This window comes from Ralstonia sp. 22086, from assembly GCF_052045975.1.
Lineage (GTDB): Bacteria > Pseudomonadota > Gammaproteobacteria > Burkholderiales > Burkholderiaceae > Ralstonia > Ralstonia wenshanensis.
Window position 1 is genome coordinate 563401 of record NZ_JBQEPZ010000003.1, and the last position, 227718, is coordinate 791118.

At 63.8% G+C, this 227718-nt stretch carries 210 protein-coding genes (1 of these 210 only partly in view); 116 read left to right on the forward strand and 94 right to left on the reverse strand.

Going from position 1 to position 227718, the window contains the following annotated elements:
* The 11 genes from ccmB to ACTJK6_RS15870 all read left to right on the forward strand — a co-directional run.
* A protein-coding gene (gene ccmB, locus ACTJK6_RS15820; RefSeq protein WP_260802095.1) for a heme exporter protein CcmB crosses the window boundary here: on the forward strand, positions 1–308 show its 3' portion. 361 nt of this gene lie to the left of the window's left edge; 308 of the gene's 669 nt are visible here — the last part of the coding sequence; the start codon falls outside the window, past its left edge; it ends in the stop codon at positions 306–308.
* A 4-nt stretch (positions 309–312) separates the two neighbouring features.
* On the forward strand, positions 313–1098 hold the full coding sequence (gene ccmC, locus ACTJK6_RS15825; protein WP_260802096.1) for a heme ABC transporter permease CcmC: 786 nt from the start codon (positions 313–315) through the stop codon (positions 1096–1098).
* Positions 1095–1247 carry a hypothetical protein gene (locus ACTJK6_RS15830; RefSeq protein WP_260802097.1) on the forward strand — a complete coding sequence of 51 codons (153 nt, stop codon included), beginning with the start codon at positions 1095–1097 and terminating at the stop codon, positions 1245–1247. The genes ccmC and ACTJK6_RS15830 overlap by 4 nt, the downstream gene beginning before the upstream one ends.
* Positions 1244–1714 carry a cytochrome c maturation protein CcmE gene (gene ccmE / locus ACTJK6_RS15835; RefSeq protein ID WP_440839526.1) on the forward strand — a complete coding sequence of 157 codons (471 nt, stop codon included), beginning with the start codon at positions 1244–1246 and terminating at the stop codon, positions 1712–1714. Before ACTJK6_RS15830 ends, ccmE begins: the two co-directional genes overlap by 4 nt.
* Positions 1711–3729, forward strand: a complete 2019-nt coding sequence (locus tag ACTJK6_RS15840; protein WP_316870128.1) for a heme lyase CcmF/NrfE family subunit — start codon at positions 1711–1713, stop codon at positions 3727–3729. Before ccmE ends, ACTJK6_RS15840 begins: the two co-directional genes overlap by 4 nt.
* Entirely contained in the window at positions 3726–4268 is a 543-nt protein-coding gene (locus ACTJK6_RS15845) for a DsbE family thiol:disulfide interchange protein (protein WP_414561027.1), read from the forward strand. Before ACTJK6_RS15840 ends, ACTJK6_RS15845 begins: the two co-directional genes overlap by 4 nt.
* Positions 4261–4731, forward strand: a complete 471-nt coding sequence (locus ACTJK6_RS15850) for a cytochrome c-type biogenesis protein (protein WP_440839527.1) — start codon at positions 4261–4263, stop codon at positions 4729–4731. Before ACTJK6_RS15845 ends, ACTJK6_RS15850 begins: the two co-directional genes overlap by 8 nt.
* On the forward strand, positions 4728–5627 hold the full coding sequence (ccmI, locus tag ACTJK6_RS15855) for a c-type cytochrome biogenesis protein CcmI (protein ID WP_322017624.1): 900 nt from the start codon (positions 4728–4730) through the stop codon (positions 5625–5627). Before ACTJK6_RS15850 ends, ccmI begins: the two co-directional genes overlap by 4 nt.
* 95 nt (positions 5628–5722) lie before the next feature.
* Positions 5723–6808: a bifunctional DNA-binding transcriptional regulator/O6-methylguanine-DNA methyltransferase Ada gene (gene ada, locus ACTJK6_RS15860; protein WP_440839528.1), complete on the forward strand. Its 1086-nt coding sequence runs from the start codon at positions 5723–5725 to the stop codon at positions 6806–6808.
* A gap of 6 nt (positions 6809–6814) precedes the next feature.
* Positions 6815–7078 (forward strand): Ada metal-binding domain-containing protein, encoded by a 264-nt coding sequence (locus tag ACTJK6_RS15865; protein WP_232040905.1) that lies wholly within the window; start codon positions 6815–6817, stop codon positions 7076–7078.
* A 38-nt stretch (positions 7079–7116) separates the two neighbouring features.
* Entirely contained in the window at positions 7117–7557 is a 441-nt protein-coding gene (locus ACTJK6_RS15870) for a hypothetical protein (RefSeq protein WP_232040906.1), read from the forward strand.
* Positions 7558–7630: 73 nt separating this feature from the next.
* On the opposite strand, the gene purM is transcribed toward ACTJK6_RS15870, so the two are convergent.
* Entirely contained in the window at positions 7631–8686 is a 1056-nt protein-coding gene (purM, locus tag ACTJK6_RS15875) for a phosphoribosylformylglycinamidine cyclo-ligase (RefSeq protein WP_414561029.1), read from the reverse strand.
* A gap of 163 nt (positions 8687–8849) precedes the next feature.
* On the opposite strand from purM, the gene ACTJK6_RS15880 reads away from it, so the two are divergent.
* From ACTJK6_RS15880 to ACTJK6_RS15920, 9 genes are read left to right on the forward strand one after another with little or no spacing between them, the layout of a single operon-like run.
* A complete protein-coding gene (locus ACTJK6_RS15880; RefSeq protein WP_232040908.1) occupies positions 8850–9920 on the forward strand; it encodes an AI-2E family transporter in 1071 nt (356 codons plus the stop codon).
* 58 nt (positions 9921–9978) lie between these two features.
* A complete protein-coding gene (hda, locus tag ACTJK6_RS15885) occupies positions 9979–10680 on the forward strand; it encodes a DnaA regulatory inactivator Hda (RefSeq protein WP_004631704.1) in 702 nt (233 codons plus the stop codon).
* A gap of 52 nt (positions 10681–10732) precedes the next feature.
* Positions 10733–11407 carry an HAD family hydrolase gene (locus ACTJK6_RS15890; protein ID WP_260802104.1) on the forward strand — a complete coding sequence of 225 codons (675 nt, stop codon included), beginning with the start codon at positions 10733–10735 and terminating at the stop codon, positions 11405–11407.
* Between the two features lie 12 nt (positions 11408–11419).
* On the forward strand, positions 11420–12982 hold the full coding sequence (pcnB, locus tag ACTJK6_RS15895; protein WP_440839530.1) for a polynucleotide adenylyltransferase PcnB: 1563 nt from the start codon (positions 11420–11422) through the stop codon (positions 12980–12982).
* The gene (gene folK, locus ACTJK6_RS15900; protein ID WP_260802106.1) at positions 12979–13494 is read left to right on the forward strand and encodes a 2-amino-4-hydroxy-6-hydroxymethyldihydropteridine diphosphokinase; all 516 of its coding nucleotides are present in this window, start codon (positions 12979–12981) and stop codon (positions 13492–13494) included. Before pcnB ends, folK begins: the two co-directional genes overlap by 4 nt.
* A 34-nt stretch (positions 13495–13528) precedes the next feature.
* Complete coding sequence (locus tag ACTJK6_RS15905) at positions 13529–14173, forward strand: deoxynucleoside kinase (protein ID WP_440839531.1); 645 nt, start codon at positions 13529–13531, stop codon at positions 14171–14173.
* Between the two features lie 56 nt (positions 14174–14229).
* Positions 14230–15048, forward strand: coding sequence for a 3-methyl-2-oxobutanoate hydroxymethyltransferase (gene panB / locus ACTJK6_RS15910; RefSeq protein ID WP_232040912.1), 819 nt, complete (start codon positions 14230–14232; stop codon positions 15046–15048).
* A gap of 11 nt (positions 15049–15059) precedes the next feature.
* Positions 15060–15767 (forward strand): ABC transporter permease, encoded by a 708-nt coding sequence (locus tag ACTJK6_RS15915; RefSeq protein WP_232040913.1) that lies wholly within the window; start codon positions 15060–15062, stop codon positions 15765–15767.
* On the forward strand, positions 15764–16462 hold the full coding sequence (locus tag ACTJK6_RS15920; RefSeq protein ID WP_440839532.1) for an ABC transporter ATP-binding protein: 699 nt from the start codon (positions 15764–15766) through the stop codon (positions 16460–16462). The genes ACTJK6_RS15915 and ACTJK6_RS15920 overlap by 4 nt, the downstream gene beginning before the upstream one ends.
* On the opposite strand, the gene ACTJK6_RS15925 is transcribed toward ACTJK6_RS15920, so the two are convergent.
* The 3 genes from ACTJK6_RS15925 to dnaK all read right to left on the reverse strand — a co-directional run bounded on the left by ACTJK6_RS15925 (position 16406) and on the right by dnaK (position 21683).
* On the reverse strand, positions 16406–18295 hold the full coding sequence (locus ACTJK6_RS15925; protein WP_440839533.1) for a chorismate-binding protein: 1890 nt from the start codon (positions 18293–18295) through the stop codon (positions 16406–16408). The genes ACTJK6_RS15920 and ACTJK6_RS15925 overlap by 57 nt on opposite strands.
* A 149-nt stretch (positions 18296–18444) precedes the next feature.
* Positions 18445–19593, reverse strand: coding sequence for a molecular chaperone DnaJ (gene dnaJ / locus ACTJK6_RS15930; protein ID WP_232040916.1), 1149 nt, complete (start codon positions 19591–19593; stop codon positions 18445–18447).
* A 134-nt stretch (positions 19594–19727) separates the two neighbouring features.
* A complete protein-coding gene (gene dnaK / locus ACTJK6_RS15935; protein WP_024974838.1) occupies positions 19728–21683 on the reverse strand; it encodes a molecular chaperone DnaK in 1956 nt (651 codons plus the stop codon).
* 264 nt (positions 21684–21947) lie between these two features.
* Here dnaK and ACTJK6_RS15940 point away from each other — a divergent pair, with 264 nt between their 5' ends.
* A complete protein-coding gene (locus ACTJK6_RS15940) occupies positions 21948–23249 on the forward strand; it encodes a phospholipase A (RefSeq protein ID WP_440076222.1) in 1302 nt (433 codons plus the stop codon).
* Positions 23250–23261: 12 nt separating this feature from the next.
* On the opposite strand, the gene rnk is transcribed toward ACTJK6_RS15940, so the two are convergent.
* The 4 genes from rnk to grpE form a co-directional block, all read right to left on the reverse strand.
* Positions 23262–23669 (reverse strand): nucleoside diphosphate kinase regulator, encoded by a 408-nt coding sequence (rnk, locus tag ACTJK6_RS15945; protein WP_232040919.1) that lies wholly within the window; start codon positions 23667–23669, stop codon positions 23262–23264.
* 176 nt (positions 23670–23845) lie between these two features.
* Complete coding sequence (locus ACTJK6_RS15950) at positions 23846–23986, reverse strand: hypothetical protein (protein WP_260802112.1); 141 nt, start codon at positions 23984–23986, stop codon at positions 23846–23848.
* A 13-nt stretch (positions 23987–23999) separates the two neighbouring features.
* Positions 24000–24425 carry a thioredoxin family protein gene (locus ACTJK6_RS15955; RefSeq protein ID WP_232040921.1) on the reverse strand — a complete coding sequence of 142 codons (426 nt, stop codon included), beginning with the start codon at positions 24423–24425 and terminating at the stop codon, positions 24000–24002.
* A gap of 11 nt (positions 24426–24436) precedes the next feature.
* Entirely contained in the window at positions 24437–25084 is a 648-nt protein-coding gene (grpE, locus tag ACTJK6_RS15960; protein ID WP_232040922.1) for a nucleotide exchange factor GrpE, read from the reverse strand.
* A 262-nt stretch (positions 25085–25346) separates the two neighbouring features.
* Here grpE and ACTJK6_RS15965 point away from each other — a divergent pair, with 262 nt between their 5' ends.
* Positions 25347–25541: a hypothetical protein gene (locus ACTJK6_RS15965; protein ID WP_045202657.1), complete on the forward strand. Its 195-nt coding sequence runs from the start codon at positions 25347–25349 to the stop codon at positions 25539–25541.
* Between the two features lie 21 nt (positions 25542–25562).
* On the opposite strand, the gene ACTJK6_RS15970 is transcribed toward ACTJK6_RS15965, so the two are convergent.
* The 6 genes from ACTJK6_RS15970 to hutU are packed head-to-tail and all read right to left on the reverse strand — an operon-like array spanning position 25563 to position 32640.
* On the reverse strand, positions 25563–25961 hold the full coding sequence (locus ACTJK6_RS15970) for an RNA-binding S4 domain-containing protein (RefSeq protein ID WP_232040924.1): 399 nt from the start codon (positions 25959–25961) through the stop codon (positions 25563–25565).
* On the reverse strand, positions 25958–27073 hold the full coding sequence (gene hemH / locus ACTJK6_RS15975; RefSeq protein ID WP_440839534.1) for a ferrochelatase: 1116 nt from the start codon (positions 27071–27073) through the stop codon (positions 25958–25960). Before hemH ends, ACTJK6_RS15970 begins: the two co-directional genes overlap by 4 nt.
* Before the next feature lie 57 nt (positions 27074–27130).
* Entirely contained in the window at positions 27131–28366 is a 1236-nt protein-coding gene (hutI, locus tag ACTJK6_RS15980; protein WP_440839535.1) for an imidazolonepropionase, read from the reverse strand.
* A complete protein-coding gene (gene hutG / locus ACTJK6_RS15985; protein WP_440839536.1) occupies positions 28359–29336 on the reverse strand; it encodes a formimidoylglutamase in 978 nt (325 codons plus the stop codon). Before hutG ends, hutI begins: the two co-directional genes overlap by 8 nt.
* 2 nt (positions 29337–29338) lie before the next feature.
* On the reverse strand, positions 29339–30895 hold the full coding sequence (gene hutH / locus ACTJK6_RS15990; protein ID WP_232040928.1) for a histidine ammonia-lyase: 1557 nt from the start codon (positions 30893–30895) through the stop codon (positions 29339–29341).
* A 26-nt stretch (positions 30896–30921) separates the two neighbouring features.
* A complete protein-coding gene (gene hutU, locus ACTJK6_RS15995) occupies positions 30922–32640 on the reverse strand; it encodes a urocanate hydratase (RefSeq protein WP_440839537.1) in 1719 nt (572 codons plus the stop codon).
* Between the two features lie 154 nt (positions 32641–32794).
* On the opposite strand from hutU, the gene hutC reads away from it, so the two are divergent.
* Both hutC and ACTJK6_RS16005 read left to right on the forward strand, forming a co-directional pair.
* On the forward strand, positions 32795–33508 hold the full coding sequence (hutC, locus tag ACTJK6_RS16000; RefSeq protein ID WP_232040930.1) for a histidine utilization repressor: 714 nt from the start codon (positions 32795–32797) through the stop codon (positions 33506–33508).
* A gap of 130 nt (positions 33509–33638) precedes the next feature.
* A complete protein-coding gene (locus ACTJK6_RS16005; RefSeq protein ID WP_232040931.1) occupies positions 33639–33986 on the forward strand; it encodes a carboxymuconolactone decarboxylase family protein in 348 nt (115 codons plus the stop codon).
* 41 nt (positions 33987–34027) lie between these two features.
* Here the strand turns inward: ACTJK6_RS16005 and hrcA are convergent, their stop codons facing one another.
* On the reverse strand, positions 34028–35086 hold the full coding sequence (gene hrcA, locus ACTJK6_RS16010; protein ID WP_232040932.1) for a heat-inducible transcriptional repressor HrcA: 1059 nt from the start codon (positions 35084–35086) through the stop codon (positions 34028–34030).
* Between the two features lie 111 nt (positions 35087–35197).
* Here hrcA and ACTJK6_RS16015 point away from each other — a divergent pair, with 111 nt between their 5' ends.
* The 5 genes from ACTJK6_RS16015 (at position 35198) to ACTJK6_RS16035 (ending at position 42626) form a co-directional block, all read left to right on the forward strand.
* Entirely contained in the window at positions 35198–36136 is a 939-nt protein-coding gene (locus tag ACTJK6_RS16015; RefSeq protein ID WP_414561039.1) for an NAD kinase, read from the forward strand.
* Between the two features lie 145 nt (positions 36137–36281).
* Positions 36282–37988 (forward strand): DNA repair protein RecN, encoded by a 1707-nt coding sequence (gene recN, locus ACTJK6_RS16020; RefSeq protein WP_433865216.1) that lies wholly within the window; start codon positions 36282–36284, stop codon positions 37986–37988.
* 93 nt (positions 37989–38081) lie between these two features.
* The gene (locus ACTJK6_RS16025; RefSeq protein ID WP_440816993.1) at positions 38082–38546 is read left to right on the forward strand and encodes a hypothetical protein; all 465 of its coding nucleotides are present in this window, start codon (positions 38082–38084) and stop codon (positions 38544–38546) included.
* Between the two features lie 263 nt (positions 38547–38809).
* Complete coding sequence (locus ACTJK6_RS16030) at positions 38810–40450, forward strand: S8 family peptidase (RefSeq protein ID WP_440476641.1); 1641 nt, start codon at positions 38810–38812, stop codon at positions 40448–40450.
* Positions 40451–40661: 211 nt separating this feature from the next.
* Entirely contained in the window at positions 40662–42626 is a 1965-nt protein-coding gene (locus ACTJK6_RS16035) for a S8 family serine peptidase (protein WP_433865220.1), read from the forward strand.
* An 84-nt stretch (positions 42627–42710) separates the two neighbouring features.
* Here the strand turns inward: ACTJK6_RS16035 and rrtA are convergent, their stop codons facing one another.
* Positions 42711–43328 carry a rhombosortase gene (rrtA, locus tag ACTJK6_RS16040; protein ID WP_440839538.1) on the reverse strand — a complete coding sequence of 206 codons (618 nt, stop codon included), beginning with the start codon at positions 43326–43328 and terminating at the stop codon, positions 42711–42713.
* The gene (gene glnE / locus ACTJK6_RS16045; protein WP_440839539.1) at positions 43325–46168 is read right to left on the reverse strand and encodes a bifunctional [glutamate--ammonia ligase]-adenylyl-L-tyrosine phosphorylase/[glutamate--ammonia-ligase] adenylyltransferase; all 2844 of its coding nucleotides are present in this window, start codon (positions 46166–46168) and stop codon (positions 43325–43327) included. Before glnE ends, rrtA begins: the two co-directional genes overlap by 4 nt.
* A gap of 175 nt (positions 46169–46343) precedes the next feature.
* On the opposite strand from glnE, the gene ACTJK6_RS16050 reads away from it, so the two are divergent.
* The 5 genes from ACTJK6_RS16050 (at position 46344) to ACTJK6_RS16070 (ending at position 55538) form a co-directional block, all read left to right on the forward strand.
* Positions 46344–50627 carry a YhdP family protein gene (locus ACTJK6_RS16050; RefSeq protein WP_440839540.1) on the forward strand — a complete coding sequence of 1428 codons (4284 nt, stop codon included), beginning with the start codon at positions 46344–46346 and terminating at the stop codon, positions 50625–50627.
* 5 nt (positions 50628–50632) lie between these two features.
* Positions 50633–51502: a carbon-nitrogen hydrolase family protein gene (locus tag ACTJK6_RS16055; RefSeq protein ID WP_440839541.1), complete on the forward strand. Its 870-nt coding sequence runs from the start codon at positions 50633–50635 to the stop codon at positions 51500–51502.
* Between the two features lie 30 nt (positions 51503–51532).
* The gene (tldD, locus tag ACTJK6_RS16060) at positions 51533–52996 is read left to right on the forward strand and encodes a metalloprotease TldD (RefSeq protein WP_316870155.1); all 1464 of its coding nucleotides are present in this window, start codon (positions 51533–51535) and stop codon (positions 52994–52996) included.
* Positions 52997–53385: 389 nt separating this feature from the next.
* Positions 53386–54465 (forward strand): 3-deoxy-7-phosphoheptulonate synthase AroG, encoded by a 1080-nt coding sequence (gene aroG / locus ACTJK6_RS16065; protein WP_232040943.1) that lies wholly within the window; start codon positions 53386–53388, stop codon positions 54463–54465.
* A 170-nt stretch (positions 54466–54635) separates the two neighbouring features.
* Complete coding sequence (locus ACTJK6_RS16070) at positions 54636–55538, forward strand: mechanosensitive ion channel family protein (RefSeq protein WP_440839542.1); 903 nt, start codon at positions 54636–54638, stop codon at positions 55536–55538.
* A gap of 68 nt (positions 55539–55606) precedes the next feature.
* On the opposite strand, the gene ACTJK6_RS16075 is transcribed toward ACTJK6_RS16070, so the two are convergent.
* Positions 55607–56164 carry a cob(I)yrinic acid a,c-diamide adenosyltransferase gene (locus tag ACTJK6_RS16075; protein WP_433865230.1) on the reverse strand — a complete coding sequence of 186 codons (558 nt, stop codon included), beginning with the start codon at positions 56162–56164 and terminating at the stop codon, positions 55607–55609.
* Between the two features lie 118 nt (positions 56165–56282).
* Here ACTJK6_RS16075 and ACTJK6_RS16080 point away from each other — a divergent pair, with 118 nt between their 5' ends.
* The 11 genes from ACTJK6_RS16080 (at position 56283) to ACTJK6_RS16130 (ending at position 66998) form a co-directional block, all read left to right on the forward strand.
* Positions 56283–57701, forward strand: a complete 1419-nt coding sequence (locus ACTJK6_RS16080) for an FAD-binding oxidoreductase (protein ID WP_316870157.1) — start codon at positions 56283–56285, stop codon at positions 57699–57701.
* Positions 57702–57728: 27 nt separating this feature from the next.
* Positions 57729–58619, forward strand: a complete 891-nt coding sequence (locus ACTJK6_RS16085) for a LysR substrate-binding domain-containing protein (RefSeq protein WP_232040947.1) — start codon at positions 57729–57731, stop codon at positions 58617–58619.
* 494 nt (positions 58620–59113) lie between these two features.
* Positions 59114–60607, forward strand: coding sequence for an FAD-linked oxidase C-terminal domain-containing protein (locus ACTJK6_RS16090; protein WP_260802129.1), 1494 nt, complete (start codon positions 59114–59116; stop codon positions 60605–60607).
* 13 nt (positions 60608–60620) lie between these two features.
* Complete coding sequence (locus ACTJK6_RS16095; protein WP_440839543.1) at positions 60621–61562, forward strand: ion transporter; 942 nt, start codon at positions 60621–60623, stop codon at positions 61560–61562.
* Between the two features lie 22 nt (positions 61563–61584).
* A complete protein-coding gene (glcE, locus tag ACTJK6_RS16100; RefSeq protein ID WP_440839544.1) occupies positions 61585–62718 on the forward strand; it encodes a glycolate oxidase subunit GlcE in 1134 nt (377 codons plus the stop codon).
* A gap of 26 nt (positions 62719–62744) precedes the next feature.
* The gene (glcF, locus tag ACTJK6_RS16105) at positions 62745–63989 is read left to right on the forward strand and encodes a glycolate oxidase subunit GlcF (RefSeq protein WP_440839545.1); all 1245 of its coding nucleotides are present in this window, start codon (positions 62745–62747) and stop codon (positions 63987–63989) included.
* 52 nt (positions 63990–64041) lie between these two features.
* Complete coding sequence (locus ACTJK6_RS16110; protein ID WP_440839546.1) at positions 64042–64419, forward strand: CidA/LrgA family protein; 378 nt, start codon at positions 64042–64044, stop codon at positions 64417–64419.
* Complete coding sequence (locus ACTJK6_RS16115; RefSeq protein ID WP_092972481.1) at positions 64416–65147, forward strand: LrgB family protein; 732 nt, start codon at positions 64416–64418, stop codon at positions 65145–65147. The genes ACTJK6_RS16110 and ACTJK6_RS16115 overlap by 4 nt, the downstream gene beginning before the upstream one ends.
* Before the next feature lie 177 nt (positions 65148–65324).
* Positions 65325–65720, forward strand: coding sequence for a VOC family protein (locus ACTJK6_RS16120; RefSeq protein WP_102066760.1), 396 nt, complete (start codon positions 65325–65327; stop codon positions 65718–65720).
* A gap of 58 nt (positions 65721–65778) precedes the next feature.
* Positions 65779–66258, forward strand: a complete 480-nt coding sequence (locus ACTJK6_RS16125; RefSeq protein ID WP_232040953.1) for a cupin domain-containing protein — start codon at positions 65779–65781, stop codon at positions 66256–66258.
* Positions 66259–66299: 41 nt separating this feature from the next.
* The gene (locus ACTJK6_RS16130) at positions 66300–66998 is read left to right on the forward strand and encodes a helix-turn-helix transcriptional regulator (RefSeq protein ID WP_440839547.1); all 699 of its coding nucleotides are present in this window, start codon (positions 66300–66302) and stop codon (positions 66996–66998) included.
* 11 nt (positions 66999–67009) lie between these two features.
* Here ACTJK6_RS16130 and ACTJK6_RS16135 read toward each other — a convergent pair whose 3' ends face one another.
* The 9 genes from ACTJK6_RS16135 to ACTJK6_RS16175 form a co-directional block, all read right to left on the reverse strand.
* On the reverse strand, positions 67010–67507 hold the full coding sequence (locus tag ACTJK6_RS16135; RefSeq protein ID WP_232040955.1) for a glutathione peroxidase: 498 nt from the start codon (positions 67505–67507) through the stop codon (positions 67010–67012).
* A 91-nt stretch (positions 67508–67598) separates the two neighbouring features.
* On the reverse strand, positions 67599–70847 hold the full coding sequence (locus tag ACTJK6_RS16140; RefSeq protein WP_440839548.1) for a pilus assembly protein: 3249 nt from the start codon (positions 70845–70847) through the stop codon (positions 67599–67601).
* Positions 70848–70877: 30 nt separating this feature from the next.
* Positions 70878–71453 (reverse strand): pilus assembly PilX family protein, encoded by a 576-nt coding sequence (locus ACTJK6_RS16145; RefSeq protein WP_322017601.1) that lies wholly within the window; start codon positions 71451–71453, stop codon positions 70878–70880.
* A gap of 2 nt (positions 71454–71455) precedes the next feature.
* A complete protein-coding gene (locus tag ACTJK6_RS16150) occupies positions 71456–72493 on the reverse strand; it encodes a PilW family protein (RefSeq protein ID WP_440839549.1) in 1038 nt (345 codons plus the stop codon).
* Positions 72490–73092 (reverse strand): type IV pilus modification protein PilV, encoded by a 603-nt coding sequence (gene pilV / locus ACTJK6_RS16155; RefSeq protein WP_440839550.1) that lies wholly within the window; start codon positions 73090–73092, stop codon positions 72490–72492. Before pilV ends, ACTJK6_RS16150 begins: the two co-directional genes overlap by 4 nt.
* Positions 73089–73562, reverse strand: coding sequence for a GspH/FimT family pseudopilin (locus tag ACTJK6_RS16160; protein WP_232040960.1), 474 nt, complete (start codon positions 73560–73562; stop codon positions 73089–73091). Before ACTJK6_RS16160 ends, pilV begins: the two co-directional genes overlap by 4 nt.
* Before the next feature lie 8 nt (positions 73563–73570).
* On the reverse strand, positions 73571–74008 hold the full coding sequence (locus ACTJK6_RS16165) for a type IV pilin protein (protein ID WP_260802136.1): 438 nt from the start codon (positions 74006–74008) through the stop codon (positions 73571–73573).
* Positions 74009–74204: 196 nt separating this feature from the next.
* Positions 74205–75344 carry a PilT/PilU family type 4a pilus ATPase gene (locus ACTJK6_RS16170; RefSeq protein WP_260802137.1) on the reverse strand — a complete coding sequence of 380 codons (1140 nt, stop codon included), beginning with the start codon at positions 75342–75344 and terminating at the stop codon, positions 74205–74207.
* Between the two features lie 66 nt (positions 75345–75410).
* Positions 75411–76454, reverse strand: coding sequence for a type IV pilus twitching motility protein PilT (locus ACTJK6_RS16175; RefSeq protein WP_024974790.1), 1044 nt, complete (start codon positions 76452–76454; stop codon positions 75411–75413).
* A 122-nt stretch (positions 76455–76576) separates the two neighbouring features.
* Between ACTJK6_RS16175 and ACTJK6_RS16180 the strand changes: the two genes are divergently transcribed.
* Both ACTJK6_RS16180 and proC read left to right on the forward strand, forming a co-directional pair.
* Complete coding sequence (locus ACTJK6_RS16180; protein ID WP_440839551.1) at positions 76577–77293, forward strand: YggS family pyridoxal phosphate-dependent enzyme; 717 nt, start codon at positions 76577–76579, stop codon at positions 77291–77293.
* Positions 77294–77323: 30 nt separating this feature from the next.
* Entirely contained in the window at positions 77324–78148 is an 825-nt protein-coding gene (proC, locus tag ACTJK6_RS16185; protein WP_440839552.1) for a pyrroline-5-carboxylate reductase, read from the forward strand.
* 525 nt (positions 78149–78673) lie between these two features.
* Here proC and ubiA read toward each other — a convergent pair.
* From ubiA to ACTJK6_RS16205, 4 genes are all read right to left on the reverse strand, one after another.
* Positions 78674–79549 (reverse strand): 4-hydroxybenzoate octaprenyltransferase, encoded by an 876-nt coding sequence (gene ubiA, locus ACTJK6_RS16190; protein ID WP_232040965.1) that lies wholly within the window; start codon positions 79547–79549, stop codon positions 78674–78676.
* Between the two features lie 67 nt (positions 79550–79616).
* Entirely contained in the window at positions 79617–81794 is a 2178-nt protein-coding gene (katG, locus tag ACTJK6_RS16195) for a catalase/peroxidase HPI (protein WP_440839553.1), read from the reverse strand.
* Positions 81795–81921: 127 nt separating this feature from the next.
* The gene (locus tag ACTJK6_RS16200; protein WP_045202616.1) at positions 81922–82422 is read right to left on the reverse strand and encodes a Dps family protein; all 501 of its coding nucleotides are present in this window, start codon (positions 82420–82422) and stop codon (positions 81922–81924) included.
* A gap of 174 nt (positions 82423–82596) precedes the next feature.
* Positions 82597–82839: a hypothetical protein gene (locus tag ACTJK6_RS16205; protein ID WP_260802141.1), complete on the reverse strand. Its 243-nt coding sequence runs from the start codon at positions 82837–82839 to the stop codon at positions 82597–82599.
* A gap of 760 nt (positions 82840–83599) precedes the next feature.
* On the opposite strand from ACTJK6_RS16205, the gene ACTJK6_RS16210 reads away from it, so the two are divergent.
* From ACTJK6_RS16210 to ACTJK6_RS16245, 8 genes are all read left to right on the forward strand, one after another.
* Entirely contained in the window at positions 83600–84808 is a 1209-nt protein-coding gene (locus ACTJK6_RS16210) for an AAA family ATPase (RefSeq protein ID WP_440839554.1), read from the forward strand.
* A 347-nt stretch (positions 84809–85155) separates the two neighbouring features.
* Positions 85156–85932, forward strand: coding sequence for a metallophosphoesterase (locus tag ACTJK6_RS16215; protein ID WP_440839555.1), 777 nt, complete (start codon positions 85156–85158; stop codon positions 85930–85932).
* A gap of 291 nt (positions 85933–86223) precedes the next feature.
* Entirely contained in the window at positions 86224–86514 is a 291-nt protein-coding gene (locus ACTJK6_RS16220) for a hypothetical protein (RefSeq protein WP_440839557.1), read from the forward strand.
* An 82-nt stretch (positions 86515–86596) separates the two neighbouring features.
* Positions 86597–87592: an AAA family ATPase gene (locus ACTJK6_RS16225; protein ID WP_440839558.1), complete on the forward strand. Its 996-nt coding sequence runs from the start codon at positions 86597–86599 to the stop codon at positions 87590–87592.
* Positions 87477–90125 (forward strand): S8 family peptidase, encoded by a 2649-nt coding sequence (locus ACTJK6_RS16230; protein WP_440839559.1) that lies wholly within the window; start codon positions 87477–87479, stop codon positions 90123–90125. Before ACTJK6_RS16225 ends, ACTJK6_RS16230 begins: the two co-directional genes overlap by 116 nt.
* An 8-nt stretch (positions 90126–90133) precedes the next feature.
* On the forward strand, positions 90134–91009 hold the full coding sequence (locus tag ACTJK6_RS16235) for a hypothetical protein (protein ID WP_440839560.1): 876 nt from the start codon (positions 90134–90136) through the stop codon (positions 91007–91009).
* A gap of 257 nt (positions 91010–91266) precedes the next feature.
* Complete coding sequence (locus tag ACTJK6_RS16240) at positions 91267–91620, forward strand: hypothetical protein (protein ID WP_440839561.1); 354 nt, start codon at positions 91267–91269, stop codon at positions 91618–91620.
* A gap of 311 nt (positions 91621–91931) precedes the next feature.
* Positions 91932–93392, forward strand: coding sequence for a hypothetical protein (locus ACTJK6_RS16245; RefSeq protein WP_261797168.1), 1461 nt, complete (start codon positions 91932–91934; stop codon positions 93390–93392).
* Here the strand turns inward: ACTJK6_RS16245 and ACTJK6_RS16250 are convergent.
* Genes ACTJK6_RS16250 through ACTJK6_RS16265 form a run of 4 tightly spaced genes read right to left on the reverse strand, consistent with a single transcriptional unit; the run spans position 93351 to position 97889 of the window.
* Complete coding sequence (locus ACTJK6_RS16250) at positions 93351–94421, reverse strand: TniQ family protein (protein WP_147216090.1); 1071 nt, start codon at positions 94419–94421, stop codon at positions 93351–93353. The genes ACTJK6_RS16245 and ACTJK6_RS16250 overlap by 42 nt on opposite strands.
* Positions 94418–95314 (reverse strand): TniB family NTP-binding protein, encoded by an 897-nt coding sequence (locus ACTJK6_RS16255; RefSeq protein WP_316890021.1) that lies wholly within the window; start codon positions 95312–95314, stop codon positions 94418–94420. The genes ACTJK6_RS16250 and ACTJK6_RS16255 overlap by 4 nt, the downstream gene beginning before the upstream one ends.
* A 1-nt stretch (position 95315) precedes the next feature.
* Positions 95316–97238 carry a Mu transposase C-terminal domain-containing protein gene (locus ACTJK6_RS16260; protein WP_147216094.1) on the reverse strand — a complete coding sequence of 641 codons (1923 nt, stop codon included), beginning with the start codon at positions 97236–97238 and terminating at the stop codon, positions 95316–95318.
* A gap of 3 nt (positions 97239–97241) precedes the next feature.
* On the reverse strand, positions 97242–97889 hold the full coding sequence (locus ACTJK6_RS16265; RefSeq protein WP_147216096.1) for a TnsA endonuclease N-terminal domain-containing protein: 648 nt from the start codon (positions 97887–97889) through the stop codon (positions 97242–97244).
* A gap of 565 nt (positions 97890–98454) precedes the next feature.
* Here ACTJK6_RS16265 and ACTJK6_RS16270 point away from each other — a divergent pair.
* The 4 genes from ACTJK6_RS16270 (at position 98455) to ACTJK6_RS16285 (ending at position 101224) form a co-directional block, all read left to right on the forward strand.
* A complete protein-coding gene (locus ACTJK6_RS16270) occupies positions 98455–98715 on the forward strand; it encodes a transcriptional regulator (protein ID WP_325650045.1) in 261 nt (86 codons plus the stop codon).
* Between the two features lie 87 nt (positions 98716–98802).
* Positions 98803–99324 carry a hypothetical protein gene (locus tag ACTJK6_RS16275; RefSeq protein WP_102066930.1) on the forward strand — a complete coding sequence of 174 codons (522 nt, stop codon included), beginning with the start codon at positions 98803–98805 and terminating at the stop codon, positions 99322–99324.
* 45 nt (positions 99325–99369) lie between these two features.
* A complete protein-coding gene (locus ACTJK6_RS16280) occupies positions 99370–100422 on the forward strand; it encodes an AI-2E family transporter (RefSeq protein WP_075465439.1) in 1053 nt (350 codons plus the stop codon).
* A gap of 82 nt (positions 100423–100504) precedes the next feature.
* Entirely contained in the window at positions 100505–101224 is a 720-nt protein-coding gene (locus ACTJK6_RS16285; protein ID WP_134927004.1) for a Crp/Fnr family transcriptional regulator, read from the forward strand.
* A gap of 44 nt (positions 101225–101268) precedes the next feature.
* On the opposite strand, the gene ACTJK6_RS16290 is transcribed toward ACTJK6_RS16285, so the two are convergent.
* Positions 101269–101451, reverse strand: coding sequence for a CsbD family protein (locus ACTJK6_RS16290; RefSeq protein ID WP_440839562.1), 183 nt, complete (start codon positions 101449–101451; stop codon positions 101269–101271).
* A 369-nt stretch (positions 101452–101820) separates the two neighbouring features.
* On the opposite strand from ACTJK6_RS16290, the gene ACTJK6_RS16295 reads away from it, so the two are divergent.
* The 4 genes from ACTJK6_RS16295 to ACTJK6_RS16310 all read left to right on the forward strand — a co-directional run bounded on the left by ACTJK6_RS16295 (position 101821) and on the right by ACTJK6_RS16310 (position 104420).
* A complete protein-coding gene (locus ACTJK6_RS16295; RefSeq protein ID WP_134927003.1) occupies positions 101821–102411 on the forward strand; it encodes a BPSL1445 family SYLF domain-containing lipoprotein in 591 nt (196 codons plus the stop codon).
* Between the two features lie 549 nt (positions 102412–102960).
* Positions 102961–103119 carry a DUF3309 family protein gene (locus tag ACTJK6_RS16300; protein ID WP_124383266.1) on the forward strand — a complete coding sequence of 53 codons (159 nt, stop codon included), beginning with the start codon at positions 102961–102963 and terminating at the stop codon, positions 103117–103119.
* A gap of 73 nt (positions 103120–103192) precedes the next feature.
* A complete protein-coding gene (locus tag ACTJK6_RS16305; protein ID WP_124383265.1) occupies positions 103193–103450 on the forward strand; it encodes a hypothetical protein in 258 nt (85 codons plus the stop codon).
* Between the two features lie 88 nt (positions 103451–103538).
* Positions 103539–104420, forward strand: a complete 882-nt coding sequence (locus tag ACTJK6_RS16310; protein ID WP_102066779.1) for a slipin family protein — start codon at positions 103539–103541, stop codon at positions 104418–104420.
* Positions 104421–104489: 69 nt separating this feature from the next.
* Here ACTJK6_RS16310 and ACTJK6_RS16315 read toward each other — a convergent pair whose 3' ends face one another.
* From ACTJK6_RS16315 to ACTJK6_RS16330, 4 genes are all read right to left on the reverse strand, one after another.
* Positions 104490–104705, reverse strand: coding sequence for a glycine zipper 2TM domain-containing protein (locus ACTJK6_RS16315; RefSeq protein WP_124383264.1), 216 nt, complete (start codon positions 104703–104705; stop codon positions 104490–104492).
* A gap of 694 nt (positions 104706–105399) precedes the next feature.
* Positions 105400–106686 carry an NRAMP family divalent metal transporter gene (locus ACTJK6_RS16320; protein WP_440839563.1) on the reverse strand — a complete coding sequence of 429 codons (1287 nt, stop codon included), beginning with the start codon at positions 106684–106686 and terminating at the stop codon, positions 105400–105402.
* Positions 106687–106894: 208 nt separating this feature from the next.
* Positions 106895–107212, reverse strand: a complete 318-nt coding sequence (locus ACTJK6_RS16325) for a hypothetical protein (RefSeq protein WP_102066782.1) — start codon at positions 107210–107212, stop codon at positions 106895–106897.
* A 60-nt stretch (positions 107213–107272) separates the two neighbouring features.
* Positions 107273–107800 (reverse strand): DUF3309 family protein, encoded by a 528-nt coding sequence (locus ACTJK6_RS16330; protein WP_440839564.1) that lies wholly within the window; start codon positions 107798–107800, stop codon positions 107273–107275.
* 58 nt (positions 107801–107858) lie between these two features.
* Here ACTJK6_RS16330 and ACTJK6_RS16335 point away from each other — a divergent pair, with 58 nt between their 5' ends.
* On the forward strand, positions 107859–108119 hold the full coding sequence (locus ACTJK6_RS16335) for a hypothetical protein (RefSeq protein WP_134927000.1): 261 nt from the start codon (positions 107859–107861) through the stop codon (positions 108117–108119).
* 17 nt (positions 108120–108136) lie between these two features.
* Here the strand turns inward: ACTJK6_RS16335 and ACTJK6_RS16340 are convergent, their stop codons facing one another.
* Both ACTJK6_RS16340 and ACTJK6_RS16345 read right to left on the reverse strand, forming a co-directional pair.
* Positions 108137–108997, reverse strand: coding sequence for a transglutaminase-like domain-containing protein (locus ACTJK6_RS16340; protein WP_134926999.1), 861 nt, complete (start codon positions 108995–108997; stop codon positions 108137–108139).
* Positions 108998–109102: 105 nt separating this feature from the next.
* Complete coding sequence (locus ACTJK6_RS16345; protein ID WP_102066785.1) at positions 109103–109387, reverse strand: hypothetical protein; 285 nt, start codon at positions 109385–109387, stop codon at positions 109103–109105.
* 729 nt (positions 109388–110116) lie between these two features.
* Here ACTJK6_RS16345 and ACTJK6_RS16350 point away from each other — a divergent pair.
* A complete protein-coding gene (locus ACTJK6_RS16350; RefSeq protein ID WP_124383260.1) occupies positions 110117–110581 on the forward strand; it encodes a hypothetical protein in 465 nt (154 codons plus the stop codon).
* Between the two features lie 338 nt (positions 110582–110919).
* On the opposite strand, the gene ACTJK6_RS16355 is transcribed toward ACTJK6_RS16350, so the two are convergent.
* Together ACTJK6_RS16355 and ACTJK6_RS16360 are read right to left on the reverse strand one after the other, a co-directional pair.
* Positions 110920–111087 (reverse strand): hypothetical protein, encoded by a 168-nt coding sequence (locus ACTJK6_RS16355; protein WP_167309917.1) that lies wholly within the window; start codon positions 111085–111087, stop codon positions 110920–110922.
* Between the two features lie 225 nt (positions 111088–111312).
* On the reverse strand, positions 111313–112260 hold the full coding sequence (locus ACTJK6_RS16360; protein ID WP_440839565.1) for a LysR substrate-binding domain-containing protein: 948 nt from the start codon (positions 112258–112260) through the stop codon (positions 111313–111315).
* A 153-nt stretch (positions 112261–112413) separates the two neighbouring features.
* Between ACTJK6_RS16360 and ACTJK6_RS16365 the strand changes: the two genes are divergently transcribed.
* Positions 112414–113577, forward strand: coding sequence for a metallophosphoesterase (locus ACTJK6_RS16365; RefSeq protein WP_260802142.1), 1164 nt, complete (start codon positions 112414–112416; stop codon positions 113575–113577).
* Positions 113578–113724: 147 nt separating this feature from the next.
* On the opposite strand, the gene recG is transcribed toward ACTJK6_RS16365, so the two are convergent.
* Positions 113725–115872 carry an ATP-dependent DNA helicase RecG gene (recG, locus tag ACTJK6_RS16370; RefSeq protein WP_232040971.1) on the reverse strand — a complete coding sequence of 716 codons (2148 nt, stop codon included), beginning with the start codon at positions 115870–115872 and terminating at the stop codon, positions 113725–113727.
* 132 nt (positions 115873–116004) lie between these two features.
* Between recG and queA the strand changes: the two genes are divergently transcribed.
* The 5 genes from queA to secF all read left to right on the forward strand — a co-directional run bounded on the left by queA (position 116005) and on the right by secF (position 121709).
* Positions 116005–117066, forward strand: coding sequence for a tRNA preQ1(34) S-adenosylmethionine ribosyltransferase-isomerase QueA (gene queA / locus ACTJK6_RS16375; protein WP_260802144.1), 1062 nt, complete (start codon positions 116005–116007; stop codon positions 117064–117066).
* Positions 117067–117068: 2 nt separating this feature from the next.
* Positions 117069–118220 carry a tRNA guanosine(34) transglycosylase Tgt gene (tgt, locus tag ACTJK6_RS16380; protein WP_232040973.1) on the forward strand — a complete coding sequence of 384 codons (1152 nt, stop codon included), beginning with the start codon at positions 117069–117071 and terminating at the stop codon, positions 118218–118220.
* 106 nt (positions 118221–118326) lie between these two features.
* Positions 118327–118659, forward strand: a complete 333-nt coding sequence (gene yajC, locus ACTJK6_RS16385) for a preprotein translocase subunit YajC (protein WP_004632835.1) — start codon at positions 118327–118329, stop codon at positions 118657–118659.
* A 110-nt stretch (positions 118660–118769) separates the two neighbouring features.
* On the forward strand, positions 118770–120659 hold the full coding sequence (gene secD, locus ACTJK6_RS16390) for a protein translocase subunit SecD (RefSeq protein WP_232040974.1): 1890 nt from the start codon (positions 118770–118772) through the stop codon (positions 120657–120659).
* 78 nt (positions 120660–120737) lie between these two features.
* A complete protein-coding gene (gene secF / locus ACTJK6_RS16395) occupies positions 120738–121709 on the forward strand; it encodes a protein translocase subunit SecF (protein ID WP_440839566.1) in 972 nt (323 codons plus the stop codon).
* A gap of 98 nt (positions 121710–121807) precedes the next feature.
* On the opposite strand, the gene ACTJK6_RS16400 is transcribed toward secF, so the two are convergent.
* The 4 genes from ACTJK6_RS16400 to purB all read right to left on the reverse strand — a co-directional run bounded on the left by ACTJK6_RS16400 (position 121808) and on the right by purB (position 125355).
* Positions 121808–122404, reverse strand: a complete 597-nt coding sequence (locus ACTJK6_RS16400) for a YceI family protein (protein WP_232040976.1) — start codon at positions 122402–122404, stop codon at positions 121808–121810.
* 63 nt (positions 122405–122467) lie between these two features.
* The gene (locus ACTJK6_RS16405; protein WP_232043047.1) at positions 122468–123040 is read right to left on the reverse strand and encodes a YceI family protein; all 573 of its coding nucleotides are present in this window, start codon (positions 123038–123040) and stop codon (positions 122468–122470) included.
* 96 nt (positions 123041–123136) lie between these two features.
* Positions 123137–123718, reverse strand: coding sequence for a cytochrome b (locus ACTJK6_RS16410; RefSeq protein WP_232040977.1), 582 nt, complete (start codon positions 123716–123718; stop codon positions 123137–123139).
* Positions 123719–123981: 263 nt separating this feature from the next.
* Complete coding sequence (gene purB, locus ACTJK6_RS16415; protein WP_322017592.1) at positions 123982–125355, reverse strand: adenylosuccinate lyase; 1374 nt, start codon at positions 125353–125355, stop codon at positions 123982–123984.
* Positions 125356–125594: 239 nt separating this feature from the next.
* Between purB and ACTJK6_RS16420 the strand changes: the two genes are divergently transcribed.
* Complete coding sequence (locus tag ACTJK6_RS16420; RefSeq protein ID WP_232040979.1) at positions 125595–126203, forward strand: glutathione S-transferase; 609 nt, start codon at positions 125595–125597, stop codon at positions 126201–126203.
* 19 nt (positions 126204–126222) lie between these two features.
* Here the strand turns inward: ACTJK6_RS16420 and ACTJK6_RS16425 are convergent, their stop codons facing one another.
* From ACTJK6_RS16425 to ACTJK6_RS16435, 3 genes are all read right to left on the reverse strand, one after another.
* The gene (locus ACTJK6_RS16425; RefSeq protein WP_440839567.1) at positions 126223–127821 is read right to left on the reverse strand and encodes an FMN-binding glutamate synthase family protein; all 1599 of its coding nucleotides are present in this window, start codon (positions 127819–127821) and stop codon (positions 126223–126225) included.
* Positions 127822–127911: 90 nt separating this feature from the next.
* Positions 127912–129024 (reverse strand): tRNA 2-thiouridine(34) synthase MnmA, encoded by a 1113-nt coding sequence (mnmA, locus tag ACTJK6_RS16430; RefSeq protein WP_440839568.1) that lies wholly within the window; start codon positions 129022–129024, stop codon positions 127912–127914.
* The gene (locus tag ACTJK6_RS16435; protein WP_440839569.1) at positions 129021–129515 is read right to left on the reverse strand and encodes an NUDIX hydrolase; all 495 of its coding nucleotides are present in this window, start codon (positions 129513–129515) and stop codon (positions 129021–129023) included. The genes mnmA and ACTJK6_RS16435 overlap by 4 nt, the downstream gene beginning before the upstream one ends.
* A gap of 286 nt (positions 129516–129801) precedes the next feature.
* Here ACTJK6_RS16435 and ACTJK6_RS16440 point away from each other — a divergent pair, with 286 nt between their 5' ends.
* The 9 genes from ACTJK6_RS16440 to ACTJK6_RS16480 all read left to right on the forward strand — a co-directional run bounded on the left by ACTJK6_RS16440 (position 129802) and on the right by ACTJK6_RS16480 (position 140054).
* A complete protein-coding gene (locus ACTJK6_RS16440) occupies positions 129802–130941 on the forward strand; it encodes a Re/Si-specific NAD(P)(+) transhydrogenase subunit alpha (protein ID WP_322017587.1) in 1140 nt (379 codons plus the stop codon).
* A gap of 82 nt (positions 130942–131023) precedes the next feature.
* The gene (gene panD, locus ACTJK6_RS16445; RefSeq protein ID WP_009241493.1) at positions 131024–131386 is read left to right on the forward strand and encodes an aspartate 1-decarboxylase; all 363 of its coding nucleotides are present in this window, start codon (positions 131024–131026) and stop codon (positions 131384–131386) included.
* A gap of 71 nt (positions 131387–131457) precedes the next feature.
* Positions 131458–131787 carry an NAD(P) transhydrogenase subunit alpha gene (locus ACTJK6_RS16450; protein ID WP_024979075.1) on the forward strand — a complete coding sequence of 110 codons (330 nt, stop codon included), beginning with the start codon at positions 131458–131460 and terminating at the stop codon, positions 131785–131787.
* Positions 131784–133244 (forward strand): NAD(P)(+) transhydrogenase (Re/Si-specific) subunit beta, encoded by a 1461-nt coding sequence (locus ACTJK6_RS16455; protein WP_260802150.1) that lies wholly within the window; start codon positions 131784–131786, stop codon positions 133242–133244. The genes ACTJK6_RS16450 and ACTJK6_RS16455 overlap by 4 nt, the downstream gene beginning before the upstream one ends.
* A 150-nt stretch (positions 133245–133394) precedes the next feature.
* Positions 133395–134432 carry a response regulator gene (locus tag ACTJK6_RS16460; RefSeq protein WP_260802151.1) on the forward strand — a complete coding sequence of 346 codons (1038 nt, stop codon included), beginning with the start codon at positions 133395–133397 and terminating at the stop codon, positions 134430–134432.
* A gap of 656 nt (positions 134433–135088) precedes the next feature.
* Complete coding sequence (gene phcB / locus ACTJK6_RS16465; RefSeq protein WP_260802152.1) at positions 135089–136501, forward strand: class I SAM-dependent methyltransferase PhcB; 1413 nt, start codon at positions 135089–135091, stop codon at positions 136499–136501.
* A 20-nt stretch (positions 136502–136521) separates the two neighbouring features.
* A complete protein-coding gene (phcS, locus tag ACTJK6_RS16470; protein WP_440839571.1) occupies positions 136522–137850 on the forward strand; it encodes a two-component system sensor histidine kinase PhcS in 1329 nt (442 codons plus the stop codon).
* Positions 137851–137857: 7 nt separating this feature from the next.
* Positions 137858–138964 (forward strand): two-component system hybrid sensor histidine kinase/response regulator PhcR, encoded by a 1107-nt coding sequence (phcR, locus tag ACTJK6_RS16475; protein ID WP_260802153.1) that lies wholly within the window; start codon positions 137858–137860, stop codon positions 138962–138964.
* 82 nt (positions 138965–139046) lie between these two features.
* The gene (locus ACTJK6_RS16480; RefSeq protein ID WP_316870191.1) at positions 139047–140054 is read left to right on the forward strand and encodes a response regulator; all 1008 of its coding nucleotides are present in this window, start codon (positions 139047–139049) and stop codon (positions 140052–140054) included.
* A gap of 33 nt (positions 140055–140087) precedes the next feature.
* Here ACTJK6_RS16480 and ACTJK6_RS16485 read toward each other — a convergent pair whose 3' ends face one another.
* The 8 genes from ACTJK6_RS16485 to ACTJK6_RS16520 form a co-directional block, all read right to left on the reverse strand.
* On the reverse strand, positions 140088–141497 hold the full coding sequence (locus ACTJK6_RS16485) for a THUMP domain-containing class I SAM-dependent RNA methyltransferase (protein WP_316870192.1): 1410 nt from the start codon (positions 141495–141497) through the stop codon (positions 140088–140090).
* Positions 141498–141514: 17 nt separating this feature from the next.
* Entirely contained in the window at positions 141515–141937 is a 423-nt protein-coding gene (locus ACTJK6_RS16490; protein WP_027680553.1) for a CopD family protein, read from the reverse strand.
* An 85-nt stretch (positions 141938–142022) separates the two neighbouring features.
* Positions 142023–143303: a glutamate-5-semialdehyde dehydrogenase gene (locus ACTJK6_RS16495; RefSeq protein WP_433865272.1), complete on the reverse strand. Its 1281-nt coding sequence runs from the start codon at positions 143301–143303 to the stop codon at positions 142023–142025.
* Positions 143304–143376: 73 nt separating this feature from the next.
* Positions 143377–144453 (reverse strand): DNA polymerase III subunit delta, encoded by a 1077-nt coding sequence (holA, locus tag ACTJK6_RS16500; RefSeq protein WP_440839572.1) that lies wholly within the window; start codon positions 144451–144453, stop codon positions 143377–143379.
* Positions 144454–144478: 25 nt separating this feature from the next.
* On the reverse strand, positions 144479–145003 hold the full coding sequence (locus tag ACTJK6_RS16505) for an LPS-assembly lipoprotein LptE (protein ID WP_440839573.1): 525 nt from the start codon (positions 145001–145003) through the stop codon (positions 144479–144481).
* A gap of 30 nt (positions 145004–145033) precedes the next feature.
* Entirely contained in the window at positions 145034–147667 is a 2634-nt protein-coding gene (gene leuS / locus ACTJK6_RS16510; protein ID WP_440839574.1) for a leucine--tRNA ligase, read from the reverse strand.
* Positions 147668–147845: 178 nt separating this feature from the next.
* Positions 147846–148637, reverse strand: coding sequence for a 4-hydroxy-tetrahydrodipicolinate reductase (dapB, locus tag ACTJK6_RS16515; protein ID WP_232040994.1), 792 nt, complete (start codon positions 148635–148637; stop codon positions 147846–147848).
* 123 nt (positions 148638–148760) lie between these two features.
* Positions 148761–149417: an outer membrane protein assembly factor BamE gene (locus ACTJK6_RS16520; protein ID WP_316870198.1), complete on the reverse strand. Its 657-nt coding sequence runs from the start codon at positions 149415–149417 to the stop codon at positions 148761–148763.
* Positions 149418–149566: 149 nt separating this feature from the next.
* Here ACTJK6_RS16520 and fur point away from each other — a divergent pair, with 149 nt between their 5' ends.
* Positions 149567–149998, forward strand: coding sequence for a ferric iron uptake transcriptional regulator (gene fur / locus ACTJK6_RS16525; RefSeq protein WP_232040996.1), 432 nt, complete (start codon positions 149567–149569; stop codon positions 149996–149998).
* A 71-nt stretch (positions 149999–150069) separates the two neighbouring features.
* Here the strand turns inward: fur and ACTJK6_RS16530 are convergent, their stop codons facing one another.
* From ACTJK6_RS16530 to ACTJK6_RS16590, 13 genes are all read right to left on the reverse strand, one after another.
* Positions 150070–151113 (reverse strand): LysR family transcriptional regulator, encoded by a 1044-nt coding sequence (locus ACTJK6_RS16530; RefSeq protein WP_232040997.1) that lies wholly within the window; start codon positions 151111–151113, stop codon positions 150070–150072.
* Between the two features lie 312 nt (positions 151114–151425).
* A complete protein-coding gene (gene gap / locus ACTJK6_RS16535) occupies positions 151426–152424 on the reverse strand; it encodes a type I glyceraldehyde-3-phosphate dehydrogenase (protein ID WP_009241512.1) in 999 nt (332 codons plus the stop codon).
* 86 nt (positions 152425–152510) lie between these two features.
* Positions 152511–154526, reverse strand: a complete 2016-nt coding sequence (tkt, locus tag ACTJK6_RS16540; RefSeq protein ID WP_232040998.1) for a transketolase — start codon at positions 154524–154526, stop codon at positions 152511–152513.
* A gap of 115 nt (positions 154527–154641) precedes the next feature.
* Positions 154642–155790, reverse strand: coding sequence for a galactonate dehydratase (dgoD, locus tag ACTJK6_RS16545; protein WP_440839575.1), 1149 nt, complete (start codon positions 155788–155790; stop codon positions 154642–154644).
* Between the two features lie 20 nt (positions 155791–155810).
* Positions 155811–156437 carry a 2-dehydro-3-deoxy-6-phosphogalactonate aldolase gene (locus tag ACTJK6_RS16550; protein WP_414561078.1) on the reverse strand — a complete coding sequence of 209 codons (627 nt, stop codon included), beginning with the start codon at positions 156435–156437 and terminating at the stop codon, positions 155811–155813.
* Entirely contained in the window at positions 156434–157243 is an 810-nt protein-coding gene (locus ACTJK6_RS16555; RefSeq protein WP_440476170.1) for an SDR family oxidoreductase, read from the reverse strand. The genes ACTJK6_RS16550 and ACTJK6_RS16555 overlap by 4 nt, the downstream gene beginning before the upstream one ends.
* Positions 157240–158124, reverse strand: a complete 885-nt coding sequence (locus tag ACTJK6_RS16560; protein WP_440839576.1) for an aldose 1-epimerase — start codon at positions 158122–158124, stop codon at positions 157240–157242. Before ACTJK6_RS16560 ends, ACTJK6_RS16555 begins: the two co-directional genes overlap by 4 nt.
* Positions 158105–159019 carry an SMP-30/gluconolactonase/LRE family protein gene (locus ACTJK6_RS16565; protein ID WP_440839577.1) on the reverse strand — a complete coding sequence of 305 codons (915 nt, stop codon included), beginning with the start codon at positions 159017–159019 and terminating at the stop codon, positions 158105–158107. Before ACTJK6_RS16565 ends, ACTJK6_RS16560 begins: the two co-directional genes overlap by 20 nt.
* 10 nt (positions 159020–159029) lie before the next feature.
* Positions 159030–159977, reverse strand: coding sequence for an L-arabinose ABC transporter permease AraH (gene araH, locus ACTJK6_RS16570; protein ID WP_373407695.1), 948 nt, complete (start codon positions 159975–159977; stop codon positions 159030–159032).
* 77 nt (positions 159978–160054) lie between these two features.
* Positions 160055–161590, reverse strand: coding sequence for an L-arabinose ABC transporter ATP-binding protein AraG (gene araG, locus ACTJK6_RS16575; RefSeq protein WP_440816887.1), 1536 nt, complete (start codon positions 161588–161590; stop codon positions 160055–160057).
* A 33-nt stretch (positions 161591–161623) separates the two neighbouring features.
* On the reverse strand, positions 161624–162628 hold the full coding sequence (locus ACTJK6_RS16580; protein WP_392397748.1) for an arabinose ABC transporter substrate-binding protein: 1005 nt from the start codon (positions 162626–162628) through the stop codon (positions 161624–161626).
* A gap of 76 nt (positions 162629–162704) precedes the next feature.
* Positions 162705–163718, reverse strand: coding sequence for a 2-dehydro-3-deoxygalactonokinase (locus tag ACTJK6_RS16585; protein ID WP_232041006.1), 1014 nt, complete (start codon positions 163716–163718; stop codon positions 162705–162707).
* Positions 163719–163894: 176 nt separating this feature from the next.
* Positions 163895–164959: a porin gene (locus ACTJK6_RS16590; RefSeq protein WP_260802169.1), complete on the reverse strand. Its 1065-nt coding sequence runs from the start codon at positions 164957–164959 to the stop codon at positions 163895–163897.
* Positions 164960–165134: 175 nt separating this feature from the next.
* On the opposite strand from ACTJK6_RS16590, the gene gcvA reads away from it, so the two are divergent.
* From gcvA to ACTJK6_RS16610, 4 genes are all read left to right on the forward strand, one after another.
* Positions 165135–166061 carry a transcriptional regulator GcvA gene (gene gcvA / locus ACTJK6_RS16595; protein WP_316871796.1) on the forward strand — a complete coding sequence of 309 codons (927 nt, stop codon included), beginning with the start codon at positions 165135–165137 and terminating at the stop codon, positions 166059–166061.
* Positions 166062–166138: 77 nt separating this feature from the next.
* Positions 166139–166558 (forward strand): VOC family protein, encoded by a 420-nt coding sequence (locus ACTJK6_RS16600; RefSeq protein ID WP_232041009.1) that lies wholly within the window; start codon positions 166139–166141, stop codon positions 166556–166558.
* Positions 166559–166622: 64 nt separating this feature from the next.
* Positions 166623–167372: a 16S rRNA (uracil(1498)-N(3))-methyltransferase gene (locus ACTJK6_RS16605; RefSeq protein ID WP_440076252.1), complete on the forward strand. Its 750-nt coding sequence runs from the start codon at positions 166623–166625 to the stop codon at positions 167370–167372.
* Between the two features lie 81 nt (positions 167373–167453).
* Positions 167454–168053: a YidB family protein gene (locus tag ACTJK6_RS16610; protein ID WP_440839578.1), complete on the forward strand. Its 600-nt coding sequence runs from the start codon at positions 167454–167456 to the stop codon at positions 168051–168053.
* 55 nt (positions 168054–168108) lie between these two features.
* Here the strand turns inward: ACTJK6_RS16610 and ACTJK6_RS16615 are convergent, their stop codons facing one another.
* The gene (locus ACTJK6_RS16615; protein ID WP_232041012.1) at positions 168109–169053 is read right to left on the reverse strand and encodes a LysR family transcriptional regulator; all 945 of its coding nucleotides are present in this window, start codon (positions 169051–169053) and stop codon (positions 168109–168111) included.
* A 203-nt stretch (positions 169054–169256) separates the two neighbouring features.
* Here ACTJK6_RS16615 and ACTJK6_RS16620 point away from each other — a divergent pair, with 203 nt between their 5' ends.
* The 7 genes from ACTJK6_RS16620 to araH (ACTJK6_RS16650) are packed head-to-tail and all read left to right on the forward strand — an operon-like array spanning position 169257 to position 177919.
* Entirely contained in the window at positions 169257–170993 is a 1737-nt protein-coding gene (locus ACTJK6_RS16620) for an IlvD/Edd family dehydratase (protein WP_440839579.1), read from the forward strand.
* Between the two features lie 15 nt (positions 170994–171008).
* On the forward strand, positions 171009–172334 hold the full coding sequence (locus ACTJK6_RS16625; RefSeq protein WP_440839580.1) for an MFS transporter: 1326 nt from the start codon (positions 171009–171011) through the stop codon (positions 172332–172334).
* Positions 172335–172359: 25 nt separating this feature from the next.
* Complete coding sequence (locus tag ACTJK6_RS16630; protein ID WP_440839581.1) at positions 172360–173289, forward strand: dihydrodipicolinate synthase family protein; 930 nt, start codon at positions 172360–172362, stop codon at positions 173287–173289.
* Positions 173290–173291: 2 nt separating this feature from the next.
* On the forward strand, positions 173292–174230 hold the full coding sequence (locus ACTJK6_RS16635; protein WP_440839582.1) for a Gfo/Idh/MocA family protein: 939 nt from the start codon (positions 173292–173294) through the stop codon (positions 174228–174230).
* A gap of 53 nt (positions 174231–174283) precedes the next feature.
* On the forward strand, positions 174284–175288 hold the full coding sequence (locus ACTJK6_RS16640; protein ID WP_232041016.1) for an arabinose ABC transporter substrate-binding protein: 1005 nt from the start codon (positions 174284–174286) through the stop codon (positions 175286–175288).
* A 57-nt stretch (positions 175289–175345) separates the two neighbouring features.
* A complete protein-coding gene (gene araG, locus ACTJK6_RS16645; protein ID WP_440839583.1) occupies positions 175346–176875 on the forward strand; it encodes an L-arabinose ABC transporter ATP-binding protein AraG in 1530 nt (509 codons plus the stop codon).
* 33 nt (positions 176876–176908) lie between these two features.
* Entirely contained in the window at positions 176909–177919 is a 1011-nt protein-coding gene (araH, locus tag ACTJK6_RS16650) for an L-arabinose ABC transporter permease AraH (protein ID WP_440839584.1), read from the forward strand.
* A gap of 91 nt (positions 177920–178010) precedes the next feature.
* Here araH (ACTJK6_RS16650) and ACTJK6_RS16655 read toward each other — a convergent pair whose 3' ends face one another.
* From ACTJK6_RS16655 to ACTJK6_RS16665, 3 genes are all read right to left on the reverse strand, one after another.
* Positions 178011–178634: a barstar family protein gene (locus tag ACTJK6_RS16655; RefSeq protein ID WP_316871804.1), complete on the reverse strand. Its 624-nt coding sequence runs from the start codon at positions 178632–178634 to the stop codon at positions 178011–178013.
* Positions 178631–179062 carry a ribonuclease gene (locus tag ACTJK6_RS16660; protein ID WP_232041020.1) on the reverse strand — a complete coding sequence of 144 codons (432 nt, stop codon included), beginning with the start codon at positions 179060–179062 and terminating at the stop codon, positions 178631–178633. Before ACTJK6_RS16660 ends, ACTJK6_RS16655 begins: the two co-directional genes overlap by 4 nt.
* 473 nt (positions 179063–179535) lie before the next feature.
* Positions 179536–181881, reverse strand: a complete 2346-nt coding sequence (locus ACTJK6_RS16665) for an NADP-dependent malic enzyme (RefSeq protein WP_440839585.1) — start codon at positions 181879–181881, stop codon at positions 179536–179538.
* Between the two features lie 161 nt (positions 181882–182042).
* On the opposite strand from ACTJK6_RS16665, the gene thiL reads away from it, so the two are divergent.
* The 3 genes from thiL to ACTJK6_RS16680 are packed head-to-tail and all read left to right on the forward strand — an operon-like array spanning position 182043 to position 184236.
* On the forward strand, positions 182043–183128 hold the full coding sequence (gene thiL, locus ACTJK6_RS16670) for a thiamine-phosphate kinase (RefSeq protein WP_440839586.1): 1086 nt from the start codon (positions 182043–182045) through the stop codon (positions 183126–183128).
* Entirely contained in the window at positions 183125–183703 is a 579-nt protein-coding gene (locus tag ACTJK6_RS16675; RefSeq protein WP_232041023.1) for a phosphatidylglycerophosphatase A family protein, read from the forward strand. Before thiL ends, ACTJK6_RS16675 begins: the two co-directional genes overlap by 4 nt.
* Before the next feature lie 32 nt (positions 183704–183735).
* Positions 183736–184236 carry a CinA family protein gene (locus ACTJK6_RS16680; RefSeq protein ID WP_232041024.1) on the forward strand — a complete coding sequence of 167 codons (501 nt, stop codon included), beginning with the start codon at positions 183736–183738 and terminating at the stop codon, positions 184234–184236.
* Between the two features lies 1 nt (position 184237).
* Here the strand turns inward: ACTJK6_RS16680 and ACTJK6_RS16685 are convergent, their stop codons facing one another.
* The gene (locus tag ACTJK6_RS16685) at positions 184238–184456 is read right to left on the reverse strand and encodes a metal transporter (RefSeq protein ID WP_082076083.1); all 219 of its coding nucleotides are present in this window, start codon (positions 184454–184456) and stop codon (positions 184238–184240) included.
* A gap of 40 nt (positions 184457–184496) precedes the next feature.
* A complete protein-coding gene (gene pyrF / locus ACTJK6_RS16690) occupies positions 184497–185312 on the reverse strand; it encodes an orotidine-5'-phosphate decarboxylase (protein WP_232041025.1) in 816 nt (271 codons plus the stop codon).
* A 209-nt stretch (positions 185313–185521) separates the two neighbouring features.
* Here pyrF and corA point away from each other — a divergent pair, with 209 nt between their 5' ends.
* Positions 185522–186484 (forward strand): magnesium/cobalt transporter CorA, encoded by a 963-nt coding sequence (corA, locus tag ACTJK6_RS16695; protein ID WP_024972131.1) that lies wholly within the window; start codon positions 185522–185524, stop codon positions 186482–186484.
* Between the two features lie 12 nt (positions 186485–186496).
* On the opposite strand, the gene mtgA is transcribed toward corA, so the two are convergent.
* The 7 genes from mtgA to mpl all read right to left on the reverse strand — a co-directional run bounded on the left by mtgA (position 186497) and on the right by mpl (position 193959).
* The gene (gene mtgA, locus ACTJK6_RS16700) at positions 186497–187201 is read right to left on the reverse strand and encodes a monofunctional biosynthetic peptidoglycan transglycosylase (RefSeq protein ID WP_260802183.1); all 705 of its coding nucleotides are present in this window, start codon (positions 187199–187201) and stop codon (positions 186497–186499) included.
* A gap of 20 nt (positions 187202–187221) precedes the next feature.
* Positions 187222–188139: a shikimate dehydrogenase gene (gene aroE, locus ACTJK6_RS16705; RefSeq protein ID WP_232041027.1), complete on the reverse strand. Its 918-nt coding sequence runs from the start codon at positions 188137–188139 to the stop codon at positions 187222–187224.
* An 11-nt stretch (positions 188140–188150) separates the two neighbouring features.
* A complete protein-coding gene (locus ACTJK6_RS16710) occupies positions 188151–189065 on the reverse strand; it encodes an energy transducer TonB family protein (protein ID WP_232041028.1) in 915 nt (304 codons plus the stop codon).
* Between the two features lie 52 nt (positions 189066–189117).
* Positions 189118–191214, reverse strand: a complete 2097-nt coding sequence (locus tag ACTJK6_RS16715; protein ID WP_440839587.1) for a ribonuclease catalytic domain-containing protein — start codon at positions 191212–191214, stop codon at positions 189118–189120.
* Positions 191215–191367: 153 nt separating this feature from the next.
* Positions 191368–191946, reverse strand: coding sequence for a chorismate--pyruvate lyase family protein (locus tag ACTJK6_RS16720; protein ID WP_232041030.1), 579 nt, complete (start codon positions 191944–191946; stop codon positions 191368–191370).
* Positions 191943–192566 carry a YqiA/YcfP family alpha/beta fold hydrolase gene (locus ACTJK6_RS16725; protein WP_440839588.1) on the reverse strand — a complete coding sequence of 208 codons (624 nt, stop codon included), beginning with the start codon at positions 192564–192566 and terminating at the stop codon, positions 191943–191945. The genes ACTJK6_RS16720 and ACTJK6_RS16725 overlap by 4 nt, the downstream gene beginning before the upstream one ends.
* Positions 192567–192573: 7 nt before the next feature.
* Positions 192574–193959, reverse strand: coding sequence for a UDP-N-acetylmuramate:L-alanyl-gamma-D-glutamyl-meso-diaminopimelate ligase (gene mpl, locus ACTJK6_RS16730; protein ID WP_440819127.1), 1386 nt, complete (start codon positions 193957–193959; stop codon positions 192574–192576).
* 78 nt (positions 193960–194037) lie between these two features.
* Here mpl and ACTJK6_RS16735 point away from each other — a divergent pair, with 78 nt between their 5' ends.
* The 10 genes from ACTJK6_RS16735 to ACTJK6_RS16780 all read left to right on the forward strand — a co-directional run bounded on the left by ACTJK6_RS16735 (position 194038) and on the right by ACTJK6_RS16780 (position 202562).
* Complete coding sequence (locus tag ACTJK6_RS16735; protein ID WP_440839589.1) at positions 194038–194712, forward strand: UDP-N-acetylmuramate--alanine ligase; 675 nt, start codon at positions 194038–194040, stop codon at positions 194710–194712.
* 64 nt (positions 194713–194776) lie between these two features.
* Positions 194777–195301, forward strand: coding sequence for a TlpA family protein disulfide reductase (locus tag ACTJK6_RS16740; RefSeq protein WP_232041034.1), 525 nt, complete (start codon positions 194777–194779; stop codon positions 195299–195301).
* A 183-nt stretch (positions 195302–195484) separates the two neighbouring features.
* Positions 195485–195952, forward strand: a complete 468-nt coding sequence (gene aroQ, locus ACTJK6_RS16745) for a type II 3-dehydroquinate dehydratase (RefSeq protein ID WP_024979128.1) — start codon at positions 195485–195487, stop codon at positions 195950–195952.
* A gap of 141 nt (positions 195953–196093) precedes the next feature.
* The gene (gene accB / locus ACTJK6_RS16750) at positions 196094–196561 is read left to right on the forward strand and encodes an acetyl-CoA carboxylase biotin carboxyl carrier protein (protein ID WP_232041036.1); all 468 of its coding nucleotides are present in this window, start codon (positions 196094–196096) and stop codon (positions 196559–196561) included.
* Positions 196562–196693: 132 nt separating this feature from the next.
* Positions 196694–198061 (forward strand): acetyl-CoA carboxylase biotin carboxylase subunit, encoded by a 1368-nt coding sequence (accC, locus tag ACTJK6_RS16755; protein WP_232041037.1) that lies wholly within the window; start codon positions 196694–196696, stop codon positions 198059–198061.
* Positions 198058–198957, forward strand: coding sequence for a 50S ribosomal protein L11 methyltransferase (prmA, locus tag ACTJK6_RS16760; RefSeq protein WP_232041038.1), 900 nt, complete (start codon positions 198058–198060; stop codon positions 198955–198957). The genes accC and prmA overlap by 4 nt, the downstream gene beginning before the upstream one ends.
* 107 nt (positions 198958–199064) lie before the next feature.
* Positions 199065–200504, forward strand: a complete 1440-nt coding sequence (locus ACTJK6_RS16765) for a DUF3426 domain-containing protein (protein ID WP_440839590.1) — start codon at positions 199065–199067, stop codon at positions 200502–200504.
* Between the two features lie 52 nt (positions 200505–200556).
* Positions 200557–201057, forward strand: coding sequence for a thiol peroxidase (tpx, locus tag ACTJK6_RS16770; RefSeq protein WP_440839591.1), 501 nt, complete (start codon positions 200557–200559; stop codon positions 201055–201057).
* Positions 201058–201149: 92 nt separating this feature from the next.
* Complete coding sequence (locus tag ACTJK6_RS16775) at positions 201150–202085, forward strand: carbohydrate kinase family protein (protein WP_232041041.1); 936 nt, start codon at positions 201150–201152, stop codon at positions 202083–202085.
* Positions 202086–202094: 9 nt separating this feature from the next.
* Positions 202095–202562, forward strand: a complete 468-nt coding sequence (locus ACTJK6_RS16780; protein ID WP_045204804.1) for a membrane protein — start codon at positions 202095–202097, stop codon at positions 202560–202562.
* A gap of 252 nt (positions 202563–202814) precedes the next feature.
* Here the strand turns inward: ACTJK6_RS16780 and ACTJK6_RS16785 are convergent, their stop codons facing one another.
* Positions 202815–203390, reverse strand: a complete 576-nt coding sequence (locus ACTJK6_RS16785; protein ID WP_004632965.1) for a histone H1-like DNA-binding protein — start codon at positions 203388–203390, stop codon at positions 202815–202817.
* 1738 nt (positions 203391–205128) lie between these two features.
* On the opposite strand from ACTJK6_RS16785, the gene ACTJK6_RS16790 reads away from it, so the two are divergent.
* The 6 genes from ACTJK6_RS16790 to ACTJK6_RS16815 all read left to right on the forward strand — a co-directional run bounded on the left by ACTJK6_RS16790 (position 205129) and on the right by ACTJK6_RS16815 (position 211926).
* The gene (locus tag ACTJK6_RS16790) at positions 205129–205908 is read left to right on the forward strand and encodes a collagen-like triple helix repeat-containing protein (RefSeq protein WP_440839592.1); all 780 of its coding nucleotides are present in this window, start codon (positions 205129–205131) and stop codon (positions 205906–205908) included.
* A 132-nt stretch (positions 205909–206040) separates the two neighbouring features.
* Entirely contained in the window at positions 206041–207156 is a 1116-nt protein-coding gene (locus tag ACTJK6_RS16795; protein WP_440839593.1) for a collagen-like triple helix repeat-containing protein, read from the forward strand.
* Between the two features lie 66 nt (positions 207157–207222).
* Positions 207223–207678, forward strand: coding sequence for a DUF2147 domain-containing protein (locus tag ACTJK6_RS16800; RefSeq protein ID WP_232041045.1), 456 nt, complete (start codon positions 207223–207225; stop codon positions 207676–207678).
* A gap of 217 nt (positions 207679–207895) precedes the next feature.
* On the forward strand, positions 207896–209443 hold the full coding sequence (locus ACTJK6_RS16805; protein WP_232041046.1) for a methyl-accepting chemotaxis protein: 1548 nt from the start codon (positions 207896–207898) through the stop codon (positions 209441–209443).
* A gap of 118 nt (positions 209444–209561) precedes the next feature.
* Complete coding sequence (locus tag ACTJK6_RS16810; RefSeq protein WP_316871823.1) at positions 209562–210905, forward strand: peroxidase; 1344 nt, start codon at positions 209562–209564, stop codon at positions 210903–210905.
* A gap of 124 nt (positions 210906–211029) precedes the next feature.
* Positions 211030–211926 (forward strand): EamA family transporter, encoded by an 897-nt coding sequence (locus ACTJK6_RS16815; RefSeq protein ID WP_440839594.1) that lies wholly within the window; start codon positions 211030–211032, stop codon positions 211924–211926.
* Here ACTJK6_RS16815 and ACTJK6_RS16820 read toward each other — a convergent pair.
* The 3 genes from ACTJK6_RS16820 to ACTJK6_RS16830 form a co-directional block, all read right to left on the reverse strand.
* The gene (locus ACTJK6_RS16820; RefSeq protein ID WP_440839595.1) at positions 211923–213005 is read right to left on the reverse strand and encodes a M14 family metallopeptidase; all 1083 of its coding nucleotides are present in this window, start codon (positions 213003–213005) and stop codon (positions 211923–211925) included. The genes ACTJK6_RS16815 and ACTJK6_RS16820 overlap by 4 nt on opposite strands.
* 154 nt (positions 213006–213159) lie before the next feature.
* Positions 213160–214368 carry a ribonucleotide-diphosphate reductase subunit beta gene (locus ACTJK6_RS16825; RefSeq protein WP_440839597.1) on the reverse strand — a complete coding sequence of 403 codons (1209 nt, stop codon included), beginning with the start codon at positions 214366–214368 and terminating at the stop codon, positions 213160–213162.
* 116 nt (positions 214369–214484) lie between these two features.
* Positions 214485–217457: a ribonucleoside-diphosphate reductase subunit alpha gene (locus ACTJK6_RS16830; RefSeq protein ID WP_260802212.1), complete on the reverse strand. Its 2973-nt coding sequence runs from the start codon at positions 217455–217457 to the stop codon at positions 214485–214487.
* Between the two features lie 650 nt (positions 217458–218107).
* Between ACTJK6_RS16830 and ACTJK6_RS16835 the strand changes: the two genes are divergently transcribed.
* From ACTJK6_RS16835 to ACTJK6_RS16845, 3 genes are read left to right on the forward strand one after another with little or no spacing between them, the layout of a single operon-like run.
* The gene (locus tag ACTJK6_RS16835; protein WP_440839598.1) at positions 218108–220138 is read left to right on the forward strand and encodes an alkaline phosphatase family protein; all 2031 of its coding nucleotides are present in this window, start codon (positions 218108–218110) and stop codon (positions 220136–220138) included.
* Positions 220139–220168: 30 nt separating this feature from the next.
* Entirely contained in the window at positions 220169–220363 is a 195-nt protein-coding gene (locus tag ACTJK6_RS16840; protein WP_252690587.1) for a hypothetical protein, read from the forward strand.
* Between the two features lie 36 nt (positions 220364–220399).
* Positions 220400–222559, forward strand: coding sequence for a phosphocholine-specific phospholipase C (locus tag ACTJK6_RS16845; RefSeq protein WP_440839599.1), 2160 nt, complete (start codon positions 220400–220402; stop codon positions 222557–222559).
* Positions 222560–223125: 566 nt separating this feature from the next.
* Here ACTJK6_RS16845 and ampD read toward each other — a convergent pair.
* The 4 genes from ampD to ACTJK6_RS16865 are packed head-to-tail and all read right to left on the reverse strand — an operon-like array spanning position 223126 to position 227688.
* Entirely contained in the window at positions 223126–223722 is a 597-nt protein-coding gene (gene ampD, locus ACTJK6_RS16850; protein WP_440839600.1) for a 1,6-anhydro-N-acetylmuramyl-L-alanine amidase AmpD, read from the reverse strand.
* Positions 223715–225337, reverse strand: coding sequence for a sigma-54-dependent transcriptional regulator (locus tag ACTJK6_RS16855; RefSeq protein ID WP_232041055.1), 1623 nt, complete (start codon positions 225335–225337; stop codon positions 223715–223717). Before ACTJK6_RS16855 ends, ampD begins: the two co-directional genes overlap by 8 nt.
* 39 nt (positions 225338–225376) lie before the next feature.
* The gene (locus ACTJK6_RS16860) at positions 225377–227425 is read right to left on the reverse strand and encodes an ATP-binding protein (protein ID WP_232041056.1); all 2049 of its coding nucleotides are present in this window, start codon (positions 227423–227425) and stop codon (positions 225377–225379) included.
* Positions 227422–227688, reverse strand: coding sequence for a hypothetical protein (locus ACTJK6_RS16865; RefSeq protein ID WP_316871830.1), 267 nt, complete (start codon positions 227686–227688; stop codon positions 227422–227424). Before ACTJK6_RS16865 ends, ACTJK6_RS16860 begins: the two co-directional genes overlap by 4 nt.
* Positions 227689–227718: the final 30 nt, after the last annotated feature.

Consider the following 227718-nt stretch of genomic DNA (forward strand, 5'->3'; position numbering starts at 1 on the left):
ACAGCCTGCCGCTGCATGCAACGCTGTTGCTGACGGCCACACTGCTGATCGGTACGCCGGCCATTGCGCTGATCGGCGCCGTCGGTGCAGCACTCACGCTGGGCGTGCGCAACGGCGCAGCGCTGTTGTGCATCCTCGTACTGCCGCTCTGTGTGCCCGTGCTTGTGTTTGGCGCAGGCGCCGGATCCGCTGCAGACGCGGGGCTCGATGTCATGCCGCATCTGTCACTGCTGGGCGCTTGCCTGGCGCTGTCGCTGTTTGTCTGTCCGCTGGCTGCCGCCGCCGGACTGCGCATTGCCGTGGAATGACCCGATGACGAACCGCTCCGGACTCCACACCACGCCCATCGCCGTGCGCCAATCTGCGTCGCGGCGCTGGAACTGGCTCGCGTATGCGTCGCCCGTGCGGTTTGATCCGCTCGCGCGCAAGCTTGCACCATGGTTTGGTGCAGCGGCACTCGTGTTCCTCATTGCCGGCCTCTACGTCGGCTTTGCTGTGGCGCCTACCGATGCGCAGCAAGGCGAGGTCTATCGCATCATCTTCCTGCACGTGCCGGCCGCGTGGATGTCGATGTTCATCTACCTGGTGATGGCAGGTTACTGCGCGCTGGGGCTGGTGCTGCGCACCCGGCTTTCGTCGATGATGGCCTCGGCCCTGGCACCCACCGGCGCGCTGTTCACCGCCCTTGCGTTGTGGACAGGCGCGCTGTGGGGCAAGCCGACGTGGGGCACGTGGTGGGTGTGGGATGCGCGATTGACCTCGGAGTTGCTGCTGCTGTTTCTGTACCTCGGCTTCATCGCGCTGGAGAGCGCCATTGAAGACCCCCGCCGCGCCGAACGCGCCTGCGCCGTGCTGGCCGTGGTGGGCGTGGTCAACATCCCCGTGATCTATTTCTCCGTGCAGTGGTGGAACACCCTGCACCAGGGCGCGTCCATCAGCCTGACGGCGGCCCCGTCGATGGCGATGACGATGCTGCTCGGCATGCTGCTGATGACGCTCGCGTGCTGGATGTACAGCATCTGCGTGGCGCTGATTCGCGTGCGTTGCATCATGCGCGAGCGCACCGACGATGATCACAACCTGAGCACGCCGGCATGAGCCAGTTCTCCGTCAATCACGTCGACTATATTGCGGGCGCGTTTGCCGTAGCCGCCATCTGCATCGCGGCCGAGCTGCTGCTGCTCGCCCGCCGCTGGCGCGCAGCCAACCGCGCCGCCCACTCCCATCCACACGGCGGCGACCAATGACACGCAGACAACGCCGTCTCGGCATCCTGCTCGCCGCACTGGTGTGCGCGGGTGCGGCTACCGCACTCACGCTGAATGCGTTCCGCTCCAATCTGGTGTTTTTCTTCAGCCCCAGCCAGATCGCTGCCAAGGAAGCGCCTGTGGCCCAGGTCTTCCGTCTGGGCGGGCTCGTTGAACGCGGCTCCATCCAACGCGAACGTGACGGCATGACCATCCGCTTTATCGTCACCGACACCGCGCGCGGTGTGCCGGTCGTCTACCACGGTTTGCTGCCGGACCTGTTCCGCGAGGGAAAGGGCGTCGTCGCGCGCGGGCGGCTGGGCGAAGACGGCATCTTCGTCGCCAACGAGGTGTTCGCCAAGCACGACGAAAACTACATGCCGCCCGAAGCCGCGGATGCCTTGCGCCGCGCTGCGCAAGTCAACGAACAAATGGCGAAGGAATCTGCCCGGAGCGCGTCACGATGATTGCCGAGCTGGGCCACTTCGCGTTGATCCTGGCGTTGCTGACTGCGGTCATGCAATCGGTGCTGCCGCTGGTGGGCGCGGCGCGCGACAACGAGCGCTGGATGGCCGTGGCGCGTCCCGCTGCGCGCATGCAGTGCGCGCTGGTGCTGCTGGCGTATGGCGCGCTGACATGGGCCTTCGTCAGCAACGACTTCAGCGTGCTCTATGTCGCTGCCAACTCGAACAGCGCGCTGCCGCTGCCCTATCGCGTGGCCGCCGTGTGGGGCGGGCACGAGGGATCGATGTTGCTGTGGACGACGATGCTGGCGCTGTGGTCGCTGGCCGTGTCGTTGTTCAGCCGACAGCTGCCGTTGCCCGTGGTGGCGCGCGTACTGGGCGTGATGGGGGCCATCAGCACAGGGCTGCTGCTTTTCCTGCTGTTGGTGTCCAACCCGTTCTTGCGCCTGCTACCGCCGGCCATGGAAGGGCGCGATCTCAATCCGCTGTTGCAAGACCCAGGCATGGTGTCGCATCCCCCCATGCTCTACATGGGTTACGTGGGTTTTGCGGTGGCGTTTTCGTTTGCAATGGCCGCGCTCCTGTCGGGTCGGCTCGATGCCACCTGGGCGCGCTGGTCTCGGCCGTGGACAACCGCGGCGTGGGCGTGCCTGACGACCGGCATCATGCTAGGCAGCGCATGGGCGTACTACGAACTCGGTTGGGGCGGCTGGTGGTTCTGGGACCCGGTCGAAAACGCGTCGTTCATGCCGTGGCTGGCCGGCACGGCGCTGATCCACTCGTTGGCGGTGACGGAAAAGCGTGGCGTGTTCCGCGCATGGACGGCGCTGCTGGCCATCTTTACGTTCTCGCTCAGTCTGCTCGGCACGTTCCTCGTGCGCTCAGGCGTGCTGACGTCGGTGCACGCGTTTGCGGTCGACCCGAAGCGCGGTCTCTTCATCCTGGCCTTGCTGGGCATCGTGACGGGCGGTGCGCTGGGTCTGTTTGCGTGGCGGGCAAAGCGCTTGTCCGGCAACGCGTCGGAAGGCGCCACGTTTTCGCTGTTCGCGCGTGAATCGTTCCTGCTGGCCAACAACGTGCTCCTGGCCGTGGCGGCTGCCACGGTGTTGCTCGGCACGCTGTATCCGCTGGTGCTGGATGTGCTGCGGCTGGGCAAGATTTCGGTCGGGCCGGCGTATTTCGAGCAGGTCTTTGTGCCGCTGATGTCGCCTGCGGTGCTGCTGATGGGCGCGGCGCCGCTGGCGCGCTGGCGTCATGGTGCGCTGCCGTCGATGGCCGTGCGGCTGCGCTGGGCGGCGGCGGCGAGCGTTGTCATCGGACTCGGACTTGCGGTGTTCTATCGGACGTCCGCACTGGCGGGCCTGGGGCTGACGCTGGCCGCGTGGTGTCTTGCGAGCGCGCTGGCCAGTCTGGCCGAAAAGCTCCGGCAGCCCGGCAATCGACTGACGACCCTGCGGCAGTTGCCGCCGAGCTACTTCGGCATGCTCGTGGCGCACGCAGGGGTCGGCGTGTTCATCGCGGGCGTCACGCTGGTGCTCAGCCAGGAGACCCTACGCGAGTTGCCGGTGCGCGTGGGCGGCGCGGTGGAGGTGGGCGGCTACACGTTCCACCTCACCAGCGTTGCGCCGGGCCAAGGCGCCAATTACGACGTCTTGCGTGGCCACGTCGACGTCAGCCGCGACGGCAAACCCGTGGCCACCCTGCTACCCGAGCGGCGCTTGTACCGCAGTCAGGAAACCCCCACGACCGAAGTCGCCATCGACACCGGCCTCACACGCGACCTCTATGTCGCGCTGGGCGAATCGCTCGGACAAGACAACTGGGCCATGCGCATCTACATCAAGCCCTTCGTCAGTTGGATCTGGGGCGGCTGTGCGCTGATGGTGCTGGGCGGCCTGCTGGCCGTGTGCGACCGCCGCTACCGGCTCCGTCGCTGGTCCACGTCGTCGCGCATCGCGCCCGACACCGCACTGGCCAATCCGTCATTGGCGATGCCTGCAACCGAGGAGCCGCGGTGAAGCTGCGCTACGTGCTGCCGCTGGCAGCGTTCTTTGTTCTGGTGATCGCGCTGGCTGCGGGGCTGTCGCGTGATCCGCGTGAACTGCCCTCGCCGCTGGTCGGCAAGCCCGCACCGGCATTCCGGCTGACGGCGCTGGAGCCGACCGCCAATCCGATCACGCCGAAAGACCTCCAAGGCAAGGTGTGGATGCTCAACGTCTGGGCGTCGTGGTGCACCGCCTGCCGCGCAGAGCACGCCGTGCTGAACGCGTTTGCCAAGCAGTCACCCGTGCCGATCTACGGGCTGAACTACAAGGACGACGCGGATGCCGCACGGGCGTGGCTCAAACAAATGGGCGATCCATATGTCGCGTCGCTCGTCGACGCTGACGGCAAAGTCGGCATCGACTACGGCGTCTACGGCGTGCCGGAAACCTTCGTCATCGATCGCGCCGGCGTGATCCGCTATCGACAGGTGGGCCCCGTAACGACCGAGTCGATGGAACGCAAGATCGTGCCGCTTCTGCAGCAACTGGAGCAGGAAGGTGGCCATGCATAAGCGCCTGGCTGCCCTCGTTCTGGCTGGCGTCGCAGCGTTCACGTTGCAGATGCCCGCCCGTGCCGCTGCGGCAGACGTCGATCTCGACACCCGCGTCCACGCGCTGTCGGAGCAACTGCGCTGCCTTGTTTGCCAGAACCAGACCCTCGCCGATTCCAACGCCGACCTAGCCGTCGACCTGCGCCGCCAGATTCGAGAACAACTTCGTGCCGGCGCCACCGAGGCCGCGGTAAAGGACTACCTCGTGCAGCGCTATGGCGATTTCGCCCTGTACCGGCCACCCGTCAAACCGCTGACCTATCTGCTGTGGTTCGGCCCGGCGCTGTTGCTGATGGCGGTGGTATTCGGCATCGTGTCATCCCGCAAACAGCAGAAGGCGCCCCCTGCCGAGATCGACGCCGACGCACAAGCGCGCCTCGCCGCCCTGCTTGCCGCGTCGCCACCGGAAGACCCCCGCCCATGACCGTGATGACCTTGTTCTGGCTGCTGGCGGCCGCCCTCACGGCCGTCACCATGGCGGTTCTCCTGACGCCGTTATTGCGACGCGCGCGCAACGGTGCAGGCGATACGCTCATCCAAAGCCCCACGGCGCGCACCCAGATGGTCCGCTGGTACCAAGACCAACTGCGCGAGCTGGATGCCGACCTGCGCAACGGCGCTATCGATGCCGCCAGCCACGCGCGCGCACGCGCAGAGCTTGGCCGGCGGTTGCTGGACGATACGGCCGACACCCCCAGCACTTCGCAGGCGCGCCCCGACCGCCGCCCCGTTCTGCTCGCCGCACTGCTGCTGGCTGCGTTGCCCACCTCCGCCGTGCTGCTCTACCAGCATCTGGGCAAACCCGCGTCGCTGTGGATGCCGGGCGACATGATGACCGCCGCCCGCAGCGATCACACCGGCGGAGACGCGCAGATCGAATCGATGGTCAACAGCCTGGCGCAACGGCTGCGCGATACGCCTGACGACGCGCCCGGCTGGGCGCTGCTGGCGCGGTCCTACAGCACGATGGAACGGCCTGCGGACGCCGTCGCCGCTTACGCCAAGGCCGTCGCCCTTGCCCCCGATGTCGCCAGCCTGCGCGCCGATTACGCCGACGCACTCGCCACCGCCCAGGGCGGCGCCCTTGCTGGTGCGCCCACGGAGCAGGTGCGCCTGGCCCTGAAGACCGACCCCGACGAGCCCAAAGCGCTTGCCCTGGCCGCTTCCGCCGCCGTCGAACGTGGTGACGTGGACGATGCAATTGCCCAATGGGAGCACCTGCACCGGCTGCTGCCGCCCGAATCTGCCGGCGCCAAGCGGATCGCCGCCAACTTGGCCGCCGCGCGCGCCGATCAACAGAAAGCACCCGGCGGCAAGTGACGCGCGCGGCGCTTCGAATTTGACCGCAAGACCCGGAGTGCCCGGCCAGGGGCCCGTACCTACAGTACAGTCATCGCAGTCCACTGGATGACGCCATGCAAACCTCCGCCCGCACCGCACCGGACACCACCCTTGTTGAACACGACCCGCGCTGGGCTCGCGTGCTGGCGCGCGACGCCTCTGCCGACGGGCAATTCGTCTATGCGGTGAAGACCACCGGCGTGTATTGCCAGCCGAGCAGCCCGTCGCGCCTGCCGCGCCCCGAGAACGTCGAGTTCTTCGACTCACCCGCCGACGCAGAAGCCGCTGGTTACCGCCCAAGCCGCCGCGCCGGCCCCGATCAGACCACCGTACGCACCCAGCAAACCGCGCTCGTCGCGCAGGCCTGCCGCCGCATCGAGGCAGCCGACACACCGCCCACGCTCGATGCGCTCGCGCAAGACGCCGGCCTGAGCCCCTATCACTTCCATCGCCTGTTCAAGAGCGTCACGGGCCTCACGCCCAAGGGCTATGCCGATGCGCATCGCGCCCGCAAGCTGCGCGCGCAACTGGGACGCGGCAGCACCGTCACCGAGGCCATTTACGACGCCGGATTCAACGCCAGCAGCCGCTTCTACGAGGCGTCGGACAATGTGCTTGGCATGACAGCCAGCCGCTACCGCGCAGGCGGCGCACAGACCACGATCCGCTTCGCGGTGGGGGAATGCTCGCTTGGTTCGATCCTGGTGGCGCAGAGCGATCGCGGCATCTGCGCGATCCTGATGGGCGACGACCCCGACGCCCTCGTGCGCGATCTGCAGGACACGTTCCCGAAGGCAGAACTCATCGGCGGCGATGCCGGTTTTGAAGAACTGGTGGCGAAGGTCGTGGGTTTTGTCGAGGCGCCGTCCATTGGCCTGGACTTACCGCTGGACGTACGCGGCACCGCGTTTCAGGAGCGCGTGTGGCAGGCGCTGCGCGAAGTGCCGCCCGGCAGCACCACCAGCTACACCGAGATTGCCGCGCGCATTGGCGCACCCAAGGCGGTGCGCGCAGTGGCGCAGGCCTGTGCGGCCAATCACATCGCGGTGGCCATCCCATGCCACCGCGTGATCCGCCGGGACGGCAACACGTCGGGATATCGCTGGGGGGTGGAGCGCAAGCTGGCGCTGCTGGAACGCGAGTCGCAATCCGCCGCATGAAACCGCGTGAGAACGTGGACGCTCATCGGCGCGCGCGGCCAGGCTTATGAGAGCGCCGTGCCCGGCACGCTGGGCGGGCATCGGCGTGCTCGCATCTATGGTCGGCTCGACTGTGCGGCTGCACGCCGGGCCATCGCGCGCGGCGGTTATGTGCGGCACCGCGTGTTCTTCCTGAATGAAGCCGACGCGCGTGCTGCCGGCTACCGGCCGTGCGCGGTGTGCATGCCGCAGGCGTATGCGGCATGGAAGCGATCGGTCAGTTCCGGGTAAAGTCGTGGGCTGAACATCGCCGACACGCTCCGCACATCATGACCAAACCCCTGCTGCTTGCCGCGCTCACAGCCCTCGCGCTGGCGGGCTGCGGCCGCTCCGACGACGCGCACAAGCCTGCCGCACCCGCTCCAGCTTCCACACCTGCGGCCTCTGCCCCTAGTGCAGCCAACTCGGCCAACGCGCCGGCCGCCAGCGCGCCCGCCGTCAGCGAAGCCGAACAGGCCAAGGCCGTCGATCTCGCCCGCGCCGCCATCGAAAAGTACAAGCTGACCACCCTGCCGCAGGAGTGCCTGTCGTTCGTGGTGGACCGGGCCGACGACACGCACAACAGCGTTGAAGTGCTGGAAAACCACACCCCGGCCTGCGGCGGCGACCCGAACACGGCACCGCGCGTCGTCACGCTGCTCATCGACAAGGACACCGGTGCGCTGCAGAAGGACGACCCAGCCAGCGGTGAATACGTCCCACTGAAATAAGCGCCCGCAAGACGACGGGCATAAAAAAACCGCCGAACGCATCGGCGGTTTTTTTGTGGGTGCGAACTTCGCGTCAGACCACGAGCGTCTGCGCTTCGCCGGCCTGGCGGGCGCGGATTTCGCCGATCTGGTAGACCGTCTCGCCCGCGTCGTTCAGGTGCGCGATGGCGGCCGGTGCATCGGCTGCCGACACGATCACCACCATGCCGATGCCACAGTTGAACACGCGGTGCATTTCGTCATCGGCCACGTTGCCGGCCTTCTGCAGCCACTGGAACAGCGGCGGCAGCGTCCAGGCGTCCTTGTGCAGCACGGCGGTCAGGTTGTCTTGCAGCACGCGCGGCACGTTTTCGGTCAAACCGCCACCGGTGATGTGCGCCATGCCCTTGACGGTCAGCTTCTCCATCAGCGCCAGCAGCGGCTTCACATAGATGCGCGTCGGCGCCATGATGGCGTCCTGCAGGCGCTGGCCGTGGAAATCGGCGTTCAGGTCCGGGCGCGACACCTCGATGATCTTGCGCACCAGCGAGTAGCCGTTCGAATGCGCACCTGACGAGGCCAGGCCCAGCACCACGTCGCCCTCGGCAATGGTCGTGCCGTCGATGATCTTGCGCTTTTCGACCGCGCCGACGGCAAAGCCGGCCAGGTCGTATTCGCCGTCCGGGTACATGCTCGGCATTTCAGCGGTTTCGCCGCCGATCAGCGCGCAGCCGGCCAGCTCGCAACCCTGGGCGATGCCCTTGACCACCGTGGCAGCGGTGTCGACGTCGAGCTTGCCGCAGGCGAAGTAATCCAGGAAGAACAGCGGCTCGGCGCCCTGCACCAGGATGTCGTTCACGCTCATGGCGACCAGATCCTGGCCAACCGTGTCGTGGCGGTTCAGCGCAAAGGCCAGCTTGAGCTTGGTGCCCACGCCGTCCGTGCCGGACACCAGCACCGGCTCCTGATACTTCTTGGACAGCTCGAACAGCGCGCCGAAGCCGCCGATGCCGCCCAGCACGCCTTCGCGCATGGTGCGCTTGGCAAACGGCTTGATGCGATCGACAAGGGCGTCACCCGCCTCGATGTCGACGCCCGCGTCGCGGTAAGACAGGCCGGTCGATGCGGATGGGGTTTCGGAAGCGCTCATACAGTCGTCTGAATTGAAAAAACCGGGAAAGAAAGCGAGACGGCGGCGGGAAGTCACAAAAATCGGACCCGCCGGTCCAGTAAAATCGCGATTTTACCGGATGCGGCCGTCCCGATGGCCGCTTTTCCGACTCCTCCACCCCGCCATCGGAACCGTCGCCCCCATGAACGCCCCCGTGCTGTCGCAGGAAACCAAGCGCACGCTCGCCTGGATCGCCGTGGCGCTTGTCTTCCTGGCCGTGCTCAAGGCGCTGGCGCCGACGCTCACGCCCTTCGTCTTCGCGTTCATCCTGTCGTACATCCTGCACCCGGGCGTGGAATGGCTGCAGCGCCATCGCGTACCACGCGTGCTGGGCGTGTTTCTGATGATCGTGGTGCTGTCGGTGGTGGGCGTGGCGCTGATGCTGCTGATCCTGGCGGTGTTGCAGCGGGAGATTCCGGCCATCCGCGATCAATTGCCCGGGATGCTTGCCAAGCTCAACGCATTTCTGTCGCCCAAGCTGGACGAATTGGGCCTGCATGTCAGCTTCGATTTTCCGGGCCTGCGCGCCCTGCTTACGGAACAGCTCGCCGCAAGCCCGGACGACGTGGTGGCCCGGGTGCTGACCTATCTGCGCGTGTCGGGTTCGGCGGCCCTCCAGGTGCTGGGCATCTTCTTCCTGGTGCCGATCGTGATGTTCTACCTGTTGATGGACTGGAACATGCTCATGCGCCGCGTCGAAAGCGCCGTCCCGCGCCGCTGGCTGCCAAAAACGCGCGAATTGGCCGCCGAAACAGATGGCCTGCTCTCCCAATACCTGCGCGGGCAGATCATCGTGATGCTGGTGCTGGCGGTGTACTACTCGGCGGGGCTGGCGCTGGCCGGCTTTGACGTGGCGCTGCCGGTGGGCATCTTTACAGGGCTGGCCGTGTTCATTCCGTATATCGGCTTTGGCGTGGGGCTCACGCTGGCCATCCTTGCCGCGCTGTTGCAGTTCGGCAACCTCTACGGCTTGCTGGCGGTAGCCGTGGTGTATGGCATCGGCCAGTTCCTGGAAAGCTTCTACCTGACGCCTCGCCTGGTGGGCGAACGCATTGGCCTGCACCCGCTGGCGGTCATCCTCGCCTTGCTGGCTTTTGGCCAATTGTTCGGTTTTTTCGGTATCCTCCTCGCCCTACCGATGAGTGCTGTGCTGCTGGTCGGTTTGCGGCAGATCCGGCAGCTTTACCTGGGCAGCCGGCTCTACCAGGACTGAAAGCCACTGAAGGCGACTGAAGGCAACTGAAAAGTACGGCGACTCCACTCCACGTTTCATGGCCACACCCGAACAGCTCCCGCTCGAACTCGGTGCGACACCCGCCCCGACCTTCGACAACTTCGTCGCCACCGGCAACGAAGAGGCGGTGCTGCGCCTGCGCGCCCTGATTCCGCAAGTGGTGGACGGCACCGCCACCGACCGCCTGGTCTACCTCTGGGGCGAAGAAGGCAGCGGCCGCAGCCACCTGCTGCAGGCCATCTGCGCCCAGACCGAGGCTGGCGGCTACGAAGTCCGCACGCTGGAACCCGACGCCCCGCCCGAAGCCTTCGAATTCGACCCGACCATCACCGTCTGGACCATCGACGACGCCGAGCGGCTGGACGAATGGGCGCAGATCGCCGTGTTCAACCTCGTCAATGAAGTGCGCGCGCATCCGCATGCCGCCATCGCCATCTCCGGGGCCGCCGCGCCGATGGCGATGCCGCTACGTGAAGACCTGCGCACCCGGCTGGGCTGGGGCCTGGTCTACTGGCTGCGCCCGCTCTCCGACGCCGACAAGGTGGAAGCGCTGCGCCAGGCTGCCCGCGAACGCGGCATGCAGCTCTCGGCCGACGTGCCGCAGTGGCTCGTGACGCACTCCTATCGCGACATGCCGAGCCTGATGGCCCTGCTGGACGCCCTCGACACCTATTCGCTCGCCCGCAAGCGCGCCGTCACCCTGCCGCTCGTGCGCGACATGCTCGCGCTGATGAAGTGAATCCCGGGGCTCGCGCGGCCGGTGATGTAACGTTCGGGTAAAATCGCGCCCCATGAATCTGGCCCTCTTCGACCTCGATCACACCCTCATCCCCACCGACAGCGACCACGAGTGGGGACGCTTCCTCATCCGCCGCGGCGTGGTGGACGAAGCTGAGTACCAGCGCAAGAACGATCAGTTCTATGCCGACTACAAAGCCGGCACGCTGGATATCCATGCGTTTCTGCGTTTCGCCCTGGCACCGCTTGCCGCCCACCCGCGAGACACGCTCGCCCAGTGGCACGCCGAGTTCATGCATGACGTGATCCGTCCAAAGATCACACCGCAGGCGCAAGCGCTGGTCTACAAGCACCTGGACGCTGGTGACCTGTGCTGCGTGGTGACCGCCACCAACAGCTTCGTCACCCGCCCGATTGCCGAGGCCTTCGGCATCGACCACCTCATCGCCACCGAACCGGCCACCACCGACGGCAGCCCGGACAGCGCCTTCACCGGCGACGTGGCCGGCACACCGAGCTTTCGCGAGGGCAAGGTCGCGCGCGTGCACGAATGGCTGGCCAACATGGGCCGCGGCTGGAGCGATTTCGAGCGCAGCACGTTCTACAGCGATTCGGCCAACGACGTGCCGCTGCTGGAGGAAGTGACCGACCCCGTCGCGACCAACCCGGACGACACGCTGCGCAATCTGGCAGCCGCGCGCAACTGGCGCATCATGGATCTCTTCTAAGCAAGGCGCGGCGTGATCAAGAAACTCATCAATCGCCTGCTGGGCAAGACCTCCGCAGCGTCCCACGCTCCGGCTGAACCGGAAGTGCCCGCCACCAGGAAAGTCCGTACACCCAAGGCACCCAAAACGGCCAAGGCGCGCACCAAGTCCGGCGGCGGCGTGCCGCGTCAGGCGCGCGTGTGGAGTGTGGACGAGCACGGTATCGATCCGAAGCTGCTCTCGCGCAACGCAGTCAAGGTCACGTCCACGCTGCAGGAAGCCGGCTATAGCGCCTTCATCGTGGGCGGCGCCGTGCGCGACTTGCTGCTGGGCATCAAGCCGAAGGATTTTGATGTGGCGACCAACGCCACGCCCGAGCAGGTACAGGCGCTGTTCCGCCGCTCGCGCATCATCGGACGTCGTTTCCAGATCGTGCACGTCACGTTCTACGGCGGACGCGATCAGGAAATCATCGAAGTCTCGACCTTCCGCGCGCTCGTCGACGCGGTCGATGCCGAGCAGGTCCCCGCCGGCAAGCGCGTCAAGCGCACCGAGCTGGACCACCACACACATGCCGTCGACGCCAGCGGCCGCGTCCTGCGCGACAACGTCTGGGGCACGCAGGCCGAAGACGCCACCCGCCGCGACTTCACCGTCAACGCGATGTACTACGACCCCGCCGACGAAACCGTGCATGACTACCATCACGGCATGGAAGACATGCGCGCCCGCACGCTGCGCATGATCGGCGATCCGCATACCCGCTACCGCGAAGACCCGGTGCGCATGCTGCGCGTGGTGCGCTTCGCGGCCAAGACCGGCTTCGACATCGACGCCGACACGCGCGCGCCGATCGCGGAGCTGGGCCCGTTGATCCACAACGTGCCGGCCGCCCGCCTGTTCGACGAGATGTTGAAGCTGCTGATGTCGGGCCACGCCTGGGCATCGCTGCAGGAACTGCGCAAGGCGGGTCTGCACCGCGGCCTGCTGCCGCTGCTGGACGTCGCGCTGGAGCAACCGATGGGCCAGCGCTTCGTGCAACTCGCGCTCGACAATACCGACGATCGCGTCAAGGCCGGCAAACCGGTCTCGCCCGGCTTCCTGTTTGCCTCGCTGCTGTGGCATCACGTGGTCGAACACTGGAACCGCCGCCGCGCTGCCGGCGAGCCGCTGATCCCCGCGCTGCACACCGCCATGGACGAAGTGCTCGACCGTCAGACCGAGCAACTCGCCATCCAGCGCCGCTTCACCTCCGATATGAAGGAAATCTGGAGCATGCAGCCGCGCTTTGAGAAGCGGTCGGGCCGCATGCCGTATCGGCTGCTGGAGTCGCCGCGCTTCCGCGCCGGCTACGACTTCCTCGCGCTGCGGTGCGCCTCGGGCGAATTGCCACAGGAACTCGCCGACTGGTGGACCGACTTCCAGAACGGTGACGGCGAAGCCCGCGAAGCCCTCATGGCCCAAGCCAAGCACGCTCCGAGCCCCTCGGCAAATGCCGGTCCGGCCAGCCCGGGCAAGCGGCGCCGCCGCCGACGTGGTCCGGCAAAATCGGATACAGTCGTTGACGTCAATCCGGGAAGTTCGGAGGAAACGTGAAGACAGTGGCGTACATCGGCATCGGCGCCAACCTGGGCGACGCACGCCAGGCAGTGAAAGACGCCGTGGTTTGCCTCGCACAGCAGGTCGGCATCACCGTCACCGGCAAATCGAGCCTGTATCGCAGCGCGCCCGTGGAGTCCAGCGGCGATGACTACATCAACGCCGTGGTGCGCATCGATACGCATTTCACCGCCGACCAGCTGCTCCGCATCTGTCACCACATTGAAGACCAGTTCGGCCGCGAGCGCCCGTTTCACAACGCGCCGCGCACGCTGGACCTGGACTTGCTGCTCTACGGCGACCACGTCCTCACTTCACCCGAGCTGACGGTGCCGCACCCGCGCGTGGGCCAACGCGCCTTTACCCTGCTGCCCTTGCACGAACTGGCGCCCGACCTCGTGATTCCGGGCATTGGCGCCGTGGCTGCACTACTGCCCGGCGTGGCCGAACAGCGCATCGAAAAGACCACGATGTGCCAATGCATGCGCGCCAAGCAGCCGGCCGCCTGATCTACTCACCCGCACCACCCACAACCACCCGCCGATGGCACTGGATCACCTGCGCCGTATCGTTGTCGAAGGGCCCATTGGCGTGGGCAAGACCGCGCTGGCCCAGCGCCTGGCCGACCATCTGCGTGCGTCGACGTTGTTCGAAACGCCCGCCGAAAACGCCTTCATCGCCCGCTTCTACGAAGACCCCGCGCGCTATGCGCTGCCGGTGCAGCTGCGCTTCCTGCTGCAACGTGCCGAGCGCCTCAAGGCATGGCATAAGGCGACGCTTGCCGGTGAGCGCATCGTCGCCGACAGTTTCCTGCCGCGCGACCGCCTGTTCGCCGAACTCACGCTGCCGGCCGATGAACTTGCGCTGTACGACGCGATGGCCAATGCGCTGGCCCTGCCGCAACAGCGCATCGACCTCGTGATCTGCCTGCAGGCACGCGCGGAAGACCTGCTGCCACGCGTCGCCCGTCGCGCCGTTCCTTACGAAACGGGCATCGATGCCGAGTACCTCGGACGCATCTGCGCCGCATACGGTGAGCTGTTTCTGTATTACGATGCCGCACCGACGATGATCGTCGACACCGCTGCCTTCGACCCCGCAGGCAACGACGACGATTTCCGCACCTTGCTCGCCCGCATCGACGCGATGCGCGGGCCCAAGGAATTCATCAAGCTGGCAACGCGCTAGTCGACGCACCGCATGGTCTGCGTGGGCGCTCGCGATGCCCCAATGAGTCTCAGCCCATGAGCTATCTCCAGGAATCGAACCGCAAGGCCGTCACGGTGACTTCGTTGCAGGCCATGCGTGCTGCCGGCGAGCGTATCGCCATGTTGACGGCCTACGACTCCAGCTTCGCCGCCCTGATGGATCGCAACGGCACCGACGTGCTGCTCGTCGGCGATTCGCTCGGCAACGTGATGCAGGGCCAGAAGACCACGCTGCCGGTCACGCTCGATCACATCGTCTATCACACCGAATGCGTGTCGCGCGGGACGACCAAGGCGCTGCTCGTGTCGGACCTGCCGTTCGGCACGTATGGCACGCCCGAACAGGCTTTCCACAGCGCCGTGCGCGTGATGCAGGCCGGCGCGCAGATGGTCAAGCTCGAAGGCGGCGTGTGGCTCGCGCCGACCATCAAATTCCTCGTTGAACGCAGCATTCCGGTGTGCGCGCACATCGGCCTGACGCCGCAATCGGTGCATGCGTTCGGCGGCTTCAAAGTGCAGGGTCGCGGCGATGAAGCGGCTGCGCAACTGAAGGCCGATGCGTTGGCCGTGCAGGACGCCGGCGCACAGCTCGTCGTCATGGAAGCCATCCCGGCCGAGCTGGCCGGCGAAGTCACGCGCCTGCTGGCCATTCCCACCATCGGCATCGGCGCCGGGCTGGAGTGCTCCGGCCAAGTGCTGGTGATGCACGACATGCTGGGCGTGTTCCCCGGCCATCGCCCCAAGTTCGTACGTAACTTCATGGACGGACAAACCACCATCGACGGCGCCGTTGCCGCCTACGTGGCAGCCGTCAAGGACGGCACGTTCCCCGGCCCGGAACACACCTTCGCCTGAGCGGCACCCGCATGGAAATCTGGTCGGCCACCGTCGACGCCTTCACCCTGCTTGCCAGCGGCGATGCGGCGTTGTGGCTGATCGTCTGGGTGTCGTTGAAGGTGGCGATTGCGGGCCTCCTGCTGGCGGCGCCGCCGGGTCTGCTCATCGCCTACCTCATCGCCATGCACCGTTTTATGGGGCGCCGTGCGCTGGTGGTGCTGGCGCAGGCGTCGCTGTCGTTTCCGACCGTGCTGATCGGGCTGTTGCTGTATCTGCTGCTTTCGCGGCAGGGGCCGCTGGGCGGCTTCGGGCTGCTGTTCACGCAGGGTGGGATGATCCTCGGGCAAGCGGTTCTTGGCCTGCCGGTGATCGTGGCGTTTGCGCTGGCGACGCTTGAGCGCGCGGATCCGCGTCTCGCGGAAACCGCACGTGTGCTGGGCGCCGGGCGCGTCCGTTTGCTATTGACGGTGTTTCGTGAATTGCGCTTCGGCCTGATGGCTGCGGTGGTGGCCGGCTTCGGGCGCGTCATCGCCGAAGTGGGCTCGGCGCTGATGGTCGGCGGCAACATCGAAGGCGTCACACGCACCATGACGACGGCGATTGCACTGGAAACCAGCAAGGGCGAATTCGCAGAGGGCATCGCGCTAGGCATCGTGCTGATCGTGCTGGCTTTGCTCGTCAACCTGGTGCTGGCGTGGCTGCAAGGGGCTGGCAACTATCGCAGGGAGCCGGCATGAGCGCGCCGTCGCAGCCCACGATGGTGTTTGAAGGCTTGCGCTGCCAGCACGGTGCGCGCATTCTGTTCGAGATTCCGCGCCTGGCGCTGTCGGCCGGACACGCGATTGTCATCACGGGCGCAAACGGTGTCGGCAAGACAACGCTGCTGCGCATGCTGGCCGGGCTTGCACCCGCCAATGGAGCGACCGTCGATATGGGCCAGGGGCGGCAGGCGCTGTCGCCTTACCCGGCCGAACTGCGCAAGCGGCTGACCTACGTGCACCAGCATCCCTATCTGTTCCGCACCTCGGTACGCGCGAATCTTGCCTATGGGCTCACCACGGGCCCACATCGCGTGGCGCGTGCCGAGCTGGCTGAGCGTGTCGAGGATGCGCTCCGCTGGGCGGGTCTGCAGCACGTGGTCGACGTGCCGCCCGAACGCCTGTCCGGCGGCGAAACGCAGCGCCTTGCATTGGCGCGGGCGCGCGCGCTGCACACCGATGTGCTGCTGCTCGACGAGCCGACTTCGAACCTGGACGGCGCTGCGCGCGAGCAAGTCATTGCCCTTGTAGGGGAACTGGCAGCAGAAGGCCGCACGCTGCTGATGGTCTGCCACGACCGCGAACTGATCAACCTGCCCGGCGTGGCCCGCTGGAAACTAGAGCACGTCGAGGGCCAGGGGCGGCTCGAAATGCGCGGGCACCACGCCGCGTAGGGCGTTGCATACGGCGATGGCCTCGGCGCGGGCAACATCGGCGCGCGTGAGCGAACGTTCCTGCAGCGGCCCATCGAGCCACGGTGAAGCGTCTTTCAACAGCACGGCACGCATCACTCCCGGCAAGACGCCCGCAGACAACGGTGGCGTCCACCACGCACCATCGAGCTTGACCAGCAACGTGCTGCGCCCGCCTTCGGCCAACGTGCCATCGGCGTTGAAGAACACGGTATCGAATGCACCTTCGCGCTCGGCCGCCTGCCACGCAGCGTCATAGCCTGCGCGCAACGTGGTCTTGTGCGTCGGCAGACTGTGGGTGACCTCGCGCGGTTGCGCGGCAACGAGCAGGCGTACCGGCGCGTCCCAGCTCGCATGCAGCGGCGACAAGGGCGCGGCCGATACGTTGGCCGCACCGTTCGGCGTCAGCAACAGGCGCATGCGATAAGCGCCCTCACCTTCCAGCGATGTGCACATGCGCGCCACGTCATCCGCCAGCGCAGTTCGATCGAAGGGGAAGCCGAAGGCGGCCGCAGAACGCGCCAGCCGCGCCAGATGCCAATCCAGGAGCGCCACACCATCGCGCGTCGCGCGCATCGTCTCGAACAACGACAGCCCTGGATCGAGCGCCGTCACGAAACGCGCCTTCAGTTGGCACTCCGCGTATTCCTCATCGGCGATGCTGTCGTGCACGATGCCGGAGCCGATGCCAAGTTCGCCGCTGCGCAGGCCATCAGCGCCAGGCGGACCGAGCACCAACGTGCGGATCGCCACAGAGAAGCAAGCGTCGCCCATCGCCCGATCATCGACAGGCGCATCGATCCAGCCGATGGCGCCGGTGTACAGGCCACGCGGCTCTGGCTCCAGCGTCTCGATGATCTCCATCGTCCGCCGCTTGGGCGCCCCCGTAATGGAGCCGCACGGGAACAGCGCACGCAGGCAATCGGCGAGGCCGGTGGCGGGCGGAATCTCGGCCTCCACGGTCGACGTCATCTGGAGCACGCTGCCGAACGGCGTCACCTCGAACAACGCCGGCACGTGCACCGAACCGGCACGCGCGAGACGGCCAAGATCGTTGCGCAACAGATCGACGATCATCAGGTTCTCGGCGCGGTTCTTCTCGTCGGCGGCCAGTGCAGTGGCACGGGCTTCGTCGATTTCGACATTGCCAGTGGCAGGCGCGGTGCCTTTCATCGGCCGCGCAACAAGCTGGCCCGCGTGATGAGAGAAGAACAGCTCCGGCGAACACGACAGAATCGCCCCCCCCTCCGGTAGCGCGATGAATGCGCCGTAAGGCACGGGCTGCCGCGCGCGCAGGCGCCGATACAACGCCGCCGGCGCGCCAAACGCAGTCATGCGCAGGCGGTATGTGTAATTGACTTCGTAGGTGTCGCCCGCCGCAATCCAGTCGTGGATGCGCGCGATGGCGTCGGTGTAGGTGGCGTGGTCGGCGCTGGCGGCACAGTCGAACAGGCCCGCTGCGCCCGTTGCGTCGGGCCACGCGTCGAACAACGTATCGACTTCTGCCGGCGACAGCACGTCCATTGCGCGAAACAGCAGCACGCGCAGGCGGCCATCGTGACCAGGCAATGAGGAAGAGATTTCGGTGGAAGCCGGCAGGCCGACCAGCGGCCCACCAAACTCATACGGCGCAACGATCAGGGCATGCAAACCCTGGCGCCAGGCGGCACGAAGATCATCGTCCAGCCCATCCAGCACGCCGGCCGGCCGGAAGAACTCGCCGGCATAACCGGTGTACCAGCGCGAGCACGGCGCGCCGCCAGAGGTGGCATCGTCCAACAGCGCGAACGGCGCGCCGACCTCCGGCAACTGCATGACGATGTTCCTGATTGAAAGGTGGTGTTTAAGAAGCCTCGAAAAGCGTAGCGAGCGACCCGAGGTTGGCGCGAGAAGCGCAGCCGTACATGGGTACGGCGAGCATCACAGTGCCAAGATCGGGCCGCGCAGTAGCTTTGCGAGGTTTCTTACGAGGAGAAGAAGTTCTTCACCTTGTCTAGCCACGACTGCTCTTGCGGGCTGTGCCGCGAGCCGCCTTCGTGCACGGACTTGTCGAACTGCTTGAGCAGATCCTTCTGGTGCTCCGTCAGCTTGACGGGTGTCTCGATGTTGATATGGACATAGAGATCACCCGCATAGCCCGAGCGCACGCCCTTGATGCCCTTGCCGCGCAGGCGGAACGTCTTTCCAGCCTGCGTGCCTTCGGGCACCGTGAACGAAGCGCGACCACCCAGCGTCGGCACTTCGATGTCGCCGCCAATGGCTGCCGTCGCAAATGAAATCGGCATCTGGCAGTGCAGATCATCGCCGTCGCGCTCGAATACCGGGTGCTGCTTGATGTGGATTTCCACATACAGATCGCCCGGGGGGCCGCCGTTGATGCCCGGCTCGCCGTTGCCCGACGAACGGATGCGCATGCCTTCGTCGATGCCGGCCGGAATCTTCACTTCCAGCGTCTTCTGGCTCTTCAGCTTGCCCTGGCCGTGGCACTTGGTACACGGCTTGGGGATGTACTTGCCGCTGCCGTGGCACTTCGGACACGTCTGCTGCATCGTGAAGAAACCCTGCGACACACGCACCTGACCGGCACCGTGACAGGTCGGGCACGTCTCCACGCTTGAGCCGGGCTCGGCGCCCTTGCCGTGGCAGTGGTCGCACTCGTCCCAGTGCGGCACGCGGATCTGCGTGTCGTAGCCGTGCGCGGCCTGCTCCAGCGTGATCTCCATGCTGTAGCGCAGGTCTGCGCCGCGATACATCTGTGGGCCGCCACCGCGGCGCCCGCCCTGGCCCTGGGCCTGACCGAAGATGTCGCCAAAGATGTCGCCAAAGGCCTCGGCAAAGCCGCCGCCAAAACCTGCTCCGCCCGCGCCAAAGCCGCCCGCCATATTCGGGTCGACACCCGCGTGGCCGTATTGGTCGTAGGCAGCCTTCTTCTCAGCGTCGGAGAGCATCTCGTAGGCCTCTTTGGCCTCCTTGAACTTGTCTTCCGCTTCCTTGCTGTCCGGATTGCGGTCCGGGTGGTACTTCATCGCGAGCTTGCGATACGCCTTCTTGATCTCGTCGTCGCTCGCGTTCTTACCCACCCCGAGCACTTCGTAGTAATCACGTTTTGCCATGGTGGCTTCAGTCGTCGCCTGTTTTTACTGCGTGTCGAATAGCAAAAAAGCCGAGCGTGACATCAGGTGCGTCCCGCACAACCCGATGATCACTGCCCGGCGTACTCTCACGTCCGCCTGGCGGACGATCTGGCTTACTTCTTGTCGTTCACTTCCTTGAACTCGGCGTCGACGACGTTATCGTCGTGCGGTGCGCCTTGTCCGGCTTGCGCGCCTGCCTGGGCACCGGCAGCGGCTTGTTCCGCACCGCCGGCCTCGCCCTTGGCTTGCATGTCGGCATAGACCTTCTCGCCGAGCTTCTGCGAGGCGGTTGCCAGCGCTTCGGTCTTGGCGTCGATCGCGGCCTTGTCGGTGCCCTTCAGGGTCTCTTCAAGTTCCTTGATCGCGGCTTCGATCTTGTCCTTCTCGCCAGCTTCCAGCTTGTCGCCGTACTCGCCCAGTGCCTTCTTGGTCGAGTGCACCAGCGCTTCGCCCTGGTTACGGGAGTCGACCAGTTCGCGCAGCTTCTTATCTTCCTCGGCGTTGGCCTCGGCGTCCTTCACCATGCGCTCGATCTCGGCTTCCGACAGGCCGGAGCTTGCCTTGATCGTGATCTTGTTTTCCTTGCCGGTCGCCTTGTCCTTGGCGCCCACGTGCAGGATGCCGTTGGCGTCGATGTCGAACGACACTTCAATCTGCGGCGTGCCGCGCGGTGCCGGCGGAATGCCTTCCAGGTTGAATTCGCCCAGCATCTTGTTGCCGGAGGCCATCTCGCGCTCGCCCTGGTAGACCTTGATCGTCACGGCCGGCTGGTTGTCGTCAGCGGTCGAGAAGGTCTGCGAGAACTTGGTCGGGATGGTCGTGTTCTTGCCGATCATCTTGGTCATCACGCCACCCAGCGTTTCGATGCCCAGCGACAGCGGCGTCACATCCAGCAGCAGCACGTCGGTACGATCACCGCCCAGCACCTGACCCTGGATGGCGGCGCCCACGGCAACGGCCTCGTCCGGGTTCACGTCCTTGCGGGCTTCCTTGCCGAAGAACTCCTTCACCTTCTCCTGCACCTTCGGCATACGCGTCATGCCGCCAACCAGGATCACGTCGTGGATGTCCGACACCTTCACGCCGGCATCCTTGATGGCGGTGCGGCACGGATCGATCGTACGGGCGATCAGGTCTTCGACCAGCGCTTCGAGCTTGGCGCGCGTGATCTTCAGGTTCAAGTGCTTCGGGCCCGAGGCATCGGCCGTGATGTACGGCAGGTTGATTTCGGTCTGTTGCGTGCTCGACAGCTCGATCTTGGCCTTTTCAGCGGCTTCCTTCAGGCGTTGCAGCGCGAGCACGTCCTTCGACAGATCAACGCCCTGCTCCTTCTTGAACTCGCCGATGATGTAATCGATGATGCGCTGGTCGAAGTCTTCGCCGCCCAGGAACGTATCGCCGTTGGTCGACAGCACTTCGAACTGCTTCTCGCCGTCCACGTCGGCAATCTCGATGATCGAGATGTCGAACGTACCGCCGCCCAGGTCATACACGGCGATCTTGCGATCGCCCTTCTCGTTCTTGTCCAGGCCGAATGCCAGCGCAGCCGCGGTCGGCTCATTGATGATGCGCTTGACGTCCAGACCGGCGATGCGGCCGGCATCCTTGGTGGCTTGGCGCTGCGAATCGTTGAAGTAGGCCGGCACCGTGATCACGGCTTCGGTCACTTCCTCGCCCAGGTAGTCCTCGGCGGTCTTCTTCATCTTGCGCAGGGTTTCGGCCGAGATTTGCGGCGGTGCCAGCTTCTGGCCGCGCACTTCCACCCAGGCGTCGCCGTTGTCGGCCTTGGTGATGGTGTACGGCATCAGGCCGATGTCCTTCTGGACTTCCTTCTCTTCAAACTTGCGGCCGATCAGGCGCTTGACGGCGTACAGCGTGTTCTTCGGGTTGGTCACCGCCTGGCGCTTGGCCGGGGCACCGACCAGGATCTCGCCGTCTTCCATGTAGGCGATGATCGACGGGGTGGTGCGAGCGCCTTCGGCGTTCTCGATCACCTTGGGGGTGTTGCCCTCCATGATGGAGACGCAGCTGTTGGTGGTACCAAGGTCGATACCGATGATTTTGCCCATGTTCTTGCTCCTCGAATCTGGTGTCAGGACTGCACTGAATACAAACTTGGATCGGATGTGGGAGTGCCGCCCGGCTTTTCAAGGCCGAATTTTGAAAAGTTGAGCATTTTGGCCGGTTTTTCTTGGGAAAGCACCCGAAAACGTGCGCTCCCTGGCAAAAACGCGCGTTTTGAACGCCCAGAGCCGCAAACCGGGCAAAAAAGGTGTGGGTGTTACCCTTGGGCGCATTGCCACTCGCCGGACGCCAACCCGGCTTTTGTGTCCATGCCTTTGCACCCGCTCCGTTCCATTCTTGGCGCTGCCCTGCTTGCCGCATGCGCCGTGCCCCCCGCCGATGCCGCCGTTGCCCTCCTCCAGCCTTCCCGCCGCGTCAACGCCAACCAGCCCTTCACACTGACCCTCGTCATTTCGGGCGATGCCGCCCAGCGCAGCTATGCCGTGCCGGCCAAGTTACGCGTAACGGCCAGCGCTGACCTGCAGGGGCCCGTGGAAGTGATTCTCGATCGACACAATGCTGGCGCCGAAACCCTGCACCTGCGTCCGGGCCAAGTCCGCACCGTCGCCTACACCGGCACGCTGCCCGAGGTGCTGCGCGGCACGGTTCGGATCGATGTGCCGGATCTCGATGCGGCACCCGTTCTGGTGACGCTCGTGCGCGGCACAGACGCCCCGCAGATTGCCGCCGATGGCGCCCCCACTGGCGCAGCCCGCAACGCCGCCGCCGAAGCGACCCGCCCCGGGGGTGCGCTGGGCACCAACCCGAGCGCCCCCGCTGCCAGTGCAGCTGCTACTGCGACCCCGCCCACTCCCGTCGCAGTTGCTGGCAGTGGCGAGGCATCCCGCCCGCCCGAAGACACCGCACGCCTGACTTTCCACGAACCCATGTTCGCCGCAGTGGGCGCGCATGGGGGCCTGAACGCCAAGTTCCAGTTGAGCTTCAAGTTTCGGATTTTTCAGCCAGAGAACCCGGCATCGGCAGCGCTGCTGGATAACGTGTACTTCGGTTATACGCAGTTCTCGCTGTGGGATGTGGGCAAGGAATCGGCGCCGTTCCGCGATACGAACTACCGGCCCAGCGTGTTCTATTACCGGCCCGATACGGGCATCCATGGCGGCGCCCTCACGCGGCTATCGTTCGCGGGCGGCATCGAGCACGAGTCGAACGGCCGCGACGGCGACGCCTCGCGCGCCATCAACACCGTGTTTGTACGCCCGACGTTTCACTTTGGTGACCTGAACGATTACCACTGGAAGTTCGAGCCGAAGCTGTACGCGTACCTCACGCGCACCGGCAACACCGATATCGCGCACTACCGGGGTTTTGGGGATTTCCGCGTGTCCTATGGCGCCCCCAACGGCTGGGAATTGGCCGCCACGCTGCGCAAAGGCACCCGCAAGGCCTACGGCAGCGTCGACGCGCAATTGACGTATCCGATGAGCCGGATCTTTACCGGCACGGCTGGCTACCTGTTCATCCAGTATTTCACCGGCTACGGCGAGAGCCTGCTCGACTACAACCACAAGCTGGGCTCGCAGTTGCGCGTCGGGTACAGCCTCTCGCGATAGGACGCCGCCGGCTTAGAGCGTGTGCTGGCCGCTGGCCTCGGGCTGGAACGCAACGCGATCGATGCGCAAGGAGCGCTGTGCGCCATTGGGCGCCGAGTATTTGACCGACTTGCCCGCACGCGCACCCAGCAGCGCCGCGCCCATCGGCGAGAGCACCGACAGTTTGGCCGACGTCACGTTGGCGTCTTCCGGGTAGACGAGCGTCCACTCTTGTTCGGCGCCGGCGTCATCCACCACGCACACAACGGAGTTCATGGTCACCACATCGGCGGGAATCTTGTTGCCGGGCACCACGTTGGCACGAGCAATGAGGTCGTCGACCAGATCGGCCAGCGGCGAGTTGTTGCCCGCGCGAGTGGCGGCATTTTCCAGACGGGTGAGGTCCAGCTCAGTCAGGTAGATGGTGGCTGCTTTGGACATGACGATCTCCTACAGGTCTATGTTCAACACGAGGCAAAGCCGCTGCCGATGGCCTTCCGGGCCAATGCAACGCAGCGGCAAGAACACCAGCGGGCGCATAGGCCGGCCGGCGGTGATACGAAGCCGAAACTTCTGGGGGAGTAGGGAGAGCCCGGCGGCAACGTGCCGCAAGGGCACTAGAACAACCGCCGGGCGGCGGCAATGGCCGCGTTCATCGCCTGGGCGGCGCGCGGCGAAGTGCGCGCCACGCGCTTGGGGCGCACAGCACGGAAAGACGAAGAGATAAGAAAGGTGGCAGCCACCGGCATCGACGTCATGATGGTCGCTGCCTCAGATGAGCGGCTTGCCGGCCAGCTTGTTGCGCGCATTGGCAACGGCGGCGGCAAATTGCGCGTGGCCATGCCAGCCGGTCGCCCGGCCGAGCTTCTTGCCACGATGGAAAAACATGAACACCGGAATACCGTGCAGGCCAAAGCGCTGGCCCAGCTGAGGGTGCGCATAGACGTTCGCGTGCAGCCAGTTCAGCCCAAGCTCACGCACGGCGGCCGGTTGCGCGAGCATGGCCTTCTTGGCCATCTCGCAGTTGAAGCAATCGACGCCCCAGAAGAACACGCACACGAGCGCATCGCCCGCCGCCGCAATGGCCGCGTCGAAGGTCTCGGTGTTCACCTCGCGCATGCCAAACGCCGCGAATGCGGTCTTGTCGACCGGGATCGCGCCGTTGGCGTATTGCGAAGTGGTTGCGTTCTGGATCACGGGGCGTGGGCTTACTTGGGCGCCGCCACCGTCACAAGGGCCGGGCGCAGCACGCGGTCGGCCAGCGTGTAGCCACGCTGCAGAACAGCGACCACGGTATTGGCTTCCTGATCGGCCGGCACCATCGAGATGGCTTGATGGCGATGCGGATCAAATTTTTCGCCCACCGGGTTCAGCTCGGTGACGCGGCCCTTTTCGAATGCGGCGTACAGCTGCTTGAGCGTCAGCTCAACACCCTCGCGCAGCTTGGTGGCGTCGCCCGAGGTGTCCGCCAAGGCGGCCTGCAGGCTGTCCATCACGGGCAGCAGGTACTCGGCGAAGCCTTCGATGGCGAACTTGTGAGCCTTCGCCACGTCTTCCTGACCACGGCGGCGGATGTTTTCGCCTTCGGCCGTTGCGCGCGCCCAGTTTTCATAATTCTGGCGCGCCTTTTCTTCAGCAGCTTCCAGTTGGCGGCGCAGTTCTGCGACGTCCATGTCGGCCACGGCTTCTGCCACGGCGGCTTCGTCACCAGCGACGGCCTGGGCGTCGGCGCTCGCGCGCTGAGCCTGGCTCGAATAAGCGTGGGCCGCCTGGCCCGTCGCCGACTGGTTCGGCTGGGTGGCTTGGGTGTCCGCTGGCATGTCCGAGTTCGAGGAGGTGTCCGAAGTGTGTTTCATAGCGCTGGATAAAGAGGATCGACGCACGGGATGTACCCGAAGACGATCCGCTGGATTTTTACAAACGATTTGTCCCCGTTATGGGGCAATTGGCGCGCTTTTCAAGGGCGCCGGATGCGCAGCAACTGTGCGCCGTGCATCACGAAATATGGGGTTACAACTTTCATCAGACTGCAACGGCATGGCAATTGCGACGCCTTTATTGGCCGCCTATGATGCAAGAAAAAACTGGGGGGCGCGAGCTTCTTTGAGGGTTCGTACCATGCATAACAAGCTGCCCGTTCTGACCGTGCTCCTGCTGTTGACCCTGACCGCAGCCACAACGTTCATTTGCCTGTCTGGGGCCGTCACACCGCGTTATACGGAGTACGGTAGCGGCAAGGCATTCTTCAAGCACTACATCATCAAGCCGGCACAGATGCAGCAGATGCCGCGCGGTTTGAGCGTATTAAGTTAGCACACACTCGCACGGTGTACCTCACTCTCCGCCGAGTTTGTCGATACGCCGTCGATCTCGCTTGGTCGGTCGGCCAGCAATTTGTGTGGCGGGTTCCCGATACAGCCGGCGTTTGTCGGCATTCTCTTCGCGTTTTAAGCGACTGGTGTCCGTCTCGGCGTAGAGCGTTTGCGCAACGGAGGCTGGACCGCGCACTTCCGCCAGCGCCAATACCTCGACTTCCCACTGCTGTTCATGGGCGTGGACCCGCACGTGGTCACCGATCTTGACATCCTTGGCGGGACGAACCGGCTGATCGTTGATCTGCACGCGACCGCGCTCCACCGCATCGGTCGCCTGCGACCGTGTCTTAAAGAAACGCGCCGCCCATAGCCATTTGTCGATGCGCACGCGATCGGCCGCGTCGGTGCTCACTTTCATGCGGCGGCCCCCTTGCTCTGCGCACGGGTGCGGCTGGCATCCAGCACATGCGGGTGCGTAAGCGTGAGCGGCCAGCCCTGCAGATGCGCCAGCGCAATGTCGGCAATGCCGGCAATCCACGCTTCGCTGTCGTTCAGGCACGGGATGTAATGGAAATCCTTGCCGCCGGCGACACGGAACGTGGACTGCCCTTCCATGGCGATCTCTTCCAGCGTCTCCAGGCAATCGGCCGGGAAGCCAGGGCAGAACACGTCGACGCGGTTGGTGCCAACGCGGCCGAGCTCTTCCAGCGTGGGCGCGGTGTAAGGCTGCAGCCATTCGGCGCGGCCAAAGCGCGACTGGAAGGTGACCAGGTACTGACCCGGCTGCAGGCCGAGCGCTTCGCCCAACAAGCGGCCGGTCTTCAGGCATTCGCAGTGGTAAGGGTCACCCAACTCCAGCGTTCGTCGCGGCACGCCATGGAACGACAGCACCAGTTTGTCGCCATGCGCAAAGTCAGGCGCGCCATGCTGCACCCAATACGCGCCCACCTGCTGGTGCAGCGCATTGATGTAAGCGGGGTCATCGTGGAAATGCTTGACCAGCCGCAACTCGGGCTGATTGCGCATTTCACCCAGCACGCGGAAGACCTCATCGAAGGCCGTCGCAGTGGTGGTGCCGGAATACTGCGGATACATCGGCAACACGAGGATGCGCTCGACACCCTGCTTGCGCAGCGCCTGCATGACCGATGGGATCGACGGATTGCCATAGCGCATCGCGCAGGCGACCACCACATCGTGACCCTGCGCGTTGAGCAACTGCTGCAGCGCATGCGCCTGCCGCTCGCTATAGACAAGCAGCGGCGAGCCCGTCATGTTGGCCTCGCGCAGCCAGATACTTTCGTACTTGTGCGCTGACGCCCGCGAACGCAGCGGCACGATCAGCCCATTGAGGATGAACCACCACACGGCGCGCGGAATCTCCACCACGCGGGGGTCAGACAGGAACTGACGCAGGTAGCGGCCGACCTCGCGCGGCGACGTGCCGTCGGGTGTGCCGAGGTTGACGAGCAGGATCGCGGTGCGATCGGGCTGACCGTGCTGGAACAGGGGTTCGGGCAAGAAAGGCATGGGCGCGGGTTCGCGATAGACCCGGCCGATTATACGAGCCGAGTCATCGAGTGTGCCTTACGCCACCACCACGCCGTCCTTGACCACACCGGCACACGGGTTGAGCCCCATCGCATAGGCTAGATCGGCAGGCCGATCGATGCGCCAGAGCGCGAAATCTGCCGCGCAGCCCGGGGCAAGGACCCCACACGTGCCTGACAGACCCAGCGCAGCGGCGGCGTGACGCGTGGCGCCGGTCAGCGCTTCCAGCGGCGTCAGGCGGAACAGCGTGCACGCCATGTTCATCGCCAGCAGCAGCGACGACAACGGCGACGTGCCGGGGTTGCAGTCGGTCGACACGGCCATCGGCACACCGGCGGCACGCAGGGCGGCCATCGGCGGCAGGCGCGTTTCGCGCAGGCAGTAGAACGCGCCGGGCAGCAGCACGGCCACCGTGCCGGCCTGCGCCATGGCTGCGATGCCGGCATCGGTCAGGCATTCGAGGTGATCCGCTGAAAGGCCGCCGTAGCGAGCCACCAGCGCCGCGCCGCCCTGGTCGGAGAGCTGTTCGGCATGCAGCTTGACCGGCAGGCCGTGGCGCTGCGCCGCGTCGAACATGCGCGCCGTCTGTGCGGGCGTAAAGCCGATGGTTTCGCAGAAGGCGTCAACAGCATCGACCAGACCTTCCGCTGCGAGGGCGGGCAGCACATCGATGCAGAGGTGGTCGATGTAATCATCCGCACGGCCGGCAAATTCCGGCGGCACCGCGTGCGCGCCGAGGAACGTCGTGCGCACGCGCACCGGCAATGACTGGCCGAAGCGGCGGGCAACACGCAGCATGCGGCGCTCCGTTTCCAGGTTCAGGCCGTAGCCGGACTTGATTTCAACGGTGGTGACACCTTCGGCGCGCAGTGCATTGAGGCGAGGCAGGCTGGCTTCGGCCAACGCGTCTTCGCTGGCCGCCCGCGTGGCACGGACGGTGGACAGGATGCCACCGCCGGCGCGGGCGATCTCTTCGTACGGCACGCCGTTCAGGCGCGCTTCAAATTCATTGCTGCGGTTGCCGGCGTAGACGAGGTGCGTGTGACAATCGATCAGGCCGGGCGTGAGCCACGCGCCGCTGCCATCGTGCTCGCGTGTGACGCGGGCGTTGACGGGCAGATCGGCGCGGTAGCCGAGCCACGCAATGCGGCCATCCTTGACGGCGATGGCGCCGTCGCGGATCTCGCCGTAGCCGTCAGCATCGGCGGTGAGCGTGGCGAGGTGGACGTTGGTCCAGAGCGCGTCCCAGTGCAGGTTGGCCGGATCAGTCATGTGCGGCTCCCTGCAGGCCGATGCCGTCTGCCACGCGCGCCACCAGACGGGCAGCGACACGTGCGGTGTGATTGTCAATATCGAGCGACGGGTTCAGTTCCGCCACATCCGCCAGCCGCAGCTTGCCCGAGCTGACCACGCGATCGACGATGGGCTCGATCACGTCCATCCCGACGCCGCGTGCCGACGGTGCGCTCACGCCGGGGGCAACAGCGGCCGGCAGCACATCGAGGCACATCGTCAGATAGACGTGGTCGACCTGGCTCAGGAACACCTCGACCACCTTCAGCACGTGGGCGAGCTGCATGACGTCCATCTCGTCGTCGTGCATCCAGCGCACGCCGAGCTGGCGCGCACGCGCGAACAGCGCTTCGGTGTTGGCGTAGGTGCTCACGCCCAGGCAGGCGTAGTGGAACGGCCAGCCGCGCCGGGCACAGTCTTCGGCGATCTGGCGGAACGGCGTGCCCGAGCTGCCGCGCTCACCCGCACGCAAATCGAAATGCGCATCCAGATTGAGAATGCCGATACGCTGGGGCTGGTGGGATTTCGCCGCCAGATGCCGCGCCAAGCCGCCAAACGAGGCCCACGCGATCTCATGCCCGCCGCCGAGCGCGATCGGAAACGCGCCGCGATCGAGCAGATCGTGGAGCACACCGGCCAATTCGCTCTGCGCGTCTTCCAGCGCATCGCCCTGGCAAGTCACGTCGCCCGCGTCGACGACCACACGGCCGGCACGCGCGGGCAAGTTCGCCAGCATCTTGCGGATGGCGGCGGGGCCCGCCTGTGCGCCGGTTCGCCCGTGGTTGCGTGCGACACCCGCATCGCAGGCAAAACCCGCCAGGGCGACGGTGTTGGCCAGCGGCGTCGATGCGTCGATGCGGCGCACGGTCTGGTGCCAACGCAAACCCAGCGGGCCTTCCTCCGCATCGACGCGGCCTTGCCAGACGTTCGGTTCGGCTTGGGCGAGCATGGTCAGACGAGTGCGAGTTCGCCGACGTGCGCGCGGCACGAATCGCCCAGATCGCCGTCGAGCACGAGGCGGCGGGCGCCTTCGATGTCGGGGGCGAACAGGCGATCTTCACCGTAGTACGCCACACGCGCGCGGATGCAGCCATGCGCCTTCTGCAGCGTGTCGGACGTCGCCAGCGGCTTGTGGAAGTCGATGCCCTGCGCTGCCGCCAGCGCTTCGATGCCGACGATGGTGGCGGTGTTCTCGGCCATGTCCTGCAAACGGCGGCCGGCGAAGGTCGCCATGCTGACGTGGTCTTCCTGGTTGGCGGAAGTCGGCAGGCTGTCCACGCTGGCCGGGTGGGCAAACGTCTTGTTTTCCGAGGCCAGTGCCGCGGCCGTGACGTGCGCAATCATGAAGCCCGAGTTCAGGCCCGGCTGCTCCACCAGGAACGGCGGCAGACCCGACAGCGTGGAGTCGATCAGCAGCGCGATGCGGCGCTCGGACAACGCACCGATCTCGGCAATCGCCAGCGCAAGCATGTCGGCGGCAAACGCCACCGGCTCGGCGTGGAAGTTGCCGCCGGAGATCACTTCACCGGCATCGGCGTAGACCAGCGGGTTGTCGGTCACTGCGTTGGCTTCGGTGAGCAGCGTGGCGCCGGCCTGCCGGATCAGGTCGAAACACGCGCCCATGACTTGCGGCTGGCAGCGCAGGCTGTACGGGTCTTGCACGCGCTTGTCGCCCACGAGGTGCGACTGGCGGATGGCGCTGCCGGCCAGCAGGTTGCGGTACACCGCGGCAGTGGCGATCTGCCCCGCCTGACCACGCACGGTGTGCACGCGCGGGTCGAACGGCGCATCGCTGCCCTTGGCGGCATCCACCGACAATGCCCCCGACACGGTGGCGGCTTGAAGCAGACGCTCGGCCAGGAACAGGCCGTTGAGCGCCAGCGCGGTCGACACCTGCGTGCCGTTGATGAGCGCCAGGCCTTCCTTGGCGGCCAGTGCGATCGGCTCGATGCCGGCGGCGGCCAACGCGGCACGCGCCGGCGTGCGCACGCCGTTCACACGTACGTCGCCCTCACCCAGCAGGGCAAGCGTCATGTGCGCCAGCGGTGCCAGATCGCCCGACGCGCCCACCGACCCCTTGGACGGAATGCACGGTACGATGCCGGCGTTCAGCAGTGCCAGCAGCGTGTCGATCACGACACGGCGCACGCCCGAATAGCCGCGCGCCAGGCTGGCAGCCTTCATCAGCAGCACCAGTCGCGCCACGTTGTCGCTCAGGTCTTCACCCGTGCCGACGGCGTGCGAGAGGATCAGGTTGCGTTGCAGGCGCTCCAGCTCGTGCGTGGCGATCTGCGTTTTGGCCAGCAGGCCGAATCCGGTGTTGATGCCATAGGCCGGTGCGCCCTTGGCGACGATGGCCTGTACCGTGGCGGCCGACGCTTCGATGGCGGCCGCGCAGTCGCCAGACAGCGCGATGGGCGTCGGGGCCAGCCACACGCGGCGCAGGTCGGCAAAGGACATCTCGCCGGGTTGCAATGTCAGGATGGGGGGCGTGGTCATGGTGTTCATAGCAATACGAGCAGGATGTCTCTAACTTAGCCGATCATCGGCAGGTTCAAACCGTTGCGCTTGGCGCAGGCAATGGCGGTTTCGTAGCCGGCATCGGCATGGCGCATGACGCCGGAGCCGGAATCGTTGACGAGCACACGGCCCAGGCGCTTGGCCGCAGCGTCGGTGCCGTCGGCGACGATCACCACGCCCGAGTGCTGCGAATAGCCCATGCCGACACCGCCGCCGTGGTGCAGCGACACCCACGTCGCACCGCCGGCGGTGTTGAGCAGCGCGTTGAGCAGCGGCCAGTCCGACACGGCGTCGGTGCCATCGCGCATGGCTTCGGTTTCGCGGTTGGGGCTGGCCACCGAGCCCGTGTCCAGGTGATCGCGGCCGATCACGATGGGCGCCTTCAACTCGCCGTTCTTGACCATCTCATTGAAGGCCAGGCCGGCCAGGTGTCGCTCGCCCAGGCCCAGCCAGCAGATGCGGGCGGGCAGGCCCTGGAAGGCGATGCGGTCCCGCGCCATGTCGAGCCAGCGATGCACGTGCGTGTTGTGCGGGAAGAGCTCCTTGATCTTGGCGTCGGTCTTGTAGATGTCTTCCGGATCGCCCGACAGCGCCACCCAGCGGAACGGGCCCTTGCCCTCGCAGAACAGCGGACGGATGTAGGCCGGCACGAAGCCCGGGAAGTCGAAGGCGTTTTTCACACCCTGGTCGAACGCGACCTGTCGGATGTTGTTGCCGTAGTCGACGGTCGGAATGCCCATGGCCTGGAAATCGAGCATGGCCTGCACGTGCACGGCGCAGGACTTGGCGGCCTCGTCGGCCAGGCGGGCGTGCTGCGACGGATCGCGTTGCGCAGCACGCCATTGCTCGACCGTCCAGCCAACCGGCAGATAGCCGTTGACCAGATCATGCGCCGAGGTCTGGTCGGTCACCAGATCCGGCTTCAGACCGCCGGCGCGGGCACGCTTGACCAGCTCCGGCAGGATTTCCGCCGCATTGCCGAGCAGGCCGATCGAAACGGCCTCGCCGCGTTCGCAATGGTGGCGAATCAGGTTGAATGCGTCGTCGATGTCCTTGGCCTGCTTGTCGAGGTAACGCGTACGCAGGCGGAAATCGATGCTCGATTGCTGGCATTCGATGTTCAGCGACACGGCACCGGCCAGTGTTGCGGCCAGCGGCTGCGCGCCGCCCATGCCGCCCAGGCCCGCAGTCAGGATCCACCTGCCGGCCAACTTACCGTCGTAGTGTTGGCGGCCGGCCTCGGCAAACGTCTCGTAGGTGCCCTGGACGATGCCCTGGCTGCCGATGTAGATCCAGCTGCCGGCCGTCATCTGGCCGTACATGAACAGGCCCTTGCGATCCAGTTCGTTGAAGTGTTCCCAGTTCGCCCACTTGGGCACGAGGTTGGAGTTGGCGATCAAGACGCGCGGGGCATCCGGGTGGGTCTTGAACACGCCCACCGGCTTGCCCGATTGCACGAGCAGCGATTCGTCGTCGTTCAGCTCGCGCAGCGTCTCCAGGATCTTGTCGAAGCAGGCCCAGTCGCGCGCGGCGCGGCCGATGCCGCCGTACACGACGAGGTGCTTGGGGTTCTCGGCCACGTCCGGGTCGAGGTTGTTCTGCAGCATCCGGTAAGCCGCTTCGGTCAGCCAGCTCTTGCAGTGCAGCTCGGTGCCGCGAGGGGCGCGGATTTCACGCGAGGCGTCGTAGCGCGGGTCGTTGGTCAGGTGGGCAGCGTTGGTCGGGGCGTTCATATGAGGTCTCCTGCGAACTCCTTTGTCATGGAGCGCATCTTATGTTGTATATACAACTTAGGCAAGAAAACTTTACAAGCTAAGAGCAAACCCTGATGATGACCGCCATCCGCACATCACATCGGCCGCCCAAACCGCACCGCAAGCCACGTCCATGTCACACGACCCGTCCGCCAGCACGCCCGCCTTCCAGCGCATCAAGGAAGACATCCTCATGCGCATCCGCAGCGGCGAGTGGCAAGAAGGGGAAATGATTCCGGGGGAGACCACGCTCGCGCAGACGTTTGGCGTGTCGCGCATGACGGTCAATCGCGCGCTGCGCGAGCTGACCGCCGAGCAGATCCTCACGCGTGTGCAGGGGTTGGGGACGTTCGTCGCGCAGCAGAAATACCAGGCGACGCTGGTGGCGATCCGCAACATCGCCGAGGAAATTGCCGCACGCGGTCACCGGCACCGTGCCGAGCTGCACAAGCTGGAGCGCGCCCGCGCCAACGAAGCGATGGCCGCGTCCTTCGGCGTACCGGTGGGGCGCGCCCTGTTCCATTCGCTGATCGTGCACTTCGAGAATGACCTGCCGATCCAGGTGGAAGACCGCTGGGTGAATGCCGCGCTGGCCCCTGACTATATGCAACAGGATTTCACGCAGACCACGCCAAACGCCTACCTCATGCGTGCCGCCCCGTTGCAGGGCGTGGATTACGGCATCGAGGCGCGCCTGCCGCCGCGCGAGATCGCCGAAATGCTGCACATGGATGTGCGCGAACCGTGTCTGATGCTACGGCGCAAGACGCTATCCCAGGGCCAGGTCGCCTCCGTGGCAACCATGTGGCACCCGGGCGGGCGGTATCAGTTCACGGGCAGTTTCTAAGCGCGTCGTTGCGCTACATCATGACCTTGCCCCGGGGCGCGGACGAGAATGCTCGAAAAGATGCGCGGCGGCTGATGCCAGTCCGCCCAGTTCGCTACCTCACTCCACACCGGCCCAGGAGAGCACTGTCATGAGCGGCATGCCCGAATTCAAAAGCGTGGTCAAAGATGTGTCTGCGCACATGCGCAGCTTGCGCGAATCGCAGCCGGAGTTGATGACGGCATTCAGCCAACTGGCGGCAGCCGGCACAAAAGACGGCGCACTGAGCAAGAAGACGCGGGAACTGGTGGCGCTGGGAATAGCCATTTCCAGCCGCTGCGACGACTGCATCGGCTTCCATGTCCAGGCGCTGGTCAAACTCGGCACAACCCGTGCCGAACTGGAAGAGGTGTTGGGAACAGCCGTCTACATGGGAGGCGGCCCTTCGATGATGTACGCCACGCATGCGCTGGCGGCGTTCGAGCAGTTTTCAGCCTGAGACATTGGCGGGCAACCCGGCCCGCCACAGGCGGCGTTGTTTCAATACTGGCTGAGGGTGCTGGATAGCAGCTTGGCTGTGATATCCACGATCGGGATCACGCGCTCATACGCCATGCGCATCGGCCCGATCACGCCCAGCGTGCCGACAATCTTGCCGTCCACCTCGTACGGCGCGGTGATGACGGCCATGTCTTCGTGCGGCACAAGGCTGCTTTCGCCGCCGATGAAGATCTGCACGCCCTCGGCACGGCTCGATACGTCCAGCAGTTGCAGCAGGCCGGTCTTCTGTTCGAACACGGCAAAGAGCCGGCGCAGCTTGTCCATGGATGAAGACAAATCTTCCACATCCAGCAGCTTGCGTTCGCCCGAAATGACGACCGGTTCCTCTTCCGACGCGGCACTGCTGCCCGCTTCCACGGCAGCCTGCATCAGCGCGGTCATGTCGGCCTGCAGTGCAGACAGCTCGCCGCGCAGGCTTTCGCGCACCGCATCGAACGTCTGGCCGCCGTAGTGTGCATTGATGTAGTTGGCCGCTTCCACCAGTTGCGACGGGCTGTACGGCGTATCGGTATGGATGATGCGGTTCTGCACGTCGCCTTCGGGCGTGACGACGATCAGCAGGATGCGGGATTCCGACAGCCTCAGGAATTCGATCTGCCGGAACGCATGCGTGCGGCGCGGCGTCATCACGATGCCGGCAAACTGCGAGAGGTTGGACAAGGTCTGCGCCGCCGCCGCAATCACCCGCTGCGACGATTCCGACCCATGCGACGCCAGCTGCGTGCGCACCTGCTCGGCAATCGCACCCACCATCTGCTGCGCCATGCGGTCTTGCGTGCTCAGCACATCCAGCGGGCTGGCCGTCAGCATCGTATCGACGAAGAGGCGATAGCCGCGCGGCGTCGGCACGCGCCCGGCGGAGGTGTGGGGGCTCGCGATGAAGCCCATCTCCTCGAGGTCGGACATCACATTGCGGATGGTGGCCGGCGACAGATCGAGCCCCGAATACTTCGACAAGGTGCGCGAGCCCACGGGCTGGCCCTCGGCGATATACCGTTCGATCAAGGTCTTGAGGAGGATAGTGGCGCGCTTGTCCATGATTCTTCAATTTTACGCAAAATCGGCGCCCGTCTACGGGTGATGTCGGCGTTTCTCCACGAAACACGCGCTGACGTGGCGACGGTCATATCGATATGGTGTAATGCGCGCATGTCGATTCCCTCGTCCGCCGTGGCCCCGCAAGCTCCCGCCGCCTCGTCCGTTTCGCCTTTCAAGACCGTTGCGCTGGTCGGCCGGTATTCGGCTGCCAACATTGCCGGCCCTCTCATGGAACTGGCGTCGTGCATTGCCGCGCGCGGGCATGACATTGTCTTCGAGCGCGAAACGGCGCTCAACATCGGCGTTCAGGACTACCCTGCCCTGCCGCCCGAAGAGATGGCGCGCCACGCCGACGTGGCCGTCGTCCTCGGCGGCGACGGCACGCTGCTCGGCATCGGGCGCCACCTGGCCGGCGCCAGCGTCCCCGTGATCGGCGTCAACCACGGGCGGCTCGGCTTCATGACCGACATTCCGTTCGACGACGTACACACCGTGCTGCCCGACATGTTGTCGGGCCGCTACGAGGCCGAAACCCGCACGCTGCTGCAGGCACAGGTCGTGCGCGACGACGAGGTCATCTTCTCCGCCCTCGCCTTCAACGACGTGGTGGTCAACCGCTCGGGCACCTCGGGCATGGTGGAGCTTGCCGTGTCGGTCGACGGCTTCTTCATGTACAACCAGCGTTCGGACGGCTTGATCGTCTCCACGCCCACGGGCTCGACGGCGTATGCGCTGTCTGCCGGCGGGCCGATCCTGCATCCCGCGCTCTCGGGTCTGGTGCTGGTGCCCATCGCACCGCACTCGCTGTCGAACCGGCCGATCGTCATTCCGCACGACGCCGAGGTGGTCATCCAGGTCACCAGCGGGCGCGATGCCAGCGTCAACTTCGACATGCAGTCGCTCACGTCACTGCTGCCCGGTGACCGCATCGTGGTGCGCCGCTCGGAGCGCACGGTGCGGCTGCTGCACCCGATCGGCTACAACTACTACGCCACGCTGCGCAAGAAGCTGCACTGGCACGAGTATCCGACCGAAGACAACCGGCTCTAAGAACCTGCCCATGATCCTACTGCGCGGCCCGATCTTGAACCTGCAATGCTCGCCGTACGCATGTACGGCTGCGCTTCTCGCTTCAACCTCGAGCCGCTCGCTACGAATCATGGGCAGGTACTAAAACTCCTCGCTCACCGCTTCCATGCTGCGCAGCCTCACCATCCGCGATTTCGTCATCGTTCACGCGCTGGATCTCGATCTGGCCGACGGTTTTACCGTATTTACGGGCGAGACCGGCGCGGGCAAATCCATCCTGATCGATGCACTTGCACTCACGCTGGGTGAGCGCGCCGATGCGGCTGTCGTGCGCGAAGGCGCGCCGCGTGCCGACATCACCGCCGAGTTCGACGTGCATCCGCATGTGGCCGCATGGCTGGAGGCACATGAACTGCACGACGACGAGGGCGTGATCCTGCTGCGTCGCACGGTCGATGCCGCCGGCCGCAGCAAGGCCTTCATCAACGGTGCGGCCGTCACGCTGGCGCAGCTGCGCGAGGTGGGCGAACAACTGGTCGACATCCACGGTCAGCACGCGCATCAACTGCTGCTGAAGGCGGATGCGCAGCGCAGCCTCCTCGACGCCCATGCGGGCCTGGAAGGCGCCGTGCGCGTGGTCGGAGAACGTTACCGGGAGTGGCATGCCGTGGTGCGGGCACGCGAAGCCGCCGAGCAGCAGTCGCGCGAAGTCCAGCTCGAACGCGAGCGCATCGAATGGCAGGTCAACGAATTGCAGAAGCTTGGCCCGCAACCTGGCGAGTGGGAAGAGGTCCAGGCCGAGCACCACCGCCTGTCGCACGCAGCCAGCCTGATCGAAGGCACGCGCGCGGCGCTGGATGGGTTGTCCGAGTCCGAAGGTGCGGTGCTCACGCAACTGGGCGCGACGCTCCATACGCTGCGTGAACTGGCCGAGATCGACCCCGCGCTTACCGACGTGCTGGCTGCGCTTGAGCCGGCCGAGGTGCAGATCCAGGAGGCCGTGCACACGCTCGCCCGCTATGCCGATCGCGCCGAGCTGGATCCGGACCGCCTGGCCGAAGTTGACGCACGCATGCAGGCACTGCACACCATGGCACGCAAATACCGCGTCGCCCCCGAAACGCTGCCCGCAGAACTGGCTGAACGGCAGGCGCAACTCGCCGCGCTGCAAGCGGCATCCGACCTGGATGCGCTGCAGGCCCAGGAAGCGCAAACCCAAGCCGCCTATATGACGGTCGCGCAATCGCTGTCGCGCGACCGCGCCAAGGCCGCGCGCGAGTTGGCCGACGCGGTGACCGGGGCCATGCAAGGCCTGTCGATGGCCGGCGGCCGCTTCGACATCGCGCTGCACGCGCTGGAACATGGCGGGGCAGCGGGGCTGGAGCAGGTCGAATTCCTCGTCGCGGGGCATGCGGGCGTGTCACCCCGGCCGTTGGCGAAGGTCGCCTCGGGCGGCGAGCTGGCGCGGATCAGCCTGGCCATCTCGGTGATTGCCAGCGAGGCAAGCCCGACGCCCACGCTGATCTTCGACGAAGTGGATTCCGGCATCGGCGGTGCGGTGGCAGAAGTCGTGGGACGACGCCTGCGCGAACTCGGCATGCGCCGCCAGGTGCTGTGCGTCACGCACCTGCCCCAAGTGGCCGCGCTGGCCAATCACCACATTCAGGTCGCCAAGCAGACGGTGGCCGGCAGCACGCGGTCCGACCTCGTGGTGCTGGACGCCACAGGCCGCGTGGACGAGATCGCCCGCATGCTGGGCGGCGCGTCGCTCACCGACACCACGCGTCGCCATGCAGACGAGATGCTCGCCGCGGGCCGTGCGCAATCGGCACCTGAATCCGCGGCGCGAAAATCCCGCCGCGTGGCACAGTGATCGCCTATACCGGAACCATTGCTGCCAGGGTTGGCACGAAGGTTCCGGCTGAACACGCTACAAACATCCTCTACCGAATCCAAGGAGAACTTCATGGCCCGCATGGCCCGCACGATCCAACCGGCTGCCCGCCCTCGATCCCTGCTGTCGACCGCCAAGCCTGCGCTGGCCGCGGCTCTCGGCCTGTGCCTGCTGGCCGCGTGCAAGTCCGTGCCGGCCATTGATCCGGGCAAACCGCCTGCCATGGACCCCGCCTCGGCCAACACCCAGCCTCCTGCTTCCGTGTCGGCTGCACATAGTCTGGGCGACATCATCATCGGCCTGAGCACGCCGACCACCTCGTCCGCCACCGTGCAAGGCGTGCTGGATGCTGCCGGTGCACGCGCAACGCCGCGCCTGGCCTTTGCGGTGGTGCGTCCGATGTCGGGTGGATTCTGGGTGGTGCGCGCCAGCTCGGGCGATGCAGCGGCCACGCTGGATGGCGCAGTGACAGCTTTGCGCAGCACGCCCGGCATCGCTTCGGCCGACCCGGATCGCATCATGAAGATTCAACGCTGAACCACCGCGACACCACTCCACACTGTGAATGATCGGGCGCCGCCTGGCGTCCGGTTCCGGCTCCACACTCCCTCGCCAGGCCCGCATTCTGCTTCAGCAGCAACGCACCAGCCGGCCTTTTTCCCCTCGCAAACGTGATCGGCCATCGCCGCCACACCAAGCGGACAAGTCGCGTGCTACCTTTGGTTTTGTGTAACGGTATGTCAACGATCACATCCTGACGACGTTTCTCATTACAACGAGACCCCACGGAGCACCCGCTGATGACCCCCTCCCTCTTCCGGTTGAAGTCTTGGCTCCGCGCGGGCGCCGGCCTGGCCTGTCTTGCCTGGGTGATGGGCAGCCAGGTCGCCACGGCTGCCGCGCCGCTGCCGCAATACACCGGTGACCTGATCATCAAATGGCGCGACGACACGAGTGGCACGCGCAAGACGCTCTCCGCCAGCGAGGCGAACAACCGCTTGCTGTCGGTAGCGCAAGCAGCGGGCAGCACGCTGCAGGTCAAGCGCACGCTGGGCACCAATGCGCAGCTCATGCACACCGGCCTGACCGATGCGGCCAGCATCCAGGCCACCGTCGACAAGATCGCGCAGGACGCCCGCGTGGCCTATGTCGTGCCTGATCGCATCCTGCGGCCCAACACCATTCCGAACGATCCGCTGTTCGCCACGCAGAACAACCTGGCCGCACCGGCGCTGGTACCGGGCGGCATCAACGCAGCCGCGGCGTGGAGCATCACGCAGGGCTCCACGGGCATCGTGGTGGCGGTGGTCGATACCGGCTACACCGATCATCCCGACCTGTCAGCCAAGATCCTGCCGGGCTACAACTTCATCTCGGACCCGGCCCGCGCGGGTAACACCTTCGGCCGGGGAACGGACGCGCATGACCTGGGCGATGGCGTAACGAGCACGGATGTCGCAAACATTTCGGGCTGCACCAGCAGCGATATCGCCAATAGCAGCTGGCACGGTACCGAGGTCAGCAGCGTGCTCGCCGCCCAGACAAACAACACCCTCGATATCGCAGGGGTCGGCTGGAATACGCCGATCGTGCCGGTACGCGTGTCGGGCAAATGCGGCGCGCTGCTGTCCGACACGGTGGACGGCATGCTGTGGGCGGGCGGCATCAACGTGTCCGGCGTGCCGACCAACGCCAACCCGGCACGGGTGGTGAACGTGAGCCTGGGCAGCACCACGCAGTGCTCTGCGGCAGAACAGGACGCGGTGAACCAGTTGGCCGCACGCGGCGCCATCGTGGTGGCGGCCGCCGGCAATGAAGCCGCGCAGACCGTTGATGCGCCGGCCAATTGCACAGGCGCCATCGCCGTCACCGCGCACGTCGACAGCGGCGAGAACGCCAGCTACGCAAACGTGGGGCCCCAGGTGGCGTTGTCCGCGCCGGGCGGTGGCTGCGGCAACTCGAAGGTCGTTACGAGTACAACTCCGGCCACTTGTGCGGAACCCGTTTCCGTCATCCAGGCCGACTCGAACGACGGTACGCAGAGCGTCGGCAACCCCACGGTCAAGTCGGTGGCAGGTACGAGCTTTTCGACACCGGAAACAGCCGGCACCATCGCGCTCATGCTGAGCGTGCAGCCACAGTTGTCGAACGCGCAGGTATTGGCGGGCCTGAAGCAGACCGCACGCCCGCACCCGAGCGGCACGTTTTGCGCCGTGAACACCGGCATCTGCGGCGCGGGGCTGCTGGATACCGCAGGTGCTGTCAGTTATGCCCAGAACACGGCGCCAGCCGGCGCGGGCAGTGGCACGACGGGGTCGGGCGGATCGACCGGGAGTTCCAGCAGCGGTGGTGGAGGCGGTGGGACCATCCCGCTGGCCGGTGCAGCGCTGCTGTTGGTGGCCGGCATGTACGGCGGTCGCCGTCGCCCGAAGGCGCATTAAGCGCACGCACCTCCCACAAGGCGCCTCGCTTTTCGCGTGCAACGCTGCGCGGTACGCGGCTCTTGCTGGTTACGCCGATTGACCGTACCGCACACGCGATTTGAGCCAGATATAAAAATTACTAAACAACGCAGTAAGCCTGTTTAAGCGAGGAAACGCGCAATTCTTGTGATAATTGCGCCTCCGTTTCCCAAAATAACAGGTTAATTACATGAAATTGATTGCCCAGGGGGGCATTGTCCGCGCACTCGTCGCGCTTGGACTGGTCTCGTATCACGCTGTCCCGGCTTTGGCCGTAGGTCAACCAGCAAACGTTGGCGCCCAAATGCAATGGGTGTCGCAGTTGATCGTCAAGGAAAAGAGCGGTGGAAGCAGCACATCCCAGCTGCAGTCCTCCGAGACGGCAATGCACGTAAGCGTTGCGACGGTGCAACGCTGGTCGGCCGCTGCACAGTTGCCGATGACATACAAGCGCGCAATGTCGGGCGGCGCTCATGTGGTCACGTTGCCGCAAACCATGTCGGTAGCAGACGCACAGGCCGTGGCCCAGCGCATGGAAGCCAGCGGCCAATTTGAGTATGTGTCTCCAGACCGGATCTGGCACGCGGCTTCCACGCCGTCCGATCCGCTGTTCCAATACCAATGGAACCTGCTACCCACGACCGGCACCGCCAACAACGTTGTAACGGTCAGTAACATTGCGCCCGCCAATGGCGCGACAACGGTGGGCGGCGCCAACGTGACCACCGCCTGGGACACGACCAAAGGGTCGAGCAACGTCAGCGTTGCTGTGCTGGATACTGGCATTCTCGCCGGCCACCCCGACTTGTCTGGGGCGCACATCAACCAGGGTTACGACTTCATCACCAACCCCGTTGTGAGTAACAAAGGTGGCGCCGGCCGCAGCAGCGACCCGACCGATCCGGGCGACTGGGTCACCAGCTCGGATATCACCACCTATCCGACTATCTGCGGCGGCCTGACGCCTTCCAACAGTTCCTGGCACGGCACCTTTGTGACCGGCCAACTCGTCGCGCAACACAACAGCATAGGCGTCGCCGGCATCGCCCCGGGCGTCAGCCTGTTGATGGCACGCGTGCTGGGCAAATGCGGCGGTTCAAGCTCTGACATCATTGATGCACTGACGTGGGCCACGGGCGGCACCGTCACCGGCGTCACCACCGTTAATACGGCGCCTGCCAAGGTCGTCAACATGAGCCTGGGCGGCGTCGGCAGTTGCGATACCCCTACGCAAAACGCCATCTCGGCCGCGCGTGCCCGCGGGGCTGCCATCGTGGTGGCAACCGGCAATGAGGGCAACACGACGACCATTGGTACTCCCGCCAACTGCACGGGGACCATTGCCGTCACGGCGCATACCTTCGAGGGCGACAGGGCCAGTTACGCGAACGTCGGCACCGGCACGACGCTGAGTGCGCCTGGCGGTGGCAACGGTTCGATGGTCAGCGGTCTGGGGGCACTGGTTGCATCGGTGACGAACATGGGCACTACCACAGCCACCACAGACGGTTACACCGCTGAAGGCGGCACTTCGATGGCGACTCCGCACGTCGCAGGCGTCGCGGCGCTGATGCTGTCGGTCAACAGCTCGCTGACGCCTGATCAGATTGCCACCGTCCTCCAGCAGTCGGCTCGGCCATTCCCGGCGGGCACATACTGCGCAACGCATACGGGCGTCTGCGGCGCCGGCATGCTGGATGCGGGTGCCGCCGTTGCGCTGGCGAAGGGCAATCCGACTGTGCACGCATCGACGTCGGCAAGCACAGTGGTCGCAAACAACGCGGTCACGCTCACAGCAACCGGCAATGCCGGCCTCGTCAATACCATCGCGAGCGTGCAATGGGCGCAGACTTCCGGGCCGTCCGTCAGCCTCACCACTGCCGGCCCCGATAGCAACGGCAATTACACCGCCACATTCACGCCATCGGCCGAGGGCACCTACGCCTTCAAGGTCATGCTGACGAGCAACACCGGCGCGACCGCCACCGATACCGCCAACGTGACAGTCACAGCAGCCGCAGCGAGCACCGGCACCACCACCCCGCCTGCGACGACCACGTCCAGCGGTGGCGGCGGTGGCGGCGCTATCGGCCTGGGCGGCGCAGCATTGCTGCTGGCCGCCGGCTTGGCCGGCCGTCGGCGTCGTGTGAAGTAAGCCTATTGGTACTTTCGGCCCGCGCCTTCATTGGGCGCGGGCATTCTTCGCACTCCAGCTTTGTCCCGTCGGACTTTCCGCTGCTCACCTAGGCAGGCGATTGTCGCGAAGGCCCCACTCCCCCAACACCCAAATCAGCAACCCGCTCGCCGCGCCAAACGCATGCGCGATGCGCACCACGCCAAACCCCCAGTGCGGGTCAAAGGCGATGGGCGACAGCCAGGATTGCTCCAGCCACACCTTCACCAGCACGCCCGCGCACAGCGCCACGCCAATCCAGCGTGAGAAACGATCCTCTGCCGCGTCCGTGGATGGCCTCAGCAGCCGTAGCCCGCCCCATGCCGCCAGGCCATGCAGCGCGCCGGAGAGCCCACCGTACCACTGCACCGTGGGCTGATTGAGCAGTGCAACCTGCACGAGCACCCCGCACGCCACCAGCACTCCAACGATGACTTGCGGCCGCAACACACGCGCCAGCAACAGGATGAGCCCGGCCGCCGCCATCGCATCCGCCAACCAATGCCACTGGTCCAGATGCACCCACATGGCGGTCACGATGCGCCACCACTGCCCTGTTCGCACGGCGTCGCGTTGATACAGCCCGACCGCATACAACCACGGCACGAACGAGAACGCCGCCGACAGCGCAGCCACACCGGCGCACGCGGCCCACGTGTGCAGCGTTTGCCGATGCACCCTCATTGCGCAGGCCCGAATACTTGCTTCCACAACGCACGTACGTGAGCGGCCTCGCGCGCGCAGGTGTCGATCGGTACGCGGGCAGTGGGTTGCCCGTCGAGCCGTAATTTGTGCTGGCGCGCGCGAAAGTCCCGATAGGCATCGGCCACTTGCGCGGCCGCTGTCGCATCGATCAACCCGAGTTCGCCAGCCATGCGCAGTAGCGCGATGTTGCCCTTGTTGAGGGTCAGCTCGGCATGCGCTGCGCTATGCAAAAGCACCAGGAACTGCACGGTGAATTCGATATCGACCATGCCCCCGCGATCATGCTTGAGATCAAACAGCCCCGTCGGGTTCGCATGGCCTTCGGCCACGCGTTCGCGCATCGCTACGATTTCGTCGCGCAGCGGGCCGGGTTCGCGCGCCTGGCGCAATACGGCGGTGCGCAGCGCCTCGAAGCGCTCGCCGATTTCCGCATCGCCCGCACAGAAGCGTGCACGCGTGAGCGCCTGGTGCTCCCACACCCACGCTGCGTTGTCGCCCTCGCGCATCTGATAGCGGCGGAACGCTTCGAAGTGCGTGACCATCAGGCCCGCCGCACCGTTCGGGCGCAAACGCGTATCGACGTCGAACAGCGTGCCGGCGGCGGTATGGCTGGTCAGCCAGGTAATGAGCTTGCGTGCGAATGACGCGTACACGTCCGGCGCGCGCTCGTCATCGTCGTCATACAGGAAGATGATGTCGAGGTCCGACGCATAGCCCAGTTCCTTGCCGCCGAGCCGGCCGTAGGCGACCACGGCAAAGCGCGGCACCTCGCGGTGGCGTGTCGAGACCTGCTGCCAGACGGTTTCAAGCGTGAGGTCCAGCACGGCATCGGCCAGATCGGAAAGCCGGTCGCTGATGTGTTCGACACTCAGCATGCCCTGCAGGTCCTGCAACAGCACGCGGAAGGTCTCCGCATGGTGCTCCTGACGCAGGATATCCATCTGCATCTCGACATGGTCGGACGCTGCCTGCAGGCGCTCGCGCACGCGCGCCCGGAAGGCGGGCCAATCGGGCTCGGCCGACAACGCCTCTACGTCGAGCAGCTCATCGAGCAGTTGCGGATGACGCGTGAGGTAGTCCGCCGCCCAGCGCGACGCATGCAGCGTGTGGGCCACGCGCTCCATGGCCTGCGGATATTCGCTCAGCAGCGAGAGGTACGAGGATCGCCGGCTGATCGCGTCAAAGAAATCGAGAAAGCGCGCGATGGTGACATCGGCATCTGTCTGCCGCGATGCCTGGTCAAGGGCTCGGTTGATCAGCAAATCGAAACGCTGACGGCTGACTTCAGACAACGCGCGATAACGCGGCGAATTGCGCGTCGCACGCAGTCGCTCCAGCACGCTGTCGGGGTTCGCATAGCCGAGTTCGGCGAGCTGTGCACGGGCGGTTTCCGTGTGCTCGTCGTCGAGCAGATCCGCATGCCAGACGGCGGCGCACGGCGGCTGGCTGTCCTGCTTGTCGGAGAAGGTTTGATCGAAATGTTGTGCGACTTCGTCCTGGTACGCCTCGAGCCTGGTGACCAGCGCCACATAATCGTCAAAGCCCATCATGCGTGCCACGCGCAGCTGATCTTCCGGCGAGCCCGGCAGGTTGTGCGTCTGTGCGTCTTCGATGTACTGCAGGCGGTGTTCAAGCTGGCGCAGGAAGCGATAGGCCTCGGTCAGGCGCGCCACGGCTTCGACATCGATCAGGCCGCGCTCCGACGCCGCCCGAAGTACTTCCAGCGTGGGCCGCACGCGCAGCCCGAAATCCTGCCCGCCGCGAATGAGCTGAAACACCTGCGCGACGAATTCGATCTCGCGAATGCCGCCGCGCCCGAGCTTGATGTTGGGCGAGCGCGCCTGCAGGTGGCCCGCGTTATCGCGCTGCTGGTTGGCGCCATTGCTGCGCTTGGCGGCCTCGTTGCGGATCTGCGCATGCAGCGCGCGAATGGCGGAGATCACGCCGTAATCGAGATAACGCCGGAAGACGAACGGGCCCGTCACGCGCTCCAACTGTTGAATGACCCGGGCCGCATGCGGACTGGTCGGGTCGGTGATCACGCGGCCCTTGATCCAGGCGTAGCGCTCCCACTCGCGGCCCTGCACGACGAAGTATTCCTCCAGCATGCCCAGGCTGCACGCGAGCGGTCCCGCATCGCCGTTCGGGCGCAGGCGCATATCGACGCGGAAGACGTAGCCGTCCTCCGTCACGTCGGCCAGCGCATTGATCAGCCGCCGGCCAAGCTTCGTGAAATATTCATGATTGGAGAGCGGGCGCGGGCCGCCCTGCGTGTCGCCGTCATCGTCGTAGAGAAAGATCAGGTCGATGTCGGACGAGACGTTCAGCTCGCGCCCGCCCAGCTTGCCCATGCCGACCACCACCAGTTCCTGCACCTCGCCGGAGGATTGCCCGATCGGCTGGCCGTGCAGCGCGCGCAGTTCCTGGCCGATCAAGGAAATGGCCGTGCGCACGGCAAACTCGGCCAGGTCGGTCATCGTTCCGGTGACCTCATCGAGCGTCGCGGCGCCGGACAAATCGCGCTCAACCAGTGTGCCGAAAACTTCATTGCGCAGCAGGCGCAAGGCGCGCTTGAGCGCAGTCTCGACCTCCACGGCATTGGTGTCGAACAGCTCGGTAAAGCGCGCCGACAGCCAAGCCACGTCAATCGGCTGCCCTGCGCCGGCCTGCACGCGCTCGGCCCAGCCTTCGCGCGCTTGCGCCTGGCGCTGGAGATAGCGCGAATACGCAAGTGCAAAGGGCAGCGCGGCGGCGGGAGCCTCCGGCGCGCGGGCCGGAGCTTGCAGAAATGGCTGGGCGGACAAGGCGGAATCAGTCATGCGGACGCATCGAGCATTGGCGGAAGCATCCATTCTCGCTGAAATGCGCGCCGATACACGCAGGGCAATCCGTGATCACCAACGTTCACGGGCACTGGGCGTGCTTGCCGCTGGGCAGGCGCCACACCGAACCCCAAATGTGGCGCCACCTCCTGAATATCGGATAATCCGCATCATGCCCCGCCCGTCCCAGCCCCCAGAATTGCCGAAGTCCGATGGTGGACACGCCAGCACCCTGTCCACACGCGGGGTGAGCCGACCCACGGCTTGGGCATGGCTGGTACGACGCGTCGGCCGGATCGGCACGGGCATCGGGGCTGTCTTACGCGCCCCGATCTGGCGCAAGCTGTGGCGCGTGCTCTGGAAGACGGCGGTGGCGCTGGCCGTCCTGGCCGTCGTGGGCATGCTGGCGGTGCGCTTCATCCTGTGGCCGCGCGCAAGCCTGGCGCGCGAATGGATGGAACGCGAGGCGTCCAGCGCACTGCACGCCACAGTCGGCATCGGCTCGCTCGAGACCTACTGGGAGGGCTGGCACCCGGCCTTCCGCGCCCAGCGCATTGACGCGCACGACACTGCCGGCCGCCGCACCTTGGCAGTCCAGGACGTGCAGGCACGGCTGTCCTGGCGCTCGTTGCTGCGCATGCAGATCACCTTTGCCGCCCTGCACGCCAGCAACGCCGACGTGCTGGTACGGCGCAATGCTGAGGGTGCCTTGCTCGTCGCGGGCATGCCGCTCGGCCCGGACACCGGCGGCGACAGCGATTTCCTCGACCAGCTCCTCTCCCAAGGAGACATCGATTTCCAGCAAGGCGCCGTCCGCTGGCTCGACGAGCAGCAGAGGCTGCCCGAAGTGGCACTGGGCAATGTGCGCGTGCAGCTACGCAGCGGCCCGACGCGCCACCGGCTGGAGGCCAGCGGCACCTCGCCCACGCTGTTCAACGGCCCCATCAAACTTCACGCCGATTTCCGTCACGACCTGCTGGCCCGCCCCGGCGATTGGCGCCACTGGCACGGCCAGGCTTCCTGGCAGGTCGATACGCTGCAGTTGGCTTCCGTGCAGCACTATGTTCCCGTGCTGGCCGCCGCAAAAAGCGGCACGCTCACGTCCGACGGCTCGGTGGAGTTTGCCGACGGCGTATTCACGCGCAGCCAGGCACGGCTGACGGGGCAGCAGCTCGATCTGCAGGTCCGCAAGGATCTGGACCCGCTGCAGTTGCGCAGCCTCCAGGCGCTGGCCACGCATCAGCGTAACGCGCGCGGTGAGCACACCTTGCGCGTCGACACGCTGCTCTGGCAACCCCTGAACCCGCCCGCCCAACCGCCGCCGGCGCCCGAACTGGCAGGCCCCGGCATTCAGGCGCCCACCAACCCGGCCGGCACGCCGCGGGGCTTGCGCAACGTCACCGTAGGGTGGGCGCTCGACTCGCGCGATGCCCTGCGCAGCCTGCAAGTCAAAGCCACGACACTGGATTTGGCCGACCTGCGCAACATCGCCACCGCCCTACCGCTGCCCGCCGGCGTGCTCGAACCGCTGCGTACCAAACAACCGTCCGGCCGCATCGACGATCTGGACATCAACTGGCAACGCGATGTCTCCCGCTGGCGACCAAATTCGCCGGCGCCCGTGCACTTCACCGGCCGCGCCACGATGCGCCAAGTGTCGTTCGGCCCCGGCGCGCTGCCCGCGGTGCCGCCCGGCCAGCATCCCGAGCCAGCTGTGCCCGGCGTTGAAAACATCTCTGGCAACGCCGTCTTCTCCAACGACAAGGGCACGCTGCGCATCGAGTCCAACGACACCGCGCTGCTGCTGCCCGGCACGTTTGCCGACGCCCGCGTGCCGCTGGACCGGCTGCAAGGCACGTTCAACTGGACGTATCGCAAGCAGGAACTGGTCGTCACGAGCGACAACCTCGCGTTCTCCAACGACGACCTGTCGGCGCGCATCACGGGCAGCTATCGTCACGCGCCAGACACCAGCCATCTCGGCACCATCGACCTGAAGGGCACGCTCGACCGCGCCAGCGTTCCACGTGTGCCGCGCTACCTGCCGCTGTCGATTGGCCAGCATCTGCGCGACTACCTGGGCGGTGCGTTGCAGGCCGGCACGGCCAATAACGTCGATTTCGCACTGGCGGGCGATCTGCACGACTTTCCGTTCCGTCCGCCGCACAAGGGCGTGTTTCGCGTAGAAGTGCCGATCCAGGACGTGACGTACCAGTCCGCGCCGCCCGAAGCCGCGCACAACCCGCCGGGCCGCGTGCCCACGCACCCGGGCGACTGGCCAGCGTTCACCAACATCAACGGCACGGTGATCTTCGATCGGGCATCCCTGGCGTTCAAGGTGGCGCGCGCCAAGGTGATGGGCGTGAATCTGCAGGACGTGAATGGCAGCCTGCCCGACATGGGCGACCACAGCCCGCTGCTCACCATTGACGGCCGCGGCGATGGCGTCACGCAGAACTTCCTGCAATACGTCGAGGCAAGCCCCATCGGCCAGTGGATCGGGCATTTCACGAAGGACGCACGTGCCCAGGGCAACGCCACGCTGGCGCTCAAGCTGGAGCTGCCGCTGCACGAGATGCATTCGACGCGCGCCCAGGGCAACGTCACGTTCGTGCGCAATGACGTCACGCTCGTGCCGCAAGCGCCGCCGCTCACCGATGTGAACGGCGCGCTCACCTTTACGCAGAAGGGCATCGGTTTCGATAACCTGCGCGCGCGCTTTGCCGGCGGCGAAATCCGCCCCACGGGCGGTACCGCACCCGACGGCACGATCCGCATCCAGGTGGCGGGCACTGCGTCGGCACAAGGGCTGCGTGAGACGACGCCAGAGAACAGCCCGGTGGCCGCCGTCGCCCGCTCGCTGGAGGGCAGCGCGCCGTACAGCGCGACCATCAGCGTCAAGCAGCATCGGCCGCTCATCCAGGTGCAATCAGATCTCACACCGATGACGGTGCGTCTGCCAGCACCGCTGAACAAGGCTGCCGGGCAGCCGCTGCCGGTGCGTTTCGAGATGCAGCCGCTGGCGTCCAACAACGCCATCGACGAAATCGTTTTGCAGGTCGGCAATATCGTCAGCGCGCGCTACGAACAACGCAACACGGGCAACGGCGTGGAGGTGCTGCGAGGCGGCATCGGCGTGCGGCAACCGGTACCGCAGCCGCAGGAAGGCGTGCAGGCCAACCTGGCGCTCGATCAGTTGGACATCGACGCCTGGCGCCAGGTATTTGCCGCGCCCGCCGCAGACAAGAGCGCCAGCCAGATTGCCGCCGAACACGTGGCCAACGCCGCCGCCAACGCCCCCGACAGCCATAGCGCATATCTGCCCAGCCACCTGAGCGCCCGCGCGCAAACGCTGCGCATTCTGGGCCGCGACTTCAACGCCGTACGTATTGACGCCACGCGCGACGGCCCCAACTGGCAATCGACCATTGATTCGCGCGAAATTGCGGGCAGCGCGCGCTGGCACGCCGAGAGCGCCGCCGTGCCCTTCGGCGAGCTGACGATGCGCCTGTCGCGCATGAGCATCCCGGATGCGAAGGAAGAGACTGCGCTCACCGAATCGCTGGCCAGCAGCTCGCAGGAAATACCATCGGTCGATCTCGTTGCCGACAAATTCGACCTGCGTGGCAAGGCGCTCGGCAAGCTGGAGATCAAGGCGCGCAACCAGATTACCGACGGTGCACCTGTCTGGACGCTCGAGACGCTGAAGATCGAGCAGCCCGCTGCCACGCTGACGGCACACGGTACGTGGCGCATCCCGCGACGCCTGCGCGGCGGCGGCGATGACCCCGAGCGCCGGACGCTCCTTGACTTCAACCTTGACCTGCGCGATACCGGCGACCTGCTGCAGAAGATGGGCTTCGCCAAGGTGATCGACGGCGCCAAGGGCAAGCTCGAAGGCCGCGTGGTCTGGCGTGGCTCGCCCATGTCGATCGACTACCCCACGCTCAATGGCCGCATGGCGCTGAACCTGGAGCGCGGCCAGTTCCTGCCGGTCGATCCGGGCCTGGCCAAGCTGGCCGGCGTGCTGAGCCTGCAGGGGCTGCTGCATTTCGCCACCGACCTGCGCAGCGCCACCGGGCGCGGCACGCCGTTCGAAAGCGTGGCAGCCACCGGCACCATCGCCAGCGGCGTTGCCCACACCGAAGATTTCGCCGTCAAGGGCCCGCAGTTCCAGGTAGCCATGCAAGGCTCGGCCAACATCCTCGATGAAACGCAGGACCTGCGCGTAAAGGTCACGCCCAAGGTGGATGCCACGTCGGCCTCGCTGGCAGCGGCATTCATCAATCCGGCCATCGGGCTGGGGACGCTCGCCGCGCAGCTGGTTCTGGGCGATCAGCTATCGAAGGCATTCGTCACGCAATACCACGTAACCGGTAGCTGGGCCGATCCGAAGATCGAGAAAGTCGCGTCCAACAGCAATTCGGGCAGCCAATCGCAAACCTCGGCAAAATAGGCGCCATGACTTCGACCACCGTTGCTCCGGCCCCCGTCGCATCCGGCATGGATGCGCCTTTCGATGCACCTTTTCGCGTCGCCGCCATCCAGACCGTGACGGCCATCGACGTGGACGCCAATCTGGCGCGCGCAGACGCGCTGCTTGCCGAAGCGGCCGCCCAGGGCGCGCAACTCGCGCTGCTGCCCGAATACTTCTGCATGATGGGCCGCAAGGACAGCGACAAGGTCGCCATCCGCGAGAGCGACGAAGACGGCCCGATCCAGGCCTTCCTCGCCGATGCCGCGCGCCGCCACAAGCTGTGGCTCGTCGGCGGCACGTTGCCGATGTGGTGCGAAGACGAACAGCGCGTGCGGAATACGTCGCTCGCATTCAACCCGGCCGGATTGCGTGTCGCGCGCTACGACAAGATCCACCTGTTCAACTTCGTGCGCGGCGAAGAGCGCTACGACGAGGCCCGCACCATCGAGCCCGGCGGCACGCCGGTCGCCTTCGATGCGCCGTGCGGCCGCGTGGGCATGTCGGTGTGCTACGACCTGCGCTTTCCGGAGCTGTACCGGGCGTTGGCGTCGCAAGGCAACCTGAACTTGATTCTGATGCCCGCGGCCTTCACCTACGTCACGGGCGCCGCGCACTGGGAAATCCTGCTGCGTGCCCGCGCCATCGAAAACCAGTGTTATGTGCTCGCCGCCGCGCAGGGCGGGCGCCATGAAAACGGCCGCCGCACGTGGGGCCATTCCATGCTGGTCGACCCGTGGGGCGAGATCGTTGCCTCCGTGCCCGAGGGCGAAGGCGTGGCCATCGGCGACATGGACCCCGCCCGTATCGCACAGGTGCGCCGGGATTTGCCGGCGCTCAAGCACCGCGTGATGTAAGCCAATCGAATTTTTTTGCGAGAACCGATCATGAACGCAGGCGACATCGCCATCCAGAATCTGTCCATCGCGCGCCGCGTGCTGCTCGATCCGTACGGCCTCGACGAAGCGCACCTGCAGCGCGCGCTGGCCGACATCTTCACGCACCGCGTGAACTACGCCGACCTCTATTTCCAGTACACCCGCAATGAGGCGTGGAGCCTGGAAGAAGGCATCGTCAAATCCGGCAGCTTCAGCATCGACCAAGGTGTGGGCGTGCGCGCCGTGTCGGGCGACCGCACCGCGTTTGCCTATTCCGACGACATCAGCCTGCCCGCGCTGATGCAGGCCGCCGGCGCCACGCGCACGATCGGCAAGGCAGGCGCTGGCCGCGTGAAGGTTGCCAGCAGCCTGGCCACCACCCCGGGCAGCCACTCGCTCTATGCGCCGAACGACCCGCTCGATTCGATGACCGCCTCCGAAAAGGTTGCCCTGCTCGAGCGGATCGAAAAGCTCGCCCGCGCCAAAGACCCGCGCGTGGTGCAGGTGATGGCCGGCCTGGCCGGTGAATACGACGTGATGCTCGTTGCGCGCAGCGACGGCGTGATCGCCGCGGATGTACGCCCGCTCGTGCGCATCTCCGTCACGGTCATTGCCGAGCAGAACGGTCGCCGCGAAATGGGCAGCTCCGGCGGCGGCGGCCGCTATTCGTATGGCTACTTCACCGACGAACTGCTGCGCGAATACGTCGACGAGGCGGTCTCCTCAGCGCTCGTCAACCTGGAAGCCAAGCCAGCACCGGCCGGCACGATGACGGTGGTGCTCGGCCCGGGCTGGCCCGGCGTGCTGCTGCACGAGGCCATCGGCCACGGCCTGGAAGGCGACTTCAACCGCAAGGGTTCGTCGGCGTTCTCCGGCCGCATGGGCGAGCGTGTGGCCGCCAAGGGCGTCACCGTGGTGGATGACGGCACGCTGGCAAACCGCCGGGGCTCGCTGAACCTCGACGACGAGGGCAACCCCACGCAGTGCAACACGCTCATCGAAGACGGCATCCTGACCGGCTACATGCAGGACACGCTCAACGCGCGCCTGATGAAGATGCCCGTGACCGGCAACGCCCGCCGCGAGAGCTACGCCGCCCTGCCGATGCCGCGCATGACCAACACCTACATGCTCGGCGGCGACAAGGACCCGCAAGAGATCATCGCCAGCGTCAAGAAGGGGCTGTATGCGGTCAACTTCGGCGGCGGCCAGGTCGACATCACCAACGGCAAGTTCGTGTTCTCGGCCAGCGAGGCCTACCTGATCGAAGACGGCAAGATCACCGCCCCGGTCAAGGGCGCGACGCTGGTCGGCAGCGGCCCGGAATCGCTCAAGCACGTGACCATGATCGGCAACGACATGCGCCTCGATTCGGGTATCGGCGTGTGCGGCAAGGAAGGCCAGAGCGTGCCGGTGGGTGTGGGCCAACCGACGCTGCGCATGGAGAACATGACGGTGGGCGGCACAGCCTGATTGCCCTGAAACCGTCGTTTTGACGCCGCAGGCCCGGAAATTCCGCGCTTGCGGCCCTCAAAAAAAGGGTTTATAAAGACGGTTCGATTGGTGCGGCGCAGTAGTTTCAAGTCACCTGTGCGCCACAATTTTTCCTGCATTGCCTGCTTTTCCTCTCATGTCTTTCGCCAAGTTTTTTTACTTTTACTTTTGGCATCTCGCACCGCTGGCGGAAGGAGAGGGGCGCTTGCAGCAAAAATAAAAGCACCCAGCAGATACCGAAAACCGCCAGCGACCCTGGCGGTTTTTTTTCGCCCAGTCACCTGCCCCACCCCGGCACCGACGCGAAACATGATCCGAACACAGTAGACGTTTCCAATAGAACTCAAGACACATCCCCGGAGCTTTCCATGCCGAAGAACACCGATGATTTGCGCATTCGCGAACTGAAAGAGCTGACGCCGCCGTCGCATCTGATCCGCGAATTCCCGTGCAGCGACACCGTGTCCGACCTGATCTACCAAAGCCGGAACGCGATGCACCGCATCCTGCATGGCATGGACGACCGCCTGATCGTCATCATCGGCCCCTGCTCCATCCACGACACCAAGGCAGCGATGGACTACGCGCGCCGCCTGGTCGAGCAGCGCGAGCGCTTCAAGAACGAGCTGGAAATCGTGATGCGTGTGTACTTCGAAAAGCCGCGCACGACGGTCGGCTGGAAAGGTCTGATCAACGACCCGTACATGGACGGCAGCTTCAAGATCAACGACGGCCTGCGCACCGCGCGCGAGCTGCTGATGAACATCAACGAGCTGGGCCTGCCCGCCGGCACCGAATACCTCGACGTGATCAGCCCGCAGTACATCGCTGATCTCGTGAGCTGGGGCGCGATCGGCGCACGTACTACCGAAAGCCAGGTGCACCGCGAACTGGCTTCCGGCCTGTCGTGCCCGGTGGGTTTCAAGAACGGCACCGACGGCAACGTGAAGATCGCCGTGGACGCCATCAAGGCCGCATCGCAGCCGCACCACTTCCTGTCGGTCACCAAGGGCGGCCACTCGGCCATCGTGTCGACGGCCGGCAACGAGGATTGCCACATCATCCTGCGCGGCGGCAAGGCGCCCAACTATGACGCGGCCAGCGTGCAGGAAGCCTGCGACGCCATCTCCAAGTCGGGCCTGGCTGCACGCCTGATGATCGACGCTTCGCACGCCAACAGCAGCAAGAAGCACGAGAACCAGATCCCGGTGTGCGAAGACATCGGCCGCCAGATGGCTGCTGGCGACAACCGCATCGTCGGGGTGATGGTGGAATCGCACATCAATGCTGGTCGCCAAGACCACGTTCAAGGCACGCCGGTGTCCGACCTGGCCTACGGCCAGAGCGTGACCGACGCCTGCATCGGCTGGGACGATTCGGTGAAGGTGCTGGAAACGCTGGCCGACGCGGTGCGCAAGCGCCGTCTGGTACCGGGCAGCGGCAACTAAGACACCATCAGCATGATTTGGGAAGGACGCCTGCGGGCGTCCTTTTTCTTTGCGCGCGCTTCAAAGCGCACATCTATAACAAATGTGAGCAGAACGTATCAAAGTCACACAAGTGCGTTGTCTTTGACATATCGTAGGAGGATTCCCCTGCCCATCCCCCGGAGGCATCCATGGCAGACACCCTGGCGGACACCGCCGTCAACACCGCAAACAAGTACCAGGCGATCGTGGCGCAGTACGCCACCGACGTCGGCATGAAGATCCTCGCTGCCATCGTCTTCTGGGTGGTCGGCCGCTGGCTGATCAATCTGGCGGTGCGCATGGTCGAAGGCTCGTTGAGCCGACAGAAGGTCGATCCGACCGTGCTGCGCTATGTGGGCTCGATCATCACCGTCACGCTGAACGTGCTGCTGGTGATCGGCATCCTCGGCTATTTCGGCATCCAGACGACGACGTTCGCCGCGCTGATTGCCGCAGCCGGTGTGGCCATCGGCATGGCGTGGTCTGGCCTGCTGTCGAACTTTGCGGCGGGCGCGTTCCTGATCGTGCTGCGGCCGTTCAAGGTGGGCGACTTCGTGACGGCCGGCGGCGTGACGGGCACGATCAAGGAGATCGGCCTGTTTGCCACGACCATCAACACGCCGGACAACGTGGTCACGATGGTCGGCAACGGCAAGATCTTTGCCGACACGATCCAGAACTACACCTCCAACCCCTACCGCCGCGTCGAGTTGAAGGCGCAACTGGCCGGGAGCGCAGACCACCGCGCCGCCATCGCGCTGCTCAAGGAGAAGATTGCCACCATTCCGAACGTGCTGACCGATCCGGCGGTCGATGTGGAGATCCTGGAATTCAACCTGGTCGGGCCGGTGCTGGCCGTGCGCCCGTACACGCACAACGACAACTACTGGCAGGTCTATTTCGACACCAACCGGACGATCAAGGAAGCGCTGGCCGAAGGCGGCTTCCCGGCGCCGACGCCGTCGCAAGCGCTGACCATCACCACGCCGGGGCAATTGGCGGGCTTGGCTGCCGTGGCACAAAGTACGTCCACGCCGACCAGCGTGAACTGATCCACGCGCGGCAAAGCAAACGGCCCGGTACACAACCGGGCCGTTTTGTTTTGATGCGCCGACTGCGATCAGGTCGGCTTGTGCTCGTCGCGGTTCCAGAGCACGTCGGAGCCGCCATCTGCGCGGTTCAACACGCGTGCCAGCACAAACAGCAGGTCCGACAAACGATTGACGTATTGGCGTGGCGCCTCGCCAATGGTCTCCGCCCGGCCCAGGGCGACGATGCTGCGCTCGGCACGGCGCGCAACGGTGCGGCAGACATGCGCCTGTGCCGCAGCGCGGCTGCCGCCTGGCAGGATGAATTCGGCCAGCCGCGGCAGATCGGCGTTGTAATCGGCCAGCCATTGGTCGAGCCGCAACACGTGCGCGGTGGTCACCATCGTGTAGCCGGGAATGCACAGTTCGCCACCCAGATCGAACAGGTCGTGCTGGATGGCCGTGAGCGCCGCGCGCACGCCGTCGGGCAACGTTTCCGTCAGCAGCACGCCGATATGCGAGTTCAACTCGTCGACGTCGCCGATGGCGGCGATGCGCAGGCTGTCCTTGGCCGTGCGGCTGCCGTCGCCCAGGCCGGTGGTGCCGTCGTCGCCGGTGCGGGTGGCGATTTTGGATAGGCGATTGCCCACGGTGCGTCTCCCTGTATTGCGTCAATGTTGGTGGCGCCATTATCGCAAGAGCGGCATGACCCCGGCGTTAGAATGACAGCCCGAGCCGGCTTCAGACCGCTGCCCCACGCGAGACGCCATGAACCATCCAGCCCCGCCCTCCCAGATCATCCGCAAGCCGATTCCGCCTGCGATGCTCGACGCGCTGCGCGCCCGCTTTGGCGATCGCATCTCCACCGCTGAAGCCGTGCGCGCACATCACGGCCGCGATGAATCCGCCTACGACCCGATGCTGCCCGACGCCGTCGTCTTCGCGCAGACCACCGAGGAAGTCGCCGCCGTCGCCAAGCTCTGCTTTGAACACGAGATTCCGCTGATCCCATATGGCGCCGGTTCGTCGCTCGAAGGCCATCTGCTGGCCGTGGCCGGCGGCGTGAGCCTCGATCTCTCGCAGATGAACCACGTGCTGTCGGTGCATCCGGAAGACCTGACGGTGACGGTCGAGCCGGGCGTCACGCGCAAGCAGCTCAATACCGAAATCCGCGATACCGGTTTGTTCTTCCCGATCGACCCGGGCGCGGATGCGTCCATCGGCGGCATGTGTGCCACGCGCGCGTCCGGCACCAACGCCGTGCGTTACGGCACGATGCGCGAGAACGTGCTGAACCTGACGGTGGTCACCGCTGACGGCCGCATCATCAAGACAGCCAACCGTGCACGCAAATCGTCGGCGGGCTACGACCTGACGCGCCTCTTCATCGGCAGCGAGGGGACGCTTGGCATCATCACCGAGATCACGCTGAAGCTGTATCCGCAGCCCGAAGCCGTGTCCGCGGCCGTGTGCGCCTTCCCGAGCATGGGCGATGCGGTGTCCGCCGTGATCGACACCATCCAGATGGGCGTGCCGATTGCGCGCGTCGAGTTTGTCGATGCGCTCGCCATCCGTGCGATCAACCAATACGACAAGCTGACGCTGCCTGAAATGCCGACGCTGTTCTTCGAGTTTCACGGCTCCGAGCACGGCGTACAGGAACAGGCCGAGACCGTCCAGCAGATCGCCGCCGAACACAAAGGCCAGGGCTTCGAGTGGGCAACGCGCCCCGAAGATCGCAGCCGCCTGTGGAACGCCCGCCACAACGCCTACTTTGCATTCCTGCAGCTCAAGCCGGGCTGCCGCGCCGTCACCACCGACGTGTGCGTGCCGATCTCGCGCCTGGCCGACTGCGTGGTGGAGACCGAGAAGGACCTGCTCGCCAGCGCGCTGCAACTGCCCGCCCCCATCGTCGGCCACGTGGGCGACGGCAACTTCCACGTCGCGCTGCTGATCGACCCGAACAAGCCGGAAGAACTGGAAGAAGCCGAACGCATCAACCAGCGCATCGTGGCGCGTGCGATTGCCATGGACGGCACCTGCACGGGCGAGCATGGCGTGGGCCTGCACAAGATGGACTTCCTCATCGCCGAGCACGGCAACGATGCGATCGACCTGATGCGCAGCGTCAAGCAGGCGCTGGACCCGAAGCACATCCTGAACCCCGGCAAGATCTTCCACCTGTAACCGACTCACCTACCAGCGACTGCCCGCATGTCCTCCGTCTTCAAGCGCGTTCCTCCGCTACATCTGCTGATTGCCTTTGAGGCGGGGGCGCGCCATGCGAGCTTCGCGCGCGCGGCCGAGGAGCTGTCCGTCACGCCCAGCGCGGTATCGCACCGCATCAAGAACCTCGAAGAACTGTGGGGCGAAGACCTCTTCGTGCGCACCGGCACAGCGCTGCGGCTCACCGCCGCCGGCACGCGCTACCTGCGCAGCGTCCAGGTAGCGCTCGACACGCTGCACGAACTCGCGCGGCCCGAATTCAGCAAGCAGCGTGCGCGGCTACGCGTGGCAATCCCGCCCACGTTCGGGCGCCAGCACCTCGTGCCGCGCCTGCCCGAGTTCAACGGGCTGTACCCGCACATTGATCTGGAACTGCATCTCTCCATCCCGTTCCTCGACGTGAAAGCCGAGGACACCGATGTCGAGATCCGCTACGGCACCGGCCGCTATCCGGACCTGAAGACCACGCTGCTGCTCAACGAACCGGTGTTCCCGGCGTGCGGGCGCGGCTACTTCGAGCAGATCAGCGGCAACACCATCACCGAAGCGTCGCAGTTGCTGAACCTCACGCTGCTGCGCAGCCCCCTGGAGCCATGGCGCCCGTGGTTTGAGGCAGCGGGGCTGGACGCGCCGGAGCCCGCCACCGGCTCGCTGTTCAACGACATCGGCCTGATGCTCGAAGCGGTGGCTTCCAACCAGGGCGTGGCGCTGGTGCGGCAGGCGATGGCGCGCAACTGGCTGGGCTCGGGGCAGATCGTCCGGCTGCTGGACATCGAATCGGCCTCGCCGCATGCTTATTACATCGTCCAGCGCGAACAAGCGCCGATGAAGCCCGAGGCACGGCAATTTGTGGATTGGTTGCTTGGGCTGGATTGGTAAGCCGCTCAACTGTGCGCAGCCGAGCCTCGTCACCGGAGCTCAAACCACCGCATTCGAAACTTTTAGTATCGACGTTGAGGCCCTGAAGCCTCAACGTTGATGAAAAAAGCAGCAACGTCGGAGCAAAAAGGGTCATGGGTCGAGCCTCCGAGCCTCGAAGTCGACGTTCTGAACCTCATCGTTGCTGCTTTTTTTCATCAACGCTGACCCTATTTGCCTCATGCGTGAGGTACCGGAACTCCGGATTCGAAACTTTTAGTGTGAAGCGCGGTGATCGGAGCCCCGCCGTCGACCGTCGAAGGCTCGATCGTGAGGATCGGACCTCCAAGATCGAGCCGTGCAACCTTGCCGCACCGCGATGAACCGCATTGGGCGCCTCGGCGAGCCAAATTCATCGCAGCAAAAGTCCTTAACACGCCGCATGGCGCGGCGGCCGGGCTATAGTGCCCTCCACCCCGGCCACCGCTGCCGGGCACAACGATGAGAGACACCCCATGAACGCGTCGCTGCCCGCCACCGCCCGCGATCAATCCGCCCTGCAGGCCGAGTTGACCGCCGCGCTGTCCCAGATCGTGTCCGACGACGCGCTGCTCTGGGAGCGCGAAGACACCACCCCGTATGAATGCGATGGCCTTGCCGCTTACCGGCAGGTGCCGCTCGCCGTGGTGCTGCCGGATACCGAGGCGCAAGTCGTCGAGATCCTGCGCGTGTGCCACCGCATGGGCGTGCCCGTCGTGCCGCGCGGCGCGGGGACGAGCCTGTCGGGCGGCGCGATGCCGACGCCGGGTGGGCTGGTCCTGTCGCTGGCCAAGTTCAAGCGCATCATCAAAGTCGACCCCTACACGCGCACGGCGGTGGTCCAGCCGGGCGTACGCAACCTCGCCATATCCGAAGCAGCCAACCCGCACGGGCTGTACTACGCGCCCGATCCGTCCTCGCAGATCGCCTGCACCATCGGCGGCAACGTCAATGAAAATTCGGGCGGCGTGCATTGCCTGAAGTACGGCCTGACCGTGCACAACGTGCTGCGCGTGCGCGCCGTGATGATGGACGGCGAGGTGGTCGAATTCGGCAGCGAAGCACCCGACGCACCCGGCCTCGACCTGCTGGCGACTGTGATCGGCTCCGAAGGCATGCTGGCCGTGGTGACGGAAGTGACCGTGCGCCTGATCCCCAAGCCGCAGCTCGCGCAGGTGATCATGGCGAGCTTCGACAACGTGGAAACCGGCGGCAACGCCGTGGCCGACGTGATTGCCGCGGGCATCATCCCGGCCGGGCTGGAGATGATGGACAAGCCCGCCACCGCAGCCGTTGAGGAATTCGTCTGCGCCGGCTACGACCTGGACGCGGCGGCCATCCTCCTGTGCGAGTCCGACGGCACGCCCGAAGAAGTGGCCGAAGAAATCGCGCGCATGAGCGAAGTGCTGCGTGCCTCCGGTGCCACGCGCATCCAGGTGTCGCAAAGCGAAGCCGAGCGCCTGAAGTTCTGGAGCGGCCGCAAGAATGCATTCCCGGCAGCGGGCCGCATCTCGCCGGACTACTACTGCATGGACGGCACCATCCCGCGCAAGCACATCGGCACGCTGCTGCGGCGCATCCAGGCGATGGAGCAGAAGTACGCCCTGCGCTGCATCAACGTGTTCCATGCGGGCGACGGCAACATGCACCCGCTCATCCTCTTCAACGGCGAAGACCAGGACGAATGGCACCGCGCCGAGCTGTTCGGCTCCGACATCCTCGAGACCTGCGTGGAACTGGGCGGCACGGTCACGGGCGAACACGGCGTGGGCGTGGAAAAGCTCAGCTCGATGTGCGTGCAGTTTTCGGCGGAAGAGCGCGACGCCTTCTTGCGCGTAAAGGCGGCTTTTGACCCGGCGCGCCTGCTGAACCCCGACAAGGCCATCCCCACGCTCGCGCGCTGCGCCGAATACGGCAAGCTGCACGTGCGCAACGGCCTGCTGCCGCACCCGGACCTGCCCCGCTTCTAAGCACGCGACGGCCATGAGGAATCCGCCCCGCAACAGCCGCAACCGATGGCACGCCCATAACGCGCGCCTTGGCGAGTATCTCGGCAAACCCGAGAGGGGCTGGCGCGCGCGCTGGTACACCGTCATCTTCGAAGCCGATACTCGCGCCGGCAGGCTGTTCGACCTGACCCTGCTGGGGGCCATCCTCGCCAGCGTGCTGGTGGTGATGCTCGACAGCTTGCCGAGCGTCAGCGGCCGCGCGGGCACGCTGTTCACGGTGCTCGAGTGGCTTTTCACGCTGTTGTTCACGGCGGAATACGCCATGCGCATCCTCGTGGTGCGCAGACCCTGGCGTTACGTGCTCAGCTTCTACGGCGTCATCGATTTCATCTCGATCCTGCCGACGTGGCTGGCGATCTTTGTGCCCGAGCTGGCCTACCTGCTCGATGTGCGGCTGCTGCGCCTGCTGCGGATCTTCCGGATCCTGAAGATCACGGTCTACTTTGAAGAGGCGCAGATCCTGCTGCGTGCGCTGCTGAATGCGCGGCACAAGATCTTCGTGTTCCTGGGCACCGTCTTCATCATCACCATCATCCTGGGCACGGTGATGTATGTGGTGGAGGGGCCGCAGCATGGCTTCACCAGCATTCCGGTCAGCATGTACTGGGCGGTCGTCACGCTCACCACCACGGGCTTCGGCGACCTTGTGCCGAAGACCCCGCTGGGGCAGTTCATCACGTCGATGACCATCCTGCTCGGCTACAGCATCATCGCGTTCCCCACCGGCATCATCGGCGCCGAACTGGTGAACACCATGCGCGAAGAGTCCGGCTCCGGCTCCGCCTCCGCCGCCCCACCGCAGACCCGCGCGTGCAGCGGCTGCACGCTGGAACGTCACGATACAGACGCCGCATTCTGCAAGCGCTGCGGCACACGGCTCCCACTGCTTCCAACGGAGACAGCTGGCAGCCAGTGAGCTGCCCGCCAGAAAGTTCGACATGCCAATCACCCCAGACACTGCCCTTTCGCCTGCGCTTTCGCGCTTTCGTGACGCCATCGCCCAGGCCGCCGACAGCCGCACGCCACTCACCCTGCGTGGTGGCGGCACCAAGGATTTCTACGGCCGCGCACCGGCACCTCACGGCACCGTGCTCGACACACGCGAATGGTCCGGCATCGTCGACTACGACTGCGCCGAGCTCGTCATCACCGCGCGCAGCGGTACGCCGCTTGTCGAGATCGAAGCCGCGCTGGCCGAGCACCGGCAGATGCTGGCCTTCGAGCCGCCGCACTTTGCAGCTGACGGGAAACAGGCAACGGTGGGCGGTGCGTTTGCATCGGGCCTGTCGGGGCCGCGTCGGCAGTCGGTGGGCGCACTGCGCGACTTCGTGCTCGGCGCCGTCGTCATGGATGGCCGCGGCGACATGCTGAACTTCGGCGGCCAAGTGATGAAGAACGTGGCCGGCTACGACGTCTCGCGCCTGATGGCCGGTGCACTCGGCACGCTGGGGCTGATCGTCCAGGTGTCGCTCAAGGTGCTGCCGATGCCGTTCTGCGATGCAACGCTGCGCTTTGCCATGGCGCAAGGCGAGGCCATCGACACGCTCAACCGCTGGGGCGGCCAGCCGCTGCCGATCGCAGCGTCTGCGTGGATCGACGGTGCGCTGTGGGTACGCTTGAGCGGTGCCGATGCGGCCGTGCGCGCAGCCATCACCAAGCTTGGCGGCGAGCGCGTTGATGACACAGAAGGGGCCGCGTTCTGGCGCGACCTGCGCGAACAATCGCATGCGTTCTTCGCCCGCGCCGTGCAAGGCAGCCTGCCGCTGTGGCGCATCGCCCTGCCCCCGGCCACACCGCCTCTGGCACTCGGCCATGCGTCCGCAGACGAGCAACTCGTCGAATGGGGTGGCGGCCAGCGCTGGTGGATCGACACCGCCAACACCTCCGCCGACGTCATCCGCGATGCAGCACGCAAGGCCGGCGGCCACGCCACGCTGTTCCGCAACGGCGACCGCGCCAGCGACATCTTCACGCCCGCCGCCGCGCCGTTGATGGCCGTGCACAAACGCCTGAAAGACAGCTTCGATCCGCACGGCATCTTCAACCCGGGCCGTCTGTATTCAGCGTTCTGACTGCCGACTTCTAACGCAAGCCCATCATGCAAATCACGCTCGCGGCGTTCCTGCGCAACACTCCCCAGGGCGAAGAAGCCCAAAGCATCGTACAGAAGTGCGTGCACTGCGGTTTCTGCACGGCCACCTGCCCGACCTACCAACTGCTCGGCGACGAGCTGGACGGCCCGCGCGGGCGCATCTACCTGATGAAGCAGGTGCTCGAGGGCCAGCCCGCCGGGGAGGCCACGCGCCTGCACCTGGACCGCTGCCTGACCTGCCGCAACTGCGAATCGACCTGTCCGTCCGGCGTGACCTACGGGCGCCTGGTGGAGATCGGCCGCAAGATCGTCGATGACCAGCTCGATGCGAAAGGAGCATCACGCCCGCTCGGCGAACGCGCCGTGCGCTGGGCACTGCGCGAAGGGTTGACGCGGCCGGCGCTGTTCGGCTCCGCACTCAAGCTCGGGCAGGCCGTGCGGCCGATGTTGCCGCAGGTGCTGCGCAACAAGGTGCCAGCCAAGCAGCCTCACGCCGGCATGCGGCCAAGCACCGCACACGCACGCAAGATGCTGCTGCTCGAAGGCTGCGTGCAACCCGCCATGTCGCCCAACATCAATGCCGCCACGGCACGCGTCTTCGACAAGCTGGGCGTGCAGCTCATCAGCGCAGACCGCGCGGGCTGCTGCGGGGCGATTCGGTATCACATGAACGACCACGCAGGCGGCCTCGGCAACATGCGCGCCAACATCGACGCGTGGTGGCCACATATCGAAGCGGGCGCCGAGGCCATCGTCATGACGGCCTCCGGCTGCGGTGCGATGGTCAAGGAATACGGCCACCTGCTGCGCGATGACCCCGCCTATGCCGAGCGCGCGGCGCGCGTGTCCGCCATGACGCGCGACCTGTGCGAGGTGCTGCCCGCGTTTTCGCAACAGCTTCTGCAGAAGGCCAAGCCTGAAGCACAGCGGCCGCGCGTGGCGTGGCACCCGCCCTGCACGCTGCAGCACGGCCAGCAGATCCGCGGCGCGGTGGAAACGCTGCTCGGCTCGCTGGGCGTGGACGTCAAGCTCTGCGCCGACAGCCACCTGTGCTGCGGCTCGGCGGGCACGTATTCGGTGCTGCAACCTGAACTCGCCTACCGCCTGCGCGATGACAAGCTCGCCAAGCTGCAAGCGACGCAGCCCGAGCGCATCGTCAGCGCCAACATCGGCTGCGTGACGCATCTGCAGAGCGGCACCGATACGCCGGTCGAACACTGGATCGAACTGGTCGACCGCATGCTGGCCTGAAACGAACGCAGCCGGGTTCTATACTTGGCGCTTCGTTTCGCCCGGAGGCCCCATGCTGCAAACCTTCGCGATCCTGTTGACGTTCCAGTCGGTAGGAGAGCTGCTCACGTATTCGCTGCACCTGCCGGTGCCCGGCCCGGTGATCGGCATGGTGCTGCTGGTCATCTATCTGCTGATAGACAAGGGCCGCGTGCTCGAAGTCATGCAGGGCACCGTCAGCGACCTGCTGCGGCACCTGACCATCCTGTTCGTGCCGGCCGGCGTGGGCGTCATGACGCAACTGAACCGCATCGGGCAGGAATGGCTGCCGATCGTGGTGGCGACCGTCGTGTCGACGTGGCTGTCGATTGCCGCCGGTGCACTCGTCACCCGCGCCCTGATGCGCCGCTTGGGTGACAGCGGCGAAGGCAACGAGGAGCTGGCCCCATGAACGCAATGGCTCCCAACCTGCATCAACTCTGGGTCTACCTGGCCGCCAGCCCGCTGCTGGGCCTGACCGCCACGCTCATCGCCTACCTGATCGGCGTGCGCCTGCACGAGCGCAGCCGCTTCAACCCGATGGTCAATCCGCTGCTGATTGCGGTGGTCATCCTGGGCACACTCCTGACGCTCACGGGCACGCCGTACAAGACGTACTTCGACGGCGCGCAGTTCGTGCACTTCCTGCTGGGGCCGGCCACGGTTGCGCTGGCCGTACCGCTGTTCCAGCAATGGGCGAAACTGCGCCGCCACGCGCTGCCGCTGATGGGCGGGCTGCTCGCAGGGTCGGTGGTGGCGGTGGTGTCGGCAGTGGGCATTGCGTGGCTGTTGGGCGCATCGCCCGAAACGCTGCGCTCGATGGCGCCGAAATCCGTGACGATCCCGATCGCCATGGGCATTTCGGAGAAGATCGGCGGCGCGCCGACCATCACGGCGGTGCTGGTGCTCATTACCGGCATTGTCGGCGCCACCACCACGACGCGGCTGCTGAACCTGCTGCGCGTGCGCGAGTACAGCGTGCGTGGCTTTGCCACCGGCATTGCGGCGCATGGCATCGGTACGGCGCGCGCGTTTCAGGTCAATCCGGAAGCCGGCGCGTTCTCGGCGTTGGGCATGGGCCTGAACGGCGTGCTGACAGCCGTGCTGGTGCCGCTGCTGGCCGGTTGGATTCCGCACTGAGTCGCCTCCCCCTCCCCTCGGCTTTCACTGCCTGGGCAATCTGCAACACGCTACCCAATCCTCCTGAATGCTCCTGACAGAACGCTGTCAGGAGCCCCCCGCCACAATCGCTCCACCTTAACGAGACAGGTTCCCCGCTCCCTTCAAGCGGCCTGCCTCACCAACCGGAGCGACAACATGGCAAGCGTGATCAACTGGTTTGAAATCCCCGCCAACGATTTCCCGCGCGCGGTGAAGTTTTACGAGAACGTCTTCGACACGCAGCTCAAGCAGGAAGACATGGGCGACATGACCATGGGCGTGTTTCCGGCGGGTGAGACGACCATCCACGGTGCGCTGGTCAAGGGCGAAGGCTTTGCGCCGTCCGACAAGGGCAGCGTGGTCTACCTGAACGCACCCAACCTGGATGCCGTGCTCGAGCGCGTGAACGGCAGCGGCGGCCAATGCGTGTTCGGCCCGATGACGCTGCCCGACCACATGGGCCGCATCGCCCACATCGTCGACACCGAAGGCAACCGCGTCGGCCTGCACGAGCCGGACGCCAAGACGCAGGCGTATCTGCTACAGCAGTAACGCCCCCCGAGGCCGGTGCGCGGGCGCCGGCCTTCACTACGAGACAGAGAAGAACACCATGCCGAGCCAATCCCCGTATCTCATGCGTGCCGCGGATATCACCGCGCGCACGCAGTCGTTTTCTCACCCCTGGAACAGCCTATCGGAAATCCACGGCACCATGATGGGCCGACTGCTCGGGCTCAAGCGCACCGGCGTAAATTTCGCGCGCGTGCCGCCGGGCAAGGAATCATTCGTCTATCACTCGCACCAGCGCGAAGAGGAATGGATCTACATCCTTTCCGGTGAGGCGCAGGCCGAGATCGACGACAACATCTTCACCGTGCGCCCCGGAGATTTCATGGCCTTCCCCACGGGCGTGGCGCACCACCTGCGCAACTGCGGCAAGGAAGATCTCGTCTATCTGTGCGGCGGCGAACATCTCAACATCGAGATTGCCGATTTCCCGCGACTGGGCAAGCGCATGCTGCGCCGTGGCGAGCAGGTCGACGTGGTCGACATCCACCCGCAACGCGAACTGACGCCCTTCGGCGCGTAGGGGATATGGCCCGCATTGCACCCGGGCCGAAGGCCACTACAATGCCGCGCATGACACGCCGCGCCGACCGCCTGTTCCAGATTGCCCAGATCCTGCGAGGCCGCCGTTTAACCACGGCGGCCATGCTGGCCGAGCGCCTCGGCGTGTCGGAGCGCACGGTGTACCGCGACATCCGTGACCTGTCGGTCTCGGGCGTGCCGATCGAAGGGGAAGCCGGTATCGGCTACCGCATGCGCGCGGGCTTCGACCTCGCCCCGCTCATGTTCACCGCCGATGAAGTCGAAGCGCTGGTGGCCGGTGCGCGCATGATCAAGGCATGGAGCGGCGGCACCATGGCCGACTCGGTCGAAGCGGCACTGGAAAAACTGATGGGCGCCCTGCCTGCGGAGCGCCGCTCCGAAGCCGAGACCACACGCATCTTCGCGCCCGGCTACGGCATGCGCGACGAGGTCAAGCAGGTCTTTGACACGCTGCATGCGGCGCTTGGCCGCCATGCGGTTGCGCGGCTCGCCTACCGCGACGCGCAAGGCCAGTTAACTGAACGCTGCATCCAGCCGCTCGGCCTGTTCTTCTGGGGACAAGTCTGGCTGGTGGCCGCCTGGTGCGAGCACCGTCAGGACTACCGCACATTCCGCCTCGACCGCTGCGTCAAGGTCGACATTCTGGAGCGCCACTTTGCCGAATCCGCCGAGCGCTCGCTGGCGGATTTCATGCGCAAGGTACGGGGCTCGTCAGACTAGCGAAGGCAACCTCAGGCGGGATCCGGCTCCGCCAACAGCCGCTCGATATCGTCGGCAATCTCTTCCGGCTTGGTCATGGGCGCATAGCGCTTGTAGACCGTGCCGTCGCGGCGCAGCAGGAACTTGGTGAAGTTCCATTTGATGGCGCCGATGCCAAGCACACCGGGCTTTTCCGAGGTCAGCCACTTGTAGAGCGGATGCGCGCCCGAGCCATTCACGTCGATCTTGCCGAACATCGGGAAGGAGACACCGTAGTTCTTCTCGCAGAAGGCGCCGATTTCGTCTTCGCCGCCCGGCTCCTGCTTGCCGAACTGGTTGCACGGAAAGCCGAGCACCTCAAGGCCTTTCTCATGCAGCCGCTTGTACACCGCCTCCAGCCCCGCGTATTGCGGCGTGAATCCGCACTTGCTTGCCGTGTTCACGATCAGCAGGACCTTGCCTTTGTACTGCGACAGCGGCACGCGCTGGCCGGTCAACGAATCGGCCTCGAATGCGTAGACGTCACTCATGGCTACTCTCCGGATGGTTGCGGGAACGGGGTGCTCCGGCATCTGTCCGGAATTGTAACGGCCCGCGCTGGGCGGGCCGTTGAGGCAGAAGTTAGGGCTTCTTGTCGGTTTCAGAGAACCAGAACGTGCGCTTGCGTTTGCCGAGGCCCTTGGGGACGACCTTCACCGGGGAAAGTGCTGATCCGCCACCGCCTGAACCCGTTTGGTTGCCGCAGCCGAAACATACAGGCACAGAAGAGGTCGTGCCGTTGCCATTATTGATCAGGACAACGCCATAGACGGACGAGGGTGGAAAGCCACCACCGTCGAGAACGACAGAGCGGTTCGGATTTTGCCCTGTACCCGTCAGGAAGCCGACCGAATACGTGCGCGCGACACCCAGGTTGGGATAGCACTGGCCCGCCGTGGGGATAGCAGGCGTGTTGGTCCCGAACGTGGTGTATCCGGCAACGGTCAGTGGTGCGTTCACCACCTTCTCTCCGGGGTTGGGCAGCGTGATGAAGAAACCTGACCCCGATCCGTCGTACGCCAGCGTTGACGCATCGAACAGGTTGGCTTCGGTGATCGGAGTCCAGCTCGCGGGCATGCTGCCGAGATTCGGATCCTTCACCATGTAGAACCGGTTGACCACGTTGTAGGCCGTACCCGGCGTCGTGTTGGAAGAATAAAGCGGGTGCTCGCGATCGCCCGTGCCAGCCATGATGGCGTTGTAGGCGGAGGTGGGCACCACGTCGGGAGCATAGAAGAACTTGCGCGCGTTATTGGTGTTGGCGGCGCCGCCCAGGGTTGCGAGTTTGGTGATCGTCCAGTTGGAAGGCGTATTGCCAGCCGAGGTCTGGAAATCGACGCGCCAGATGTTGCCGCCGACATCTCCGGCGTAGGCCATTTGGATATAGCCGCTGCCCGTACGGTCGACCACCGTGACGTCAGACGGAATGGATCGCGTCAGTCCGGTGTTCTTCACGCACACACCCGCCATGCCGGAACAGTTCGGAAGCGCGCTCCATACCGGTGCACCCGTGTAGGCATCCAGCACCACGATCCCGCGGCCCATCGTATCGGTACCAGGAGCCGGATCACTGTCTTCGGAGGCTGCGTCATAGCCGGCGCCCATGATCAGCAGTGGCCCGGAGTATCCCGCTACCGTCATCAGGCGCGGCTTTGACCAAGTCTGGCCGAGCTCCGGAATATCGCTATTGCTGCGCGACCACAAATATTGCGGACTCATCGGATTGGTCACGTCCAACGCATAGATCAGGTTCCCGCCGCGACGTGCGGTCAGGTAGATGATCGTGCGCGGGCTTCCCGGATTCCGCTGGTCCTGCATGACGGTCGTGCTGCCGTCAAAGAAATCGTCGCGCGGCGTCGGCGTCGGCGAGATGCCGCTCGGCGTCGTGGACAGCTTCACTTCCGGCGAGTTGGCATAGAGACGGCTCAGCTTGCCGATGAACTCAGGCGCAATGAAGCCCCACAGTTCACCGCCGGGACGGACACCATTGATGCCCATGCTCTGATTCGCATTGACGGCATGGAACACGCCATCATTGGCGCCATAGAACGCCACGATGCCGATGCTGCCTCCATAGTTCACGACGACGGGGCGTGAATGCAGGACGTCGCCATGAACCGAGCTTCGCACCGTCACGGATCCGCCCGGCCCGGTCTCGGCTTCCTGCCCGGCGCCGGTGCTGGCCCCGCCGTCAAGCGCATACACGTCGCGCCCGCGCACCCAGTTGATCAGATAGTTCTGCTGCGCCGAGGTGATCGTCGGTGCCCCGCTGGAACCGGAATTGATCGCGTTCAACCCGTTGGTACCCGCGAGCCAATTGTTGGACGTATCGAATGACGGCATAGCGGTGCCGGCTGGACATGTTCCCACGCCGTTGCACGTATAGAGCGTCCGTCCCGATTGGCTGGTCACGTTCTGGGCGCGCAACATCTCGCCGGCACCGCCCTTTTCAACGATCTGGCCGTCAGGCGAATCCAGGTTCCAGCCCACGCCGGATGGGCTGTTCTTCCAGAAGCCGTTGCTTGGCCAGCCGGATACCCCCGATGTCCCATAGCTGGTCGCCCCGAACGTTAATGGCGGATCCTGCGTCCAGAAGCTCACCGCTGTGGGTGCAATGAAGCCCGTGCCCGCACTGCTGATGGCTGGGTTTCCGAGAGAATCCTGCAGGACGATATTGCCGCTCGTGTCGTACCCGACCTGGTACTGCTTGAGGTTACCCATCCAGCGCGGTGCAGCCGTGGCATCTGGCCGGAACATACCGATGTAGACCTGGCTCAGGAACTGACCTTGGGTGTTGACCGCAGCTGGCAGACTGACCGATGCGAAGACACTGTTGACGGCCTGGATTTCATTGAGGATCGACAGCAGGGCCTGCTGCAATCCTTGCACGTCGCCAAGCTGAATGGTGTAGGCCTTGCCGCCACCGTTGGTGGCCATGCTGTTGTCGAACGCGACGTAGTCGGGGTTCTTGCCGTCCGTGACCGTGATGGCGTATGTGACGACGTTCTGCGGATTGGCCGAATTGGCCGTCCCCTGCAGATCGGTCTGATACATGAAGCGCGCCCACTCGTCGCCCCAGTTGCTCTGGTACTTGTTGTACGTCGGGATGACGATCTGCTGAAGCTGCGACGAAGTCGGGGTCGGCGCGGCAGCCGCCAGCGCGTTGTACATCTGCGAATCGCTTTCAGCCGGGTGGCCGCTGTTGGTCGCATTTCCGATGTAGATGATGAAATTGCGCTGGCACGGATCCGTGAGGGGCGACGTGTACTGGTTGCCCGACAACGCAATCATCTTGTTGAGCGAGGAATGGTATCCGTAATAAAAGGACCAGGCCTCCTGCATCGCGCCCGACGTCTGAACGTTGTTGCCGTTCAGATCGCTGGGAAACTGATTCTGCATGTACGACAGGAAACTGTTCACCCCGTTGCCGTCCATTGGCTGCAGGGTTTGGGCGGACGGCGAGCTTGCAGACGGGAACCGGAAGATGCCGCCAGGGCTCTTGGGGTCGAACATCATCAACCCGAGGTTCAGGTTACCCAGCAGCGGCGAAGTACTGTTGATCGACTGGATCGCCCCATACAGCGCGCATTGCTCGGCGCCAGAACTCTTCTTCGGATTGGCGACCGTCAGACCTTGCGCAGAACAAGTAAAAGTGGCGTTGGCGTCTGAGTTCGCGCCATCGTCAAAGACGATCAGTACGTTGGGCTTGCCAGCGTTCTGCTGCAACCCCGTATAGAGGTCAATATCCTCGGCGCCTGCTGGCTGGGATCCCAGCGCGAGCATGAAGGTGGCCGCAGCGGTCAGGGCGATACGTTTGGAAAATGTGCGCATGTCAGTCTTCCTGGCTTGGCGCGTGCGGGCTTAGGGGCACAACGTGCCGGTCAGGACCCGTACAGCGACACCCTGATGTAAGGTGGTGTTCGTATTTGTTGCGTTCGCATCGTTGACCGTGGCGGAGACGTCCCATTGCGTCGCGCTGCAGTTCGACATCCCGCCAGGGGTGCCCGCCTTGGTCAGCAGCCCCGTATCCGAATTGGTATTCACGCCGCCAAAGCAGGATGAATCGTTGGCGAAATTTGGGTTGGCCGGGTCCAACGTCAACTGGGTGTTGGAGATCTGCTTGGTGGCCAGGCATGTGGGCGCCGCCACCTGCGCTGTATAGTCCGGCTTGCCATCTCCGTTGACATCCACGGGCACATTGACGGCCGCAGCCGCAGGGTTGCCGGTGAAGTCGGAACTGATGACCTGCTCAATACCCTGCTGCGCAGCGTTGCGCGCTTCCAGGCCGTATTGCTGGTTGGCGGCGATCTTGGTGTTGATCACACCCGAATTCATGATCATCACGACGATGCCCATGAAGATCGCCAGGAAGATCAGCGTGACAACAAGCGTCACGCCCGACTGACGTGCCGATTGGCGAACCGAAAAGCGCCGCATGGCTACTCCCGTGGGCCGGCTACATTGGCGACGCGTGCGAGTTCCGCATAGACGTGTCGCTTATAGCCATCGTTGAAAGGGGCGGTGAGCGTGCCGCGGCCCATGTCGTAGGACCGCGTGTCGGTCCAGCCCGGCGACACGCCTAGCGTGCGCGCGAGCACGTTGATGCGTACGGCGGTCACGTTGCTCCAGTTCGTCGCAGCGGATGCGGTCCAGTTGTAGCCACTCACGGTGGTGCAGGCGGCGCTGTTGTCGATGCCCGGATTGGCGACATAGCAATCGGGCGAACCGTTGCCGTCCATGTCTACGCCGTAGGCGAAATGCACGTCGTCGATGCCCTGGGCGATTGAGTTGGGCGGCTGCAGCGCCCCATTGGAGAACTCGACCATCTTGAGCGTGGGAATGCTGTCGCCGCCCGGGCCGCAGCGGTCGCACGTAGCAAGGTAGAACGCTCGCACACTGACTTGGCGCAGCGGGGCAGCATTTGCGCAGGTTTTGTCTTTCAACACGAAGTCCGCGCTGTTGCTGCTGAAGACAAAGGGAGCGGTGTCCGTACTGCAGAACGAGTCCTGCAGATAGGCCTGCCCTGCCGCTACGGCACTCGCAGAGGTGACGACGCTCGACACGCGCCGCACCACCAGGATTTCCGAGTTGGGCGACAGGTTGAGCAGGCATGGCGCCGCGTTCGCACCGGGTACGTAGCCGTAGATGGCAACCGGTACCGTCGCGGGGCTGTTGGTAAAGCCCAGTGCATTGGTGGCGCTTGCGCACACATCGGGCGTCGCAAGCGCTGAGGTTCCCAGCAGATTCAGATCACCAAGGAAACCTCCGAGCCCGACTTCCTGGCTGATGATGTCGAGCGCATAGCGGCCGTTCTCGATCTGCGTGGCGCTGTTGCCCAATTGCACACGCGATTGCGAGGTCGACGCATACAGGCTTGCCAACGCGGTCAGCAACAGCAGCCCCAGCGTCATGCCGACCATCAGTTCGATCAGCGACATCCCGCGCTGCAGACGCCGCGAAGTCCGATTGGACGTCATGACAGCACCCCCATGCGCACCTGCACGCTAATGGCGCGCCGATAGGCGTCGTTACCGTAATTGTTGCTGCCGCTGCCACATGGCAACGCCGGCGCCACGGTCTGCACCAAGCCTTGCCATGCGACGGTTACGCGATAGATCTGGTTGACCGTGTCGATGGCTTCGATGCAGCCGCGCGCGCCGATCATGGCGCCCAGGGCAACGGTGCCGCTCGCGGCAGTCTCCGTATTGCCGAGCAGCGCATTGTTCCAAGCCGCGAGATCGGTTGTGACGGAGGCTTGCTGGGCGGCCGTGCCGGTCGTGCAGCTGGGCGCCGAGACACCGCCCGTGCCAACCGTGGTGATTACACCGGGCGCGGCGTAGCACGAGGCCACCTGGCGGTTGGCATTGAGCCGCGCAGCCATGTCCTGCAACAGCGTCAGGGCCTGCACGCGCTGGTAAGACTCCATCTCGGACTGGTTCGAGCGGACCATCATTCCGGCCGCGCCCAACAGCGCCACCAGCAGGATCACGACCGAAATCAGGATCTCGATCAGGGTCGACCCGCGCTGCCCGCGCTTGCCGAACCGGCGATGTGACAAATGTGCGATGGCGCTCATGAGCACGTCCCTGAAACCACGGCGACGCGGCCGGTGCCGCCCACCTGTACGCAGCTTGACGAGACCGATTGCGACGCGCTCGTCGGCGTGACCTGGAACGTGACGCCGCCCGCAGTGGGCCGGCCATCGTTGCCGAACGACAGCGTGTTGCCGTTGCTCGCTGCAATGGTGACGCCGTTGTAAGGGCCGAACGTGCGGATCACCGTGGCAGGCGTGCCCGCCATCAGCGTCCAGCCGGCCGCCCAAGTGCTGCTGGTCGATACGGTGACGATGGTGTTCTGCTTGACTGCCTCCGCCCGCGCCAACGACACGGCGGACGACAGGTCAAACGACGCATTGCGCGTGGCCTGCGTCGCAATCATTCCGGAGAACGACGGCACGGCAATCGTCACGAGAATGGCGAGCACGGCCAGCGTGACCATCAGCTCCGTCAGCGTGAAACCTTGAATGGGCTTGCGCAGGATCTTCATGGCTCGCCTCACTTCCAGCAGTTGGATGCGCCAGTGGATGCCGCTTTGGCACCCGTGTTCGTCAGGGTGAGCGTGCCGCACGCGGTGTCGTTCACCTGCTGCGAACCCTGCGGAGCCGCTGCCAGCTGGTAAGACGGCGGCACGCTGCTGGCGCTCAGCGTGAACGTGTAGTTGGACGAAACGTTGGCCGGCACGTTGCTGGCGTATTGCAACGTGGCCAGATTCGGCGCGTAGGCACGGTTGTCGAGCAGGAAACGCTCCTGCGCGGCCGCCACTTCCTGCATGAAGGATTCCGCCGCTGCCCGATTGGAGCGGACGATGTACTGGACGTAGCTGGGATACGCAATGATCGCCAGGATGCCGACAATGGCCACTGTGATCATCAGCTCAATCAGCGTAAAGCCCCGCGCCGCCCGCGCGCGCTGACACCTCGGCTTGCTTGCCACGTTTTTACCCACCCGGATTTGCTGTTGCTTTTATGTTTTGATGCGTGCCTGCCGATGACTTGGCAGCCCCGCTCACCGCTTAAACGGCAATTCTCAGCAAATATTAAGGAAAGATCATGACGACCGGGTGGCCTTCCGAGCGGCGCAAACGTTATGCGCCGCAAATTACCTCAAATGGTGTAGCGCTTTCGACACATCACACGACGTTGAGATGTTCAGTGCCGGCAGACAGGTCTGTTTGCCCACCACGCTTGCTGTGCAGCTTGATCTGCAGGCGCAGATCGTTGAGCGAGTCCGCATTGCGCAGCGCGTCTTCGTAGGTGATCTTGTTTTCTTCGTACAGCTCGAAGAGCGCCTGGTCGAACGAGATCATTCCCTGCTCGCGGGATTTCTTCATGACCTCCTTCAGCTCGTGCACCTCGCCCTTGAAGATGAGGTCTTGCACCAGCGGGGTGGCCAGCATGATTTCGACGGCCGGGACGCGCCCCTTCCTGCCCTGACGCGGCAGCAGGCGTTGCGCGATCATCGCGCGCAGGTTCAGCGACAAGTCGATCAGCAGTTGCTGACGCTTCTCTTCCGGGAAAAAGTTGATGATCCGGTCGATGGCCTGGTTCGAGCTGTTGGCATGCAGCGTAGCAAGGCACAGGTGGCCGGTTTCCGCGTACTGGATGGCGTATTCCATCGTGTCCCGGTCGCGGATTTCGCCGATCAGGATCACATCCGGTGCCTGGCGCAGCGTGTTTTTCAGCGCCACGTGCCAGGACTCGGTATCCACGCCCACCTCACGCTGCGTCACCACGCAATTCTGGTGCGTGTGCACGTATTCCACCGGATCTTCAATGGTGATGATGTGGCCGTATGAATTCGCATTGCGATAGCCCACCATTGCCGCCAGCGACGTGGACTTGCCCGACCCCGTGGCCCCCACCACGATCACCAGCCCGCGCTTGCTCATCACGATCTCGTTGAGGATCGGCGGCAGGTCAAGCTCGCCCAGCGTCGGAATCTTCGTATTGATGGTCCGCAGCACCATGCCGGCGCGGCCCTGCTGCATGAACGCCGACACGCGGAAACGCCCCGCGCCCGGCGCCGTGATGGCGAAGTTGCATTCCGAGCTGTCTTCGTACTCGCGCAGCTGCTTCTCGTTCATGATCGACTTGACCAGACCGATAGCCTGTGTGGCATTCAGCGGTTGCTGCGAGATCGGCGTGACCTTGCCGTCCACCTTGATCGCGGGCGGAAATTCTGCGGTGATGAACAAGTCCGAGCCACGGCTGTTCACCATCAACTGCAAGAGTTCGTGGATGTATTTGGTGGCGGCTTCGCGGTCCAGCATGGCGTGCCCCTCCTGAAGAGAATTGGAAAGCGCGCCGACGTGTCAGTCAGCGCATCAGTTCGCGTATCAGCTCGCGAACGCGTCCGGGTTCTTGGCGATGGCGCGCGCGTCTGCGTAGTTGATCGCCGAGCGCTTGATCAGCTCCGACAGGCACTGGTCGAGCGTCTGCATGCCCATGCCACTGCTGGTCTGCATCATCGAGTACATCTGCGAGATCTTGTTCTCGCGGATCAAGTGACGGATGGCCGGCGTGGCAATCATGATCTCGTGCGCCGCAATCCGCCCCGAACCATCGCGCGTCTTGAGCAGCGTCTGCGAGATCACCGCCTCCAGCGATTCGGAAAGCATGGTCCGGACCATCTCCTTCTCGTCCGACGGAAACACGTCGACGACCCGGTCAATGGTCTTGGCGGCCGAGCTGGTGTGCAGCGTGCCGAACACCAAGTGGCCGGTTTCTGCGGCAGTCAGCGCCAGGCGGATGGTTTCAAGGTCACGCAATTCGCCGACCAGCACCACGTCCGGGTCTTCACGCAGTGCCGACTTCAGCGCATTGGCGAACGAGTGGGTATGGGGCCCGAGTTCACGCTGGTTGATCAGGCTCTTCTTCGATTCGTGCACGAATTCGATCGGGTCCTCCACCGTGAGGATGTGGCCCATGTCGTTTTCGTTGCGGTGGTTGACCATCGCGGCAAGCGTGGTCGACTTGCCCGAGCCGGTCGGGCCCGTGACGAGCACCAGACCGCGCGGCTTCATCGCCAGATCGGCAAACACGGCGGGGGCCTTCAGGTCATCCAGCGAGAGCACCTTCGACGGAATCGTCCGGAACACGGCCGAAGCACCGCGGTTCTGGTTGAAGGCGTTGACCCGGAAACGCGAGAGGCCGGGGATCTCAAACGAGAAGTCGACTTCCAGGTTTTCTTCGTAGACCTTGCGCTGCCCGTCGCTCATGATGTCGTACACCATGGAGTGCACGTCCTGGTGCGTGAGCGGTGGCACGTTGATCCGGCGCATGTCGCCGTGGATCCGGATCATCGGCGGCAGTCCGGCCGACAGGTGCAAGTCCGACGCCTTGTTCTTGGCGGAAAACGCCAGAAGCTGCGCGATGTCCATCTTATAATGACCCCCGACTTTTTTATGTCGCCCGGGCGTCGCAAAGGAGCCTCCAGACGCGCTCCGAGCCGTTGATTTGACGTGCCGGAACCTTGTTTATTTGTAACAAACGTCGCCGGATTATGTCTGTAATCGCCGCCAACTTGCAAGCCGTGCGTCAACGGATCACAACGGCCTGCACACTGGCTTCGCGCGATGCTGCGGCTGTCACATTGCTGGCCGTTTCCAAGACGTTCGACGCCGATGCCGTACGCGCCGCCCATGCCGCAGGGCAACGCCTCTTCGGCGAAAACTACGTGCAGGAAAGCGTCGCCAAGATCGACGCGCTGGCCGACCTGCGCACGGGCCCCGACCCGATCCGCTGGCACTTCATCGGTCCCCTGCAGAGCAACAAGACGCGCGCCGTGGCCGAGCAGTTCGACTGGGTACATAGCGTCGATCGCCTCAAGATTGCCGAGCGGCTGTCGGCCCAGCGCCCCGATACCTTGCCGCCGCTACAGGTCTGCCTGGAGATCAACATCAGCCGCCAGGCCAGCAAGCATGGCCTCCTGCCCGATTTCGATGAAGTGCTTGCCGTGGCACAAGCCGTGTCGGCCCTACCCCGCTTGCAGTTGCGCGGCCTGATGGCCGTGCCCGAGCCCAGCGATGACCCTATGGCCCAGCGCAAGCCTTTTGCGGATCTGCGTGCCCTGGCAGGCCGCCTGCGCGAGGCTGGCATCCCGCTCGATACCTTGTCGATGGGCATGTCTGCCGACCTGGAAGACGCGATTGCCGAAGGCGCCACGATTGTGCGCGTCGGCAGCGCCATCTTCGGGGCGCGGCAGTATGCCAACGCCTGAATTCCTGTTTTCTTTCACACCACCACTCTCATGCTCGACACTCTGAAACTCGGCTTCATCGGCGGCGGCAACATGGCGGCGGCCCTCATCGGCGGCCTGATTGCCAAGGGGGCGCACGGCGCCAACATCGTGGTGGTGGACCCGACCGAGCCCGCCCGCAGCCGCGCCGAGCAGACCTGGGGCGCCCGCACCGCCGCCGCCCCAGGCGCAGAACTGGCCGACCGCGATGTGATCGTCCTGGCAGTCAAGCCGCAGCAGATGCGTGAAGTCTGTGCGCAACTCGCACCGCATCTGGGCGACAGCCTGGTGCTGTCGGTGGCGGCAGGCATCCGGATCCAGGATCTGTCGCGCTGGCTGAATGGCCATGCACGTGTCGTGCGGGCGATGCCGAATACGCCTGCGCTCTCCGGTCTGGGTATGACGGGCCTAGCCGCCAACGCTGGCTTGTCCGACGCCGACCGCGCAACGGCGAGCGCCATCGCCAATGCCGTCGGCAAGAGCGTTTGGGTGCCCGCGGAGGCGCAGATTGATGCGGTAACCGCCATCTCGGGCAGCGGCCCGGCGTACGTGTTCTATTTCATCGAGGCGATGCAGCAGGCGGCGCAGGAGCTGGGGCTGTCGGCTGAAGATGGGCGCACGTTGGCAGTCGAGACGTTTATTGGCGCAGCCACGCTGGCAGGCCAATCGTCTGAGCCGGTTGAGGTGCTGCGTGAGCGCGTGACATCCAAGGGTGGGACGACTTATGCGGCGCTCACTTCAATGGAAGGGGCCGATATCAAGGCGGCATTTGTGCGGGCGATGCATGCTGCGGCGGCTCGGGGGAAGGAGATGGGGGAGGAGTTTGGGAGGGATTGAGGGTTGTTGGTCCATCCCTTGTTTCACCCCCTGCCGGGGGCGACTCACTTTCTTTGTCTTGCCAAAGAAAGTAAGCAAAGAAAGGCGCGCCCGATGCGGCGAAAGACTCCTTGAATTTATGTCGCAAGGAGGGGAAGGGAAAAACTCGCTGCGCTCAGACAGTTTCCCTTCCTTTGTCCTCCTTGCAACAGAAATTCAAGGCGCCGCATAGGGCAGGGAAAATCAAAGGAAAAAGCCACACCATCTGAGCACAAGCCCAAACGACAAAGGCCAACCGCGCGATGGGTTGGCCTTTGTCTTTTGACGTTAGGCCCTTGATGGCGCCTTGAATTTTTGTGAGCGGGCGGAAAAAAGAGGGAGGCCTGTCTGAGCGCAGCGAGTTTGCCTCCCTCTCCGCACGGTCACACAAATTCAAGGGGAAGTCGCCATCCCGGGCGCGCCTTTCTTTGCTTACTTTCTTTGGCAAGACAAAGAAAGTGAGTCGCCCCCGGCAGGGGGTGAAACAAGGGATGCACCACCAAGCCCCTAGCGCAGCAAATACGCCCCCACCACCCCGGCAAACAAACAAGCCCCTAACCAATTGTTATGCCGGAAAACAAAAAAACACTTCATCCGATCTCGCGTCTGCAACATCGGGTAATACCAAAGCGACAACGCAACGGCAGCGGCAAACCCGATCCAATACGCCATGCCTAGCCCCATCACATAGCCAGCCCAGGCCATGATCCCGAAGAAGCCGACGTAGCAGAGCATGATCGCCACCACGTCGTAGCGTCCGAAAGTAATGGCCGACGTTTTGATGCCGATGACCAGATCGTCATCGCGATCGACCATCGCGTATGCGGTGTCGTAGGCAATCGCCCAGAACACATTGCCGGCAAGCATCAGCCACGCCAGCACCGGCACCTGATCCTGCACCGCTGCATACGCCATCGGAATCCCAAATCCGAACGCAATGCCCAGGTACGCCTGCGGGATTGCGAAGAACCGCTTGAAGAACGGATACGTGCCGGCAATCACGATGGCCGCCACCGACATCCACTTCGTCAGCGCGTTGAGCGGCAGGATCAGCGCGAAGGCGATGAGCGACAGCACCGCGGCCACCGCCAGCGCTTCCCACGGGGCGATCAGGCCCGCAGTGATCGGCCGCTCCTTGGTGCGTTTGACGTGCTTGTCAAAGTCGCGATCGGCCCAGTCGTTGACCGCGCAGCCGGCTGAGCGCATGAGGAAGGTACCGACCGTGAAGATCACCACCAGCGACAGCGGCGGATGACCATCAGCCGCCATCCATAGCGCCCACAGCGTCGGCCACAGCAGCAGCAGCGTGCCGATCGGTTTGTCCATCCGCATCAGGCGCGCATAGAGCACGAGGCGGCTGGGTTGGGCAGCGGACGATTGCATGGAACTCACCAAAGAAAAATGGCGCCTGCACGAGGCAAGGCGCCATTTTAGTCCCGCCGATAGCAGCTTAGGCGGCGGCCAGATCGAACCGGTCGAGATTCATCACCTTGACCCACGCGGCCACGAACTCGCTGATGAAGCGCTCCTTACCGTCGGCACTGCCGAACACCTCGGCCAGCGCACGCAGGATCGAGTTCGAGCCGAACACCAGATCGACGCGCGTGCCGGTCCACTTGCGCTCGCCCGTCTTGCGGTCATAGCCCTCGTAGATGTCGCCGGCGGGCTTCCACTCGGTGCTCATGTCGAGCAGGTTGACGAAGAAATCGTTCGTCAGCGCGCCGGGCGTGTTGGTAAAGACACCGTGCTGGCTGCCATCCGCATTGATGTTGATGGCGCGCAGGCCACCGATCAGCACGGTCAGTTCAGGGGCGGTGAGCGTCAGCAACTGTGCCTTGTCGAGCAGCAACACTTCGGCCGGCATCGCGTAGTCGGCTTTCTGGTAGTTGCGGAAGCCGTCGGCCACCGGTTCGAGCGGTGCGAACGAGGCAGCGTCGGTTTGCTCGGCCGTTGCATCAACGCGGCCCGGCGTGAACGGCACGGTGATCGTCGTGCCAGCCGCCTTGGCAGCCATTTCGATACCGACGCTGCCCGCGAGCACGATCACATCAGCCAGCGAAGCCTTGCCGGAGGCGCGCTGAATCTCCTCCAACTTGGCCAGCGTGCCGGCCACCGGCTGGTTGGCCGCCCAATCCTTCTGCGGCGCCAGGCGAATGCGCGCACCGTTGGCACCGCCGCGCTTGTCCGAACCGCGGAATGTCGAAGCCGACGCCCAGGCCACGGCAACCAGCTCGGATGCCGACAGGCCCGAAGCAGCAATCTTCGCCTTGAGGTCGGCGATATCGGCCTCGGTCGGCTTGGGCGTGGCGGCCGGCAGCGGGTCTTGCCAGATCAGGTCTTCACGCGGCACTTCGGGGCCAAGGTAACGCGACTTCGGGCCGAGATCACGGTGCGTGAGCTTGAACCAGGCGCGCGCAAAGGCTTCGGCAAACGCCTGCGGGTTGTCCAGGAAGCGGCGCGAAATCTTTTCGTACGCCGGATCGAAACGCAGCGACAGGTCGGTCGTCAGCATGGTCGGCTTACGCTTGGGCGAATCGGGCGTCGGGCCCGGAATGATCGTCTCGGCGTCTTTGGCCACCCATTGCAGCGCGCCGGCGGGGCTCTTTTCCTGTACCCATTCGTACTTGAACAGGTTCTCGAAGAAGAAGTTGCTCCATTGCGCGGGCGTCTGCGTCCAGGTGACTTCGAGCCCGCTGGTGATGGCATCCGCGCCCTTGCCGGTACCAAAGGTGCTGGCCCAGCCCAGGCCTTGCGCTTCCAGCGGCGCGGCCTCGACATCGGCGCCAACGTGGCTTGCCGCACCTGCGCCGTGGGTCTTGCCGAAGGTGTGACCGCCGGCAATCAGTGCGACGGTTTCTTCGTCGTCCATCGCCATGCGGGCGAACGTCTCGCGAATATCACGAGCGGCGGCCAGCGGATCGCCGTTGCCGTCCGGGCCTTCCGGGTTCACGTAAATCAGGCCCATTTGCACGGCGGCCAAGGGGGTCGCAAGATTGCGGTCGCCCGAGTAGCGGCTGTTGGGGTTGTTGGTGGGTGCGAGCCACGCGGTCTCGCTGCCCCAGTAGACGTCGTCGTCCGGTTCCCACGTGTCTTCACGGCCACCGGCAAAGCCGAAGGTGCGGAACCCCATGGTCTCAAGTGCCACGTTGCCCGTCAGGATCAGCAGGTCGGCCCACGAGATGGCCTGGCCGTACTTCTGCTTGATCGGCCACAGCAAGCGGCGCGACTTGTCGATGTTGACGTTGTCGGGCCACGAATTGAGCGGTGCAAAACGTTGCTGGCCGCGCCCGGCACCACCACGGCCATCGCCCGTGCGGTACGTGCCGGCGGCGTGCCACGCCATGCGGATGAACTGCGGACCATAGTGGCCGAAGTCTGCCGGCCACCAGTCCTGTGAATCGGTCATCAGTTTGCGCAGATCTGCCTTGAGCGCTTCGTAGTCGACCGACTTGAAGGCTTTGCGGTAGTCGAACTTCGCGCCGAGCGGGTTCGACTTTTCCGAGTGCTGATTCAGCAGATCAACACGCAGTTGGTTCGGCCACCAGTCCTTGTTGGCCGTACCGCCACCGAAGGCGTGCGAAGCAGCGGGAGCATGGCCGGAAAACGGGCATTTGGCTTCAGTCGTCATGATTCTCTCGTTTAGGTCATGGGGTTGATGCCGCCCCACCCGCAACACAACGGGCTCGCGGGAGGGGCGCAATTCGCTGCTGTCAAAACGCCTGTCGCAAACGTGGCGAACGGCCGTCAAGTCAGCCTTAAGCCAGGAGCGAGCGCAGCATCCACGCGGTCTTTTCGTGAATGTCCATGCGTTGCGTCAGCAGGTCGGCGGTCGGTTCGTCGGCGGCCTTGTCGACATCGGGGAACAGGCTGCGGGCGGTTCGGGTCACGGCTTCGTGGCCGGCCACCAGTTCGCGCACCATGTCCATCGCCTCGGGAATGCCCTTCGACTCCGGAATCGACGACAACTTGGCGAACTCCGAATACGAGCCCGGCGCGGGGTAACCCAGCGCGCGGATGCGCTCAGCCACGGGGTCGACGGCATTCCATAGTTCGTTGTACTGCGTCTCGAACATCAGATGCAGCGTGTTGAACATCGGGCCGGTGACGTTCCAGTGGAAGTAATGCGTCTTCAGATACAGCGAGTAGGTATCGGCCAGCAGGCGCGACAGACCTTCTGCGATCTTCTTGCGATCCTTGTCGGCAATGCCGATGTTGATCTGGGCTGCGGCAGTCGCGCCGTTGTTCTTCTTTGCCATCTGGATTCCCCTATGAGGTGGTGTGCAAAAACGCGATGCCCTTGCCTTGATTCAGCGTGGGGCCACGCGTGCTTCGAGCCTTCTTTCGGTTGCCGCTCGCGCAGCAAGTTCCGATCGTCGCATCGTCCCATGACGAAACGCACAGCGGATGGCAACCGAGCATCAGGCCGGTCATCAGACCATGAGCTGCACCATACCGTGCAGGAGCACGATCATAGCGCCGGCAGCCACGATGGTTAGACCGATCTGCTTGCGCACCCACTTGCGTTGAAGGCGGGCGGATTCTGCAGCGCGCGTACCGAGGCCCGCCGCCGCACTGCCGGGCATACCGGACAGCGTCGGCACCTCTGCCTGCGACGCGCGCACGGCGCCCGCAAACCCCTGCCATTCCGAAGCGAACATCCGCACCATTGCCATGCTTTTTCTCCTTGCAACCACACGCGTTCCTGAAGCCCGTACGACAAGCCCGGGCGGCTTCATGCCTGCTTCAGGTCAGTGCGATTCACCATAGGCAGCGAGCCATTCCAGCACGGTCGCGACGGTGTTCGAGGCAAGCGACAGGGACATGACAGGCTCCAGGGTGATCGGGCAGTGAGCGATGCGCTCACCATGGAACACAGCTTACCTACGCGCTATCGATGCGTATATTTGATTGTTTTTATCTATCAATTAGACGTGCGCTATGGCCGCCATGGATGACGGCTGTTGGCATAGCGAAGAAAATTAGAAAATATCGAAGTAGACTAGAAAATATCGAAGCTGGAAATGGCAGGATTTCCCATTAAACCCTTTGCTATAGCCATTCCATGCGTTTTCTCTGCTCCCAAAAATGATGCGGCGCACAATTTGATATGCGACGCATCCGCGCGTCGCGGCCATCTGGCCACAACTTTCACCGCGACTCGATACTTCGCCGGATAGCCCCAAACCACGTGGTGTTGTAGGGTTGAGCAACATAGCAACACCGGCGCAATCTCACTCTCACCTCTCCATGGCTGCCAAGGACATTCACCGTCACCAATCGACCCACGCGGCCGGTTCGGGCAGCCTCGCGTTCGTTCCGCTCGAACGAACCCGTACGCGAATAGCCGGCTGATCCTCAGCCTCGATTGGTCCCGGCATTGTCCGGTTCGACAACTGCGGCTACATGCCGCCAGTTCGCGTATGGAGAATCATCATGTCTGCTCCCGAGCACTCCTCGGAGCATCCCCCTGGGTTCTTGCCCTTAGGCGATCTCGCAGCACTGCGCAGCGCCGCAACATGGCGGTTGCTTATCCCCTCGGACACGCGCTCGGCTCTTGCCGCCGCCCGGCAGGACAATGAACCCAAGGAGGAGATCCCTGGATTCTCAGTTGAGGAACCGTCCACAATTGCGTCGGCGGCGCACGCACCTGCGCCTCGTCGAGCCAAGCCCGGGCATGTTCTTATCTTTGGGCCCGAGGCGCTAACGCTCGCCAACGTGAACTTGCGAGGTGCCGACCGCTACCAGCGGGATTACGCACAGACATTGTTGGAGCAAGCCAGCACCAATGACGGCTACCGCGCGCTGCCTCGTACCCGCTCGGCACTGAAGAAGCTCGCAACAGCCCAGACGTTGTTCGGCAACCTGCGCGAGCCAATTCAGAAGCTGAAGATTGATCTCACGCTTATCGGCGCAATGCGGGCGAAGGACTTTCGCGTTCGTCCGATCCTCCTGACAGGGCAACCTGGCGTGGGCAAAACGCATTTCGCGTTGAAGTTGGCGGAGATTTTGAATGTGCCGATGCGAAAGTGGTCTGCTGGAAGTGCCCAAGCAAGCTTCCAACTGACGGGCGGCGATAGCGCCTGGCACCACGCTCGGCCGGGGATGATTGTTGAGATGCTTGCCAGCGGCAAGTCGGCGACACCTGTCCTTATCCTGGACGAAGTGGACAAGATTGGCAGCGATGGCCGCTACCCGGTTACGCCAGTACTGCTGGATCTACTTGAGTCGGGAACAGCGAGCGCGTTCCAAGACGCGTTTTTCCGCATGACATTTGACGCCAGCCGAATCATCTATGTCCTGACAGCGAACGATCCCGACGCTGTGCCTCCGCCACTACTGAGCCGCGTAGAGGTATTCGACATCCCGGCACCCGAGCCCGAGCAACGGCTGCAGCTCATCTTGGCGGAAGTTCGTCGGCTGCAGCGGGCTACCGGCAAACGCATTGAACTGGACGCCAGTGCAGCAGAAGCCTTGTCAGAGAGAAGTGATGTCGATCTGCGCGCAACGCATCGCTTGGTGCAGGACGCGTTTGCGACAGCAATGGCATCAGGAAAGGCCTTCGCCGTGCTCAAGGTGCCGCGGCGTGCTGCGCGGCTGACGATCGGCTTCGTAGCGGATGGCCAATCGGGCGAGCGAGCCTAGGGCGTGGCGACATTGAATCCGCTGATGTCCAACAACTTGCGCTGCTGGAAGGCAGCCTGAGCAGGGTCACCCCTTTGAACGGCACGCTCGGCCGCGAAAGCGTGGAGGGAGTACTCTTGGGGCACGACAAATGGAGCAAGCCATGGCGGCAGACAAACTCGGCCGATTCATGACCAGCGGCACATTCCTGGAACGTGCGAACGCGGCAGTGGCTAAGGCAGTGCGTCGCCTCGAAAAGCGAGGCATCGCACCGGCTTACATCCAGCGCCAACCAAGCCAGCAATCGAAAGTTGGCGCTGGACCGGGCGACAGTCCTCAAGAAGCAAGCTCAGGCGTTCCTGGACAACATGAATCTCCTCGTTCTAAGTGACCTTCATCTCGAATTCTCCCCCCTCGACATCGACACGACCGAGGTAGACGTGATCGTGCTTGCCGGCGACATTCATCTTGGCAAGCGCGGAATGCCTTGGATTGAAGCCCAGAGCCGCGGCCTGCCGGTCATCTACGTGCCCGGCAACCACGAGTTCTACAAAGGTGAGCACAGTCGAGTGCTTCGAGATCTGCGTGCGGCGTGCGCCGCGACGCCGAACGTCCACCTTCTCGACATGGACAAGATCATGATCGGGGACGTGGAATTCCTGGGCGCCACGCTCTGGACAGACTTCGCTTTGTACGGAGGTACAGAAGAAAATGTGCGCACCGCCGAAGGCTACGCTGGTCGAGGCATGACCGACTTCACCGGGGCCATTCGTTTTGAATCGCACGGGGTGTTCAGAAAATTGCAACCGCGGGACACGACACGGATGCACCACGTCGCACGCGACTGGCTCCGCACGGAACTGATGTCCCCTTCACAGTGTAGGCGGGTGGTCGTTACCCATCACGCCCCTTCGGCCAAGAGTGTCTCGTCGCGCTATCAAGATGATCCGCTGACGTCTGCATATGCGAGCCGCATGGATAATGTGGTCCAACTGGCCGATCTATGGATTCATGGCCATATGCACGACAGCTTCGACTACAGCGTTGGAGCATGTCGGGTCGTTTGCAATCCCAGAGGCTACACACCCAAGGGAAGAAGCGTCGAAAACACCTCATTCGACCCGGGATTGACTGCGCAGATCTAGGTCACTCGGTACCGCCCTAGAAGGACACTTTTCAGCCACGCCGACGCAGCGGCGACCCTGTCGTTCTCAAAACGCAGCATTAAAACGCAACAAAACGTAGCGAAAAGCAGAAAATAAGCGTTGCGCTTTGTGAATTCCGTTGCGTTTTAGTGTTAAGCGCGCTAAACTCCCCGCAGATACAATGGGGAGAGTGGGATGCCTAGGGTTGCCCAGGATAGTCAGTTGTTCGAACGGGTCCAGGTATTTGTAAAGGCGTGCGGAGGCATTGGTAACGCTGCGGAAAGATTAGAAATGGACCGCAGCAGCTTGTGGCGCTTTTGCCGATCTGGCGGACGAGCAATAGAGCGCACCCGCTCCCGCTTGACTGAAGGTTTGGCTCGCGAAAATAACGCAACAAGCCCAACAGAAAACGCAACACCGGTATCAGCAAGCAGTTTGACGCCGGAAATCTCGATGGAAGAACTCGTGCGCATGCGAGCATTTTTCCAAACCATGGTCGCACTTGTTGACGCGTACACACGGACGAGTCCCGATCTGCCGCAAGACCAGACCCAGCAGGCACTCGGCGTGCGTACTAACTGATCCGATCGAAACATCTGACCTACGGTGCTAGCTTATGGCCCAGCCAAATTTGCGCGGCGACCGCAGTGCTTTGCAGCGAACAATGAACGCCATCCTTACTGAGGCGCGGGCCAAAGGCCTCCGCGAGGTCGGATCGTCTACCCAAGGCGTGACGGCACCCGGCACGCAATTGCTGCCCGACCGCATTGCCGAGTTGGTTTTTGATATGCCTACCCGGCGGCGCCTCGACGATCTCGTGCTACCCCCTGCAGTGCGGGAGCACGTGGACGAGTTCATTCATGAGTATGTGCATGCAGGCCTTTTGCGTGAGCACTCGCTCGAGCCGCGACATACCGTTCTTCTGGTCGGCCCCCCTGGTAATGGCAAAACAAGCCTGGCCGAAGCGATCGCGACTGAGCTCGCACTCCCACTCCTGGCGATTCGCTACGATGCGGTGGTTGATAGCTTTCTCGGAGAAACAGCCAACCGCCTTCGCAAGCTCATTGATTATGCGAGCATAAATCCAAGCATTCTATTTTTTGACGAATTCGATGCAGTAGGCAAGGAACGCGGAGATTCTCAGGAAACAGGGGAAATGAAGCGTGTTGTTAGCTCCTTACTTACTCAGCTCGATAGACTCCCCAGTCATTCGATTGTAGTATGTGCCACAAATCATCCTGAACTGCTCGACCGAGCAGTGTGGCGGAGATTCGAGGTCAAACTTGAACTACCCCTGCCAGGACCGGTTGAGTTGAGAAAATGGTTTGAGAAATTTGAAAAATCACTTGGTGCACCGATAGGCATTAGCGCCAATGATTTTGTGGACTGCATGACGGGGGAAAGCATGTCGGAGGTCGAGGCATTTACGCTCGACATCCGCAGAAAATTGGTCCTCGCGAAAGGCGCCCTGACGCCTGCAGAGGCCATTTACGAGGTTTTGTCCCGTTGGCAGAAACGCTTGACTCGACAAGAACTCGACACGAATGGCCGAAAACTTCCCGCTCGTAAGGCTCCAGCGCGAGCCTCAACGCCAAAAACGTCTAAAGGGAAGAAAAGCTCACTTCCCGAGCAAGATCTCCTATCAGATTCAACGAAGTGACCCGCGTTTAACAGCAGGGTTCGCTAATGTCGCCACTTCAGTCGAACGCCTCACAAACGGGATCGATGTAGCCGACGATCCGCGGGCAGTAACACCGGAGAGGGCTCTTGTATTTGAGCTGATTGGACCGGTCGGCGAATTCGAAGCCGTGGCCCGCGAGTTGGGCTTCGAATGGCTCACCAGCCAGCGAATGGATAGCGCCCCTAGCACCGACGAAGACGAAGACGAAGACGAAGACGAAGACGAAGACGAAGAGGGAGAAGACGTCGCGGCGGACGGTACGGCAACCACAACGGGACCGGCATCCGAGCGTCTTTATCTGACCATGCCCAGCGTTGACGCGTTGAGCACCCTTCTCGCTCGCTGGCGAGCCTTCGTGAAAGGGGAGCCATGTCCGACGGCATGGAAGCCGTGGTGGTCACTCTTTGGCTACCTACGTGATGTCCGAACGTTCTCCGTTCAAGATCGCATTGACCCCTCAATCAAGCAGTATGTAAGAGCACTGCTCAATAGCGACCCGGATCGACCAATTGTGATCGAGATCGACCTTTGGTATCGCGATGACAAGCAGTTGCGAGACAACGCGGTAGCGACCTTGCGCGAACTGCTCGGCGAAGTGGGCGGGGAAATGCTCGACTTCGTGACCATTCCGGAGATCCGATATCAGGCAGCCCTCGTCAGGGTCCCCGCTGAAATCGCCAAGAGTTTGGTAGAACAAAGGGGCAAGCTCGCGCACGCTGACGGGGTGATGACGATTAGACCCCAGTCTTTCTTTCAAACGACAGGCCCTGTCACTACCTTGGCGCCCGTCCTTCCGGACCTTGCCGCCACCGAAGCAGCTGGTGATCAAAGCATTGCTGCCATCATCGACGGCTATCCAATTGCATCCCATGCGGCGCTAGACGGCAGGATCGTAGTCCACGAAGTTGATCTAACCGGCGCACAAGTGCCGGTGAATGCCCGCTACCACGGCACGGCCATGGCCTCGCTTGTCGTGCGTGACGATCTGCATGCCCCTCAACATCCGCCAGAGCAGAAAGTCGTGGTTGTGCCCGTCCTCACCGGCACCGGGAATGGTCATCACACGATCGAGAGCACGCCCCCCGGGAAGTTGCCAATCGGCATGATCTACCGGGCGATCCAATCGTTGGTCGTCGGTCAGAGTGGGAGGGCAGCAGCGTTTCCCCGAGTCGTCCTGATCAACCATTCGATCTGCGATGAGTACGCTCCTTTTGTCAGACGGCCAACGCCATGGGCGGCACTTCTTGACTACTTCAGTCATAAGCACAACCTTCTGTTTGTTGTCAGCGCTGGAAACATTAAGGGTTCATTCCCGCTGCCGTCGTACGACGACTCTGACGATGACATCGAGGCCATCGACTCAGTGGCACGAGAAGCTCAGATCATTCTGGCTATCGAGAAAGCCAAGGCCGCGCGAGGAATCCTGAGCCCGGCGGAATCCATCAACTCGATTACAGCCGGTGCACTACATGCTGATCTTGCTGGGCAGTGCCCAGATGGCGTTGTCGATCCATACCCGACTGTCGCGATGACCAACCTGGGCTCCGCGGTAGGACCAGGGATCAACCGCAGCATCAAACCGGATCTACTTCATCCCGGTGGTAGGCTCGCAGCCAGATTTTCCAAGGCCGGTGACGTAGCTGTGCATGGCGAGCCGTCCCAGCACTTGGGCCAGCTTGTCGCGACACCGGATGCTGGCGGCAACCTGCGCCACGTCAGCCGATTGGCGGGGACCAGCAACGCGGCGGCATTGATTACTCGTTCAGGCATCCGTATTGCGGAAGCCATCGAGCCTGTATTTCGTGCGAGCGGCGAAGATTGGCATGGCCTACCAACTCGCGCGGCCATCTTGAAAGCGCTGTTGACGCACAGTTGCGAATGGGGTGGCGTTGGCCAGATTTTGGACGATGCGTATCCTCCCGAAGACTCGAAACGACACTACGCCCGAAGAGAGACGATTAGCCGGTTCCTCGGATACGGGAACATTCGCCCTGAGCGCGTTTTAGCTGGTCATGACAAGCTGGTCACGCTGTTGGGTGACGACACTATTGAACCGGAGCAACTACACGAATATCGTGTCCCGGTTCCTGCGGGAATGCTGAACAATCGAGATCTACGCCGGATCACAATCACCTTGGCGTGGTCCACTCCCGTGCTGGTCACCACCGCAGAATACCGAGGAATCACGCTCGGTCTGGTGGACGAGTCAGGAAAGGCAAAATTCTGGAAAGGCGTTCAGCGAGAAAAAAACCAGCCGAACAGACAGTCAACTGAACGCGGCACCACTATTCATCACGTATTTGAAGGCAAGAACCTCATCAAACTCGCTGCTGATCCAAAGGGCATTTTCATCGGCGTTCAGTGCCGAGCGGTCCATCCCACGTGCGAGTCAGCCGAAATTCCGTACGCGCTCGCCGTATCGATGGAAGTAGCACAGTCGGCCAAAGCCAACATCTACGCTGAAGTCAGCCAAGTGATTAACGTACGCAGCCGCGTCCGGACCCGCACGTAAGGATAGCCATGCCGCAATTCAATGCTTCGGAATCACTGGGGGCTCTTGCCCCAGGTGAGATCGCTCAGTACTTGATGCTCCTCGATGATCTGGAGGGGGCTCAGCAATTCATGGGGATGGGCGTAGCCGGCCAGGGAATCCCTTTCTTGCCTACGCCCTACTCGCCGTCGGGGCTGGCTCTCGGCTACGTGAAACCTCACGGAGCCTCCCCGACAGATACCTCTGAAATCGTGGGCGCAGGCACACTGGAGAGCGATCAAGGTTTGGTAGGGAAACGGATCAAGATCAGCTTGGACAAGTTCCATGTCGCCTCATATCCAGGTCTTGGCAGGCACGAAATATTGTGTGAGTTCACCGGCAAGAATCAGATCTCGGGGGAAACAGAAGAGCTGCGATTCGCGCTGCGCACGTTTGCCCAAGATGGTCAAAGTGCGAGCATCAGCGGCCAACCCATTTTCCTGGGACTCACGGTAGGCAGCGATGGCATCTCTTTTGAAGGCCGAACCGTCAACATCGGCAGCAACGCCGACAACGCAATCCTGACCGCCTTGGATAGCTCGACCTTCAAGAGTGGCCTTTCGCTCATTACCTCCGCCCAACCCGTGCTCAAGCCTTTTGCGGATCTCGCGGGCTCAGTAGTAAAGGCTGCGTTGGCGCGAAACAAGAATCGCCAGGTGCATACATTCAACCTTGGTTTGGACTTCAGTAACAACGCTACCTCCGCGCGCCTGCGCCTCGGATCGTACATTGTTGTTCAGACGAACGAGAACACGTGGAACTGGAACGGCGTGGTGTGGGACAGCCAGTCACAGTCGATGAAAATGAAAGATGGGACTGAGGCAAAGGTGAACTACATGGCTTTCGGAGTTTCAGCGTTCTCATGACGCTCTAGCACGCGCGGCAAGTACCGCATCGCCCGACACTGCATCTTCCCACGTCATCGTTTCGGTTGATGACCTCACCCAGCAAACAGAGCCCGCTCCGCGGGCTCTGTTTTTTTCTGCGCTTCGGAGAATGAATCGCCCTTCGTGAGTGGGGTACAGCAGATTCATTTACTGTCGTTTCATTCGCATTGGTGAGTAATACCGAGTTCTGCTTCGTGGCTCGCCGTCAACACTCACTGACTTCAAATAACTGACCTATGAACACATTGCTCGCCAAAACGTTTGGTGGCCTCTCGCGCGCCTACTACTTCCGCCATTTCCTGTTCGGGTCGATCTTTCCCGCATTCATATTCGTCTTCGCGAGCAACGCCGGGAAACCGATCCCCTACCAGGTGGTTCTATTCGCCCTCATCAGTACCGTGCTCTATCCATATGCTCGCTTCGTATACGAAGGCGTGATGAACTTCATCCTCGGCAATAACATCTTCTTCGTAAACGCAATCGTGATGCTGTTTGCCAAGTTCACCACGATGCTGATCTGCTGGGCTTTCGCGATTTTCATTGCACCGATTGGACTGGTGTATCTGTACTTCCGTCACAGCAGGGCGTAAGCAACAGCGGAATTCGCCACGGGCGCACTGCCGCTGCAGCGGCAGCTCCCTAGTACATGGCCATTGTTTGACGATGGAATCAGAGTTGCATGCTTCGCATAAACGCGTTTCCCAAAAGCGAGGACCTTTGGCGCGTGGACTGGTTCGGCCCCATCGCCTTCCCCGATCGCATGTTGCGGCGGCGGCATCCATCCGTGCTGGTCTCGCTATCCAAGGCCAACGCCCAAGATGGGGCCGGTCGCTTATCGCTCCTATCGTTCCACCAAGCCGAAAGGCAAGCAACCCGATGCTGGGTTTCAGTCGGAACCACAATGCTCTTGCGCATTGGTGACCTGTGGCGCGAGCAGGGCTTGGAATCCCGCGCGGCTGACGAGGAGTTGCTTTGTGAAGATTTGGCGATCAGCCGAGACACCTGCGAACTCGTAAAAGCCGGATCGAGCTTCGAAGACGGCACTTTCATGCTGCCGCTCCACGAGCATGCGGGACATCGCGAAAACACGCACTCCTATTGCGTCCGGGTCACGCTACCGGACGGAAAGCTCCTTGTCGTACCGTGCATGGAGCTGATCCGCTTCTACTTTGGCTCGTCCAGCGAACTCCTCAATCGGCTGTTCTCACCCCAACTCCGTAAAGAGCATCTCTACACAGGGATGCCGGCAATCGATCGGCACAACCGGATGACGCTCCAACTTGCCGATCGTATTCCGCGCGCAAGTGCCGAGGACATCGCCCGAATCGCTGGAAGCCGACTCGCCTGGCATGCGGCCGCAAAGATCGGTGCCTCCTGTGCACAAGCCGCGCAGGCGCGCCAGGAGATCTATCCGCAGACCCTATTTCCGTTCGAAGGAACGACAACACTGCGAGCCTCTGGGAAATGGCTGTCGCGAGGCAATGACCCAAAAGGAACGTTCCTCGTCTATCAGCTCCTGAGTTGCTCGCACCCGTTCCCTTTCAAGTCATTGCGATTCCGCGTGACGGGCACAAAGAAAGCTCGCAGTGCCAGCATGGCGCCCGATTCCCCACCACAGGAAGCCATACCCCCAGCCCGGAGAACCAAGGAACCTTCCAAAATCAGCCTGGAGGAGCATGATCCTTCATCGCAGCTTGCTCCAGCTACGATGCCCGTGCGCAGCAATCGGCGGTTCGTCGACCTGGAGGACAAATGGGTCTTCGCTGACAGAGCCATTGCCGGACAAAAGCCTCGAGCCAGCGCTTCGTCCGGTGACCCGATCAGTGAGCATGCGATCGGCGAACCCGGCTCCACGAAGCGCATCCGAGAAGCGCAGATCGTCGAAGGCGACAACGAGGTTCCAGACCCACCCGCATTCCTGGAACACGCCGTCAAAGCGCTATCCACACTGGACGACGCCTCCGTGCGAGTCCTGACGGCGAGCCGTGATGATGGATGGTCCGTCCCGATGCCACTGATCGCGGACGAAGACGGGGTACTGGACGAACATCTGCTGGTTCCGGATGACAAACACCGGCTGAAGCGTGTAGCCGCCTTCGCTGTTTCTTCAAAGGAGGCATCCACGTTGCTCATGGTTCACGAAGCCAGCCCACCTATTTCGTTTGCCGTCCCCTTGCAGAACAAAGGTGACGAAGCGATTCAACGTGCGATTCAGGCGGCGACGGAAGCCTTCATCTCGGTCCAGAACGGCACCGATTATCAGGTGATGGCCTTGGAGCACACCCAGGTCAATGCTCCCGACGAATTGCGTTCTTGGATCTCAATGCAGCTGTACCACGCGGCCATCGCGTATCTGCGGTGAGCTGCCATCTGCCATTGGCAGCTCTGCAAGCGAATCGCAACGCCTCTGGACACCAGCCTCCAGTCGGGGCTGCGTCAAGATGCCTTTGATGAACCGATGGTGTAGTGGAGCGACAGGCTTGACCGGCCGCTCATGCGCATCGGGATCGTATTGAAGAAGCCAGAGGGACCACAGCAGCACCGCATGCCGTGTCACCACAGATTGCAGTTCCAGTGCCGGTTTTCTGGCCTGCTCAATCTCCAAGTCGGAGTAGCCGAAGCGGCACGCTAGGCAATTGCAGAGACGCGGCTTGGCCTTGCCCGACAACACCGTCACTGCCATAGCGTGTAGACGCTCCAACAAACCTGGCGGACCCACTGTGTTCACGACAGAAAGGTCGCGCGTCAACTGCTGTAACGTGGGAAGGAAACCACTTCCGCGGTCGTCTACGACGGGCGCCTCCGCCAATCGGAGATCGAAGTCGCAGTTGTGGCAATAGCAAATGCCGTCGGTTTCCGCATGACACCAGTTTGTATCGACCCTCTGAACAAACAAGCAAGCGCCACAGCTTGGGCACCGATCAAGCAACAAACATTGGTGCCGCTCACAGAAGGTTTGAAGTGCAACTCTCCAGCAGAGACGGAAATACGGTACCGGATCACTCCTCAGACAGTACGGGCAGAACTGAAGACCTGGACCGAGCCGGGCACTCCGCGGCAGATTGATGGCGATCACCCAAGGGAGGAATCCCCCAACGTGAAACTGTGGGTAAAGCGTCCCCTCGTAGACACGCAGCGTGGCCTGATGCACTGATTCCAGATGGGCCCCCGTGTGCAACGCCAGTGCTTCCAGAAGGGGGGTGGGACTGCGTCGGTCGATATCCATCGTCAACGCCAGAGCCGTGGGTCCGAGCGCCGCATTGCAGAACGGCATCACACCCATTCCATGGCCATGCGCTAGTCGCACAATCCAGCTCGAAAGAAGCTCACCGGGTATGGGCTTGTATCGTATCGGCCAGAGTTGCGTCTTCGCACATAACCACGCTTTCATAGCCTCCGCCTGTACGTCTTGCGCTTAGAGGGTGGCACCCAATCCAACGCATCGAGCTGCTTTTCGGTAATCACTTCCTCGCCGGAACGAATGGCGTCAACCGCCGCCACCTTCACGAGGTCGAAGATGTCACCAAGAGTGGATTCGCTCTTCACATAGATCGCCTGCATCATATCGGGGTAATGCAGACCTGACGGCTTGCGCAGCGGTGTCCGGCGCTCTAGGGTCTTCAGCAACGTCCCTAGCTGCCGGCCAGGCGTCCAACTGGGCATCTCGATCGGGACGAATCGACTCGACATCTGCGGATCAGCGTTGAACGCGTTGTAGGCTTCTTCGATTCCTGAGGCGACGATGCTGATCTTCGCCTCATTGCTCAGGGTTTTGAGAGCATTGCGAAATTCGCGCTGCTTGGTGAGGCCGCCGGCAATCAGGTGGTGAATCTCGTCGATGATGAGGATGCGCACATCCATCTCACCAAAGAGACGTTTGACCTGCGAGTACTTTTCATAGGCGGGAGCCGTCGGCTTGTACGGCGTCATCAGACTATCCATGATCCGGCTATAGAAGTCAGACAGCTCGGGCTTCGGTGGCGCGTCGACCATCACCACCGGACACCGAGTTACCTCCTTATTGGGGTCCAAATCGGGAGGGTGGTCTCCGCGAAACCGCTCAAGAATAGACGTCTTGCCGCTGTATGAGGGGCCTACGATGAGATAGCTCGGCATCCTCGTCACCTTTGGATAGTCGAGCAAATCCTCCAGCTTCTGAAGTGTCGTCTTCGCATGGTCGAGGGGTAGCCAGGTGCCCGTCAGGATCTCTCGAATCCGATCCTTGTCCGGCAGCGCCAGATGCTTCTGTGCCGCCGGACTGAGATGAGCGTACTCAGTCATCATGCTATTCATCGTCGCTCAGCGGTTGGATATCGTCAGGGTCGTATCCCCGGATTGCCGGCGCGGATCTGGAAGGCTCCACCTTCGAAGCCCGGGGCAGGTCTTGAGACTTCCGCGCGCGAGCCTTGTCCTGCTGCTTGCGTTGCTGCTCAGCGCGCCGCGCCGCCTTGGTCTTCGCAGCCGCAGCCTCTTCTAGTTCGCGCTGTCGTGCGATCAGCGCAAACAAATCCCGCTCGCTGTAGTCCTTCATGCCCGCCGCCTTTGCTGCACTCTTGGCCGCACGGATTTCCCAAATACTTGCCGGCGGCAAGCTCGAATCTCGGTAGGGAATCGACTGATAACGTTTGAGATCAGTATCGAAGAAGTACAACACACTCATGTCGCGCGGGTCATAGCGGAACCGAAACTGCTTGCCTCGCTTGGGGTTGTCTGGATCACGCTCGCCCACCCATGGCCGCAAAACGTCGTGGAAGTAGTGAATTCCGTTCTCTCTGACGCCATCACCCTGTATCGTTCGCTCGGTATAGGGCATGAAGTCGATGCGAACCTTCTCAGCATCGGTCAGTATTGGCGGTATTCCGCGCCCCATTTTTCCTCGCGTGCCGAGAATGCCTTCACGCCATTTGGTCATTGGCGTCGTCCCAATGCCGGAGTGCACGTCTCGGTGATATCGGGCGAACATAAGAACGAGCCACTTCTCCAGCTCGTCGAAAGTCATGCAGGCATTGCCCTCGGCATCGTATTCCCCTTTCTGTTGAGGGTTCGCGAAGGTTGCGCCCTTTAGCCCTTTCAACTCCTCCGATACGGTCCCCATGAGTCGCTCGATATGTGCACCATAGCGAGGCTGCTTTACGGGCCGTAGGTGAATATCGATGTGGTACTCCCGGGTGGCGACGGCCAGCATCTTGCCTCTGAATTCCTTGGCATTGTCCATATGGAGTACATCCATGGGGCCATGGAAAGGCCACTCGATATCGCCACAACCCTGCCTTGCCATCCAATCACTCTTGGGTAGGATGGCGTGCGAAATGCACATGCCTGCAGACATCGCCGAAGGAGGATCCAAAGACAGATACATGCCCAAACAAACGCGACTGAAGACGTCGATTGCCAACGTGATCCACGCCCGACCGATCGGCTTGCGGTGCTTGTCGTCAACGATGATGACCGGCAACAAGGTGTGATCGACTTGAACGATCGCGAGCGGGTACTCAGCATCCGGAATTGATCCGATGTTCACGCGAAACCGTTGCTCTGCGGCGCGGCGGCCCTCCCGGCGCTTAAGCGATTCCCGTTCATCCAACCAACCTAGATGCCGGTAGATGGTCGAGACAGCGGGAAGAGGATCGAGCTCCGCAACGTGGCAGCGGCGACGGATCTCCCGGGCGGCCTTCGCTACAGAGGGCCTTTGCTGGGTCAGGTACTGTTCTTGAACGTAGTCGTCCAAGATCAGCTTCACTTCTGGTGCGAGCCGACTGCGCCCGCGGCCACCGTCCTTGGGCGTCGGTATCAGGGAAGACAACAGTTCGGAATCTGAGTACGCACTCAGCCAGTTATAGAGCGTCGGGACACTTACGCCTGCGTTAGCAGCCACAGCAACGTAGTCCGCCTTTGTCCGATTCCGTCTCCGGTCAAGCAGGGGACTAATGGTATCCAGGCGGCTTTGCGCGATCTCCCAGGCGTCGTTCGATACGTCTTCGAGATCGACCTGATCTCGGGGCTCGGGCGAGTTGTCACTGCCTTTGAACGGAGTCTTAAGCGACCCCACGTTCAGGATGACCGTCTCTCCTGACGCCACCTCGCGTGCAAGAACCTTGTCCAAGTCGGCATAGCGGAGAATTGTGTACGTCCGCCCATCATGACTAACGCTGCTGCCTTTCCTGATATGCAGAACAGTTGGCGTCTTTGCTAACGGCTTGCTTGCCATGGCCTAGCTCGGTAGAGATAGCTGCGTGCTTTCCGACAGCGGAACCTGCAGATCCGCTTGAATTGCGCCATGCGCGACAAGATGCCAAAGCACGGGAATCCAAACTGCACGTACCTCCAACCTGTCGGTCAAGCTGTCGAGCAACGCAAGCGGCGTTGTTGGACTGCCCACCTGACGCATCGCCTCAAGCAAGCGCTCAACAGCAGCCGGGTCAGCGGGCGTATGACGGTACCGGTGCAAGAATTTCAGGTTCTCGATACGAGGCGTCCTGATATCCAGTTCTGTTCGGGTAATGAAGATCCAGCCTCGCTCTTCCGCAAACGCTGCTGCCGCCGCAAACTTCTCTTGGTATTCCTCAGCGTGTCGCTCAAGGTGCTCCTGAATTTTGATTTCCACCAACTCTGGCGGTCGCTGGATTCCAGAAGACGTGGGGCGATATGTCACCAGCAGATCTGGGACATAGCTTCGACCTCGGGACAATGGGATTTCGACGGGCTGCACGTCGTACGATTCGAGGTGAGGATCCGAGTCCAACATGAGCATGTACTCCTTTTCCAAGATCGACTCGAACTCGAAGACCTCGTCCGCGTGCGGCGAGGCGTGGCGTCCAGTGACAAACAGGTAATTCTTGGGGATCCGGCGGACCGGCATAAAGCGCTCCAAAAATCACACATCCGTGGAATCTTGCTTTCCCCACCCTGACTTGTCGACCCTCCATCGCGAGGGGCTCACGTAATGAGCGCATTGCAGTCTAGGTCGGGCAACGGTGCTTATGTAGTGCGCATATGGCAGTCAAGCCATTGCAGGTGCAAGCTGGCGCCTAGCCAACATGGCAGGTCTGCATCAGCAAGACGGCTGAATCGCTTCGATGAATGCCCTATAAATGGTGCAAACAAGCGGCGAAAGTTGCATAAATTGAGCAAGCGGCGATGAAAGATCTGCCGAAATGGGCTCTGCGCGGCTCTCTGGAGGTGCCCCTTCGTCATCCCGTCATCGGTCTGGACAACCGTTTGTCGCCGGGTCACTCCACTGCATCAACTTCACTGGTCAGTCCGACAATTTTCGCGGGCGGTTGACAAACACACACGGCGGATCGAACTGTTCAATCGAGAAAGCGCAGTCGAGCATCGGGACGACTGCCGGCATGGAAAGGCGCCTAATGACCTACCCAAAAGCTCTGGGACTCCCCCCCTTTTGAACAAATGAGGTGCCAATCGTGCGACTGATCGAACCGGATGAACGACGGGAATTTCTTGCAACCTTGCAGCGCAATGGTCAGGCAGAAGATGATTTCGAACTTCTTGAAGTGGATACAACTGACCCAAAAGGCGACGAGAACTTCGGTTTGCAGGGCTATGTGACGGTAACCCGACTGTCGACCCAAATTACAAGGGAATATCCACTCGGCGATGGAGCCGATTGGGTCCAGCATTTCAGGAGAGATCTCGAAGGCGGCACGTTCAATCAATCGGAATGAGTCTCGCATGCCCTTTTTGACGCTGGCCACCTACCCCACTTGGAAACGAGACGGCTTACGGTTGGGTCAAGAACCGAAAACTCTCTCATGAGCAGCCTTCTGGATTGGATCGAAAAGCATCCCGCGCTAGCGGCGTGGGTACAGGCAGTCGCCATCATTGTCGCGATTGCGGGAACGTGGCTGGCAGGTTGGCTCCTTCAGCGCACGGAAAGGCGAATGGAGAGGCGCACATTGGCGAAAGCGGTGAGCGAAATTGCCATGGCGGCAGAGGAGCTGGTACGACGCGTTATCAGCGAGCTGCCCGATAAGCAAGCCGTCAGCGCGATCGCCACAGGAGAAAGGTCATTCGATATTCGCGCGATTGATGAGCTTGAAGCTGCGATCGCCGCAATTCAGCTGCACAACCTCAGTACCCCTGAACTCGTGCGCGATGTCATCGCATTGCTTGCCAACATTCGTCAGCTTAGAGAACAACTGGCCAATGCAATCGCGACGCATCATCGTATGGACGCGGCGCATTTCAGCGAGTTCTTAGACACGCTGACGAAGGTCCACGCGGTGATCACCAAAATCAGTGTAAGCATTGCGACGCACGTGAGCCAAATCTAACGATCGGGGCTCGCTTTGCTACAGCCCCGACAAGGAGGAATCGTCATGCTCGGATTTGACCCACGTGCCGGCAAAATTGTCTGGACAGTTTTCTTATTCGCGCTTGCCGTACTGATCGTCTACAAGATTGCCTCCGTGCTGTTGGTCACGGTGTTCGCTGTGTTCTTCAGCTACTTGCTGTACCCGCTGGTCGAGCGACTGGAACGGCACATGCCGCGCAAGGTACCACGTAGCGTATCGATCGGTATCGTCTTCATCCTGGTCGTTGTCGTGGCGATCGTCGCTGGCTCGGTGTTTGGTGTGACGGTCCAGGACGAAGCGGGCAGGCTCGCCGATCAACTCCCAAAGTTGCTTGATACCAGCACCATGGCAGATCGTCTTTCGCTGCCGAGCTTCCTGGAACCATTGCGTGCGCGCATCCTGGAATTCGTACGTGAGCAACTCTCGACGAGTTCAGACCAGGCCATGCCGCTGGTTCGCAACGTTGGATTGGGTGTCATGCACGCGGCAAGCAATCTCGTCTATCTCGTACTTATCCCCATCATGAGCTTTCTGATGATCAACGAAGCACCGTCGATTCATGCCGCGCTGCTCTCGTGGATACGATCTTCCGATAAGCGCATGTGGGCGGGCATCATTGAGGATTTGGACACGCTCCTGTCTCGCTATGTCCGGGCGCTCTTGCTGTTGTCGCTGGCCACGCTGGTTGTCTACAGCATCGCGTTTTACCTGCTGGGTGTGCCCTATGCGCTGTTGCTGGCAACCACGGCCGCAGTGCTGGAGTTCGTTCCGTTCGCTGGGCCGTTGGCCGCGGTGGTGGCGACAGTCACGGTCGCCGGCTTTAGCGGGTATCCGCACTTGCTCTGGCTGATCGGATTCATCGTCGCCTACCGCCTGTTCCAAGACTACGCGCTGAACCCCTATCTGATGAGCGAGGGGGTGAAGGTCAGTCCACTCCTCGTCATTGTGGGGCTGCTCGCAGGCGAACAACTCGGTGGGGTTGCGGGCATTTTTTTGTCGGTACCCGTGATCGCCGCGCTTAAAATTGTGCTGTCACGAGCGTGGGCCGCACAAAGCCTAGGCAACGAGGTGCGTTGACCCACGGCAGCCATCGTTTCTGTAACCCTACAGTCATTGATGGCTGGGATACGAATCTACGGCGAGTGGAAAGGAGGCTGCCATGGTGGCGCAACCAAATCCGAAGCTGAACCATCTGCTGTCCGTGCTTCCTCCTGACGACTGGTCGAGAATCTCGCCAGAGCTTGTCCTGGTCGACATGCCGCTGGGGCAAGTTGTCTACGAATCGGGCGACCGACCTGAGTACGTCTACTTTCCCATCACGGCCATCGTGTCCCTGCTTTATGTCATGGAGAACGGCTCGTCAGGAGAAATCGCGATTGTCGGGAACGAAGGGCTGATCGGCATCGCCATCTTCATGGGCGGCGAAACCACGCCCAGCCGCGCAGTGGTTCAAAGCGCGGGAGCTGCGTATCGCCTGAGCGCTCGCGTCCTCAAACAGGAGTTCACCCGCGCCGGTGCCATGCAACGTCTTTTGTTGCGCTACACCCAGGCACTCATTACGCAGATGGCGCAAACGGCTGTCTGCAATCGCCACCACTCGATCGACCAGCAGTTGTGTCGTTGGCTGCTGCTCAGCCTGGACCGCCTGCCGTCCAACGAGCTGCGCATGACACAGGAACTGATCGCCAACATGCTGGGTGTGCGCAGGTCCGGCGTCACCGAGGCGGCGCTGAAGCTGCAGACCGCCGGATTGATCCGCTATAGCCACGGGAATATTGAAGTGCTGGACCGGCCAGGCCTCGAAGGCCGCGTCTGTGAATGCTACGCCGTGGTCAAGCGGGAGTTTGACCGCCTGCTCCCAGACCTTCAGGCGCTCTGATCGTCGGTCTGTCGTCCCTCAACGGTAGCGACCGCAACGGTCGCTCAGGGCTTGCGCTGCTTCTTGAGAGCTTCCTTCGCGTCGCCGTACGCGGCTTGCGCTTTTCCTGCAATCTGTTCGACCTTTCCTTTCGCTGCGGTTGCGTCTTTTCTGGTGACTTTACCGACGGCTTCCGTCACCTTTCCCTTCGCTTCCTCAATGCGGCCCTTCACTTGATCCTTGTTCATGACAACGCTCCTTGCAAACTCGGCACCCATGTTGGTCACCGGGTACGCCGTGTCTTGACCGTGCCCCGCATGGAGCTCCGAACTCCCAGGCGACCCGCGCAGACAAAGCCCCCGTCCAACGAATGACCATTCTTTCTCCAGCGTCGCAATACCGTCTGTACGGTGGCGGACGAAGGCGACATGTTGACGCCATCACCTGTTGTGTCGAACCGCTTGGTCGGCAACGTTGGACCGAAACTGCCGACGTGTAGCGCACGACGCCTCCCTCACAACCTCTGCTCAAGTCATACGTCTCGGTACGCTGTCGTACCGTCACCGCCGCCGCCGTCGCATAGGCTCAATGTACTTTGAGACATGGTGGAGACAGAGATGCGAAAAGACCGTTTGGTAGCAATGACGACGATGGCTGTCGCTACGACAATCAGTTTCATGACGCCCGGCCGCACAACGACCGGGGCATCGGAAGCAGCCGCGCACCAACCCGACAAGCGACACACGATCGATACGGCCGTCGACTCGACACTTGCGCGCCTGTATACCGCTGCCAATGGCTCACGTGAACTGGTTGGCAAAGCCCGAGGCGTACTGGTGTTCCCATCGGTCATTGCCGCCGGTTTTGGCATCGGTGGCCAGTATGGTGAAGGATCACTGCGCGCCGGCGGCGGCACGACTGGGTACTACAGCACGACAACGGCTTCGATTGGATGGCAGATTGGCGCGCAATCGAAAGCCATCATCTTCCTCTTCATGACCCAGGATTCGCTTGACCGATTTCGCAATAGCGAGGGCTGGTCCGTGGGTGGTGACGCGTCGGTTGCCGTGCTGAAGGTGGGTGCAAACGACACCATTGATAGCTCGACCGCGACTGGGCCAATCCAGGCATTCGTGCTCACAAACAGTGGATTGATGGCAGGCGTGACGCTCGAGGGCACGAAGGTCACAAAGCTCAAATCGCTGTAGCGAAAAAGTGAGGCCGCCGGCCGTCTGTGCGGCTTGTGTCATCGCCTCATCGTAGGGCTACGTTGTCAGGAGGACATCATGCGCGCGGTTATCTATACGGCCATGGGGATCTGGATCGCCTCGTTGGCTGGTTGCCTGTGGGTTCCTGATGGCGGTTACCACGACGCTCGACAGGGTGGCTATGAAAATGGCCAACGTGGCGGATACGAGGGGAATCGCCACGGTGGCTACGAACGTGACCATGAGGAGTCCAGAGATCATGAGCATCGCTAGGGGAGCCATCACTCGACGCCGCGGCTGGCTACCGGGTGATCATTGCTTTTCGACGGCACAAGGTACGCAATCTGGCGTGCCAGTGCGTACGCTACCGGACCGTTTTCAAGCCCGTTCCCATCTATCCTTTAAGGAGATGAGGCGCGCTCAGCCCCCACGAACAGCGATCAAGAAGAGGCGAGCGTCAACCTCATGATGAAACAACCGTGGAGCGCTTTTCGCCCAGCGTTGGGCACACGGGTGGGGGGGGGGAATCTACTCAACGAGGAGGACATCATGTCTCTCGGAATCCTACTGCTAATCGTCCTAGCCATTTTGGTGGTTGGGGCGTTCCCAAGGTGGTCCTACAGCAATGGTTGGGGCTATGCGCCAAGCGGTGCGCTCGGCTTGGGTCTGCTCATCGTTCTCGTGCTATTGCTCATGGGGCGACTCTAAAGCGCATGTTTCGGTACACCCCAAGGGGTCCGAAGCATAGGCGGCGGCACAGCGCAAGCATGAGGAGAACGTGATGCTCGATCAAACCATTCACCAATTCCCGGAGGTGGAGCGCGATGCATTTCGTGAGGTCTGCTTGCGAAACGGTCTGGCGCCCGATGGCTTCGACGTGTCCTCCGTCGAGCATTTTTCGAGCGCCTCGGCCGGCGCGGCGCTAGACCGCTGCATCACTGTACGGATGGGCAAGACTGCCCGCGAGTACGACGGAGCACTGGGCCCGGAATGGGTCATCGATTTTGAGGACGATATCCGGTCACGCGTTTTCGGATAGGTAGGGGGTCGGGCATATCGGATCCCCGGTCCTAAAGAGCGTGTCTTTAGGCCATCGGTTGCAGCTTCATTCGCTTGCGAGGCCCTATATGAATCCCATCACCGCATTCCTCGTTGTGCTTCTCCTGTTCCTGGGGGCTGCCACCGGCGTATTCGTCTCTGTTCTGCTGGCGCCCCTGTTTGCCATCGCCGCAATCCTGCTCGCCGCAACACTCAAGATGGCCAACGCATGGCAGAAGTTCGTCATCTTGCGTGCGGGCAAGCTACAAAGCGTAAAAGGGCCCGGGTTGTTCATGATCCTGCCGATTGTCGACAGCGTGACGGCAGTCATAGATGAACGCATCCAGACTACCGGATTCAATGCGGAGCAGGCATTGACGAAAGACACCGTGCCAGTCAACGTTGACGCGATCATCTTCTGGCACGTCCATGACGCACAGAAAGCCGCATTGGCCATTACCGACTATCGCCAGGCAATCGACCGCGTCGCGCAGACGTCGTTGCGTGAAATGATTGGGGCCTCGATGCTGTCGGCATTGCTATCCGATCGCAAAGCGGCAGATGAGCAGTTGCGCGCCGAGATCGGCGAGAAGACTGCAGCATGGGGCGTGACCGTATCCTCGGTGGAGGTGCGCGACGTGGCCATCCCCGTGGCACTCCAGGATGCGATGTCCAGGCAAGCGCAGGCGGAACGCGAAAAGCAAGCCCGCGTCATTCTGGGCTCGGCCGAAGCGGCCATTGCAGCCAAGTTTGTCGAGGCTGCCGGCATGTACGAGGGGCATCCACAAGCGCTGCAGTTGCGCGCAATGAACATCATCTACGAGACCACTAAGGAGCGCGGTGCGACGATCTTGATGCCAACGTCGATGGTCGACAGCATGAATCCCGTTGCGGTCGCGTTCGGGGTTTCCAGCAGTACAGAGCCGGCGAGTCCTGTCGTGCCGATCAAGACGGCGGTAGCTGCGGCGTAGCGATACGGAACACGGCATTCCCGCAGATGTGGGAATGCCGTGTTCCGCTTCCATGGTCTCGGCTAAGCCCTATTTTCCAACCTGGTTGCCCACCACCCCGCCAACGACTGCACCGCCCACTGTCCCCACGGCACTCCCGCCTGTCAGCACTGCGCCGGCGACACCGCCGACACCCGCACCGATTGCGGTGTCCGTACCGCGTCGAGACATCCCGGCACACCCAGTCGCAAGCGTCGCGATCAACACCATCGCGCCGCACAGTCCTGCTATTCGATCGTTACGCATTTTGTGCACCTCCGTCTCGATCGCACCCCAAGCATCTTGTTGCAGAGAACGCTGACGCGAGACTTGAATTTTCTGTACAGACCATGAACGGCGTACAGCCCGCCAGGGCACCCCTGCGGCAATAGGTAAGTGTCGCGCGAATGCCTCAAGGATCAATATCCTCGGTCACAGCAACGGTGTCGGTACGGCGGCAGACGCAAATGCACGGGGCTTGATGCTCGATTGTGTTCGCGCATCTAGTCGGCGGTGCCACGGGTTCGAGCAAGGAATAGAAAGAGCGAGTTCTGTACGGTACCGGGCCGACAGCGACTCCCCCATCACGTTACGCTGCAGTCACAAATTGCAGTGAGCCGGCACATCCCGGCATACCGAGGGAATCGCAACAAGGATCTCTATGAACAGTTCACTTAGCCTGTCAAACGGAATGCTTGAAATACGCACGACGCAGCGGAGTGACAGGCGATGGTTTTCTGAATATCGCTTTACGCCCAACAATGGACGTGTCACCGCTTGGGCACAGGCTGCGATTCCGGAAGGATTCGTTTCTTCTGGTCTTGCATTCAGCGCGGGGATACTACTGGGGCAACAATGCGCTGAGCTTACCCGCTGAAGCAGGTAGTGCCATTGTGGGAGAGGTACCGCCGCACGAGGTCAACATCGGCATGCTCACAATGTGTCTACGTGTCGACTCGTATCATAGGAGCATCGCCATGGCGGCAGCGCCCATGATCGCCGTGGCGGTCCAGCCCAGAACGATCATGGGTCGGCTTGCGGTGTAAGGCCCCATGACAGCGGGTTTCGAGACCAGCAGGATGATGACCACCATCAGCGGTACCGCCACCACGCCATTGATGACTGCGCTCCAAAAGAGCGCTTTCATCGGGCTGATCGGAGAGTACTGAATTGCAAGCCCTGCAAGTACGCTGACCGCGATGATGCTGTAGAACCCACGTGCGTCGCTTACCTTGTGTTCCAGCCCCTCCTTCCAACCCATGGTTTCGGAAAGCGCGTAGGCGCCCGAGCCGGCCAGCACGGGTACGCCGATGAGACCGACGCCCAAAATGCCGATGGTGAACAGCAGGTACGCAAAGTCTCCTGCAAGCGGCCGTAATGCACTGGCGGCCTGTGCCGCCGTCGTGATGTCGGTGACGCCGGACACATGAAGGGTCACGCCTGTCGCCAGGATGATGAAATACGCGGTCACGTTCGAATAAAGCATGCCGCTCCACGTGTCCCACCGGATACGCCGTAGCTCCGTGCCAGCCTTGGCGCCATCGCGTTTCAGCGATGGGCGCGCGTGCATGTCCTCAACCTCCTCGGAAGCCTGCCAAAAGAAGAGATAGGGGCTGATGGTGGTCCCGAAGACCGCAACGACCATGGATGCGGCGCTCGCTTTGAGCTTGAAGTGGGGCCACACCGTATGCAGCGCAACTTGGCCCCACGGGACATGCACTGTAAACAAGACGGCCGCGTAGGCCAGCAAGGAAGCTGTCAGCCACTTCAGAAAGAAGACGTAACGATGGTAAGGAACGAATATCTGCAGCGCCAGCGTGCCAAACACGACGAATGCCGTCATGAGGTGCCGGTCGACACCGGAAACAAGTTCTACGACCTCGCCCATCGCCGCGACGTCTGCGGCGATATTCAGTGTGTTTGCGACCAGCAATAGCAGCACGACAGCGCGCAGCACACTCGGCGGGAAGACATCCTTGATGTTGGCGGCGAGCCCCTTTCCGGTGACACGTCCCATGTTTGCGCACATGGATTGAATCGCGGCCATCAAGGGGAAAGCGAGCGGCATCGTCCAAAGCATGTCCAACCCAAACTGTGCGCCGGCCTGCGAATAGGTCGCGACCCCGCTCGGATCGTCATCGGCCACCCCGGTGATGAGGCCAGGGCCAACGCGGGACAAGGGATGATCTCTCAACCGCGCCCGCAAGGTGCGATAAAGATTGACCCGGTGGTGTCCACTGGCATCCATTCTGGGAGTCCTTGTTCACCGAAGGTCGGCTGGAGATGATCATAGCGCTCTACCGAGGACCAGAAGCATCGCGGGTCCGCAAAAGCTGTTCTGCAACATCCCTGTGCATTGGTCTGCGCATTGAATGAAGAGAAGCGCATCCAAGACCAGCAAGCAACACCGGAGGCACAGGAAGCGCTGCAAGCGCCCGGCTTGGGGACGAAAGGGTTCACCCCCGTGGCCTTTTCATTGCCTCCGCTTCTTTGGCCGCGTTTCGCTCCTCATAGGCCTCGGTAGGGTCCATTGCCTCGTCCACTGAAGATTCGGCACGCTCTGCGGATGCCTTCGCTTGCTCCAGAAATTCCACCGACTCCTCTTGCGCACCAATAGGAGGCGTCAGCATGTCTTTGAGCATGGCCTCCAACTCTGGCGTGTCCCACGGTTCATGCCGCCGCGTTTTGGCTTTGATGTAATGACGGATCTCGGCATCCTGGGCAGCGGTCAACGGGAGCCCTCGAAAAGTACGCCTTACGTTCGTATCTGGCATGACATCCCTCGCATAACTGATTATTTTGGAAAATCATTGACGAAACTCTGCCGCGCGCGTTCAGATTTGCCCCGTGAGCATCAGCACGAGCACGAAAAGAACAAGAACGCCAATGGCTCCGCTTGGCCCGTAAGTCCACTCAGCGCTGTAGGGCCACACCGGAATCGCCCCGACGAGAGCGATAGCCAAGATGGTAAGTAGCAGGACACCGACAGACATGACGCGCTCCTCTGGCAGGCTCCCGTGCACATCCTGGCGAACCCGCGTCCAACACGCTTCCAGTGCCAAATCGAGCCCGGAGCCGCAAGAACTCTCATTGAGAATACGTAGTTCCACCTTGATCCAGGGTAAATGCTTGGGAGCGTAAAGACGGTCCGGTACCGTACGTAACGTCCTACCGACGGGAGGCTTAAAGGATCGTGGTGGGAAGAACCGAGACACGCTGGAAGAAGGCAGTTCAGGCTGCCTAAACGTCCGGCAAGAAGCGATCGAACTACCGCTTGGATTGGGCCTACTTGGCGCTCCGAACTGCGCGATCCATTCTGGTTTGCCGCATAAGATGCGCACGACCGTTGCAATAACGGTCATTTCTCCCCGTTTGATGCACTACGCTTGCAGAGGCGGCAGCGAAGAATGGAGGCGCAGCATGACCCGTACAACCGAGTACCGAGGCTTCGAAATTCATCTGCAATTGATTGGGACGCAGAAGGACATGTTCGATCTGTGGTTCAGCATCGACGGCCCCATGAAGCCGCCTGGTGTCGCTGCGATAGGCAAGCGCATCAAGGTCCACGGCAGCCCTTTTTCTCGACGCTGGGCGCACCTGATTGGCGAACTGGCAGGCCGCGCCGCAGTAGACGTGATTCTTGGCCCAGAAGAGGAGCCTCCCGCGACGGACGAGCGATAAGTCGCCACATCCACCTCTCACCACGTACTGATTCCTTGGACAGTGTCAATTGGCATGCTGGTTTTCAGATCCGCGTTCTCAAGGGCCTGAACTTCCACGATCGGCCGCGACAATTTGACGTTACCAAACACCAGGGCAATGGGCACGTCCGCCGCATCGCGTCCGGTACCGATTCGCAGAAGCCCCATGGGCACCGCCGCCTGCGAGGGGTCGACCAGATACCATTGGTTTCCCAGAAAAACCTCCACGAAGGCGTGGAAGTCAGGCAATCCCAGCGATGGATCGGCACCATAGTCGAGACTGGTTGCGAAGCGCGCCGGTATGCTCAGCGCGCGGCACAATGCAATCATCAAGTGCGCATAGTCGCGGCACACGCCCTTTCGCTCCACGAGCGTGCCGACCGCAGACGTTCGCTCGCTCGTTGACTGCGGTACAAATCGCACGTAACGACAGACCCAGTCACGAATCCGGATAACCAGCGGATAGCCACGTTGGCAGCCGCCAAATTCCTGCTGCGCAAACTCCATGAGCCGGTCCGACTCGCAATAGCGACTAGGGGTCAAGAATGGGACAACGTACAGCGGTAAATCCGCAATAGGGACTTCGTGCAGCAGTTCGGCGGGCGTCAATAGGTGTTCTATGTCCACCGTCGCCTCATAGGTCAAGGTGAAGTTGCCCCGAGGCGCCCGTACACGCAAACGGCGATTGCGCAAGGTCGGTTCGGTATGAGGCACGGCCGACATCGCCGGCGTCAGATGCAGTGACTCGGCGACGATCGTCTGGCGAGACGTCTTCGCGGCGTGAACATTAAAAATGAAATCCGCAGTTGGATCACGTACCTCATAGGCCAAGCGGACTGAGTAGCGCATGCGAACCATACGACCCTCCTGTAGCCCCCGGAGCCACATGGTTGTTGGAAAAAAAGTGATGGGTGAATAGCCGCGTCGCGGAGTCCCGACCGTTGCCCAAAAACTGGTGGGCGATCACGCGAAGGCCATGGACTGAACGGGAACGAAGCCGTTGATGATCTCTTCAGCGCCCTTCATGGCGGCACGCTTAGCCGTACCGATGCTCTCCCATGGTTCACCGCTCAGGCGAAAAATACGGGAATGCTCCGCATCCGGAAATGCGCCTTCGAGGCAGATCATCACAGAGGCGCTGTATGACCGATCTGGACGACGCTCGTGCCATTCCCGAGGCGGGTCAAACAGGTAGATCAAGGGATAAACGTCGTACCCCTTGTATTGGCAAGTCGGATAGGCATCCATGGCGATCTCCGTTGGAGGGGGCACCCGTGCGGCAATAGGCATGTGTCGCGCGAATGTCCCAAGAACCAAGATCCTTGATCGCTGGGAAGGTGTCGGTACGGCAGCAGACGCATTGATCGCGTGGTCTGCTCCGATGTGTTTGTGCATGACGGTGGCGGTACAACAGCTTCGATCTAAGGGACCAACAACCGACCGACTTCTGTACGGTACCGAGCCGACAGGTCCTCACCAGCAAACTACGTTGGAATCACAAATAACAGTGAACCGGCACGTTCCGGCATACCAGGGTGACCGCAACGAGGATCTCCATAATTAGCTCGCTTGACCTGCCCAACGGAGCGCTCGAAGTGCGCACGACGCAGCGTAGTGACCGGCGATGGTTTTCCGAATATCGCTTCACGCCCAATGATGGACGTGCCACAGGCTGGGCAGGGGCCGCTATCCCGGAAGGATCCATTTCCTCTGGCATCGCATTCAGCGCTGGGATATGACCGGGGCAACAGTGCGCTGAGTTTGCGCGCTGAAGCAGGCAGTGCCATTGAGGGAGGCACGGCGCCAACCCGTTGCAAGAGGTCAGCGTCGAGATGCGCACAATGTGTTTGCGTGTCGATGCCTACAATGATAGGAACATCGCCATGGCGGCAGCGCCCATGATCGATGTGGCAGTCCAGTCCAGGACAATCCTGAGCCGGCTCGCGGTGTAGATCCCCATCCTAGCGAGGGACGAATATGAGCTCTTATGACAAGCTTGACGCAGCAATGAATGCGTTCGACAAGCGCAAGGCCGAAGAGAAGGAAGACGCTGCCGACAAGCAGATCGCAGTGGAAAAATTTCGGACCGATTTCGCGGCGTTCCGAATGAAGACAGCGCATCCCGTCTTTGAAGACATCGGCGCCCACCTGCAGAAACGCGGCCATGGCTTCAAAGTCGAAATGACGGCACTGAGCACGACGCTCCATGTTTTTCCCGCCGGCAGGGAGGCACAGGAATATGACTCAGGGCACGCCAACCAATACCCCAAGATCACGTTGATAGGCGACGCGCTCGACCAAAAAGTTCACGTGCACATGGTGGTTTCCAACCGTAGCGGAACGGCGTCAACCTCTGAGATCACCCTTGATCTGAGCGACCTGACTGCGAATTCTTTGCGCGATCTGATCGTGGAGTGCCTTGCGAAATCCTTTGCGGGCTGACTGCTCGATCGCAGCCCATGGTGGTGGAGCTAGGCCCCTTACAACGCCAACACACACAGCATCACGAATATTTGGCCCGCAGGCCAAGGCGACCATACACCCGACGTGGTGGATTTGCCTGGCCGAGGCTTGGGGACGCTGCCATATGCATAGTCGCAGACTCCTGGAAAGCTCTGACAGGCCGGGATGTGGTGCGTCGCGCGTGGCGCGCCAACGCGCCTCCACAATTCTGCCCCCGCAACCCACACGAGTTCCAAAGCCTGGATTGCGGTGTCCTTGCCAAGCGGAGTCCGAAAGCTGATGGATTGGCGGAGCTTTCCCGGAGCAGAACATCCGTGTCAAGCCTGAACCTCATATTGAGCAAGCGTCGACAAGCGTTGATCGATCATGGCGCAGCCAACGGTAAAGTGATACAGGCTTTGCCATGCGTAATCCTTGATGCCGAGCACGGCATGCATTTGGATATCGCGTTGCCAAGCTTGTCGAGCTAGGTTATAGGCGGCCATGGAGGGTTGCCAGTGTCGAGTCCCGGCGCGAGCGCGAAGCCTGTACTAGCACGAGCGAAGCAAGCCGGAATGGCCCAGCATTGACACCGCAACACGATCTACGCCATCCAGTTCAGCAAACTTCGCTATTTTTTCTAACTTACTTTGCTATTTTCTCTAAGCAAGATAGCGTTTTTTCTAATTTTCTTCGCTATGGCGACAACGGCCAACAGATATCTCAGAGGATCAGTGAATCAGCGGGGTGGCCGGCAACAGCTTGATGCCGGGAAGGTCGCAATGCGCGACCGCCTTGGCCACCGCTTCGATCGCGGCAATGCGGGTGAAACTCTTGCGCCAGGCCAGAACGACGCGGCGGTCGGGCACAGGCTCCTGGAAAGGCACATAGCTCAGCAGATCGGTGGCGGCGGGCTGCATGCTGGGCACCGATGTACGCGGCAGCACCGTAATGCCCACGCCGCTGGCAACCATATGGCGGATCGTTTCCAGCGACGAACCTTCGAACGTCTTCTGTATTCCGTCCGCGTTCTGCGAGAAGCGCGACAGCTCCGGGCACACGCCCAGCACGTGGTCTCGGAAACAATGCCCGTTGCCGAGCAACAGCATGGTCTGCTGCTTGAGCGCTTCCGGGTCAACCGACGACGCCTTGGCCAGTTCATGACCGCGCGGCACCGCCACGACAAAGGGCTCGTCGTACAGTGGCACCGTCATCAGGCCCGCTTCGGGAAACGGCTCGGCCATGATGGCGCAGTCGATCTCGCCCTGCTTGAGCAGCTCCACCAACCGCACGGTGAAGTTCTCCTGCAGCATCAGCGGCATCTGCGGGACGGTGTCGATCATCTGCTTGACGAGCGCGGGCAGCAGGTACGGCCCGATCGTGTAGATCACCCCCAGGCGCAGCGGCCCGGCCAGCGGGTCCATCCCCTGCTTGGCGATCTCGCGGATCGCCATCGTCTGCTCAAGCACACGCTGCGCCTGCGTAACGATCTGCTCGCCGACGGGCGTGACGCTCACTTCCGATGCGCCGCGCTCGAAAATCTGCACGGCCAGTTCGTCTTCCAGCTTCTTGATGGCGACCGACAGCGTCGGCTGCGAGACGAAGCAGGCCTCGGCGGCACGCCCAAAGTGGCGTTCCCGAGCGACGGCGACGATGTATTTGAGTTCAGTGAGCGTCATGACGATCAATCGGCTTGGGGATATCAATAGATTTTACCAAGGGACGTGCAATATTGCTTGGCGTTCGAACGACGACCCGGCATTGACAACGCTGCCATCCACCCCATCTTCCGGGGATACGCCCCACCGAGACAAAAAAGGAGCCGCCCCAGCATGAGTGACGAACCTAACGGCAGCCGATCCCTGCCCCGCGGCAGACGCCGCTTCCTGATGACGACGGTCGGGCTCATGGCAGCGCTGCATCTCTATATCGGGTGGCGGCTGCTCCCGGATCTGGGCTGGAATGGCGCGGGCTGGGCTGCAGGCGCCGTCTTCTTGTTCGTATCGACGGTGATGATTCCGACTGGGATGGCTGCGCGCTTCGTGATCCGCCCCATCTCGCTGGCGGATCGCGTGACCTGGTTTGGCGCGTTGCTGATGGGCCTGTTCTCGTCGCTGCTGGTGCTGACGCTGCTGCGCGACGTGGCGCTCATCGTGCTGCCGCAGGCCTATCGGCACGACTCGGCCCTGCTCGTCGTCGGCCTCACCGTGTTGGTGACCGTGATCGGCTATGTCAACGCACGCCGCATCCCCCGCGTCGCTCGGGTGACGGTGCCCATTGCGGACCTGCCCGCCGCGTTGCACGGCTTCACCATCGCGCAGATCACCGATCTGCATGTCGGCCCCACCATCAAGCACGCGTATGTGGCCGGCGTGGTCGAGCGGCTCAATGCGCTGCAACCGGATGTCGTCGCCGTGACGGGCGATCTGGTGGACGGCGAGGTTGACGTGCTGCGCCCGCATATCGCGCCGCTGGCCGGCATGTCGGCTCGGCACGGCGTTTATGCAGTGACGGGCAATCACGAGTACTACTCAGGGGTCGGCCCCTGGGTGTCGGAGTTCGAGCGGCTCGGCATGCGCGTGCTGATGAACGAGCATGCGGTGCTTGAACACAACGGCGCGCCGCTGGTGATCGCGGGCGTAACCGATTTCAGTGCTGGCAAGTTCGACGCTACACACGCGAGCGATCCAACCCGGGCGCTGGCAGGGTCGCCGCCCGGCGTGACGCCCACCATCCTGCTCGCGCATCAACCGCGCAGCGCTCCTGCCGCTGCAGAGGCTGGCTTCGACCTGCAACTGTCGGGGCACACCCATGGCGGCCAGTTCTGGCCATGGAGCCTGTTTGTTCCGCTGCAGCAGCCTTTTACAGCGGGCTTGCACAAGCTGGGGCGCCTGTGGATCTACACCAGCCGTGGCACGGGATATTGGGGGCCGCCCAAGCGGTTCGGCGCGCCGTCGGAGATCACGCTGATAAGGCTCGAGCCGGCCGTGGGCTAAGCCGCAAGCGCGGGCACCCAACGAAGAAAACGTTCAGTTGACGGAGATCACCACCCGCTCGATCAGGCTGATCGTGCGATGTACACGGCCAAGCGCGTGCGCAAGCAGGCTCAGTTGGCACACTAAACAAAGCGTGCGGCACCAGCCTTAGACACGCAGGTAGTGCTCGCGCTCGCCCAGCCAGCGCTTGAGATGGGTATCGACGGCTTCGGGAAACCGCGCAAGCATGTCGTCCGCCGCGCCCTGGGCAAACTCGACGAGCCACGCATCGTGGTTCAGATCGGCAAAGCGCAACATCGCTTCGCCCGATTGCCGCGCCCCGAGGAATTCGCCGGGCCCGCGAATCTCCAGATCGCGCCGGGCGATCTCGAAACCATCGGTGGTCTCGCGCATGGTCTGCAGACGCTGCTTGGCCGTCGGCGACAAAGGCGCCTGATACAGCAGCACGCAAACCGATTCCGCCGTGCCGCGCCCCACCCGCCCGCGTAGCTGGTGCAACTGCGCAAGGCCAAAGCGCTCGGCGTGCTCGATCACCATCAACGAGGCATTGGGCACGTCCACACCGACTTCAATGACGGTGGTGGCCACCAGCACGTGCAGCTCGCCGCCGGCAAAGGCGCTCATCACGGCGGCCTTCTCGGCCGAAGGCAGGCGTCCGTGCACGAGGCCTACCTTCAGGCCTTGCAGGCTTTCCGAAAGCGTCTCGAAGGTTTCGACGGCGGTCTGCAGTTGCAGCGCCTCGCTCTCTTCGATCAGCGGGCAAACCCAGTAGACCTGTCGCCCCTCGCGGGCGGCGGCGTAGATGCGTTCAATCACTTCGTCGCGGCGCGCATCGTTGACCAGGCGCGTGACGATGGGCGTGCGGCCGGGCGGCAATTCGTCGATGGCAGAGACGTCGAGATCGGCGTAATACGTCATCGCCAGCGTGCGCGGGATGGGCGTGGCGGACATCATCAGCTGGTGCGGCACCTGGGCGCGGGCGGCGGGCGCATCGCCATTGCCAGCCTTGCCCCGCAACGCCAGACGTTGCGCCACGCCAAAGCGATGCTGTTCATCCACCACGGCCAGGCCGAGCCGCGCGAACGCAACCGCATCCTGGATCAGCGCGTGCGTGCCAATCACGAGTTGTGCCGTGCCGGCCGCCACGCGCGCGGCCGCCTCGTCCTTCTGCTTGCGCTTGAGGCTGCCGGCCAGCCAGACGATGTCCACGCCCAGCGGTTCCAGCCAGGCAGAAAGCTTGCGGTAATGCTGCTCGGCCAGCAGCTCGGTCGGCGCCATCAGGGCGGCCTGCCAGCCGGCATCGATGGCCTGGCAGGCTGCCAGCGCAGCAATGACGGTCTTGCCGCTGCCCACGTCGCCCTGCAGCAACCGTTGCATTGGGTACGGGTGGGCAAGGTCGGCGCGAATCTCTTCCCACACGCGGGCCTGCGCGCCGGTCAGCTTGAACGGCAGGGCATTCATGAAGCGCGCGAGCAGCCCCTCCTTGCCGCTGTCGCGCAGGACGGGCGCGTTGCGCATCCGGCGCGCGGCCTGCGCGCGCTTGAGCGACAACTGCTGCGACAGCAGTTCATCAAACTTGATGCGCAGCCACGCCGGGTGCGTGCGCTCGACGAGGCTATGCTCATCGACATCGGGCGTCGGCTGATGCAGCAGGCGCACGGCATCGGCCGGCGTCATCAGCTTGAGCGGTGCGAGCGGGCCAGTGATGAGGCTATTCGGCAGCGTTTCCGGCAGCGGCGTACGCGTGAGCGCGTTCAGGATCGCCTTGCGCAGATAGGCCTGGGCCACGCCAGCCGTGCTCGGATACACCGGAGTCAGGCGATCAGGCAGCGGTTCATCTTCCGCCACGGCACGCACGGTCGGGTGCACCATCTCTGCGCCGAAGAAGCCGCCGCGTACCTCGCCGCGCACGCGCAGGCGCACACCCTCGGCCATCTGCTTGACCTGGCTGCCGTAGAAATTGAGAAAGCGCAGAACCAGCTCGCCCGAATCATCAGCGATATGCACGACGAGTTGTCGGCGCGGCCGGAACGCCACTTCATTGCGCGTGACGGTGCCCTCTACCTGCGCAGCCCAGCCGGTGTTGGCACGGGCCGTGGCTTCTGCAATGGTCAGCAGCGTGGTTTCATCCTCGTAGCGCATCGGCAGATGCAGGACGAGATCGACATCGCGGTGGAGGCCGAGCTTGGCCAGTTTGTCCGCCGGGCGGACGGTCTTGGCCGCTGCCTTGGCTGGCTTGTCTGCCGGAGCTGCGCGTTTTGGCTTCAGCGCCGGCGCGGTATCAGCGTCGGGCATAGGAGCGGCATCAGTGGCGGAACGGGCGCGAGACGGCACAGGGCGTTTACAATGGCGAACTTTGCGGTTTCGCCCGATTGTACCGGCGCCCGCCACCATCACTTGGCGCAATCCACGTCTGCGCCACTTTTCATGCTGACGCTGTCCGATTTCGATTTCGATCTGCCACCCGAGCTGATCGCACAAACCGCCCTGCCCGACCGCACCGCGAGCCGCCTGCTGGCCGTACGCCCCGCGGATGACGCCGTGCACTTTGAAGACCGCCAGTTTGCCGACCTGGTCGACTACCTGCGCCCCGGCGACCTGCTGGTCTTCAACGACACGCGTGTCATCAAGGCACGCTTTTTCGGCCACAAAGCCAGCGGCGGAAAGGTGGAGGTGCTCGTCGAGCGCCTGCTGGACGAACACACGGTGTTGGCGCAGATCCGCTCCAGCAAGTCGCCGGTCGAGGGCACCACGCTGCGCCTGGCCGACGCCTTTGACGTGACGGTCGGCCCACGCGCCGAACCGTTCTTCACGTTGCGTTTTCCGCAGCCAGCGCTGGAGCTGATCGAGCAATACGGCCGCCTGCCGCTGCCGCCTTACATCGAGCACGATCCGGACAGCTTTGACGAGACGCGCTACCAGACCGTGTATGCGCGCAATCCGGGCGCCGTCGCGGCACCCACGGCGGGCCTGCATTTCGACGATGCGCTGTTCGCCAAGCTGGACGCCATGGGCATCCAGCGCGGTTTTCTCACGCTGCACGTTGGTGCCGGCACGTTCCAGCCGGTGCGCGTGGAAAACATCGCCGAGCACCGGATGCACAGCGAGTGGTACCAAATTACGCCGGAACTGGCCGAAGCCATCCGCGCCACGCGAGCTGCCGGTGGCCGCATCATCGCGGTCGGCACCACATCGATGCGGGCGCTTGAATCGGCCGCGCAGCCGGACGGCACGCTCAATGCCTGCAGCGGCGAGACCGACATTTTCATCACCCCGGGCTACCGTTTCCGCGCCGTCGACCTGCTGGTGACGAACTTCCACCTGCCTAAATCGACGTTGCTGATGCTGGTATCGGCGTTTGCCGGCATGAACGCCATCCGAGACGCCTACCAGCACGCCATCGCCCAGCGCTACCGCTTCTTCAGCTACGGCGACGCCATGCTGCTGACGCGCGCTCCCTCCGAACCCGGCGAACCCCAATCGCTCTGATCATGCTCAAGTACGAACTGCTCACCACCGATGGCCTCGCCCGACGCGGCCGCATGACCCTGAACCACGGCGTGGTGGAAACGCCCATCTTCATGCCGGTGGGCACTTATGGCGCGGTCAAGGCGATGTCGCCGGCGGAGCTGAAGGACATCGGCGCGCAGATCATCCTGGGCAACACGTTCCACCTGTGGCTGCGCCCCGGGCTGGAAGTGATGGACGCGCACAAGGGCCTGCATGGCTTCAATGGCTGGGACAAGCCCATCCTGACCGATTCCGGCGGTTTTCAGGTGTTTTCGCTGGGTGATCTGCGCAAGATCACCGAAGAAGGCGTGACGTTCGCATCGCCCATCAACGGCGACAAGCTGTTCCTGTCGCCCGAGATCTCGATGCAGATCCAGCGCCGGTTGAACTCCGACATCGTCATGCAGTTCGACGAATGCACGCCGTACAAGATCGGCGATCGGCCAGCCACCGAGGCTGAAGCCGCCGCGTCGATGCGCATGAGCCTGCGCTGGGCGCAACGCTCACGCAATGAATTCGAACGCGAGAAGAATCCGAACGCACTATTCGCCATCGTCCAGGGCGGCATGTTCGAGAACCTGCGTGATGAATCGCTGGCCGGCTTGCAAGCCATTGACGCCGATGCCGGCGGCGAAGGTTTCGGCGGATACGCCATCGGTGGCCTGTCGGTCGGCGAGCCGAAGGAAGACATGATGCGCGTGCTGCAGCACGTGGCGCCGCGCCTGCCCGCCAACAAGCCGCATTACCTGATGGGCGTCGGTACGCCGGAAGACCTGGTGGCGGGCGTCGCCAGCGGCGTCGACATGTTCGACTGCGTGATGCCGACCCGCAACGCGCGCAACGGCTGGCTCTTCACCCGCTTTGGCGACATCAAGATCAAGAACGCGGTACACCGCAACGATCCGCGCCCGCTGGACGAGACCTGCGGCTGCTACACCTGCAGCAACTTCTCGCGCGCGTACCTGCACCACTTGCAGCGCGTCGGCGAAATCCTGGGTGCCCGCCTGAACACCATCCACAACCTGTATTACTACCTGGAATTGATGGCCGAGATGCGCACCGCCATCGAGTCGCACAGCTTTGCCGCATTCCAGGCGCGCTTTGCCGCAGACCGCGCGCGCGGGGCGCTGTAAAGGCGCCTCACCAGGGCGCTGGACGCGCCCATTTGCCGCAGCATCGCAATGGTAGAATGTCGGGTCCGATTTTTGACCGATTGACGAACCATTACGGAGTTCTGACGTGTTCCTGATTTCCGACGCTTACGCGCAAACTGCACCGGCAGCTGGTGGTGCCGCGGGTGGCCTGATGAGCTTCCTGCCCATCATCCTGATGTTCGTGGTGCTGTGGTTCATCATGATCCGCCCGCAGATGAAGCGCCAGAAAGAAACCAAGGCGATGCTCGAAGCCCTGGCCAAGGGCGACGAAGTCGTCACCGCCGGTGGCATTCTGGGCAAGGTGAGCAAGGTGGCTGAGCAGTACGTCACCGTGGAAATCGCTGCCAACACCGAAATCACTGTTCAGAAGAGCGCCGTGACGACCGTGCTGCCCAAGGGCACGCTCAAGGCACTGTAATCGGCCCATCCTGGCGCCGCGCACGATTGCGCCGGCGCCGGAACCCCAGGCAGCGCCTATTCTAAGAATCCGCGCCCGCGCCCCTCGGCGTCGCCTCTCTGCATTCCAAGATGAATCGCTATCCGCTCTGGAAATACATTGTGATCCTGGTGGCGCTTGCCATTGGGTTCATCTACACGCTGCCGAACTTCTTCGGTGAGGCGCCTGCTGTACAGGTGTCTTCGGGCAAGGCCACCGTCAAGGTCGACCTGAACGTGCAAAAGCAGGTCGAGAGCCTGCTGGCTGCGGCCAGCATTCAGCCCGACGGCGTGTTCTTCGACAACAACGGGACATCCGCCAGCGTGCGCGTGCGCTTTGCCGACACCGACACGCAGCTCAAGGCCAAGGACGTCCTGGCTCGCGGCCTGAACACTGATCAAGCCGATCCGACCTACATCGTGGCGCTGAACCTCCTGCCGGGCTCGCCGCGCTGGTTGAGTGGCGCGCCATTCTTTGCTAAACCGATGTTCCTGGGCCTCGATTTGCGCGGTGGCGTGCACTTCCTGCTGCAGGTCGACATGAACGGCGCCGTGACGAAGAAGCTCGACTCGCTGGCCGGCGACATCCGCACGCAACTGCGTGACAAGGGCATCCGCCACAGCGGCATCGATCGCAACAGCAACGCGATCACGATCAAGTTCAGCAACCCGGATGACGCCGAGCGCGCCCGCGGTCTGCTGGCCGACTCGACCCGCGAACTGGCCTACACCGTGGACAAGAGCGCCGACGGCGCCACGCTCACCGGTACCTTCACCGCCGCTGCGATGAAGGAAGTGCAGGACAACGCGGTCAAGCAGAACATCGTCACGCTGCATAACCGGGTGAATGAACTGGGCGTGGCTGAACCTGTGATCCAGCAGCAGGGTCCGGACCGTATCGTCGTGCAATTGCCCGGCGTGCAGGACACCGCCAAGGCCAAGGACATCATCGGCCGCACGGCAACGCTGGAAGCGCGCCTGGCCGATCCGAACGCGCCGCTCGCCCCGCGTGCCGGGGATCCGGTGCCGCTGGGCGACGAGCTGTTCACGCAAGGCCGCAGCGCCCCGGTGCTGCTGCAAAAGCAGGTGATCTTCACGGGTGACCGCATTACCAGCGCCTCGGCCGGCTTCGACCAGAACCACAACTCGTCGGTCGACATCACGCTCGACGGCCAGGGCGGACGCATGCTGCGCGATGTCTCGCGTGACAACATCGGCAAGCGCATGGGCATCGTGCTCTTTGAAAAGGGCAAGGGCGAAGTGCTGACGGTGGCGACCATCCAGTCCGAACTGGGCTCGCGCTTCCAGATCACCGGCATGGGCTCGACCGAGGCGGCTTCCGACCTGGCGCTGCTGCTGCGCGCAGGCTCGTTGGCAGCGCCGATGGAGATCATCGAAGAGCGCACCATCGGCCCGTCGCTGGGTGCCGACAACATCAAGAAGGGCTTCGATTCGGCGCTGTACGGCTTCCTCGCCATCTCGGTGTTCATGGTGCTGTACTACATGCTGTTCGGTGCGTTCTCGGTGGCGGCCCTGGGCGTCAACGTGTTCCTGCTGATCGCCCTGCTTTCCATGCTGCAGGCCACGCTCACGCTGCCGGGTATCGCGGCAATCGCGCTGGCGCTCGGTATGGCCATTGACGCCAACGTGCTGATCAACGAACGCGTGCGTGAAGAGCTGCGCAGCGGCGCATCGGCACAGATGGCGATTGCCGCCGGTTTTGACCGCGCCTGGGCGACCATCCTCGATTCGAACGTCACCACGCTCATCGCCGGTCTGGCGCTGATTGCCTTTGGTTCGGGCCCGGTGCGTGGCTTCGCCATCGTGCACTGCCTGGGGATCGGCACGTCCATGTTCTCGGCGGTGTTCTTCAACCGCGGTCTCGTGAACCTCTGGTACGGCCGCAAGAAGAAGCTGCAGAGCGTCGCCATCGGGCAGGTGTGGAAGCCGGGCAATACGAACACGCAATCGCCCGCCAAGTAATCACGCCACCCACAACGAATCTCGCATAACCGGCACCGCCCCCGGCACTACAGGGGCGGTCGCCACAAAGGGCAGACCATGGAGTTCTTCCGCATCCGCCGCGACATTCCGTTCATGAAGCACGCGTTGATCCTCAACGCGCTGTCGTTCCTGACGTTTATCGCCGCTGTCTTCTTCCTGTTCCACAAGGGGCTGCACCTGTCGGTGGAGTTCACTGGCGGTACGGTGATGGAAGTCGCTTACACCCAGGCCGCCGATCTGCCGAAGATCCGCGGTGACGTTGAAAAGCTCGGCTATGCCGACGCCCAGGTGCAGAACTTCGGCACCTCGCGCGACGTGATGATCCGCCTGCCGCTCAAGAACGGTCCGGACGGCAAGCCCATCGCCTCGGCCGTGCAAAGCCAACAGGTGATGACGGCCTTGAATGCCGCCAACCCTGACGCCAAGCTGCAGCGTGTCGAGTTCGTCGGCCCGCAGGTCGGCAAGGAGCTGGCCACGGACGGCCTGCTGGCGCTGCTGTTCGTGGTGATCGGCATCGTGATCTACCTGTCGATCCGCTTCGAGTGGAAGTTTGCCGTGGCGGGCGTGATCGCCAACCTGCACGACGTCGTGATCATCCTGGGCTTCTTCGCCTTCTTCCAGTGGGAGTTCTCACTGTCGGTGCTGGCGGGGGTGCTGGCGGTGCTGGGCTATTCGGTCAACGAATCCGTGGTGATTTTCGACCGGATCCGCGAAGCGTTCCGCAAGTACCGCAAGATGAATACGCACGAGGTGATCGATCACGCGATTACCAGCACCATCTCGCGAACGATCATCACCCACGGTTCGACCGAAATGATGGTGGTGTCGATGCTGGTGTTCGGCGGCCCGACGCTGCACTACTTCGCTCTGGCCCTGACGATCGGTATTCTGTTCGGCATCTACTCTTCGGTGTTTGTGGCAGCCGCGCTGTGCATGTGGCTGGGCGTCAAGCGCGAAGACCTGGTCAAGTCTGAAAAGAAGGCTGGCGGCCCGAATGAAGACGATCCCAACTTCGGCGCGCAGGTCTGAAGAGACCGCTCCGCACTGCCCCGGAGGACTCATTCTTCGGGCAACAAAAAAGCCCCGCAACTGCGGGGCTTTTTCTTTGGCTGTGACGTTTGCCAGGCTTATTGCTGCGCTACGCTGGCGTCTTGCTTGATGCCTTCCACCTGGATCTTGAGCTTGGTTTCCATGTTGAAACCGTAGGCCTTGCCGTAGTCGACGCCGAAGTCGTCGCGCTTGAACTTCATTTCGGCATCGGCGCCGCAGACTTCACGCTTGAGCATCGGATGCTGCATGCACTTGAACGCGTCGATTTCCAGCTTGGCCGGCTTGGTCACGCCGTGCAGCGTCAGTTGGCCTTCGGCTTCGGTCGGCACGTCGCCCTTGAACTTCGTGAAGTTGCCCTTGAACGTGGCGGTCGGGTACTTGGCCACGTCGAAAATCTCGGCGCTCTTGGCGTGCTCGTTCATCTTGGCGAGACCGAAGTCGATGCTGTCGGTCTGCACGGTCACGTCAATGCTGCCGGTCTTGGCGGCGCGATCCAGCGTCACGGTGCCGCTGGACTTCTCGAACTTGCCGCGCCACTTCGACAGACCGCCCATGTGGTCAGCTTCGAAGCTCGGGTAGGTGTGGCTCGGATCCAGCTGGTACGTGGCCGGTGCAGCAAAGGCGGCAGTGGCAGCAAAGGCCGACAGTGCGGCAACGAGGGTACGCAATTTCATGAGAACTCCTGCGGAATAAAAGCGGCACACGGGGGCCGAAAAACGTTGGATTGAGACTTCTGATTACTTCTTGGCGATAACAACGCGGAACTTGATCGTCACGTCGTCCGAGACGACCGACGTATCCTTCCACTCACCATCACCCACCTTGAATACGTTGCGCTTGACCGGCAGCGCACCTTCAAAGATCTGATTGGCGCCTTCCTGCTTGAACGTCACGGGTGCCGTCACGTCCTGCGTGATGCCCTTGATGGTCAGCTTGCCGACCACATCCACCTTGCCACCCGCGCCGGGCTTGAATGCGGACGACACGAACGTTGCCTTCGGATACTTGGCCGTGTCGAACCAATCCTTCTTCTTCAGTTCGTCGTTGTATTCCTTGCTGCCCACGTCGACGCTGGTGACATCGATGTCGACCTTGGCCGTCGATGCAGCCAGGTTGGCCGGGTTGTAATTGACGGCGGCGTCGAACTTGCCGAACTTGATGTCCATCGGCACACCGAGCTGCTTGCCGGTGGCGGTGACGCTGCTCTTGGCGGCATCCACCTGGGCGATGGCCGATACCGATACGGCAGCGATCGACAGCGCGCCGGCAGCAACCAGGGCAATGGCGCGGGGGCGCACAAAACGTTTCATCATCAGACTCCTTCGGTCAGGCCGGGTCATGCCGGCAGTCTTGGTCAGGATGGAAAGGCAGAGCGCCGGCACACCGTGCAGCGGCGCGTTTGGAGATCAGCGGAGGAAAGGCGCCATGCGGCGCAGCGTGCCGTCACGATCGACGACGTGGTGCTTGAGCGCAGCCAGAATGTGCAGCACGACGATGGCCGCCATGCTCCAGTTCAGCCATTCGTGCGCCATGCTGAAGATGTCCTTCAGCGCATCGCTCTTGTCGAATGGCATCGGCAGTTCCCACAGGCCGAGATAGACGACCTTGACGCCGGCTGCGACGCTCAGCAGATAACCGGTCAACGGCACAGCAAGAATCAGCAGATACAGCCCGACGTGTGCGGCTTCCGCGGCAGCGTGCTGCCACTTCGGCATGCCCGGCACGGGCCCTGGGGCGGGGTGCGTCAGGCGCCACAGCACACGGAGCACCGCAAAGATCAGCACAGTGATGCCGATCCACTTGTGATACGAGAACAGCTTCAGCTTGGTGGGCGTAAAGCCTGGGATATCGGTCATGTACAGACCGAGCCCAAAGGCCGCGAAGATCAGCAGAGCGACGATCCAGTGCATCGCAATCGCGGGTTTGGCATAGGCGCCGTGGTCAGCGGCGCCGCGCATGGCGAGATTCGAGTGGGCGGCTTGTGACATCGGTTCCCTCGGTATTTTGGAGCGCTCAGTAGGCGGCGCCTGTGGGTATGACCACGACGCCAAACGATTGTGCATTATTTGCGCGATCCGACCGGCCAAGGCAGCCCTAAGTTCATCAAGAAATTCAAATTTTTTGATTGACTAGGCACATCAATGCGAGCGGCTGGGTAAAAGGTTCTTCGGAAGCCACCAAGCAAAACGGCCCGCCCCCGGATTCGAGAGCGGGCCGTTCTTCACACGGCACCACCAAATTTTTGAAACAATCAGGCGATACGGCGTGCCAGTTCTTCCGCCTTGCCGATGTAGCTACCGGGGGTCATGTCGAGCAGCAGCTTGCGGGCGTCTTCGGGAATCGCCAGCGTGCCGATGAACTCACGCAGCGCCTCGCGCGAAATGCCCTTGCCGCGCGTCAGTTCCTTGAGCTGCTCGTACGGATTGGCGATGCCGTAGCGGCGCATCACGGTCTGCACCGGCTCGGCCAGCACTTCCCAGCAGGCGTCCAGGTCTTCGGCCAAGCGGGCCGGGTTGGTTTCCAGCTTGCCCAAACCGCGCAGGCACGCGTCGTAGGCCAGCAGGCTATAGCCGAATGCCACGCCGATGTTGCGCAGCACGGTCGAATCGGTCAGGTCACGCTGCCAACGCGACACGGGGAGCTTTTCCGACAGATGACGCAGCACCGCGTTGGCCAGGCCGACGTTGCCTTCAGAATTTTCGAAGTCGATCGGGTTGACCTTGTGCGGCATGGTCGACGAGCCGATCTCGCCGGCCTTGGTCTTCTGCTTGAAGTAGCCCTGCGAGATGTAGCCCCAGACGTCGCGGTCCAGATCCAGGATGATCGTGTTGGCGCGCGCCACGGCGTCGAACAGCTCGGCCATGTAGTCGTGCGGTTCGATCTGGATCGTGTACGGGTTGAACGTCAGGCCCAGACGGGTCTCGATCACGTTCTTCGAGAAGGCTTCCCAGTCGAGCGACGGATACGCCGACAGATGCGCGTTGTAGTTGCCCACGGCGCCGTTCATCTTGCCCAGCAGCTCCACGGCTTCGATGCGGCGGATGGCGCGGTCCAGGCGGGCGGCCACGTTGGCCATTTCCTTGCCCAGCGTGGTCGGGCTGGCCGGCTGGCCATGCGTGCGCGAGAGCATCGGCACATCGGCGTTGGCGTGGGCAAGTTCCACCAGGCGCGCCTGCACACGGCGCAGCGTCGGCACGATCACGGTGTCGCGCGCGCCCTTGAGCATCATCCCGTGCGAGGTGTTGTTGATGTCTTCCGACGTGCAGGCGAAGTGGATGAACTCGCTGGCGGCTTCGAGCTCGGCGTTGCCGCGCGCGCGCTCCTTCATCCAGTATTCGACGGCCTTCACGTCATGGTTGGTGACGGCTTCGATCTCTTTGATGCGGGCGGCGTCTGCCTCGGCAAAGTTTTCGACCAGGGCCAACAGGGCGCCCTCGGCGGCCGCCGAGAAACGCGGGATCTCGGCCAGGCCGGCCTGCGACAGGGCGATCAACCAGTGCACCTCCACCTTCACGCGATTGCGCATGAAAGCGGCTTCCGACAGCCACTCGCGCAGCGGATCGGCCTTGGCAGCGTAGCGGCCATCGATGGGAGACAGAGCGGTCAGGGCAGAAAGCGACGACATGGCAGGCGGGAAAAAATGTGAAGGGAATCTCAATCCGGACAACCCGGACGCGGCGTTGCGCGTTGAACCAAGGTGCATATGCGCACCCAAGCGAGCCCGCGATTTTACCACCCGGCACCTGTCTTTCACGGCCAATCCGGCCTAAGGCAAGCCTCCGTTTGGTTGAGTTGGGTTCAGGCGCCGCGCAGCGCACTCGGGAAAGTGCGCAGCTATACTTCGGCCTCCAACATGACATGCCTATGAAACTGATCGGATCGCACGCCAGCCCGTACACCCGCAAGGTGCGCGTCGTCCTGGCTGAAAAGAAAATCGACTACCAGTTCGTGCTGGAAGACGTGTGGAGCGCAAGTACGCAGATCCACCAGTTCAACCCGCTGGGCAAGGTGCCCTGCCTGGTGATGGACGACGGCGGCGCCCTATTCGACTCGCGCGTGATCGCGGAATACGCCGATACGCTGTCGCCGGTGGCGCGCCTCATTCCGCCCTCGAGCCGCGAACGCGTGGAAGTGCGCTGCTGGGAGGCGCTGGCCGACGGCCTGCTCGACGCGGCGCTCATGCTGCGCATCGAACATACGCAGCGCACGCCGGAACAGCGCAGCGAAACGTGGCTCGCGCGCCAGACCCACAAGATCGACCAGGCACTGCAAGCCATGTCGCAAGGCCTGGCCGACAAGACCTGGTGCAACGGCAATCACCTGACGCTGGCCGACATCGCCGTCGGCTGCGCGCTTGCCTACCTGGATTTCCGCCAACCGCAGATCGACTGGCGCGAACGTCACGCCAACCTGGCGACGTTCTACGCGCGCATTGAAAAGCGGCCGAGTTTCATGGAAACCCAGCCGCAGTGACAACAGAAACTCCCGGGCCTTACACGGCCACCGGATCAAACCGCTCGGCCTGGGCCATCGGCCAGTAGCGTTCGTACAGCTGAAAGCGATACCGCCCGGCCAGCAGATCGCCGGGTTCCAGGTACTTGAGCAGCGTCGAGAGCAACTGCACCTCGTTGCCCGACACGCGCCGCACGATGTGGTGCGCGCGGAAATCCGCCGGATGCTGCAGGCCGGCTGCCTGCGTCAATTCCAGCAGCGCGTGCAACGTGTGCGCGTGATATTGATGCACGCGCTCGGCCTTGTCCGGCACCACCAGCGCCTTCTGACGAGAAGGGTCTTGTGTCGCTACGCCGGTCGGGCAGCGGTCGGTGTGGCACTTCTGCGCCTGGATGCAGCCGAGCGCAAACATGAAGCCGCGCGCCGCGTTACACCAGTCGGCACCCATGGCCAGGGTGCGCGCCACGTCGAATGCCGTGACGATCTTGCCCGACGCGCCGATCCTGATCTTGTCGCGCAGGTTGGTGCCCACCAGCGTGTTGTGCACCAGCAGCAGTCCCTCCTGCAGCGGCGTACCGACGTGGTCTGTGAATTCGAGCGGTGCCGCGCCCGTGCCGCCCTCAGCGCCGTCAACGACGATGAAGTCAGGCAAGATGCCCGACTCCAGCATCGCCTTGACGATGCCGAAGAACTCCCACGGATGCCCGATGCAGAGCTTGAAGCCAGTGGGCTTGCCGCCGGATAGCGTGCGCAGGCTATCCACAAACTGCAGCAGACCCAGCGGCGTGCTGAACTCCGAATGCGCGGCGGGTGAAATACAGTCCTTGCCGATCTGAATGCCACGCGTGGCCGCAATCTCGGGCGTCACCTTGGCGGCAGGCAAGACGCCACCGTGGCCCGGCTTGGCGCCCTGCGACAGCTTCACCTCGATCATCTTCACCTGCGGGCTGCGCGCCTGTTCGGCAAAGCGGTCCGGATCAAACCGGCCATTGGCGTCGCGGCAGCCGAAGTAGCCGGAGGCGACTTCCCAGATCAGGTCGCCGCCTTCTTCACGGTGGTATGGCGAGATCGAACCCTCGCCGGTGTCATGGATGAAGTTGCCGAGCCTCGCGCCACGGTTGAGCGCGCGAATGGCATTGCCCGATAGCGCCCCGAAGCTCATCGCCGAAATGTTGAACACGGACATCGAATACGGCTTGGCGCGGCCCTCGCCCACCATCACGCGAAAGTCTGACGAGGCAATGCGCGTGGGCGCCAGCGAGTGGCCGATCCATTCGTGCCCCGCCACCTTCACATCGACTTCGGTACCAAACGGACGGCTATCGACTTCGCCCTTGGCGCGCTGATACACGATGCTGCGCTGGGCGCGCGAGAACGGTTTTTCGTCGGTGTCGTCTTCAACGAAGTACTGGCGGATTTCCGGGCGAATGAACTCGAACAGGAAGCGGAAATGGCCCCAGAGCGGGTAATTGCGCAGCACCGAATGGCGCGTCTGCGTGATGTCGTGCACGCCCAGGATGACGAACATGCCTGGAATGACCGCGCACACCCAATGCAGGCGCCCTGCTACCGCAAACCCCGCAGTGACGGCAAACAACAGCACAACGCCCGCGAAGGCCCAGTAGCGACGTGGCAGCATGACCAACCCTGTGTGAGACAAATCAGGGCGCAAGCTTAAACGAGTGCTGCAACAGCCGCAGCCAGCACAACGCAGTGTTGCAAAAACCGATCAGGCGATCGCTTTTTCCACGACAGCCGGTTCAGCCGCCGAAATAATGCCGCCACCCAGGCAGATTTCACCGTCATACAGCACGGCGGATTGACCCGGCGTAACCGCCCACTGCGCCTCGGGGAAGGTCAGCGTGAGCGCGCCATCGGCGGCGCGTTCGACCGTGCAAGGTGCATCCGCCTGGCGGTAACGCGTCTTGGCGCCAAGATGGGTGCCTTCGGCGGGCGCATGGCCGGCTACCCAGCTCAGATCATTGGCGTGCACGGTGTGCGCGAGCAGCCACGGGTGGTCATGACCCTGCGCCACGTACAACGTGTTGGCCGCCATGTCCTTGCGCGCCACGTACCAGGCGTCGCCGTTACCGTCGCGGCTGCCGCCGATGCCGATGCCTTTGCGCTGTCCCAATGTGTAGAACGCCAGGCCGATGTGCTCGCCGATGGTCTTGCCGTCCGGCGTCTTGATCGGACCGGGCTTGGTCGGCAGGTAGCGGTTGAGAAAATCGCGGAACGGCCGCTCACCAATAAAGCAGATGCCGGTGGAATCCTTCTTCTTGGCGTTGGGCAGGCCAATCTCGGCGGCAATCTCACGCACCTTCGTCTTCGGCATCTCGCCCAGCGGGAAGAGCGTGCGCGAGAGCTGTGCCTGGTTCAGCCGGTGCAGGAAATAGCTCTGGTCTTTCGTGTGGTCGAACGCCTTGAGGAGTTCGAAGCGGCCGTCGACCTCGCGCACGCGGGCGTAGTGCCCGGTCGCGATCGTGTCGGCGCCAAGGGCCATCGCGTGATCTAGGAAGGCCTTGAACTTGATCTCTGCGTTGCACAGCACGTCGGGATTGGGCGTGCGGCCGGCCGAATATTCGCGCAGGAAGTCCGCAAATACGCGGTCCTTGTACTCGGCGGCAAAGTTGACAGCTTCCACGTCGACGCCGATCAGGTCGGCCACCGATACCACGTCGATCCAGTCCTGTCGGGTCGAGCAGTACTCGCTGTCGTCATCGTCTTCCCAGTTCTTCATGAACAGGCCGACAACGTCGTAGCCCTGCTGTTTGAGCAGCCACGCCGTGACGGACGAATCCACCCCGCCGGACATCCCGACGACGATGCGCTTCTTGCTCATGGCTGCCCTCCCAGCCCGTACACACTGGCGTGCGTGTGGATGACGTCGAGCGGATAGCGCTTGCCGGCCAGGTAGTCTTCCACGCAGGCGAGCAGCAGCGGGCTGCGATGGCGCTCGCGGCTGGCGCGGATTTCATCCGGCGTCATCCACACGGTGCGGACGATGCCTTCGTCCAGCGAGCGGCGCGGGTCTTGGGGGCCGAGCTCGCCGGTAAAGGCCATCCGCACATAAGTGATCGGATCCCCCTGCGGCGGTTGGAACTGCGCCATGTAGCAGCCCAGGAGGGCGGTCGGCACAAAGCTGTACGCGGTTTCTTCCATCGCCTCGCGCGCGACGGCGTCGACCAGGCTTTCGTCCGGGTCGAGATGGCCGGCAGGCTGGTTCAGACGCAAGCCGACATCGGTGTGCTCCTCAACCAGCAGAAAACGCCCCTCTTGTTCGATGACGGCGGCAACGGTAACACTGGGTTTCCAGCGGACAGCTTGGTTCATGGCAAAAAGGCAACAAAAACAAGGCGTTATTGTAGCTGGAGGCTGCTCTCCCCGCTCGCCAGTGGCGTTGGGACAGGCACATACCGCCTGCCGGGCAGTTGTGAACAATTGAGCACACGTTTGCGCAGGATCGGCCCGCATTCCATGTCGGTTTGGATATTCGACATGGCATTCGATGAGCGTCCGTGCGCCAAAAAGTTCGGGTAAGCTGCACGTCGATCCTGATCCAGCGCGCCTTCGTTCACTTCGCGCGCATCCTAAACATAATCAGCGAGGAGAGAACACGATGCACATCGGCATCCCGCAGGAGACGCGGGCGGACGAGACGCGCGTTGCCGCGACCCCGGAAACGGTGAAAAAGTACGTGGCGCTTGGCCATCAGGTGACGGTGCAATCGGGTGCCGGCGTGGCCGCCGCCCAGCCCGACGACGCATATGTCGCGGCCGGCGCCAAGATCGGCACCGCGGCCGAGGCGCTCGGCGCGCAGATCGTGTTGAAGGTGCGCTCGCCGGAAGCCGCCGAACTGGCGCAGATGCAGCCGGGCGCGGTGCTTGTCGGCATGCTCAACCCGTTCGATGACGAGAACACGGCCCGCCTCGCTGCTGCCAACGTCACCGCGTTCGCGCTGGAAGCCGCGCCGCGCACCACGCGCGCGCAGAGCATGGACGTGCTCTCCTCCCAGGCCAACATCGCCGGCTACAAGGCCGTGATGGTGGCGGCCAACCATTACCAGCGCTTCATGCCGATGCTGATGACCGCCGCCGGCACCGTAAAAGCCGCGCGCGTGCTGATCCTCGGCGCCGGGGTGGCCGGCCTGCAGGCCATCGCCACCGCCAAGCGCCTGGGTGCCGTCATTGAGGCGTCCGATGTGCGCCCGGCTGTGAAAGAGCAGATCGAATCGCTGGGCGCCAAGTTTCTCGACGTGCCGTTCCTGACGGACGAAGAGCGCGAAATCGCGCAAGGCGTCGGCGGCTATGCCCGCCCGATGCCGCCCGACTGGATGCGCCGCCAGGCTGAACTCGTGCACACGCGCGCAACCCAGGCCGACATCGTCATCACCACGGCGCTGATCCCGGGCCGCCGCGCGCCAACGCTGCTGTCCGAAGCCACCGTGCAGGCGATGAAACCGGGCTCGGTCGTCGTCGATCTGGCGGCGGCGCAAGGCGGCAACTGCCCGCTGACCGAAGCTGACCGCGTGGTCGTCAAGCACGGCGTCACGCTGGTGGGCTATACCAACCTCCCGTCGATGGTGGCGGCCGATGCCTCTGCCCTCTACGCCCGCAACGTGCTCGACTTCCTCAAGCTGATCATCGACAAGGATGGCGGCCTGAACATCAACCGCGAAGACGACATCGTGGCCGCCTGCCTGCTCAGTCAGGCCGGCCAGGTGGTGCGCGCTCCCGCAGCCACGAGCGCCGCCAAATAAGAACGGAGACGGCGGCCTGCCGGACGTCACAACCCGGCGCGGTCGCCAGTGGCGATTTCATTTCTGTTTCAAGGAAAGCTTCATGCAACGCAACATGCTTCGCGCCAAGCTGCACCGCGCGACGGTCACCCAGGCCGATCTCGACTACGAAGGCTCCTGCGGCATCGACGAGGACCTCCTCGATGCCGCCGACATGCGCGAATACGAAAAGATCGAGCTGTACAACGTCAACAACGGCGAGCGTTTCTCCACCTACATCATCAAGGGCAAGCGCGGCTCGGGCGAGATCTCGCTCAACGGCGCCGCTGCACGCCGCGCCCACGTCGGCGACCTGCTGATCATCTGCACCTATGCGCCGATGAACGAAGAGGAAGTCGCCAGCTACAAGCCCAAAGTCGTGCTACTGGGCGAGGGCAACAAGATCAAGGCCATCAAGGAAACCTGACGCGCCAGGCGGCCCGTGTCTGCATGACAGGGCCGCTTTGCACATCGACCAAGAAGCGAGGAGGAGCACTCATGGAGCTGGTCAATCACACGGTGATCAATCTGATCATCTTCGTGCTGGCGATCTACGTCGGCTACCACGTGGTCTGGACGGTCACGCCGGCGCTGCATACGCCGCTGATGGCCGTGACGAATGCCATTTCGGCCATCATCATCGTCGGCGCCATGCTGGCAGCCGGCCTGACGCAGACGGGTCTGGGTCGCACGATGGGCGTGGTGGCGGTGGCATTGGCAGCGGTCAACGTGTTTGGCGGCTTCCTCGTCACCCAGCGCATGCTTGAGATGTTCAAGAAGAAAGAGCCGAAGGCCAAGGGCGGCCAGAGCGAGGGAGCCAAGCAATGAGCATGAACCTCGTCACCCTGCTGTATCTGCTGGCGTCGGTGTGCTTCATCCAGGCGCTCAAGGGGCTTTCGCATCCGACCACGGCGCGGCGCGGCAACGCGTTCGGCATGACGGGCATGGCGATCGCCGCCGTCACGACCATCGCGCTCATCTATAAGCTCAAGGCCGAGATGTTTGCGGGCACCGAGAGCGGCACCTCCACGGGTTTCATCCTGATCTTCGCGGGCCTGGTGGTGGGCGGCGGCATCGGCGCCTATGTGGCGCGCACGGTCGAAATGACCAAGATGCCCGAGCTGGTAGCCGCCATGCACTCGCTGATCGGTCTGGCCGCCGTGTGCATTGCCGTGGCCGCCGTGGCCGAGCCGTCGGCGTTCGGCATCACGATGGCCGGCGACAACGTGCTGCCGCTGGGCAACCGCGTGGAGCTGTTCATCGGCACGTTCGTCGGCGCCATCACGTTCTCGGGCTCGGTCATCGCCTTCGGCAAGCTGTCGGGCAAGTACAAGTTCCGACTGTTCCAGGGCGCGCCGGTGCAGTTTGCCGGCCAGCACATGCTGAACCTGTTGCTGGCGGTGGCCATGCTCGGCTTCGGCATCCTGTTCTTCCTGAGCCAAAGCTGGCTGCCGTTCATCATCATGACGGCCATCGCCTTTGTGCTGGGTGTGCTGATCATCATCCCGATCGGCGGCGCCGACATGCCGGTGGTGGTGTCGATGCTGAACTCGTATTCGGGCTGGGCGGCGGCGGGCATCGGCTTCTCGCTCAACAACCCGATGCTGATCATCGCTGGCTCGCTGGTGGGTTCGTCCGGTGCAATTCTGTCTTACATCATGTGCAAGGCGATGAACCGGTCGTTCTTCAACGTGATCCTGGGCGGCTTCGGTTCCGAAGCATCCGCCGGGGCCGCAGCGGGTGGCGGCGGGCAGCAGCGCCCGGTCAAATCGGGTTCGCCCGATGATGCAGCCTTCCTCATGGGCAATGCCGAAACGGTCATCATCGTTCCGGGTTACGGCCTGGCGGTGGCGCGCGCGCAGCATGCCCTGAAGGAGCTGACCGAAAAGCTGTCGGACAAGGGCGTGACGGTCAAATACGCGATCCACCCGGTCGCAGGCCGCATGCCGGGCCATATGAATGTGCTGCTGGCCGAAGCCGAAGTGCCGTACGACCAGGTCTTCGAGATGGAAGACATCAACGGTGAGTTCGGCCAGGCCGACGTGGTGCTCGTGCTGGGCGCCAACGACGTGGTCAACCCGGCCGCCAAGAACGATCCTAAGTCGCCCATTGCCGGCATGCCGATCCTGGAAGCCTACAAGGCCAAGACGATCATCGTGAACAAGCGCTCGATGAACGCGGGCTACGCCGGGCTCGACAACGAGCTGTTCTACATGGACAAGACGATGATGGTGTTTGGCGATGCCAAAAAGGTCGTCGAAGACATGGTGAAATCTGTCGAGTAAAGCGGTGCACTGACGGCCGTCAACGGGTCGTCAGGTCAGACGGGTTCCGCTTGCTCCCGGCGGCGGCAGACAGTAACGTAGTGAAAACGGGCAGCGCCGGCCAAACCGGCCTTGCGCTGCACCCTGCCCTCTTCCGATTCCTCCCGACGTATGCAACAGGACAGCGCCCTGCCGGTCTATTTCCACCCGACCCTGACGGTGGTGGTCGACGACAGCCAATCGTTCGTGGAAAGCCTCGGGTTCCAGATGGACCCATCGCGTGCGCTGTTGGCCTTCAATGACCCGGAAGAGGCGCTGGCGTGGCTGCGCCAGTGGCATTCGCTGCGCATGCCCGGCTTCCTGCCGGTGCGCGTCACCCACGATGATCTGACCTTCTCAACCGAGCGCCGCACCATCCAACTCGACGTCGACCGCGTCTACCGTCAGATTCACGAGGTCAACCGCTTCCTTCAGCCCTCGGTCATCGTGGTGGATTACTCCATGCCGCGCATGAATGGGCTGGAGTTCTGCGCCAAGCTCAAAGATCTGCCGTGCATGACGATCCTGCTCACCGGCATGGCCGACGAGAACATCGCCGTGCAGGGTTTCAACGACGGCCTGATCGACCGCTACATCAAGAAAGACAATCCGGCGATGGCGGAGCGGCTCAGTGCGGAAATCGAAGCACTGCAGGTGCGCTACTTCAGCAACCTGTCGAGCACATTGCGCGATCTGCTGTCGCGCCACTCGTTCAGCTTTCTCTCGGACCCGGCGATCACACGGCTCGTGCGCGAGCTGTCCTCGCGCTACCGCTTCATCGAGTACTACCTGTATCCGCACCCCGCCGGCGTCCTGCTGCTCACGGCCGATGGGCGCGCTACGCTCATGGTCATCGAGACCAACGCGAGCATGCTCACGCACCTGGAAAACGCCGAGGCGTACAACGCGCCGGATGCGCTGCTCAAGGGCCTGCACGACAAGCAGATCGTCCCGTTCTTCTGGCCCGGCGACGGCATGTACACCCCGGCCTGTGTGGAGTGGGAACAATATTGCTTGCCCGCGGAGGTATGCCAGGGGCGCGAGCCGTACTACTACGCCCTGTTCGACATGCCCAGCCACCTGCTGCCGGCACAGGTCTACAGTTACACCCAGTTCCTCACCAACTACAAACAAGATCCGGACGCGCTCACCGGCCGCAAATCACGCTGAGGTGGTGTTTCCGCTTTGCTCTGCACTGCGGGTTTCCGCATTGTGTGGGTCACATTGGGCAAGTACAATCGATTGCGTTATCCGGTAGCCATGACGTCAGAGCATGGCCCGGCTGAATCGCCCTGATGCATGCGTGGCATAGCTGCGGCATCATGGCGAACGAGGGTACCGGAATGCAACATACGATACGGCGCCCCGAGTTCATTACTGTGCGGGATTCTCCTTGAGAGACGATTTGGGATGCAGCAGCGGGCCGCGCGTTCAAGCAGCGCGCGTTGCGGATGTCAGGGGAGTGCATCGTTCCAATCTGGTCATGGTTCACGGTTGCACGATTCCCGTTGCCACGCTGTTGATCGGCGTGCAGTAGAGGTGCCGCGGTAGCAGTGCTGAAGGCGCCGGCTGCAGTCGATCATCTTCCCCGATTTTCTCGGAGCGGGTTTGGGCGAGAGACGCCCGGGCTGGCGCGTATTGCGCACGGTCTGCGGACGGCTTCAAGCACGCTTTCACGACTGATGCGGCGGCATGCCCGGCAGTGTCGGCGGGGCGCGCCGTGTTCGCGGTGCCCGGATTCGCAGTTCGACTCCGAGTGCGCGGTTGTTGGAGTGAGCGTCCCGCTTGGCAGACGTTTTCCCTGAAGTCTCCGGCAAATTCGCACCGTGTACTCACCCAACCAAATCGATCCCGCGGTCAGCTTCCGTAACTCACAGGGTCAGCAGGTCCGCGGCACCATCATCACGCTGCAGCGGCGTGCCCTGGTGATGGAGATCTACAACCCCTACTCGATCGTGCAGGTGAGCGAGGTGCTGTCCGAACTCGCGATCAAGATGGGGACGCGGCAAGCCTATCTCGGCAAGGCGGTGGTGATCAGCCTGGTGAACACGGGTCTGACCGCCGTCGTCTCGCTCACGCTGATCGACGAATGGCGCGAGCTGTCGGAAGTGGCCGACACGCCTGCCTCGGTGGGCGAAGAAGCGCGAACGTTCGTGCAGGAATGGCAGGAACGGTTCCGCATCCACCGCGACTACCAGATCGTCGTCAACGAGATGCGAGCCTTCCTGGCCGAAGTGTCGCGCTGGGTGGAACAGGTGGATCTGTCGAAGACATTGCCGCGCGAAGACAACAAGCTGCGCATGGATGTCTTCCAGGAGCTGGCCGAGCCGATCATGCTCAAGCTCAAGGGCTACATGGACGGGCTGGAGTCGGAGGCGGGCAAGGTCGAGGCGGAGCTTGCGCCGGCGCACCGCACGTTCGCGCAAGCCGCGCTGCATCCGCTGCTGTTGCGCGCGCCGTTCATCTATCGCACGTACACCAAGCCGCTGGGTTATGCGGGCGATTACGAGATGGTCAACCAGATCCTCTCAGACCCGCGCGAAGGGCCCAACACGTACTTCCAGATCGTCAACGCCGCCTTCCTGCGCACGGATGTGGCGGAGGCGCACCGCAACCGCATCGACATTCTCGTGCAGTATCTGAGCGACCTGGCGGCCCAAGCCAAGGCGGCGGGCCGCACGTTCAAGGTGCTCAACGTGGGCTGCGGGCCGGCGGTGGAAATTCAGCGCTTCATTCAGCAGCATCCGGAACCAACGTTGCTGTCGTTCGAACTGGTGGACTTCAGCGAAGAAACGCTCGACTACACCCGCGAGCAGATGCGCCGTGCGATGGACCGTGCGCGCAAGACCGTCACCGTCGATTTCGTGCATGAATCGGTGCATCAACTGCTCAAGCGCCGCATCACGGCCGACAGCCCGCAAGCCGGCGATTGCGATGCGGTGTATTGCGCCGGCCTGTTCGACTACCTCTCGAACAAGGTCTGCCAGCGGCTGCTTGCCTACTTTGCTTCGCGCACGCGCCGCGGCGGTGCCATCCTCGCGACCAACGTTCACGGCAACAACCCGATGCGGTTCGTGATGGAACACGTGCTGGAGTGGTACCTCGTCTATCGCGATGAACCGCTGATGGCCGAGCTGCTGCCCGAAGGCTCGCACGACGTACGTGTCTATACCGACGTGACCGGCGTCAACGTATTCGCCCAGGCCAGCGTGGCCGGGCTTGCCACATCCGCCGCTTAATCCGCTGCCCAGGAACACGCATGGAGCCCATTACACATCGCGGATACCAGGCCGAGCTGAAGCAGTTCCGGCTCGTCTTCAGCCGCATGGCGGCCGTGACCGGCATCGTGCTGGTACTGGCAGGCGTCGGGCTGGACTACGGCATGTATGTGGACAAGCTCTGGCTGTTTGCCTCGCTGCGCGTCATCACCTCGCTCATCATGTTCGGCGCGCTGCTTGTGCTGTATACGCGCTGGGGCGAAGAGCATGTGCAGAGCCTGACGTTCTTCTGGCTGATCTGTCCGCAGATCATGATCTCGTGGATGATCTACGACACCGAGGGCGCCAGTTCTCCGTATTACTCGGGGCTGAACCTGGCGATCTACGCGGTGGGCATGGTGATGCCGATCGGCTTTCTGCAAGCCGTGCTATTCGGCACCTGCACGTATATCTTCTGGGTGATTGCGTGCACATTGCATCCGGGCGGCATCCAGTCGCGCGAAATCTTCATCGTGCATTCGCTGTTCATCCTGTTCTCGATTGCGACGAGCACGCTCTACACGTACTTCAATGAGCGCGGGCGCTTCCAGCTTTTCCGGCTCAAGGAAGAAGTTGCACAGAAGAACGAGCAGCTCGCGCGGACCAATCAGGACCTCACCGACATCAAGGGCCAGCTTCTGCAGCAGGAAAAGATGGCCGCCATCGGCACGCTGTCGGCGGGCCTGCTGCATGAGATCAACAACCCGGTCAACTTCTGCCTCATGGCGATCGCCGTGGCGCAGGAAGACCCGACCGCCAAGGGCAGCCCGATGCTGCTCGAATGCCTGACCGATGCCAAGGAAGGCATGCAGCGTGTGCAGCACATCGTGTCGGACCTGAAGACCTTCGCCTACCGCAGCCCCGAGAAAGGCGAGGCAAATGCGCCGTTCCTGGCGGAAAAGGCCATTGACTCTGCCATCCGCCTGACCAGCCACGAGTTGCGCGGTGTGACCCTCGAACGCAAACTGCCGGCCGACACGCTCGTGCGCGGCGACGAGGCGGCCATCATCGGCGTGCTGATCAACCTCTTGTCGAACGCGGCGCTTGCCATGCAAAAGGTGCAGCGCGAGAACCCCCGCATCGAGATTGCCGCCGAATGGATCAACAACCGCCTGCATGTGGTGGTGACTGATAACGGCCCTGGCATCTCGGAGAAAAACCTGTCGCGCGTGTTCGAGCCGTTCTTCACCACGCGCGATGTCGGCAAGGGCCTGGGCCTCGGCCTGTCGATCAGCTACAGCGTCATCCAGCGTCATGGCGGCACCCTTGCCGTGACGAGCCAGGAAGGCGAATGGGCGCGCTTCACATTCGATCTGCCGCGCTCGGAGTAGACGCATCATGGACACCACGCCGGACACCGTCACCATTCTCTACGTCGACGACGAAGCGCAAGCCTGCAAATGGTTCGCGCGCACGATCGGCGCCGGCTACGAGGTACTGACGGCCAACAGCGTCGAAGAGGCCAAGACCGTGCTGCGCGATTCGCACGAGCGCATCAGCGTGGTCCTGACAGACTTCCGCATGCCGGGCGGCGACGGCACCGAACTGCTGCGCTTCATCGATGCGGAATACGGCGACATCGCCACCATCCTCGTCACCGCATATGCCGACAAGGACCTGCTGATCCAGGCCGTGAATACCGGACGCGTGTTCAAGATCCTGGAGAAGCCCTATCAGCCCGAAGACGTGCGGCGCTCGCTGCAGGAGGCGCTGGCACTGCGCCAGGACCGCCTCTTGCGTACCCAGCGCCTCATGGCAATCGACGAAACGCTGGCCTTTCTTGCGCACGAGCTGAACACGCCGCTGGCCGCCATCTCCAACTTTGCGCGCGGCATCCGCATGCGCGTGGACCAGACCGAACCCACGCCCGGGGCCCTTCCCGAAATCGGCCGCGCGGCCGATCGCGTGCAGGACAACGCGCGCTATTGCCTCTCCGTCATCGCCACGTTCCTGAACTCCGTGCGCAACACCTACGGCAAGCCCGGCACAGCGGCCACGCCCAACAGCGCGGGCGGGCTGATCCGCTCGTTGTTCGACACGTACCCGTTCACGAACGCGCAGCGCGAATGGGTGTCGTACCGCGTGGAAGACGATTTTCCGATCCAGACGCTGCCCAACTGCGTGATGCTGGTGCTCTCGTCGCTCACGAGCAACGCGTTGCAGGCGCTGCGGCACACCAATGCGCCGAAGCTTCAAATCGTTGCCAGCCGCGTGCCGGACGCCGGCAACGCCCAGCACATGATCCGGATTGAGGACAACGGCCCCGGTATCGCGCCCGACGTCCTTGCTCGGCTGACCATCGACCCCGTGACAACGCGCGCCGAAGAAGGCGGCAACGGCATGGGCATGATTTTTTGTACGCGGATCATGCAATCGTTCGGGGGAGCGATTGCGATTGATTCTGCACCCAGCGCAGGCACGCGCGTGACTCTGACGTTCCCATGACAAGACCATCAACACTACGAACCACGCCGCACGTGATCCGCGCGTTCGCCGTATTGGCTGCATTTGCTATGAGGAGTGACGGATGACCAATCCCGGGGGCAACGAGCCCAAGATCCTGTACGTGGACGACGAGACATTGGCGCTGACTTACTTCGGCCGTGCCATCGGTTCACTCGCGCCGGTCGTCACCGCCACCTCGGTCGAAGAAGGCAAGCGCATGCTCGACCAGCACGCCGCCACGCTGGGCGTGCTCGTGTCGGACCAGCGCATGCCGGGTGAACTCGGCAACGAACTGCTGCGCTACGCACGCGAGCGCTATCCGCACCTCGTGCGCATCCTGACCACCGCCTACTCCGAAATCGAAGACACGGTTGAGGCAGTCAACCAAGGGCAGATTCACCGTTACATCAAGAAGCCGTGGGACATCACCGCGCTGCGTGTGGAACTTAAGCAGGCGTTGGAGTTCTCCGATCTGCGCCGCGAGCGCGACGCGCTGCTGCGCGAGAAGATGACCGTACGCCAGAGCCAGACGCTCACGCATCGCATCGGCGCGCTGCAGACGCTGTACCTCGCAGTGTCGGGGCTGTCGTCGTTCAGCGCCGTCAACGATTACCTGCGCGCCGCAGCGGCCGTTGGCCTGCAATCGCTGGCACAGCCCGACTGGGCGATGAAGGATTACACCGAGCTGGTCGGCGAAGAAAGCCTGCGCACCGGCGAGTTCAGCCACGCAGTGCGGCAGGCATATCTGGACTTGTCGTCGCGCTTTGACAGCAAGCCCGCGGCGCAAGCGTTGGAAGTGCTGGCGGAGGTGCTTCACGGCAAGGTCTCGCCGTCGGGCAGCGATGCGGCGGCGGTAGTGGATCTCACCGCGCTGACGGAATTCCTGGAGGCGGCGTCCACGCACAAGGTGTCGGAATCGCATGCCAAGTGGCTGGCGTTCCTGCTGTGGCTCGACGGCAAAGGCTGGTCGCTCACGGCAGAGCGCGATGGCGCGACGGTGAAGCTGCGCCTGCTGGACAACCAGACGCAGCTCACGCCGGATCAACTCGCGGCGTGGATGGAGCATTTCCAGGATCTGCAGGCCGCCTGAAGCGGGCCCGCAGTTGTCACACAACGCCGATGCTTATGCGTCGGCGTTGTCGTTTGAAGTACCGTCCTGTGCAGGCCGCTCGGGTCGATCGCGCATGCCGCCCTTCACCATATCGAAGCGAAACAGACGGCATTCGATGTTGCCGTTGTAGAGCGGTGTGCGCTGCGATTCCTTCAGCCGCATCCGACGCGGCATCGAGAGATCGCCGGTAAAGACGAACGCCTTCCAGCCCGCGAACTCGCGCTTGAGCGTGCCGGCAAAGGCCTGCGCAAATTCGTTGGCGGCAGCCTCTTCCTCGGGGTCGACGGGCGGTGGCGGTTCGGGCTGACGCAGCTCACGCATCGGACGGCGCCCGTCGTCGCGCGGGGCGCCCATGGCGCGGCTGGCGCGCTCGAACACGGTGCCATCTTCCTCGCCCTCCCCTTCCGGCCGGCGACGGCGCGAGCCGTGTGCACCACGCACCACAATACGCTCGCCGTATGGGGGATTCATCAGCAACACACCGGCGGTCTCGAATGGCGGCTTGCCGAAGCGCGCATCGACCTGCTTGAGCACCGGCTCGCCCGGCAGGCCGGCACGTTGCCAGTTGGCAGCGGCATAGGCGAGCATGTCGGTGGAAATATCGGCACCAGCAACCAACGGCGGCGCACGGCGCATAGATGCCGCGGCCGCATCGGCGGCGGCTTCGCGCAGGCGCTTGAAACATTTGGCGTCATGGTCCTGCAACCACTCGCAGGCAAAAGCGCGTTGCCCGCCTGGCGCAATGCCAAGCGCACGCTGCGCAGCTTCAACGAGGAACGTGCCGCTGCCGCACATCGGATCGTAGAACGGCATGCCGTGGGCACCCGTCCAGCCCGTCAGGCGCAGGATGCCGGCGGCGAGGTTCTCCTTCAGCGGGGCCTCGCCCTTTTCCTGGCGCCAACCGCGCTTGAAGAGCGGCTCGCCGGTGGTGTCGAGGTAGATCGTGCAGTCCGTCTCGGTCAGGTACGCGTAGATGCGTACGTCGGGCGAGACCGTATCGACGCTCGGGCGCGCGCCCATGCGCTGGCGGAAGCGGTCACACACCCCGTCCTTCACGCGCAGGCCGACAAACTTCAGGCTTTGCAACGGCGATTTGTGCGCCGTCACGTCCACGCGGATCATCTCGTCGGGCGTGAAGTAATCTTCCCAGCGCTGCGCGGCGGCCAGCGCGTAGATGTCGTCCTCCGAGCGATACCCGCGCGAGCCGAGCCGCATCAGCACGCGGCTGGCAATGCGGCTGTGCAGGTTGACGGCATACGCCGCGCCCTGCGTGCCGAAGAAGTGCACGCCGCCCGGGACGGTGCGGCCCACCTCGAACGCGGCCAGCTCGTCCACCTCGGGGCGGATGGCGATTTCGGCCAGTTCATCGGCCAGCGCCTGTTCCAGCCCGCGGGGGCATGGCGCGAAGTAAGCAGTTGCCATCGGAAAACCAGAAAAAATCAGAATGGCTTCACGACCACCAGGATCGTGATCGCCAGCAACAACAGTACCGGCAGTTCATTGAACCAGCGATAGAACTTGTGGGACCGTTTATTGGCGCCCGCCTCGAACTTGCGCAGTAGCACGCCGCAACCGTGGTGATAACCGATCGTCACGAGCACCAGTGCGAGCTTCGCGTGCATCCAGCCATTGGGCGGATACAGCCCGATGCGATATCCCAGGAACAGCCACAGCCCAAGCAGGATCGCGACAATCGCCAGCATGGTCGTGAAGCGGAACAGCTTGCGCGCCATGATCAGCAGGCGCGTGATGGCCGCGCGCTCGGTTTCCATCGCAAGATTGACGAAGATACGCGGCAGATAGAACAGCCCGGCAAACCACGACGCAATGAAGACGATGTGAAAGGCTTTGACCCAGAGCATGCGAACCGTCCCGTGAATGATGTGAAGCGCGATCGGAAAAAACAGCGCGCCGCTCGTGGCGGCGCTTAACGTGCAGCAAGCGATATCAGGTGCGAATCTCGCCGTGCCCGAACACGACGTACTTGAGCGAGGTCAGCCCCTCCAGCCCGACCGGCCCGCGCGCGTGGAGCTTGTCGTTGGAGATGCCGATCTCGGCGCCCAGGCCGTACTCGAAACCATCGGCAAAGCGCGTGGATGCGTTGATCATCACGCTGGCCGAATCGACCTCTCGCAGGAAGCGCATGCCGGTCGAATAGTTCTCGGTGATGATGGAATCGGTGTGTGCGGAGCCGTAGGTATTGATGTGCTCGATGGCGGCGTCCAGGCCGTCGACGGTACGGATCGACAGGATCGGCGCGAGGTATTCGGTGTGCCAGTCGGCCTCAACGGCGTCCTTCAGATTGCCGAAACCGGCAGCTTCCAGCGTGGCACGCGTGGCCGGGCACACGCGCAGTTCCACACCCTTGTCCTGGTAGATCTTTGCCAGCGGCGGCAGCGCGCGTGCAGCCACGTCGCGCGACACAAGCAGCGTTTCCATCGTGTTGCACGGCGCGTAGCGCTGCGTCTTGGCGTTGTCGCATACGCGCACGGCCTTCTCGATGTCGGCATCGACGTCGATGTAGACGTGGCAGATGCCGTCCAGGTGCTTGATCATCGGCACCCGAGCTTCTTCGATCAGACGCGCGATCAGGCTCTTGCCGCCGCGGGGGACGATCACATCGACGTACTCCGTCATGGTGATGAGCTTGCCGACCGCCGCGCGGTCCGTGGTGGCCACCACCTGCACAGCATTGGCAGGCAGGCCAGCATCGGCCAGCCCTTCCTCGATGAGCGCCGCCAGCGCGCCGTTCGATTCGATCGCTTCGGAGCCGCCGCGCAGAATGGTCGCGTTGCCCGACTTGATGCACAGCGCCGCGGCATCCACCGTCACGTTCGGCCGCGACTCATAGATGATGCCGATCACGCCAAGCGGCACACGCATCTGGCCGACCTGGATGCCGGTTGGACGGAACTTCATGTTGCTGATCTCGCCGATGAGGTCGGGCAGCGCGGCGATCTGCTCCAGGCCAGCGGCCATGGTGTCGATGGCGCGGTCGGTCAGCGTGAGGCGGTCGATGAAGGCTGCATCCTGGCCGTTGGCGCGGGCACGCTCGACGTCGCGGGCGTTGATCTCTTTGAGCTTGGCGGCATCGCGACGGACGGCGGCCGCAATATGCAACAGCGCGCGGTTCTTTTGCGCGGTGCCGGCACGTGCCATGCCGCGCGAGGCGGTGCGCGCCTGACGGCCAACCAGGGCCATGTATTCGTTCACGTCGAGCTGCTTCATGATCATCGCGACCGGCGGACTGCCGGCAAATTCAGTGTGAGGACAATTCGGAGGCTTGCGCCGATGGCGCGGATCAGGCCGGCACCGGGAGGCTGCCCGGCCGCGCGATGCGCATCGCCAGTTGCAGCAGGCCATCCCATGGTTCAGCCGGAAGCAATGGTTCGCGCAACCCCTTGACCTGCCGATCCAGCTTGGCAGCCATCGAGAGCGCGCCTTCCAGCTCGCGCTGCGACAGCCGCTGGGCCGCCTGCGGCACCAGCCGCTCCCGCGGGCCCCAGACCCGAAGCTCCCGCAGCATGGACGCCACCGGTTTGCCCTGGGCCACGCCCGAGGCGATTTTTGATAATACGCGAATTTCTTCGGTCAACGTCCAGAGGACCAGGACGGTCGCTTCGCCCTCGCCGCGCAGGCCTTCGAGCATGCGGACCAGCCGCGGCACATCGCCCGCCAGCATGGCTTCCGACAGCTTGAACACGTCGTAGCGCGCCACGTTGAGCACCGCGTCGTGCACATCGTCGAACGTCAGCACGCCCGGCGGATGCAGCAGACCAAGCTTCTGGATTTCCTGATGCGCGGCCAGCAGGTTGCCTTCCACACGGTCGGCAATGAACTGCAGCGCGCGGCGGCCGGGCTCGCCAGGCTCCACGCGCTGCTGCTGGCGCGCCAGGCGCTCGCCAATCCAGCCGGGCAGCTTGGTGCGATCCACCGAATCGACCTTGATCGACACGCCAGCGCCTTCCAGCGCCGCGAACCACGCCGACTTGGCAGTCGCAAAATCCAGACGCGGCAGCGTGATCAACGTGAGGGTATCGGTGGCGGGGCCGGACGGTGTGCCCGCAGCCAATGCGCGTAAGGCTTCGCCGCCATCCTTGCCGGGCTTGCCGGACGGAATGCGCAGCTCGACGATCTTGCGATCCCCGAACAGCGACATCGATTGCTGCGCCTCGGTGACGCGCGACCATGAGAAGCCGCGCTCGACGCTCATCACCTCACGTTCGGTAAAGCCCTGCGCGCGTGCGGCCTGGCGCAGCGCGTCGACGGCTTCCAGCGCGAGCAGGTGCTCGTCGCCATGCACCACATAAAGCGGCGCGAGCCCCTTGGCGGTGGCCTGCTTCAGATGACCTTCGAGCGCATCGAGCCGCAATTGCATGGCAAACCTTGCCCTGATCCGCCGCTTACGACGGCAGCTTCACGGCGGCCAGACGCCGCACGAGCTGGTTGATCGTATCGCCCTGCATGTCGCGGTAGAGCGCCGCTTCTTCGTAGTCCTTGGCAAGCACCTGCGTCTCGTTGTACGAGAGATCACGGAACTGCGTGATTTCCGATGGCGGGATCAGCAAGTTGTCGTGCGCATCGCGCAGCTGGAAGCGGAAGCGATACGTGATGCGATATTCGCGCACCACACCTTGCGGCGTGAGCGACGAGATGGTCTTCACGCGGTCTTCGGCCAGCACGTCAAGCAGCGCATCGGCGTCTTTCTTGTCCGACACGATGATGGTGTCGGAACCGTTGTCGATCAAGCGACGCAACTGCGCCCGCATCTGCGAGTTCTGCGGCAGATTGATGTACAGCCGCTTGAACGCGAAATCGGCATTGCCCCGCATGTGGAAGCCGCAGGCGGACAGCGCCGGCAGCGCGATCGCCACGGCAAGGACAGCGCGACCAAAGCGGCGGCGGGACAAACCTCGGGACAACGACATAACCATGCGTTCCTTGAGTGGGATGGCCGCTCAGGCCACCACGTTCACCAGACGGCCCGGCACCACGATGATCTTCTTGGGCGGCTTGCCTTCAGCAAATTTCTGGACCGCTTCATCCTTGGCGGCAATCGCTTCAATGGCAGCACGATCGGCGTCGGCGGGCACGACGATGCTGCCGCGCACCTTGCCGTTGACCTGCAGCACGAGTTCGATCTCGCTCTGCACCAGCGCGCCTTCGTCGACCTGCGGCCACGGGGCGTCGAGCAAGTCGCCATACACGCCGGCGTAGCCCAGTTCCGTCCACAGCACGTGCGTGATGTGCGGCACCACCGGATACAGCACGCGCAGCAGCAGCCCCAGGCCTTCGCGGCGCGCATCGGCGCCGGCGTCCTTGGCGCCTTCCAGCGCGTTAAGCATCTTCATCGTCGCCGAGACGACGGTGTTGTACTGGAGGCGCTCGTAGTCGTAGTTGGCCTGCTTAAGCACGGTGTACAGCTCGCGACGCAGCGTGCGATCGGCATCCGTTGCACCCGCCACGACGCCATTGCCATGACCGGCGCGAATGGCGTCGCCATGGGCCACGCCAAAGTTCCACAGACGGCGCAGGAAGCGCGAGGCACCTTCCACACCGGCGTCGTTCCACTCGAGCTGTTGCTCGGGCGGCGCGGCGAACATCGTGAACAGGCGCGCCGTGTCGGCACCGTACTGGTCGATCAGCGCTTGCGGGTCGATGCCGTTGTTCTTCGACTTCGACATCTTCTCCACGCCGCCGATCACCACGGGCTGGCCATCGGCCTTGAGCGTGGCGCCCACGGGGCGGCCGCGTTCGTCGGTCTGCACGTCAACATCGGCCGGATTGATCCACTGCTTCTTGCCCGAGGCGTCTTCGCGATAGTACGTCTCGTTGAGCACCATGCCCTGCGTGAGCAGGTTGGTGAACGGTTCGTCGAACTTGACCAGGCCCAGGTCACGCATGACCTTGGTCCAGAAGCGCGCGTACAGCAGGTGCAGGATGGCGTGTTCGATACCGCCGATGTACTGGTCCATCGGCATCCAGTAATCGTTGCGGGCGTCGACCATGGTCTCGCCGTCCGGGCACGTATAGCGCATGTAGTACCAGCACGAATCGATGAAGGTATCCATCGTGTCGGTCTCGCGGCGCGCGGGCTTGCCGCACGACGGGCACGTGCACTCCAGGAAGCGCGGGTCCTTGGCGAGAGGGTTGCCCGTGCCGTCCGGAACGAGATCCTCGGGCAGGCGCACCGGCAGATCCTGCTCGGGCACCGGCACGACACCGCAGCTCTCGCAATGAATCAGCGGAATCGGCGTACCCCAGTAACGCTGGCGCGAGATACCCCAGTCGCGCAAACGCCAGGTGGTCTTCTTCTCGCCGAGACCCTTGGCGGCCAAATCTGCGGCCACGGCATCCACGGCCTGTTGGTAGTTCAGGCCGTCGTACTTGCCGCTGTGGAAGAGCACGCCGTGCTCCTTGTCACCGTACCACTCGGCCCAGGTGGTCGTGTCGTACGGCTGGCCCTTTACGTCAATGACTTGCTTGATCGGCAGGTTGTACTTGTTGGCGAAGGCAAAGTCGCGCTCGTCGTGCGCGGGCACGCCCATCACGGCGCCATCGCCGTAGGTCATCAGCACGTAGTTGCCGACCCACACCGGCACGGATTCGCCCGTGAGCGGGTGCGTGACGGTCAGGCCGGTCGGCATGCCCTTCTTTTCCATGGTGGCCATGTCGGCTTCCATGACGCTGCCGTGCTTGCACTCTTCGATGAACGCGGCGAGTGCCGGGTTGGTCTGCGCAGCATGCGCGGCGATCGGGTGCTCGGCGGCCACGGCGCAGAAGGTCACGCCCATGATGGTGTCCGCACGCGTGGTGAAGACGTACAGCTTGCCGTCGTTGATGAGCTTGCCGTCATCCCCGGAAACGTTGTGCGGGAAGGCAAAGCGCACACCCTCGCTCTTGCCGATCCAGTTCTGCTGCATCAGCTTGACGCGCTCGGGCCACCCAAGCGGGTCGAGGTCGGAGAGCAGCTCCTGCGCATACTTGGTGATGCCCAGGTAGTACATCGGGATCTCACGCTTTTCCACGACCGCGCCCGAGCGCCAGCCGCGCCCGTCGATCACCTGCTCGTTGGCGAGCACGGTCTGGTCAACCGGGTCCCAGTTGACGGTGCCGGTCTTGCGATAGGCGATGCCCTTTTCGAGCATCTTCAGGAACAGCCACTGGTTCCAGCGGTAGTAGTCGGGGCTGCAGGTCGCCACTTCGCGCGACCAATCGATCGCCAGGCCCATCGACTGCATCTGCTTCTTCATGTAAGCGATGTTGTCGTACGTCCATGCAGCCGGTGCCACGCCGTTGTTGAGCGCCGCGTTTTCCGCCGGCATGCCGAAGGCGTCCCAGCCCATCGGCATCAGCACGTTGTATCCCTTCATGCGCAGCTGACGCGTCATCACGTCGTTGATCGTGTAGTTGCGCACGTGGCCCATGTGCAGCTTGCCCGACGGATACGGCAGCATCGAGCAGGCGTAGAACTTGGGCTTGTCCGAGCCGTCAGCAGCGCGCGCGTGTTCGGTCACCCGGTAGGCGTCCAGGGCCTGCCAGTGTTGCTGCGCTTGCTGTTCGACTTCAGACGGGGAGTATTTGTCTTGCATGGTGATGGGTCGTCCGGGTGCCCCGGGCGATTGCAGCCGCGCCACCAACGCGCGCAGCCGGATTGAATAACGGAAAAGGCCCGATTATACCGTCGCCACCCGCCCCATCCGGGCGATCGCGAGTGGAGAAAAAGGGCGCCGGACAGGCCTGCCGGCGCCCCTTTCCAGCCCGCCTGATTTACAGGCCGAGCACGTCGTTCATGTCGTACAAGCCCTTCTTGCCAGCTACGTAGATTGCAGCGCGCACGGCACCTTCGGCATACGACTGGCGCGTGTTGGAGCGATGCGTGATCTCGATGCGCTCGCCGTCACCGGCAAACAGCACGGTGTGGTCGCCCACGATGTCGCCGCCGCGCACGGTGGCAAAACCGATGGTGCCCAGCTCCCGCGGGCCGGTCTCGCCTTCGCGCGCATAGACGGCCCGGTCGGCCAGCTTGGTACCCTGTGCCTCGGCCACGATCTCGCCCATCTTGAGCGCGGTGCCAGACGGCGCGTCAATCTTGTGCTTGTGGTGCGCCTCGATGATCTCGACGTCGTAACCCTGCGCCAGGATCTTGGCGGCGACTTCGATCAGCTTGAAGGTCGCATTCACGCCCACGCTCATGTTCGGTGCCCAGACCACGCCGATCGATTCACCGTAGGTCTTGAAGCTGGCCTTCTGCTCGGCCGTGAAACCGGTCGTGCCGATCACCACGGCAGTTCCCAGCTCACGCGCCACATTCAGGTGATTGAGCGTTGCGTCAGGACGCGTGAAATCGATCAGCACGTCGGCCTGCGAGAGCCCGGCGCGCACGTCGTCGGTCACGATCACGCCGGTGGTCTTGCCAAGCTTGGCGCCCGCGTCCTGGCCTACGGCATCGCTGCCCGGGCGGTCCAGCGCGGCGCCCAGCGTCACGCCCGGCGTGCGCAGTACGGTGTCGATCAGCATCTGGCCCATGCGGCCCGAGGCGCCTGCAATCGCAATTTTCATGTCGGTGGAAGCGAAAAGCTGCAAAAGAGAAAGCGGTCTGTAAAACGCACAAGCGGCGGAACCCGTCCGCCGCTCGCTCGAAGATGGTGCGCCGGTGTTCTGGCTACGTGCGCCCCTGGGCGTTCAGGGCGACGTAGTGGCCGGCGGCGGAACGCTGGTGTCGGTACCGCCACCGCCGGTGCGGTGCTCCGGCAACGTCACGTCAACTTTGTTTTTGGAGCCGGTGGTCGACTGCACACGGTCGGCTGCTTCAGCCGATGGAATCGACGGCGCACGCGCTGCCGGTGCGGCACCCGCAGCAGCGGCGGCTTGCGCGGCGTCCTTCTTCGGGCGCTTGATGCCGTCGATTTCGGAGATCAGCTCCGATTCGGACGGCAGTTCATCCGCGCCCACCCATTTGGCCAGGCGATCGCCGTCAAACCACACGGTCAGCTTGCGCTCCTGCACAACGGCCGTGTTGCCCCGCTTGAATGAGAAGATGTAGTCCCAGCGGTTGGCATGGAACATATCCGTCAACAGCGGCGTGCCCAGTACAAAGCGCACTTGGTCGCGCGTCATGCCTTCCTTGAGCTGCGCCGCCTGTTCGCGCGAAACGAAATTGCCTTGCACGATATCGATGCGATACGGCGTGATGGCATTGGCGATCTTGCGCGTGGTGCTGTCATAGGTGCCGCATCCGGCCAGCAACGCCGACGCAGCGAGCATGGCACCCACCATCAGACCGCCGCGACGGGCGAAGTGGGCAAAACGGACAGGACTGCGCGCAAAGGAAAAGGTCATGAGCGATCGGCCTTCAAACGGTTCCGGACATGCCGGTACGGGAGGAATCGGCGAGGGCCAGGCACATCGTGCAGGCCCGTCAATAGGACTTTTGCCGCCAAAACCCTTATGATTGGAATCCGAACATTGTACTCTAGGGAGCCTGGCGCATGCCGAGTCCTGCAGACCTCAAGAACATCGGTCTGAAAGCCACGGTGCCGCGGTTGAAGATCCTCGAGATCTTTCAGACCAGCGAAGAGCGCCACATGAGCGCCGAAGACGTGTACCGCATCCTGCTCGCCGAGCACATGGACATTGGCTTGGCCACGGTCTATCGCGTGCTGACGCAGTTCGAGCAGGCGGGGCTGCTGTCACGTAACAACTTCGAATCCGGCAAGGCGATCTACGAACTCAACGAAGGCAAGCACCACGATCACCTGGTGTGCCTCGATTGCGGCCGCGTGGAAGAATTTTTCGATGCCGAGATCGAGCAGCGCCAGCAGAGCATTGCCCGAGCGCGCGGTTTTGCGCTGCAGGAGCACGCGCTGTCGCTCTATGGCAATTGCGTGAAGGAAGCCTGCCCGCACCGACCAAAGCGCTGAAGCGTTATCGCAAAAGAAAACGGCCGCATCGTCTGCGGCCGTTTTTCATTGGAGCGGCGAGATGGCGGATGTCAGACGGACAACCGCGTCTCGCCCTCCTTTTCTGCGTCGCCCTGGCCGCCTTTCTCGGCCTTGCCGTGCGCATTGGCTTGCATGGGCGGATGCGCCGGAACACCCGACGCCTGCCCGGTGTATTCGGCCACGACCTGCTTGAAGAGCTGACGCGCCCACACCAGCATTGGATGCGTGTTGCGGCTGCGGTGCCACAGCATGTTCAGGCCCAGCACGGTTTCAAGCTCCGCCGGCAGCGGGAACGCGTTGAGGTCGTACATCTTGCAGACCATATCCTTCATCAGCGAGTTGACCGTGAAGATCATGTCGGTCTGGGCGGCCACTTCGCCCTGTGTGCGCCAGCTATGCACGGTCATGGTCGAGTTGCGCTTGAGGCCACGCTGCTGCAAGGCGTAGTCCAGTGGAATGAGCGAGGGAGCGACGCGACTGCCGGGGCTGCCCTGCGCGATGAAGATGTGCTCGCAGTCGAGGTATTGCTCGAGCGTGCAGCGTTCGCCCAGGATCGGGTGGTCCTTGCGTGCGCAGACCCACATGTTGAAGGAGGTCACCACCTCTTCCATGATCTCAGGGTGGCGCGTGGGGAACGGCGAGAACGCCAGATCCAGCTCGTTGGCGCGCATGGCGGCTACATCGGCTTCCCACGAGGACGACTCGGTCAGGCGCACCTGCAGTGCCGGCGCCAGCCGCTTGATGCGCAACAGGAAGCGATCGAACAGCGCATCGCCCAGCGTGCCGGCAAAGCTGACATTGAACGTGCCGGTGGCTTCGGCCGGGTCAAACGTGGCGATGTCGCCTTCGTTGATGGCGGCCCACAAGTCGAGCATCTCGCGCACCTTGGGGCCCAGTTCCAGCGCCTTGGGCGTGGGAGTCAGGCCATGCGGCACACGGATGAAGAGGGGATCGTCGAAAATTTCGCGTAGACGGCCCAGCGAATGCGAGACAGCCGGTGCGGTCATGTGCATCTTTTCAGCCACGTAGGTGGCGTTGCGCTTGCTGAGCAGCTCAACAAAAATCACCAGCAGCTTGGTATCGACGTTGACCATGGGACGCCTTGGCTCGAACACGTTGGAAAACTGGAAAGGCAACCATTGCCGAGGCAATGGGTCGGATGCGGCGTAAAAGCCCGCCACATCACAATGTAGTAATTGTTCAGTGTACGGACTGCAACCCGATTTTCAAAGCGAATTCCTGTAGCGCGAATTCGAAACTTGCCCGCCCGCAAACGTTTCTTTTCAGTTCTTAACAAACCGGGATCGAACATGCGCGGAGTGGCGCGTGGCTGTGACGGCTGCTCCGCTTCGCTCACTTATGAAAAACGCGCCCGAAGGCGCGTTCGTCTGTTCCATTGATCGGGATTACTTGCCGACCACGCGCGCCATTTCCAGGCACTTGTTCGAGTAGCCCCACTCGTTGTCGTACCAGCTCACGACCTTGATGAAGGTGCCGTCGAGTGCGATGCCGGCTTCGGCGTCGAAGATCGAGGTGCGTGCATCGCCGCGGAAATCCGTAGCGACGACCTTGTCTTCGGTGTAGCCCAGCACGCCCTTCAGCGCGCCTTCGCTCTGTGCCTTCATTTCGGCGCAGATTTCAGCGTACGTGGCGGCGCTTTCCAGTTCGACGGTCAGGTCAACGACCGACACGTCCGAGGTCGGCACACGGAACGACATGCCGGTCAGCTTCTTGTTCAGTTGCGGGATCACCACGCCCACGGCCTTGGCGGCGCCAGTGGACGACGGGATGATGTTTTCCAGGATGCCGCGGCCGCCGCGCCAGTCCTTGTTGGACGGGCCGTCAACGGTCTTCTGCGTGGCGGTGGCAGCGTGCACGGTCGTCATCAGGCCGCGCTTGATGCCCCACTTGTCGTTCAGCACCTTGGCAACCGGTGCCAGGCAGTTGGTCGTGCACGAAGCGTTGGAGATGATCGCCTCGCCCTTGTACGTTTCGTGATTCACGCCGTACACGAACATCGGGGTGTCGTCCTTGGACGGGGCCGACATGATCACCTTCTTGGCGCCCGCGTCGATGTGCTTCTGCGCGCCTTCCTTGGTCAGGAAGATGCCGGTCGATTCGATCACCACGTCGGCGCCGACTTCGCCCCACTTCAGCTCGGACGGATCCTTCACGGCGGTCAGGCGGATCTTCTTGCCGTTGACGACGAGCGTGTTGCCGTCGACCGACACTTCACCGTCGAAGCGGCCGTGCACCGAGTCGTACTTCAGCATGTACGCCAGGTAGTCGGGCTCGAGCAGGTCGTTGATGGCAACGACTTCGATGTCCTTGAAGTTGGCGGCGGCGGCGCGGAACACCATGCGTCCGATGCGGCCGAAGCCGTTGATGCCGATCTTGATGGTCATGGTCAGTCTCCTGATAGCAGAAAAGAAATCGACGGTGCGATAAAAACCAGCGCGGCACCTCGTGGGTGCCGCATACGCAAATTCAGTTAAGCAACGACGCTCTTGGCGGTGTTCACCACGTTCTCGACGGTGAAGCCGAAGTGCTTGAACAGCACGCCCGCCGGGGCCGACTCACCGAACGTGTCAATACCGACCACGGCTTGTACCTGGTACTTCCACCAGAAATCGGTCACGCCTGCCTCCACGGCGATGCGCGGCACGCCGGCCGGCAGCACGCTCGCTTTGTAGGCCGAGTCCTGTTTGTCGAACACGGTGGTGGCGGGCACCGAAACTACGCGCGCGTGGATGCCCTCGGCGGCGAGCTGGTCTGCTGCACCGACTGCCAGGCCAACTTCCGAACCGGTGGCGATGATGACCACGTCCGGCTTGCCGTTGGGGGCATCGCGCAGCACGTAGCCGCCGCGAGCAATGGCTTCGCGCGTGGCCGGGTTGCGCGCCTGGAACGGCAGGTTCTGGCGGCTGAAGATCAGGCAGCTCGGGCCGTTTTGGCGCTCGATGGCGGCGGCCCAGGCGACCGCCGTTTCGGTGGTGTCGGCGGTGCGCCAGACATCCATGTTCGGGATCAGGCGCAGGCTGGCAACGTGCTCGATGGACTGGTGCGTCGGGCCGTCTTCGCCCAGGCCGATGGAGTCGTGCGTGAAGACGAAGATCGAGCGGATCTTCATCAGTGCGGCCATGCGCAGCGCGTTGCGGCTGTAATCGGAGAACGTCAGGAACGTGCCGCCGTACGGAATGTAGCCACCGTGCAGCGCGATGCCGTTCATGATGGCGCTCATGCCGAACTCGCGCACACCGTAGTTGATGTGGTTGCCCCAGGCATCCACACGCACGGCCTTGCTGCCGCTCCAGTTGGTCAGGTTCGAGCCGGTCAGGTCGGCCGAGCCGCCCAGCAGCTCGCCCAGCACCGGGCCGTAGGCTTCGAGCGTGTTCTGGCTGGCCTTGCGCGTGGCAATGGTCTCGGCCTTCTGCTCGCACTTCTCGATGAACTCGGCGACGGCCTTGTCGAAGGCTTCCGGCAGTTCGCCACGCATGCGGCGCTCGAACTGCGCAGCCTCGGCCGGGTAGCGCTCGGAATACGCATCGAACAGGGCATTCCAAGCCTTTTCCAGTGCCTGGCCCTGGCCCTTGGCATCCCAGGCGTCGTACACGGCCTGCGGAACTTCGAACGGAGCGTGCGGCCAGGCCAGCGCTTCGCGCGCGGCAGCGATTTCAACGCCGCCCAGCGGGGCGCCGTGCACATCGTGACCGCCTTCCTTGTTGGGCGCGCCCTTGCCGATGAGCGTGCGGCAGCAGATCAGGGTCGGCTTGTCGGACTTCTTGGCTTCGGCAATGGCGGCGTCCACGGCGGCAACGTTATGGCCGTCGACGGCGCGGATCACGTTCCAGCCGTACGCTTCGAAGCGCTTCGGGGTGTCGTCGTTGAACCAGTGGACAACGTCGCCGTCGATCGAGATGCCGTTGTCGTCCCACAGCGCGATCAGCTTGTTCAGCTTGAGCGTGCCGGCCAGCGAGCAAGCCTCGTGGCTGATGCCTTCCATCAGGCAGCCGTCGCCCAGGAAGACATAGGTGTGGTGGTTGACGATGTCAAAGCCCGGGCGATTGAATTCCTGGCCCAGCAGACGCTCGGCGAGGGCCATGCCGACGGCGTTGGTGATGCCCTGGCCCAGCGGGCCGGTGGTGGTTTCCACGCCCGGGGTGATGCCGTATTCCGGGTGGCCGGCGGTCTTGCTGTGCAGCTGGCGGAAGTTCTTCAGCTCCGACATCGGCAGGTCGTAGCCGGTCAGGTGCAGCAGCGCGTAGATCAGCATCGAGCCGTGGCCGTTGGACAGCACGAAGCGGTCGCGATCAGGCCAGCGCGGGTTCAGCGGGTTGTGGCGCAGGTGGCGGCTCCACAGTGCCACGGCGATATCCGCCATGCCCATCGGCGCGCCGGGGTGGCCCGAATTGGCTTGCTGGACGGCGTCCATGGCAAGCACGCGAATGGCGCTGGCCATCAACTGGGTAGGCTGGGTGGTATTCGAGTGGAGGGCGGGGGCGGTCATGCGAACCTGCGGCAGGAGATAGGCGGGAAAACCGCGATTTTACCAGACGGGGATGACCCGGCTGGGGTGATCGCGGTCAGTAAAACGTGCTACGACGTCCCCTCCCCCGCCCGGCTTACCACTCCGCGACGGAACCGTCGGCGTGGCGCCACACCGGGTTGCGCCAGTCGGGTGCTTCCTTGCTGCGTTCGATGACCAGCGCCTCGTCGATGTCCACACCCAGGCCGGGCAGGCGCGGCGGGCGGATATACCCGCCTTCCAGGGCGAAATCGGCCTTGTTTCGCACGTAATCGAGCAGTTCGGCGCCCTTGTTGTAGTGGATGCCCATGCTCTGTTCCTGCAACGTGGCGTTCCAGCTGACGAAATCCACGTGCAGGCACGCCGCCAGCGCGATCGGGCCAAGCGGGCAATGCGGCGCCAACGCCACATCGTAAGCCTCGGCCATGGCGGCGATCTTCACGCATTCGGTAATGCCGCCGGCGTGAGACAGGTCCGGCTGCAAGATCGACACCCCGCCCGCCTCCAGCACCCGCTTGAAGTCGAAGCGCGAGAACATGCGCTCGCCGGCAGCGATCGGCAGATGGGTGTGCGCGGCCAGGCGGGCATAGGTTTCGGCCTGCTCGGCTAGAACGGGCTCTTCGATAAAGAGCGGGCGATACGGCTCCAGCTCCTTGATGAGCACCTTGGCCATCGGCGCAGACACGCGGCCGTGAAAATCCAGCCCGAATTCGACGGTGTTGCCGAACGCCGAGCGGATCTCCGCAACCTTGGCGACCGCCGCATCCACCGCGCGGGACGTGTCGATGATGCCCATCTCCTCGCAGCCGTTGAGCTTGAAGTGGTCGAAGCCACCGGCCTGCAGCGCCTTCATGCCGGCAATCACGTCGGCCGGGCGATCACCGCCGACCCAGCTGTAGGTGCGCATCTTGTCGCGCACGAGGCCGCCGAGCAGTTCGTACACCGGCACACCCAGCACCTTGCCCTTGATGTCCCACAGCGCCTGATCAATGCCAGCGATGGCGCTCATCAGAATCGGGCCGCCGCGGTAGAAGCCGGCGCGATACATGGTCTGCCAGAGGTCGTTGATGCGGTTCGGGTCTTGGCCGATAAGGTAGTCGGACAGCTCGTGCACCGCCGCTTCCACCGTGCGCGCACGGCCTTCGATGACGGGTTCGCCCCAGCCGGTGATGCCTTCGTCGGTCTCGACTTTCAGGAACATCCAGCGCGGAGGCAGGCGGTACGTGGTCAGGCGGGTGATTTTCATGGATCGAATCGATGGTGCGTTCAGGTGCGGACAAATTGAGCGGCGCGGTAGGCGGCGACAAAGGCGCGCGCGCGTTCGGCGGTGCGCTCGACGGGCTGGCCCGGGCGATAGAGGTCGCTGCCGAGACCTGCACCGATGCAGCCGGCGGCAAGGTAATCGGCAAGGTTCTCGGGCGTGATGCCACCGACGGCAAATACCGGCACGTCAGCGGGCAGCACGGCCTTGAGCGCGCGGACATAACCGGTCCCGAGATTGCCGGCCGGGAAGATCTTCAGCGCCTGCGCGCCTGCGTCCAGCGCGGCAAAAGCTTCGGTGGCGGTCATGCAGCCGATGCAGGTGACGAGGCCGGCGTGGACGGCAGCACGAATCACCGGCGTATGCGTGTTGGGCGTGACGACCAGCTTGCCGCCCGCCGCGACCATCAGGTCAACGTCTTCGGGGCGCAGCACGGTGCCCGCGCCGATCAGCGCGCGGTCGCCAAAGGCACGCGCGGCAAGCTGCACGCTCTGCGCCCAGTCGGGCGAGTTCAGCGGAATCTCGATGGCATCGAAGCCGGCATCGACGAGCGCCTGCGTATGCGCGAGCACCTCGTCAGGGCGGATGCCGCGCAGGATGGCGATCAGCGGAAGGTGGGTTGTCCAGGTCATTCGTGATAGAGCTGCGAGCGCCCGCCATCGATGAGGATGTCGGTCGCGTTGATGAAGCGCGCCTCGTCGGACGCGAGGAACAGCGCGGTGTAGGCCACCTCTTCGGGCTCGCCGATGCGCTTGCACGGCAGCAGTTCGGCCTGGCGGCGGCGTTCGGCTTCGGGGTCGGGTGCGGCGGCAAAGCCGGCCTCGGCAATGGGCGTGAGGATCAGCCCCGGCGAAATCGAATTCACGCGGATACCGCGCGCCGCATATTCGATACCCAGCGCACGCGTGAGCCCGATCAGCCCATGCTTGGCCACCGGATACGGAAACGCGCCAGGAATGATCTTGTGCCCATGCACGGACGCGATGTTGACGATGCTGCCCGCCCCGCGCGCCAGCATGTGCGGCAGCACGGCGCGCGCGCAGTGCCACGCGCCTTCCAGATCGACGGACAGGCAACGCGCCCAGTCGTCCTCGCTCAACTTGAGCGGATCGGAAAATACGTTGATGCCGGCGTTGTTGACCAGCACGTCGATCCCGCCAAAGCGTTCGACGCCAGCAGCGACCATCGCGTCGATCTGGGCGCGATCGCGCACGTCGGCTTGCACGAGGAGGATGTTGTCTTCGTTGCCAACGCTGTTGCCAATTTCGGCGGCGAAGGCTTCAGCACGTTCGTCACGCACCAGCGTGTTGACGATCACGCATGCGCCGTGCTGCGCGAAGAGCTTGGCAATCGCGCCGCCAATGCCTTGCGTGGCGCCCGTCACCAGAGCGACCTTGCCGGCAAGACGCGGCGGAAAAGACACGGAAGAAGCAGTCATGCGTCGGGACGATTCACGGTGAATTGATAGCTGCGCTGCAGGCTCTGGCCCGTGTCGAGAACGGTCAGCCCGTGGTCTTGCGGGAGGCCCGGCAGGTTGTGCGCATTGATGGCGTGGTCGACCGGCTCGAAGCAAAAGAAGTCGTACTCGGCCGGGGTGTACAGCACATAGCGCGACGTGTCGGCGGCAATCTGCACGGACATGCGGCGGCTGGGCCAGACGATCTCGGCGTGGCCATCCCAGCCTTCAAAGCTGTGATTGATGGCGGCACGGGCTTCCAGCATCCGCAGCTTGCAAAAATCTGCGTCCGCAGATGGCGCCTGCAGATCGGTCGGCAGATGGTCCGGTCCGGATTGCCACATCGCGGTTGCGCACGCGAGCAACCGAACATCGGGCGTGCGCGGAAAGAACGGATGCACGCCCAGCCCGAATGGCAGCGGTGCGCCTTCGTTGCATACCGTCAGCGCGATGTCCAGCGTGTTGCCCGCGAGCGTGTAGCGCTGCATCGCCTGATAGCGGAACGGGCGGCCGTGGTCGACCGTTGCGGCGAGTTCGACCGACGTGTCTGTTTGAGAGACTGCGTGCCACGGCATCAGCCAGCCGTGTCCATGCAGCGGATACGGCTCGTCATCACGCGTGGGCGGCACTTCGATGGTCTGCCCTTGGAACGAGAAGCGCCCGCCGCCGATGCGGTTGGACCACGGCACCAGCGGATAGCAGGCGAGCGTTCTCGGATCGCGCAGTGCGGCGTCTGCCTCGCCCGGCCGGAAGATGGGCACAACATTGCCATCGCGCAGCAAATCAAAGCGCAGCAACCCGCCGCCCGCCTCGGGCAGCACCTCGGCGCGTAGCACGCCGTTTTCAAGCCGCAACGTAGGCATGGCCGAACCGGCCCTCCGGCAATCCGCGTACGTTGGGTACGGCAAGCTGCAGCGTCGCGCCAGCGTTGACGTCTTCTGCCAGGCGGTGCGCCGACAGACCGTCGCGCGCTGTCGTCAGATACAGCGTGCCGAGCGCCTCGCCGCCAAAGGCGGGGCATGTGGGCTGCGATGCCGGCACGGACACGCGCGCCAGCACGCGCCCGTCCGCTGCGTAGCGCGTCAGGCGGTTGCCGCCCCACTCGGCGTTCCAGAGGCAGCCGTCTGCGTCGACGGTGGAGCCATCGGGCGAGCCCTTGTGGGCCCCCTCGGCATCCTGGTCACGCAGATCGGCGAAGACACGAATATTGGCGACTGCGCCGGTCTGCCCGTCGTAATCGCACGCGTGGATACGGCGGCTGTGCGTATCGCACCAATACATGGTCCCACCGTCGGGGCTGAAGGCGATGCTGTTTGCAACGGCGACGTGCGGCAGCACAAGGCGTTGCAGCGTGCCCATCGGCGTGAAGCGATAGAAGCTGCCGGTGGGTTCCGGGCCGCCTTCGTGCATGGTGCCGAAGACGTAGTTGCCGGAACGATCCGCGCGGCCGTCGTTGACGCGCGTGGTCGGGTTCTCGGGCTCGACGTCGGCCAGCAGCGTCAGCGTGCCGGTGCGCGTGTCAAAGCGGGCGATGTTCTTGGCAAGGCCGAGGATCAGCACACCGGGTTCGTCCGTCAGCACGAAAGAGCCCACGCGTTGCGGCAGCGGCCATTGGCGCTCCTGCCCCGTCGCCGGATCGTGCTGCCACAGCAGCGATTCCTGGATGTCGGTCCACCAGAGCACACGCAGGGCGTCGTCCCAGACGATGCCTTCGCCCAGCGTGCAGCGCAGATCGGAAAGCGTGGTTGCGGTTGTCATCTGCACCGCCTCACTCACGGCCGCCGCGGTTCTTCAACTGGTCGACCAACACCGCCGCCAGCAGAATCGCGCCGCGCACGAGGTACTGGTAGAACGCGTCGATGTTCAGCAGGTTCATCGCGTTCTGCACGGTGCCCATGATGAGCACGCCGACCAGCACCCCGCTGATGGTGGCGCGGCCGCCCAGCAGCGACACGCCGCCCAGCACACAGGCCGAGATCACGTTCAGCTCAAAGCCTTGCGCCGCATTCGGCTGGCCGCTGGTGATGCGCGCCGCCAGAATCACGCCCGCCAGCGCCGCAATCACGCCCTGGATCAGGAAGATGACGATGCGCGTCATGTTGACATTCACGCCGGCCAGCCGCGCGGCTTCCGGGTTGCCGCCAATCGCCAGCGTATTGCGGCCGTAGATCGTCTTATTGAGCAGCACGCCAAACACCACGAAGCACAGCCCCGCCACCCACACCGGGGTCGGCACGCCAAAGACGATGGTGTTGCCCAGGTCGAAGAAATCCATATCGGACACGCCGACCGCCTGGCCATGCGAGGCAATGAAGGCGAGGCCGCGCACGATTTCCATCGTGGCCAGCGTGGTGATCAGTGCGTTGATTCTCAGCTTGGCGATCACGAAACCGTTGACGCCACCAATGATCGCGCCCGCCACCAGGCTCCCACCGATGCCAAGGGCGATGCTGCCGGTGGCGTTGATGATCATGGCGCACAGCACGCCGGCAAACGCCACCGTGGAGCCGATCGACAGATCGAAATCACGCGACGCCAGACAGAACATCATTGTGCAGGCGACCATGCCGATCTGCGAGACGGACAACGCAAGGCCGACCATGTTCTGCCACGAGAAGAAGTACTCGACCGAGAACGACAGCGCGGCAAACAGAATGGCGAAGATCAGCGGGAGGCTGAAATCGTCCAGCAGGCGAAGCAGGCGCGTCTTGTTCATGGCAGAGCGTGCCGATGCGGCGAGCGCATCGGAATGTTGCAGGGGTTGAGACTGGGACATCTTGGACTCCGGGGTTCTCAGGCAGCCAGCGGCGGCATGGGTGCAGATGGCAGCGGCGCAGATTCAGGTCGCAGCGCGAGCTTGAGCACGGCCTGCTCGTTGGCCTGCTCGCGCGGCAGTTCGCCGGCGATGCGGCCTTCGCTCATCACGAGCACGCGGTCGGCCACACCGAGGATTTCCGGCAGCTCGCTGGAAATCATCAGCACGGCCACGCCGCGTTCGGCCAGCTCGTACAGCACCTGGTAGATCTCGTTCTTGGCACCGACGTCGATACCGCGCGTGGGCTCATCGATGATCAGCACGCGCATGTCGTCTTCGGCGAGCCAGCGCGCCAGGATGGCCTTCTGCTGGTTGCCGCCCGACAGCAGGCGAATCGGCTGTTCGCGGTTGGGCGTCTTGATGCGCAGCCGGTTGATGTAGTGATCAGCCGTCTTCGCTTCCTGGCGGTCATTGACGAACAGGCCGAAGCGGCGCTGGTTGCGCCGGCAGCTGATGTTGATGTTTTCTGACACCGAGCGGCAGCCAATGATGCCTTCTTCCTTACGGTCTTCCGGGCACAGGACAATGCCCTGGCGGATGGCGTCAGCCACATCCCGGATGCGGATCGGCGCGCCATCGAGCGTGATGCTGCCCGCCGTCTTGCGATCGGCTCCATAAATCAATCGCGCCAGTTCCGAGCGCCCCGCACCCACCAGCCCGAACAGGCCGACGATCTCGCCGCGGCGTACGGACAGGCTTGCCGGCTCGGCCAGCTTCGGGCCCATCAGGCCATCTACCTGTAGGCGCACGTCGCCGAGCGGGCGCGCGCGGTAATCGAAGATGTCGTCGATCTGGCGGCCGACCATCTGTGCCACCAGCTCGTCGCGCGTGACGTTGGCCATCGCCGGAAAATCGGCCACCTTGCGGCCGTCACGAAAGATCGTGCAGCCATCGCACAGCTCGAAAATCTCATCGAGCCGGTGCGAGATGTAGATCAGGGCCCGGCCCTGCGCGCGCAGGTCTTTTACGAGACGGAACAGGATGTCGGTCTCGCGGATCGACAGCGAACTTGTCGGCTCATCCAGCGCAATCACGCGCGCGTCGCGCAGGATCGCCTTGCAGATTTCGACCATCTGGCGCTGCCCGATCGACAGGTGTTTCAGCTTGGCGCGCGGGTCCAGATCGACGCCGATGCGGCCGAGCTGCTCGCGCGTCCAGGCCATCGCCTCGCGCTGCCGGATGAACCCGCCGCTGGCCGGCAGGTGGCCGAGCAGCAGGTTATCCATCACCGTCAGCTCGGGCACCGTCTGCAGTTCCTGGTGGATGACGGCAATGCCGGCATCCAGCGCCGCCCGCGTGGTCGGGAACGTCGTCGGCTTTCCCTCGACGAGGATCTGGCCGCCATCGGGCTGATAGTCGCCGCCCAGGATCTTCAACAGCGTCGACTTGCCCGCGCCGTTCTCGCCCAGCAAGCCGTGCACGCGACCGCATTCGATGCCGAACGACACATCGGACAGCGCCCGCACACCCGGGAACACCTTGCTGATGCCACGAAACTCAAGAAACGCCGACATGGCAAGTCTCCTTCAACAACGTCATCCGCAAAATCACAAACCCATCTCTTGGCGGACGGCCTTTTCGTTGTCGCGCGTCATCAGGCGGCCGCTGGTCAGGATGAGCGGGTCCGGCGCCTTGTTGTTCTTGATCCACTCGTACATGTTGACCGAGGTTTCGTAGCCGTGACGCTTCGGGCTGATCAGCACGGTACCGAAGAAGCCGGTCTTCTCGGGCTTGGCGAACTCGTTGAGCGCCGACTGGCTGCCGCCAATGCCAACCCCGATGATGTCCGCCGGCTTCACGCCGTGGCCTTCCGCTGCACGCACGGCGCCGAGCACGGCTTCGTCATTCAGGCCGAACGCAATCCAGTGCTTGAACTTCGGGTTCTTGGTCAGGGTGATGTTGGCGGCGTTGAACGCGGCTTCGGTATCCGTCTTGGCCTGCGGGCTGGTGAGCACGTTGGCAGCCGGGAAGCCCGCCTTGGTGAGCGCGGCGACGGCGCCGTCGGTGCGCTCCTTGGCGGTCGGCAACTGGTCATAGGCGATGCGGATGGCACCGACTTCCGACAGATTCCAGCCGCGCTTCTTCATTTCCTGCGCGATGGCATCGCCCACCTGTTCGCCGATCTTCGTGGCCGAGATGCCCATGTGCGGCACCGACTCGATCGGCTTGCCCGCGCCGTCAACCAGGCGGTCATCCACCGTCATCAGCTTGAGGTTGTTCTGCTTAGCCTTGGCCACGACCGCCGGCCCCAGCTTCACGTCGGGCACGCAGATCACGAAACCCTGCGCATGCTGCGCGCCAAGGTTGTCGATGGCGGTCAGCACTTCGCCGCCGCTAGGCACGCCGATCTTCACCAGCTTGAAGCCCTTCTCCTTGGCAGCCTGGTCTGCGAACTTCCATTCGTCCTGGAACCACGGCTCTTCGGGCTGCTTGACCAGGAAGCCGATCTTCACTTCGTCGGCTGCATGGGCAAACACCGAAAGGCCGCCGGCCATGGCAAACAGCGTGGCGGCCGCAATGGCCTTGAATGTCCCGCGTCGTTGTTGTTGCATGTTGTCTCCTTGCGATGCCGTCTTTGCGGCATCTGTTCTGCGTTGGATGAAAGATGGAATGGCGTGCGCGCCCGGCTTACGCCACCTTCAAGGTTTTGACCAGGCCGCGCTCGCGTGCGATGGCGATCGCGCCGCTGCCGGCCAGGTGTTCCTGCTGTTCACTGCTGGTGACGGTGACCTTGCCCGAGAAGAAATCGTCGTCCGACACCAGCACGGCCAGCGCTTCGCGCAGCAGCGGCTTGCCCGTGATGACGAACTGCGTGCCCGGATTCATGCGGATCGCGCTGCTGTTCTTGAGCGTGAGCAGATCCGCGCCCAGCACCGCGCCCAGCAGGAAGTTGGCCCGCGCATTGCGCTCGTAGATCGTGAACTGGCCCAGCGTGCGCACCATGAAGCAGGCGCGCCCCAGTCCGATGCTGCTGGCGCTACGCGCGCCGGACAGCAGCATTTCCGGATCGACCTCGGTAGCAAAGTCGGAGTCGAGCGCGTCAGCCAGGATGGTGTTGTGCGTGATCACATGCAGCAGCTCGCCCGCCAGCGTCGTGACACAGCCGGTGATGCGCTGGTCAGCATCCAGATGCACAAACTTCGAGTGCGAGCCCGGCAGCACGATCACCGCAGGTTCCGTGATGCCGAGGCGCGAGACCAAACCCATCGTCTCGACTTCTTCGCCGCGCATCATGTCCATCGACTCGATGTTGTGCAGGCCGAGGTTGTCTACCGGATTGCGCACGCCCGGCACAAACCAGATCGGCTGGGGGCACACCTCCGGGATGGTCGCCTGCACCATCCCCGCCGCCAGGTCGCGCAGGCCGGCCGGTGCCACCAGGTGCGGTACTTCGTGCAGGCCGACGTTGGAGGTGATCATGCCGGACGCCAGCACCAAGTCGACCTGGCTCATGCCGAAACCGGCCTTCTGCAGCGCAGCTTCGATGGTGTCCTGCACGCCGCGCTGCAGCGTCGTCCGGTTGCCGGTGATGGCGGTGTCGCGCACGCCAACCTGGCGCGCAGCCTGGCAGAGCGCAACGTCATCGCGCCAGACCGTGACGCGTGTGTTGGTGGTACCGGTATCGATGGTGAGGATGTTCATGCGTGGCATTGCTTGGTGTGACGTGGGACGGAGCCCGGGGTTAAAACCCTTTCATGATCCGCGGCGAGCGGCCCGAGGTTGACTTGGAAAACGCCGCCACCCATGAAGACCTCGTTGGGAAGCGGCAACGTCGCACAGTCGAGTTCGGGGCGCGCAACAGGATCATGAGCGGTTTTTTAGAACGAGTGAACGATACCGGTGTAAGCACCCAGCTGGTTCTTGCCCGGGGCCGGGTTGTTGTTGGTCGCCTCCACCGAGAAGTTGGCGGTGGCGCTGTTCTGCACCGTGCCCACGCTCGCGTACAGCATCGTGCGCTTGGACAGGTTGTAGTTCGCGCCGGCCATGAACAGGTTGGCGTTGCCGCCGCCGTGGTTCACGTTGACACGGTAGGCCGCGCCGATCAGCGTCAGCGCCGGCGTGACTTCGTAGTTGATGCCCAGCCAGTAGTGGTTGGCCTTGGTCGGGGCGCCCGCCGCGGCATCCGGCGCCGACAGGTTTTCATACGCCGCAAACAGCTTGGCCTTGCCGATGGTGTACGTGCCGCCGATCGTCGCTTCCTTCGAGAAATTGAAGATGTCGCTGAACTTGCCGTTGCCGTCGCGGATCACGTCGTAGATCGCGCGCACTTCCAGCGGGCCCGTCTTGTAGACGGCCGATACGCCATCGCGGCGGCTGTTGGTGAAGGAGCCGGGCTGCTCGCCCAGACCGGTCTGCAGGCCGATCTGGAAGCCGCCCCAGGTCGGGCTCTGGTATTCGACGACGTTGTTGGCGCCCGGCCAGTTGCGCCCGCGCACCAGCGTGGCCGAGCCGATGAACTGCTGGCCGGTCGGGTCGAGGAACCAGACGTCGTTGCTGATGAAGAGGTTCTTGCCGGCCGTCAACGTGCCCCAGGTCGGGCTCGACAGGCCGACGTACGAACGGCGGTTGAAGAGCGCGTCGCCGTTGGTCCGGCCCTGGGCCGCACCAAAACCGGACTCGAGCCGGAAGAGCGCCTGCAGGCCACCGCCCAGATCTTCCTTGCCCATGAACCCGAACATGCTGGTTCCCCACTGGTTGTCGGCGGCGCGCCAGAGGCTGCCGCCCGGCGAGGTCGCGGTGGGGGCGACGTTGTTCTGGTAGTCGATGCCGCTGGCGACGCGGCCGTACAGCGTGACGTTGGTTTGTGCAAGGGCGGGAGCGGTCCAGCCAGCGAGCGCAAGGCCGCACGCCAGCATCCCGCGAACAGCGGTGGTTCGATTCATGACGTCTCCTGAAATGTTTTTGTAGGCGGGGTCCGGTGCGGCGCGCGGTTTGAGATCGCTGGAGGCACACACCAAGCATCGACACCGTCCCCAGGCGCATTTGTAGTCGGGGCGGCCTTAACGTGGCAAACTACAAATTCTTCGTTGGACGTTAAATTTTTCTTAACGAGAACGCATGCCCCGCCGCCTCCCTCCCCTTAATGCATTGCGCGTCTTTGAAGTCGCGGGCCGCCACTTGAGTTTCAGCCGGGCTGCGGACGAGCTTTGCGTGACCAACGCTGCTGTCAGCCACCAGATCAAGCAACTCGAAGATCATCTGGGCAAAAAGCTCTTTGCGCGCCGCAACAACCAGCTCACGCTGACAGACGCGGGCGACAACTACCTGCCTCGCGTGCGCGACGCGCTGCGTGCGCTCGAACAAGCCACCGACCTGCTGATGGACACCGCCGACGCGCCGCTGCGCGTGGCCGTGCCGCCAACCTTCGGCGCCAAATGGCTCGTGCCCCGGCTATACCGATTCTTCAACCAGCATCCGCACGTGCGCGTCGAGGTCTCCACCGCCGACGTGCAAGACCACGGCCAGTTCGATCTGTGCATCGACGACCGGCAAGTCAACGCGCCCAACCTGCGCGTCGAGTGGTTCACCTCCACCGATTTCTTTCCCGTGTGCAATGCCACGCTGCAGGCGGCCATTCGCATGCCGCAGGACCTCGCCACGCAAACGCTGTTGCACGAGCGCGGCGGGCGCCATCTCGCGCACCATCCGACGTGGCGGCAATGGCTCGACGAGGTCGGTGTGCCCCACATCGATGCCACGCGCGGGCCGGCGTTTTCCGAAGCCCTGATGGCGCTGCAAGCCGCTATCGACGGCCAGGGCGTGGCGCTCGGCCAGGGCATCCTTGTCGAGTACGACATCGCTGCCGGACGCCTCATGCGACCGCTGGCGACCGAAGCGTCGCTGCGCCTGTCGTACTACCTGATCCATCCGCACCAGGCAGCAGAGCACCCGGGCTTTGCATTGTTCCGTCAATGGCTCGTCGATGAAGTTGCGCGTAGCGGCGGCCGCGCACGCAACCAGACCCCGGCAAGCGAGGTGTTTTGATTTCTTTTTGATTGTGGCGTGGCGGGCGCTCTACACTACTCGTCCCTGGTTGCATCGCGCCGAAGAAGGAGCCCGCCATGAGCTTCCCCCGCCCCGCCAACACCCCGTGGCTCGTCCCGTACCTGACCGTGCGCGACGCATCGGCCGCCATCGCGTTCTATCGCAATGCGTTCGGTTTCGGTGTGCAGGATGAGGTGCACGACCATGGCCGCCCGATCCACGTCGAGATGACCTACCAGGGCCAGCTCATGCTGATGTTTGCGCCTGAGGGCGTCTTCGGCTCCACCGCCAAAGCCCCGGCTGGTGCCGGCTTTGAATGCCCGCAGAGCTTCCACCTGTATTGCGACGACGTCGACACCGCGTACCAGAACGCGCTCGACCAGGGTGCCACGTCCATCATGGCGCCGCACGACGCCTTCTGGGGCGAGCGCTACGCCGCCGTGCGCGACCCCGACGGCTATCGCTGGGGCCTCGCCTGCCGGCCGGCGGCCGCCTGATCGCTTCATCTCGATCGCTCGATCGCTTGATCGCCTGACCCGATTCACCACAAGGATTGCCGTAATGGGGCTTCCCCGTTTTTTCGTCGATACGCCGCTCGCCCCCCACACCACCGTCACGCTGCCAGAGGCCGTCACGCGGCACATCCATGTGCTGCGGCTAGCCGTCGGCGATGACGTCTGCCTGTTCGATGGATCAGGCCACGAATTCCGTGCGCGGCTCGACGCCATCAACAAGCGCGATGCCACCGCCAGCCTTGCGGATGCCACACAGCCCGACACCGAGGCGCGCTACGCCATCACCCTCGCGCAAGGCATTGCCGGTGGGGACAAGATGGATTGGCTGATCGAGAAGGCCATCGAACTGGGCGTGAATGCGGTGGCTCCGCTGCAGACCGAGCGCGCCGTAGTGCGCCTCTCGGGCGAGCGTGCGGCCAAGCGCGTGCAGCACTGGCAGGCACTCGTGCAGGCGGCCTGCGAGCAATGCGGCCGAGCCCGCGTGCCAGCGGTCGCGCCGGTCGCCACACTGCGTGAATGGCTCGCCGCCGCCAAGTCGAGCGATGCGCCGCGCGTGCTGCTGTCGCCGCGTGGCACGCAATCGCTCACGCAGTGGGCGGTGCAGTCGCGCCCGCGCATCGAAGGCAATGGCATCGTCCTGCTGATCGGCCCCGAAGGCGGGCTCTCGCCGGACGAAGAAGCGCTTGCCGAGGCTGCCGGTTTCTTACCGCTGACACTCGGGCGACGTATTCTGAGAACGGAATCGGCGGCGCTTGTGGCCGTCTCCGCGCTGCACGCCGTGCTTGGCGAGTTTTAAGTTCTGACGACGAAACACTGACCGTTTGATCCCCCCGGCGGGCCCCTCCCCCTGCCCGCCATTGACCAAAGGAGCTTCATCATGGGTCTACTCGATTCGATTCTCGGCGGCGGCAATGACGCCGGCGGCGCGCAATCGTCATTGCTGGGCAACAAGAAGGTGCTGCTTGCCGTGGCCGTGCTGGCCTACCTGGCGATGAAGCACAAGTCGCAGGGCGCGGGCGATGCGGCCGCGCCGCAAGCGCAACAAGATGAAGGCGGCGGGCTGTTCGGTTCGCTGGGTGGCTTGCTGGGTGCGGCAGGCGGTGCTGGCGCGCTGGGCAGTCTGCTCGGCGGTGCGGGCGGAGCCGGTGGCCTTGGCGGCTTGCTCGGCGGTTTGCTGGGCGGCGGCAGCGGCAATGCGGATCAGGCAGCGGCGGGAGGCCTCGGGCCGCTGCAGCAAATCCTGGAACAAGCCGGTCTGGGCGAACAGGTCAAATCGTGGATCGGAAATGGCGAGAACCTGCCGGTGTCGGGCGAACAGATTACGCAGGCACTGAGCGGCACGGGCGCGCTGGAGGAGGTATCCAAACTGGCCGCCCACTTCGGCATCAACGAAGGCGACCTTGCGAACCAGCTTGCCGAAGGCCTGCCCGAGGCCGTCAATCACCTCACGCCGCAGGGCGCAGTGCCGGCGGCCTGAACGTCATCGCCGCACAGAAAGAAGCCCGCAATTGCGGGCTTTTTTGCGCCGGCAGTCAGCCCGCCCCGTAGGCCGTTCGGCCCGCATCGCGCAGCGCCTGCACCACATGCAGCGCTGCCGGAGACAACAGCCGGTCCGTCCGCGTGATGATGCCGAAGTCATCCATCTGGCACGGCATCGGCAACGGAAGAATCGCCAGCATCTGATACGTCGCGTAATACTGCGCGACGTCGGCGCCGATCACGGCCAGCATGTCGCTCTGCTCCAGGATGCGCGTCAGGAACAGCAGCGCGGAGGTTTCCACCACGCTTGTCGGCGCTGTCAGGCTCTCCCGCTGGAACATCAGATCGAACCGGTGACGCAGCACGCTGCCGATGGGCGGCACCACCCAGGTGGCCGGCTGCACGTCCGCGAGCGTCAGCGACGGTTCCGCCAACAGCGGATGCCCCGGCCGCGCCACAGCGACCACCGGCTCGTCGGCCAGCGGCTCGTAGCGCAGGTGCAGCTTGTCGTGCTCGGCAAACAGGCGGCCGACCACCAGGTCGAGTTTGTCTTGCGCCAGGCGTTCGAGCAGCACGTTGCTGCTTTCGATTTCCAGCGACACCCGCAGCCCGGGATGCTCGCGTGTGATCTGCGCCACCACCGGCGGCAACAGCCGCACGCCCGGCGACGTGATCGTCCCCACCGCCACGTGCCCCAGGTGGCCGGCCTTGAGCCCAAGCACTTCCTCTTGCGCCTGGTCCAGGCTGCCGACCACGGCGCGCGCGTGGCGGATCAGCGCATCGCCATAGCGCGTGGGACGCATGCCGCGCGGCATGCGCTCGAACAGCTGCACATCCAGCATGGCTTCCAGCTCGCGCAGCAGCTTGGAGGCGGCGGGCTGCGTCATGTTGAGCGCGGCGGCGGCCCGGTGGATGTTGCCCTCCTCGGCCAGGGCAATCAGCAGCAGCAGTTGTCGCGTCTTCAGGCGCGCACGGACATACCAGGGGCTGTTCGACATCGGGTCTTCCTCGGGATATCAAATCGGATATCGGTCACGACCAATATTTCATTGGAAGGATATCAGGGCGCTCCGTACACTCGGTCCGATCAAAAAACCACAACCACACCGGAGACAACGGACGTGCCGCGCGGGCTGCAAGTAGTGCCGCGCTGCCGGTCGACGCACGCGCCTCGACAACCACGTCCGTGACACACGCACCCATGTCGGAATCGAAACCCAAGCTGCGCTCGGCCCAATGGTTCGGCACCGCCGATAAAAACGGCTTCATGTATCGAAGCTGGATGAAGAACCAGGGCATTCCCGATCACGAATTCGACGGCCGCCCGATCATCGGCATCTGCAATACCTGGTCGGAACTGACGCCGTGCAACGCGCATTTCCGCAAGCTGGCCGAACACGTCAAGCGCGGCATTTACGAGGCGGGCGGGTTCCCGGTGGAGTTTCCGGTGTTCTCCAACGGCGAATCGAACCTGCGCCCGACCGCCATGCTCACGCGCAACCTCGCGGCCATGGATGTCGAAGAGGCGATTCGCGGCAACCCGATCGACGCGGTGGTGTTGCTCACCGGCTGCGACAAGACCACGCCCGCCCTGCTGATGGGCGCGGCAAGCTGCGACGTGCCTGCCATCGTCGTGACCGGCGGGCCGATGCTCAACGGCAAGCTCGACGGCAAGAACATCGGCTCGGGCACGGCCGTCTGGCAGCTGCACGAATCGCTCAAGGCAGGTGAGATCGACCTGCATCACTTCCTGTCGGCGGAAGCGGGGATGTCGCGCTCGGCCGGCACGTGCAACACGATGGGCACGGCGTCCACCATGGCATGCATGGCCGAAGCGCTCGGCACATCGCTGCCGCACAACGCGGCCATCCCGGCGGTGGACGCGCGGCGCTACGTGCTGGCGCATATGTCCGGCATCCGCGTCGTCGAGATGGCGCTGCAGGGGCTGACGCTGTCAAAGATCCTCACGCGCGCCGCATTCGAAAACGCCATCCGCGTCAACGCAGCCATTGGCGGTTCGACCAACGCCGTGATCCACCTGAAGGCGATTGCCGGGCGCATTGGCGTGCCGCTTGAGCTGGAAGACTGGTCGCGTATCGGCCGCGACACCCCGACCATCGTCGACCTGATGCCCTCGGGGCGCTTCCTGATGGAGGAGTTCTATTACGCCGGAGGTCTGCCTGCGGTACTGCGCCGCCTTGGCGAGGCCAAGCTCCTGCCCCATCCCGATGCGCTGACCGTCAACGGCAAGACGCTGTGGGAAAACGTCAAGAACGCGCCCATCACCGACGACGAAGTCATCCGACCGCTCGCCAATCCGCTGATCGACGATGGCGGCATTCGCGTGCTGCGCGGCAATCTCGCGCCCCGTGGCGCGGTGCTCAAGCCGTCGGCGGCCAGTCCGGAGCTGCTGCGGCATCGCGGCCGTGCGGTCGTGTTCGAGAACCTGGAGCACTACAAGGAACGCATCGTCGATGAGTCCCTGGAGGTCGATGCCACCTCCGTGCTGGTGATGAAGAACTGCGGGCCGAAGGGCTATCCGGGCATGGCCGAGGTCGGCAACATGGGCCTGCCGCCCAAGCTGCTGCGCCAAGGTGTGAAGGACATGGTCCGCATTTCCGACGCGCGCATGAGCGGCACCGCCTACGGAACGGTCGTGCTGCACGTTGCCCCCGAAGCGGCGGCGGGCGGGCCGCTGGCCGCGGTGCAGGACGGCGACTGGATCGAACTCGACTGCGAAGCCGGCACGCTTCATCTGGACATCGACGACGCCGAACTGGCGCGCCGCATGGCGGCCTATCAGGCGCCGCGCTCTCATGGCGAAAACGGTGGCTACCAGCGCCTGTACGTCAACCACGTGCTGCAAGCCGACGAGGGCTGCGACCTCGATTTCCTGGTCGGCTGCAGGGGCGCCGCCGTGCCGCGGCACTCGCACTGAGCCAAGGAAAGACCGATGGACATCTCTCAAACCGCAGGCGCCGCTCCGGCTTCGGCCGATGCATCGGAAGAGCAGCGCATCGTCGGCATGCTCACGCGCAAGCTGATGCCGTTCCTGGCGCTGATCTACGTGGTGGCGTATATCGATCGCTCTGTAGTCGGCTTCGCCAAACTGCACATGAATGCGGCGGTAGGCATCGGTGACGCTGCCTACGGGTTGGGAGCTGGCCTGTTCTTCATTGGCTATTTCCTGTGCGAGGTGCCGAGCAACCTGGCACTCGAACGCTTTGGCGCACGCCGCTGGTTCGCGCGCATTCTGTTCACGTGGGGCGTCATCACCATGGCCATGGCGCTGGTCAGCGGCCCAGTCAGCTTCTATGTGCTGCGCTTCCTGCTCGGTGCGGCCGAAGCCGGCCTGTACCCCGGCATTCTGTATTTCCTGACCAAGTGGTTTCCAATGCGCCATCGGGCGCGCATCGTCGGCTTGCTGGTGCTGGCCCAGCCCGTCGCACTCATCATCACGGGGCCGCTGGCGGGGTGGTTGCTGTCGGTGCCGGGGCCCTTCGGCATGTCGAGCTGGCAAACGCTGTTTGTGGTCAGCGGCTTGCCGGCCACGCTGCTGTGCGTGCCGACGCTGCGTATCCTGCCGGAATCCCCTGCGCACGCACGCTGGCTGCCCGCTGCGGACCGCGCGTGGATCGAGCGCGAGCTGGCCGCAGATCAGGCCGCTTATGCGCTGAAGTCGCACGGCAGCCCGCTCAAGGCACTCAAGGATGTGCGGGTGCTTTTACTGGCGCTGCTGTTTCTGCCGTTTCCGCTGAGCATCTACGGCCTGTCGCTGTGGCTGCCGACGATCATCAAGCAGTTTGGCGTGAGCGATGTCGCCACCGGTCTGCTGTCCGCCGTGCCCTATCTGTTTGCCGTGGTGGGCTTGTACCTGGTGCCGCGCCATTCGGACCGCACGGGCGAGCGCTACTGGCACATCGCCATTCTCTCGGCGCTGGCCGCGCTCGGCATGGCGGCCAGCGCGTGGGTTCAAGCGCCTGCGCTGCAACTGGGCAGCCTCTGCCTGTTCGCGTTTTCGGCCTATGCAATTCAGGCCGTGTTGTGGACGCTGCCGGGACAGTTCCTGACCGGCACGAGCGCTGCAGTCGGTATCGCAACCATTAACTCGCTGTCCAACCTGGGCGGTTACCTCGGCCCCTATGGCATGGGCATCCTCAAGAACGCCACAGGCAGCCTTTCTGCAGGTCTGTACTTCCTGGCCGCCGCGCTGGCATTTGCGGTGGTGATGACGTTCATCGTCCGCGCTGTGCTGGGCGCACGCCAGCACCTTTCCTGACACCCATTCTCGACTTCACGATTTCATGACCCGCAACAGCAAGCCGCGCTACCAAGGCATCTTTCCGGTGGTGCCCACGACGTTCACTGAAACGGGCGAACTTGACCTCGCCAGCCAGAAGCGCGCCATCGATTTCATGATCGACGCCGGCTCCGATGGCCTGTGCATCCTGGCGAATTTCTCCGAGCAGTTTTCGCTGTCGGACGACGAGCGCGAAGTGCTCACCCGCACCGCGCTGGAACACGTAGCCGGCCGCGTGCCCGTGATTGTCACCACCTCGCACTACAGCACGCAGGTCTGCGCGCAACGCAGCCGCCGCGCTCAGGACATGGGCGCCGCCATGCTGATGGTGATGCCGCCCTATCACGGCGCCACCTTCCGCGTGCCCGAAGTGCAAATCTACGAGTTCTTTGCGCGCGTGTCGGATGCCGTTGGCATTCCGATCATGATTCAGGATGCGCCGGCCAGCGGCACGGTGCTGTCTGCGGCGTTTCTCGCGCGCGTGGCCCGCGAGATCGAGCAGGTGGCCTACTTCAAGATCGAAACGCCCGGTGCGGCGGCCAAGCTGCGCGAGCTGATCCGCCTCGGCGGCGACGCCATCGAGGGCCCCTGGGACGGCGAAGAAGCCATCACGCTGCTGGCCGATCTGGATGCCGGCGCCACGGGCAGCATGACCGGCGGCGCGTATCCCGACGGCATCCGACCGATCATCGAGGCGCACGCCAAAGGACAACACGATCTCGCCTTCGAGCTGTATCAGCGCTGGCTGCCGCTCATCAATCACGAAAACCGACAGGCCGGCATCCTGGCCGCCAAGGCACTGATGAAGGAAGGCGGAGTGATCGCCTGCGAGGCATCGCGCCATCCGTTGCCGCCGATGCACCCAGACACGCGCCGGGGCCTGATCGACATTGCCCGGCGGCTCGATCCGCTGGTCTTGCGTTGGGGGCGATAGCCATGCACGGTGAACGTACCCCCGTTGCGATCGGCATTGTTGGCGTCGGCAAGATTGCACGCGATCAGCATCTGCCGGCACTCGCCGCGCAGCCCGGCTTCTCGCTCGCGGCCTGCGCGAGCCCGCATTCGCGCATTGATGGCCTGCCGCATTACACGACGCTCGACGCCATGTTGGCTGACGAACCCACGCTGCGTGCGGTGTCGCTGTGTACGCCACCACAAGTGCGGTTTGTTCAGGCCCGCGCGGCACTCGCTGCAGGCAAGCACGTGATGCTGGAGAAGCCTCCGGGCGCCAGCGTGTCGGAAGTGGCGATCCTCGCCGATCTGGCGCAGCAGAACCGCTGCACCTTGTTCGCCTCCTGGCATTCGCGCCACGCACCCGGTGTCGAGGCCGCTCGGGAGTGGCTGGCAAGCCGCGCCATCGTCTCCGTCAACGTGCAATGGAAAGAAGACGTGCGCCGCTGGCACCCGAACCAGGCATGGATCTGGGAACCCGGCGGGCTGGGCGTGTTTGACCCGGGTATCAACGCGCTGTCGATCCTGACCCGCGTGCTGCCGCATGCGTTCTTCCTGAAGGCGGCCGACCTGTGGGTGCCCGCCAATCAGCAGACGCCGATTGCCGCCCACCTCGCATTCACCGATGAACGCGGCACGGCAATCCAGGCGGAATTCGACTGGCGCCATGACGCAGGCGAGCTATGGCAGATCGACGTGACCACGCGCGACGGCACCTTGCGGCTGGCACAGGGCGGCAAGCAATTGACCATCGACGGCGTTGAGATCGACGTCGGCCCGGAACGCGAATACCCGAGCCTGTACACACGCTTTCTCGAACTGATCGGCAGCGGCGAAAGCGATGTCGATGTCCGCCCGCTTCAGCACGTAGCCGACGCCATGCTGCTCGGTCGGCGCCATTTGATCGATCCGTTCGTGCCGTAAGGCACGCCCCATTCACGTAGTGCCATAAGAGCCATTCCAACGAGGAGACAACCATGCAACGCAAACTTCGCCGGCTGACCCTATCCGCCCTGGCGGCTACCCTGTGCCTGGGGCCGCTGGCCGCCAGCCTGCCCGCCCACGCCGACGAGCCGCTCAAGATCGGCTTCCTGGTCAAGATGCCGGAACAGGCCTGGTTCATCAACGAGCAGAAGGCCGCCACCGAGCTGGGCAAGAAGGAGGGCTTCTCGGTGGTGAACATCGGCACGCCCGATGGCGAAAAGGTGCTGTCCGCCATCGACAACCTGGGCGCGCAAGGTGCCAAGGGCTTCGTCATCTGCGCACCGGACGTGCGCCTGGGACCGGCTATCTCGGCACGCGCCAAGCACTACAACATGAAGTTCGTCACGGTTGACGATCAGCTCGTCGACTCGTCCGGCAAGCCGCTGGCCAACGTACCGCATCTGGGCATGTCGGCATTCAAGATCGGCAATCAGGTCGGCCAGGCCATCTCCGACGAGATGAAGCGCCGCGGCTGGAAGCCCGAGGAAGTGGGCGCGCTGCGCATCACCAACTATGAACTGCCGACTGCCAAGCTGCGCACCGACGGTGCCACGCAGACGCTGCTGGCCGGCGGCTTCAAGAAAGAGAACATCTTCGACGCGCCGCAAAAGACCACCGACGACGCCGGTGGCTTCAATGCCGCGTCGCCGGTGCTGGCACAGCATGCGGGCATCAAGAAGTGGGTGATCTTCGCGCTCAATGAAGAGAGCGTGCTGGGCGGCGTGCGCGCCACCGAGCAGCTGCACATTCCGGCCGCCGATGTGATCGGCGTCGGCATCAACGGTGCCGGCGAGGCGTTCGCCGAATTCCAGAAGAAGGAGCCGACGGGTTTCTTCGGCACGATTGCCGTCAGCTCGACCAATCACGGCAAGGACAGCGCTGCAAACCTCGTCGATTGGATCAAGACCGGCAAGCAACCGCCGGCCGATACGCAGACCACCGGCAAGCTGATGGTGCGCAGCAACTGGCAGGAAGTCCGCAAGGAACTGGGCATTTGATGCAACGCGCGGCGCGGGCCTGCCCCGCGCCCCGCACGCATCTGCAAAGAGCAACCGATGACAGTCCAATCACTTGATGAGAGCGGCCCGCTCGACGCTTCCGCTGGCGCGTACTTGAAGCTTGACGGCATCACCGTACGCTTTCCTGGCGTGCTGGCGCTCGACCACGTTTCGCTCGACATCCGCCGCGGCGAGGTGCACGGCCTGATGGGCGAGAACGGCGCGGGCAAATCGACGCTGCTCAAGGTGCTGTCGGGCGTCAACCAGCCGGAGGACGGCACGCTGTCGCTCGACGGCGTGCCGCAGCAGTTCACGAACACGCGCGCGGCCATTGCGGCGGGCATCGCCATCATCTATCAGGAACTGCACCTCGTGCCCGAACTGACGGTGGCGGAAAACCTGATGCTCGGTGCGCTGCCCAACCGCTTTGGCGTGCTCGACGAGAAGACGCTGACCGCCCGTGCGCTGCGCGAACTCGAGCGGCTGGGCGAGAAGCTCGATCCGGCCCAACCCGTCAAGCATCTGTCGATCGGTCAGCGCCAGATGATCGAGATCGGCAAGGCGCTGATGCGCGACGCCCGCGTGATCGCGTTCGACGAACCCACGAGTTCGCTCTCCTCGCGCGAGACGACGCAGTTGTTCCGCATCATTCGCGCGCTCAGGGCCGAGGGCCGCGCGGTCATCTACGTCACCCATCGCATGGAAGAGGTCTACGAACTGTGCGATCGCGTGACCGTGTTCCGTGACGGCAGGCACATCGACACGTTCAACGCCGGCGCGAACCTCGACCGCGAACGGCTGATCCGCTGCATGGTCGGCCGCTCGATCCAGGACGTGTACGCCTACAAGCCGCGCCCGCTCGGCGAGGTGAAGGTCGACGTGCGCGGCCTGATGGGGCCCGGCTTGAGCGAACCCGCGTCGTTCCGCGCCCATGCAGGCGAAATCGTCGGCTTCTTCGGGCTGGTGGGCGCTGGGCGCTCGGAGCTGATGAAGCTGCTCTACGGCGCGGTCAAACCCACTGCAGGCGAGGTTCACCTCAAAGGCAAGCGCGTTCAGTTCAACACGCCGCGCGATGCGGTGCGCGCAGGTGTCGCGCTCTGCCCGGAAGACCGCAAGCAGGAAGGCATCGTCGCGATCGCCTCGGTGTCCGATAACCTGAACATCAGTTGCCGCCGCCACTTCAGCCGCTTCAGCGTGCTGAACAACCGGCAGGAAGCGCGGACCACCAAGTCCTTCATCGACAAGCTCGCAATCAAGACACGCAACGGTGAAACGCCCATCGGCAAGCTGTCGGGCGGCAATCAGCAGAAGGTAATCCTCTCGCGCTGGCTTGCGGAAGACATCGACGTCTTCCTGATGGACGAGCCCACGCGCGGCATCGACGTTGGCGCCCGCAGCGAAATCTACAGCCTGCTCTACGCCCTCGCCGAAGCGGGCCGCACCGTCATCGTCGTGTCGAGCGACCTGGCGGAAGTCATCGGCGTTGCCGACCGCGTGCTCGTCATGAAGCAGGGCCGCATCGTCGGCGATCTGCCCAGAGAGCACGCCTCGCCTGACACCCTCATCAAACTCGCGCTGCCACGTTAGCGCGCGATTCACGCCCTCATGGAAACCGATCCTATGCAAACGCCATCCACCGAATCCGTGCCGGGCGGCCCGCCAATGGCCGCCCCGGGCATCCCCAGCCGCGCCGCCCTCACATGGGAGCTGGTCAACCGATCGGGCATCGTCGTGGTGTTCGTCTTGCTGTTCACCGCGCTGGCGTTCACGGTGCCCGGCTTCATCAGCAGTCGCAACATCCAGGGCCTGCTGCTCTCCGTCACCCTGATCGGCTCCATCTCGGTCACGATGATGTTCGTGCTCGCCCTCGGCGAGGTGGACTTGTCCGTTGCCTCCATCGTCGCGTTTGCGGGAGTGGTGGCGTCAACGCTCATCACCGCGACACACAGTGTGGTGCTGGGCGTCGGGGCTGGCGTGCTTGCGGGCGGCCTGGTCGGCCTCGTCAACGGCGTGCTGGTGGCGCGCTACCAGATCAACTCGCTGATCGTCACGCTGGCGATGATGGAAGTCGTGCGCGGCCTCGCCTTCATCACCTCCAACGGCGACGCGGTGATGATCTCCGAAGAGAGCTTCTTCGACCTGGGCGGCGGGTCATTCCTCGGCATCTCGTACCCGATCTGGAGCAATATCGTCGGCTTCGCGCTGTTCGGTTTCCTGCTCAAGAAGACGGTGTTCGGCAAGAACGTGCTCGCCGTCGGCGGCAATGAGGAAGCCGCACTGCTTGCCGGCCTGCCGGTGACGCGCATCAAGATCGCCGTGTTCGTCCTGCAAGGCCTTGTGACCGGCTTTGCCGGCGTGATGCTGGCCTCCCGCATGAGCCTGGGCGATCCGAAAACGTCGGTCGGGCTTGAGCTGGGCGTAATCTCGGCCTGCGTGCTGGGCGGAGTTTCGCTCACGGGCGGCGTGGCAACCGTGTCCGGTGTGCTGGTCGGCGTTCTGATCATGGGGTCGGTGCAGAACGCGATGAGCCTGATGAACGTGCCGACGTTCTATCAGTACCTGATCCGCGGCGGCATTCTGCTGCTGGCGGTGTGGTTTGACCGCATCCGCCGCAACAAGCGGGCAGGCTGACCAGCCGGCCAGCACATTCTCAAGGCAACAAAAAAGCCCGCATGTGCGGGCTTTTTCATTTCAACGCCGATCAATCAGCGGTCGGGCAAGTTCACGCAAACGAATAGAACACGCGGAACTGGACCTTGCGCTCGCCCCAGAATTCGGCCGCGTCGCGGAACACGTCCAGCAGCACTTCGCGCGCTTCCTTGTCGAACTTGGGTTGGCACGGCAGCCCCTCCAGCACGATGACAAAACCCGGCTGCGGGCCGGCCTTGTAGATCATGTCGGTCAGGCAGTCAGCCAGGGCGTCGAAGTTCTTGCCGAAATGCTTCGGGAACAGGAACTCGCGTGCAATCACGTCGAGCACTTCGCTCTTGGTGGTCGCGGCCGCGCAGTTGGCGTACAGGAAATGCTGGCCCAGACTGGCCGCCGACTCGGCCAGATCCGCCACGCGAAACGCGCGGATCGACTGCACGATATTCGGACGCACCGTCTTGAACAGGTTCATGGCGTCTTCGCGACCTCCATCGTCGTCCGTCTGAGTATTGTCCTGCGTCATGGTGTTCTGCGGTGCGGTTTGAGGCAACTTGGCCGCTCCCCCGACGCGTGCGCCCAGGGCTTGCATCCCGACCACACCGTCGTACAGATTTTGCGCCTTGTGCCACGCCTCGCGGGCCACGCGCTCATCGCGTGCGGTGAGCGAGTCGTCCAGCCCAAACATGTTGGTCGTCATCGCTGTATCCGTTGAAAACTGTTGTAGTGATCTTCCGTGTAGTAGCAGTCGTTCGCCGCTTGCTGATCGCCGCCACAGATGATGCGTCGGGCGCCGCGGTTACGAGCCCCCCGCGTCTTCACGGTGTACTCGTGGTAATAGCCACGCCGTTGCGCAGGCAAACGTCGCTCATAGTTGCCGAACGTGGTGCCATCCTTTGCATAGGGAAACGGGCCGCCCTGCTCAATCAGTGCCAGCGTGCGCTGCGCCTCGTTGGGCAGGTCTGCCGGGCGAATGGTTCCCACGGCGGCAGCCATACCGGTGGTGTCCCGGGCAACCGCATTGGCCGGCAAGCCGGTTACCGACAACGCAAGCGTTACCGCCAGCGCGCCACGCGCCATCGCCTGAGATACGGAGCGGCCGATCCACGCTCCAAGTCGCTTTGTCATCAGCAGGCCCTAACGGGAGAATCGCGCCGACCGGAGCCCGGCGCAGGTCACAAGCGCAGGTGGCCGCCCAATAACGATCTGGACAGCCGGTTTGCAGCTGAAAGCGAAGCGGCTCAATGCGTGAGAGGCCTGGCAGGGAATGACAAGTCGGGCGACTGCCGAAGACTTGGGGAATCCTTCCGCCTGCAAAAACCACTCATTGCGCGCACCGAATAAGGCTTGCCGGTCAGACGTGTGTACGGAAAACCGCATTTTTTGGAACCCGTCCGGCCCGGTTCGGACCTCATGTGCTCAGAAGCACCCCTTCAGCCCGTAAGGGTACGCTCATCGATGACAACAATCAACCGACGGTGGAAGTCTGAAGGGTTTTTTGATATGGCTATTTAGTTTGCAGAAAAGTAAGCGCACGCAAACTTAATGATCAAAAAAAGGGAGCGCAGCATCGTGCGCTCCCTTTTCTGGTGCAGTGGCGATTAGCGTTGCGCTTGTGCCGCAGCATCCACGACGGTCAGGGCCGTCATGTTGAGGATGCGTCGCACAGTAGCCGACGGCGTAAGGATATGCACCGGCTTCTTCGCGCCCAACAGGATCGGCCCGATGGCGATGTTGTTGCCAGCAGCCGTCTTCAGCAGGTTGTAGGCGATGTTGGCGGCGTCGATGTTCGGCATGACCAACAGGTTGGCTTCACCCTTGAGGGTCGAATCCGGCACCAGCGAGTCGCGCAGCTTCTGGTCGAGCGCGGCATCACCATGCATCTCACCGTCCACTTCCAGGTCCGGCGCACGTTCGCGCAGGATTGCCAGCGCTTCGCGCATCTTGACAGCCGAAGGCGCTTCAGACGAACCGAAGTTCGAGTGCGACATCAGCGCGACTTTGGGCTTGATACCGAAGCGGCACAGCTCCTCGGCAGCCATGATGGTGATCTCTGCCAGTTCGTCCGCCGTCGGGTCGACGTTGACATGCGTATCGGTCAGGAACACCTGGCGACCCGGCAGAACCAGGCCGTTCATGGCCGCATACACGCAATTGGTGCCACCCAGGATCTGGTCGATGTAGCGCAGGTGGGCGGCCGTGTTGCTGATCGTGCCGCAGATCATGCCGTCCGCTTCGCCCTTGTGGACCATGACGGCGCCGATCAACGTATTGCGGCGACGCATCTCCAGCTTGGCGTATTGCGGCGTCACGCCCTTGCGTGCCATCAGCTTGTAATACGTCTCCCAGTAATCGCGGAAGCGCTCGTCATGCTCGGGGTTGACCACGGCGAAGTCCACGCCTTCGCGCAGGCGCAGGCCAAAACGCTCGATGCGGTGGGCGATCACGCTCGGGCGGCCGATCAGGATCGGGCTGGCGAGCTTTTCGTCCACGACGATCTGCACGGCACGCAGCACGCGCTCTTCTTCGCCTTCGGCAAAGACGATGCGCTTGTTCTCCATCGGCACCTTGCGAGCGGCCGAGAAGATCGGCTTCATCAGCGTGCCCGAGTGATAGACGAACTGCTGCAGATGCTGACGGTAGGCGTCCATGTCTTCGATCGGACGCTGCGCCACGCCCGACAGCATGGCCGCCTGCGCCACAGCCGGCGCGATCTTGACGATCAGGCGCGGGTCGAAGGGCTTCGGGATCAGGTATTCGGGGCCGAACGACAGATCCTGGATGCCGTAAGCGGAAGCAACGATGTCGCTTTGTTCCTGGCGGGCCAGTTCAGCCACGGCGTGCACGGCGGCCACTTCCATCTCACGCGTGATGGTGGTCGCACCCACATCCAGCGCGCCGCGGAAGATGAACGGGAAGCACAGGACGTTGTTCACCTGGTTCGGGTAATCCGTGCGGCCGGTGCCCATGATGACGTCGGGGCGCACTTCCTTGGCCAGCTCCGGCAGGATTTCCGGGTTCGGGTTGGCCAGCGCGAAGATGATCGGCTTGTCGGCCATGCGCTTGACCATGTCCTGCTTGAGCACGCCAGCGGCGGACAGGCCCAGGAAAATGTCGGCGCCGTCGATGACTTCAGCCAGCGTACGCAGGTCAGTCTTCTGTGCGAAGTGCGCCTTGTCCGGGTCCATCAGTTCGGTGCGGCCTTCGTAGACCACGCCCGCCAGGTCCGTCACCCAGATGTTTTCGCGCGGCAGGCCCAGGTCAACCAGCAGGTCAAGGCAGGCCAGCGCCGCAGCGCCCGCGCCCGAAGCCACCAGCTTCACCTTCTTGATGTCCTTGCCGACGACCTTCAGCGCGTTGGTAATGCCAGCGCCCACCACGATGGCGGTGCCGTGCTGGTCATCGTGGAAGACGGGGATCTTCATGCGCTTGCGCAGTTCGCGCTCGACGAAGAAGCACTCCGGCGCCTTGATGTCTTCCAGGTTGATCCCGCCGAAGGTGGGCTCCAGCGAGGCGATGATATCGACCAGCTTCTGGGGGTCTTTTTCGTTGATCTCGATGTCAAACACATCGATGCCAGCAAATTTCTTGAACAGGCCCGCCTTGCCTTCCATGACCGGCTTCGAGGCTTCCGGGCCGATGTCGCCCAGACCGAGCACCGCGGTGCCGTTGGTCACCACACCGACAAGGTTGCCGCGGGCGGTGTAGCGGAACGAGTTGGCGACGTCTTCGACGATCTCTTCGCAGGCGGCGGCAACGCCGGGCGAATACGCCAGGGCGAGGTCGCGCTGGTTCGACAGCGGCTTGGTCGGCGTGACGGAAATCTTGCCCGGGGTCGGAAACTCGTGGTACTCCAGCGCGGCCTTGCGCAAGGCGGCGCGCTGCTGCGCCTTGAGTTCTTCATCCGTGCGGGCGGGCTGCTGAGGCTGGGAATCCACCGTGGTCATGGGTCTCTCGTATCGGGTGGCCAGCGCGCGCGCCGGCCGTCGCATCTAGCGGGCCACCGGGATACCCTCACGAGCGCCACGGGAATACGGTCCGCCTCCTTGGGCCCGTCATTTTATATAGTGAAAAGCGATCTCACAACGGGATTTTGGGTGGGGGTGACATGCGTATTCGCTACAATATTCCACCGTCCTGTCACGGCACCATCGGGCTTGCCCCATATTCTTCCATTGCCGCTGCCGTGTCCAAGCCCGCGAATTCACGCAACTCCGCCCATTCCCCGGCAAATTTGTCCGAATTTGAGCTAATTCGGCGCTACTTCACTCGGCCCACGCCCAAGGCAACCTTAGGCGTAGGTGACGACTGCGCCCTGCTTGCGCCCCGCCCCGGGCACGAATTGGCGATTTCCACCGACATGCTGGTCGCTGGCCGTCATTTTTTCCCGAATGCGGAGCCGCGCGCACTTGGGCATAAAGCGCTCGCTGTCAACCTCTCGGATCTGGCCGCGATGGGTGCGGAGCCGCGCGCTTTTACGCTGGCCGTAGCGCTGCCTGAAGCCAATCCAGCTTGGCTTAAACCGTTTTCCGAGGGGCTGCTCGCCCTGGCAGATGCCTTTCACTGTGAACTCATTGGCGGGGACACCACGCGCGGGCCGCTCACACTGAGCTTGACGGTCTTCGGGGATGTCCCGGCCGCTGCGGCACTACGCCGCGACGCTGCCCGCCCCGGCGATGACCTTTGGGTCTCGGGCACCGTGGGCGACGCGCGACTCGCACTGGGCGCCCTGCGCAACGAATGGGCGCTTACACCCGAGGCGCTCGCGCAAGTGCAGCCACGCATGGACCTGCCCACGCCGCGCGTCGCACTCGGCTTGGCATTGCGCGGTGTCGCCCGTGCAGCGCTCGACATATCGGACGGCTTGTTGGGCGATCTGGGCCACATCCTTACGCAATCCCGTGTTGGAGCGACGATCACGGTCGACAACGTACCGCGCTCGGCGACGCTGGCGGCCCAGCCCCTGGCGCTCCAGTTGCAATGCACGCTGGCTGGCGGCGACGACTACGAACTTTGCTTCACCGCCCCTGCCGATGCGCGCGACGCCGTGGTCGCGGCGGGCCAGCGTGCGGGCGTGGCCGTCACACGCATCGGCTGCATCGATGCTGAAGCGGGATTGCGGCTCGTCGATGCCCAAGGGGCGCCGGTCCTCTTCACCCACAGCAGTTTCGACCATTTCTCTTCCGCCTCATGATGTCCTCCGCACCCTTTCCGCCCTCCAATCCGCCGGGCCGGCCTGAAACCGTCGTCCTCGAGGCAGGCCAGACCGTGCAGGTGCGGCGCCCCACGGCGCGCTTCATGTTCGGCCATCCGGCACGCATCCTGGCGCTCGGCTTTGGTTCCGGCCTGTCGCCCATCCTCCCTGGCACGGTCGGTACGCTCTACGCGTGGCTGATCTACGTGGTGTTTGCACGTTGGATTTCGGGGCCGACCTGGCTGCTGATCGCAGCGGTTGGCTTCGTGATCGGCATCTGGGCATGCGCCCGCACCGCACGCGATCTGGGCGTGGCCGATCATGGCGCCATGGTGTGGGACGAGATGGTCGCGTTCTGGCTCGTGCTGGCCTTCGTCACGCCCACCACGCTGGGGGGGCAGTTCGCCGCGTTTCTGTGGTTCCGCTTCTTCGACATGGTCAAGCCAGCGCCCATCCGCTATTACGACCGCACGCTCAAGGGCTTCGGCGTGCGCGGCGGCTATGGCGTGATGGTCGACGACATTCTCGCGGCGTTTTACACGCTGCTCGTGTTCGCGCTTTGGCGCTCGTTTTGACGGCTGACGTCAGAAGCTTCGAAGGTATTGCAATGGCTGAATCCCGCGCCCTGGCCCAACTGGCCGAACTGGTAGCTGACACGCTGAACAAGCGCAGCCTGATGATGGCGTCCGCTGAATCTTGCACGGGCGGGCTGGTGGCTGCCGCCATCACCGACGTATCAGGCTCGTCCGCGTGGTTCGAGCGCGGCTTCGTCGTCTATTCCAACGAAGCGAAATCGCAGATGTTGGGCGTGCCGGCGGCGCTGATCCGCGAACATGGCGCCGTGAGCGAACCGGTGGCACATGCCATGGCAGAGGGCGCCGTGCTCAACAGCCGCGCGCAGGTGGCCGTCTCGATTACCGGTGTGGCGGGCCCGACCGGCGGCACGCCCGACAAGCCAGTCGGCATGGTGTGCTTCGGGTGGAGCAATCGCTTGCAGACGCGCGTAGAAACACGCCACTTCAAGGGCGACCGCAAACAGGTCCGCCTGCAGGCGGCAGAGCATGCACTGCGCGGCCTGCTCGACTTCCTCGATTCAGCGGAATCCTGATTTAGATTTCGCTGGGATGATCCGGCCGGCGACGATCTCCGTGATCATGTTCCGGCTGGTGTTCGTGGTCGTGCTCGTGGCGACGGTCGCGATCATGATCGCGACGCGTCGTCTCGTGCTCGTGAGTGTCGTCGCGCTCTTTCTCGAGCTTGCGGTCCGGGTCCTTGCCGGTCTCTTCCCGGTGCGTACCGGCAACGGGACGGTGCGGATGCGTGGTCATGGCGTCCTCGCTCTCACCGCAACCGGACCGACAGTGCGGATCAGTTGCGGAACTGGTTGATCTGGTCCCGAGTGGCAAGCGCCACGCGGCGGGCAGCATCGGCGAAATCACTGTCGGTGCTGGCGTAGAGAATGGCTCGCGACGAGTTGATCATCATGCCGGTCCCGTCGGCCGTGCGGCCGGCGCGTACCGTGGCTTCGATGTCACCGCCCTGGGCGCCAACGCCCGGAATCAGCAGCGGCATGTCGCCGACAATTTCTCGCACCTTGGCAATTTCCTCCGGGAACGTTGCGCCCACCACCAGGCCCATCTGGCCGCTGGTATTCCACACGTCGCGCGCGCGTTCTGCCACGACCTGATAGACGGGGCGGCCGTCGGTTTCCAGGAACTGCACGTCGCTGCCGCCCGCGTTGGACGTGCGGCACAGTACGATCACGCCCTTGTCGGCATGTGCGAGATACGGCTGCATCGAGTCGAACCCCATGTAGGGGCTGACGGTGATGGCGTCGGCCTGATAGCGCTCGAAGGCTTCCTTGGCGTAGTGCTCGGCGGTGGAGCCGATATCGCCGCGCTTGGCATCAAGAATGACGGGGATGCCCGGATACGCCTCGTGGATGTAATTGATGAGCTGCTCAAGCTGGTCTTCAGCGCGCTGCGAGGCGAAGTAGGCGATCTGCGGCTTGAATGCGCAGACCAGGTCGGCGGTGGCGTCCACAATGGCGCGGCAGAACGAGAAGATCGCTCCGCCCGTGCCGGTCAGCGACGCCGGCAAGCGCGCGGGGTCAGGATCGAGCCCGACGCACAGCAGGGAATTGTTGCGTTGCCAGGCGGCAGCGAGTTGTTCTGTAAATCGCATGGTGTCGGGAATGTGAGGGCGGCCGGCTGGCCGCATGACTTGTCTGCATTTTACCCGTCGGGCGGCCCGATGGCGGCATCTTCCGGGCGTGGCGCCTGCCCCACGCGTGCGCGCCAGGCCACCGCTTGTGGCTGAACCTGTCGCCTCTTTACGCTACACTCGGCGCGATTTTTCGCCCCCCGTTCAACGCCTGCTTCAAGGAAATACCCATGATCAACCTGTTCGTCGTGCAAAAAGGCCGTCTCGCGCAGGAACAGGTCGAAGAACGCAGTGAACTGCTGCAGCACAAGCCGATCTGGATCGACGTGATCGACCCCGACGACGAAGAGCTGGCATGGATCAAGGAAGCCTACGGCGTGGTCCTACCCGAACTGGAGCAATTGGGGGACCTGGAAGCCTCTGCCCGCTACTTTGAAGGCGAAGACGGCCACATCCATATCCGCACCGATTTCCTGCTCGACGAAGAAACCACCTCGCGTAACGTGCGCGTAGCCTTCGTGCTGACCAAGGATGTGCTTTTCTCCATCCACGACGAAGATTTGCCCGCCTTCCGGCTGGTGCGCATGCGTGCGCGGCTTCGCCCGGGCTCGGTGCGCAACGCCAAAGATGTGCTGATGGATCTGTACGCCACTGACGCGGAATACTCAGCCGACTCCATCGAAGAAGTCTACGAACGCCTCGAAGATGCCAGCAAGCGCGTGCTGGCCGATGAGGTGACCGATGCCGCCGCCGCCGATGTGCTGGAGATCATCGCCCGTGTGGAAGACTTGAACGGCCGGATCCGGCGAAACGTCATGGATACGCGCCGCGCGGTGTCGTTCCTGCTGCGCAGCCAATTGCTCTCGGCCGACCAGCAGGACGAAGCGCGCCAGGTGTTGCGCGACATCGATTCCATCGAGAACCACACGGCGTTCCTGTCCGACAAGGTCAACTTCCTGATGGACGCCACGGTCGGCTTCATCAACATCAACCAGAACAAGATCATCAAACTGTTCTCGGTGGTGTCGGTAGCGCTGATGCCGCCCACCCTGATCGCCTCGATCTACGGCATGAACTTCAAGGTGATGCCGGAGCTGGACTGGGCTGAAGGCTACCCATACGCGATCGTGATGATGGTGGTGTCGGCGGCGATTCCGCTGGTGTACTTCCGCCGCAAGGGCTGGCTGAAGTAGCCCTGCGCCGGGTCAATCCGGCAACGTGGCCGAACCCATGCGGTTGGCGATGACGGTGGCCTTGCGCGTGAAGTTGACGTGTACGTTGGCGCAGTAGCTCTTCTTGTCGAAGCACTTGGGTGCCGGCAGCGCCGCCGCTAGGCGCGCCGCCTGGCCTACCGTCAGTTGCGAGGCCGGGCGCTTGAAATAATGCTGCGCCGCCGCTTCCGCGCCGAACACACCTTCGCCCCATTCCACCGAGTTCAGATAGATCTCGAGAATGCGCTCCTTGTCGAGCCAGAACTCGAGCATCCACGTGATGACGAGTTCTTCACCCTTGCGCAGATAGTGGCGCTCGCCCGAGAGGAACAGGTTCTTGGCCAGTTGCTGCGTGATGGTCGAACCGCCTGCGACCACGTGGCCGCGCCGCTTGTTCTTCTCCCACGCATCGAGCATGGCGTCGACTTCCCAGCCGCTGTGGGAGACAAAGTCCGCGTCTTCACTGGCGATGACCGCGCGCTTGAGGTTGCGCGAGATCTGCTCGTAATTGACCCAGCGGTGATCGACCTTGCAGGTGAAAACATTGGCGCCGCACAGGCGCATGCGCTCGGCGCGCATGAAGCTGGTAGACGACGGATCGAAGAACTGCCAGCTCGCAATGGCAGCGAAGAAGTACAGGTTGAGTGCGACCACGCCCGCAACGAAGCAGCCGATCACGTAGCCGAACCAACGCATCATCGCTGGGCTGCGCTCCAGGTTCAGCGAGGCGCGCGTGCCGCGACGGCGGCTTCGCCCTGCAGCCCCTCGCGCATGGCGAGCAGCACCGGAGCGGTGTCCGGACGCACGTTGCGCCAGACGAAGAACGATTCCGCCGCCTGCTCCACCAACATGCCCAAACCGTCCCAGGCGCGGGCGCCGTTGCGCCGGGCAAACTCCATGAACACCGTCGGCCGCGGGCCGTACATCATGTCGTAGGCTAGCGCGTTGGGACCGAACACGGTGGTCGGGATCGGCGGCACCTCGGCCTGCAGGCTGCTCGCCGTGGCGTTAATGATGACGTCGAAAACGTCGTCCGCAGCAAGCTCATCATAGCCGCCGCCCACAAGTTCGACCTCGTGTAGCTTGGCCGAGACCTCGAAGCGCTCGACCAGCTTGTTGGCGCGATCGGCTGTGCGGTTGGCAATGAATACCCGCGCGGGCTTGTGCTCCAGCAGCGGCAGCAGCACACCACGCGCCGCACCGCCAGCGCCCAGCAACAGCACGCGTTCGCCTTCGAACGAGTTCCCGATGTTGTGGGTGATGTCGCGCATCAGGCCGACGCCGTCGGTGTTGTCGCCAAAAATCTCATCGCCGTCGAACTTGAGCGTATTGACCGCGCCGGCCGATTCCGCCCGCAGCGACAGCGACGTCGACATGGCATACGCGTCGAGCTTGAAGGGTACGGTCACATTGAGCCCGCGGCCGCCTTCGCGCACGAAGTTCATCACGGTTTCGTCAAACGCGATCAGTTCGGCGTAGATGCGGTCGTAGCGGATGAGCTGCCCCGTCTGCTGCGCAAACGCGGCATGGATGGTGGGCGACTTGCTGTGCGCGATCGGGTTGCCGATCACGCCATAGCGATCTGTGGGCGGCGCGCTCGCAGCTGCGAGGATGGCCTCTTGAAACGACGACGGCATGGACGACGAAATCAGCGGGTCTGCAGGTGGGTTTCCAAGCCTGCGCGGGTGAACTTGAACGTGGCAACCACATCCTGGATGTCGACGCGCTTGCGCATCTCGGCCGGGAAGGCGCCAAACGGAGAAGACGAACGGACGATGGCCACGGCCTGGCGATCCAGCGCGGGGTTGCCCGAGCTTTTTGCGATCTCGATGCCTTCGATCTTGTAGCCGTCCTGGTTGTAGCCGAGCTGGCCTTCGCGGTTGATACTGATTACGACGATCAGCTCGCCGTACAGCGGGCGGCCGTTCTGGCTGGGAAAGTTGGCGGTGCCGCGCGCTTCAATCTTGCGGCGCACGGCATCGTAATAGCGGGCGTAATCGACCTGACGCGCGCTGGCGGCCGTCAGCACATTGCGGCGCGGGCGCTTGGCGTAGTTTTCGAGGTTGCGGTCGATCTCGGCCTGCAGGCGGGCGATTTCGTCTTGCGTGGTGCGGTCGTCGGTGCCGTTGGTGGGCGACGGCTGCGGACGCTCGCCGGGCTTGACCTGCCGATCGTTGACCAGCGGTGCGCGGTCAGTTGATTGCGTGAGCAGGCGCCGCTGCTCCTGCTCGAGGTATTCCAGCCGGCGCTGCGTGAGCTTGATGGCGTCGCCAGTCTGCTCATTGGTGTCGGCAGGCAGCGGCGTGGTGGCGCGCTGTTGATCGAATTCGCCACCGCCGTTCAGGTTGACCTGGGCCACGGCCGTCGCCTTGGACGGCGCCGTCGACGATTTGGCATTCACGAGCACCACATCCAGGCCCGGATCTTCGCGCTTGATATCGAACGCTTCGGGGGCCACCACGCGCACGAACAGCAGCAGGACATGCACGGCCAGCGACACCACCAGCGCCTTGGTGAGCGTGCTGCTGCCGGACCAGTCCGGACGGTTTGCAAGGGCGGCCATGGGGCGATTCCTGGTCGATGCTCGAAGAATGAAGGTCAGACTGCGATTGTAGTTAGGCAGCGCCAGGCGTTCCACCGCTCTCGCTGTCTTGCGGCGGCGGCGCCACAGCAGCGTCCGCTTCTGCGCGCGCCTCTTCCTCATCGGCGGCGGGTTGTGGTTCAGCCGGCACATCGGATTCAGGCTCTGCCTCGGCCAGTTCTTCTTCGATGGCTTCGGCCTCAGCTTGCGCGTCGACCGCGGGCGCGAGGATTTCGACCACGCGGCACGACACTTCCAGGCTGATCTCGTCGGTCTCCAGGATATCGAGCACAACATGCGTGCCGCGTGGCGTTTGTGCCAGTTCGGGCACCTTCGTCACCAGCGGAATGTCGGCGAATCGCACAGCGCCTTCCTTCAGCACCACGGCCTGCATGCGTGTGCGGTTTTCCTGCTTGAGCCAGCGCAGGCACCAGTAGCGCTCCATGGTCGACTGGTGGTCGGCGTAAGCAGCGTAGGTGGCTTCGAAGTCGGCCACGGCAGCCAGCAGATCGGCATCTTTGGGCTTGAACGGCGCGATCAGCTTGGCCGTCACGCCGTGCTGCGCCACTGCTGCAATCTGCCATTGGTTGACCAGATCGACATAGCGACGCAGCGGCGAGGTGCTCCACGCGTACTGCGCCACGCCGAGCCCTTCATGCGGCGCCGGATACGTCTGCATGCGCGTGCGGTGCATGCCCCACGCCTTCTGTGTGCGATAGATGCCCGGCACCCCGGCGTCGGCCAGCATGCGGCCCCACGTGCTGTTGGCCAGGATCATCAACTCGGCGACGATCTTGTCCAGCGGCGAGCCGCGTTTGCGCTGTTCGATCCGCACGCGCTCGCCACCGCCCTCGGCTTCGGGAATCGCATCGATGTAGAACGAATAATCGCCCTTCTGCGCGCCCTCCGGCTTCAGGCCGCTTGCGATGCGGGCCTGCTGGCGGCCGTCATACAAGGCGCTCACGAACGGCCACAGCACCGCCAGTTCGGCCTTGAACGGGTAGTCGCCCGAGCCATCGGCCAGCGCGTCGGCGGTGATCACGTCGTCGAGCAGGTTGTGGCGCAGGTTGGCCGCCACGGTCACGGATTCGCAGCGCGTCTCGCTGGCGGTGACCGCCCACGTGGCGCGGTCGACCGTCGCGTACAGCGACAGGGCCGGACACGCGCGCCCTTCCTGCAGCGTGTAACGATCCACCACCGACTCCGGCAGCATCGTGATCTTGTCGCCGGGGAAATACACGGTCGACAAACGCTGGCGTGCAATCACGTCCAACGGTTCACCGCGCTGGATGCCAAAGCCCGGCGCGGCAATATGGATGCCGATACGCACGGTGGCGTCATCAATCGGGGTCACGGAGATGGCGTCGTCGATTTCCGTGGTGGTCACATCGTCGATCGAGAAGGCGCGCACGTCGGCGGCCGGCAGCTCCATCGCCGGTTCCGGCACGGTCACATCCGGGAAGCCGGTGCCCTTCGGGAAGCACTCCGAGAGGAAGCGCGCCTCATGCAGCGCGCGGGCATTGGCGATGCCGCCCACCGCCACCATTAGGCGCATCGGCGACAGACCCAGTGCCGTGCACGCCGCATCGAGCGCCTTATATTCGAGGCTGTTCTTGTCCGGCTTGAACAAGAGTTGCAGCGTCTTACCGCCGAAGGCCTCAGGCAGGCGCATCGCCTTCAGCTCGGCTTCATATTCGGCCTGCAGGGCAGCTTGCTGTTTCTTGCGCTCGAGGCCCGCGAGCGCGGCCTTCAGTTGATCTTCGGGTGCGCGCTGATAGCGGCCGCGGCCCTTGCGGCGGAAGTAGATCGGCGAGCCATGCAGCGCGATAGCCAGCGCGGCTTGCTGCGTGGCATTGGCGCCGGCGCCAAAGTATTCGCCCGCCAGATCGGTAAAGCCGAATTCTTCGGCCGAAGCGCATTCCCAGAGGAAATCCAGGTCGATCTCTGCCGACAGTGCCTGGGCCGCCTGCGACAACTCACCAGCGGACGGCTGCGCGAATTGCAGCAACACGTCGCGCGACTTGACCTTGGTGCGCTTGGCACTCGGCAACTCGACCTGATAGGCCTCGCCCTGTTGGGACAAGACGGTGCCCGCGCGGATCTCGCCGCCTTCTTCAAACAGCAACTGCATGGATTTGTATGGATTGCGGCACTCGCATGAGCGAGCGTCACTTTGAATGAGGTGGAATGGCCGCGCACCCTGACGTCACAACGCAATACGCGGCGATAAAAAGTTGGGGGCGATGATACCGCACTGGCTGAACGCCCGGCCCGCGAAATACGCCTACCGCGGCGGGTGGAAGTTGCTCAGCGCAGGCAGGAAAACCTCTGTCACGAGCATCGCGCTTGCCCCGCGTCGGAACACCGATCGGCGGGCCGGCAACCGGGCGGTCCCAGCCACAGGCGCGTCGCCGAGCGCCCCGTGCGCCCGGCGTACCAGCGGGTGGCGCGCGTCCAGCAAAGCGAATTCGAAATCTCCGCGCTCAACACGCGGATCGGCAAACAGCGAGTGCCCCAGCGGCTGCGCGCCCAGTGCTTTCAGGAACGGCCAGTCAAGCGCCACACTGCGCGGATGCACGATGGTGTGGGCATAGACCACCGGGATGTCGTCGCAGATCAACAAAACCTCGCGGATCAAGGTGTCCGCAGGGCCAGCCATGCCTAGACAACGCCACTCGTCGCGCAACGGCATCGCGCGCTGCTGGCCGAGCAATTGAACGCGGAAGCGCGAGGATGCCGCCCGAAGCCGCGCGGTCAGCGAATCGGCACCCACAGCCCAACGCGCCCAATGCCGGTCATAGACGACAGCCGGAGGCAACGCGCTGCGCCAGAGGCTGCGCGGGTAAGAGGGGGAATCGGTCATGCGGCGCTAAACGGATGCGCTGCCAACAAATCGGCGGGAACACCGCAGAAGACAAGCACTTCGTCCATGTACTGGGCGAAATCGCTGATGCCATGGTCGCTACCGTCAATGATGCGGGTGGTCGCGCCAGGAAAGTGGCCGAGCATTTCGCGGTAGTCGAGCACCTCGTCGCCGGTCGCAGCCAATAAGTAATAGCGCTCGGGTTGCGTGATCACAGGCACAGCAAGGGCGCGCAGCTCATCGAGGTGATGTGGTTCAACGCGAATGGTGCCACCGCCATGCCACAACGGTTGCTCGCCAACGTATTTGGCGAGATCCCGCTCCGGGCGGGTAGCGGGATTAAGCATTGCCGCACGAAGCCCATGCCGCTCAGCCAGCCAGGTGGCGTAAAAGCCGCCCAGGGAGGAGCCGATGAGCACAGGCTTGAGGCCGTCACGCGTACCCAACTCAGCGAGTAGCGCCTCTGTTTCGGCCACCGCCTCACGCGGTGACACGGGCAACGTCGGACAAACGTATTCATCTGCCAGGCCCACGGAAGCCATCCGCCGACCTAACAACTGCGCTTTGAACGAGCGCGGCGACGAACGGAATCCGTGCAGATAGACGATGGATGCCGGCATATGGGGATCAGTTCGCCGTGCCGACGCGTTCAGCCAAGGCGTCCAGCAGCTTCTGATGTACGCCGCCGAACCCCCCGTTGCTCATGACAAGAACGTGGTCGCCAGGGCGGGCGGCAGCCGTGACGTCTGCGACTAGGGTGGCCAGATCAGAGAATGCCTTCGCGCGCCCCCCCAGCGGTGCTAACGCGCCAGCCAAATCCCAGCCGATTGCGTCGCGGCCGTTGGCGGCACCGTAAGCGAAGACTTGATCGGCTCCGGATAGGCTGTCTGGAAGCGCCTGCTTCATCACACCCAACTTCATGGTGTTTGAACGGGGCTCCAGTACCGCGAGAACGCGCCCCTTCCCTACCCGACGGCGCAGGCCCTCGATCGTCGTACGAATGGCGGTCGGATGATGGGCAAAATCGTCGTAGACGGTCACGTCATTGACAGTGCCACGCACTTCCATGCGGCGTTTCACATTTTCGAAACGGGCCAGGCTTTCAATGGATTGAGCAGGCGGCACGCCAACGTGGCGCGCGGCGGCAATGGCTGCCAGCGCATTCATGCGATTGTGATCGCCTTGAAGCGCCCAACGGACTCGGCCCTGCGGCTGCCCCTTGAAAACCACGTCGAAGCTATCGTCATCGCGCAGGTTCGCGATTTCCCAGCCAAGGCGGTCTTCAGCGCCGAATTGCTCGACTTCTGACCAGCATCCGCGCTCAAGTACACGCTTCAGGCTATCTTCGCGACCATTCACGAGCAGGCGACCTTGACCGGGCACAGTGCGTACCAAGTGGTGAAATTGGGTTTCGATTGCGGCAAGATCGGGAAAGATGTCGGCGTGATCGAACTCCAGGTTATTCAATATGGCCGTACGGGGGCGGTAATGGACGAACTTGCTGCGCTTGTCGAAAAATGCCGTGTCGTACTCATCGGCCTCGATGACAAAGAAGTCGGATTCCGTGAGCCGCGCCGACAACCCGAAGTTGCGCGGCACACCACCCACCAGGAAGCCCGGGTTGTAGCCGGCGTCCTGCAAGATCCACGCGAGCATCGATGTGGTTGTCGTTTTGCCATGCGTACCTGCCACGGCAAGCACCCATTTCTGACGCAGGACGTTGTCGCCCAGCCATTGCGGGCCAGAAATGTAAGGGAGATTGCGATCCAGGATGGCTTCCATCAGCGGATTGCCGCGGGAGATCACGTTGCCGATGACGTACAAATCAGCGCCGATGGAGAGCTGTTCGGGGTCGAACCCTTCGATCAGTTCGATACCTTGCGCTTCGAGCTGGGTGCTCATCGGGGGGTAGACGTTGGCGTCGCAGCCGGTGACGCGGTGACCGGCCTGGCGGGCAATCAGGGCAATGCCGCCCATGAAGGTGCCGCAGATTCCAAGGATGTGGATATGCATGGGAGCCATCTCAACTTCGTTGCGCCGCATTGTACCTGCGGCTTCAGGCCGGCCCGCGCGCTTCAGTAAAATAGAGCCATGTCCAAACGCCCCACCCTCGACCCCGCCCGCGTGCGGGAGGAAATTGCCATCACCGCCGCGCGCATGATCGCGGAAGACGGCGCCGATTACGCGACCGCCAAGCGCAAGGCCGCGCGCCAAGTGCTTGGCACCGAATCCCGCGCGCCCGGCGAATGGCTGCCCGACAATGAACAGGTCGAAACGGAAGTCCGCGAATACCAGGCGCTGTTCCAGGCCGAATCCCAGCCGCGCGTGCTGGCGTTGCTGCGCCGCATCGCACTGCTGCTGATGGAAGGGCTGGCAGTCCACCACCCGTACTTGGCGGGCGCGGTCTTCAACGGCACCGCCAGCGAGCACTCCGACATCCACCTGCAGGTCTTCTGCGATAGCCCGAAGGATGTGGCGATCTTCCTGCTCAACGCCGGCGTGGACTTCGATACCACGGAGAGCGCTCACTTCGCCGGCCGAGACGAGGTGGAAACGCTCAGCTTCCTGTGGCGCGGCCAATGGCCCGCCGGGGCCGAATCCCACGAGTTGGCGCGCGAGCTGCGCGCTGAAACAGGCACGCCCGTCGGCGTCCATATCGCCCTATATGACATGAACGATGTGCGCGGTGCGCGGCGGGCAGACGCCACCGGCAAGACGCAACGCGGCGACGCGGCGGCAGTGCGTGCCCTACTGTCGCAGGGGTGATCGGCCGACAGGAGTACAATCCCGCACGCTCCGCCTCTGTATATATAGAGACCTCCGCAAAACCATGTCCCGCCGTACCGCTCTGATTGCCCTGTTGATTGCCGGCCTGCTTGCCGCGACGGCGGGCGTCTATTTTGGGCATCGCGCCACTGAGCCGAAAACGCCGGCCGACCATGCTGTTGCCGCGTTCTACGGCAGCAAGCTCCCGGACGCCAATGGCGCCCCCCTGGATCTGGCAGCGTTTCGGGGCCAGCCGGTGGTCATCAATTTCTGGGCACCGTGGTGCGGTCCTTGCGTAGAGGAGATGCCCGAGCTGTCTGCGCTGGCACAGGAGCAAAAGGCCAAGGCAAGGTTCGTTGGCATCGGGATTGACTCGGCGTCCAATATCCAGACTTTTCTGGGTAAGGTCCACGTCACATACCCCATTGCCGTGGCGGGCTTTGGCGGAACGGAGCTGGGCCGCCAGTTCGGAAACGAAGTCGGCGGCCTTCCGTTCACTGTGATCCTCAACGCACAAGGTGAGATCATTTTCCGGAAGATGGGTCGTGTGCATGCCGACGAACTGCGTGAGGCCCTGCGGCGCACGTGAATGTACAAAAACGTCATATGACGTTCATGTGCACACAACTCCCCTTCTTCTTCGGCAAATGCGTCGACAGCACGCCCAAGATCGGTGAAAACACCGATTTCTCGATACTTTTTCAGCAAAAACTAGACAAAGCATTCTAAGTTGCTGTAAATTGCGCCCAACTTCGCTCAACCGGTCAAAACCGTGGCTGATAAACCCATCGCCAAAGCGCTTCGCAACGTGCTCGTACTGCACGGCCCGAACCTCAATTTGCTGGGGACGCGCGAACCGGAAGTCTATGGCGCAACCACTCTTGCCGACATCAACGCCGCCCTGGTCGAACGCGCCACGGCGCGCGGCGTGACGCTTGCGCACTTCCAGTCGAACCATGAAGGTGCGCTGGTGGATCGTATCCACGCCGCAAAAAGCGAAGGCATTGAATTCATCATCATCAATCCGGCCGCCTACACGCACACGAGCGTGGCGCTGCGCGACGCGCTGGCCGGCGTGGTGATCCCGTATATCGAAGTGCATCTGTCCAACGTGCATCGTCGTGAACCGTTCCGCCACCATTCTTATCTGGCGGACCAGGCGGTGGGCGTGATTTGCGGATTGGGCTGGCGCGGCTATCTGGCGGCGCTGGACTTCGCAATTGACCAACACGGCGGCTGATCAGCCGTCTTCTTCCTTTTATTTCAACCACTTAACCAACGCAACGACGCCAGCGCCTGGAGCGCCTTTGACCGATGTGCGGCTGAAGAGCCATTCGCGCGCATCGACCGCCCAGACCGCCGACGCTGCAGGAGAACGTTCATGGATTTGCGCAAGCTGAAAACGCTGATCGACCTCGTGGCCGAATCGGGCATTTCGGAACTCGAAGTGACCGAAGGCGAAGGCAAGGTCCGCATCGTCAAGTCGGCGCCGCAAGTGGTGGCCCCGATGCAATATGCGCCGATGCCGATGCAGGCCGCACCGGCTGTCGGCGCCCCCGCCGCAGCGGCTCCGGCAGCCGTCGGTGGCGAGGCTGCCGCCCCGGCCCTGCCGGCAGGCCACATCGTGACGTCGCCGATGGTCGGCACGTTCTACCGTTCGCCGTCGCCGGGCGCTGCCGAGTTCGTCAAGGTGGGCGACACGGTCAAGGAAGGCCAGACGATCTGCATCATCGAAGCGATGAAGCTGCTCAATGAGATCGAAGCGGACAAGGCGGGCGTGATCAAGGAAATCCTGATCGAGAACGGCCAGGCTGTGGAATACGGCCAACCGCTGTTCGTGATCGGCTGATCTTCCGGCATCTGACCCTCATCGTGCGGCGCGCAGCGTGCCGCATCCGAGCGCGAGCCGGCGCACAAGGGCTGCCACTGAGCGCGGCCCAGCCACTGCGCCCTCGCCTCTCCTTTTTGTAGCGAGAACACGATGTTCGACAAGATCCTGATCGCGAATCGCGGCGAGATCGCTCTTCGCATCCAGCGCGCCTGCCGCGAACTCGGCATCAAGACCGTGGTGGTCTATTCCGAGGCAGACAAGGAAGCCAAATACGTCAAGCTGGCCGACGAAGCCGTGTGTATCGGCCCGGCACCGTCGCCGCTGTCGTACCTGAACATGCCGGCCATCATCTCGGCCGCCGAGGTGACCGACGCACAGGCCATCCACCCTGGCTACGGCTTCCTGTCGGAAAACGCCGACTTTGCCGAGCGCGTGGAGCAATCCGGCTTCACCTTCATCGGCCCGACACCCGAATCGATCCGCCTGATGGGCGACAAGGTCTCGGCCAAGCAAGCGATGATCAAGTCCGGCGTGCCGTGCGTGCCGGGCTCGGAAGGCGCCCTGTCCGAAGACCCGAAGGAAATTCTGGCAACGGCCAAGAAGGTTGGCTATCCGGTGATCATCAAGGCGGCTGGCGGCGGTGGTGGCCGTGGCATGCGTGTGGTCCACACCGAGGCTGCGCTGATCAACGCCGTCAACATGACGCGCGAAGAAGCCGGCCGTGCCTTCGGCAACCCCGAAGTCTATATGGAGAAGTTCCTGGAGCATCCGCGCCACGTGGAGATCCAGATCCTGGCCGACCAGCACCGCAACGCCATCTGGCTGGGTGAGCGCGACTGCTCCATGCAGCGCCGCCACCAGAAGGTGATCGAAGAAGCGCCAGCGCCGCACATTCCGCGCCGCCTGATCGAGCGTATTGGTGACCGCTGCGCCGAAGCCTGCAAGAAGATCGGCTACCGCGGCGCCGGCACGTTCGAGTTCCTGTACGAGAACGGCGAGTTCTACTTCATCGAAATGAACACGCGCGTGCAGGTCGAACATCCGGTCACGGAAATGATCACGGGCGTCGACATCGTGCAGGAGCAGATCCGCGTGGCGGCCGGCGAAAAGCTGCGCTTCCGCCAGAAGGACATCGTGCTCAAGGGCCACGCCATCGAGTGCCGCATCAACGCGGAAGATCCGTTCAAGTTCACGCCGTCGCCGGGTCGCATCACCTCGTGGCACGTGCCGGGCGGCCCGGGCGTTCGCGTGGATTCGCACGCCTACAACGGCTACTTTGTGCCGCCCAATTACGACTCGATGATCGGCAAGCTCATTACGTACGGTGCAACGCGTGAGCAGGCCATCGCCCGCATGCGCATCGCCCTATCGGAAATGGTGGTGGAAGGCATCCAGACCAACGTGCCGCTGCACCGCGACCTGATGCTCGACGCGAACTTCGTGGAAGGCGGCACCGACATCCACTATCTGGAGCACCGTCTGGCGCAACAGGAAGTGGCCAAGGGTGGCGGCAAGTGACGTACCGCGAATGCGTGCTCGAAGTGGCGCGTGACGACGCCGAAGCGTTGTCCGAAGCGCTGTTTGATCTCGGCGCGCTGTCGGTTTCGGTGGAAGACGCCGATGCCGACACGCCCGAAGAGCAACCACTCTTCGGCGAGCCTGGCCACGAGCCGACACGCCTTGCGTGGAACCGCTCGCGCGTGGTTGCGCTGCTCGCTGACGATGCCGACCCGGCATTGCTGGTGGCAGCCGCGGCCAACGAAATCGGGCTGTCACCGCTGCCTGCGTACACCGTGCGCGAAGTCGAAGAGCAGGACTGGGTACGCGTCACGCAATCGCAGTTCGAGCCCATTCATATTGGTGAGCACATCTGGGTCGTGCCGTCGTGGCACGATGCGCCGGAGCCCGATGCCGTGGTGCTAGAGCTCGACCCGGGCCTCGCCTTCGGCACCGGCAGCCACCCGACCACGCGCCTGTGCATGGAATGGCTGGAGCAGCACGTGCAACCCGGCGAACGCACACTCGATTACGGCTGCGGCTCGGGCATCCTGGCCATCGTCGCCAAGAAGCTCGGCGCCGGTGAAACCGTCGGTGTCGATATCGATCCGAATGCGGTGGAAGCCTCGCGCTACAACGCCGAACGCAACCACGTCGAAGCCACCTTCGCCCTGCCCGACGATGCACCGGAAGGCACGTTCGATCTGGTCGTCGCCAACATCCTGTCGAACCCGCTCAAGCTGATGGCAGCCATGTTGTGCGCACGCGTGCGCCCGGGCGGCCGGCTGATTCTGTCGGGCGTGCTCGAGCGCCAAGCCGAAGAAGTGGCTGCCGCGTATGCCTCGGTCATTCCGCTCACCGTTTGGCGTGCACGTGACGGCTGGGTCTGCCTGCATGGTGTGAAACCCGCGGTGTGAAGCCCACATAATTTCACGGTATTGCGCGCCAGCGCCGCCTGCAAAGGTCGACGCTGGCGCCACTGTCTGCAATACTCGCGCGGTCGGCTTTTTTCTCCTCGTCCCGCATGGCAACTGCGCCACAAGCTGCGCCACGTTTGGCCGCCCGCTGCCCCAACTGCCAAACCGCATTCCGCGTTGTCGCCGATCAGCTTCGGCTGCGCGGCGGGCTCGTCCGTTGCGGCCGCTGCAATCACGTCTTCGATGGCCGCGATCATCTGATCGAGCTTGGTGCCGCGCCCATGCCTGCGGCGCCGCCCGCCGAAGCAACGCAGCCACGGCAATTGCCGGAACACACCGCTCGCGTTGCGCCGCTCTCAACGCCCGTCACCCCTGAACCGGAAACGCCCGCGGCGCCACCTGCCGCAGAGGACGATCACGGCTTCGGCATGACGCTGATCTGGGAAGAAGACGTTCCCGAAGAAGGCGTCGCGGAAGTGCATCTGGGGGAAGTGGAAGGGGCAACACCCGTGCCCGACGTGCAATCGACCGCACCGGACACCCGCCCGCTGCCGGACGAGGCGCCGATCGAGCACGCTGCCGAGCCCGCGCCGCAGACATCGCAACCCGAACCGCCCGCCGCGTCCGTCGCTCCCGCCGATCCGTTCCACGGCCTGCCGCCCATCCGCGACCTTGACGACGAGGAAGACGCGTTCGCCGCCGCCGTGCCCAAGCAGCCGTCGGCAGACCTGCAGGTGGAGTCGGCCATCGCGCCCTCGCCAGCTCCGGCTGTGACCGCGTCAGCGCCGCCAGCGGTCGCCTCCCTGATGCCCGAGGCGCAGAAGCACGATTCAGTCTGGATGCGCCACGAAACCGATCCGCACACGCTTTTTGCGCCGGTGCCGCGCCGCCATCACGGCCACGCACGTCGCACGCAAGCTGAGCCGACCGGTCCGACGCCGCAGCGCACGCTGACCGGCGCCCCGCGTCCGCGCAAGGTGCGTGGGCCGAATCATGGTGTCTCTGCCGCGACGCTGGATTTCCTGCGTGCCGCGCAGGCCCGCGAGCAAGCACGTAAAACGACCGGACGCCGTGCCCTGGCGCGCATCGCGATCAGCTTGCTGGCGGTGCTGGCGGTAGCGCAACTGCTCTTCCTCGCGCGCGCCGAAATCGCGCGCCGCGCGCCCTCCGCACGCCCGATGCTGGAGGCACTGTGCCAGCCGTTGCACTGCACGATCGCGCCGCCGCGTGATCTCGATGCATTGCAGATCGAATCGTCGCAACTGCAGCGGCAAGAGGGCGACGCCTCCGACCAGTACGTATTGACGGCTACGTTGCGCAACCGCGCCGGCGGCCCCATCGCCCTGCCGGCGATCGAACTGATAACCACCGACCTGCAAGACCAGTTGCTCTCGCGCCGTGCGCTACTGCCCGCCGACTACCTGAACCCGAGCGACAGTGCATACGGCAAGTCAGGGCTGCCCGCCCGCGCCGAACTACCGATTCGGGTACGATTCCAGTCCCAGCGCCCGACGGCCAATTACCGGGTCCTGATTTTTTACCCTTGAATCTTCACCCCCTGGCTTTTCCCCAACACGCATCAAAGGAAGGAGTAACACCATGGCAAACTTGACCCTTGGCGGCAACCCGATCGAAGTCGGCGGCCAATTCCCGACCGCAGGCTCGAAGGCACCGGCATTCACGCTGGTCGGCGCAGACCTGAAAGACGTCTCGCTCGCTGATTTTGCCGGCAAGCGCAAGGTCCTGAACATCGTGCCGAGCCTGGACACCCCGGTGTGCGCCACCTCCACGCGCAAGTTCAACGAAGCCGCAGCCAAGCTGGATAACACCGTCGTGCTGTCCATCTCCGCCGACCTGCCGTTCGCAGCCGGCCGCTTCTGCACCACCGAAGGCATCGCGAATGTGAAGCCGCTGTCGACCTTCCGCGACAAGGGTTTCAAGCAAGCCTACGGCGTCGACATCACGTCGGGCCCGCTGGCTGGCGTGACCGCGCGTGCCGTGGTCGTGCTCGACGCCAACGACAACGTCCTGTACTCGCAGCTCGTGCCCGAGATCAAGGACGAGCCGAACTACGACGCCGCCCTGGCTGCGCTGAAGTAAGCTGAACTGATCGCATCGAGACCGATTTCCGGTCTCTCGTTCATCACACGGCCGTCCACTGGGCGGCCGTGTCATATCTGGAGTGTTTCAATATGGCCAGCGTGATCTGCGGCTCGGTTGCCTACGACACCATCATGACGTTCGACGGACACTTCCGCGAACACATCCTGCCCGACAAGATCCACATCCTGAACGTTTCCTTTCTGGTGCCAACCATGCGCCGGGAGTTCGGTGGCTGCGCAGGCAACATCGCTTACACGCTGAAACTGCTCGGCGGCGAGCCCATCATCATGGGCACCGTCGGCCAAGATGCGGGCCCGTACCTGGACTACCTGAAAAAGCTCGGTATCTCGACAGCGCACGTTACGGAGGTTCCGGACACGTTCACCGCGCAAGCGATGATCACGACCGATCGCGACAACAACCAGATCACCGCGTTCCACCCAGGCGCGATGAGCCATTCGAGCATCAATTCGGTCAAGAATGCACTGCCGGCCCGGCTCGGCCTGGTGGGCCCCGACAGCCGCGAAGGCATGCTGCACCACGCGACGCAATTTGCCGAATCCGGCGTGCCGTTTATCTTTGACCTGGGCCAGGCAATGCCGCTGTTTGACGGCGCGGACCTGCGCCACTTCGTTGAACTCGCCAGCTACGTGGTGGTCAATGACTACGAAGCGCAGGTCATGCTGTCACGCACGGGCTACAGTGCGGCAGAGCTTGCGCAGCGCGTCGAGGCTTACATCGTCACGCGCGGGGAAGAAGGGGCGGAGATTTACGCCGGCGGCAAGCAGTACACTATCCCGGCCGTGCCGGCAGAACGTGTGGTCGACCCGACCGGTTGCGGTGACGCGTTCCGCGGCGGCCTGCTCTACGGCATCGAGAACGGCCTGGACTGGGACACCACCGGTCGCCTCGCCAGCCTGATGGGCTCACTCAAGATCGCTTGCCAAGGCCCGCAGAATCACGGCCTGCCGGTCGACGAAATTGCCCAGCGCTTTGAATCCGCTTTCGGGTACAGGTATCAATAAGGAATCAACATGAAACCCATCTATCGCATCGGCGCCGCGACTCTGCTGGTCGCCGCCCTTGGCCTGCAAGGCTGCGCCATGGGCACCAACTCCAACAGCGCTTACACCTCGGTGCAGGCGCAGCGCGAGCAGACCGTGCGCTTTGGTACGGTGGATTCTGTGCGCAATGTCGTGATCGACCGTGAGCAGACCGGTGTTGGCACCATTGCCGGCGGCGCGATCGGCGGCATTGGATCGGCAGCAGCCATCGGGCGCGGCAACGGCTCGGTGGCGGCGGGTGTGCTCGGTGCGATTCTCGGTGGCGTTGCAGGCAGCGCGCTCGAGGGTCAGATGAACAAGCGTCCGGGCCTGGAAATCACCGTCAAGCTCGACAACGGCGAGTACCGCGCGATCACGCAGGACGCCGACGAGGCCTTCCGTCCTGGCGAGCGCGTGCGCCTGCTCTCATCGGGTGGGGTGACGCGCGTCACGCACTGATCCACGACGCTCGGCCGACAGGCCGAGGGGTTGATGGAAACACCGCGTCGGCATCACGCCGGTGCGGTTTTTTTTACGCCCGCGAGAAACGTATGCGCGACGCTCGGGCAAGAAAAAGCCCGCCGGGGCGTGAGCCGATCGGCGGGCGGTGCAAGACGCTGAGGTCTTGCGGACCGGATACGCAGTATCCGATCAGGTGGGCGCGACCTGCGCGCCGCTGTGGTCCCGGAGGATCACCGTCGTCAGAATGACTTACGGACGGTTGCCGGTCGGGAACGGCCATGCCGCAGCCGGGTTCAGCGCGGTCTTGGCAGCAGGTGCAGCAGGTGCAGCGGCCGGAGCAGCAGCGGGCTTGGCGACAGCCTTCTTCGCGGGGGCCTTCTTCGCAGCAGGCTTGGCAGCAGCCTTCTTCGCAGCCGGAGCCTTCTTGGCAGCAGCCTTCTTCGCAGCAGGCTTGGCAGCAGCCTTCTTGGCAGCCGGAGCCTTCTTCGCTGCAACCTTCTTCACAGCAGCTTTCTTGGCCGGAGCCTTCTTGGCTGCAACCTTCTTCACAGCAGCTTTCTTGGCCGGGGCCTTCTTGGCTGCAACCTTCTTCACAGCAGCTTTCTTGGCCGGGGCCTTCTTGGCTGCAACCTTCTTCACTGCGGCCTTCTTGGCGGGTGCCTTCTTGGCAGCGACCTTCTTAGCTGCGACCTTCTTGGCCGGAGCCTTCTTAGCGGCCGGAGCAGCCTTCTTTGCAGCAGCCTTCTTGGCGGCCGGAGCCTTCTTCGCAGCGGCCTTCTTGGCCGGGGCCTTGGCGGCCGGTTTCTTCTTAGCAGCAGTTGCCATGGGAAACTCCTTCGAGATTGGGTATCGAACTATCGAGATTGAGCCACCCGACCGGCCCGATCCCACGATGCATTGGCATCGCCAGACCAACCGAGCGAGCGATTCATCGGCGCGCCACCAAACGGCAGTCGCACGCTAATGAATTCGGTAGGAAGCTCTGCGACTTGCGCGGCGAACACACGCAGCAAGTTGCACGCCCCGGTCGCGCGCACGAGCGCAACCGCAAGCTGCCAGACAGATTGCATCCGGCGAGTCTTCATCAATTGAGAGGACCGGGGCATCGTGGCCACACCGGTCGAAATCTGATCTTGCGCGAATCGCTGCGTGGACCGCAAAGCCGCGTGCAGCGTGACTTTGCAGACAGCGAGAAACTGGAGAGCGCGCGTTTTCTTTTGGGGGTAGTACGCCCATCCCGACGGGGGGATCGCAGAGACGGCACCGAGTTCGAACAGCCCTGTCGGCGTGGCGTGCATCAAAGTGGTTACGCTCCTCGACTACCTTTCACTTGCCGCTTGGAACTTCATCGTCGTTGATCGCGCGAAGCTTCCTTGCATCGAAGTCAACGTCTTGTCAAGGCGAATCATAATTCGTTTGCGCGGTGATGTTAAGAGATTTATGCAAAAAGCGCGGTGAGTTTTGGTGAAGGATTGCGCTGCGTCTGTGCGTCGCTGCGATTCGAATCGCGCATGCACGCAGATCGATCTCGCGAATGCGCATTTTCTTGCGTCGTGACATCACGTTACGGCGTTGCTCCACGTTGACACACGCGCCCCGCAAACCCAGTGGTCATGCCGGTTTACAGCAACGCGCGATGTTGCGCGCGTGTGCATCGCGAACACACGCACGCGCCTCGCGCGCATTCAATATCGTCGTGCGCGCCGACGCGCGAGCAGCGCGATGCGTGTCGAAAAAAACGATGCGTAGATGCGACAGCGCGCGCGAATTTTTCGCGCTCAACACGTCGATACGCACGCAATCGATGCGCTCGACACATGCGCATCGACATGTTGAACGTGTCGATGACGCTGCTGACTCGCATCTCGAACGCCGTCGATGCGCACCGCGCGAAGTCGATGCGATTGCGATGGTGAACCGCGTGCATGCAGGTGCCGCAAATCGCGTGCCGCGCGTTCGATGCGCGACGTGCTAGCGAGAGGGTCGACGCATCGATGCATACGTGCGCGCGAATCGCATCGACGCATGCGATGTTGGTGTCGACGCATGCGCCCCCTCCCGGGCGGGACGATGCCGAACTGCGGGCGAGCACGACGGTGCGATGGCGACATGCGCAACGCAAAACCGATCGCCGATCGCGGGAAAACCCTGCTCAGCAACCGCTGAAAAGTTCACGCAACTGCGTTTGAAACGAGGCTGTTTTACGACGATAGAAGGATTGTTCTACGGCAATCCACAGGCCATTTTTGCTGCGGACTTATCGCCCAGAGAATGGCTTACCGTCGCGCTTTGTTTGGAATCAAGTTCGCAAATTGCTGCAGTCGCAAATCTGGGTGTCAGGTTGCCGCTGATTGTCATGCCATTCGGTTTCACTTCACGATCCGCTCACCACATGAGCACGGCATCGATCGCGCGGTGTGGCACGGACCTGCGCGTGGCCCGTGACAAGACAGGGAGGTCGTCGCCAACCCCACAGCCTGGCGACGACAAACCCGACGAGCAAAGAGCGCAAGACAGAAGGGGTCCAACACAAGCGTTCTGTTCTGAGTAGTGGAGGCACAAGATGCGCGATCTAGCGTTCTTGTCGAAATCGAATCCGCCGAAGCGCGGAGTGTTCCTGCAGTGCGTGCTGGCGACAGCGTCGCTCGCCATGCTGGCCGGCTGCGCGAATTCGGGCAGCGGCGACATGGGTACGTCGCTTGGCGGTGGCAGCGATTCGCAATCCAAGCCGGCGATCGCGGCATCAAGCTCGCCCACGTGGTCGAACGACAACAGCGGCAATGCAACGGGTGGCACCGGCTCGACCGGCAGCACGCCCATCGCGACGCTGACCGGCCCTGTCGAGCAGGTGACGACCGCCACCATCACCGCCATCGTGCCGCTCACCAGCACGCTGACTTCCGCCACGCAAACGCTGGGCGCGGTCACCGGCCTTGGTGCGCCGGTGAGCAACGTGCTGGCGACGCTGGGCGGCACGCTCGGCAGTGCGGGCAGCACGATCACGACGGCCGGCAAGGGCGATGCGTTGGTATCGACGCTCGGCACTACGGTGGGCACGCTCGGCTCGGTCACCACGGGGTTGTCGACGATGGTCTCGCCGGCGGCGCCGTCTACCGCGGGCAGTGCGCCGGGTAGCGCGCTGACCGGTGCGCTCGGTGGTGCGCTGGCGCCGGTCACGACGGCAGTCGGTTCGTTGACGGCGGGGCTGCCTGGCGTCGGTGCGCTTGGCTCCGTTGGCGCAGCCGGCAGTGGCGGTACCGGCGGATTGGGCAGCGTCGGCACAACAGTGGGCGGGTTGGTTGGCGGTGTGCTGTCGGGTGTGACATCCGGCGTGCACCACTAGCCACTGCTCTGTAGAACTTTCTTTGCATTCGACGGCAAACGCAGGCGGATGCTACCCGCTGGACGCCAGATGCGCGTTCTTCTGACCCGGCGGTGACACGCGGTACGGGCCGCGCTTACAAGGAGACTCACCATGAAGATTCAGAACCCGCTCCACACTTCTTCTTCCGCATCGTTGTCCGCCGTTTCGGCGTCGCGCACGCTGCTGGCAGCCGCTGCAGTGGCCGTGCTGACGCTGGCCGGCTGCGCTTCGGGCGGCAACCCGAACGGCGATACGACGCCGTCATCGACGGCCAATAACGATCCGGGCGCGGTGCCGGTCGGCAACGTGGCCAGCAGCAGCGGCAACGTCGTCACGCAGACGGGCAAGACCGTCAGCGACCTTGGCACGACGATCGGCACGGCGTCGGTGCCCGTCATCGGCGGCACGGCGGCGCAGAAGGACCTGGGTGCGACGGTCACCTCCGCCGGCAACACGGTCCAGACATTGGGCAGCGGCATCAGCAATGGGCTCGGCAAGATCGGCTCGACGCCAGACCCGGTCGGCACCACGGTGCAGAGCTCGGGTGACGTGATCCGCTCCGCTGGGGTGACGACCGGCAACGCTGGGCAGACCGTCTCGGATCTGGGTGCCGCTGGCAGCCCGCTGGCGCCGCTGAATCCGGTGACGTCACCGGTGGGCAGCGGTGTGTCTGCGCTGGGTCAGGTGATGCAGGGTGCCGGCGGGCTCGTCACGATTGGCACGTCGAGCGGCCCGGTGCAGCAGGTCACGCAGCAGACCAGCAATGCGATCGTGCCGCTGTCGTCGCAGGTGGTGAAGGGCACGCAGACGGTCGGCAGCACGACGATGCTCGGCGGCCCGCTGGCCGGCGCGCTCAACACGGTTGGCGGCGGCCTGCAGAGCGCGGGCGCGCAAGTCGGTGCGGCCGGCGGCAACCCGCTCGCGGCTGACGTGGGCGGTGTGGTTGGCGCCGTCGGCGGCACGGTGGCGAGTGCCGGCGGCCTGGTCAATGGCGGCAGCGGCGGCGGGTCGACGAATCCACTGGCGCCGATCACGAGCGCGCTCGGTGGCGGCGTGGGCGGCGGAAGCAATCCGCTGGCCCCGGTCACGAGCGCGCTGAGCGGCGCAGCCGGCAGCGGCAACCCGCTCGCCCCGATCACGAATGCGCTGGGTGGCGTCACGAACGCCGCCGGCACCTCTGGCAGCAATCCGCTGTCACCCCTGACCGGTGCGTTGAGCGCGCATTGATCCCTGCGCCGACATCATCGATCAGCCCTCACCGATTTTTTTGACTGACAACAAGGAGACTCCACAATGAAACCTACCCCCCACGCTCTCGCCCGCCTGGCTGGCGCCCTGGCACTCGCTCTGGCCGCTGGCAGCGCCTTCGCGCAAGTCAGCCCCGCCGGCACCTGGAAGACCATCGACGACAACACGGGCAAACAGAAAGGCGAAGTGACGATCGTCGATAACGGCGGCACGTTCTCGGGCAAGGTCACCAAGATCCTGGTGCCGGGCGACGAGAACAAGACCTGCACCAAGTGCACGGACGACCGCAAGGACCAGCCCATCAAGGGCCTGACGATCCTCACGGGTCTGAAGGCGGACGGCAACAACAACTGGGATGGCGGCCAGATCCTGGACCCGGAAAACGGCAAGGTCTACAGCGCCAAGATGTCGCTGTCCGAAGACGGTCAGAAACTGAATGTGCGCGGCTTCCTGGGCATCAGCCTGCTGGGACGCACGCAGACTTGGATTCGCGAGCAATGATCGCCTGCCGATAGCGAAAACCAACAAAACCTCCCAACGCGCGGCGGCGCCCCCTCCTTGTGGGTGGGTGCCGTCTCTTCGGGCGCCGGTGCAAGCCGGCGCCTTCTTTTTTTGCGGAATCCGCACACTGCGCGCACGGAATCTCCATTAAAGAAGACCACTCCACCGCCGTTACACCGTTGGGGAGACGTCAAACAATAAGTGGAGAAAACGCGACATGCGACAGTGGACACTCAAAGCAAAGCTGCGTCTTGCGTTGGGCCTGATGTGGCTGGGGCTGATCGGCGTCGGCATCTGGAGCGCGATGGAAACCCGCGCGACCATGCTCGACGAGCGCAAGGTCGGCCTGCAAAACCTGGTGGACGCCGCCGAGGGCATCGCCAAGCTGTATCACGGCCGCGCGCAATCGGGCGCCATGAGCGAAGCCGACGCCAAGAAAGCCGCGCTGTCGACGCTGGCCTCGATGCGCTTTGGCTCCACCGGCTATCTATTCGTGGTCGACTCGCAGTTCATCCTGCTGATGCATCCGACGCTGGCCGACATGGTCGGCAAGAGCACCGCAGGCTTCAAGGACCCGACCGGCAAACCGGTCTACCCGACCATCGTCAACGCCGCTAAAGACAAAGGCTTCGGCTTTGCCGAATACCAGGGCCGCCTGCCCGGCAGCGAGACCGCATTGCCGAAGATCGGCTACGTGAAGCACTTTGTGCCGTGGGACTGGAACATCTCCAGCGCCGTCTTTCTGCAGGAAGTGGATGCGGCGTACCGCCATTCGCTCATCGCCAATCTGATCGTCATTCTGCTGGTGGGCGGCGCGGTGTCGCTGGCCATGTCGCTCATCATCCGCAACGTGCAGCGCGGGCTGGGCGGCGAACCGAGCTACGCCGCCGAGATGGCACGCCGCATTGCCGGCGGTGACCTCGCCGTGCACGTGCAAACCCGCGCCGGCGACCGCGACAGCATGCTGGTCGCCATGGCGCAGATGCAGCAGCAACTGACCGGCACCATCAGCCATATCAAGACATCGGCGGATTCGATTGCGAGCGCCACCAAGCAGATCGCCGCCGGCAATGCCGATCTGTCGCAACGCACGGAAGAGCAGGCTTCGTCGCTGGAAGAAACCGCGTCGAGCATGGAAGAGCTGACGAGCATCGTGCGTCAGAACGCCGACAACGCGCGCCAGGCGAGCACGCTGGCCGTCAACGCATCGGACATCGCCGCCAAGGGCGGCGAGGTGGTCGGCCGCGTGATCGACACCATGGCGGGCATCAACGAAAGCAGCAAGAAGATTGCCGACATCATCGGCGTGATCGAAGGCATCGCGTTCCAGACGAACATTCTGGCGTTGAATGCGGCGGTGGAAGCCGCACGCGCGGGCGAGCAGGGCCGCGGCTTTGCCGTGGTGGCCGGCGAGGTACGCAACCTGGCGCAACGCTCGGCTGGGGCGGCCAAGGAAATCAAGGAACTCATCGGCGATTCGGTCGGCCGAGTGGAAAACGGCACCACGCTGGTGGCCGAAGCCGGCAGCGTGATCGACGAGGTGGTGATCGCAGTCAAGCGTGTGACCGACATCATGGGCGAGATCAGCTCGGCCTCGGAAGAACAAAGCTCTGGCATCGAGCAGGTCAACCAAGCTGTCACGCAGATGGACGAGGTGACGCAGCAGAACGCCGCGCTCGTCGAGCAGGCCGCGGCCGCCGCGCTGTCGTTGGAAGAACAGGCACAGGTGCTGCGCGACGCCGTGGCGTCGTTCCGCACCGCCTGATCGCCGAGATTTCACGTCTTGCTCCCCAACGAGGGGAGGGACGCCGCGCCGTTCTCTGGTGTGTCGCATGGTGCTATGCTGCGCGCCAGAGAATCGATAAAACCATGTTGGAATAGCCATGCCCGAGCGCAACCGGCCGCCATTCAGGGGCCCTTTTGGCGCGATTGCCGGGTCGACCACCAGCGTCTATGCCGCAGCAGGAGACACCGCCGGCGACGCCCATGAGCCGATGTCCGGCGGCCGCTCCAGTGCGGTGCGCGATGTCGCTGCACAAGATCTGGCCAGCGACACCGCGCTGTGGCGCTTTGCGCTGGCCGCAGAGCACGGCGGCCGCGCGCCCCATCCCGACGCCGCCTTGCGCGACGATCTTTCCGTCCTGCGCATCCTGCGCCACGCAGACGGCCTGCGCCTGCTCCGGCAAGGGTTGCGCAGTGCGTTCCCGGGTTCGGCCCTGCGCCTGACCACCTTCTGGCCCGAAGAACAGCCGCACGCCTACCCGGCGCGCGCGGAAGCCCGCCCAGCGGAATTCGGCGATCTACTCGTGCTGCTGCGCTTGCGCGGCGCGGTGCCGACGCTCGATTGCCGCGCGCTCTTTCTTACCAGCCGCCGCATCGACCAGCCGGACGATACGCTCGACAAGCATCACGCCCTACCGCAGATCAACCTGTACGAAGGCTGGCCCGACTTCAACGTCTATGCGCGTTCGCCGATCAAGTCGCGCAACGCAACCTTCCTGGGCAAGTTCGACCTGTCGGCTGAGCTGGACCCGCTGCGCCGCGTTGGCCGCGACCAGCGCCAGTGGCGTTACCTGACGCCCTGCACGGGCCTGCAGCACTACGCGCAATGGCCTGGCGCACGGCCGGCTTCTCCGCTGCAATGGCGCTGGCCTTCCGGCCCGCAAGCCGGCGCCGCACGGCCCAGCACCGGTTCGTTCACGGGCCTGCTGCGCCAGCTCGCACGCCCGGAAGGCCCCGGCGAGGATTGCTCCGCCGGCACAGACGTGCCAACGTGGGGCCGCCTCATCAACAGACTGCTCGACCACAGCTGGGAAGTCGCCCCGAGCCACGCGCTCAAGAGCGGCAATATCAGTTCGCTGGCGTTCTGGACGCGGCTGCGCGGCTTCCTGACGGCGGAATACCTGCTCGGCTCGCACTCGTTGCAGAAGGGTTTTGGCGCGTCGTTGCAGTTCGAGATGGCCAATGGCCTGCAGGACATCGCCCGCGACGACTGGACGGCCACCACCGGCTTCGACCCTGAAGACCTCGACGTGCCTGGCGTGCGCGGTACGCTGCAGCGCATTGCGGCGTCCAGACTGGCCGTCTTCGGCATGAGCGCGGAAGACCCGGCACCACTCGCCGCGCCGCGCCCGCAACGCGGCGTGACGCCGCGCCCCGATGGCGAACGCGAAGGCCAGCGCGTGTTGCTGATCGACGTGATCCGCCCCAGCGCAGCCGCCCTGTAAGCACGCCAATTCGATAAAAAGCGACGCCCGCGCCGCCGAGAACGCAACGATTTCTCGGCGGCGCGCGGCTATGCTGTGGCGTTGCGCTGCCGCGCTTCCTGCCGCCCCCCCTCCGCTGTCGCTCATGTCTTCCGCTGCTTCCGCTTCCACTGCTTCGACGACGTCCACCTCCCCCTGGATGCCCATCCTTGCGCTGATGGGTTCGATGGCCTCCGTGTGCCTCGGTAACTCGTTTGCCAAGACGCTGTTTCCGGTGCTGGGCGCGGCGGGCACGGTCACGTATCGCGTGACGATTGGCGCGGTGATCCTGCTGGCGTTCTGGCGGCCGTGGCGCCTGCACCTGAGCCGCGCAGATGCCGGCCGCATCGCGCTGTATGGCGTCACGCTGGCGAGCATGAACCTGCTGTTTTACCTGTCGCTGCAGCGGTTGGCGATCGGCATTGCGATCGCCATCGAATTCACGGGGCCGCTGGTGCTGGCCGTGCTGCTGTCGCGCCGCGCGCTGGATTTCGTGTGGATCGGGCTGGCGGTGGTCGGCTTGCTCATGCTGACGGTGGCCGACAAGTCGGTCGGTCAGGTGGACCACCTGGGCGCGGTGTATGCGCTGGCCGCCGGCGTGTGCTGGGCGCTCTACATCCTGACGGGCAAGAACCTCGGCGGCCTGCATGCGGGCCAGGCGACGTCGATCGGCATGGTGGTCGGTGCGCTGTTTGCGATTCCGTTTGGGGTGGCGCAGGCCGGGTGGGCGCTGTTCTCGCCCTCGCTCATTCTGGCGGGACTCGGGATCGGGCTGCTGTCGAGCGCGATCCCGTATTCGCTCGAGATGGTGGCGCTCAAGCACCTGCCGGGCAAGACGTTTTCCGTGCTGCTGAGCCTGGAGCCGGCCATCGGCGCGCTGGCCGGAGCGATCGTGCTGCACGAGCAACTGACCGGGCGCCAGTGGGTGGCGATCCTCGCCATCATCGCTGCGTCGGCGGGGTGCGCGCTGACGGTGCGCGCCCCCAAGCCCGCCCAGAGCTAGCCGGAAACCCGCGCCACGGCTTGCAATACAGCCATGCGCGTCTGCGCGTAGACCATCCCCTTCCATTCCGGCACGTCGCAATAAAATGCATCGCGTAGCGCCCTGCGGATGCCAGCCTGCTGCGCGGCGCCCTGCTCCGGATGGCGATGCAGCCAGTGGTCGGCGCGCAGCGTCTGCAGCACCGCCAGCGGCGCGAGCGTGCCGAACTCCAGCGTGACGCAGGTCTTCTCGATGCCGGGCGGCAGTTCATACGCGATGCCCATCAGATCGCCCTTGACGACCGACGAGACCGAACCCGCTGCAGCAATCGGTCGAACATCGGCACCCCAGGTGCGCATGGCACGCTCCAGCTCGGCAGGATCGGGGCTGTTGAAGATCTTCTCGCCGTGGCCGTAGTGGCCGAGCCCGGTATGCAGGTCGATCCACACCAGGCGCGACATGCCGGCCGCGTGCCGCGACACGATCCCGCGCATCTGCAGCGTGCTCCAGCACGGCGCGCTGCCGCCGTAGAACATGCCGTCCGGCACGCGGTATTGGCCGCTCGTTGCGGCGTCTTGCAGAGCTTTTTCGCCGCGGGTGACCATGTAGTGCTGCAACGCTGCCTGATCCGCCTGGCTGGGCGGCCACGTGCGCGGCAGCAGCAGCGGATCGACTTCGAGATACGCCGGGTTGGCGGACGCGGCTTCGGCAAAGTCGACGCTGTTGCGGTTCAGGTCAACGTTGTCTTCATTCACGCGCCGCAAGTGTGCAAACCCGTACGGGTTGACCGCATGCACCAGCAGCAGCGCTACGTTGGCAGCCGCCAGCCGCGCGAACAGTTCGTCGTCTTGCAGCAGGCCGGTCTGGCAGCCGGAGCCGCAGAACCCCTCCACACCATGGACGCCGGAGGTGACGATCAGCAGAGCCTGAGCCTGCGCCGGCGCGAGCAGCGCGGTATCGATGGAAAGTTGCTCCCCAGACGGCCCCACCACATCGGGATGCAGATGACGCTCGATGCGAAGCCCCCGGCTCTGTGCGGCGGCGAGGAACTTGCTGCGCGCTTCATCGTAGGTCTGCGAGAAGAAGGCTTCGACCGTCATAGCGGGAATCCGGGGGCAGTGGTAGCCGCAGCGTGCCATGTCTGACAGGCGCGGCGCAATCGCACAAACGTGAATGGACGCCCCAAAACGCAAACAGGCGACGCATGGTGCGTCGCCTGTCTACGTTGATGCCGGGTCGAGCGCGTGGCTCAGATCACTCCCAGGACAGCGCACCGCCGGTCTGGTACTCGATCACGCGCGTCTCGAAGAAGTTGCGCTCCTTCTTCAGGTCGATCATCTCGCTCATCCACGGGAACGGGTTTTCTTCGTTCGGGAACAGCGCGTCGAGGCCGATCTGCTGGCAGCGACGGTTGCAGATGAAGCGCAGGTAACCCTTGAACATCGGTGCGTTCAGGCCCAGCACGCCGCGCGGCATGGTGTCTTCGGCGTAGCGGTATTCGAGGTCGACGGCCTTCTTGAACAGCTCCGTGATCTCGGCCTTGAACTCGGCCGTCCACAGGTGCGGGTTCTCCAGCTTGATCTGATTGATCAGGTCGATACCGAAATTGCAGTGCAGCGACTCGTCGCGCAGGATGTACTGGTACTGCTCGGCAGCGCCGGTCATCTTGTTCTGACGGCCCATCGCCAGGATCTGCGTGAAGCCAACGTAGAAGAACAGGCCTTCCATGATGCAGGCGAAGACGATGAGCGACTTCAGCAGCTTCTGGTCGTTCTCGGGCGTGCCGGTCTTGAACGACGGATCGGTCAACGTGTCGATGAACGGGATCAGGAACTCGTCCTTGTCGCGGATCGACTGCACTTCGTGGTACGCGTTGAAGATCTCGGCCTCGTTCAGGCCCAGCGACTCAACGATGTACTGATACGCGTGCGTGTGGATCGCCTCTTCAAACGCCTGGCGCAGCAGGTACTGGCGGCATTCCGGCGCGGTGATCTGGCGGTACGTGCCCAGCACGATGTTGTTGGCGGCCAGCGAATCGGCCGTCACGAAGAAGCCCAGGTTGCGCTTGATGATGCGGCGCTCGTCTTCGGTCAGACCGTTCGGGTCTTTCCACAGGGCGATGTCGCGCGACATGTTGATTTCCTGCGGCATCCAGTGGTTCGCGCAGCCGGCGAGGTACTTTTCCCAGGCCCACTTGTACTTGAACGGCACCAGCTGGTTGACATCGGTGGCGCCGTTGATGACGCGCTTGTCGGCGGCGTTCACCCGGCGGTTGCTCTGTGCGGCAGCAGCGTTCGGGTTGTTGCCGAGGATGCCCGTGCCGACGGCCTGCGTGGCCGACGGGGGCAGCACGCCGCCCTGATCAGCGGTGGCCGTTTGCAGTTGCGGCTGCGGTTGATACACCGGCTGCGGTGCAGCCGAAGGTTGTGCGGCAGGTTTGACGTCGTCGTCCCAGCTCAGCATATGTGTTTCTCCTAATTCTTTGCTCGTCGCTCCCGCTCTTTTGGAGCGCGAGTCCAGTGTCGTTCAGGTCACGGCGCCCCCGCTTGCGCGGGAGCAACCTCAGACACTGTTTTGACTTATTGGCAGGCTTCGCATTCCTCGAAACCGGGGTCGCCCGGGCGCATCGTGCACACGGCGCCTTCGGCTTCCGGCATCGCCTGGGCGGTGGCAGCAGCGGCATCCAGCGCGCTGGTCGGTGCGGCCGACGTCACGCCCGATGCACCTGCAGCCGACACACCACCTGTATCGCTACCCGAGGACACCGCATTCAGCGTGCCGCGCGACACGGTCGACTTCTCGACGTGCGTGGCGCCGATCGTGCGCAGGTAGTACGTGGTCTTCAGGCCACGCAGCCAGGCCAGCTTGTACGTGTCGTCCAGCTTCTTGCCCGACGCGCCGGCCATGTAGATGTTCAGCGACTGAGCCTGGTCGATCCACTTCTGGCGGCGCGATGCCGCTTCCACCAGCCACGTCGGCTCCACTTCGAAGGCCGTTGCGTACAGGTCGCGCAGGTCTTGCGGAATGCGGTCGATGCGGGCCAGCGAGCCGTCGAAGTACTTCAGGTCGGCGACCATCACTTCGTCCCACAGGCCGCGTGCCTTCAGGTCGCGCACCAGGTAGTCGTTGACCACCGTGAATTCGCCCGACAGGTTCGACTTGACGTACAGGTTCTGGTACGTCGGCTCGATACAGGCCGACACGCCGATGATGTTGGAGATCGTTGCCGTCGGGGCGATCGCCACGCAGTTCGAGTTGCGCATGCCGTACTGCTTGATGCGGCCGCGCAGGCTGTCCCAGTCCATGGTCGACGACATGTCGGTTTCCAGGTAGCCGCCACGCTCTTCGGCCAGCAGCTTGAGCGAGTCCTGCGGCAGGATGCCACGGTCCCACAGCGAGCCCTTGTAGCTGCTGTAGCGGCCACGCTCTTCAGCCAGCTCGGTCGACGCCCAGTAGGCGTAGTAGCACACGGCTTCCATCGAGGTATCGGCGAACTGCACCGCTGCGTCGCTGGCGTACGGCACGCGCAGCACGTGCAGCGCGTCCTGGAAGCCCATGATGCCCATGCCGACCGGACGGTGGCGCAGGTTCGAATCACGTGCCTTCTTGACCGCGTAGTAGTTGATGTCGATCACGTTGTCGAGCATGCGCATGGCCGTGCGCACGGTCTTCTTCAGCTTCTCGTGATCGAGCACCACGCTGCCATCCGCCTGCTTGACCAGGTGGGCGACCAGGTTGACCGAACCCAGGTTGCACACGGCGATTTCGCTGTCGTTGGTGTTCAGCGTGATTTCCGTGCACAGGTTGGAGCTGTGCACCACGCCCACGTGCTGCTGCGGGCTGCGGATGTTGCACGGATCCTTGAACGTGATCCACGGGTGGCCGGTTTCGAACAGCATGCCCAGCATCTTCCGCCACAGCTGCAGCGCCGGCATCTTCTTGAAGAGCTTGATCTCGCCGCGCGCGACCTTGTCTTCGTAGGCCAGGTAGGCCTGCTCGAATGCCTTGCCGACCTTGTCATGCAGGTCCGGGCAGGTGGACGGCGAGAACAGCGTCCACTCGCCGCCTTCCATCACGCGCTTCATGAACAGGTCCGGGATCCAGTTGGCCGTGTTCATGTCGTGCGTGCGGCGGCGATCGTCGCCGGTGTTCTTGCGCAGTTCCAGGAATTCTTCGATGTCCAGGTGCCACGTTTCCAGGTACGCACACACCGCGCCCTTGCGCTTGCCGCCCTGGTTCACGGCCACGGCCGTGTCGTTGACCACCTTCAGGAACGGCACCACGCCTTGCGACTTGCCGTTCGTGCCCTTGATGTGCGAGCCGAGTGCGCGCACGTTGGTCCAGTCGTTGCCCAGGCCGCCGGCAAACTTCGACAGCAGCGCGTTTTCCTTCAGCGCCTCGTAAATGCCGTCCAGGTCATCCGACACGGTGGTCAGGTAGCACGACGACAGCTGCGAGCGGCGCGTGCCCGAGTTGAACAGCGTCGGCGTGCTCGACATGAAGTCAAACGACGACAGCAGTTGGTAGAACTCGATGGCGCGGGCTTCGCGGTCGATTTCGTTCAGCGCCAGGCCCATCGCCACGCGCATGAAGAACGCCTGCGGCATCTCGATGCGGGTTTCATTGATGTGCAGGAAGTAGCGGTCGTACAGCGTCTGCAGGCCGAGGTAGTTGAACTGGAAGTCGCGCGAGGCGTCCAGGGCCGCACCCAGGCGGGCCAGGTCGAACTGCGCCAGCTTGTCGTCGAGCAGCTCGGCGTTGATGCCGCGCTTGATGAACTGCGGGAAGTAGTCGACGTAGCGCGTGCTCATTTCCGCTTGCGTGACTTCTTCGCCGAGGATTTCGCGGCGGATCGTGTGCATCAGGATGCGCGCCGTGACCTGGCTGTACGCCGGGTCCTTTTCGATCAGGGTACGCGAGGCCAGGATGGCCGAGTCGTACACCTGCGTCATCGGCACGCCTTCATACAGGTTCTTGACCGTTTCCTTGAGGATCGGCTCCGGGTCCACCGCTTCGCCCAGACCTTCGCAGGCCGAGACGATCACGTTGCGCAGCGCCGCCATGTCCAGCGGGCGGGTGATGCCGCCGTCGGTCACGTTCAGGCCGATGAAGGCCGGTTGCTGCTGGGTTTCACCGGCTTGGGCGCGCTCCTGGGCGCGGCGCTCGCGGTACAGCACGTAGGCGCGGGCCACGTCGTGCTCGCCCGAGCGCATCAGGGCCAGTTCCACCTGGTCCTGCACGTCTTCGATATGGAACGTGCCGCCGTTCGGGCGGCTGCGCAGCAGAGCGCGCACGACGTTCTGCGTTTGTTGCTCGACCAGCTCGCGCACACGCGCGGAAGCAGCGCCCTGCCCGCCATTCACGGCGAGGAAGGCCTTGGTCATGGCCACGGCGATCTTCGAAGGCTCGAAGCTCACCACGGCGCCATTGCGGCGGATGATCTTGTAGTCCGCGTAGCCAGTGCTGGGGGCAGCGGCCGTGCCGCCAGCGCTTTGCGCAAATTGGGAGGGGTTGGCGGTGCCGGAGTGGATTTCTGGTTGGGCCGTCTGCATGTGGACTCCTGTTGAACCGTTCGTTTTATTGGCGCGCCGGGGGTGAAGCACCCTGGGCGAATCCTTGCGCTACGCGGAGAAATGAGACGGAAAAGACCCCTGCCTTTCCTCAGCCCCCAAGCGCCGGCTTGACCTGCCGTATGCCCGCCCCCGCGTGGCGCTGAAATAAGAATCCCGGAAAGCGACCACTACATCTAGTGTCCAACTCCGGGATTGACGCTAAGTATAGTGGCCCAATCGAATTTGCCTAGACTTGACAGGTGGGGGCAGAGGGCTATTTTTCACCCGCCAATGCGGTGCCGCAAACCCGCTACGCCAGTCTGCACAAAGGGTCGGCGGGACTGGCGTGCGGCGTCGCAATGACCGACTCTTCAGAATAATTCTTTCTATCGACGTCGCAAGCTCAATAGACGTCACCTCATCTTCGGTAGGGGTATGTGTGCTGCGCACTGCACCGGTGCACGCGTGCCGCGCGCCGGGGCAATCCCCGGCATTCACCCGCTGAAGAAATCCGAATAGCCACATCAGCATTCTTGCCGAGGCTGTCACTTGAGCGACAGGCCCCCACCCTACGCTTCGGTCGCATTGCAGGGAGCGCAATCACAGCGGCGGGACACCGAGCGCCGCGCACAACGACCGAGGAAATCGACATGGCTTGGAATCACCCCGCGCGCCGGCTGCTGACGGCCGCGCTGAGCACGACCGTGGCCGCGACGCTGGCGACCACGTTGACCGCATGCGGCGGTAGCGACAGCAGCCCCATCGCCAACCAGGGCAACACAGACGCGCCCTCTACCAGCGCCAGCAAAAAGGTGCTGGTGGTCGGCGTGGACGGCGCCACTTATGCGCCGGTACAGAGTGCGCTCTTGCAGCACAGCCTGCCGAACCTGGGCGCGCTGGCGGTGATGCCGGCTTCGACCGGCGGCACGCTTGGCACCACCACCGCCCAGCCGCCGCTGGACACGCCAAGCTGGGCCACCGTGCTGACGGGCGCCTGGCAAAACCGCCATGGCGTGACCGACGACACCGTCACCACCCTGGCCGCCCCAAGCGTGTTCAGCTACGCGCGCAGCGCCGCCAAGGCAGCCGGCGCCACGCAACGGCTCGGCGCCGCAGTTAGTTCGGCAGCGCTGCCTGCGCTTCTCAAGGCGGATCAGCAAGCCGGCAACCTCGACACGCTCGTGGACTGCGCCCAGGTGGACACCTGCGTGACGCAGAACAGCGTGAAGCTCGTGCAGTCCGGCTACGACGTCGTCTTCGCGCAATACACCGCACCGGCCGCCGCCGCGCTGGCTTCCGGCCTGCAAAGCGACGCGTACACCGCTGCGCTGGCCAACGTCGACCAGGCGCTGGGCACGCTGCAAGCCGCCATCGCCCAGCGCCGCACCGCCAACCCGAACGAAGACTGGCTCGTCGTCGTCACCACCAGCCACGGGCTGGACGCCACGGGTGCCACCACGTCGGCGCCGACGCTTGAAAACCGCACCGCCTTCATCGCGCTGAACAAGAGCGTCAATCCGGTGCTCGGTAAGAACGGCATGGCCGCGCCCACGTCGGAAGCCGCGCTCGCTGCCCTGCCGAGCGAGGCCGACATCGTGCCGACCGTGCTGGCGCAATTGAACGCCGCCGTGCCGGCCACCGCTCACAAGTTGGACGGTGCAGCACTCACGGCCAGTGCCGTCGGCGTGCGCAACCTCCAGAGCACCGTGGGAGCGTACAGCGCCTCGCTGTTGCTGAACTGGCAGAACCCGACCGCTGCCAGCGGCCCCATCACCGTGCTGCGTGATGGCAAGCCGGTTGCCACACTGCCCGCCACGGCCACGCAGTACACCGACAGCAACATCGCTACCGCAAGCGGCATCTACCGCATCAACTACACGCTGGTGCGCAACAACGTGCCGGTCTCGATGCTCGCGCAGATCAGCTACGTGGCGCCAACGCCGCTGGCGACCTCGCTCACCAACGGCCTTGCTGCGTACTACAGCTTCGATCCGCTGCCGCCAACCGACCGTAAAGCCAGCTCGACGATCGGCCCCTGGGTGGCCGGCACCGACGGCGGCTCTGCTGCCGCCGACCCCTTTGGCGGCACGGCGCTCTCGGTCGATTCGCGCATCGACGCCTACAAGCTCACGCAGAACGGCGCTGACATCGCGCTAAGCCCGCAATTCACCATCGGCTTCTGGTTCAAGTCGGACTGCACGCAGGGCAACGGCACCGGCGAACCGATCCTCGCCAACAAGGACTACACCTCCGGCTCCAATGCCGGCATCGCCATCGGACTGTGGGGCGGCTGCGAAGTGCGCTTCAACCTGGGCAGCGGCGGCAAGCGCGATGACATCCAGGGCATGAAGTTCAGCGCCAACCAGTGGGCCTATCTCGCCCTGTCGGTGGACGCGCAGGCCAAGCGCTTCAGCGCTTACATCCTGGACCCGGTGCTCGGCGTGCAGAAGGTGGAAGACAAGGCCATCGCCAACACCGACGTCACGAAGCTGGGTGGCCTGGCCACCAAGGTCTGGGGCCTGAACGACGACGCCACGCACAACTACGTGCCCAACAACCCGGGCTCGCTCAAGGGCGTGATGGCCTACGACGACCTCGCCATGTGGATGCGCCGCCTGACGCTGGACGAACTCAAGACGATCAACGGCTCGCACCAGCCGCTGTCGTCGCTGAACCCCTGACCCCCTCCCCCAACCCGAACGAGACCGCTCATGAAGCCCTTCATCCACCCTCTCGCGCGGCCGCACCGGCTGGCCGCCGTGCTGCTGTGCGCCGCCACCTTGTCGCTGTCGGCCTGCGGCGGCGATTCGAACGACGGCACGCCGAGCACAGGCCCCGGCGCCGCTCAGCCCGATCAACCCGGCCAGCCGCCGGCCAACAAGCCGACCCTGCACTGCGCTCCGTAACGCGCGGCTTCCCATCGACTTGCGTTTGAGACCGACATGACTTCCGACACGAACCACGCCAACAACGGCAGCCGCCGCAACTTCCTCAAGATGGCCAGCACGGGGGCGATTTCCGCCGCCGCGCTCGCCGCCTTCCCGCCGTCGATCCGCCGTGCGCTGGCGATTCCCGCCAACAACGCCACCGGCACGATGCGCGACGTTGAACACGTGGTGATCCTGATGCAGGAGAACCGATCGTTCGACAACTACTTCGGCACGCTGCAAGGTGTACGCGGCTTCGGCGACCGCTTCCCCATTCCGCTGGCCGGCGGGCTGAACGTCTGGCAGCAGACCTACGTGCCAAGCAGCGGGCCGAGCCGCACGGTGCTGCCGTATTACCTCGACAGCAGCGCCGGCAACGCGCAGCGCGTCTCGGGCACGCCGCACAGCTACCCCGATGCCCAAAACGCATGGGACCTCGGCCGCATGAGCAAGTGGCCGACCTACAAGCAGACGCAGTCGATGGGCTATTACAAGCAGGCGGAACTGGACTTCCAGTTCGCGCTGGCCAACGCCTTCACCTTGTGCGATGCGTACCACTGCTCGTTCCACGGCGGCACCAACACCAACCGCCTGTTCCACTGGACGGGCACGAACGACCCGACGGGCGCGGCGGGCGGCCCGGTCATCGACAACAGCGGCGACCACCTCGACGCCGGCGTCACGTACAACTGGAAGACCTACCCGGAACGCCTGCAGGCTGCCGGCGTGTCGTGGAAGGTCTACCAGAACATGCCGGACAACTTCACCGACAACCCGCTCGCCGGTTTCAAGGCCTACCGCGATGCCAACGCCGCGCGCGGCAACCTGGCCGACGGCAGCCCGTTCCCGCCGTACACGCCGGCCGACGAAACCGTCAGCCCGCTGATCAAGGGCGTCGGCAACACCATGCCCGACGGCGGCTTCCTGCAGGCGCTGAAGGACGACATCGCCGCCGGGCAACTGCCGCAGGTGTCGTGGATCGTCGCGCCGGCCACGTATTCCGAGCACCCCGGCCCGTCGAGCCCCGTGCAGGGCGCGTGGTACACGCAGGAAGTACTCAACGCGCTCACCGCCAACCCGGCCGTGTGGAGCAAGACCGTGCTGTTCATCAACTTCGATGAGAACGACGGCTTCTTCGACCACGTGCCGCCGCCCGCAGCACCGGCCTATGACAACGGCGTGCTGGCCGGCAAGTCGACGGTGAGCACCGCTGGCGAGTACCACACCGACCAACACCCCTATGGCCCCGGCCCGCGCGTGCCGATGTACATCGTCTCGCCGTGGAGCCGCGGCGGCTGGGTCAACTCGCAGGCGTTCGATCACACATCGGTGCTGCGCTTCCTGGAACTGCGTTTCAACGTCCAGGAGACCAACATCAGCGCGTATCGCCGCGCGGTACTGGGCGACCTGACCAGCGCCTTCAACTTCGTCAACCCGAACAACGAGACGCTGCCCACGCTGCCCAGCCGCGACAAGACCACCGCCGACGCCATCCGCACCGCGCAAGGCTTGCAGCCGCAGGTGCCGCTGCCCTCCGTCACGGCGCAGCAGATGCCTGTGCAGGCCACCGGCACCCGCCCCTCGCGCGCCCTGCCGTACGAGCTGCATGTCAGCGCCCGCGAAGACGCCACCAACCGCGCGCTGCGCCTGATCTTCAGCAACACCGGCACGGCGGCTGCCGTCTTCCACGTGTACGACCGCCTGCATCTGGACCGCGTGCCGCGCCGCTATGCGGTCGAGCCCGGCAAGATGCTCGACGACACCTGGGACGTGTTCACCGCCGACAAGGGCAAGTACGACCTGTGGGTGCTGGGCCCCAACGGCTTCCACCGCGCGTTCTCGGGCGATGTGAGCGCCGTGTCGGCGGCGGGTGCAAGCGCGCCGGAAATCCGCGTGTGCTACGACCTGGCCAACGCCGAGGTCTACGTGACGATGATGAACACCGGCACCGCCGGCTGCACCTTCACCGTCAAGCCGAATGCCTACCGCAATGACGGCCCGTGGACGTTCGACATCCCGGCCGGCAAGCAGCTCGACCAGCATTGGCCGATCGCGCGCCAGGGCAACTGGTACGACTTCACGGTGACGGTGCCGCAAGGCGGCTTCACGCGGCGCTTTGCCGGTCGCATGGAAACCGGCAAGGACGGCGTGTCCGACCCGGCGATGGGCACCTGAGGCAGGCAGTGAAGTAGAAAGAGAAGCAGGGAAAGATGCGGGCGGCCTTCGAAAGCGGGCTGCCCGCTTCCGTTTCGGCGCTGCGTAGGGCGTGCGGCCTGCAACGTGTTGGCCTCGAAGGGCCGAATGCCACGGGTTCACCCCGACGCCTGGGCTTCACACCACGACGTTCGAGACGTTTATTCCCGCGTATGGTGCTCACACCTCCGTGTTCGCGGGTTCAAGTGTCGTGCGCGAGCTTCAGACCCTGGAATCGTTCCCGGATTGATCGACGAAATGGGCATCCGACGGTCGCGCTTCACGGTTTCACACTCGCACGCGAGCGTCGGACCGTGACGCTCCACGGTTTTACTGTCGTGCGTGAGCCTCAAACCGTGGAACGCCACAGTTTGACCCTCGCACGCGACCCTCCGACTGTGGCGTTCCACGGTTTCAGGCTCGCGTGCGACGCCTGGACACTGACGCTCCACCGTTTCACCCTCACGCCTGAGTCTTGGAGGGTGACACTCCACGGTTTTACCCTCGCACGTGAGCCGCAGACCGTGAGGCGTGGGAGGATTGTCGCGTCAGAGCGCGTACTGATACGGAAACAACGCCGCGTTGAACCCGCCGAGCGCACGCAGATGCGCCCAGTCGAAATGCGGTCCCGGATCGGTCTTGCGGCCCGGTGCAATGTCCGAATGGCCTGCAATCGCCGTAATGGGATACGCCGCGCAAATCGCCCGCACAAGCGACGCCGTGGTGGCGTACTGCTCGGGCGTGAAGGGCAGATCGTCGGTGCCCTCGATTTCAATGCCGACCGAAAAATCGTTGCAGCGCGTGCGGCCGAAAAAGTCCGACGCACCGGCATGCCAGGCACGCGCGTCGCACGGCGCGAACTGCACGCATTCGCCCGTGCGGCGGATGAAGAAATGCGCCGACACGCGCACGCCGCGCAACTGATCGAAGTACGGATGCGCGTCGCAGTCGAGCGTGTTGGTGAAGAAGTCGAGCACGTGGTCGGTGCCGAAGTCGGCCGCGGATTGCGCCGGCGGCAGGCTGATGTTGTGCAGCACGATAAGGTCGATCGGCATGCCGTCCGGCCGTGCGTCAATATTCGGCGACGGATGGCGGCGTGCGCCGTCCACCCATCCATCAGCACCGATGTGCAACCGTTCAGGCATCGCCGTTCAGTCCATTTCCGGCCGCCTCGCCCACGCTGCCCGGCGACGCTTCCACGTCACGCGGGTCACGAATACCAAGCTGCTGCATGCGATAGCGCAACTGGCGGAAAGACAATCCGAGCAGCTTGGCGGCCGCCGTGCGGTTGAAGCCCGTCTGGTCCAGGGCGGCCAGGATGACATTGCGCTCGACCGACTCCAGATAGGCCGGCAGATCGATCGGCAATGCAACGCTCGGCAGCGACGGCTCCGCCGGCTGCGCTACAGGGGCCGGCTCAGGCTGCGCCACTGGTTGCGGCATCCCCATGGGACTTGGCACGGCCGCCGGCATGTAGACGGCATCAGGCCAGCTTGTCATCGGCGGCGACATCGGGTGATGGGCCGCTGCGGCGGCCTGCGCCTCGCGCGTGCGGTGGAACAGCGGCGAGCGCTCGATCTCGGCGCCGAGTGCGCCAAGGTCATCCACGTCGATCGACTCGCCTTCCGCAAAGGCGTAGGCGCGCTCCAGCAGGTTCTCCAGCTCGCGCACGTTGCCCGGAAACGGATACGCGCACAGTTGCTGCAGCGCCGGACGCGTCAGGCGCTTGGGGCGCGGATCGCCGTAGCGGCTGGCAAGCTGCTCGAGCAGCACGCCGGCCAGCACGGGCACGTCTTCGGCCCGCTCGCGCAGCGTGGGCATGCGCAGTTCCAGCACGTTCAGGCGGTAGAACAAATCTTCGCGGAAGCGGCCGGCAGCCACCAGACGCGCAAGGTTCTGGTGGCTGGCGCACACGACACGCACGTCGACGGGGTCTTCGCGGCTTTCGCCGATCTTGCGCACGCGGCGCTCCTGCAACGCACGCAGCAATTTCACCTGCATCGTGAGCGGCAGGTCGGCCACCTCATCGAGCATGAGCGTGCCGCCATTGGCCGCCTGGAAGAAACCCTGCCGGTCGGTGTCGGCGCCGGTAAAAGCGCCTTTCACGTAGCCGAAAAACTCGGCTTCCATCAGGTTCTCGGGAATCGCGCCGCAGTTGACCGCCACGAACGGCCGCGATGCACGCGCAGACAGCGCATGCACCGCGCGCGCCGCACGCTCCTTGCCGCTGCCGGATTCGCCGCTGATCACCACCGGCGCCATGCTGCGCGCCAGGCGCATCAGCGAGCGGCGCACTTCCTGCATCGCGGCGGAATGGCCCGGCAGCAGGTCGTTGGTGCGCTCCACCAAGTCGGCATTACCGGGATCGGGATCGCGTTGCTGGCGGCCCAGCGCGTTGAGCACGAGGCTGCGCAACTGGTCCAGCGAGAGCGGTTTGGCGATGTAATCGAACGCACCGGCCTTGAGCGCTTCCACCGCATTCTCGGCGCTGCCATAAGCAGTGATGACGGCCACCGGCGTGCGGTCGGCCGTGGCAGAAAGCTGGCGCACGAGTTCAATGCCCAGGCCATCACCCAGGCGCATGTCTGTCAGCACAAGCGCAAAGCGCTGGCGGGAGAGCGCCTCGCGCGCCTCGGCCAGTCCGCTGGCGAGCACGACGTCGTGCCCCATGCGGCGCAGGGAAATTTCCAGCAGCTCGCGCAGGTCGGCTTCGTCATCGACGACGAGGATGGGTTCGCGAACGATGGCGGCTTTGGACATGGATCAGCAGATGGTCGGCAGAAATTCGCGGCCAGCAGATCATTCCGCTACGGCCAAGGCAGGTTGGTCAAACATCAGGGTGATGACGAAGGCGCGGCGCGGCAACGTGTCGCGCGCCTCCATGGTCAACGCTCCGGTGCGATCGAGCAAGGATTCCAGTGCAATGGCGCCGTAACGGATCTGCGCATCGTTGGCGCTACACAACTCGCGCGCCATGTAGAGGCCCAGGCCAGTGCCTTGGGCGTCATTCGTGAAGAACGGCTCGAACAGGCTGCGCTGCTGCTCAGTCGGCACTTCCGGGCCGTCGTTCCAGATCACGAGTTCGGCGTGGGTGTCGTCCAGCGCGTAGGCCGCCAGTTGGATCGAACCCGGCACGCGGCGGCAATAACGCAACGCGTTGTCGAGCATGTTGCCCACTACCTGCTGCAACTGCGCCGGGTCGAACAGCACGGGCTTGCCGAGGTCGACGGCCACGCGCACGAGGTTCGGGTTGATCTCGGTGGCTTCGCCTGCGCGGCGCAGGGCTTCGGCACGCCAGCGCTCGACGACCTCCGGCAGCACCTGCGCCAGTTGCACGCGCACGCGTTCGCCACGCGGGCGACGCGAGAGCATCAGCACGTCGGCAACCACCTGGTCGAGCCGGCGCACGTTATCCCGGATGATGCGCAGCAGGCGCGTCTCCACCCCGGAGTTTTCCGGTCGCACGTGTGCGCCGCCATCCTGGCCCTCGCCCCCCTCGCCCGGATCGTCGAGCAGTTCGGCGGCCTGACTGATCGCGGCCAGCGGGTTGCGGATCTGGTGCGCGACGCTTGCCACCAGCCGCCCCATCGAGGCCAGCTTCTCCTGCTGCGCCTGCTCCGCCACACGCTCCCAGCTTTCCACGTGAACCAGCACGGTGTCGTGCAACTCGTGGCGCAGAAACGCTTCGTCGTCCGCCGACCAGCCCTGCGCGGTGGCTTCGGCCGACGGAATGCGCGGACGCATCTCGCCGCCCTCGCCCGGCAGGCCCAGGCCGATCGAGCTGACAAGGCTATCCATATAGACGCTGCGCAGGTTGGCCAGGCTCGGCAGGATGAAACGCAGGCGCAGCCGGGCGCTCAACATCGCGCGGCCGCCCCGGCCGCCCGTAGCCATGGGCAGTAGATCGAGGATGCGCGGTGCATCGTCGTCGCCAGTGCCATCGGCCGGACGGCTCTTGCGGCGCAGCCACTGGCGCAGCGTTTCGAGCAGCGGGCGCAGGTGCGGCACGTCCTTCAGGTCGAACAACATTGCACCGCTGCCGACAAACGCGCTCTGCGGCACGCCCAGCAGCATGGCTGCGGCCGGGTTGGCGGCAACGACGCGGCCATCGGCACGCACGAGCATCACGCCGTCCTGCATGTCGTAGACCATCAGGCGGTTGACGAGCTGTTGCAGGCGCAGCTCGCGCTCGCGGGCCATCGTCAAACGTTCCTGCGCGATCTGGCGGTGCGACAGGCCGTACATCATCGACGCGGCCATCATGTAGACCATGCCGTACAGCCCGGCAGATGCCAGGCCCGGCGCAATCACGCCGTCGCTCATCATCTGCAGGAACGGATCGGCCAGCACCACGATCGACGCCACCGCCGCCGTGAACAGCGCAAAGAGCAGGCTGGTGAGTGCTCCCGCGGCCAGCACCGGCACCAGCAGCACCATCGCCACGCTGGCCGACAGACGCGAGAGCGTGGCGTACGCCAGCCCCAGGAACAGCAGATCGAGCACCACATCCAGCCGCACACGGAATTGGAATCGCGTGCGCCACCAGCCGGCCGCCGCCAGGATCAGCAGGGCCATCGCCAGATACGGCAGCGTCAGGCTGAGCAAAGCGTCGCTATTGGGCAGGCCGACGGCATCGTTGTGCTCGCGCGGCACCATCACGAACAGCAACAGCACCAGCGCCACGGCCGCGCGGCTGAAGGCGAAATAGCGCAGCAAGCGCCACTGGAACTCAGGCGGATCGGGCTCCAGCCAGACCGCCCGGATTGCGCGCCAGGCATTCAGGCGCGAGAGCAGGCTGCGCGCGGCGGACGGTGTTGCCCGCGCGGCACCTGACGCTTCGGGCGTCATGTGTTGCCCCGGTCAGCATGTTCCGGGCAGCGATAGCGGCCGCCCGGTAGCGCGATCATGCCGGTGCGCGGCGCGTGCACGCCGCACACCGCACATTGCTCGATGGGTTGCGACGCCTGGGGGGGAGGAGTGCGCTGGGCCGTGCCCTGCCCGCGCGGGGCCGTCTGGCCCTGCCCCGAAGCGCGGGAGGAGCGCGTCCCAAGGCGGCTCAACCACCACCAGCCGGCGAGCAGCATCAGGATCAGCAGGACAGGACGGGACATGGGGAACAGACAAGGACAGGTAACGGCGCT

Excerpts from the sequence above, each read along its gene's own strand:
- ccmC (WP_260802096.1), top strand. The coding sequence starts at position 313 with ATGACGAACCGCTCCGGACTCCACACCACGCCCATCGCCGTGCGCCAA.
- ACTJK6_RS15830 (WP_260802097.1), top strand. The coding sequence starts at position 1,095 with ATGAGCCAGTTCTCCGTCAATCACGTCGACTATATTGCGGGCGCGTTT.
- ccmE (WP_440839526.1), top strand. The coding sequence starts at position 1,244 with ATGACACGCAGACAACGCCGTCTCGGCATCCTGCTCGCCGCACTGGTG.
- ACTJK6_RS15840 (WP_316870128.1), top strand. The coding sequence starts at position 1,711 with ATGATTGCCGAGCTGGGCCACTTCGCGTTGATCCTGGCGTTGCTGACT.
- ACTJK6_RS15850 (WP_440839527.1), top strand. The coding sequence starts at position 4,261 with ATGCATAAGCGCCTGGCTGCCCTCGTTCTGGCTGGCGTCGCAGCGTTC.
- ccmI (WP_322017624.1), top strand. The coding sequence starts at position 4,728 with ATGACCGTGATGACCTTGTTCTGGCTGCTGGCGGCCGCCCTCACGGCC.
- ada (WP_440839528.1), top strand. The coding sequence starts at position 5,723 with ATGCAAACCTCCGCCCGCACCGCACCGGACACCACCCTTGTTGAACAC.
- ACTJK6_RS15870 (WP_232040906.1), top strand. The coding sequence starts at position 7,117 with ATGACCAAACCCCTGCTGCTTGCCGCGCTCACAGCCCTCGCGCTGGCG.
- purM (WP_414561029.1), bottom strand. The coding sequence starts at position 8,686 with ATGAGCGCTTCCGAAACCCCATCCGCATCGACCGGCCTGTCTTACCGC.
- ACTJK6_RS15880 (WP_232040908.1), top strand. The coding sequence starts at position 8,850 with ATGAACGCCCCCGTGCTGTCGCAGGAAACCAAGCGCACGCTCGCCTGG.
- hda (WP_004631704.1), top strand. The coding sequence starts at position 9,979 with ATGGCCACACCCGAACAGCTCCCGCTCGAACTCGGTGCGACACCCGCC.
- ACTJK6_RS15890 (WP_260802104.1), top strand. The coding sequence starts at position 10,733 with ATGAATCTGGCCCTCTTCGACCTCGATCACACCCTCATCCCCACCGAC.
- ACTJK6_RS15905 (WP_440839531.1), top strand. The coding sequence starts at position 13,529 with ATGGCACTGGATCACCTGCGCCGTATCGTTGTCGAAGGGCCCATTGGC.
- panB (WP_232040912.1), top strand. The coding sequence starts at position 14,230 with ATGAGCTATCTCCAGGAATCGAACCGCAAGGCCGTCACGGTGACTTCG.
- ACTJK6_RS15915 (WP_232040913.1), top strand. The coding sequence starts at position 15,060 with ATGGAAATCTGGTCGGCCACCGTCGACGCCTTCACCCTGCTTGCCAGC.
- ACTJK6_RS15920 (WP_440839532.1), top strand. The coding sequence starts at position 15,764 with ATGAGCGCGCCGTCGCAGCCCACGATGGTGTTTGAAGGCTTGCGCTGC.
- ACTJK6_RS15925 (WP_440839533.1), bottom strand. The coding sequence starts at position 18,295 with ATGCAGTTGCCGGAGGTCGGCGCGCCGTTCGCGCTGTTGGACGATGCC.
- dnaJ (WP_232040916.1), bottom strand. The coding sequence starts at position 19,593 with ATGGCAAAACGTGATTACTACGAAGTGCTCGGGGTGGGTAAGAACGCG.
- dnaK (WP_024974838.1), bottom strand. The coding sequence starts at position 21,683 with ATGGGCAAAATCATCGGTATCGACCTTGGTACCACCAACAGCTGCGTC.
- ACTJK6_RS15940 (WP_440076222.1), top strand. The coding sequence starts at position 21,948 with ATGCCTTTGCACCCGCTCCGTTCCATTCTTGGCGCTGCCCTGCTTGCC.
- rnk (WP_232040919.1), bottom strand. The coding sequence starts at position 23,669 with ATGTCCAAAGCAGCCACCATCTACCTGACTGAGCTGGACCTCACCCGT.
- ACTJK6_RS15950 (WP_260802112.1), bottom strand. The coding sequence starts at position 23,986 with ATGACGTCGATGCCGGTGGCTGCCACCTTTCTTATCTCTTCGTCTTTC.
- grpE (WP_232040922.1), bottom strand. The coding sequence starts at position 25,084 with ATGAAACACACTTCGGACACCTCCTCGAACTCGGACATGCCAGCGGAC.
- ACTJK6_RS15965 (WP_045202657.1), top strand. The coding sequence starts at position 25,347 with ATGCATAACAAGCTGCCCGTTCTGACCGTGCTCCTGCTGTTGACCCTG.
- ACTJK6_RS15970 (WP_232040924.1), bottom strand. The coding sequence starts at position 25,961 with ATGAAAGTGAGCACCGACGCGGCCGATCGCGTGCGCATCGACAAATGG.
- hemH (WP_440839534.1), bottom strand. The coding sequence starts at position 27,073 with ATGCCTTTCTTGCCCGAACCCCTGTTCCAGCACGGTCAGCCCGATCGC.
- hutI (WP_440839535.1), bottom strand. The coding sequence starts at position 28,366 with ATGACTGATCCGGCCAACCTGCACTGGGACGCGCTCTGGACCAACGTC.
- hutG (WP_440839536.1), bottom strand. The coding sequence starts at position 29,336 with ATGCTCGCCCAAGCCGAACCGAACGTCTGGCAAGGCCGCGTCGATGCG.
- hutH (WP_232040928.1), bottom strand. The coding sequence starts at position 30,895 with ATGAACACCATGACCACGCCCCCCATCCTGACATTGCAACCCGGCGAG.
- hutU (WP_440839537.1), bottom strand. The coding sequence starts at position 32,640 with ATGAACGCCCCGACCAACGCTGCCCACCTGACCAACGACCCGCGCTAC.
- hutC (WP_232040930.1), top strand. The coding sequence starts at position 32,795 with ATGTCACACGACCCGTCCGCCAGCACGCCCGCCTTCCAGCGCATCAAG.
- ACTJK6_RS16005 (WP_232040931.1), top strand. The coding sequence starts at position 33,639 with ATGAGCGGCATGCCCGAATTCAAAAGCGTGGTCAAAGATGTGTCTGCG.
- hrcA (WP_232040932.1), bottom strand. The coding sequence starts at position 35,086 with ATGGACAAGCGCGCCACTATCCTCCTCAAGACCTTGATCGAACGGTAT.
- ACTJK6_RS16015 (WP_414561039.1), top strand. The coding sequence starts at position 35,198 with ATGTCGATTCCCTCGTCCGCCGTGGCCCCGCAAGCTCCCGCCGCCTCG.
- recN (WP_433865216.1), top strand. The coding sequence starts at position 36,282 with ATGCTGCGCAGCCTCACCATCCGCGATTTCGTCATCGTTCACGCGCTG.
- ACTJK6_RS16025 (WP_440816993.1), top strand. The coding sequence starts at position 38,082 with ATGGCCCGCATGGCCCGCACGATCCAACCGGCTGCCCGCCCTCGATCC.
- ACTJK6_RS16030 (WP_440476641.1), top strand. The coding sequence starts at position 38,810 with ATGACCCCCTCCCTCTTCCGGTTGAAGTCTTGGCTCCGCGCGGGCGCC.
- ACTJK6_RS16035 (WP_433865220.1), top strand. The coding sequence starts at position 40,662 with ATGAAATTGATTGCCCAGGGGGGCATTGTCCGCGCACTCGTCGCGCTT.
- rrtA (WP_440839538.1), bottom strand. The coding sequence starts at position 43,328 with ATGAGGGTGCATCGGCAAACGCTGCACACGTGGGCCGCGTGCGCCGGT.
- glnE (WP_440839539.1), bottom strand. The coding sequence starts at position 46,168 with ATGACTGATTCCGCCTTGTCCGCCCAGCCATTTCTGCAAGCTCCGGCC.
- ACTJK6_RS16050 (WP_440839540.1), top strand. The coding sequence starts at position 46,344 with ATGCCCCGCCCGTCCCAGCCCCCAGAATTGCCGAAGTCCGATGGTGGA.
- ACTJK6_RS16055 (WP_440839541.1), top strand. The coding sequence starts at position 50,633 with ATGACTTCGACCACCGTTGCTCCGGCCCCCGTCGCATCCGGCATGGAT.
- tldD (WP_316870155.1), top strand. The coding sequence starts at position 51,533 with ATGAACGCAGGCGACATCGCCATCCAGAATCTGTCCATCGCGCGCCGC.
- aroG (WP_232040943.1), top strand. The coding sequence starts at position 53,386 with ATGCCGAAGAACACCGATGATTTGCGCATTCGCGAACTGAAAGAGCTG.
- ACTJK6_RS16070 (WP_440839542.1), top strand. The coding sequence starts at position 54,636 with ATGGCAGACACCCTGGCGGACACCGCCGTCAACACCGCAAACAAGTAC.
- ACTJK6_RS16080 (WP_316870157.1), top strand. The coding sequence starts at position 56,283 with ATGAACCATCCAGCCCCGCCCTCCCAGATCATCCGCAAGCCGATTCCG.
- ACTJK6_RS16085 (WP_232040947.1), top strand. The coding sequence starts at position 57,729 with ATGTCCTCCGTCTTCAAGCGCGTTCCTCCGCTACATCTGCTGATTGCC.
- ACTJK6_RS16090 (WP_260802129.1), top strand. The coding sequence starts at position 59,114 with ATGAACGCGTCGCTGCCCGCCACCGCCCGCGATCAATCCGCCCTGCAG.
- ACTJK6_RS16095 (WP_440839543.1), top strand. The coding sequence starts at position 60,621 with ATGAGGAATCCGCCCCGCAACAGCCGCAACCGATGGCACGCCCATAAC.
- glcE (WP_440839544.1), top strand. The coding sequence starts at position 61,585 with ATGCCAATCACCCCAGACACTGCCCTTTCGCCTGCGCTTTCGCGCTTT.
- glcF (WP_440839545.1), top strand. The coding sequence starts at position 62,745 with ATGCAAATCACGCTCGCGGCGTTCCTGCGCAACACTCCCCAGGGCGAA.
- ACTJK6_RS16110 (WP_440839546.1), top strand. The coding sequence starts at position 64,042 with ATGCTGCAAACCTTCGCGATCCTGTTGACGTTCCAGTCGGTAGGAGAG.
- ACTJK6_RS16115 (WP_092972481.1), top strand. The coding sequence starts at position 64,416 with ATGAACGCAATGGCTCCCAACCTGCATCAACTCTGGGTCTACCTGGCC.
- ACTJK6_RS16120 (WP_102066760.1), top strand. The coding sequence starts at position 65,325 with ATGGCAAGCGTGATCAACTGGTTTGAAATCCCCGCCAACGATTTCCCG.
- ACTJK6_RS16125 (WP_232040953.1), top strand. The coding sequence starts at position 65,779 with ATGCCGAGCCAATCCCCGTATCTCATGCGTGCCGCGGATATCACCGCG.
- ACTJK6_RS16130 (WP_440839547.1), top strand. The coding sequence starts at position 66,300 with ATGCCGCGCATGACACGCCGCGCCGACCGCCTGTTCCAGATTGCCCAG.
- ACTJK6_RS16135 (WP_232040955.1), bottom strand. The coding sequence starts at position 67,507 with ATGAGTGACGTCTACGCATTCGAGGCCGATTCGTTGACCGGCCAGCGC.
- ACTJK6_RS16140 (WP_440839548.1), bottom strand. The coding sequence starts at position 70,847 with ATGCGCACATTTTCCAAACGTATCGCCCTGACCGCTGCGGCCACCTTC.
- ACTJK6_RS16145 (WP_322017601.1), bottom strand. The coding sequence starts at position 71,453 with ATGCGGCGCTTTTCGGTTCGCCAATCGGCACGTCAGTCGGGCGTGACG.
- ACTJK6_RS16150 (WP_440839549.1), bottom strand. The coding sequence starts at position 72,493 with ATGACGTCCAATCGGACTTCGCGGCGTCTGCAGCGCGGGATGTCGCTG.
- pilV (WP_440839550.1), bottom strand. The coding sequence starts at position 73,092 with ATGAGCGCCATCGCACATTTGTCACATCGCCGGTTCGGCAAGCGCGGG.
- ACTJK6_RS16160 (WP_232040960.1), bottom strand. The coding sequence starts at position 73,562 with ATGAAGATCCTGCGCAAGCCCATTCAAGGTTTCACGCTGACGGAGCTG.
- ACTJK6_RS16170 (WP_260802137.1), bottom strand. The coding sequence starts at position 75,344 with ATGCTGGACCGCGAAGCCGCCACCAAATACATCCACGAACTCTTGCAG.
- ACTJK6_RS16175 (WP_024974790.1), bottom strand. The coding sequence starts at position 76,454 with ATGGACATCGCGCAGCTTCTGGCGTTTTCCGCCAAGAACAAGGCGTCG.
- ACTJK6_RS16180 (WP_440839551.1), top strand. The coding sequence starts at position 76,577 with ATGTCTGTAATCGCCGCCAACTTGCAAGCCGTGCGTCAACGGATCACA.
- proC (WP_440839552.1), top strand. The coding sequence starts at position 77,324 with ATGCTCGACACTCTGAAACTCGGCTTCATCGGCGGCGGCAACATGGCG.
- ubiA (WP_232040965.1), bottom strand. The coding sequence starts at position 79,549 with ATGCAATCGTCCGCTGCCCAACCCAGCCGCCTCGTGCTCTATGCGCGC.
- katG (WP_440839553.1), bottom strand. The coding sequence starts at position 81,794 with ATGACGACTGAAGCCAAATGCCCGTTTTCCGGCCATGCTCCCGCTGCT.
- ACTJK6_RS16200 (WP_045202616.1), bottom strand. The coding sequence starts at position 82,422 with ATGGCAAAGAAGAACAACGGCGCGACTGCCGCAGCCCAGATCAACATC.
- ACTJK6_RS16205 (WP_260802141.1), bottom strand. The coding sequence starts at position 82,839 with ATGGCAATGGTGCGGATGTTCGCTTCGGAATGGCAGGGGTTTGCGGGC.
- ACTJK6_RS16210 (WP_440839554.1), top strand. The coding sequence starts at position 83,600 with ATGTCTGCTCCCGAGCACTCCTCGGAGCATCCCCCTGGGTTCTTGCCC.
- ACTJK6_RS16215 (WP_440839555.1), top strand. The coding sequence starts at position 85,156 with ATGAATCTCCTCGTTCTAAGTGACCTTCATCTCGAATTCTCCCCCCTC.
- ACTJK6_RS16220 (WP_440839557.1), top strand. The coding sequence starts at position 86,224 with ATGGACCGCAGCAGCTTGTGGCGCTTTTGCCGATCTGGCGGACGAGCA.
- ACTJK6_RS16225 (WP_440839558.1), top strand. The coding sequence starts at position 86,597 with ATGAACGCCATCCTTACTGAGGCGCGGGCCAAAGGCCTCCGCGAGGTC.
- ACTJK6_RS16230 (WP_440839559.1), top strand. The coding sequence starts at position 87,477 with ATGGCCGAAAACTTCCCGCTCGTAAGGCTCCAGCGCGAGCCTCAACGC.
- ACTJK6_RS16235 (WP_440839560.1), top strand. The coding sequence starts at position 90,134 with ATGCCGCAATTCAATGCTTCGGAATCACTGGGGGCTCTTGCCCCAGGT.
- ACTJK6_RS16240 (WP_440839561.1), top strand. The coding sequence starts at position 91,267 with ATGAACACATTGCTCGCCAAAACGTTTGGTGGCCTCTCGCGCGCCTAC.
- ACTJK6_RS16245 (WP_261797168.1), top strand. The coding sequence starts at position 91,932 with ATGCTCTTGCGCATTGGTGACCTGTGGCGCGAGCAGGGCTTGGAATCC.
- ACTJK6_RS16250 (WP_147216090.1), bottom strand. The coding sequence starts at position 94,421 with ATGAAAGCGTGGTTATGTGCGAAGACGCAACTCTGGCCGATACGATAC.
- ACTJK6_RS16255 (WP_316890021.1), bottom strand. The coding sequence starts at position 95,314 with ATGATGACTGAGTACGCTCATCTCAGTCCGGCGGCACAGAAGCATCTG.
- ACTJK6_RS16260 (WP_147216094.1), bottom strand. The coding sequence starts at position 97,238 with ATGGCAAGCAAGCCGTTAGCAAAGACGCCAACTGTTCTGCATATCAGG.
- ACTJK6_RS16265 (WP_147216096.1), bottom strand. The coding sequence starts at position 97,889 with ATGCCGGTCCGCCGGATCCCCAAGAATTACCTGTTTGTCACTGGACGC.
- ACTJK6_RS16275 (WP_102066930.1), top strand. The coding sequence starts at position 98,803 with ATGAGCAGCCTTCTGGATTGGATCGAAAAGCATCCCGCGCTAGCGGCG.
- ACTJK6_RS16280 (WP_075465439.1), top strand. The coding sequence starts at position 99,370 with ATGCTCGGATTTGACCCACGTGCCGGCAAAATTGTCTGGACAGTTTTC.
- ACTJK6_RS16285 (WP_134927004.1), top strand. The coding sequence starts at position 100,505 with ATGGTGGCGCAACCAAATCCGAAGCTGAACCATCTGCTGTCCGTGCTT.
- ACTJK6_RS16290 (WP_440839562.1), bottom strand. The coding sequence starts at position 101,451 with ATGAACAAGGATCAAGTGAAGGGCCGCATTGAGGAAGCGAAGGGAAAG.
- ACTJK6_RS16295 (WP_134927003.1), top strand. The coding sequence starts at position 101,821 with ATGCGAAAAGACCGTTTGGTAGCAATGACGACGATGGCTGTCGCTACG.
- ACTJK6_RS16300 (WP_124383266.1), top strand. The coding sequence starts at position 102,961 with ATGTCTCTCGGAATCCTACTGCTAATCGTCCTAGCCATTTTGGTGGTT.
- ACTJK6_RS16305 (WP_124383265.1), top strand. The coding sequence starts at position 103,193 with ATGCTCGATCAAACCATTCACCAATTCCCGGAGGTGGAGCGCGATGCA.
- ACTJK6_RS16310 (WP_102066779.1), top strand. The coding sequence starts at position 103,539 with ATGAATCCCATCACCGCATTCCTCGTTGTGCTTCTCCTGTTCCTGGGG.
- ACTJK6_RS16315 (WP_124383264.1), bottom strand. The coding sequence starts at position 104,705 with ATGCGTAACGATCGAATAGCAGGACTGTGCGGCGCGATGGTGTTGATC.
- ACTJK6_RS16320 (WP_440839563.1), bottom strand. The coding sequence starts at position 106,686 with ATGGATGCCAGTGGACACCACCGGGTCAATCTTTATCGCACCTTGCGG.
- ACTJK6_RS16325 (WP_102066782.1), bottom strand. The coding sequence starts at position 107,212 with ATGCCAGATACGAACGTAAGGCGTACTTTTCGAGGGCTCCCGTTGACC.
- ACTJK6_RS16330 (WP_440839564.1), bottom strand. The coding sequence starts at position 107,800 with ATGACCGTTATTGCAACGGTCGTGCGCATCTTATGCGGCAAACCAGAA.
- ACTJK6_RS16335 (WP_134927000.1), top strand. The coding sequence starts at position 107,859 with ATGACCCGTACAACCGAGTACCGAGGCTTCGAAATTCATCTGCAATTG.
- ACTJK6_RS16340 (WP_134926999.1), bottom strand. The coding sequence starts at position 108,997 with ATGGTTCGCATGCGCTACTCAGTCCGCTTGGCCTATGAGGTACGTGAT.
- ACTJK6_RS16345 (WP_102066785.1), bottom strand. The coding sequence starts at position 109,387 with ATGGATGCCTATCCGACTTGCCAATACAAGGGGTACGACGTTTATCCC.
- ACTJK6_RS16350 (WP_124383260.1), top strand. The coding sequence starts at position 110,117 with ATGAGCTCTTATGACAAGCTTGACGCAGCAATGAATGCGTTCGACAAG.
- ACTJK6_RS16355 (WP_167309917.1), bottom strand. The coding sequence starts at position 111,087 with ATGGCCGCCTATAACCTAGCTCGACAAGCTTGGCAACGCGATATCCAA.
- ACTJK6_RS16360 (WP_440839565.1), bottom strand. The coding sequence starts at position 112,260 with ATGACGCTCACTGAACTCAAATACATCGTCGCCGTCGCTCGGGAACGC.
- ACTJK6_RS16365 (WP_260802142.1), top strand. The coding sequence starts at position 112,414 with ATGAGTGACGAACCTAACGGCAGCCGATCCCTGCCCCGCGGCAGACGC.
- recG (WP_232040971.1), bottom strand. The coding sequence starts at position 115,872 with ATGCCCGACGCTGATACCGCGCCGGCGCTGAAGCCAAAACGCGCAGCT.
- queA (WP_260802144.1), top strand. The coding sequence starts at position 116,005 with ATGCTGACGCTGTCCGATTTCGATTTCGATCTGCCACCCGAGCTGATC.
- tgt (WP_232040973.1), top strand. The coding sequence starts at position 117,069 with ATGCTCAAGTACGAACTGCTCACCACCGATGGCCTCGCCCGACGCGGC.
- secD (WP_232040974.1), top strand. The coding sequence starts at position 118,770 with ATGAATCGCTATCCGCTCTGGAAATACATTGTGATCCTGGTGGCGCTT.
- secF (WP_440839566.1), top strand. The coding sequence starts at position 120,738 with ATGGAGTTCTTCCGCATCCGCCGCGACATTCCGTTCATGAAGCACGCG.
- ACTJK6_RS16400 (WP_232040976.1), bottom strand. The coding sequence starts at position 122,404 with ATGAAATTGCGTACCCTCGTTGCCGCACTGTCGGCCTTTGCTGCCACT.
- ACTJK6_RS16405 (WP_232043047.1), bottom strand. The coding sequence starts at position 123,040 with ATGAAACGTTTTGTGCGCCCCCGCGCCATTGCCCTGGTTGCTGCCGGC.
- ACTJK6_RS16410 (WP_232040977.1), bottom strand. The coding sequence starts at position 123,718 with ATGTCACAAGCCGCCCACTCGAATCTCGCCATGCGCGGCGCCGCTGAC.
- purB (WP_322017592.1), bottom strand. The coding sequence starts at position 125,355 with ATGTCGTCGCTTTCTGCCCTGACCGCTCTGTCTCCCATCGATGGCCGC.
- ACTJK6_RS16420 (WP_232040979.1), top strand. The coding sequence starts at position 125,595 with ATGAAACTGATCGGATCGCACGCCAGCCCGTACACCCGCAAGGTGCGC.
- ACTJK6_RS16425 (WP_440839567.1), bottom strand. The coding sequence starts at position 127,821 with ATGCTGCCACGTCGCTACTGGGCCTTCGCGGGCGTTGTGCTGTTGTTT.
- mnmA (WP_440839568.1), bottom strand. The coding sequence starts at position 129,024 with ATGAGCAAGAAGCGCATCGTCGTCGGGATGTCCGGCGGGGTGGATTCG.
- ACTJK6_RS16435 (WP_440839569.1), bottom strand. The coding sequence starts at position 129,515 with ATGAACCAAGCTGTCCGCTGGAAACCCAGTGTTACCGTTGCCGCCGTC.
- ACTJK6_RS16440 (WP_322017587.1), top strand. The coding sequence starts at position 129,802 with ATGCACATCGGCATCCCGCAGGAGACGCGGGCGGACGAGACGCGCGTT.
- panD (WP_009241493.1), top strand. The coding sequence starts at position 131,024 with ATGCAACGCAACATGCTTCGCGCCAAGCTGCACCGCGCGACGGTCACC.
- ACTJK6_RS16450 (WP_024979075.1), top strand. The coding sequence starts at position 131,458 with ATGGAGCTGGTCAATCACACGGTGATCAATCTGATCATCTTCGTGCTG.
- ACTJK6_RS16455 (WP_260802150.1), top strand. The coding sequence starts at position 131,784 with ATGAGCATGAACCTCGTCACCCTGCTGTATCTGCTGGCGTCGGTGTGC.
- ACTJK6_RS16460 (WP_260802151.1), top strand. The coding sequence starts at position 133,395 with ATGCAACAGGACAGCGCCCTGCCGGTCTATTTCCACCCGACCCTGACG.
- phcS (WP_440839571.1), top strand. The coding sequence starts at position 136,522 with ATGGAGCCCATTACACATCGCGGATACCAGGCCGAGCTGAAGCAGTTC.
- phcR (WP_260802153.1), top strand. The coding sequence starts at position 137,858 with ATGGACACCACGCCGGACACCGTCACCATTCTCTACGTCGACGACGAA.
- ACTJK6_RS16480 (WP_316870191.1), top strand. The coding sequence starts at position 139,047 with ATGACCAATCCCGGGGGCAACGAGCCCAAGATCCTGTACGTGGACGAC.
- ACTJK6_RS16485 (WP_316870192.1), bottom strand. The coding sequence starts at position 141,497 with ATGGCAACTGCTTACTTCGCGCCATGCCCCCGCGGGCTGGAACAGGCG.
- ACTJK6_RS16490 (WP_027680553.1), bottom strand. The coding sequence starts at position 141,937 with ATGCTCTGGGTCAAAGCCTTTCACATCGTCTTCATTGCGTCGTGGTTT.
- ACTJK6_RS16495 (WP_433865272.1), bottom strand. The coding sequence starts at position 143,303 with ATGAAGCAGCTCGACGTGAACGAATACATGGCCCTGGTTGGCCGTCAG.
- holA (WP_440839572.1), bottom strand. The coding sequence starts at position 144,453 with ATGCAATTGCGGCTCGATGCGCTCGAAGGTCATCTGAAGCAGGCCACC.
- ACTJK6_RS16505 (WP_440839573.1), bottom strand. The coding sequence starts at position 145,003 with ATGTCGTTGTCCCGAGGTTTGTCCCGCCGCCGCTTTGGTCGCGCTGTC.
- leuS (WP_440839574.1), bottom strand. The coding sequence starts at position 147,667 with ATGCAAGACAAATACTCCCCGTCTGAAGTCGAACAGCAAGCGCAGCAA.
- dapB (WP_232040994.1), bottom strand. The coding sequence starts at position 148,637 with ATGAAAATTGCGATTGCAGGCGCCTCGGGCCGCATGGGCCAGATGCTG.
- ACTJK6_RS16520 (WP_316870198.1), bottom strand. The coding sequence starts at position 149,417 with ATGACCTTTTCCTTTGCGCGCAGTCCTGTCCGTTTTGCCCACTTCGCC.
- fur (WP_232040996.1), top strand. The coding sequence starts at position 149,567 with ATGCCGAGTCCTGCAGACCTCAAGAACATCGGTCTGAAAGCCACGGTG.
- ACTJK6_RS16530 (WP_232040997.1), bottom strand. The coding sequence starts at position 151,113 with ATGGTCAACGTCGATACCAAGCTGCTGGTGATTTTTGTTGAGCTGCTC.
- gap (WP_009241512.1), bottom strand. The coding sequence starts at position 152,424 with ATGACCATCAAGATCGGCATCAACGGCTTCGGCCGCATCGGACGCATG.
- tkt (WP_232040998.1), bottom strand. The coding sequence starts at position 154,526 with ATGACCGCCCCCGCCCTCCACTCGAATACCACCCAGCCTACCCAGTTG.
- dgoD (WP_440839575.1), bottom strand. The coding sequence starts at position 155,790 with ATGAAAATCACCCGCCTGACCACGTACCGCCTGCCTCCGCGCTGGATG.
- ACTJK6_RS16550 (WP_414561078.1), bottom strand. The coding sequence starts at position 156,437 with ATGACCTGGACAACCCACCTTCCGCTGATCGCCATCCTGCGCGGCATC.
- ACTJK6_RS16555 (WP_440476170.1), bottom strand. The coding sequence starts at position 157,243 with ATGACTGCTTCTTCCGTGTCTTTTCCGCCGCGTCTTGCCGGCAAGGTC.
- ACTJK6_RS16560 (WP_440839576.1), bottom strand. The coding sequence starts at position 158,124 with ATGCCTACGTTGCGGCTTGAAAACGGCGTGCTACGCGCCGAGGTGCTG.
- ACTJK6_RS16565 (WP_440839577.1), bottom strand. The coding sequence starts at position 159,019 with ATGACAACCGCAACCACGCTTTCCGATCTGCGCTGCACGCTGGGCGAA.
- araH (WP_373407695.1), bottom strand. The coding sequence starts at position 159,977 with ATGAACAAGACGCGCCTGCTTCGCCTGCTGGACGATTTCAGCCTCCCG.
- araG (WP_440816887.1), bottom strand. The coding sequence starts at position 161,590 with ATGTCGGCGTTTCTTGAGTTTCGTGGCATCAGCAAGGTGTTCCCGGGT.
- ACTJK6_RS16580 (WP_392397748.1), bottom strand. The coding sequence starts at position 162,628 with ATGCAACAACAACGACGCGGGACATTCAAGGCCATTGCGGCCGCCACG.
- ACTJK6_RS16585 (WP_232041006.1), bottom strand. The coding sequence starts at position 163,718 with ATGAACATCCTCACCATCGATACCGGTACCACCAACACACGCGTCACG.
- ACTJK6_RS16590 (WP_260802169.1), bottom strand. The coding sequence starts at position 164,959 with ATGAATCGAACCACCGCTGTTCGCGGGATGCTGGCGTGCGGCCTTGCG.
- gcvA (WP_316871796.1), top strand. The coding sequence starts at position 165,135 with ATGCCCCGCCGCCTCCCTCCCCTTAATGCATTGCGCGTCTTTGAAGTC.
- ACTJK6_RS16600 (WP_232041009.1), top strand. The coding sequence starts at position 166,139 with ATGAGCTTCCCCCGCCCCGCCAACACCCCGTGGCTCGTCCCGTACCTG.
- ACTJK6_RS16605 (WP_440076252.1), top strand. The coding sequence starts at position 166,623 with ATGGGGCTTCCCCGTTTTTTCGTCGATACGCCGCTCGCCCCCCACACC.
- ACTJK6_RS16610 (WP_440839578.1), top strand. The coding sequence starts at position 167,454 with ATGGGTCTACTCGATTCGATTCTCGGCGGCGGCAATGACGCCGGCGGC.
- ACTJK6_RS16615 (WP_232041012.1), bottom strand. The coding sequence starts at position 169,053 with ATGTCGAACAGCCCCTGGTATGTCCGTGCGCGCCTGAAGACGCGACAA.
- ACTJK6_RS16620 (WP_440839579.1), top strand. The coding sequence starts at position 169,257 with ATGTCGGAATCGAAACCCAAGCTGCGCTCGGCCCAATGGTTCGGCACC.
- ACTJK6_RS16625 (WP_440839580.1), top strand. The coding sequence starts at position 171,009 with ATGGACATCTCTCAAACCGCAGGCGCCGCTCCGGCTTCGGCCGATGCA.
- ACTJK6_RS16630 (WP_440839581.1), top strand. The coding sequence starts at position 172,360 with ATGACCCGCAACAGCAAGCCGCGCTACCAAGGCATCTTTCCGGTGGTG.
- ACTJK6_RS16635 (WP_440839582.1), top strand. The coding sequence starts at position 173,292 with ATGCACGGTGAACGTACCCCCGTTGCGATCGGCATTGTTGGCGTCGGC.
- ACTJK6_RS16640 (WP_232041016.1), top strand. The coding sequence starts at position 174,284 with ATGCAACGCAAACTTCGCCGGCTGACCCTATCCGCCCTGGCGGCTACC.
- araG (WP_440839583.1), top strand. The coding sequence starts at position 175,346 with ATGACAGTCCAATCACTTGATGAGAGCGGCCCGCTCGACGCTTCCGCT.
- araH (WP_440839584.1), top strand. The coding sequence starts at position 176,909 with ATGCAAACGCCATCCACCGAATCCGTGCCGGGCGGCCCGCCAATGGCC.
- ACTJK6_RS16655 (WP_316871804.1), bottom strand. The coding sequence starts at position 178,634 with ATGACGACCAACATGTTTGGGCTGGACGACTCGCTCACCGCACGCGAT.
- ACTJK6_RS16660 (WP_232041020.1), bottom strand. The coding sequence starts at position 179,062 with ATGACAAAGCGACTTGGAGCGTGGATCGGCCGCTCCGTATCTCAGGCG.
- ACTJK6_RS16665 (WP_440839585.1), bottom strand. The coding sequence starts at position 181,881 with ATGACCACGGTGGATTCCCAGCCTCAGCAGCCCGCCCGCACGGATGAA.
- thiL (WP_440839586.1), top strand. The coding sequence starts at position 182,043 with ATGCGTATTCGCTACAATATTCCACCGTCCTGTCACGGCACCATCGGG.
- ACTJK6_RS16675 (WP_232041023.1), top strand. The coding sequence starts at position 183,125 with ATGATGTCCTCCGCACCCTTTCCGCCCTCCAATCCGCCGGGCCGGCCT.
- ACTJK6_RS16680 (WP_232041024.1), top strand. The coding sequence starts at position 183,736 with ATGGCTGAATCCCGCGCCCTGGCCCAACTGGCCGAACTGGTAGCTGAC.
- ACTJK6_RS16685 (WP_082076083.1), bottom strand. The coding sequence starts at position 184,456 with ATGACCACGCATCCGCACCGTCCCGTTGCCGGTACGCACCGGGAAGAG.
- pyrF (WP_232041025.1), bottom strand. The coding sequence starts at position 185,312 with ATGCGATTTACAGAACAACTCGCTGCCGCCTGGCAACGCAACAATTCC.
- corA (WP_024972131.1), top strand. The coding sequence starts at position 185,522 with ATGATCAACCTGTTCGTCGTGCAAAAAGGCCGTCTCGCGCAGGAACAG.
- mtgA (WP_260802183.1), bottom strand. The coding sequence starts at position 187,201 with ATGATGCGTTGGTTCGGCTACGTGATCGGCTGCTTCGTTGCGGGCGTG.
- aroE (WP_232041027.1), bottom strand. The coding sequence starts at position 188,139 with ATGCCGTCGTCGTTTCAAGAGGCCATCCTCGCAGCTGCGAGCGCGCCG.
- ACTJK6_RS16710 (WP_232041028.1), bottom strand. The coding sequence starts at position 189,065 with ATGGCCGCCCTTGCAAACCGTCCGGACTGGTCCGGCAGCAGCACGCTC.
- ACTJK6_RS16715 (WP_440839587.1), bottom strand. The coding sequence starts at position 191,214 with ATGCAGTTGCTGTTTGAAGAAGGCGGCGAGATCCGCGCGGGCACCGTC.
- ACTJK6_RS16720 (WP_232041030.1), bottom strand. The coding sequence starts at position 191,946 with ATGACCGATTCCCCCTCTTACCCGCGCAGCCTCTGGCGCAGCGCGTTG.
- ACTJK6_RS16725 (WP_440839588.1), bottom strand. The coding sequence starts at position 192,566 with ATGCCGGCATCCATCGTCTATCTGCACGGATTCCGTTCGTCGCCGCGC.
- mpl (WP_440819127.1), bottom strand. The coding sequence starts at position 193,959 with ATGCATATCCACATCCTTGGAATCTGCGGCACCTTCATGGGCGGCATT.
- ACTJK6_RS16735 (WP_440839589.1), top strand. The coding sequence starts at position 194,038 with ATGTCCAAACGCCCCACCCTCGACCCCGCCCGCGTGCGGGAGGAAATT.
- ACTJK6_RS16740 (WP_232041034.1), top strand. The coding sequence starts at position 194,777 with ATGTCCCGCCGTACCGCTCTGATTGCCCTGTTGATTGCCGGCCTGCTT.
- accB (WP_232041036.1), top strand. The coding sequence starts at position 196,094 with ATGGATTTGCGCAAGCTGAAAACGCTGATCGACCTCGTGGCCGAATCG.
- accC (WP_232041037.1), top strand. The coding sequence starts at position 196,694 with ATGTTCGACAAGATCCTGATCGCGAATCGCGGCGAGATCGCTCTTCGC.
- ACTJK6_RS16765 (WP_440839590.1), top strand. The coding sequence starts at position 199,065 with ATGGCAACTGCGCCACAAGCTGCGCCACGTTTGGCCGCCCGCTGCCCC.
- tpx (WP_440839591.1), top strand. The coding sequence starts at position 200,557 with ATGGCAAACTTGACCCTTGGCGGCAACCCGATCGAAGTCGGCGGCCAA.
- ACTJK6_RS16775 (WP_232041041.1), top strand. The coding sequence starts at position 201,150 with ATGGCCAGCGTGATCTGCGGCTCGGTTGCCTACGACACCATCATGACG.
- ACTJK6_RS16780 (WP_045204804.1), top strand. The coding sequence starts at position 202,095 with ATGAAACCCATCTATCGCATCGGCGCCGCGACTCTGCTGGTCGCCGCC.
- ACTJK6_RS16785 (WP_004632965.1), bottom strand. The coding sequence starts at position 203,390 with ATGGCAACTGCTGCTAAGAAGAAACCGGCCGCCAAGGCCCCGGCCAAG.
- ACTJK6_RS16790 (WP_440839592.1), top strand. The coding sequence starts at position 205,129 with ATGCGCGATCTAGCGTTCTTGTCGAAATCGAATCCGCCGAAGCGCGGA.
- ACTJK6_RS16795 (WP_440839593.1), top strand. The coding sequence starts at position 206,041 with ATGAAGATTCAGAACCCGCTCCACACTTCTTCTTCCGCATCGTTGTCC.
- ACTJK6_RS16800 (WP_232041045.1), top strand. The coding sequence starts at position 207,223 with ATGAAACCTACCCCCCACGCTCTCGCCCGCCTGGCTGGCGCCCTGGCA.
- ACTJK6_RS16805 (WP_232041046.1), top strand. The coding sequence starts at position 207,896 with ATGCGACAGTGGACACTCAAAGCAAAGCTGCGTCTTGCGTTGGGCCTG.
- ACTJK6_RS16810 (WP_316871823.1), top strand. The coding sequence starts at position 209,562 with ATGCCCGAGCGCAACCGGCCGCCATTCAGGGGCCCTTTTGGCGCGATT.
- ACTJK6_RS16815 (WP_440839594.1), top strand. The coding sequence starts at position 211,030 with ATGTCTTCCGCTGCTTCCGCTTCCACTGCTTCGACGACGTCCACCTCC.
- ACTJK6_RS16820 (WP_440839595.1), bottom strand. The coding sequence starts at position 213,005 with ATGACGGTCGAAGCCTTCTTCTCGCAGACCTACGATGAAGCGCGCAGC.
- ACTJK6_RS16825 (WP_440839597.1), bottom strand. The coding sequence starts at position 214,368 with ATGCTGAGCTGGGACGACGACGTCAAACCTGCCGCACAACCTTCGGCT.
- ACTJK6_RS16830 (WP_260802212.1), bottom strand. The coding sequence starts at position 217,457 with ATGCAGACGGCCCAACCAGAAATCCACTCCGGCACCGCCAACCCCTCC.
- ACTJK6_RS16835 (WP_440839598.1), top strand. The coding sequence starts at position 218,108 with ATGGCTTGGAATCACCCCGCGCGCCGGCTGCTGACGGCCGCGCTGAGC.
- ACTJK6_RS16840 (WP_252690587.1), top strand. The coding sequence starts at position 220,169 with ATGAAGCCCTTCATCCACCCTCTCGCGCGGCCGCACCGGCTGGCCGCC.
- ACTJK6_RS16845 (WP_440839599.1), top strand. The coding sequence starts at position 220,400 with ATGACTTCCGACACGAACCACGCCAACAACGGCAGCCGCCGCAACTTC.
- ampD (WP_440839600.1), bottom strand. The coding sequence starts at position 223,722 with ATGCCTGAACGGTTGCACATCGGTGCTGATGGATGGGTGGACGGCGCA.
- ACTJK6_RS16855 (WP_232041055.1), bottom strand. The coding sequence starts at position 225,337 with ATGTCCAAAGCCGCCATCGTTCGCGAACCCATCCTCGTCGTCGATGAC.
- ACTJK6_RS16860 (WP_232041056.1), bottom strand. The coding sequence starts at position 227,425 with ATGACGCCCGAAGCGTCAGGTGCCGCGCGGGCAACACCGTCCGCCGCG.
- ACTJK6_RS16865 (WP_316871830.1), bottom strand. The coding sequence starts at position 227,688 with ATGTCCCGTCCTGTCCTGCTGATCCTGATGCTGCTCGCCGGCTGGTGG.